The following is a 230,686-nucleotide window of genomic DNA, read 5'->3' as shown; positions in this document are numbered from 1 at the left end:
ATCATTTGGAACGCCACGCAGGACGACAATCGGGGTTGACCACAACAGAATTGCCCTTCTCGTGGCTGTGCTTGAGAAAAAAGTCGGTTTATCTCTCTCCGGACACGACATCTTTCTTAATGTTGCTGGCGGCGTAAGGATAAATGAGCCTGCTGCTGATCTCGGCATGGCCTTGGCTGTGGCATCGAGCCATCTCGATAGGGTTATTGATCCGCAAACTCTTGTTCTTGGCGAAATTGGTCTTGCCGGAGAAGTTAGGGCTATTACTCAGCCTAATCAACGAATCAGGGAAGCTGCTAAACTCGGCTTTACCCGCTGTATTTTCCCGGCGGGGAGCAGAAAACATGTTAACGTCCCGGGTGTGGAATTGATTGGAGTGCGTACGCTTGAAGAGGCTTTGGAGCGGCTGTTTTAGGGGGAGAGGTTGAATTATTTCTTTACTTGGCATCGGCATTAACATAATATTATTCATTTCAAAATGTTGATGCAGCATGAGGTGATATTATGGAACCGGGGAAAATAGAATTCTTTCGGAGCATGCTTCTCGAGGAGATGAGGGTATTATTGGAGGATGCCGGCAAAACAGTTTCAGAAATGACGGCAGATACCACTAATTTCCCTGACCCCAATGATCGTGCTACACAGGAGTCGGATAGAAATTTCGAATTGCGAATTAGGGATAGGGAGCGGAAACTGATCAATAAAATCAAGGAAGCCCTTGAGCGCATTGAAGAAGGCTCCTTCGGAATCTGTGAAATGTGTGAGGAAGAGATTGGTGAGGCGAGACTCAAGGCAAGGCCGGTAACCACTCTTTGTATAGATTGCAAGATGGAACAGGAACGTAAAGAAAAACTCCCTTAAATATTGCCAAGCTTTTCAACTTTCCGAAATTAATGAGACGGTTGTAGTATGGCCTTGACCGATAAGGACAGATACATTCTCTTAAGTAGGGCGATACGGATTGCCAATTCCGCCACCCTTTCTTATCAGTCAAGACTGAAATCACTTGCAAAATTCCTTGCATCAATATTTTCTTGCCAATCCGTTAATATTTATATCTGTGACGATAGCCGCCGATATCTTTCTTCTGCAATTTCCTCTACTAAAGTCAAACAATCTTACCGGTGCAGGCTTCCAATTGGTCATGGCATAGCTGGACGTTGTGCTGCTCGCCGGGAGCCCCTCTGTGAGCCTTTTTCCGTACGTCATCCAAAGGAGATCGCCAAGGGGACCGAGCAATATTTTTATACTCATCCCATTTTCGACGAACGTACCATTTATGGTGTGGTTGCATTAGGCATGGCTGATTCTGAAGGCCCATCCGGTCAGAATCTAGATTTGTTTAAAGACTTACTGGAAGTCATTGCCGGAATAATTCATCGGATCGGGATCTCGGCCGCTTCTCAAAGAAGGATAAATAACCTAACCATTTTAAGTGAGCTCGGAGCTCTTCTGAATAGGTCTGCTCCCCTCGAATCATTAGTTCCTATTGTGCTTGAAACCTGTCAACGTCAAACCGGCTCGTGTTGTATCGTTTTTCGACTCGCTGGTGTCGATAACGTCCCAAAACTACGTCAGCATAGGGTCATCCATTCAGCTAGAAAGAATCTGGCAACACTCCTCGGCATTGAAGACCTCTGTTCCGCAAAAGTCAGGCATAGCGGGATATCCCTTCTCATAAGTGATCTTGTTTCGGATGAAGCACTTCCGCTTTCTTATGTCTGTGTTCCTCTTAAGTTCGAAAACCGCGTTCAGGGAACTGTTACCTTTTTCGGCAAAGGATACAACTCTGGAGAAGATAATTTTACTGAAGAAGACAGGGATCTCTTCGAAAGCATGGCCCTGCTGGTTTCAAATGCAATTGCCGGAGCGGTCAATTATCAACAGGTCTTGAGGTTGAGTCAGGAAAATAACCACAAGTTGAAGGAATTGGCTCTGTTGTACAGATTAAGCAATACGATGCTGTCTACGATTCGTCTGAACAAGCTAATGCACCTTATCCTATCTGCTCTTACTTGTGGCCCAAACCCATTATTTGAAAGGGCAATGTTATTTCTAATTAACGAGCGCGCGGGTGTGATGCAGGGGATGTTGGGTGTGACAACGAAGACGACCGGGTTGAGCAAGTCATTGCTTGAAGCTGACTTTGAAATCTCTCTGACAAGCCGCTGGGATATAACCGAAGAGGAGATGGCAAGGCAACAGAATTCTGAATTCAGCTCAGAAGTAAGAGGAACCAGATTAGAGCTGAACAAATCAAAAAACATGTCTTCTAGAGCCGTGTTGGAACGAAGAATGGTGCATGTTCCAGATGCCTTACGGGAAAAACATGTTGACCGCGATTTTGTAAAACGGTTTGGGATTAACTCATTTGCCGCAACTCCCCTTCTGGCAAAAGAGAAGGTTCTGGGGGTCATTGTCGTAGATAATCCATATTCGTCGCGTCTAAGCACAGTGGAGGAACTTCGTTTTCTTGAGCTTTGTACGAATCAAGCCGGTATGGCAATTGAGAGTTCCCTGTTATACAGCCAGATAGAGGATGCCAACCGGAAACTGCGTGATGCTCATGAGCGTTTAATCCACGGCGAGCGGTTAGCTTCGATCGGAGAGATGGCTGCAGGAATTGCGCACGAATTAAAGAGCCCATTGGTATCGATAGGAGGGTTTGCTCGACGTCTCCAGAGGAAGCTTCAAAAGGGATCGGAAGAGTCGGGATATGTCTCAACAATTGTTGGAGAAGTCGTTAGACTTGAAAAAATGTTGTCAGACATCCTTTCTTTCTCTCGAAAATCAACATTGTGCTATTCAGTTTGTTCCATGCAAGAGATCATTGAAGATGCGATTGCTGTAGTATTGCCTCCTTTCGAAGAGAGTAAGATCACTGTGATGCGCAGTTTCTCCAGTAAAGTACTGTCCTTCTTGGGAGATGGCCAACAGATCAAGCAGGTTTTCATCAATCTGTTTACGAACGCGAAAGAGGCGATGCAAGGTGGGGCGGGCGAAATTAGGGTAACTGCCACTACTGGGAGGTACGCAGGCAAAGAAGCGGTGATTGTCAAGGTTGCCGATACTGGGGGGGGCATCCCGCTAGCCGCACTTAACAATATTTTTAACCCGTTTTATACCACAAAGGAGAGCGGCACAGGTCTTGGGATACCCATCGCCAACCGGATTATCTCAAATCACGGCGGCAAGCTTCAGGTTAACAATTATCCTGGCGTAGGAGTGGAATTTGTTATCATTTTCCCTGCGGAACCGCCTGCGCCTATGATGCAGGCGTGATTTGCACTTGCAAGGGAGTCGGAATGGATGTATTTTATGCCTCTAGAAAATTTCTGTGCGGGGATGTAGCTCAGCTGGGAGAGCGATGCGTTCGCAACGCATAGGTCGACGGTTCGATCCCGTTCATCTCCACCATAAATAAAGAAGGGGCCTGAAGTCTTGGGGCCCTTCTTTGCGTATTATGGTAACGATTGCCAATCAGAATATTGTCAAGGTAACATTTCTTCCGATAGCGACCGAGCCGGAAATTACGGCCAATGAACGTCCCTTCAGCTCGGAATTGCCTGTGTCTGAACTGAATGTTTCATTATAACCTCCTGATATCGTGATGTTCGTGTCCCTGCTGAAATCCAAAGATTCATTAAACGTCCGGCTCTGTGCGAGTATTGTTGCTGTTCCAGCTGAGGGTGGGGCTAGATATGCTTCTGCGATCGAACCGAAACATGCTGAGTCGATTTTGGCAAAACATGCTGCTGCCGAGACGTTTAGGCCAACAACTGGCAGCGGAGCAGTGCTGAGGCCGGTAGAACCGTTTCCTAATTGTCCGCTGTTGTTGAAACCCCAGCTGCTGAGGGAGCCGTCGTTGTTCATTGCCAGGGTATGGTAATATCCTGCGGCAATCTGGGCGTTATTGGCAACCCCGTTCACTAAAACCGGCGTAGAACTGTCAACAGAACCCATAAACGGGTGAGAATAGTACGAATCATTTCCCCATATCAAAATCTCACCGTAAGTATTCAACGCGATCGTGTAGTTCCCCCCGGCTGCTATGCTCGTGATGTTATATATTTCGGACGCCTGCACAGGGTAAGCACGTTGGATTGTTGACGCATCACCAAGTTGCCCTTCGTTGTTTTTCCCCCATGACCAAACAGTTGTATCATTTTTTAAGGAAACTGAATGATATCCGCCTGCAGCTATGGCGGTGATGCCGGAAAGCCCGGAAACCTGAACCGGCCAATATACCTGGGTTCCGAGGGCATTACCAAGCTGGCCATAGGCATTATATCCCCATGCCCATACAGTCCCGTCATTTTTCAGGGCGAGAGTATGCAGCCATCCTGCTGCAATTGCAGAGGCATCGCTTATCCCTGAGACCTGAACAGGGGTGTTGCTTTTGGCCATGCTGTTGTTGCCCAACTGACTATCGACATTATTGCCCCAAGTCCAGACAGTGCCATCGTTTTTGAGGGCAACGGAGTGCCCGGCTCCGGCGGCAATGGCGATAATTCCCGTTAGATTCTTTACTTTAACCGGCGTATTGCTTGCCTGTTGGTCAGTGCCATTACCAAGTTGCCCATAGTTGTTGTAGCCCCAGGCCCATACGGTGCCGTCGTTTCTAAGTGCAAGGGAGTGATAATCCCCTGCGGCAATCGCTGTTATGCCCTGAATAGCGGTGACTTTTTGGGGCGACATCTCCGCTGAGTAGCTGCCTATACCCAGTTGCCCATCCATGTTGTTACCCCAACTCCAGACTGTGCCGTCACCTTTCAGGGCAACTGTGTGCCAGTAGCCGCCCGCAACCTTGGGAGCGGTGGAAATAGCCCCAATTGAAGCAAAATTAGCTGTAACAGATTGCACGTCATTCATTGCAATTATGCAGGTAGAAGTGCCGGTGCAGGCACCCGACCAGCCGACGAAGATATCCGAAGGAGAAACGTTTGGGGTAAGGGTTACTTCCGTTCCACTTTGATAGTTCTGAGAACAAACGCCGCTACAGCTTATATCCGGAGACGGGGTTGATGATACAACACTCCCGTTTCCGCCTTGGACCGTTACTGAAAGTTCGTAAAGGACTGGAAGGGTGATAATGTATGTCTGGGACTTAATCCCCTCGCGATTTTCTGTGGCATCAACGGCGAAATATTTCAGGGTTGAATCGGCACTTATTGTAATCGGACCTGAGTATGTCTGCGTCGACCCGCTTGCCGGATAAGTTGGATCTGTGCCATCTACCGTAAAATAAATGGTCGCCGGCATGTTAGCTGAGAGGGTGACGGTTTGGACAGCGGTATAGGTTCCGCCGGCAGGAGTAGCAGTGGTGTAAGGAAGCGTGCTGATGGTGTATGTCTGAGTCTTCACTGCTTCCTTATTGCCACTGAGATCACGGGCAAAATATTTAAGGGTTGTTGTTGAATTTAGCGTAATTGGGCCGCTATAAACTTGGGTAGTGCCTGTGGTCGGATAGGTCGGCGTAGAACCGTCAGTCGTGTAATAAATTACGCTGCCGGCTATGCTGGACGATAGCGAAATGGTCTGTCCGGGTGGATAGGTTCCCCCAATTGGAGTTGCGGTTGTTTCTGGAGGGGTATTGATGGTGAAGAGTTCCGTTTTAACGCTTTCCAGATTGCCGTCAATGTCTCGCCCGAAGAACTTGAGCGTTGTGTTGCTGTTAATTGTAATCGGAGAACTGTATGTAAGCGTAGAACCGGAAACAGGGTATGTAGGGGTTGATCCGTCAATGGTATAGAAGATTGCCCCTCCAGGTTCATTGGAGGTCAAAGACACGGTTTGCGCCGCTGTATATGTCCCACCGGCCGGATTTGCCGTTGTTACCGGCGGGATATTCATGATGTAGGCCTGGGTATTTACTGCCTCCAGATTGCCGTCGTTATCTCTGGCAAAGAATTTGAGCGTGGTATTGGCATTTATTGAAATTGGGGAGCTGTAAACCTGCGTTGCCCCCGAAACTGGATATGTAGGAGTAGATCCGTCAGTGGTGAAGAAGATCGTTCCAGCCTCACTGGATGAAAGAGCCACTGTTTGCACTGTTGTATAAGTGCCTCCTCCCGGCGATGCCGTTGTTACCGGAGGGATATTCATCGTGTATATTTGCGTTTGCACAGTCCCTTGATAGCCGTCGGTGTCTCTGGCAAAAAATTTGAGCGTAGTATTGGTGCTGATAGGGATTGGTGAACTATAAGTCTGTGTTGATCCCGAAACTGGATAGGTTGGGTCTGTGCCATCAATTGTGAAATATATAGTGCCGGGCTTATTTGAAGAGAGCGTGACCGCCTGTGCTGTATTGTACGTGCCTCCGGATGGGGAGGCAGTTGTTATTGGTATTAGGTTTATTGTGTAATTCATCGTCTTTATGTTTTCACTCAGAGCCGAGGACTGTGAAACGGCAAAATACTTCAGGGTGGTAGAACTGTTAATCGTTATCGGGGTGCTGTAAGCGAGTGTTGTGCCTGATGCCGGACTGGTTGGGGTCGTGCCGTCAATGGTATAGAAGATGGTTGACGGTTCGTTTGCAGTAAGAGTTACTGTTTGGACCGAAACATACAGGCCGCCTGTCGGATTGGCAGTAGTACTCGGAGGAGATGCACCTAGGTTAATCGGTGGTGAGACTGCAACAGGCGTATTGCTGTCGGTGTTTGATCCGTTGCCCAGGCCACCATACACATTGGCGCCCCACGAGAATATCGAGCCATCATTGCGAATGGCAATGGTGTGATTAATTCCAGAGGAAACTGCGGCGATACCTGAAATCCCGGCAACAAGGGTTGGCGTCCAACTGTCGTCATTGGAGCTGTTTCCCAGCTGTCCCCAATTGTTCCATCCCCACGAACTGACAGTGCCGTTGCTTTTCAGTGCAACGGAAAACCTGTTGCCTGCAGAGATTGAAACTGCGTCGTTTAGAGAACTGACCGCCACCGGAATATTGCTGGTCTGATCGGTGCCGTCACCAAGTCCACCGGCAATGTTTTCGCCCCATGCCATGACGGAGCCGTTGCTTGCTAATGCCGCAGCATGGTTGTAGCCGGTTGCAATAGCTATGACCCCTGTAAGACTTTGAACTGCCACTGGGGATTCAGAGTTGACATAGGTTTGATTGCCCAGTTGGCCATATCCGTTGTGCCCCCAGGCAGCAACTTCCCCGCTGCTGCGAAGAGCAATGGAAAAATTGCCTTTTGCCGAGATTGCTGTTATGCCATCAATTCCGGTCAGTTGCACAGGTGCGGATCTGTCCGTGCTGTCTCCCAAGCCAAGCTGCCCCAGATTGTTACGCCCCCAAGCCCAAACAGTCCCATCGTTTTTCAAGGCCAGCGTATGGTACTCACCTGCAGCAATTTTGGTTACTCCTGAAATGCCTGATACTTGCACCGGAGAATAATATTGCAGGCCGATGTTGGGAGCACCGGTACCTATCTGGCCATAGGCATTATCTCCCCATGCCCAGACTGTACCGTCAGATTTCAGCGCAACTGAGTGGCCAAGTCCGGCAGCAATTTCGACCACCCCTTCCAGTCCGCTTGTCGTGTCAACCTGAACCGGCACGTTGCTGTTGGTAGCGCTATCGTCGCCTAGCTGACCGACATTGTTTTGCCCCCACGCCCAGACCGTACCGTCGCTTGTTAGCGCCAGAGAGTGATAATGGCCTGCAGCTACTTTAGGAGCAGTCTCAATTACTGTCTTGGGCGCAAATGTGGCCGTTATGGCATTGGCAGAATTCATTGTAATACTGCAAGTCCCGGTGCCGGTACAACCGCCTGACCATCCTGAGAACACATCGGTTGCCGCTGGTGCAGCTGTAAGTTGAACAACGGTGCCGCTAGTGTAATCCTGAGAACAGGTCCCGGAACAATCAATGTCAGGCAAAGGTGTTGAGTGGACCCTGCTGCTGCTTCCCCCGGCTACTGTAACCGTTAGATTTTGAAGGATAGTATAATCCTGGGTCTGGATTGCTTCCTGATTACCGTCAGTATCTCGCGCAAAGAACTTGATGGTTGTAGTGTAGCTGAGAGTTATCGGCCCGCTATATGTCTGAGTAGTCCCGGTTACCGGATATGTTGGGTCGGAGCCATTCAGCGTATAGTAAATGTTGCCTGACTTGTTCGCAGTCAGGGTTACGGTTTGACCCGATGGATAAGTTCCTCCTTGAGGTTCTGCGGTTGTCACCGGTGGGATATTTACGGTATATGTCTGTGTCTGGACCGATTCCTGATTCCCGTCAACATCCCTTGTGAAGTATCTGAGAATCGTGGAAGAGCTGATGATAATGGCGTTGCTGTATTCCTTGGTAGTCCCTGATGAGGGGTATGTCGGCATAGAGCCGTCATCGGTGTAGTAAATGGTCCCAGGCTTGTTAGATGAAAGCGTTACGGTCTGTGCTGACGTGTATGACCCTCCGGCCGGGGTTGCCGTTGTTACCGGCGGAATGTTCATGGTGTAGGTTTGGGTCTGTACTGCTTCCTGATTGCCGTCGATATCTCTGGTAAAGAAATTGAGGATGATGTTGGAGCTGATAGCAATTGGCCCGCTATAGGTTTGAGTGGTCCCAGTAATCGGATATGAGGGAGTGGAGCCATCGACCGTAAAGTATATGGTTCCCGGCTTATTGGATGAAAGCGTAACGTTTTGTTGCGTGGTATAAGTTCCACCTGCAGGGGTTGCCGTTGTCACCGGGAGGGTGTTAATCGTGTAAGTCAGTGACTGGACCGACTCCTGAATACCGTTATTATTCCGTGCAAAATAATGGAGGGTGGTATTGATGTTGATTGTGATAGGTGCGGAGTATATCTGCGTATTCCCGGAAACCGGGTATGTGGGTGTCGAGCCATCAGTTGTGTAATAGATAACTCCGGGCTCGTTAGAGCTTAGCGAGACTGACTGAGAGGACGTGTAGACACCTCCGGCAGGGCTCGCAGTGGTGATCGGCGGGAGAGCGATTACGTACGCCTGGGTCTTGACTGCTTCGATATTGTTTGCAATGTCCACAGCAAAAAATTTAAGTGCAGTGGAACTATTGATCGGTATCGGGCTTGTATACTGCTGGGTGGTACCAGTGACGGGATATGTGGGAGTGGTGCCGTCAATAGTATAATAAATCGCTATTGAGCCGTTTGACGTCAGAGTGACAGTTTGAGCAGAAGCATATGTTCCCCCTGCAGGAGTGGCGACTGTATTTGGCGTATAGATATTCAGGGAGATGTCTGAAATATTTACCGGAATGATGGCTCCGTTTAATGAGCCATTCCCGAGTTGGCCGCTGTCATTCAGTCCCCACCCCCAAACGGTTCCGTCGGTAGCGGCGGCTATGGTGTGGCCGGACCCTGCTGACATTGTACTCGCCTTGGAGGACAAGTTGGCCTGAACAGGCGAATGACTGTCAGCTGTTGCATTGTTACCAAGCTGCCCGTTACCATTTGCTCCCCATCCCCAAACAGTGCCGTCGGCTTTTATTGCCGAAGAATAGAGTTCCCCGGCCGATATTATTCTGGTGCCGTTTAAGCTACTAACTTGTACCGGTGTAAAAGTTGTTGTCGAAGATCCGTCTCCCAACTGGCCGTTTGTATTGAGTCCTATGCCCCAAACAGTGCCATCATTTTTCAGGGCAACGGTATGATAATCTCCTGCATCAACGGCAACAGGCTGCACTATGCTGGGAATCTGAATCGGTATGTTTCTGGTCGGCATGGTTAAAGGATCTTGACCAAGCTGTCCGAAAGCGTTGTCTCCCCAAGCCCAGACGGTATCATCGGTTTTCAGAACGACCGAGTGGTTGGGACCTGCGGAAATAGATGATATCCCAGTAATATTATTGACCTGAACAGGGATGGTGCTGTCTGTGGGCGCGCTGTTGTTCCCAAGTTGCCCTGAGTTATTGGCTCCCCAAGCCCAGACCGTGCCATCGTTCTTTAATGCCAGAACGTGATTCCCTCTGGACGACGCTATGGCAGTGATGCCGGAAAGGTTATTGACCTTGACCGGGGTATTGCTTTCGTTTGTTGACCCGTTGCCCAGCTGTCCACGGTTGTTTGCTCCCCAAGACCAGACCGATCCGTCGCTTTTTAGCGCTACACCGTGTTTGTAGCCTGCGGCAACTGAAACAATGCCACTTATGCTGTTAATTGGTACAGGTACCGAACTGTTTCCTGAGCCGTTTCCCAATTGACCGTGATCATTCAGCCCCCATGCCCAGACAGTCCCGTCGTTTTTCAGGGCCACTGTGTGTTTATAGCCGGCTGCCACCTGGGGAGTGATAAGTGAGCCCATTGGTGAAACTGCGGGAAAGCCCATGTTGTCAGTTGTTGAGATGCCGAGCTGTCCGTTGTCGTTCAGCCCCCATCCCCAGAAGGTGCCATTATCCTTGATAGCCATTGTGTGGTTGGCACCGGAAGCAATTGATACTATACCGTTCAGGTTTAAAACAGATACCGGGGAATATGAAGGTGCGCCGGGATTGTTGCCGAGTTGCCCGTAATCGTTCCGGCCAAGAGCCACAGCTGTTCCGTCGGCCAGTAGCGACATGGTCTGGTTGTCTCCGGAAGAAATGGCTATTGCATTGGCAATTCCGGCAATCTGGGTTGGATAAAAGATGGTCGGATCATAGTAAGGGTCCAAGCCGCATTGTCCGAATGCATTGTCGCCCCATGCCCAAACTGTGTAATCTGATTTAAGAACGATTGAGCTCAGTGCACTTGCAGAAATCGCTATTGCGCCACTGCTTACACTAATTGGTGCGGTGTTATACGGGGTTGCGCCGCCATTCCCGATCTGCCCATAGTCATTACTCCCCCAGGTCCAGACGGTTCCGTCATTTTTGAGGGCCATGTTGTGAAGCCCTCTTGAGCCGGAAATTGCAATAACTCCGGAAGCCAGATTGCTTACTTGTACAGGGGTATTGGAATTGCTGGTGGAGTTGTTTCCCAACTGGCCTTTGTTGTTAAGTCCCCATGCCCAGACCGTACCGTTAGCCTTGAGTGCTAAAGTATGGCCATAACCGGCAACCACCGCGATCACTTCATTTAAACCAGTTACCTGTACCGGTGTGGAGTGGTCATTGGAATCCCCTGTGCCGAGTTGACCACTGCTGTTAAGACCCCAAGCCCAAACTGTGCCGTCACTTTTTATCGCGACTGTATGGGCGTAACCAGCGGTTATCGCAATTACATTGTTTATTCCGGTGACCTGTACCGGCATGGAGCTGTTTGCGTTTGAACCGTTACCAAGCTGTCCGGAATTATTTTTGCCCCACGCCCAGACTGTGCCATCGGTTTTCAATGCGACAGTATGGGAATCCCCTGCAGTAATCCGGGGAAAAACATTGGCACTGGCGCTGCCCGAGATTATAAGCCAACAAAGGAGAACAATAAGAGGATTAGGTAGCCTGACCATTATAGTGTTGAAAAGCAGAACTTTGCATGTTTGCGCAGAGAAACACATACATCCTCCGAGGTTAAGGCCGTATCGACTCCGGCCGTTCACAAAAAAATCGGCAACGGCTTGAAAAGAGGCCGATTTTTGCCAAAAAATTAACTGCAAATATCACACCTTTTGCTAATATGTTGAATTTTCAGTAGTTAGCGCTGGGGGTTGGCAGCAGGTTCAGTTATATCATCGGATTATGCCGGCAAAAAGCAATAAGGCTTAATCTGAGTGTGGGGAATCAGAAGCGAATATATTATCCAATGAATTCATCTTGCCAAATCTCAAATTGATGGATTATATTCCCCTCGGTGCTAGAAATTGTTAAGGGGTAATAAATAAACGTGTTCCGCTATCTATCGTTGATTCTTTGTTTTCTTGCGGGCTGCACGTCATTTGAATCAGCTTATAATGATGTGTACAGACGTCTGCAAAGCAGAGACTCGGAACAGTGCATTGAGATTGCGAACTATCACCTTAAGAAAGGCTATTTCAGCAATAACGAAAAAGTCGAACTCTATCAATTAATAGGGGGATGTTTTCAGCAGATAGGATTTTATGATGATGCGTTGAATAGTCTTGTGGCTGCGGTGAACTTGTCCGGGGATAATGTTTCTAAATCAAAGGTTTTGTTTCAAAGGGCGTTACTGTATTTCGCAATTGACCCGGGCAGCAACGAAAAATACACAAACGTTATTAATAGCGGTTGTTCTGATATGGCAGAAGCCTGCAGGCTCATGCCCGATAAATATTGCACTGAGTACAGCTTGAAAAAATATCCGCCGACAAATTGCAGATAACGACTTGAGATTAAAGTGGACCAGACTAATTAACCTTTAATTTTGCCATTTCTGACTGCAGGAGACCTATCTGGCGGGATAGATTTTCAACTCCCTCTTCCATAATATGGACTGCTGACAGGTCTTCGCTGGTTGCCTTGTCCATTTCTTGCATTGCCTTTCTTATTTCGCCGCTTCTTTCGGACTGTTCACTACGCAACCGTTCCAGTTCGCTGATTATGTGGCCCATTTTGCCGGTAGAATCGGCAATGTTGGTGCCAATTTCGCGCTGCTCATGGCTTGACGAGCGTACGTTTACGGTAAGTTCCTTCATCCGTTCTACGGCAGATATTATCAACTCGCTGGTTGCCCCCTGTTCACGGCTGGATTTGGCAATCTGGGCAACCATGTTTGAAATGAGTTCCATTGATTGACGAATCTGCTGGCTACCCTTTGCCTGTTCTACAGTAGCTTCGGCAATATCGCTGACCTGCCGAAGGGACTCCTCCATGCCGCCGACCATCTTTTGGAGAGCCACCCCGGATTTCTGAGAAAGCCGTTCACCTTCACCGACCTTCTGCTCGGTTATTTTGATTGCAGTGACAGCTTGTTCCGTCTCTTTCTGAATAGCTGAAATCAGTTCATCAATCTCTTGGGTCGAATTTCGTGTACGTGTTGCCAATCCTTTGATTTGGTCGGCGACTACGGCAAACCCTTTGCCGTGTTCCCCAGCTTGTGCGGCAATAATTGCCGAGTTGAGAGCAAGAAGATTGGTTTGCTCTGCCAGCTCATTAATAACCGATATAATGTTGCCGATAGCCTTGACTCGGCTGGAAAGGCTTGCAATTGCTGAGAAGGTTGATTGAGTGGAGTTACGGATTTCCGTTATTCCCGAAATTGTCGCCGCAACGGTCTCCTGTCCCACGAGGGCGTCACGCTTTACGTTTTCCGTGATTGCCGCCGCTCCCTGAGCATTACGCTCCACCTCCTTGATCGATACGTCCATTGCCGCCGCTGCGGATGTCGTTTCTGTCGAGGCAGCCATGAGACTGTTGACATTGCTCGCAATCTGCTTGACCTCGGCGGCTACTTGGAAAATAGAAGAGCTGACCTCGTCTATAGCCATTGACTGCATGTCGATGTTTTGCCCAACCAGATCAAGGCTTGTGGACATCATGCGAATTGCACCGGAATTATGTGATGCTGATTGGGCAACCTTGTCGATTTCCTTCGAAAGTAATTCAATCGAATTGCTGATCTTTTCCACTGCGCCTGAGGTTTCCTTTGCCGCGACAGACTGAGTTTCAGCGGCATTTACCAACTGTCCTGCGGCATTTGTTGTGTTCTGGGATATATTGCGCAGTTCTCGCAGAGAGGAGTTGACTCTCTCAACGAACTCGCTTAGCTTCTCAAGCATTGAGTTAAGGTTGCGGCCCAGTTGCCCGATTTCGTCGTTTTCCGTTGCCGGAACTCGGATGGTGAGATCGCCGTCAGCTCCTCGTTCTAGTGCATACGCCAAACGGTTTACCCGGGACAGGAGCTTTCGCTTGTTGTATATCCAGAAAGTGATTACAAATAGGGCTGTTTCCAGGATAACCACCCCGCCAACAACCTGGAACAAAAAATTCTCAACAATATCCTGATAGGACGCCGAAAGTTTGATGATTGCAATCACACCGACTAGAGCTACGATAATCCCCAGAATCAAGAGAATTTTGATCAGCTGTGAACCGAATTTCAGATTCATGCTCGTGATTTCCACCTTTGATCGTCAAGTTCCCACGGGATAGAAAAACAAATTATAACGGATAATCGATGGTGTGCAATACGGTCAGCTATGGCTATTCGCATTGTTTGACAACTGGAGCGCTAAAGATTTACGTTTAATTTCGGATCCATCCAAGCTACCCAGTAATTAACTAGTTTCCATCCGGAAACTCCGGATGAGAAACTATTTATTTACGGATCGGAAAGGAGGGATTTTTCGTCCTGGCAAGGAAATCAAGGGATTGCGCGGAGGCGTACTACTGTACGTCGCACAAGCGATCCCGTAGATTGACACCGCCAGGGGGGGAAAGAACCCTTTCCGGATGGAAACTAACTAGAGGTCTGGATGTCAGTCATTGGTTTGATCATGGTGCTGGGATTTAGTGGTATGGCGGCGCAAATCGTTCTGCTGAGGGAATTGTTGACGGTTTTTTCAGGGAACGAACTCCTTATGGGGATTTATATTGCGCTGTGGGTCGCGGGAGAAGCCTTTGGCGCGGTCACTGCCGAACGATCAAAGCGATTGCCGATCGCGCCCGTGTTAGGGTTTGCCAAAGCACAGTTTGCGTTTGTTGTTCTCTTTCCAATGGCAATTCTGTTTGCTAGGGTGTGGAAGCCCTTTTTGGGGATTCCGGTCGAAGTATCTTCGGATATTTGGCAGTTATTGGCTGTTTCCGCAGCCGTGCTCCTTCCTGTTTCCGCAGCTCATGGATTCCTCTTTATATCGGCATGCAAAATTGTGGATATCACAAAGCCCAACCGCGGCCATGCGGTAGGCCTTACCTACTCCTGGGAGACCGTTGGCTCCATAATTGGGGGTATTCTGACCAGTTTTGTTCTCGTGACCCGTCTGAACAGCTTGGAAATTGCACTCTTGCTTGCCGTAATAAACTCTATTGCCTGCAGTTTTCTTCTTACCGCATGCCAGAGTTCTTGGTTGAGGGTGGCTGTGCTGTTATCGAGTCTTTTATCGATATCAATGTTATTTGCCGGTATTGGTGAACTGGTCCATAAAAATAGCATTGCTTGGCAATGGCAAGGAAAGAAGGTCGTCAGTTATAGAAATTCACCTTACCAGAATATCGTTGTTGTCGAGTCCGACGGTCAGCATACACTCTTCACTGACGGTTTGCCCCAGATTACGCTACCGGTGCCGGATATCGAATATGTTGAAGAGCTGGCGCACCTACCGTTGCTTATGCACCAAAATCCTCGTGATCTGTTGGTCATCGGCGGCGGAGCTGGCGGGCTCATATCCGAGATGTTGAAGCACCCCTCGGTCAGAAGCATTGATTATCTGGAACCAGATCCGCTGTTTCTGAAGAGCATCCTGGAGCTTCCGGAAGATATCTCCAAACGAGAGCTTTTAAACTCAAAAGTTAAGCTGATTATTGATGATGGCAGAGTCTACCTTGGGCAAACAGGTAAGAGATACGACGTCGCAATGATAAACATGCCACTCCCTGAGACTCTCCAGTCGAACAGGTTCTTTACGCGCCAGTTTTTCTCACGGTTGAAATCCGTGCTCAGGGACGGGGGAATGCTGGTAGTCCCGTGCCAGGGTTCACAAACTTATTATAACGATGAATTGAGATCACTTAATACCTGCCTTTTAGCCACCCTTAAAGCTGTGTTTGCCGGAGTAATCGTTGTCCCGGGAGACAGGAATATTTTGTTAGCTGGGGAAACGGTTTTTCCTTATCCCGATGCGGAATTGATGTCCAAACGCCAAGTAGAGAGACGGGTTGAAACCAGACTGCTCACGCCTGAGCACCTTTCTTCCCGATTGGCTGAAGAGGAGCGTGAAATCGTTTCCAGGGAATTAGCCAAGCCGGGATCGTCAATCGTCAATCAAGATTTTTCACCGGATTTGATGTACTTGAATCTTGCTTACAAATCATTGGTGCATACGAGATCGTTTTCGACTGTCTTGGGATTTGCGAGAGGGCTACATGGTGTCTGGCTGATAGGGCTGCTCACATCGGCGCTGTTAGTGGCGTTGTGTGTCCGCAATTCCCGTAAAGCCGCAATTACTCTTGCCGTTGCCGGGACCGGAATGTCGTCGATGCTGGGCGAATTGCTGTTGATGACACTGTTCCAGGTGTATTACGGCAACCTCTTTCACCTTGTCGGGATGCTGCTTGCCCTGTTTATGGCAGGGATTGCAGCAGGGAGTTATCTTGCCACTACCAAGACAGTTGGAAAATATTCAGACATCCGAATTGTGTTGGTATTGGAGTCGGCAATGATCGTAATGCTGCTCGGACTGGCATTTTTCCTGGTAGCTCTTGAACAGGGGGGCTTTGAGCCGGTGCGTCTCCCTGCATTGCTTGGGGCTGTTGTCCTTACAGGGGTGTTGACCGGAATTACATATCCTGTAGCAAGCAGGCTCTACCAAAATCTGGAAAAACCGCATATCACAACTGCAGGCACTGAAAGAATAAAGGGCGCGGGTGTCATGTATGCAGCCGATCTGTTGGGGGGGTGCGTCGGGGGTGTTCTTGGTGGGATCATTCTGCTTCCTGCCCTTGGGATGAAAGGGGCATTTATTGCTTTGGCATTAATTAAGGTAGCTACCGCCATATTGTTTGTCAAAACCTTGGGGACGGGATCGGTGCGCGGGGCGTGCGAATATTGACATTCAATTTCAATTTGGTATAATTATTTTAGAAAAATGCCGAAAAAAGGAGGTGTTAGCTCATGAGGCGCCATATGGAAGAAAGAAAAGAGACCGAAGCCAAAGGTCTGACCCATGGGCATGGCAAAAGAACCGATGTACCGGTAAAAAGGGAGTTGTCCCTTGAGAGGAAAGGCGGGGGGATTTGGTCAACGCTTGACGAGATGGAAAGATGGATGGAAGAGAGCATGCATCGCCCATTCCTGTTTGATTACGGATTCCGACCAATTAGCAGGTTGTTGCATGATCTCAGAGGTGAGGGCGAGATGACTCCTTCTGTGGATGTTTACACGGCTGGCAACGAGGTAGTTTTGAAAGCCGAGTTGCCGGGGATGAACAGGGAGGACATAAGCGTAAGGCTCGTTGATAACAACCTGACCATATCCGGCGAGAAGAAGACTGAAGAACGGGTCGAAAGGAAGGACTACCTGAGACTCGAACGTTCGTACGGGTCGTTCTTGAGAACCCTTCATTTGCCGGAAGGGTGCGTAACTGACAAGCTCACAGCATCCTATAAAGACGGAGTGCTTGAAATCAGGGTGCCTAGAGAAGTTAGGAACGAAGCGAAAACCATAACTATTGAGTAAAATGTGATGAAGACCGGACTGCTCCTCGACCGGAGGGACAGTCCATTTTTATGCCCTAACTTGCCAATTTTGAATCTCTGCTTATACTAACGTCAATAGAAGTTGGATTTATGAATGGCAGGCTCTTTTTTTGGGGTGGCCCCTGGTCGCTTGTTTATGTCGGAGAGCCGGCAATTTAGCGAGGAGGAAGAGGATGATTATCGGAAAACTGCCATTCAAGGCAGACATGCTGCGTGAATTGAATAAGATTGCTGCCAAAAAGGGGATCAAGGCCGGGACGGTCCAGGTAATGGGGTCATTGAAACGGGCCAGGCTATCATTTTACGATCAGAAGATTCGAGCATATCGGGAGCTGGATTTTGATGCTCCCCACGAAATAGTTGCCAGTTCCGGAAACATATCTCTTCGAGATGACAAGCCGTTTGTGCATCTGCATCTTGCCGTATCCGGGAATGCCGGCATTGTTGTGGGTGGCCACTGCCTGCAGGGGTGCAGTGTTTTTGCCGTAGAATTCACGATTATCCCCTTTGCGGGTGAACCGCCTCGAAGGGTTGTTGATAACGATACCGGTTTGCTGTTATGGGAAAAGGCGCTTTACGAAGGGTAATCGCCGGCTTTGACTTGACTGGACAGCTTGGGCTATAATCCTTGACATGAAGCGAAGGGATTTTCTCAAGTTGCTACTCTGTTCATCTCTTGCCATGAAGGCGGAGGCAAGGGAAATAATTAATAAAGGGGTTCTCCTGAAGAAGGAGGCCCGTTATTATCAGAAAAATGCCGGCAATTCTGTCGGTTGCCGGCTTTGTCCACGTCAATGCGATATCCCGGCAGGAAGCACTGGCTTCTGCCGGGCGCGGCGCAACACCGGCGGTACCCTTTATTCCCTCGGATACGCAGCTCCCTGCGCCATTCATGTCGATCCTATTGAAAAAAAACCGTTCTTTAATTACCTTCCCCAAAGCCGTTCCTTTTCCATTGCCAGCGCTGGGTGCAACCTGCGCTGCAAGTTTTGCCAGAACTGGGACATCTCCCAGGCCTCCCCTGCGGAAACCATGAATTATGCCATGCAGCCGGCTGATCTGGTTATGACTGCCCTGAATAAAGGTTGCCGCAGCATTGCCTTCACCTACACGGAACCATCAACATATTTTGAATACATGCTGGATACCGCGAAGATTGCCCGTTCTAAAGGGCTGTTGAATGTATATCATTCGAACGGATATATAAGGCAGGAGCCGCTCCGGGAGCTATGCACCGTTCTTGATGCAGCAAACATCGATCTGAAAGGCTTTACTCCCGAATACTACCGCTCTATGTGCGAGGCTGATCTCGAACCGGTTCTGGAAACCCTGAAGACGCTGAAAAAATCCGGTGTGTGGCTGGAATTGACCAACCTTGTCATACCCGGCCAAAACGATGACCTGGTGACTATTCGCAGAATGGCCGACTGGATACGGCAAAACCTCGGCGCTGAGACGCCGCTGCATTTTTCCAGGTTTTTCCCGTTGTACAAACTTACCCACATCACGCCAACCCCTGTGTCGACCTTGGAAAAGGCTCGGGAAACTGCCCGTAAGGCCGGCCTCAAATACGTGTACATCGGCAATCTCCCCGGACATGCGGGGAATAACACCTACTGTCCCAAATGTGCGAAACTGGTGGTCAAAAGGTCAGGGTTCAGTGTTTTGGAGAAACATCTGGCTGGGAGCGCCTGCGCATACTGCGGATATAAGCTTCATGGGAGATGGGGATGAATGGTTTGTTCGGGAAAATCGGCCGATTCCTGAAGCCTGTGGTGTTTTGCTGTACCCTCTTCATGTCGTGCGGTTGCAGCGCCGAGATCAAGGAGCCTGCCGTGGCAGGCGCCTTCTATCCGGGAGACAAGGCTATTCTGCAAAAGACCGTTGACGGTTTCATGGCTTCTGCCGGAAAGCAGGAGGCTCAAGGCCGGTTGCTCACTTTGCTGGCCCCCCACGCCGGCTATCAGTTTTCCGGTGCCGTGGCAGCTAACTCTTATGCTCAGCTTAAAGGCAGCGGCGTAACCACGGTTATCCTGCTGGGGCCAAGCCACTACACCCACCTGAACGGTGCGGCTGTTTATGCAAAAGGATCGTTTCGGACGCCTCTCGGGCTTGTTGCGGTAAATGAAAAGATCGCCGCGCAACTGCTTGACAAAAAATCTGGAGTTGTTTTTGACCGGAATCCTTTTGCCAGGGAACATTCTCTGGAAGTGCAACTCCCTTTTATCCAGCGTGTGCTTCCCGCCGCTTCAATAGTGCCTGTAATTGTGGGTGCCCCCACCAGGGAATCATATCAATCGCTTGCCGAGAGCCTTGCCAAGGCACTCAAGGACCCCAAGACAGTATTAATTGTGAGCTCTGACCTGTCGCATTACCATGACCGGGAAACTGCCGGTCAAATGGACAGGACCGTGATCGATGCCGTGGAAAGGTTATCTGTGAACGACCTTGAGGGGTTGCTTTCCAATGGTAACGGAGAGGCTTGCGGTGGCTATCCGCTTATTTATGCCCTGGCAGCAGTTCGTAGCCTGGGTGCTACCAACGGCCAGCTCTATCGCTATGCGGACTCCGGCGATGTCACCGGTGATAATAAGAAAGTAGTGGGTTATGCGGCGATGGGGATATACCGCTCCTCACTCGCCTTGGCCGAAAAACGGGAGTTGGTCGCGTTGGCAAGGCGTTCACTGGATAGTCATGTCAATAAGAAGCCATTTGTCGAGACGCCACCTTCTACAATCAGACTCAAGGCTGATGGAGCAAGTTTCGTGACGATCAATGATAAATCCGGCAATTTACGTGGCTGCATCGGCAATATCATTCCGATGATGCCCCTGGCGCGATCCGTTGTCATGAACGCGCGATCCGCGGCCAGCCATGATCCGAGATTCCCGCCGGTAAGACCTGAAGAGCTGCCGGGATTACATCTGGAAGTAACGGTTCTTTCTCCTCTGGAAGTGATATCTGACATCGGGGCTGTAACTATAGGCACCCATGGACTCTATCTTGAGAAAGGGGGGAAGAGTGCGGTGTTTCTCCCCCAGGTGCCGGTGGAGCAGGGGTGGAATCGTGCGGTTTACCTTGAACAGTTGTCTCTTAAGGCCGGTCTTCCGGCAGATGGCTGGAAAAGGGCAAAGCTTTCCAGATTCACAGCCGAGGTGGTCAAGGAGTAGTTCTGCTTGTTTTCAGCCTTTCAATCTTGTAGCATATCTGAATTCTGCATTCGGAAGGATTGATACTTCTATGCGCTCCAACCAATTTTCCCTGGTCAACAACATTGGCAACACCCCACTGATCGAATTACATTCACTGGCCCCCTCTGCAAATGTCAGAATTCTCGCCAAGCTTGAGGGGAACAACCCTGGAGGGTCGGTCAAGGACCGGCCTGCTCTTTATATGCTCACCAAGGCCGAAGAGTCCGGAGAGTTGACGAAACAAAAGACGATCCTGGAGCCAACCTCGGGAAATACCGGGATTGCCCTGGCCATGCTCGGAACGGCAAAAGGCTACCGGGTGAAACTGGTCATGCCTGCCTGTGTCAGCATGGAGCGCCGGAGTGTGCTTGAGGCGTTTGGCGCTGAAGTGGTTCTTTCTCCTCATGATGAAGCGACCGATGGCGCAATAAGGCTTGCTCACAGGATTCTGGAAGAGGATCCGGAACGGTATTATATGCCGAACCAATACGCAAACCCGAACAATATCCTGGCGCATTACGAGACTACCGGTCCGGAGATCATGCGCCAGACCGGCGGCAAAATAGATGCTTTTGTTGCCGGGATGGGGACCAGCGGCACATTAATGGGGATAAGCCGCTACTTCAGGGAGAATAAGCCCGGAACAAGAATAGTTGGTGTCGAGCCAAGACTTGGTCACAGGGTGCAGGGGTTGAAGAACATGAAGGAGGCGATTGTGCCCGAGATATACAGCGAGGGTGCGCTTGATCTTAAGCTGACTGTGCAGGACGAGGATGCATTTGCCATGGCCCGCGAACTGGCCACGCGCGAGGGGCTTTTTGTCGGCATGTCCAGTGGTGCCGCAGTTGCCGGGGCCTTGGCGGTTGCCAGGGATATGGAGGCCGGGACGATTGTCACTCTTTTACCGGATCGCGGAGACCGGTATCTCAGCACTTCTCTGTTCCGCTCGGTTTGCGGTTCGTGCCCTCCATAAGCGCTTTAATGTGGGTGTGTATGAACTTAAGGTGCTCTCCCACGCAGGTCAAAAGAAAAAAGCCGCCTCGGTAACGAAGCGGCTTTTTCTATTGTCGGTAAAGTTACTTTGCTGCAGGGGCCGCAGCCGGAGCTTCTTCCTTCTTGACTTCTTTTTTGACTTTTTTGGCTTTCTTGGCCTTCTTCGGGGCCGCTTTTTTCTCAGCCGGCTTGTCGATCGGCGGATGTCCCGGAGGCATGCCTGCCGGTGCAGCGGCAGGCTCGGCTGCACAGACGATGCCGGCGAAGGATACGGCCACTAGAGCTGATACTACGACAGAAAGCATTTTTTTCATTTGAAACTCCTTGAGTTGGGTTGCGACTAACTTTATCAAATAATTTTCTGAAGGCAATATGGCTCGACTCTTTAACTTGCCATCATAAGATTGAATCTGTTATAACCATTCAATATGTAGGGATTAACGAAACACTTCATTAATTTCTTAAGAAATTTGGTTTGCTGACGATAGGTAGCAGTAAACAATGACCGGGAAAGGAGGTAATACGCTCCGTGGATAACAGACAGTTCAGCAGAATGGATTTCAATGCCAGGGTTCTCGTCAGCCATGAAGGCAGTTCTTTTACAGGCACTGTCGAGAATTTGAGCCTGAAAGGGTTGTTCGTAAAGACCGATCAAAAAGTTCCGCTTGATGAAACGGTTGGGATAGTTCTCTCTTTCGCCGGCAGTAACGGCAATCTCTCTTTAAGTCTTGAGGGGAAGGTGGTGCGTGTTGCCGACGATGGCATTGGGCTCAACTTCAAAAAGATCTCCGTCGATTTCCTTGAGCAGACACTCGGCAACGATTCGGAGTGTGCCGGTGAAGCCTGCCGGATGAGAAACGAACTCTGCCAGGCCGCTGTTTGAAAGCAGTTTATTGCTGATGGGCGCCGGGTGTTTCCGGTCTTTTTTGCCCCTTAGCCAGTTCTTTCAATCGGTTAAGGTCATAAACGATTACTTTGTTGCCCTCTACCTCCATGACCCCTTCTTCGCGGAATTTTCTGAGACTTCGGGAGAGTGTTTCACTGACGGTTCCCAGCCGCGATGCCAGTTCCCCCTTTTTCATCTCCAACTCCAAGTAAGTCTTGCCCTGGAAACTTGTTGATTTTCTTTCGATCAGTTCACATAAATAGGCGGCAAGCCGGTTAGGCACTTCGGCAAAGGAAAGTTCCTCAATCTGCCGGGCAAAGCGTCGCAGCAACAATGACAGTGACACGATGAGATTGAGGGCAAACTGCGGATCGCGTTCCAGTAACCCCATGAAACCTTCCCTTGGGAAAAACAGCGTCTCTCCCTTCTCGATCCCCCTTGCTTCGGCAGGGTAGCGCCCATCGCCGAAGAAGGCGGCCTCAGCGAACGTCTCGCCGGGATGCACGAAGTGAAGAACCTTTTCTCGCCCGTCCGGCGAGATCTTGCAGAGTTTCATCCCTCCCGACGCCAGAAGATAGAAGCCGTTGGCCGTATCCCCCTCAGAAAAGAGAGTTTCCCCCCGCCCGAAACTGCGCCTGCTGGAAATCGCCGCTACGTCGGACAGATGCTCTTCGGACAGGCCGGAAAAGAGCATTGATTTTTTTAGAATTTGCACGGTATCCATGTAATCCATCCGATTATTGATTTGAACATTGGCTGATTATTTTGCGATGAGTGTACACGATTTCAGCAAGAGGTAAAGGCTCTCAGCCGCAATCAGTGCTCTTGAATGATGCATTTCCATGGATAATTTGCTATAGTTCCGCTCTGACTGAAAATGCGGCAGCACCGATTTGCCCGCCAAGGAGCACAGATGGAACTTTATGAGCTTACTATCCACGAGTTGCATGAACTGTTGAAAAGCAGGAAGGCCTCTGCTGTTGAGGCCGTCAAAGGGTGCCTCGACCGAATTAAGACGACGGATGCGAAGGTCAACTCTTTCATTACGATAACCGCAGAGGAAGCGCTAAAGTCGGCTGAAGATGCCGACCGGCGGATCGCTACCGGCGATCTGCACGCATTGACCGGAATCCCGCTGGCGCTGAAGGACATTTTTGTCACCAGGGGCATCCGTACCACTTGTGCATCCAAGATGCTTGCCGACTATATTCCTCCTTACGATTCAACCTCATGGCTCAAGTTGAAGGAATGCGGTGCTGTGATGTTGGGTAAGCTTAACCAGGACGAATTTGCCATGGGTTCTTCCTGCGAGAACAGCGCTTTTGGACCGACAAAAAACCCTTGGAATCTTGAGTGCATCCCGGGGGGCTCTTCCGGCGGTTCTGCCGCAGCCGTTGCCGCACAACAGGCAACCGCAACCCTCGGTACAGATACCGGCGGGTCCATTCGCCAGCCGGCTTCACATTGCGGCTGCGTGGGGCTCAAGCCCACCTATGGCAGGGTGTCCCGTTACGGAGTCATTGCCTACGCCTCGTCTCTCGATCAGGTTGGCCCGCTTACCCGTGATGTTACGGATGCCGCCATCATGCTCGGTGCGATTGCCGGGCATGACCCGCTCGATTCAACCAGCGTGGAAATGCCGGTGCCTGATTACACGAAGGCCCTGCTCCCCGACGTGAAAGGGATGAAGATCGCTCTTCCCAAAGAATATTTTATCGAAGGACTCGACCCTGATGTCCAGAAAGTCATGGAGAACGCGATTGAGACCTACCGGAGGCTTGGAGCCGAGATCGTCGAAATAACGCTCCCTCACACTGACTACGCGGTTGCCTGCTATTATCTGATCGCAACGGCTGAGGCAAGCTCTAATCTGGCTCGGTACGAAGGGGTCAGGTTCGGTCACCGGGCAGCGGAGGCGAAAAACCTCTTGGAAATGTTCATGAAGACCCGTTCGGAAGGGTTTGGGCCAGAGGTTAAGCGCAGGATCATGCTCGGCACCTACGCCCTCTCGTCTGGCTATTATGATGCTTACTACCTGAAGGCGCAGAAGGTGCGGACCCTGATCATGCAAGATTTTCTCCAGGCGTTCGAGAACGTCGATGTGATCCTGACCCCGGTTGCTCCGACACCGGCATTCAGGATCGGGGAGAAGGTCAACGATCCCCTGCAGATGTACCTTTCCGACATATTCACCATTCCGGTAAACCTGGCCGGAACGTGCGGTATAAGCGTCCCTGCCGGCATGAGCCGGGACGGTCTCCCGATCGGCCTGCAACTCGTCGGCCGCCCCTTCGGTGAGGAGGCCATAATCCACGCCGCCTACGCATTCGAGCAGGCAACTGAATGGTGCAAGCAGAAAACAAAACTGTAGAGGCACGTTTTATCGTGTCTTTTTGGGCGTTATTTGTGGCGCCTCTACGACGAATACCGGAGAATAACAGATGAAATACCAAGCGGTAATCGGACTCGAAGTCCACGTTCAGCTGAAAACCAATACCAAGATTTTCTGCGGTTGCTCCACGCAGTTCGGCGCATCTCCCAACTCCCAGACCTGCCCGGTCTGTCTCGGCCTTCCCGGCGCTCTGCCGGTGCTCAACAAAAAGGTGGTTGAATACGCCATCAAGGCCGGCTTGGCGACCAACTGCGCCATCTCGCCACGGAGCATCTTCGCGAGGAAGAACTACTTCTACCCCGATCTCCCCAAGGGTTACCAGATCAGCCAGTACGAACTCCCAATCTGCGTAAAGGGACACCTGGACATAGACGCCGATTTGGGCGCCAAGAGAATCGGCATTACCCGCATCCATATGGAAGAGGACGCCGGCAAACTGGTGCACTCCGACATCCCCGGCCTCGGCAGCGGTTCCGGCGTTGATCTTAACCGCGCCTGCACCCCTTTGCTGGAAATCGTTTCCGAACCGGACATCAGAACTGCCGACGAAGCAGTTGCCTACCTGAAAAAACTCCACCAGATCGTGGTGTATCTCGGGATTTGCGACGGCAACATGGAGGAGGGGAGTTTTCGTTGCGATGCCAACGTTTCCGTGATGCGCATCGGTTCGGACCGGTTCGGGACCAGGACCGAGACCAAGAACGTCAACTCGTTCCGGTTCGTCAAGCAGGCGATTGAATACGAGATCGAGCGCCAGATCGAATTGATCGAGGATGGCGGCAAGGTAGTGCAGGAGACCCGGCTGTTCGACCCCAACACGGGCGAAACCCGCTCCATGAGAGGCAAGGAGGAGGCGCACGACTACCGCTACTTCCCTGATCCGGATCTGGTGCCGCTGGTGATCTCCAACGATTGGGTGGAGGATACGAGGCTTTCGCTTCCGGAACTGCCTGAGGCAAAGCTATTGCGCTACCAGTCAGAGATGGGGCTGACTCCCTATGATGCCGAAGTTCTTACCGCAGTCCGTGAACTTGCCGAATACTTCGAGGCGTGTCTTGCCGCAGGTTCGCAACCCAAAATGGCCGCCAACTGGATCATGGGAGAGGTGACCCGGGGACTGAACGATAACGGCCTGGAGATCATTGCCTGCCCGGTGACACCGAAACAACTGGCCGCGCTCCTGGCGCTCATCGAAAAGGGGACTATCTCCGGCAAGATCGCCAAGACGGTCTTTGACGAGATGTGGCAGAACGGCGGCGAGCCGGCGAAGATCGTCGAGGAGAAGGGGCTTGTTCAGGTCTCTGACACCGGCGAGATCGAAAAGATCATCGACGAGATCATGGCTGCCAACATGGGTCAGGTGGAAGAGTACCGGGGCGGCAAGGACAAGGTGTTCGGCTTCTTTGTCGGCCAGGTCATGCGGGCCTCAAAGGGTAAGGCCAACCCGGCGGTGGTGAACGATCTGCTGGTTAAGAAGCTGAAAGGATAGAGCAATGTCTTTCCGAACCATAGAATGGCGCGACGACAGGGTAATAATGATAGATCAGACCCGTCTCCCCTCCGAAGAGGTGTACAACGAGTACTCGGATTTTCAGGGGGTTGCCGAAGCGATCCGCGGGATGATAATCCGCGGTGCGCCGGCAATCGGCGTTGCCGCTGCCATGGGGGTTGCGCTGGGGGCAAGGGATATTATCGCCGACACCCACGAGTCGTTCTTTCGCCAGCTTTCCAATGTCTGCGATGTCATCGCCAGGACAAGACCAACGGCAGTCAATCTCTTCTGGGCAATTGAAAGGATGAAGCGGGTTGCCGAAGCGCATCGCGATAGAGATATCAACTCGATCAGGGCGATCCTGAAGGCTGAGGCGATTGCCGTTGAAAGCGAAGACCTGCAGATTTGTAAGGCCATTGGCGCCAACGGCGCACCACTGATCAAGGCCGGTGCCACAGTCCTTACCCACTGCAACGCTGGCGGACTTGCTACCGCGGGGTACGGTACGGCACTGGGCGTAATCAGGGCTGCGCACGAGGCCGGTAAGAAGATCAAGGTTATTGCGGACGAAACCCGCCCCTGGTTGCAGGGGGCTCGGCTTACGGCATGGGAATTGATGAAGGACGGCATACCGGTAACGCTCATCTCCGACAATATGGCTGGCTGGCTCATGCAGCAAGGGGAGATTGATTGCTGCGTGGTGGGGGCGGACCGGATCGCGGCAAATGGTGACACCGCAAACAAGATCGGCACCTACAGCGTGGCGGTTCTGGCAAAAGAACACAGGATTCCTTTTTATGTAGCTGCCCCGATTTCGACTCTTGATCTAACGCTTGACTGCGGAGAAAAAATACCGATCGAGGAGCGGCCCATAACGGAAGTAACGCAGATTAAAGGGGTACAGATCGCTCCCGAAGGGGTTAAGGTACAAAACCCTGCTTTCGATGTGACGCCGGCTCGGTATGTTACCGCAATCATAACGGAAAAGGGTGTGGCGCATGGTGATTACACGGGATCTCTCGCTGCTCTGGCAAAGGGATGAGCCCGGTAGCCGATTTTATTGCCAGGCTTTCCGAAGTGCTGCAGGAGCCTGTTTCGCCTGAGTCGGACCAGCTCCTGACCGAGGTGCTGGAGTCACGCGGATTCGTATTCGCCGCCAGGTCGGCAGCGAACTTGCGCCTATTGTCCGAAATCTTCTCTGTTGACGTGCTGGTCGCCATTACTGTGCAATCTCTGGCTACCTCTCTTCCTGATATGGCTCTGAACGGGCTGGAGCGGGTTTCCGCCGTTGTCCCCCATGACCAGCTGCAGTCGGTCTGTTCCGTAAAAACCAGGCTCAACCAGCTTTTGGTCATCTGTGGTGCCTCTCCATTCCTTACCAATATCCTCTGTCGCGACCCTTCGTATTTCAGGGAACTCTTCATCGAAAGGCGAATTGACCGTTCCCGGCAGCCCGGGGAACTCCTTGACGCTCTTAAAGGGTTTGTGGCGGAACCCGCGGATTACCCTGCCCTTTTGCCTATTCTCCGACGTTTCAAGTATGCGGAGATTTTGCGGATAGCCGCAAGAGACCTTGCAGGGTTGGCTCCTTTGGAAGAAGTGACCATGGAGTTGACTCTGCTGGCAGAGGCTACCCTCAATACTGCGCACGATGTTGCCCGAAGAGCCCTTGTTGCGGAGCATGGCGAGCCGTTGATGGAAACCGGGCAGGGGCTGGAGCCCGCGGAACTAACAATTCTCGGGATGGGAAAGTTTGGCGGCCAGGAGTTGAATTTCTCATCCGATATAGACATTATCTGTCTCTACTCATCGGACAAAGGTGAAACTTGCGGAGTTGTCGACGATAGTGGGGTAAAGTGTGGCATAATTTCGCTGCATGCTTTTTTTGTGAAACTCTCCGAGATGATTGCCAAGGCCATTTCTCACGTGACCGACGACGGGTTCGTCTTTAGGGTCGATCTGGGGCTGCGGCCGGAGGGAAAGAGCGGCGACATGGCGATATCGCTTCGGTCTGCCGAGGTGTACTACGAACTGTGGGGGCAGTCGTGGGAGCGTTCGGCAATGCTGAAAGCGAGGCCGGTTGCCGGTTCCCTGGATCTGGGTGAAAAATTCCTCAGTGCCATTGAACCATTCATTTATCGCAAGTATCTCGATTACAACCTGATCGAGGATATGATGGGGATGAAAAAGAAGATTGATGCCTCACTTGCCCGCGAACGTGAAGGTGAATACAACATCAAGCTCGGCCGCGGTGGAATCCGGGAGATCGAATTCTTTATCCAGGCGCTTCAGCTTGTCTATGCAGGAAAAAACAAGATGTTGCGGGAGCGCAATTCGTTGAAGGCGCTTGGAGTGCTTAAGAACGCCCGGATCATAAGAGATGACGATCATTATGACCTGTGCGAGGCATACCGGTTTTTGCGGACTGTGGAGCACCGTATTCAGGTGGTTCAGGAGCGTCAGACCCACAGTTTGCCCCGCAAGGATGACGAGTATGGAGCACTGGCCAGAAGGTGCGGATTTCTTCGGTCAAACGGGGTCGAGCGGTTTCGTCAGACCCTTGAGGGCCACAGAAATAATGTCTCGGCGATTTACGGCGGGCTCTTCCTGGAGCGCGACCAGAAACTGCACGAAGAGGTCAGGCCCGATGTGTACACCTTCTTCGATCATCGCGCCGACTCCGATCTTATTAAAGACATGCTTGCGGAGCGCCGTTTCGAGAATGTTGACTCGGCATACAACAATCTGCTGATCCTGCGCGACGGCCCGATACGGGCCAACCTGACCGAGCGGGCGCGACGAATTCTCGAAAAGATTGCCCCACTGCTCCTTCAGGAGATATTTGCCTCTCCGGACCCGGATATGGCTCTGTCCAACCTCGAGCGGTTTCTTTCGGCAGTCGGTTCGCGGTCAACGTTTTATGCCTTGTTGGCAGAGAACCGGCAGGTGTTGAAGCTCCTGGTGTCAATGTTTGGCGTGTCGGAGTTCCTATCTAAGATCTTCATCGGCCACCCGGAAATTCTCGACAGCATGGTGGCAAAGACCTATGCTGCTGCCCTCAAAGAGCCCGACTTCATGAAGGAGGAACTTGCGGCGCTCCTGAACAAGGCTTCTGACCTCGAAGAGCAACTTGACGTCCTCAGGATATACCGCCACGAGGAATTTCTCCGGATTGGGATGAATGACATCTACGGCAAGTTTGGCCAGACTGAGATTGCCACTCAGTTGACGAGCCTTGCCGAGGTTTGCCTGGCCGCAGCCTTCAATCTAGCCAGGACAGAACTCTCCCGTTTCGGCACTCCGACGTTTACCGACCTCTCCGGAGAGGTAAAACCTGCCTCGTTTGCCATTCTGGCCATGGGTAAGATGGGTGGCGGAGAGCTCAATTACCATTCTGATCTGGACATTATCTACATCTTTGATCATCAGGGATTTACCGATGGCGAAAAACAGATAAGCAATCATGAATATTTCGCCAAGCTGGGGCAGAAGATCATCATGATTCTTACCACTCAGACCAGGGAAGGGTATGTATATAAGATCGATACCCGTCTCAGGCCGTCCGGCAACGCCGGTCCGCTGGTGACCTCTCTGGATTCTTTTCGGGAGTATCATCGCCGGGAGGCGCAGGTCTGGGAGCGTCAAGCCTTGACAAAAGCGAGGGTAGTGCTCGGCGAAGAACTGCTGGCGGAGTCGATAGAAGAAGTGGTGCGGCAATCGGTTTACGGAAGCGGTATCGATGAGTCGGTCCGCCCAGAGATCCATCGCCTCAGGATGCGGATGGAAAACGAGATTGCCCGGGAGAGTGCCGGAAACTACAACATCAAGACCGGCCGGGGCGGTATGGTGGATGTGGAGTTTATTGTCCAATACCTGCAGTTGAGTCACGGTCACGGGTTGCCGGAAATTCGCAATACCAACACCCTGGTCTCTCTCAAGGCATTGCGGGCGGACGGGGTATTATCCCAAGAAGACGGTGATGCCCTGATAAATGGGTATAAATTCCTCCGTCGTCTTGAAAACAGGCTCCGGATAATCCACGATTATTCGATGAATGATCTCGGTGGGTCAAAAAGCTACCTGAATAAGCTCGCCCTGCGTCTTGGCTATGACCCGAAGCTCAAAAATCCGGGAACTGTCTTAATGCAGGAGTACGAACAGGTGACCGACACGGTCCGTGAAGTTTACCACCGGATCCTGGGGGGTGGGGGATGAGCGGGAAAAACCTTTATCTGCTCGGTTTGCAGGAACCAGCAAATCGCCAGCCCGACATATTGGAGTCGATCCACGCCCTTGAAGCCGAAATTGACCGCGGAGAAGCGGTTTACACCCCCGAGGAACTTTTCCGGCTGGAGCGGAAGCTCAGCGACTGCAAAGAGTTCCTCCGGGCCATGACCCAGGGATGACCAGCCTTCTCCTTGATATTTACGAGCGGCTCTACCGTCGATTCGGCCCCTGCCGCTGGTGGCCGGCTGATACCCCTTTCGAGGTCTGCGTCGGGGCAATCCTTACCCAAAACACCAATTGGGCAAATGTTGAAAAGGCTCTGGCGAATCTGAAACAGGAAGATCTCCTGACACCCGAAGGTATCCGGGCGTTGCCGCAGGATCGCCTTTCTGAGCTGATTCGCCCAGCCGGTTTTTTAAATGTCAAAACCAAGAGGTTGAAGTGCTTTGTTGACTGGCTCTGGGAAAGGTACGCCGGTCGCCTCGACCTGATGTCTGCCGAACCGCTGGCTTCCACTCGCGATGAACTGCTGGCCGTACATGGTATCGGCCGCGAAACATGTGACTCAATTCTGCTTTATGCCGGGAATTATCCGACCTTTGTCGTCGATGCCTACACCGGCAGGCTTTTCACGCGTCTCGGGATTATTGGGGAAGGTTCGGGTTACGAGGAGATCCGCACGTTATTCATGTCGCGGCTGGAGAGTGACCCTGCCCTTTACAATGAATACCACGCGCTTATTGTGATGCAGTGCAAGGAGTATTGCCGGAAAAGGCCATTCTGCAGTGCCTGTGTTTTACAGGAGATATGTAATTTCCCGGGTAATTGAATTGCAGAGGATTGCAGTGGGTGGTGCTAGTGTGTTACCTGCTGAAGGGTTATGACACGGTTTCTACCTTCGGATTTTGCCCGATACAACCCTTCGTCGGCTATTCTAATCAGGTCGTCAACTGAATCGAGACCAGGCATCGGGAAGGTGGCCACTCCGATACTGATCGTAATCTTCAGACTCTGAAGCTTGTTGGAAAAACTGGACTGCTGGGTGGCGGCACGGATTCTCTCCGCAACCGTAATCGCTTCGTCGAGGGGTGTTTCAGGAAGAATGGCGACAAACTCTTCTCCTCCGTAACGTGCAGCAACATCATAAGTACGAAGGTATTTCCTGATAACATTGGCAACATTGACCAGGACCACGTCTCCCAGCTGATGCCCGTAGGTATCGTTAACCTTTTTAAAATGATCGATGTCAATAAGTAGAATCGAAATAGGCGAGCCTTTACGTGCGGTTCGCTGAATCTCCCGGTCAAGCACCTCCATCATGTATCGGCGATTGAACAGTTGCGTGAGCGGATCTGTGTTGGAAAGCTCCTTGAGCATTTCGTTGGAGCGCTTGAGTTCGTCCTGCAGCAGTTTGAGTTTTAACTGCACTTTAACCCGAGCCACCAGTTCTCCTGGGTCGAACGGCTTTGTTACATAGTCGCTTGCTCCCTGCTCCAGCCCCTTTATCTTCAGTTCACGGGTCTCCCGCGCCGTAAGTATGATAACCGGGATGCTTTTCAGGTCATCACGCGATCTTACCATCGTGATGAACTTGAAGCCGTCCATCCGTGGCATTTCAAGGTCACATAGGATCAGATCTATGGTCGGGTTGTCGATAAGGATCTTGAAACCTTCGAGACCGTCACGGGCTTCAAGATATTGATCGCAGAACGACACGGATTGAAGGGTATGTATAATCTGCTCCCGCACCTTGTCGGAATCATCTATTATCAGCATGTTCACTGACATTGGCTGTTTTGGGGTCCCCTCTCAAAAGCTACATCAAGAAAATTCATCACGATTTCCGCGGTCATCCCCCAGATATCGTCGCCATTGTAACTGTAAAAGTATACCGGATAGTTTCTCCCTTGCCAGCCCCATTCTTCTATTCTGAAGAAAAAAGGGTTCAACAGGTGTTTTATCGGCACATCAATTATCTTATCGATCTCCGAACTGTTTAACTTTAATTGAAATTTGTCTGAAATAAAGCCAATGAACGGGGTCACATTATAGTGGTGAATCGAATAAACATCGTCTAGGGGGCCGAGAATATCCACTTGCGCCGGCTCAATGCCGATCTCTTCCCAGGTCTCGCGAAGTGCCGCATCTCTTGGGTGCTCCTCTGGGTTGCATACACCGCCCGGAAACGATATCTCTCCGGCATGGTGGTTGAGATGTTCTGATCGTTTGGTGAATAGCAGGTGAAAATCCCCCTCCTTGAGAAAAACTGGGACCAGCACGGCAGCGGGGACTGGGCCGGGAGGAAGCACTTTTCGCAGTCGCGATGCGAGGGTGGAACGGATTCGACTGATAAAGATGTCAGAGTACCGGTTCGCGCGCAAGTCGCTTCAATTCGCCAATTGTGGCAGAGTAGTCAGTGCTGCCGAATACGGCACTGCCTGCTACGAAGACATCAGCACCGGCATGAGAGATCCTGGCAATGTTTTCGATCTTCACCCCACCATCCACTTCGAGTTCTGTTTCGAGCCCCTTTCGGTCAAGCATGCCGCGAAGGGTCTGAATCTTGGGGATGCAGGCATCTATAAACGACTGGCCGCCAAATCCGGGGTTTACGGTCATCAGAAGCACCAGGTCAAGGTCGTCAAGGACATAATCGAGGCATTGCAGCGGGGTTGCCGGGTTAAGAGAAACGCCGGCTTTTTTCCCCAGAGATTTGATCAATTGAACCGTCCGATTCAGGTGGTTGCAGGCCTCGGCATGCACTACGATTATGTCGGCGCCGGCTTTGGCGAAATCGGCAATATACCGGTCAGGGTCGGTAATCATCAGGTGAACGTCCAGCGGCTGATCAGTGACCGTGCGGACCGCTTCCACAATTAATGGGCCGATGGTAATGTTGGGGACAAAGTGACCATCCATGACGTCGATGTGGATGTAGTCTGCACCTGCTGTTGTTACCGCTTTCACTTCATCGCCGAGGCGGGAGAAATCCGCCGAAAGAATCGAAGGCGCAATCTTCTTCATGTTTTATTCCTGTCTCCTTAATCGAGCTGCAAAAAAACCGTCCATTCCATGCCGATGCGGCCATGGCCGAAAATGCCCGTTATTGCTGCACAGATCGGCATATTGGGGGAAAAGTATTCTGACATCTTCTAGCACAAAATTGTTATGCAGTGAAAGAAAATCATCCACTACCGACTCGTTTTCCAGGGGACTTGTAGAGCAGGTTGCATAGACCAAGACACCTCCCGGAACCACTGCTGATGCCGAATTGTTCAGGATACGGCGCTGCCGTTCTGAAAGCATGTCGATATCATCAGGGCTTTTCCACCATTTACCTTCCGGGTTTCTACGCAAAACTCCGAGGCCTGAACAGGGGGCATCCACCAGCACCTTTTGGAAGGAGTCCGTAATTGCTGCGGGCAAGGAATTCTCCGCATCCATAACCGCTGTCTTTACTATCGTTATTCCGAGGCGATCCGACAGAAGCTTCACCTGTTCCAGTCTGCGAGGACTGATGTCACAGGCTACCACTTCCCCGGAATCGTTCATAAGTTCGGCAATACATGTTGCCTTGCCGCCAGGCGCAGCACAGATATCCAGTACTCTGTCGCCGGGTGCCGGAGAAAGGATCAAGGCGGCAAGCTGCGATGCTTCATCCTGGATGGTGAAAAGCCCTTCACGGTAACTGTCGAGCATAGTCAACGGCGTGCGGGCAAGTATCTGGATGCCGAGAGGGGAGAATTGACAAGGCACTGAAGGCGTCTGCTCTGAGTTGAGCCGTTCGATCAACTGATCGCGAGTGCATTTAAGAGAGTTTGTTCTGACTGTAAGTGGTGGCGCTTCGCTCATAACCGTAGCGAGCAGGTCTGCTTCTTCCGGTCCGAGTTGGTCCAGCCAGATGCGTGCAATCCACGCCGGAACGGAGTGGCGGGCGGCAATCCAACCGGACGGGTCCGATTGCCTGTCAGGCCAGGTTATGGAGTCGCGCTTGCGGTCTGTTTCCCGGAGTACGGCATTGACAAAACCGGCGGCTTTCGGAGCAAGGATTTTGGCAAGGTTGACAGTTTCATTGACCGCGGCTGAGACGGGTACCCGGTCCAGAAACAGTAGTTGGTAAAGTCCGATCCGCAAAAGTATCAGGACGGAGCGTTCGATCCGGTCAATCCTCACGGTGGAAAAGCTGCTTATATAATGGTCAAGGGTTCCTTGGCGCCGAAGTACTCCGTACACGAGTTCCGTAAGCAGGCCCCGGTCCTGACCCTTAACAGCGCCGTGAGTCAGTTCCTGATTCAGAAGGATGTCGGCGTAGGAGCGCTCCCTGGCAATCCGGTTGAGAATCAGAAATGCTGCATGACGGGGATTGCCGGTAGCCAATGAATCTCCCTAAAGTTAATGCCTTGAAACGAAATGATCTGCTGCGAAGTGAAAAAGCGAGACCCCAAAGCAGTATCCGGCAGAGGGGCTCTCCAAATGTGAAGGTACAGCTGTTAAGAGTTTTTGTTGTCGTCAGAATCTTTGCGGGGCTTGATTTCGATCTCGTCTTTGCCTTCCGATGCCTTCTTGAAATTCCGGATACTCTTGCCCAAAGCGCCGCCGATCTCGGGGAGCCGTCCGGCACCGAAAATTACTATTACTATGACAAGTATTATTATCAGTTCCGGCATGCCAAATCCGAACATGTGGTTCTCCTCTCAGGGAAAATTAATGGTGTAGTATTGCACCCTCAGTTTGAAAAATCAAGCGAAACGGAGAGTTTTCGGCGCTGCATGCGTTACACTCTTATGAGAACCGTGATCGCGGGATAACACCTCGGAACTCTTATCCCTCAGCTACAGAAAGCGGTATGCCTGTTTGCCGCCGCGGACATATTTCCGGCATGTGCCGGCACTCATGAAGGGCAAGATGTAAAATTGAGGAACAGTCTGGAAATAGCGTAACAAAGTACGAGCCGAAGGCAAGGGCGGTGGTGCCTGATGAAGCTTAAAGAAGGGGTGAAAGGGGCGAGCCCATTGTTTATTGCTCATCCTGGTGTATGCTAATAAAACGGTGATATGTGATCATAACTCCGGAGAACGAAGTGGTCCGGCAACACAGAATGCGTTACCGGCGCCAAGGAGATACTATGACTCAAGTCAGGATCAATCCCCAGGCATTTTTCCCTATGCCGGTGGCACTACTCGGCGCACTGGTGGACGGGAAGGTTAATTTCATGACAGAGGCGTGGATCTGCCGCGCCAATTACGAACCGCCGCTCATTGCAGTGGCGGTGAACAAGGGGCACCACACCTCCCAGGGGATACTTGAGAACAGGGAATTCAGCCTCTGCTTCCCGGCGCAAGAGCTGCTGCTCAAGACCGATTACTGCGGTCTGGTTTCCGGTAAGGAGGTCGACAAGTCACAGCTTTTCGACGTCTTCTACGGTGACCTCCGGGCTGCTCCCCTGATCACCGACTGCCAGTTGAACTTCGCCTGCCGCCTGACCCACCAGGTGGAGTACGCCACCAACAACCTCTTCATCGGCGAGATCGTTGAAGTCTTTGCCCTGTCTGATCGAATGAATGGCACTCGTCCCGACTTCGAGGCTATGGATCTCTTCCTCCTCACCCTCCCTGACAACACCTACTGGGGCATGGGGCCGGCCATCGGCCGGGCCTGGATGGACGGGAAGGCGTTCGCCCCGGTTCCGGAGTGACCGCTTCGCGCGATCGCTGAAAACGTGTTCGCACTTGCGCATTTGATCTCTTAGTTCTCTGGAGGTTGTGCCAGCAAAGGTTTTCTCCGTTTCATAACTCACCTGATACATGGTATTATCATCTGCCATGGCATTGTCCTTCAAACTTACAACCGACTACACCCCGCGCGGCGACCAGCCACGCGCCATAACCGAGCTGACCGAGGGTATCCTGCGCGGGGATCGCGACCAGGTACTGTTGGGGGTCACCGGCTCGGGCAAGACCTTTACCGTGGCCAACGTTATTGCCGCCACCGGCAGACCTGCGCTGGTGCTTGCCCCGAACAAGACTCTGGCCGCCCAGCTTTACGGCGAGCTGAAGGAACTGTTCCCGGAAAACGCGGTGGAGTTTTTTGTTTCCTATTATGATTACTACCAGCCTGAGGCCTACCTCCCCACCTCCGACACCTTCATCGAAAAGGACTCGTCGATCAACGACGAGATCGACAAGCTCCGTCACTCCGCCACTCGCAGCCTATTGACCCGGCGCGACGTGATCATCGTCGCCTCAGTTTCGTGCATCTATGGCATCGGCTCGCCCGGTGAGTATCAGGCGATGCATATCTTCTTTCATCAGGGAGAGGATTACGGCCGAGATATCCTGTTACGCAAGCTGGTGGATATTCAGTACGAACGAAATGATATCGATTTCCATCGCGGCACCTTCCGGGCCCGCGGCGACGTGGTGGAGGTATTCCCGGCGCATGATGACGAGAAGGCAATCCGGATCGAGTTCTTCGGTGATACAGTCGATGCGGTCAGCGAAATCGACCCACTGCGGGGCCAAGTGCTGACCAGACTGTCAAAATGCGCCATCTATCCGGCCTCGCATTATGTAGCCACCAGGGAGACCCTGGAAAGGGCGGTGGAGGAGATCAGGATTGATTTGCGCGAACGGATCCAGTGGTTCCGTAACCAGAATATGCTGGTGGAGGCGCAGCGGATCGAGCAGCGGACCATGTTTGATCTGGAAATGCTCGAACAGATGGGCTTTTGTCACGGCATCGAAAACTATTCCCGTTACTTTGATGGTCGCCAGACGGGAGAGCCGCCTTACACATTGCTGGACTACTTCCCTAAGGACTTCCTCCTGTTCGTGGATGAGTCGCATATTACGGTATCGCAGGTTGGAGGGATGTACCGCGGTGACCGGAGCCGGAAGGAAACGCTGGTCAATTACGGATTTCGGCTCCCCGCAGCCCTGGATAACCGCCCTCTCAACTTCCGCGAGTTCGAGGCCAAGATTAACCAGATTGTCTACGTGTCGGCTACTCCGGCTGATTATGAGCTGCAACAGAGCGGCGGGGTGGTGGTCGAGCAGGTGATTCGTCCGACCGGACTGGTTGATCCGGTGATAACGGTGCGCCCGGCTTCCGGCCAGGTCGATGACCTGCTCGGCGAGATCAGGATCACAGTCGCGCAGGGTGAAAGGGTGCTGGTCACCACCCTGACCAAGAGGATGGCCGAAGAGTTGACGACGTACTACGAGGAGATCGGTGTACGAGTGCGTTACCTGCATTCGGACATCGATACCATCCAACGGATGGAGATCATTCGGGATCTCAGGCTTGGGACCTTTGACGTGCTTGTCGGGATCAACCTGTTACGGGAAGGCCTTGATCTCCCCGAGGTCTCATTGGTGGCGATTTTGGACGCCGACAAGGAAGGGTTCCTCCGGTCTACGCGCTCGCTGATTCAGACCTGCGGGAGGGCGGCGCGCAATGTCAACGGCAGGGTCATCATGTATGCCGACAATATTACCAAGTCGATGCAGTCCTGCATCGACGAGACCGGCAGACGCCGGACGCTGCAGCTTGAGTACAATGAAGATCACGGCATTACGCCGCAGACGGTACAAAAGGGGCTCCGGACGATTCTTGAGTCGATCGAGGAGAAAGATTATGCCGTTCTGCCGCTGGCTGCCGAAACCGATGAGGAATACCTCCCTCTTGCCTCAATCCCGCGGACGATCAAGGGGCTGCGCAAGGAGATGCTCGCCGCGGCAAAGGACCTGGAGTTCGAGAAGGCTGCCGAATTACGCGACAGAATCAAAAAGCTTGAGGAAATGGAACTCAAGCTGAGGTAACCCACCTACTTTCCCCAATGGCAAAATCGTGCTATAAAATCCTGATCCCAATTTTTTCAAGGAGAACCGAAGATGGCGAAAAAAGCTGAATTATGTCCCTGTGGATCGCAGGCGCCTTACAAATCGTGCTGCGAGCCTCTGATTGCCGGAACTTCAAAAGCAGAAACGGCAGAACAGCTTATGCGATCCCGCTATAGCGCCTATACGAAGGGCGCTATGAACTATCTGTATGAAACCACCCATCCGGGCCACCGAAAGGGATATGATCATGACGGAACCAAGGAATGGGCGGAAAACTCGGATTGGCAGGGGTTGGAAATCATCGCCACCAAGGGTGGCGGCGTTGACGATACTGTCGGTGAGGTTGAATTCAAGGCCAGCTATGTCGGCGGTGAGCAGGAGACTGTGCATCATGAAATCGGCCGGTTCCGCAAGTCAGATAACAACTGGTATTTCACTGACGGGAAAATGGCCGGGCAGATGCCGATCCATGTCGAGAAGATCGGGCGAAACGATCCATGCAGCTGCGGCAGCGGCAAGAAGTTCAAGAAGTGCTGCGGGGCATAGGAAGGATCTTATTGACCTGTTGATGCCTGTCTGGTTGCGGGCTGATTTTGGGAGATCAGGTCGTTAAACTGGTCAAACGGAACAGGTTTGCTGAAGAGGAACCCCTGAAAGGTCGGGCAAAGCTGCTTGGCGAGGAACTGTCGCTGTTCTTCGGTCTCGACCCCTTCAGCAACAACATTGAGGTCAAGGCATTGGGCAATGGTGATGATCGTGTTGACTATGACCGCGTCACTCTTGTTTTCCGGGACATTCTTGACAAATGCCCGGTCTATTTTGAGTTCGCTGATCGGCAGCCTTTTCAGGTAACTCAGGGAAGAATAACCGGTGCCGAAATCGTCTATGGACAGGGAAATGCCAAGATCTTTCAGCTCATGCAGTCTTTCCAGGGTTGCTTCAGTGTCTCCCATTAACAGGCTTTCGGTCAACTCCAGCCGGAGAGATTCGGGCGGCAGGCCGGTTTCTTTGAGAATGAAGTCAATATGCTCGATGATGTCGGAGCGATTGAATTGGCGCGCCGAGATGTTGACGGACAATGTGAGCCTTCTTCCTGCTTGATCGGACATGAGTTTTGCTTCCCTGCAGGCGGTTTCCAGCACCCACTCACCCACTGAGACGATCAATCCGCTGTCTTCCAGCGACGGGATGAATTCCATCGGCGGAACAATTTTGCCGTCACTCTGTTGCCACCTGAGCAGTGCCTCCATCCCTGTTATTTCACCGGTTATCACATCGACCTGAGGTTGATAATACAGGATGAATTCGTTGTTTTCCAAGGCATGGTGGAGGTTAGTCTCAAGGGCGAGTCTTTCATGCATCCTGGTGTTCAGGTCATCGGTGAAGAAGCGGAACGCGTTTTTTCCACCTTTTTTTGCTTCATACATGGCGGCTTCGGAGTTTTGGAGCAGTAGTTCCACCGTGTCTCCATCAGTGGGATATGAGGCAATGCCGATGCTTACCGTGACATAAAGCTCCCGTTCCCCAATCATAAAAGGCACGGACAGGGATGACAGGATTTTTTCGGCCATGACGGCTGCTCCCTCGCCGTTTGGCAGCCCGACGGGAAGGATGGCGAATTCATCCCCTCCCAGGCGGGCAACGGTGTCGGATTTGCGAATCACGTCCATAAGCCGCTTGGAAAAGGCGAACAGGAACTGGTTGCCGGCATCGTGTCCCAAGGTATCGTTGATAATCTTGAAATTGTCGATATCCAGGGTTATCAGCCCCAGAAATCCCTTGCTGCGGGAAGTCAGGGCAATGTCATGATTCAGCCGGTCTATGAGCAGGTTTCTGTTCGGGAGCCCCGTGACCAGGTCATAATTGGCTTGGTAGACCAGTTGCTGTTCATAGGCGCGCCGCTCGGAAATGTCATTGCCTACGGCGAGCATGCCGATGAGTGTGCCGGTTTCATCGAACAAAGGTCGGTTCGACCATGAGATCCAGTATCGGGAGCCATCTCTGTTAATTGCTTCGCTGTCAAATGCCAAGTGCTGATCTGGGTTATCAAAAATGGTTTCGATCAAATTGGCCAGTATGCGGCCGCTGCTCTCTGTTTCAGGCAAGATTGATCCGACTAAGTTTCTACCGATTATCTCTTCCTTGGTGAAGCTGAAGAATTGCTCGGCATATTCGTTGAAAAAGGTGATAATACCGCTGGTGTTAACTTTTACAATGATGCAGTTGGCTGATTCGACCAGTTCCCGATATTTCCGTTCGCTTCCTGCCAGGGCATCCTCAGCTTTGCGACGATCTCCAAACTCTTTTTTCAATGCTTCGGTCCGTTGCCGTACCTCATGTCTCAGGTACGCATTTAGAGCTACAAAAATTGCGCAGACCACTGCAATCATGACAATGGCCCATTTTATCCAGACCGGCATTCCGTTTTTTATTTGAAATCTGAAGGTATTTTTCCAGTGCCTGGTGGTAAGGAGAGTTCGGCATTCCCTTCATTGCAGTAAGTTGGCTGTCAATGGCCTGAATCAGGTCTGAGCCGGATCCTTTGGGGAAACCGTAACGCACTTCGATCGGATTGAATACGATTGGGGACGCAGCAACGTCGAATTTTGCCTCATTTGCCATTCCATAGAACCTGCCGACTATCCCTGCGTCGACCTGGTTATGGCGGAGGAGATCGAAAACCTTGTCGAATCCGTCAACCTCCACGTATACCGGTTTAATCCAGAATTGTTCCATCATATCCTTGAGAGCCGAGTACTGGACATTGTTCCTGACCACGGCAACTCGTTTTCCCTCAAGGTCCAGAAAGGATTGCATCGCCTTTGTTTTTGGAGTGTAAACCTGTCCCCAGTTGACGATCACCGTGACATTGTTGAAGTCGAGATACTTTACCCGGTCCGCGGAATAGGCCAGCGGGAGCAGAATGTCGACCTCCCCTGCCTTGAGTCGCTCGATCCCCTGAGTAATGCTGCCGGGTACAAAGGTGACATCCCATTTTTCTTTTACTGCGATATTCTTGAGTAAATCGACATGAATTCCAGAGAGTTCTCCGGTATCCGATATAATGGTCAGAGGCGGATTGTCGTATACGCCTGCCCTCACGTGACGCTCGGCTTTGACAGAACAAGGGAGCAGCAAGATGCACACTGTTAAAAACGTTATAAGATATCGATATGTCATATCGATATCTCTTTTCGGACAATTACGGACAAACTGAAATATGAGTTGTAAAAAATATATTGAGGTGTGAAAATTCTCCCATATCCGGACACTGAAAGGAGAAGATGGAATGTCACAAACCGACGAACTGGTACGCTGGACCTGGGAGCAGAAATGTGAAAAAGCAGTCGAGGCCTTGGGTCAGAACGGCTTTACATCAGTCTATTGCCGAACGGCAAAGGACGCATACGATTACATTGTTAAAGAGTCTGCGGATGCCCAGAGCATCGGCTTCGGCGGGTCGCGCACAATTGTCGACCTGAATATTCAGGATGCACTGCAGGCAAGTGGGAAAGAAATCCTTAACCACGGCATGCCGGGGCTGACCCCTGAAGAACGGCTGGCCATCATGCGCCGGCAGTTGACTTGCGACCTGTTTCTTACCGGAACCAATGCTGTGACCCTGTCGGGCTGGCTGGTTAACATTGATGGTAACGGCAACCGCGTAGCAGCAATGTTTTTCGGCCCCGGGAAGGTTATCGTGGTTGCTGGCCGGAACAAAATTGTTAGCGGAGACCTGCAGGCGGCAATCGACCGGATAAAGAACTGGGCGTCACCTCCGAATGCAAAGAGATTGAACTATAACACCCCTTGCGCCAAGACCGGGTTTTGCAACAACTGCAACTCACCGGAGCGGATCTGCCGGGTTACCACAATCATTGATCGGAAGCCCCGGGTGATGGACATCAGGGTCCTGGTGGTCAACGAAGATATGGGGCTGTAAAACCTTTGTTTTGCCTGGCGCCATGCTGAAATCTCTAATCGATCTGGTATTCCCGCCGCTTTGCCACAACTGCCGGCAATTCATCCCGGACGCGGGGCGGATTCATGTCTGCCCGGAGTGCATTGCCTCGTCAAAACCGCTGCAGTCGCCAATCTGTCCTTGTTGCGGGATTCCTTTCGCAACGGATGAGGGAATCGACCACCTTTGCGGAAGCTGCATTGAAAAGCATCCGCCGTTCGATGCTGCCAGGGGGGCGTTTGTCTACGAAGGCGCAGTCCGGGATCTTATCCATCGCCTCAAGTATGATCGCAAAATACAGTGCCGGCGTCCACTGGCTCTTCTGCTTCTGGAACTCCTGTCCGGTGCGGTCGAGGAATTTTCCCCCGAAATGTTGGTTCCGGTGCCACTCCATAAAAGGCGATTACGGGAGAGAGGCTTCAATCAGGCCATTCTTATCGCAGAGCTATTGGCCAGGGAGTGGAAAATCCCTTTAGAGAGAAGATTGCTGCAGCGTGTCCGCTGGACCGAGCCCCAGATAAATCTTGCCGCCGGCGAACGGGCTGCAAATGTAAAGGGTGCTTTTGCGTTGAGCGACCCGAAAATTGCTTCCGGCAGGCGGATCGTATTGATTGACGATGTGCTGACAACAGGGAGTACGGTTGCTGAATGCAGTAGGGTTCTGAAGAAAGCCGGTGCCGCTGCAGTATTGGTCGTTACTGTTGCACGGGTCCCGTAATAACCCTGCAGAATGGCCGCTTGGGCTGATTGGACTTGTAAAAGAACAAATATTTGTTAAGGTAGGGACAATCAAACATTCGGAGAGATACATGGCCCAGACACCTGACTACAAGCGACTGCGCAGATTGACAAAAATTTACCTGGTAATACAGCTATTTCTTGTGGCGCTGCTGGTATTCATGGCGGTGAATTTCCAGGTTAAAATGAGTGCCGAGGGTGTGTCTCAGAAATTCATGTACAGTGTGGTGACGGCCTTGGTAATCCAGATGGCGCTTTTTTACCCCATCAAGAAATTTGCCGGCAAAGAGGCGGAACGCGAGATCGAATCATGCACTCCCGGACTTGATGCCGAGAAATTCAAATCTCTCCGGACCAAACGGATGATTGCGGATGTTGTGAAAATGGGGGTATTCGTGTTTTTTCTGACTTTTGCGGCAAAGGCTCCCAAAGTCCTTTTTATCCAGAGTCTGACCTTCCTGACTTTCATCCTGACCTTCCTGAGTTATTTCCAATGCCTTTCCATCTCATTGAAACGAGCCATTCCTCCTAAGAAGTGAAGAAATCCCGCATCCCTTCAAGTACTTCAGCTTGGCTTCCGATGTTGTGGATTGTCCCAGGCAGTGCCTTAAGGAAAGAACGGCCATAATTTTTTGTGAGTACGCGGACGTCCAGTACCAGTGCAGCTCCACGGTCATCGCGGCTTCTGATAAGCCTTCCGAACCCCTGCTTGAACTTGATTACAGCCTGCGGGACAGTGTACTCGCGGAACGGATCCCCACCCTCTGCCGAAATATGCTCGGCGCGTGCCTCCAGTAGAGGTTCGGTGGGCACCCGGAATGGTAGCCGGGTTATTACCACCATCTCCAAGGCCTTACCTTTGACATCAACCCCCTCCCAGAAAGAGTCGGTTGCGAACAACACCGCATTTCCCTCTTTTTTAAAGCGTGATATCAGCAGATGCCGGCCCACCTCTCCCTGCCGGAGTGGGGTCAATCCCATTTCGGTCAATTTATTTTTCAATCGCACATAAACCTTGCTCAGCAGTTCATAAGAAGTGAAGAGTATAAATGCCCGTCCCTGAGTGATGGTTACCCCTTCAAGCAGGAAACTTTCGATTGCTGATGCAAAGGCCGGGCTATTAGGATCGGGCAGGTCGGACGGAATGCCTATATAGGATTGCCGGGCAAAATCAAACGGTGATGCCAGCAACAGTTCAGATACCCGTTCAGGCGGGAGCAGGTCAATCCCGGTTCGTTTTTTCAGGTAGGAAAACTTGTCGCCTACGGCAAGCGTTGCCGAAGTGATGATTACGGTCCGGAACTTGTCAAAGATCGTCTTGCGCAAAGAAGCGGCAACTTCAAGCGGAGCAAAGCAGAGTTTGACTGATAAACCCTTTGCGCTTTTGTGCACCTCTATCCATCGGCAAAATTCATCTTCCCGCTCACAGAAGAATTGCAATCCTGAGGCCGTTGACTCCAGCCTGGAGCGGATCCCCTTCAAGTCGGTAAGGACTCCGGCCAACTTTGCGGCAACCTCGTCCGGCAACTTTTCACAGAGCCTGCAACAATCCTTTATCGCGACCGAATAGGCAGAAATGTCGGCTGCAAGTTTGGTGGCCGAGGCCTCAATTTCTCCCCACACCGGTGTAGCGTAAATGGCAGGTGTCAGCCGGAGAGTGTGCTCTCCCTGGGTTGAGCCGGAACGCTGCATCTGGGAATTCATAGCAGTGCCAACGAGGTCCATGGAGCGGGTGATGGTGTCGACTAATTCCCCCCGTCCGGGGATCAGCCGGTCCTCCAGTATGGCGGCAATATTTAGATAGAGTTCTTCCAGCTCTTCAGGGATCTCTTTCGCTATCATACCGGAGAGTTGGTGGAGAAGACCGCGTCCAGGCTTTTTGGGGTGCTGCAGTTTGGCAATGAGTTTCAACAACCCCTGGCGGGAAAACTGGCTGGCAAAATGGCTGGTGGCAACATCTTCCAGGTGGTGCCCTTCGTCGAAAACCAGGCGCTTGAATGGAGGGAGAATCGCCGAACTTTCATAGCCGGCTTCCTGTCTGACAACCACGTCGGCCATAAGCAGGGCATGATTTACCACCAGCAGGTCTGCGCTCGCCGCATCCCTTCGGGCACCATAAAAAAACGCAGCCTGCATAATGGGGACATTTGATTCTGCTGCATTGATCCGCTTCGCAGCAGAGCTCTTCCCAGGTCTCCTGTCTGGGTAGAAAGGAGAGATCGTTACGGCACCCCTCCACGGTTTTTTCGCTCCAGGCCAGAATTGCCTTCAATTCTTCGGCGAATTCGTCCTGAAACAGAGCCGGCTCTTGATGGATTCCTAAGACCTTACGTTTACAGATATAGTTGCTGCGCCCCTTGACAAGAACTGCTTTGAAATTGATGCCGGAGTGCCGCTGGATCAAGGGGATATCCTTCCGGATCAGTTGCTCCTGAAGGTTAATGGTGTTGGTGGATATGACTATCCTCTCTTTGTTGCGCGCCGCCCAAAGCACTGCGGGAAACAGATATGCCAGCGACTTGCCGGTGCCGGTGCCGGCTTCAATAAGCGCAATCTTATCTTCATTGAATGCCTCGGTTGCCAGGAATGCCATCCGGATCTGCTCTTCTCTGAATTCGTATCCCTTCAGCGAAGAGGCCAGGATTCCTTCCCGAGCGTAAAACGACTCAATGTCGGGATAGTCGAGTTTGTGCAGTTCCTGAGGAATGAAAGGTGTTACCGCTATGTAAGAGCGTTCGGCCCGGTTATCGATGATAATGAAGCCGACCCCCTGATTCCCCAGAATCGAAGCGATTTCGATGTCTGCCTGTGAAGGAGTGAGGTTTCCCGAGGGGTGGTTGTGTATGACGACATCACCGCAGGAAGTTGTCACGACTATTGCGGCAACCATATCGCGATTACCGCGAGCAAGAGGCTCAACCGAGGTGACGAAACCGGTGCCGTCGGTGTGGCCGAGGAAGAATACTTCATTGCCGGCTGTTTCCGCTATTGCATCTCGCATGGCAATTCGGGCGTTTTCGGAAAAATGGCGATCCATAGGGATTGAAGATACTACCTTTATCCCACAGGCTCAAATGAAAAAGGGGTGGCTGAGCCACCCCTAAAGCTTTTGATAGATATTTGCGGATTGTGTTTGCGACCTTTCGCGTGCTCAAATGGTGAGAGACTGGCGGATCATACTTACATAGAAGAATTAGTCGGCTTCGAATTACGCAAAATAGCCGTTATCTGTTCTTTTTGTGGCATTCCGCGCATCTGGTCGGTCCGGATTTTTTGGTTTCATGGCACCCTTTGCAAAGATTATGGGCCTCATTCTTTTGCGAGAGTTTTTCTATCTTGCCCCCTTTTGCATCCTTGTGACAAGCAGTGCAAACTTTTAGCCGGTCTTGGTGTTTCTTGTGGGTGAAGGTCACGTCTCCTGCATTGGGAGCAGGAAGAATCTTGGTGTCGGCAGCGAACAGAGTTGAGGAGCAGAATAATGTGAGTGTTAGGGTGATTATGTATTTCTTCAAAGGACGACTCCTTTCTGCATAAATGGGTAGCGTGCTAAGCCGTCCCTTCCTTGGGGCGCTGTGCCTTTTTCAGGAGCGCCAGGGTGATCGGGTGGTTGTTGGTTTCTGCGTACACCATAGCGGTGTTGCCTGCTCTGGTTTTGGCATGGATATCGGCGCCATTTACCAGAAGAGCCTGGACAGTGTGGTTGCATCCGTAGATTGCGGCAAACATTAGGGGGGTATGACCGTCGCGATCACGAGCATCAATAGTAGCTCCGTGCTCCAGCAACAGCTTGACAATTTCGACGTGACCGTTTGCAGCGGCGTAATGGAGAGCTGTCTTGCCTTTTTCGCTCATTGCATCAATATCTACACTACGTTTCATAATTTCACGCACAGTTTCCAGATCGCCTGTTTTGGCAGCTTCCATCAAGGGCGTATGCCCGTGCCGGTCCTTCACGTTCACGTTAGACATCATCCAGTCCCCCTTTCTGATCGTGTTCCCAGCTACAATTGCACTCTCCATTGGCCTTCTCCTTTCCGTACACGGGTAAAAGAAAAATGATGAGTCCACACAATGCGCAGCATGCAGAGGCTAATCTTGCGGCTTGTGGTCACCTCCTCCAAATTGTTGTCAACTTCAGGAAATCAGTATATTAGCCATCCCTTATCGAGTCAATACATTCTGCTCGGGATTGCATCTTGTAAGAATATATTCATATATTTCGAGTCAGCGGACTCTGATAGCAGACTCTTTACGCAGAGAACCTTTTGGTGGCCTGCATACCTCGCATGGCTTGTACCCTGCTTCTCTTGCCTTTTCGGCCGAATCGAACTTTATTCGATAAGTCTTCAAAGTTTTCTTCACATATCGGCACGATACGAGATGATAGCTCTTGGATGTAGCTGATCCCCAGATTTCGCCGAGTGCAGAAGGCGGCATAACGGCGCACAAAACAAAAAAAACAGGAAGAATTTTACGGAAAGATAACAGATGCTGAAAAACACGCATGAGTAAGCTTACCTTCTTTGCCGGCCAATGCAAGGGAATTGCTGGTTATCAGCCGTTCATGTATTTTGGCTTATAAACTCACCAATCTTTTTATCCATTTTGGCTATATGGTTTAATAACCAATCAATCAGCATTCTGTTAGTGGCAATTGTTAATGATAGTGTGGCCCCTCCAGTCTGCATTTCATTTTTAAAATCATCGAGTTTGTTGATGAAAATCCGGTGCTGTTCACGATGAGCCGGATATTCAGGAAAAGAGTTCGCGACTTGGAGCTTTTCTTCATCGTTAAAATGAATTCGGACATACTCATCAAGGAAAAACAAAAGGCTGCCGATCTCTTTGGTGCCGCTACCTTTGCTGCATGCCTCCAGAAGACGGTTGAATCTTCTGAACAGCTCTTTGTGTTGCTCGTCAATGTATTCTACTCCTACGGCAAGATCTTCGTTCCATTCAATTTTCAACGTTATTCTCCTTTCGAATCAACTATGAGACTTCAGCCATTCAATCACTTCCAGTGGATGAGTTTCAGCCTTTGCAACCTTGGGCCAGTGCTTGAGGATCGTACCGGCAGCATCAACAATGACGGTTGAGCGGATAACTCCCATGCATTTCTTGCCATACATCACTTTTTCGCCGTAAGCACCATAGGATGACATAACGGCTGCGTCGGGATCCGACAACAGTATAAAAGGTAGGCCGAAATCACGGATGAATTTGTCATGGGATTTTATACTGTCTTTGCTTATCCCCAGCAGTACTGTATCCAACTCGTCAAATTGCAGTTTATGGTCGCGGAAGCCACAGGCTTCCTTTGTGCATCCCGGGGTGTTGTCCTTTGGATAAAAATATAGAACAATTTTCTTCCCGGTATAGTCTTTAAGGCGATGGCATTTGCCGTCGCTTCCTTCAAGTTCAAAGTCGGGGGCCTTTTTCCCTTCAAGCGACATGACTCTTCTCCTTTGGGTGACGGTTACTATACATATCATAACGTGTTTCGCTGAAATGTTAAGTGGTCAGATTGGCTGATTGGTCAAAGACTGTTATACTTCAGCAAAGAATCAATCGTGGGAGAAATGGATGAGAGACAGAAAATCCTTTGGCATAGTACTGTACTTTGCCGGACTAGTGGTTTTTATGGTGTTGCAGGCGGTTGCCCCTCAAGAGATCGCTGCTGCGGGGGAGGCGCCTTCTTCAGGAGCACCGGAATCCGAGGTCAAGAGCCCGGCTGGTCACGAAGTGAATGCAGTCGAACAGACCTTGCGCAGGGCGCTGGACAAATCCGAGGCTGATAAGGCTGATCTGGAGAAGAAATACCAAGAGCTTTCCGTAAGGGAGAGTCAGGCCCGCGCTGAAGCAGCAAAGCTTTCTTCAGAAAAGGAAGAGATTGCAAAGTCATGCAAGACAAAGGAGACATCTGGCGACGCAGCAAAGCCAGGAATCAAGAAGTCAAAAAAGAGAAAGTCCGTTCACAAATGGTGGGCTTCAGGAGGGGATGCGGATAAAAATGCTTCTGCCAGCATGCCTAAAAAAGTTTCAAAATTAAAACAGAACGTCAAATATCGGAAAAAGAAAACCGGCAAGGCGAAAAAGGTTGCATCGAATAAAAATATAGGGTGCACAGGTCCTGTGGTTTCAATGTCCTATATCACAAAGGCAATGGCTGGCAAAAAAAACCTTGCCGGGAAAAACCTGAAGGGAATGCAGCTGGTGGGGATGAATCTAGTCGGCGCCAATCTCAAAGGGGCGTGCCTGGCAAAGACAAACTTTGAGAGAGCCGACTTGGCTGAGGCCGACCTGGAGAGGTCAGATTTGTCCGGCGCTAATTTGAAACGGGCGAGCCTCAGGCTGGCGAATATCAATGCTGCGAAGCTGGACGGCGCGATTCTCGACAATGCCATCTGGACTGACAGCCGGATATGTCTTGAAGGCTCGGTGGGAAGCTGCCGGGATCTGATCCCATGAATTGCTTCTTAAGACACTAACCAGTTTCTTCCTACAGCATATCCACTGGATCTATATCGATGGAAAGCCGGATCGTACTTGGCAGCTCCAGTGAGTCTTTAGTCGTTTTAATCAGCCGATGCAGGTCGTTGCGGTATTTCGCCTTGAGCAGGATCTGTTTTCGATGACGCCCCCTGAGGATAGACAGAGGTGCTGCGGCCGGGCCAAGGATGCTTACCCGCAAATGCAGTATGCGTTTCTGGCGTGACATATCTGCCGCGGTTTTCTTGGCGGCACTTTCTACCGCTGCTTCGTTATTCCCAGAAACCTCAACTATGGCCAGGTGTGAAAACGGAGGGTAGTCAAGCTCATCGCGGAATTTCAGCTCTTCCGTGCAGAAACCATGGCAATCATGGGCAATGGCGCTGTTAATTGCATAATGGTCCGGCGACATGGTTTGGACAAAAACCTTGCCATGTTGGTTTCCGCGCCCCGCTCTTCCTGAAACCTGCGTGAGAAGCTGGAAGGTTCGCTCGGCACTTCTGAAATCAGGGAAATTGAGTGAACCGTCGACCGAGATCACGCCCACCAGGGTGACTCCAGGGAAATCGTGCCCCTTTGCTACCATCTGGGTTCCGACCAGAATGTCTATTTTCCCCTCTTCTACCCAGGTCAGGATGCGCGAATGCCCCCCCCGTTCCTGTAGTGGTGTCCCGGTCCATTCGTGCGACCCGGGCCATAGGGAACAGTGCTGAAATCTCATCTTCAACCTTTTCCGTACCCCGGCCCAGAAGCACAATATCGTTACCATGGCATTCCGGACACAAACTTGGCGCCGGAATGGAGTGGTCGCAATAGTGACAGAAATGGCGTCCTTTGCTGCGATGGTGGGTCAGTGATACGGCACAGTTCGGACATCTAAAGGTATAGCCGCAATCCTGGCAAATCAGGCAGGTGGCAAATCCACGTCGGTTCAGAAATAACAGCGTCTGCCCTCCGGCAGCCAGGTTCGTCTCTATTGCTTCAAGTAGTTGCGGTGAGAATGTCACCCCCTTTTTGCCGGCCATTTCAACCAGGGCGATTTCGGGCATGGGCAGGTCGCGGACGCGATTCGGGAGTTCAATCAGGCCGATTCTCCCTGTTTGAGCGGCATGCCAGGTTGTCACCTGTGGGGTGGCGCTGCCGAGAACTACACAGCTATTCTCCATTTTTGCTCTGACAAGTGCCAGATCGCGGGCATTGTAGCGGAAACCCTCTCCTTGTTTGTAGCTAGACTCGTGCTCTTCGTCCACGATTATGATGCCGATATGTTCAAGAGGAGCGAAAATTGCCGACCGGGCGCCGATGACAATAGAAGCTTCTCCCCGTCTTATTCTGCGCCACTCGTCAAATCGTTCGCCTGAAGAAAGGCCGCTGTGGAGTATTGCAATCCTGTCACCGAAGCGAGCCCGGAATCGTCTGACCAGCTGAGGCGTCAGGGCAATCTCAGGCACCAGCACCAGCGCCCTTCGACCTTGGCCAAGAGTATGGCTGATTGCATGGAGGTATACTTCCGTCTTGCCGCTGCCGGTTACCCCATGCAGAAGGAACGGAGAGAATTTCCGGCTGTCGAGGGAAGCTATGATCCTGATTACTGCTTGTTCCTGCGCTGAGGTGAGTATCGGCGGTTCATCAGGTGAACTTGCCAGGTCATGGAACGGATTGCGGTACACTTCCCTTTCTTCTGTAGCTAACCAGCCCTTTTCCACGAGATAGCGGAGCGTTGCCGCATCGATTTTGCATTCCTTGCGGAGTAACCCTGCCGGAGCTTCCCCCATCGTTTGCACCAAATCGACTGCGGTCAGCTTTTTTCCGCTTAGTGACTGCCGAGAGGGCGAGTCAGGTGAAATCAGGTAGAAAATTTCCCGCTTGATGCCACGTCCGCCGGAAAGCACCTCTTCGCTGACTATTGTACCGTCCGACAGCGTTACCGGCTGTTTTTTCCCAACTATGTTTATTCCGGCAGGTAAGGCTGATTTCAGCACCTCTCCCAGCGGATGCATATAGTATGAGGCCGCCCAACTGAAGAACTCCAATTCCGCAGCGGTATAGAGCGGTTCGCGGTCGAGAATGGCAACTACTTCCTTCAGTCCGTCGACAGCACCACCCTCAATATTCACGGTGTAAGCGGTAAGTGTACGTCTGCCGAAAGGGACAAGAACTCTCATTCCGATTCGAATACTGCCCAATTCTGCGGGAACTATGTAGTTGTAGACGGCATTCAGATGAAGCGGGACCACAGTCCCTATGATCGTGGGGGAATCAGGCATGAAAACATAATGCCCGAAAATCCCATGAGGGGAAAGACAGAAAAGAATAACGCGGAATAATTAAGTTATTCCGCGTTGATGATTAATGATAGAGCGATATTAATCAGACAGTTGTAAGGATTTCATCGGCTATTGTTTTCCCCAAGGCTTCACACTGTTGAAGTATTTCCGGACGTGGGGTGAAAGGTGATCTGACGAACTGGGCCGGCAGCTTGAAGTTGAGTCCTTTTAGGCGATCCTCAACCATTTTACACGCTTCCCCGCTCCATCCATAGCTTCCGAATGCCCCGCCTATGTTACCTTTCAGCTTGACCGTTGACAGATATGAGAGGACATCCCACATCGGTTTGGGGATGTCGCGGTTTATGGTTGGGGTTCCGAAGATCATGGCATCGGCTTCTTCCATATGGTCTCTTATCTCATTAGCGGAAAGTTGTGTAATGTGGTGGCAGTCAACCTCCAGCCCTTCCTGGGATGCTCCCTTAGCTACTGCATTGGCCATTATTCCCGTATTTCCGTGAGGAGAAAGATAGAATATGGCAACTTTTCTGGGGCCTATAACCGGTTTTGCCCATTCCTGATAAAAAGCCAGGTACCGGGCAGGATCTTTTCTTATTATCGGACCGTGGCTCGGACAGATCATGCCGATTTTTTCCCCGGAAATCTTGTTGATCGCTGAGATGACCTTGTCTTTGAATGGCCGGATAAGGCAATCGAAGTAGAAGTGCATGTCTGTGGAGTAATCCTGCACTTCGTCATTGTAGATGCTGTTGGTGCAATAGTGGGCTCCAAAGGCATCGCAGGTGAACAGCATTTCGTCCTGTTCCAGCAGGGTAAACATGGTGTCAGGCCAGTGCAGATACGGAGCAATTACGAATCGAAGGGTCCGATCCCCCAGGTCAACAGTTTCTCCATCCTTTACGACCCGGGAGGGGAAATCTCTATGTATCAGGTTACTGAGAAAGGTTCTGGCTGCTTGAGTGGATATCACGGTGGCGTTTGGACAATGCCCCAGTAAAAATGCGATGGAGCCGGAATGGTCCGGTTCGGTATGGTTGATAATGATGTAGTCGACCTTTGCCGGGTCCACCAGGGATTTGACTTTTTCCAGAAATTCTTCGGCGCGCTTTTCTTTTACGGTATCAATTATGGCGACCTTTTCACTCCCCTTAATCAGGTACGAGTTGTATGTCGTTCCCCGTTCGGTAGGGAACAGGTCGTCGAAAACACGTAGATCCGGATCGATGGAACCGATCCAGTGAACTCCTGGCTTGATTTCTATTGGTTTGTTCATTCAAGGACTCCTCAATTATTTATCTGCATATGCCAAATGCTCTTGTTAGGCAAATAGCCAGTTTCCTGCTAATCGGCAAGGTCAATTACGCGCGCCTTGATTTTTCCGATAATTCCTGCCAACGGAGCAATTTCTTCGGGCTCATCTCCTTCGACCAGTCTTATGTGGGTTACATCTGCCGGGATTTGCCCAAAGGTGGGATCAACGGCAAGCCACCCGTCCACATAACTTTCGGCCCAACTGTGATAAAGAAAACCTTTTCCTTTGACGTATACGAGTCCTGAAACCGTTCGGGTCGGGATTTCGGCAGCCCTTGCCAGGGCGGCATAAAGCCGGGTGTGGGTTTGGCAGTTCCCCTTGCGTATCTCCATGGCCTCAAATGCCGAATTTGTGTCAGTAACCGTGTCTTCGAGAAAATCGGCAACCCATCTGGCAATCATGGCAACTGACTGCTCGCTTGATGAGCTGCCTGCAATGATTTTCTGCATCATGGATATTATTTGGGGATGGTCTGAATTTACTCGTGGTGTTGCCTTTAAATAGCGCATTTTGTCGGCTGGTTCGAGCTGGCCTCCGGCTTGACGGAGTGGGGTGGCTAGCGAAATTCTGAGTAGGTTTGCATTCTGCCTGGCAGCAGTCTGCCCGGGTCCTTGCGGCAGTGGATAGTCGAGCGGATAGCCGGAAATATCCAAGACTAGCTTGCGGAGCTTTTCCGGGGTTGGGAGCTCATGGTCAATCCTGACCAGGCTGAAATCCAGAACAAGATCTTTTTTGGCAACTACATCCTCAAAAAGTAAATTTACCGCTATGTCTGGGTTTTCTGATCTTGTTATTATCAGGCCGTCTCGAACAGATTCCTCGATGGTATTTCCGTAAGAGTCAACCCAGATGTCGTTATCCACAAAGGTATAAAGATCATTCTGCATGTGAAGGGTGTCCATGCCGTTACGCTTTTCAACTGCTACCCCATTTATTACAACATCTTTGAGTTTAACCGTTTCGACATCAAGCACTTGGAGAGAGTATTTCCTGCCTGGGGCAAAACCTTTGAGCAGCGGATAGAGGTTCAGAACGGGAGGAGGATAAACTGCGCCCTTTGCCTTGAGGGTCTTTTCATTTTTGCCTCCTTTTGTAAACGTTGTTACCTTTATACTGCGGCCGGAAACCGTGCCACTAAGATTTAAAGGGCTTTTGTCGATTATCTGTTCGACCTCGAACGATTTGAGCGTCAGGTCACGGTTCAGGTAATACCGTTCGTGGGCAGAAGCTTCTCGGGAGAACCCGAGGACAAGCATTTTTGCACTCCCCTCGCTGGTTATCGTAAAACCTTCCGCTGTCTTGGCGACATTTAAGTGAACAAAACCGACTTTATCGCCATTCATCGATATGCTGAACCAGCGGTCTCCCAGTGGCGGAGATGACAGCGGAGGCAATGCGGCATAAGAAGCTGAGAGTGGCAACAGGAACAGGCAACAGACTAATAAGGTGAGGATGGTTGATAGGCTATTCCGTGAATATCTGGTCACTGTCTTGTTCCGGATGTTTCTCAGGTTCATTTTTCAGAGCACACTGGTTTGCGGGTGCTACATCGGGGTAATCACTGCCTTCTTTTCGTTTAAGACCTGCAAGCAGCATAAGTAATTCATTCTGCTGATCTGGGGAGAGTTGGCGGAAGTCGGTAAGCAACTGTTGCTCCGAAAGAGAGAGGCCCATTGTCATTACTCCTATAATCTATTTTGTCCTATATATCATAGTCTGAACCAACAGGCAAACTATGACCACGAGTGGAATATCCTCTGAATTATTGATTAGTATGGAGTCTTCCCCTGCCATTACCGATTTATTCAGTTCCTTGCATAAGAACCGGTTAGTGGGTATAATATATTAAAAGAATAAAATAATTGCGAGAGCCTTCGGGCTCTCATTAAGCCCTAGTGGACTTGCCCTCCTAGTCACTAGGGTGTTTTTTTGCAGCTTCCTGTGGTCACCTGCTTATGAAACATTCCGATATATCCGCGTCGCTGCCTTTCATAGCTTCCTGTTAAGAAATTCCCCCACCATTCTTAGTTTATAAGATAAGCTCAAGTGCAGGCGCCAGCTATTGATTATTGGAAATTTTGCGTATGAGAGTATTAAGTTCCGAGTTTGATGGTAAAATAAAACGTAAAATAATTAAAGGAGATCACATATGGCTCATTCCAAAAAAATTATTGTGGCAGTGGCAGGATTAGCCGCGCTCGCATTGTGCATGCAAAGCGTTATCGTCCAGACCGCCGAAGCGCAGGGAGTTGAGAGCCGAAGCCCGGGAGTAAAAGGCCGGGTTGGGATGAGTCAGGACATGCCCGAAAAGCGTCTGAACCTGATGACGAGAAACCTTGGTTTGACAAAAGAGCAACAGAATAAAATCAGGCCGATTCTGGAAGAAGAGGGTGTACAGCTTGACGCTCTGAGAGGAGATGACAATTACACTCGGGAAGAACGGCGCGCTAAATTACAGCAATTGAATGAAGCTACATACGAAAAGATCAAGCCGATCCTTTCAGCCGATCAGCAAAAGAAACACCAGATGGCCAAGCAGGTAATTCAGGAAAATCGCTCCAAACAACGGGATACCAAGGCACGCCCTAAAATGACGGATAATGACCCTGATAGCCGACTTGCCCGAATGACGCAAGACCTTGGCCTTTCCACTGAACAGCAGGCGAAAATTAAACCGATATTACAGGATGAATTTGCCCAGTTGGAGAAGATGCCGGGGAATGACACACTCAATCGGGATCAACGAAGGGAAAAGTTGCGCGAGTTGAACGATGCGACCTTTGAAAAGGTCAAACCGATTTTAACCCCGGAACAACAAAAGAAGTATGAAGATATTAGAATAAAGATATCCGAACGTCGTTCTCTGAAGAAGTCAAAAGTGCCAGCTCAAAGTCCGGCCAAATAAAATATCGAGATTTCATCGTTCCTTGGATAAGAAGGAGGGTTTAACTGCCCTCCTTTTTTTGCACACCGGATCAACCTTCCAAATATGTAAAGATTTAACATCACATGTCGATATGTCTCCTTGACGGTAATCGAAGATATTCTGTCGTTCGCGGTCAGGGGGACTTATGGATAGAGCAAAAGTCATTTATCTTGAGGAATACCGAAGGGCACGGCAATATAGAAGTTTGCTGGAAATGATCGAGGGGCATCTTGCAGAGGCCGGGCTCCTTTGGAACGGTTCCTGCGTGTGCAGCAGCAAGAGTCAGCTCTCAGAAGAGTTTTGGCAACATCAGGGTCTTGAAGAAGGAGCCGGGCATAATGATATGTAAGAACGGATGGGCTGCTTCATTTCGGAGCAAGAAGCTTATGCGGTAAGGATCCGGCCTAGAACTTATTGCTTATGGTTGCAGCTGCGAGAATATTATTAATTATATATGGCTGCGTCCAGGTGAATGGTTAAAATGTCTAGTGAAAAGAAGGGGTCAGAGAGGTTGGACCAAGACGTTGTAAAACGTCTGAATGAAGCCATAACCGCAGGCTCTGACCAGCTTTTTTCCGTTTTGCAGGATCCAGTAGCAGATGTTGTTAAGACAGCCCTTCGAAACCCTCTTCTCCAGGAAGCGCATTTACTGGCATTATTGGGAAGGCGGGACCTTCATGAAGATGTTTTGCGGTCAATCGGCAATACCAAAATTGCCAAGGAAAGCCATGCAGTAAAAATGGCAATCGCCCATCACCCCGCTACCCCGGCATCTCAACTTTCCGAGATATTCCCTCATCTTTACCTGTTCGACCTTGTTACCCTGTGTACATTGCCGGGAATCACCCATGATCAGAAAATAGCGGCAGAAAGGTCAATTATTCAGCGCCTGCCAGTAACCCCGCTTGGTAACAAGATCACTCTTGCCCATAGGGCTACTGCTGCCGTTGTAGAGCAACTCCTGATGGAAGCCGATCCGCGTGTGCTGTCAGCCTGTTTGGATAACCCACGATTGAAGGAAGGAGCGGTATTTAAGTTTCTCAGAAGTTCGGTTTCGACTGCTGAAAGCATTTCACTGATAGCGCGACACCCTCGCTGGAAAAACATGCCGAATCTGAGACTGGCAATACTAACCAATCCAAGGACACCGCTGGTCTGGTTTACTAATTGGCTGCACACTTTCAAGACCTCTGAAGTACGTAATATTTATAACTCTCAGCGGCTTAGCCAGATGCAGAGACGCGAAGTCCTTTCAGAACTCGAACGTAGAGGTGATCGGAGGCGCTAACCTTCATTTGCTCTGCATCGACCCGATATTATGCCATCTTCGGACAAGAAATGTCTTATTGCCAGTCTTTCCGGAGACAATATTATTTGAAGGCTTTCTCCCGCGCATTATTTCCGAGAGCCGGTCCATTAAAGGCCTTATGACTACGCCACTTTTCCGCCCGTCGCAATTAAGCCGGCTCTCTATGATCTCCCCATTGTCCAGGACAATCAAAACATGCCCCGGCCAGACGACCAGGTCCAGCGGTCTGAGTATTTGCGCCAACATCTCTGGCCCGAGTCCGTCAATCTCAACTCCCTTACCATAATGCACCAGCTCGCTCGTGTTGCGGGGAGTTGATCCTCCAGATGCTTCGTAAAGCAGGCCTGAGCAGTCGAGTCCCGCCAACTGGTCCTTGCCCGTTCGGTACTCAGTAGATTTCAGTTGGTAATACTCACGAATCTCCGGAATGCCTGACCTGACGTTGCCTCCCCAGACGTATGGAGTTCCTGCTGCATCACGCAGCTGTTTGATAATCTGTTCTTTTGGCGGCAGTATCGAGCGTCGCGAAGAGGGCCTGACCTCGCTGGTGCGGACGAAACGGTTGTCAATGAACAGTCCTTGCGGGGGTGGCGAGGGGTAATCGATTGTTGTCACCCGGTAGAATGTGAACGCATTGTTAACGATTTGATCCTTGATCTCGAACACTGTTCCTGGGAGAGCTATGAATTCCAGCTCTCTCATTTGGCCGCAACTGTCGGTCTTGATATGATTCCCGGGTACTCCGCCGAAGATAACGGCAAATTCAGGGGAGTTGAGCACCGGGGTGGGGGTTACGGCTACGGCATATCGATATGACGGTTCCTTGGCCGATAAAGCTATCGGGATCAGCAGCAGAAACAATATCTGAGCGAATAATCTCATCATTTTAACAACCACTGGTGCAAGGCGGCGGCAGAAAGCCAGGCCCCGAAAGACAGGGAGAGGGTCAGGTGCAGGGGCATACCTCTTTTCAGCAGCAGCAGGGCAGAACCGAAGAAGAGTGCAGTCGGGATAATCCCCCAAAAGACCCCACAGGTATAGTCTGTCAGGAGATTGTTGTCAGTAGGGTTTTCGGAATGGAGCCACAACAGAACTGCCAGAGTCGTAAGCGGCATTGTCGCTATCAATCCGGCCAGAGAGGGAAATTTCTTGCCCAGTTGAACGCAGCCGAGAATTACCATGTTAGTGAGCAGGAGTTTCAGAACAAATGGCATGTTGTCTCCATTGGTAGCTGGGCAAAAAAATGGCGCAGTAATAAACTCTGCGCCGTGACAAAGGACCTGTTTGTTACCTCTGGCCGTAGACCATCGCTTCAAGCCTTCTCACCCGCTCTTCGATCGGAGGATGGGTTGAAAAGAGCGACATCACTCCTCCGCCTGTTAGCGGATTAACGATGAACATGTGGGCCGACGCCGGATTGGCGTCCATAGGAATCTGCTGGTTAGCCATATGCAGCTTTCTAAGGGCACCGGCCAGGTAAAGCGGGTTGTGGGCGAGCTCGGCGCCGCCGCGGTCAGCTTCATATTCTCTGGAGCGGGAGATCGCCATCTGTATGAGCATTGCTGCTATTGGGGCCAGGATTGCCATCAGGAGCATGCTGAATCCGCCCCCCTCTTCATCTTGATCGCGGCCGCCACCGAAGATGGCAGCCCATTGCGCCATGTTGGCCAGATAGGTGATCGCTCCGGCAATGGTTGCCGCAATGCTCTGGATGAGTATGTCGCGGTGCCTCACATGAGACAGTTCGTGTGCCATCACCCCCATGAGTTCTTCCCGTGTCAAAATCCTCAAGATCCCGGTAGTGGCTGCGACTGCCGCATGTTCCGGGTTGCGACCAGTGGCAAACGCGTTGGGCGTGGGGGAGTCAATGCAATACACCTGCGGCATCGGCATTCCGGCCTGGCTGGAAAGCTGCCTGATCATTCCTACCAGTTCTGGCGCTTCCGTTTCGTCGACCTGGCGCGCGCCGTACATTGCCAAAACTATTTTGTCTGAAAACCAGTAGCTTACAAAATTCATGACTGCAGCCATCACCAAAGCGAAAGCCATGCCATGTCTGCCGCCGATAGCTCCACCAGCAATGACAAGAAGCGTGGTCATCAGGGCCATGAGAAAAGTTGTCCTGAGCGTGTTCATAAATTATATCCCCGCTAAATCAAAGGGTTGTGGCCGTTTCTAGCTTCAAGTCAAGTATAGTCACACCCATGTAAAACATCAAGAGTGGAAGTAATAGGTAATAAAGTCTGCAGGACTGCTTGGATCAGAGATTCTCCGCTTGACAGAACACGGCGCCGAATTAAGCTAAACAGAGAAAAATGCGGGTTGTGAAGGCCGTGCCCGGCCAAATACAGGTGCTATGGATCATCTCTTCTGGACCATTTTGATTGGGGCTGCAACTATACTGTCACTCGTAGGCGGAGGCCACGCGCTTCTGTTCAAGCGTGACCCCCGTTCCGCTTTGGGGTGGATAGTGGTATGCCTGACTCTCCCCTTTGCAGGCCCGGTTTTATACTGGGCGATGGGAGTTAACCGGATCCACAGGAGGGCAAGGCAGTGGTTGGAGAGCGGACGCCGGGTTGCTGGTTGGGACCGATTTGCCAGCACCCCGGAAATCCCCAGGGCATTTTCTCTGCCTGAAAACGCCATCCATCTTAACGAACTGATGATCCTTGCCGACCGGGTTGTTATTGCACCTCTGATTGAAGGGAACCGCCTGACCCCTCTTGTCAATGGCGATGCCGCCTATCCGGAAATGCTGGAGGCAATACGCGGTTCCCAACGGTCAGTCCATATATCAACCTACATTTTCGACGCTGACCGGGTCGGGAGAACTTTTGTTGACGCACTTATTCAAGCCGCTTCAAGGGGAGTGGATGTACGGTTGATTGTGGACAGCCTTGGAGAAAAATATTCCAGACCCCTTGTCCGTGGTTTATTTAAAGGTACCAAGGTCAAGTTGGGACGGTTCCTCCCTCTGAGATACGGAGGTTATGTAAATCTTCGAACCCACCGAAAGATCCTTGTAGTGGACGGGGCCGTAGCATTTACCGGCGGTATGAATATCGGTGGGCGGCACATGGTCGAGATCCCTGAATGCAACTTGCCGGTGGCTGACATGCACTTTATGGTGGAAGGTCCAATCGTGGCATATCTGCAGCGGGTATTTCTCGAAGACTGGTATTTTGTGGCAAAAGAGTTGGTAAGTGCCCCGGATTTTTTCCCGCGTCTTGAAGCAAAGGGTGCAGCTCTGGTTCGGTCGGTAAGCGACGGCCCGGACAAGGAATTCCGTAAACTCCACTGGCTTATCATGGGGGGGGTGTCATGCGCCAGGAAAAGCGTGCGGATCATGACGCCGTATTTCATACCCGACCGGGCGTTGATCTCTTCGCTCGTGACCGCTGCGATGCGGGGGGTAGAAGTAACTCTGGTGTTGCCGGAAATAAATAATCTCCCATTTGTTCATTGGGCAAGCCGAGCCTATTTGTGGGAGATACTTCAGCACGGGGTGAAGGTGTATTACCAGCCCCCCCCTTTCGTTCACACTAAACTGTTTCTGGTAGACGACATCTGGGCACTGATCGGATCGGCAAATCTCGATCCCCGAAGCCTGCGGCTGAATTTTGAGTTGAATCTGGAAGTTTATGATACGGAACTGGCGGCAACACTGGCTTCCCATTTCGCCAATGCCGTATCCATTTCACGGGAAGAGACGCTAGACGCTGTCGACGGACGACCAATGTTTGAAAAAATAAGAGATTGCATTGCTAAGCTGTTCTCCCCGTATCTGTGACCATGGCGCAAAACCACCTTTAACCGGCGGCATTGCCGGGTTCATTCAGTCCAGTTGGTCAACATGCCGGCAAAAACTCAGTTGCGCAGTCATATGTGTTCCTTAAGTCTGGTCATCGCAATTTCAACTTTTTCTCTGTTGTGAGCTTCGACTGTATAAACAGCATCGGGCGCATACTGTTTCATTAGCCTGAAATATAGATCAAAGTCTATGCTGCCGTCGCCGATAGGAAGGTGGTCGTCCCTGCTGCCGTTATTGTCGTGAACATGCACATGGGCAATATAAGTGCCGAGCACTGAGAACCATTCCTCCATAGAAACGTTTTTGAAAAGGTTCCAATGCCCCACATCGAAGCAATGCCTGAAGGAGGGAGAATCCATGGCATCCAGCAGGCCTTTGATGGTAGAAGGTTCGGTTTCGAAGATGTTTTCAATTGCAATGGCCGATCCGATCCGGATTCCTCGCTCCAAGACCGGTCTGAAAGTGTCGAGGCAATGCCCAAGCCACTCCTGCTGGCTATCTCCCTGCCGCCATCGGTCGTAACCCGGATGGAAGACCATTGATACAGGTCTCAGAATCTCGGCAGCATCCATGACCTGGCTGAACCGATGGGCCGTTGCTCTTCGGATCAGCGGCTCCGGCGAGCCGGGGTTAAGATCCATGAATGGCGCATGAATGGTACATAAGATCCCTCCAGCCTGCAGGGCTTTTGCATAACTTGCAAGTTCCTCCATGACAAGGTTATCCAAGGCATCGGCATTAAAAAAGATCTCAGGGTTGATCCGTTTCTCCAGGATGTATTTGATATAGTCCCCGAGATAACGATACGGCAGATGGGCAAATAGGTAATTTGTCATGATTCAGTTCCATTTATGGATGAGATTTGATTCCGGTCAGGAGGGAGAGGCTATTAATAGCTCAAGCTTGTCTATTGCTCCGGGTTCACCGAGGATTATCAGGGTGTCGCTCTCTTCCAGCTTGGTGTGCGAATGAGGATTGAATACCATCTTGCCGTCAGCTTTTTTCACCCCGATGATGATGACGCCGGTTTCTTTACGGAAACCGCAACTGACCAGGGTTTCGCCGGCAAAACGTGATTTCTGGGGAATTTCTATCTCCTCCATCTGCAGGTCAAGGTGTTCCCTTCCGGTTGCAATTTCAATGAAATCGACTACATTCGGGCGCAATATCGCCTGAGCCATTCTGCTGCCGCCAATATGATAGGGCGAAACGACCTTGTTTGCCCCGGCTCGCTTCAGTTTTATTTCCGAACCTTCTTCCCCTGACCGGGCCAGGATGTAAAGATCGGGGTTAAGCCCGCGAGCAGTAAGGGTTATATAGACGTTTTCCGTGTCGGATGTTACCACTGAAATCAGTCCTTTGGCCCTCTTAATGCCGACTCTGAGGAGGGTTTCATCATCTGTAGAGTCGCCATGCAGGTATAAGTACCCTTCATCCTTGATCTTTTCGATGATGTCACCGTTTTTTTCCACGACGACAAAAGGGAGTGGTTTGGCGGCAAATTCCCGGCAGATGAGTGAGCCCATCCTGCCGTAACCACAAATGATATAGTGGCCCGAAAGGGCATCAATCATCTTTTCCACTTTTTTCCTCCCTATGATTCTCTGGAACTGCCCTTCAAACATGATTTGAGCAAGACTGCCGACAATGTATCCCAAAACGCTTACCCCGAAAATTACCAGGGCAATGGTGAATATTTTACCGGAATCGCTCAGCTCATGGACCTCCCTGAAACCTACGGTCCCGAGGGTGATTATTGTCATGTAAAGGGCATCCAGAAAACGCCAGCCTTCTATGGACATATATCCGAGTACGCCGACGGAAACAAGAACCGCCAATACTGAAAATGAAATTTTCAGGTGTCTTACCGGGTCCATTAGCTGCTCCTTGCGGCAAAGCTTACTATCGCATCCAAGAAAATGCAAGCCGCAGAGATGAAAGCGAAAAACGGTGAACCGCCTTTGTTGTCAGGAAAACAGAGCTCTTGACTTTTTATGTATACTGTATACAATTTGCGAAATTTCTTTCCGGAGAAAATGATCATGAAAAAAAATCTTGAAAAACACCTGACTCTGCGGGAAAGAATCCTTGAGACGATACGTGATGCCATCATCAAAGGTTCTCTGAAGCCGGGCGAAAAGGTTGCGGAACCTGAACTCGCAGATCGTTTCGGGATAAGCCGTACGCCTATCCGTGAGGCATTCCGTCAGCTGGAATCAGAGGGATATCTAAAGGTCATTCCGAGAAAAGGCGCTGTTGTGGCGGCTTTTTCCCAGAAGGATGTAGAAGAGTTTTATGCAATAAAGAGTATTCTGGAGGGTTATGCGGCGAAACGCGCCTGTGAGAATATCTCCACTAAGGAAATTGAAAAGCTGGAAACGATAAATACCAAACTGTCGCTGCTTGCCGAAGGGAGCGATGTAAAACAGTTCTTTAAGGTGCATAACGATTTTCATGACCTGTTTATCAAGGCCGCAAACAATGAAAAGCTGTATGATATGATCAACAGCCTGGTCGACAAGTTTCAGCGGTTACGGCTTGCCTCTTTGAGCATTCCCGGGAGGATGAAGATCTCTGTGGAGGAACATGAAAAGATCATCGAGGCTTTCCGGAAGAAAAACCCTGCGGCTGCAGAAAAACTTGTCAGAAAGAATGCGGAATATGGCGGAAGAGTTCTGATGGGAGCGGATTCTTCTCCCGGTATGAAGCCTTCGGACCGCTCGGCAATGCTGCATATGGATCTATAGGCCATTATTCTTCCGGGCAATCCGAGTTTATTAGTGCATCGCTCCAGGTAACGCTTTACCCCGGGGCAGTAATAACTTATTCTTCACAACTCCTCTTTTCACAAGCGCTTTCATATAAATGCCCGGCGGAGTAATCCTCAATTTTAGCTGGCCATTTCAAATCTGCATCCGTATAATTAGCCACTTTTTTTATTGATCATTATGGGTCCGACATGAAAGTAATCGCTCTAATCCCCGCCGCCGGGATGGGGAAAAGGATGGGTGCCGGCATCAACAAGCAGTACCTGTTTCTGTCCGGGGTGCCGATTGTTGCCCGCACGATAGCTGTCTTTGAAGCCTCTCCGCTTGTTGACGAGATATATGTCATTACCCCTGCGGCAGAGATACCGTTTTGCCAAGAGCAGATAGTGACTGCGCACCGGTTTGCCAAAGTCAGAACCATAGTGCCTGGTGGAGCGGAGCGCCAACATTCGGTGTTGAACGGGCTGCGGGCCGTGACAGATGCCTCTGAAGATGACGTGGTCCTGATTCATGATGGTGTTCGTCCTTTCATCACGCCGGATATCATCGAGAAAGCCATTGAAACGGCACAGTCATCCGATGGCGCTCTGGTGGCTGTTCCTGCTAAAGACACCATCAAGGTGGTGGAAAACTCTCTGATCCGCGAAACTCCACCGCGCGAGACGATCTGGCAGGCGCAGACCCCACAGGCTTTCCGGTATGGCATCATTCGCACTGCCCATGAAAAGGCCGAAGAAGAACAGTTTCTCGGCACAGACGATTCTTCTCTGGTTGAGAGGCTTGGCGGAAAGGTGAGAGTTGTCATGGGCGACTACCGCAACATAAAGATTACCACCCCCGAGGATCTGGTTCTGGCAGAGGCCTTTCTGAGTGCCGGGGGTAGGGATCGGGAATAAAGGGATGGCAATGCGAATAGGTCATGGTTACGACGTTCATCGCCTGGTCGAAGGGCGGAAGCTGATAATAGGAGGAGTTGATATCCCCTGGGAAAAGGGGCTGCTCGGGCATTCGGATGCCGATGTCCTTCTGCACGCCATATCTGATGCTATTCTCGGTGCTATTGCCGAAGGGGACATCGGTAAACATTTCCCCGATACCGATCCGCGCTACAAAGGTGCCGACAGCCTCAAGCTTCTTGAGCATGTCGGGAAACTTGCCGAGGCCAAAGGGTATCAGCTGGGCAACGTTGACGCGACGATTGTGGCCCAGAGTCCGAAGATGGCCCCCCACATCCAGTTAATGCGGGAAAACATTGCCCGGGCGCTCAATAGTGTTGTCGACCAGGTGAACGTTAAGGCTACTACCACCGAAGAACTCGGTTTTTGCGGCCGCGGCGAAGGGATCGCTTCTTACGCCGTGGCGTTGATGCTTAAAAAATAGGACCAACGAGGGAATAGATGTCAGATTCAGCCGACAAAACGAACATACCAGCAAACTTTCTCCGCACCATTGTCTCCGACGACCTGGCTAGCGGCAAGCACCGGGCAATTGTCACTCGTTTTCCGCCGGAGCCGAACGGCTATCTCCATATCGGCCATGCCAAATCAATTTGTCTGAACTTTGGACTTGCCCGCGATTTTGGCGGCAGGTGTCATCTAAGATTCGATGACACAAATCCGGCCAAAGAGGATGTCGAGTACACTGAATCGATCAAGGAGAGTGTCCATTGGCTCGGTTTTGATTGGGGCGATCACCTTTATTATGCGTCAAATTATTTTGATCAACTTTATGAATGGGCTGAGTTTCTCATAAAGGGAGGCAAGGCGTATGTTGACGATCAGGCAGCGGAAGAGATCCGGGCAAACCGGGGTTCCCTGACTGAACCTGGTAAGGAAAGCCCTTACCGGAGCCGCTCAGCCGAAGAAAACCTGGATCTTTTCCGTCGAATGAGGGGTGGTGAATTCCCTGATGGCGCAAAAGTATTGCGTGCCAGGATTGACATGGCATCTCCGAATATTAACCTTCGGGATCCGGTGATTTACAGGATTATCCACGCATCTCATCCGCACACCGGCGATAAATGGTGCATTTACCCGATGTACGATTTTGCCCATGGACAGAGCGATGCCATAGAAGGGATAACCCACTCTATCTGTACCCTTGAGTTCGAGGATCATAAGCCTCTCTATGAATGGTTTCTCGAAAATCTTCCGGTGCCGGCAAAGCCGCGACAGTATGAATTCGCCCGTCTCAACCTGTCATACACCGTGATGAGCAAGCGCAAGCTGCTGCAACTGGTGCAGGATCGGGATGTTTCCGGTTGGGATGACCCGAGGATGCCCACTCTGGTGGGACTAAGAAGGAGGGGATACACGCCTGAGTCGATCCGGTCCTTTTGTGACACAATAGGGGTCGGGCGCAGTGACTCGTGGATTGACATGAGCATCCTTGAGGAGTCGGTACGGGCAGACCTGAACGAACGCGCCCCCCGTGCCATGGCTGTTCTCAGGCCATTGAAGCTCGTCATCGAGAATTATGCCGAAGGGGTTGTCGAATCATTTACAGTTGCCAACCATCCGCAAAAGCCTGAGCTGGGAAGTCGTCAGGTGCCGTTCAGCCGCGAACTCTGGATTGAAAACGACGATTTCATGGAAGAGCCGGTCAAAGGTTTCAAGCGGCTTTCTCCCGGTATGGAGGTTCGGCTGCGCAACGCATATATTATCAAATGCATTGGTGCGGTTAAGGATGACAAGGGTGAAATCCGGGAGATCCGCTGCACCTATGATCCGGAAACCAAGAGCGGCATGCCCGGGTCAGAAAGGAAAGTCAAAGGGGTAATCCACTGGGTGTCGGCGTCTCATGCACTTAGCGCCGAGGTCCGTCTTTATGACCGGCTCTTTTCTGTTCCGAGCCCAGCCGGAGATGATTGGAAAGCGCTTATAAATCTGGCAGCTATAGAAATTCTTCCCGACTGCAAACTGGAGCAATCCCTTGGTGATGCGGCGCCTGAGGAGCGCTTTCAGTTCGAGCGTAATGGCTATTTCTGTGCGGACCGGCATGATTCCATGCCCGGCAAACCGGTTTTCAACCGGACGGTGACTCTACGTGATTCCTGGTTGAAATCGCCAAGTTGAAATAATGTGGTATACTCCCACCTGAATTAATGAGAGCAGGTGAGGCGGCATGGCGGATGACAAGTTCCCATCCAGCATTGTATCCATTCTGGATGGGATGCGGGATGAATACTGGCAGGAATTGACAGAATCGGCAGCAACTCCGCAGGAGTTGCTGGAATGCGTACTGTTCAGGCTGGGGAACGAACTGTTCGCGTTTGAAACCCCCTTTGCTTCTGAAGTAATCCGGATGCCCAAGCTGGTAAAGGTTCCCAGGTTAACCGGGGTCTTTGCCGGTGTTTTTAACCTGCACGGGGAAATAACCCTTGCGATAGATATCTGCCCCTTATTAGGACTCCCTCCATCTCTGCCGGGAAAATCATCGCGGCTCCTTATCGTCAAGTCACCTCTCTTCAAAACCGGGATCTTAACCGATGCCGTGCTCGAAGTTACAGACCTCTCTTTTAGTAGTTTTTCTCCTTCCTGTAATAATGACGGCAACTTGCCGGCACCGTTCATAAGAGGGGAGTTTCAGGCCAATTCCGTCACAATAAAACTCCTCGATATCTCCTGCTTGCTCAATTCTCCGGAAATCATAATAAATCAGACCTCTCTTTTTGGCGAGGAACTCATCTCGGAAATTGGAACTGAACATGACTCGTAAACTCTCGGTTAAGATTTCTTTCATATTGATTGTCGTCATGATAATCATCATGTCTCTTTTTACGGTCTATTTCGTAAAGGCGCGTACCATTAACATGGAGGCTGAACTGCTGGAGAAGGGGAGAATCGAGGCTCTCACCGGCGCCAGGGTTATGGCCCATATCATCGAGCAGGCAGTAGCCAACGGTAATTTCACTATCGCCGAGATGTTCGACGAAAATTACGTCGCGATCCCCGGCACAGACCCGCAGAAGTTCCATACCCGATATGATAAATATCTGGACAGCGCTATCCGCGATATTGAGGACGAATTCCTCAAAGACGAGCAGGTGGTCTTTGCGGTCCTGGTCGACAGAAATGGCTATCTTCCGACCCATAACAGCAAATATTCGCTCCCTTTGACCGGAGACCGGGAAAAGGACAAGGTCGGTAACCGGACCAAGCGCCTGTTTAATGACCCGGTCGGGCTCGCAGCGGCAAAAAACCGTGAACCGCTTCTCAAACAGGTCTATAACCGTGATACGGGGGAGCGGATGTGGGACATCTCAGCACCTGTTTATGTCCACGGCAAACATTGGGGAGGGTTCCGAATCGGCTACTCCATGGTCAAGACAGAGAAGAAGATTGCGGCATTACGGTTCCAGATCATAATTGCCATGATGATCATGCTTCTGGTCGCCAGCGTCACTATCTATATCGTACTGAACCGGATGGTCAGGCCGCTTCTGGCCTTGACCAGAGCTGCGCGCCGGATATCGGAAGGGGAACTTGAAGAAGAGGTATTGATCCAGAGCAACGATGAGATCGGCACTCTTGCCGAGGCATTCAACACTATGACAACCGTAATAGTCAAAAACCTCAAAGAGGAGATTGAGAAAAGCTCGCGGCTGATCGATTCTATCCGTGAAGCAATTGGACAGCTTTCGGTGTCTTCATCTCATCTGCAGGACATTTCTGCCAAGCAATCTGCCGGGGCAACCGCCCAGTCGCTTACCGTCGAGGAGGTTTCCGAAGCTGCCCAGAATATTGCCACGACAGCCAAGCAGATCATGGATACCGCCCTTGACGTCCAGATCATTGCCGATAACAACAATGAGAGCTGTACCAACGGCACCGTACATGTCAGCAATGCCATAGACGGCATGGGGCGGCTGAAGGGGCAGGTTCAGGGGATTGCCGAAAGTATGCTTTGCCTGGGGGAAAACAGCCAGAAGATCGGGGGGATTATCGAGATCATTGACGAGATCAGCGATCAAACCAACCTTCTTGCCTTGAACGCTGCCATTGAGGCTGCCGGAGCCGGAGAGGCCGGGAAGCGTTTTGCCATTGTCGCCAAGGAATTCAAGCGGCTTGCCGCCAGAACAGTTGAGGCGACCATGCAGATACGGGAACTGATCGAGGAGATCCAGAAGTCGACAAATTCAACCATTATGGTAACCGAGGAGGGTATCAAAGGGGTTGACAATGCCAGCAGCCTTGTGGACAAGGTACAAATGGCATTTTTCACGATAATATCGATGGTTGAAGAAACTTCGCGGGCCGCTAAGGAAATCGCACAGGCAACCCAGAACCAGACAGCCTCATGCGAAATGATGGCCTCAGCCATGAATCAGGTCAAGGATGTGGCCAAAGAGGTGGAGATGAACGCCATGGTTACCGAATGCTCCATTGCGGAAATAATGGCTTCTGCCGACAAGCTCAAGAATCAGATTGAACAAGAATCCTAGATGAGCAAGAAGTACTTCGACATCTTTGTCCGCGAATCACAGGACAATCTGAAATCTCTCCAAGAGGGTCTGCTGCTTCTGGAGAGAGAGCCTGACAACACCGAGCTTGTCCGACATCTTCTCCGTAACGCCCACACTATAAAAGGTTCTGCCAGGATGCTCGGTTTTGAAGGGATCAGCTCCATTGCCCACGCGATGGAGGACTATCTCAAGGAGATCGAGTCAGGCGAAAAAGCGGTTGACGATTCAGTTACAAATCGCCTGCTTCAGGGATGTGATGCTATCGCCGGGTTGACCTCGGCATTAATAACGGACGCAACTCCGCCAATTGATGTTGAACAGTTTCTCGCCGGATTCAAGGATGAAGAATTTGTTGCCGCCATCCTGCCGCAACAGTCAGATGGGGCGATGGACCGCCATACCGTGAAAGTCAAGGTCGAAACCCTTGACCGGTTGATAAATCTGGCCGGAGAACTGTTTATTTGCCGCCAAAGGCTTGAGGACAGGCTTGCCTCTGTGAAAGCCGTTGCTCGTGAAGCCGAGAATCCGTCTTTGAAATCCGGCCTCAAAATCATTGAGCGCGAGCTTGAGGATGATCTGCAACAACTGCAAAGTTTGGTGCAGCTCTCGCACAGCGAAGCACTCGCTCTTCGGATGCTGCCCCTAAACAGCATTACCGATGATTTCAAACGAAGTATCCGGGATCTTTCCCGATCTGTCGGCAAGGATGTGAAGCTTGAGGTTCGAGGGGGGCAGATTGAGGTTGACCGCGGGGTTTTGGATGCGCTTAAACCGGCGCTGGTCCATATCATCAATAATGCCGTTGTTCACGGCATAGAAATCCCGGAACAGAGGCAGTCAGCCGGCAAGCCGGCACACGGGACGATTCGCATCACTGCATCCCACAAGGGCGATCATGCCAGGATCACCATAAGAGACGACGGAAGGGGCATGAATGCCGATTTGATCAAACGCAAAGCCATAGATCTAGGGGTTTTGGATGCTGATTCAGCCAAGGGTGTCGACGATAACGATGCCCTGTACTTTACACTGCGGCACGGTTTTTCCACGACCGATGCCGTGACGGACCTGGCCGGCCGGGGAGTCGGGCTGGATGTCGTCAGTTCAATCCTTGAAAAGATGAAGGGTGATATTACCCTGGCAAGCGAACCGAACCGTTTCTTTGAAATCTCGGTGCAGTTCCCCTTGACCCTCTCCCTTGTCCAGTCCTTGATCGTTAACTGCTCTGGAGAACTGTTCGCCATGCCGATCGCTTCTGTTGTCGAGGTCGTAAAGATTAGAGAATGCGATATCTGCGGGGAACAGGGGGATGCCGGCATTTACCTGCATGGCGTTTTCGTCCGGCTATTATCCTTGTCGGCTCTGCTCGGACTTCCGGCTTCGCAGATTCATTCCGGGGATGTAAAGCTTCAGGCGATCGTTTTGGGACTAAAGGGCGAGAAGATTGCCTTTTCGGTAGATTCCATACTCAGGGATGAAGAGGTAGTAATTAAAGGCTTCGGACGACAACTTGTCCGTGCGGATTTTATCCAGGGTGCCACTGTGCTTGGCAATGGTGATCCCGTATTTATCCTTAATGTGCATGACCTGTTTGCTGTGGCTTCAGGCAGGGGGGCAACGACATTTGGACAGTTTTCCCTGCCCGCCAGATTGTCACAAACAAAAGGTTCGATCCTGGTGGTCGACGATTCCATTACCTCGCGCACAATCGAGCAGAGCATCCTTTCGGCAAACGGATATCGCGTCGAAACGGCTGATTCAGGAGAAAGCGCATTATTGAAACTCGCCTCAGGCAGTTTCGACCTGATGATTTCAGATATCGAAATGCCGGGGATCAGTGGTTTGGAGCTGGTAAAGAAGGTGCTTTCCATGCCTGAACACCGTCAGTTGCCCGTTGTCATGGTATCTTCACTGAGCAGCAGCGAAGACCGGAATCTCGTCTTTGAGGCCGGTGCCAAGGCATATATGACGAAAGGGGATTTTGACCAGGGGCTGTTGCTCTCGCTGGTAGAAGAGCTTATTAACTCGGGGTAATCCCCTCATTTTGTTGCTTTACTTTTACCGGCTGATTATCCGGAATTCTTCTGGAAATGGGGGATGTGATGACGACAAGAAAGATACTGATCATTGATGACAGCGAATTGGTGCTTGAGATGGCACGCGATCCGCTGGAGGCGGCAGGTTTCACCGTTTTTACCGCAACTAACGGCATGGAGGCGAATAAGATCATTTTCTCCCAGAACAAGCCGGACCTTATTGTAATTGATGTTATGATGCCGATGCTTGACGGTACTGAGAAGGCTAAATTGTTGAAGGAGTGGGATTTCAGCCGTAATATTCCGATTCTGCTCATGTCATCCAAGCCTGAGGATGAATTGCAGCGGCTTGTTGTAGAATCCAAGGTTAACGGCTACATTCATAAACCGTTTACCCCGACAGGAATCGTGGCCGAGGTGGAAAAGGTCCTAGTTTTCTCCTCCTGACCGCCTTTCACTGGAGAAAGGAATTGTCTTCACATGACTTTCCTGATGTGGTAGGAAAAGGGGAATCTTATTTTCGGGGTATTTCATGACACTTCGTATCTATAATACAATGACCGGTGGCAAGGAGGAGTTTGTCCCCCTTGAGCCCGGAAAAGTAAAGATGTATGTCTGCGGGGTCACGGTTTACGATTACTGCCATATCGGACATGCCAGGGCCTATGTCGCGTTTGACATGATTTATCGGTATCTAAAGTACAGTGGTTTTGACGTGACTTATGTCCGGAATTATACCGACATAGATGACAAGATCATAAAGAGGGCAAACGAGCAGGGCATCCCGTGGCATGAAGTGGCGGAGCGTTTCATCGTTGAGTTCAACAAGGACATGACCGCCCTCGGCATTCAGATCCCTACCCATGAGCCGAAAGCCACCGGGCATATTCCTGAAATCATCGCGATCGTGCAAAGCCTGGTCGAAAAGGGGTTTGCTTATGAGGTTAACGGTGATGTCTATTTCCGGGTGGCCAAATTTCCTGCATATTTAAAGCTCTCCAAGCGCAACCTGGATGATATGCAGGCAGGAGCCCGTGTCGATGTTGATGAGCGGAAAGAAAATCCGATGGACTTTGCCCTCTGGAAAGCGTCAAAGCCCGGTGAGCCTGCGTGGGAATCTCCGTGGGGGGGCGGCCGGCCCGGATGGCATATCGAATGCTCTGCAATGAGCATGAAATATCTTGGCGAGACCTTTGATATCCATGGTGGCGGCAAGGATCTTGTTTTCCCCCATCACGAAAACGAGATTGCCCAGTCCGAGGCTGCCAACGGCAAACAATTCGTCAGATACTGGATGCATAATGGCTTTGTAAACATCAATGCCGAAAAGATGAGTAAATCATTGGGTAACTTCTTTACCATCAAGGAAGTGCTTTCCCGCTATGATGCCGAGGTGCTCAGGTTTTTTCTCCTGTCTGCACACTACAGGTCGCCAATTGATTTTTCCGATCAGAACCTCAGTGAGGCAGAATCTGGTCTGGAGCGAATCTACAAGGCCCTGGCCGGTATTGATGGCGCGATTTCAGCCAACTGTGTCGATGAGCATTCCTCTATTGTTGAAGCGGAAACCGAGCTGACGGAAAAGGTCTCTACGTTTAGCGGCCGCTTTCGGGATGCAATGGACGATGATTTCAATACTGCCCTGGCCATTGGAACTGTTTTTGAGCTTGTGCGCTCAGTTAACCGGTTTCTTGCCGAGGTGCGCCCGGTTTCAGCAAGCCGGCAGGAACTCCTCAGGATGGCCCGCAAGCATATCTCGGATGTCGGCAATGTGCTGGGCATATTCTCTTCCGCGCCCGAGGACTACATTCTGAGAATAAAAGGGCGGAAGGTGGAAGGCCTTGCCATTGCTGAGGAAGAGATCGAAAAGATGATTGAAGAGCGGGCATTGGCAAGAAAGTCTAAAGACTTCGCCCGGAGTGATGAAATCAGGGATCTTCTGTTGGGAAAAGGGATAGAACTTCTCGATGGACCGAAAGGCACAACCTGGCGTGTAAAGTAAATAAGAAAGGCCTCTGTGCGAGGCCTTTATCTTTAAGCCTCAGGCAGCTTTTCTGATATTTGTGTTCGCCTGAAGCTTTATTATCTCCATAGCTTCTCGCATTAGCTGCGAAACGCTCTTGTTGGTTGAGTACATGATTTCATCAAGGGTGGCCCTCTCATCGTCACTAATCCTCATTGAAATAACATTGTAGCGCGGATTTTCTCTCATTTTCCCCATCGTGATCGCCTCCTTATTTTTTCAGTGGTTTTGTTTTTAGTTGAGCAACTTGTCTCATTAATGCTAATGGTGTGCCAATCGAGTTAATGGTGTATAACTCGCTGATATTAAAGGCTATAATAATTGCTAGGGATTCTGTGGGCTGCTATTGTGTATACAAAGTGTGCCGCATTTGGCACGGTCTGGCGAAAAGTGGGGAATTTTGTCACAGCTGGCACAGGTTGAGAGAGGGGTGCAGTGGCAGTAAGGTGAAGGGGCTAATTCTCCGGTAGATTTTCGTGGCGCCCTTTCAGTCCATGCTTATCAAGCAGGCGGTAAAAGGTGCGGCGAGGGATGTTTGCCAGCATGGCCGCTTTGGAAACATTTCCGCCCGAATCTGACAGGTAACGCTGAATCAGTTTCTTTTCGACCCGCAATACGTGCGGCTCTCTTTCATTTTTGAATGAGCGGAGATCCGGGGGATCGGTGGCGCCCTCAGCATAGTTTTCGGCAAAAACCAGAGGCAGATTGCCGAGTTTGATAAGCTCGTCGTGCGTAAGCACCGCGGCTCTTTCAAGGACGTTCTTCATCTCTCGGATGTTTCCAGGCCACTGGTACTGCATCATTGCCTTGATGGCGCGATCTTCGATGCCGACAATGTTCTTGTTGAGCTTTTTACGCGCCTTTTCGAGAAAGTGGTGCACAAGGAGGGGGAGCGATCCCATACGCTCTCTCAATGGGGGCATGGTAATGGTAAAGACATTGAGCCGATAGAACAGGTCTTCCCGGAACCAGCCATCGCGAATCCCTTCTTCAAGGTTCTTGTTGGTTGCCGCGATCAGCCGCACATCGACCTTCTTTGACTGGGTTCCTCCGACCGGTCTTACTTCGCCGGTATCTAGGACTCGCAGCAGTTCTGCCTGAAGTTTCGGTGTGATGTCGCCGATCTCGTCAAGAAAGATGGTTCCTCCATCTGCTGCTTCGAAAAGCCCTTTCTTGTCGGCCAACGCGCCGGTGAACGACCCCTTTCGGTGGCCGAAGAGCTCGCTCTCCAACAACGAATCGGTCAAAGTGGTGCAGTTCAGGGTGACGAGCGGCTTGTCGTTTCTGAGGCCGTATTTGTGGATCGCCCTGGCCGCAAGCTCTTTGCCGGTGCCTGATTCTCCTCTGATCAGGACAGTGGTCGGTGTTGGGGCAACCTGCTTGATCAGGCCGACAACCTCTACGGTCTTTTCATCATTCCCGACCAGGAACTCATCGCCGTATTCCTTTTCAAGTTCGCGGCGCGCCAGTTCATATTTCTGGATAAGAAGGCCGCGGTCTTCCTCAAGCTTCTGGACATTATAGGGTAGGCACATCGCAAGGTTTGCAAGTCCCTGGAAAACCGCGACTGCATACTCCCGACATGACTTGTATCCACAGGCACGGCAGTTCAGCTCGTCTTTTCGAGTGAATTTGTTGGTGGTCTGGAGGACTGTTTTGATGTCGCCCCCCCGCGGGGAGGGGAGCTTGACATGCTTGTTCTCAAAGCTCCTTGCTGTATTCCATAGGTCGCGTTTTACCACATATTTTTCCGCAGTACGGTAGGGGAAGTTCTTTTGGTAATGGGTAATTATCAGCTTCCTCTTGAAGAACTCTGTTATCTCTCTGTTTTCACAGGGACTGCCGATACAGCCGTGATAGCAAAAACGGAGATCGGCTATTCTTGGGGTTATTCGAGCCGAAGCCAGATCGCCGATTACTCCCATGATGTTGACTTCGCCGCTGACAGTCACGACGTCTGTGTCAAGCGGGTTAGTGGCTATGGACAGGGCGCTGAAAGAGCCGGTGGTGATCGGGAACAGGCGGCCCTGATGCGGCTGAATCCCATCAAAAGGGGTCTCGGTGAGTGCGGGAAGCGAGATCGAACGCGATCTGAACATTCCATTGAGTTCCTGATAGGTAAGGACCACGTCAATCGCGCCTGCAGCGCCTTCGGACTGAATTTCAAATTTCGCGGCAATGCAAGAGCTTATGTAGACAACCTTCAAGGGCTGGCTGCTTGCGCTCTTGATAAAACGCCCGATTGCAACCATTGGCGATACCACGGGTACAAGGTTTTCGATCAGCTTCGGGTAGTGTCGTTCGATCAGGTCGACCACAGCCGGGCAATGGGACGAGATGAGCGGCATGGTCGAGGTTTCTATTGCCTTTGCATATGCCGGGGCTATAAGTTCCGACCCAAAAGAACCTTCATGCACTTCGGCAAAGCCCAGTTTCTTTAATCCGCTGGCAAGCTGGCCAGGAGAAACATGATGAAAAAAAGTAGGAAACGAGGAGCCGAGCACGGCAATGACCGGCTCGCCGGAAGCGAGATACCGTTCGGTTGTGCTGACTTTGTCGGCAATTACCTTGGCATTCTGCGGACATGTCTCCAGGCAGTTGCCGCAACCGATGCAGCGGTCGAAAATTATCTCGGGGTGGGTCTTCTCAATTTTGAGTGCCTTGACGGGACAGCTCCGTACGCAGGAATAACATTTTCTGCATCTGTCGGTAAGTGTTACGATCGGTTGCATGCTGCTCCTCGAATTGCCCGTTGCTCGAAATGATTTGGCCTATAATAGCCAATATTTTCGTATTGTGCAACAAATGGCACAGGGGGATTGCGGTGTGTCAATATTGGCACAAAAAGGCCCGACCTGTTAATCAGGGCGGGCCTTTGGTAAAGAGATATATTTGAACCTAGTTGGCGGGGGCAATCGATGGTGAAGCAATCGGCTCGGCTGGTGGTGAACCGGGAGGAGGAACAATTGGTGCAGGCGATTCAGTTTTGGCCGGCACTGTTAGCGGCGGGGGTGCCGTTGTGCTTGTAGGTGCTACCGGGTCGGCAGGGGCCGTAACAGGCGGCTTTTCAACAGCTGGCGGCTGTTGCCGGGGCTGGGCGGGCGGACTTTCCTTCTTTTCCCCGCCGAACGGGCTTGTCGGGTGGCGCAGCATGGCAACCATCTCATCGAATATCGAGGCGTAAACGTCAGAGACCGCCGCATTTCTGCGTAACTGGGATGGCGAGCTCTTCCCCAGGGACCTGTTTATACCCTGGACGGTCTTGAACTTGACGTCGACCTTGTCGGTCTCATTTGCATTGGCTTCGTCAAAGTCCGGGTACTGAAGAGCAATGAATCTCGGGTATGAAAGCCGGCGCTGCCGGAAATTGGGGAATTCCCAGAGAACATTCCCTTCTGAGTCGATAATCTGCCCGCTGATCGTCAGGTAATTGTAGTCGGCCTCAAGTTTGGACATCAGGTTGCTGGAATAAATGTTTTCGCGTGTGGTAATTCCACTGACAACAAGCAACAGCAAGGCATCAAGGTTGTTCTTGGTGATGAGTTCACGAATTTCCGGCCCTTTGTAGAAATACTTGTTGTACACAATTCCGGCGTCATCGCGCTTTTCCCTGCGGAAAAAGATGTTGGCGAACAGCTTGTCGGGATCTTCGTTCAAGAGCGTTACGCTAAAATAGTTGCCGCTGTTCTTGATCCCGGCAACAAGTTCAGGTTCGTTCTTGCGGTTGAAGTCTTTTATCAGGGCGACCAGCATATCACGGTCGGGATGACGGATATCCGAATCGGCATCAGTGAACAGCGGTGCTACACCGAGGGTACGAACCTTCTTTTCGTATGATTCGCGCGGAATATTGTAGTAATTGTGCGAACAGCCGGTGGCAAACAGAGCGACCAGGGCAAGCAGCAGGAAAGTGAAGAAACGCATCATTCCAGGCCTCCTAAACGATTTAAAGGTTAATATAGCGACTGCCTTTTATAACAAAGTGGTAAATCATTGACCAGAGAAAACGGCAGGCGGCATCCTGCGGGTATCGCGAACGCAGAGAAAAAGTACGGTTGAAATAGCGAGTAATGAGATCGGCAGCATAAATGCCTGGTGGTAGGCAACAGAAGGATAAGCCCCCATCGGTGTTTTAGGGAACCGGGAGATTATCGTTCCCATGAGCTGCTGTGTGGTGGCTGCTCCAAGTAGGATGAAGAAGTTCACCGAGGTGAGCGCCGTTCCAGTAATGCCATGGTGGAAGCTTTCCCGGACAAGGGGATACACGGCGACCCCTGAGGAAACGGCCAGTCCCATCAGAAAGAAGACCGGATTCAGGAGTGGTGCCGGAATATGCTCCATCGGGCCGAGAAAAAGCGACATGAAGAGCACCAGCGTGGCTTGCCCACAGAAAAGCGTCCTTTTGGGGGAATGAGTCAACTTCTCGGTAATGACTCCTACGAACAGGCATCCTACTAGAAAGCCCAGCGAGGTTGCCAGCAGGACGCGACCAGCTCCCACCTTGGAAAGGCCGATTGTCTCCATCAGATACGGACCGCCCCATAGCCCTTGCACCGCCATGTAGCAGGCATACCAGCTGAAGGCGGTAAAAGAAATCAGCCAGTATGAGCGGTTGGAAAGCACCTCTTTCACCCCATCGAGCTTTATTGACGAGGAGGCCTGATGTTGCGGTTCTGAAGGCGTCGGGGTTTCGGTGACCAGAAATTGGGCCAGCAACAGGAATAGTGCCTGCAAGCAGGCAACGCAAAGGAATATGGTTCTCCAACTGATGTGGGTTGATGCCCACGCGAGCGGCGCTGTGGCTGCCAGGTTGCCGATGTTCCCCATGGCGATGATGAAACCGGAAACTCGCCCGAACTCAACTCCTGAAAACCAGTTGGTGAATACTCGCAGAGCCCCCATCAGCACCGTTGCCGAGCCGATACCGATGAGTACCCGGCCTAGCAGCGCCTGATTATAGTCAGCTGAGAAGGCAAAGGTGATAACGCCAAGGGTGGTGATCAATCCGGTGATAACTACGATGATCTTACCGCCGAAGCGGTCCAGAAGAGGGCCCAAAGGGAGCTGGGTAAATGCAAAGGCATAAAAGAAGGCCCCGGAAAGTGTGCCGAGTTGGGCCGGAGAGATCGACATCTCTTTGGAGAAATCATCGGCAAGCACTGCCATTGCAACCCGGTAAAAATAGGCCAGGCCGTACAGGAGCGCAAATACGGTAAAAATCCGCCAGCGGGGTTTCATTTCAACATGATGAAGCCGAGGTGCCGACCGGTTTCGCCCTTGTCCCGCCGGTAAGAATAGAAGAGTTCCGAAACACAGGATACGCATTGCTGTGACGACTCAATGTTGTCCGGTTGCAGCCCGGCTGCTGTCAACTGGAGTCTGATCGCTGCCGAAAGGTCAAGTTTCCATTTCCCCTTGGCCTGTTCGACCGCGGCGTGCGCCCAAATTCCATCTTGGGTGGAAAACGCCGACCGGACCGGTTCATCGACCTCATAACAGCAGGGACCGATGGCAGGGCCGATGGCGGCGACCATATCAGCGGGATTAGAGCCGAAATCATTTACCATTGCCCCTACCCCTTTATGGACGATACCGGCAGCCGTGCCTTTCCAGCCGGAATGCAGTGCCGCTATCACGCGCTTGACCGGATCGAGCAAAAGGACCGGAGCGCAATCGGCAACCCCGATACCGATCATTATTCCCGGCTGGTTTGTGATGATGCCGTCGCATTCCAGTTTGAGAAAGTGAGTTACGTCCTGATTGGGGCTGTCCAGAACCAGTAGATCGGTGCCATGAACCTGGGTGACGGTGAGCAACTGCTCCAGTTTCGCACCGAAAGCCCTGGCGAGCAGGCTCCTGTTACCCTGGACATTGTGGGGCGAGTCATTGGTATTAAGCCCAAGATTCAGGGAATTGTACGGGGGGCGCGATACCCCTTCGTGCCGGGTTGTAAACCCGGCGGATATACCCTTTGTACTTAAAATGAATTGCGGCTCGATATAATGAATTCTGCCGTTTTTTATCTGCTTCATCAACTTGCTCCTTGACTTATTGCACGGTGCTTTCGGCCAACTGCGCCACGATGTGGTTCATATCTTCGGGGAGGGGGGTGTCGAACTCCATATACTGCCCGCTGGCAGGGTGAATAAAGCCAAGGGTCTTGGCATGAAGTCCCTGCCGGGTCAGGCCTTTCAGGAGAGCGCGGACCCGTGTGTTGCGGATTGATGCCAATCGCCCTTCGCTGCCGTATAATTGATCCCCTACCAGCGGGTATCCGGCTTCCGAGAGGTGAACCCGAATCTGGTGAGTTCTTCCGGTTTCAAGTCTGAGCTTCAGGAGGGTCACCCCTTCGTAGCGAGCCACAACCTGCCAGTGGGTAACTGCCTGTTTGCCGTGTCTTGCCTTGCTCGACATCTTCTTCCGGTCGACCGGGTGCCTGCCGATGGCTGAAGTTATATGGCCGGAATCGGTTTTGGGTGATCCGAAAACCAGTGCCAGGTAAATACGTTTAATCGTGTGTTCCTTGAACTGCATGGCGAGCGACTGATGGGAATGATCATTCTTTGCCGCAATGATCACGCCTGACGTGTCCTTGTCGATCCGGTGGACTATCCCGGGCCGCATCGAGCCACCGATCCCGGAAAGGTCCTTGCAATGCCCGAGCAGTGCGTTGACCAGCGTGCCGTCCCGGTTGCCGGCGCCGGGGTGAACCACCATGCCGGCGGGCTTGTTGATCACTACGACATCGCGGTCTTCAAACAGGATATCGAGCGGAATATCTTCGGGGATGGCTTCGCATGCTTCCGGAGCAGGCATGTTGACGGAAATGCGCTCGCCCCCTTTAAGTTTCATCGAGGGTTTTGCCTGAAGTCCAGCCACTTTGATATCGCCGGATTCGATGAGCCGGTGAACCATTGCCCGTGAAAGTTCGGCAAAGCTGGCGGCAATGAACTGATCGAGACGTTCGCTGGGCCTGTCAGAGGGGAAAACGATATCAATGAAATTCACGGCGGGGTTCCGGAAATAGCGAAGGCACGACCAGAGATCGCGCCTTGAAAGGGTCGGTTATTTTCATCTACCAGATTGTGGATTCTATCTTGCCGGCCCGCTTGATCAGGACATCAACGACCGCAAGCTCGTAAATGTTCGAGGAAGCAAGTTCCGGTGACACTCTTGATGCAAAATGCTGCCTGCCTTCTTCCAGTTCTCCGGCAAGGATTTCAAAGATATTGTCCGACTTGATCCCCTCAAGGACCTTTTCCTGGTTGTAAAGCGCCACATCCGAGAGAATTGCGCGGGCCAGACGCCTTGCCTGATCGACATTTTCAATGACATTCATGGAAAAAACCTTTTCCAGTTTAAGGTGGAATCGATGTTGTCAGTATACATGAACTTCGGCCAGATTCTAGCGTAATCTGAGCACTACGTAGATGCTGGTGTTGCCGCGGTTCACCAGAAGGGCAACCGATCCTCGCTGTTCGGCTTCCTTGATGGCCTTGGCATATTCATCCAGGTTTGCGACTCGCCGTTGGTTTACGGAGGTGATGATGTCTCCCGGCTGAATGGATTCGGCCGCCTGGCTTTCGGGATCCACTTGGGTTACCACGACCCCTTTCACCCCTGATTTGCGCATGGATCGAGGGATTTCCTCCACGTAGAGCCCGAACCATCCTGAACTCGGCTCGGCAGAGCGCGGTGACCTGGCCTCCGCACTGTCACTACTGACAATCGTCAGGGAGAGGGACAGGCTTTTCCCATCCCTGAAGACCGTGACCGATGTTTTCTGCCCGATCGGTATCTCTGCAACTATGATTTGCAGCTGCTTGGGATCTTTTATCTCTTTCCCCGCAACCTGGGTTATGATGTCGCCTTGCCGGATTCCCGCCCGTTCCGCCGGGCTTCCCGACATCACCTCAGCTACCAGGGCTCCTTTGGTTTTATTCAGGCCGAAGGAGCGGGCAATATCCTCGGTCACCGGTTGAATGGAAACCCCTAGCCAGCCCCGCGGTACACTCCCCTTCTTGATCAGTTGGGTTATTACTGTTTTCGCCATATTGATCGGGATTGCAAAGCCGATGCCCTGTCCGGCAGCGACAATTGCCGTGTTTATCCCGATTACCTCGCCGTAGACGTTCAGGAGCGGTCCCCCAGAGTTGCCCGGATTTATGGAGGCGTCGGTCTGGATGAAGTCCTCATAGGTCTCGATCCCCATATTCGACCTGCCGGTGGCCGAAATGACACCGACGGTTACGGTACGGTCCAAACCGAACGGATTGCCGATCGCAATGGCCCACTGTCCCACCTGCAGTTTGTCCGAATCTCCCAGCACCGATACGGGCAGGTCTCCCGCGCCGATCAGCTTTATCACGGCGATATCGGTCTTGGGATCTTCACCTACTATTCTGGCATTGTAGACCTTGTCGTTCGAAAGTTTTACCTGGATGGTCTCGGCATTCTTGACCACATGATCATTGGTGATGATGTACCCTTCCTTGTTGATAATGAAACCGGAGCCCAGGCTGCTCTCCTTGCGGTATCGCGGCCGGGGTTGGCCACCGCCGAAGAAGTCGTCAAAAAATGGCGAAAACTCGAAGAAAGGTTGAATAACGCGTTTTCTCGTAACTGTGGAGATGTTGACTACCGATGGGGTAACGGTTTTTGCGACAGCCATGAACGCCTGTTGGGAGACCATGATATCTTTAGGGACATCTTTTACCGGCGCGTCCTGCGGCCTGGAAGATTCCGTGAACGGAGCAGTCGCCTCTTTCTTGGAGCATCCCGGTACTGCAATTACCGTTATCATGGACAATATGAGGAACAGCAGCAGTCTCATTGCAACGACACCTCAATGGGCAAAAATCTATTTGAAAACAGGTGCAATGCTAGCGAAATTCGCTTTGAAAGTCAAATCAAGGGGTCTTGTTCCGGAACGCTCAATAACGGCCATGACGCTGAGCGGCATGAACTTCCCGTTGCCGCATCTGGCTTGCCATTTCCCTTAAAATCCTCAGTTCCTCTTCGGTAATGTCCAGAAACCTGAGCCCCATGGCGGGGTTTTGACCGGTATCGCTCCATATCACCTCTGCAGATATGGACAAGGCTGAGGCGGATTGAGGGGTGTAGAACTGCAGGCATGCCGTTTGGCCGACAGGCAATGGTGTAGTTGTCGTTATGGAGATCCCGTTGTCGGAAATATCATAGGTGGAACAGCAGCAGGATTCGCCGTCCTGGCCCACAATCCAGCAGCCGATCTTGATTTGCGCCCTCTTGTGCCTTCGTCCTTCCATGTTTCTGCCTCCCCCAGCCGCAATATTGCGTGAATAATCGTACCATGGGGTGACATTAATGCAAGCTCAGGAGGTATTTAGGCCTGGCTCCCGCTTCCTGTCAAATATACCGGTCTACTGATGCAGACGCGGTTGATGTTTTTGGGCGGCAAGGCCTTGGAGCGGAAAGGGGACAGGGTAGTATTTGTGGCCTGCTTGAACGGGATGCTCTCGAAGGGCAAGGCTTGGCGTCATTCGATCACTTTCGGCACCCGGAAAAAATCATTAACCCGGTCTGGAGCCGAAAAAAGGGCATTTTCCGCTCCGATGGACGGTCGGATTTCATCAACCCTGAAGGCGTTTTCCAGTGGGACGGCATGAGCAGTCGGGACAATGTGGTCAGTCTCCAGTTCGTTCAGTTTGTCGACGTATGACAGGATGGCGTCCATCTGGCCGGTTAAGGCGGAAATCTCATCGCTGCTCAATTCAAGTCGAGCCAGGACCGCGACCTTTTCAACATCTTCTCTGGAAATTTTCATGTAATCCCCTTACCTGTCTAAGCCATAATCGAATGCCATATTCTTATCATGGCCTGCAGAAAATGGCAAGAATGCGGAGCCTGTACGGTCTGTTGCTTGAAATGGTGTCGAGGGCTGCTATACTAAAACCCGCTGATATCGCATCAACGAGGCTGGAGGGGTTTTTGAACCTGCAATGCTGCTGGCGAAAAGATACGATCTCAATTGAGGATTGCCCTTTCATTGAGCCAGGCGAAGAAAGCCTCCTTGTTTCTTACGACCGGCGGATCGTTGAGAAATGCCTGACTTGTCCGCGGTTCGCTTCTGATCTGAATGAGATGGACAGTGCCGGTGTCCCGTCGGCCACGCTTTTGAAGGTTTTGTCCACAGAACTCCTGGATTTAAGGGTCCGGTTGGAGTCAATGGACGGCTTTCTGAACAGCAAGACCCGCGAGATCCGGTTTCTTCACGAACTCAGCACTGTTTTGCAAACCTCCATGGATCTGGACGAAGTCCTGTCTGTAGCAATGACTGCGATAACCGCTGGCAAAGGTTTTGGCATGAACAGGGCTTTCCTGTTGATGTGCGACAAGGATCAGCAGTACCTGAGAGGATATCTTGGGGTCGGCCCCAGGACTATCGAAGAGGCTTGGCACATCTGGCAAGAGGTCGAACAGACCGATCTGACGCTGAAGGAGATGGCGCACTATTTCCAGAAAAACAAGCTTTTTTCCGAAAAGGTCAAGTTTCAGGATATCCTGGAGCGACTTACGGTAGCCCTGGATGACCATGACCATATTCTCACCCGCTCTCTTTACGAAAAGCGCCCGATCCTGGTGGTTGAGGCGTTCAACAATCCGTTGGTATCGCGGGAGTTTGCCGAGATTCTGGGGGTGGACAGTTTTCTGATCATGCCTCTTATATCGGGCAATCGCAAAATCGGGGTAATGATAGCCGATAACTTCATCACCCAACGGGCAATTACCCATCAGGACATTCAGTCGATCGAGACCTTTGCCTTTCCGGTGGCTTTTGCCCTGGTCCGGGCATCTCTATACGAGCAGCTGCACGAAGAGGTGGAGAAGCTGACTCTGGCCAATCGCAAGCTGCAGGAACAGCAGGAACTGATCGTGAAGATGGAAAAAATGGCCTTGGTGGGACGAATCACTTCGAGTATTGCCCACTCGATCAGGAACCCGCTCATGGTTATCGGCGGCTTTGCCCGGTCGCTTCTCAAGAGTGCCGATGTCGATGATCCGAAGAAGGAATACCTCTCCTCAATAATCCAGGAAGTCCGCCAGCTTGAGGATGTTCTTGTGGAGATATTGAACTATTCCGATTCCCTGTACCCGGTAAAAGACCGCTGGGACCTGAATCAATTGCTGGAAGACTCATGCCGGGATCTTCAGGAGAAATTTGCCGCCGCAGACTGCGGGTGCCGGTTTGAGCTTGCCGATGACCTCCCCACGGTGTTTATCGACTACAAGCAGATCTCCTATTGCGTGAGGACTCTCCTGGTTGCTTCGCTGGAGAACAGATCTCCCGGTGGCGAGATCGTGGTCAGCAGCAGGTGGTGGGACAATGTTGTTATGTTGGAAATTGACGATCCGCATGGCAACCTGACCGAAGACACCTGGGAAACCATGTCACCCCCGTTTTCTTCCACTCAGGAGCTTGGTGTTGCCGGAGTGGTTGGACTACCGATATGCAGAACAATTCTTGAAAAGTCTGGTAACAGTCTTACTGTCGAAAGGCCTCAAGGTGGCGGGATGCAATATATTATCAAGTTGAATTTGCAGAAGGAGGATTGAGATGTCGCGATTACTGGTTGTTGATGATGAAGCAAGCATACGGATGCTCTATGCCCAGGAACTCGGCGAGGAGGGGCATGAAGTGGTCACCGCCGGAACCGCGATTGAAGCGGTCGAGAAGCTGCAGGGGGGAGCTTTTGACCTGATTCTGCTGGACATCAAGCTCAAGAATGAAAGCGGGCTGGATCTGCTGCAGAGCATTGTCAAGGACAGGCACGACCTGCCGGTCATCCTCTGTTCCGCATTTTCCTGTTACAAGGACGACTTCTCGGCGTGGCTGGCCGACGGCTATGTGGTGAAGTCCAGCGACCTGCAAGAGTTGAAGGACGAGATCCGAAAGGTGTTGGCTAAGAAGCAGAACAGATAACTCCCCGTTACTATTTTCAATCCCGTTGCCAGATAGAAGGAGCACTTTGTATGAAGGCAGTAATCATGGCCGGGGGGTTCGGTACCCGCATCCAGCCGCTCACATGCAATATCCCCAAACCGATGATCCCGCTTCTCAACCGCCCGATCATGCTTCACATCGTCGAATTGCTCAAGAAGCACCAGATAACCGATCTGGTCATGCTGCTTTACCACCAGCCGAGCGTTATCAAGAACTTTTTCCGGGACGGCTCGGATTTCGGGGTAAAGATAACATATGTCACCCCGTTGGAGGATATGGGGACTGCCGGGGCTGTGAAGTGCGCCGAAAAATACATGAACGATCGCTTCCTGGTTATCAGCGGCGACCTTTTGACCGATTTCAACCTGAAGAAAGTTATTGATTTCCATGCCGACAACAAGGCCCTGGCCACAATAACCCTGACTTCGGTAAAAGACCCGCTGCAGTTCGGCGTGGTAATCACGGACAAGGAACGGCGGATCATCCAGTTTCTCGAAAAGCCCGGGTGGGGTGAGGTGATCTCCGATACGATCAATACCGGGATTTATGTATTTGAACCGGAGATTTTCAATTTTATCCCTGCCAATGAAAATTTCGATTTTTCCCAGGATCTTTTCCCGATGTTGCTGGAGAAAAAGGAGCCTCTGTTCGGCTATCCGGTCAAAGGTTACTGGCGCGATGTCGGCAATACCGATTCGTATCGGGAGGCGCACCACGACATCTTCAAAGGGAAAATAAACGTCCGGATCGATGAGCCGAAGCAGGATGTGGTCGGACGCGATCTCAGGATCGGCACCGACGTGCGCCTCGACGAATCCGCCGCCCTTGATGGAACGGTCGTGGTGGGTGACAACTCGCAGATATTCGGCAGCGCCCAGATAAAGGATTCGGTGATCGGCCGCAACTGCACCATCGAACCGGGTGTAAAGCTGTCCAGATGTGTGATTTGGGACAACGTCTACCTGAAGAAGGGTGCCAAGATCACCGACTCGGTCCTTTGCAATAACGTCAGTGTCGGCCAGGGGGTTGTAATCGAAGAGGGGGGGATCATCGCCGATGATACCTCCATCGGCGAAGAGGCCTATATCAAGCGGGATGTGAAGGTCTGGCCGCGCAAGATGATCGAGGCTGGCGCTACGGTCACGGACAACATGATCTGGGGCGAAAAATGGAAGAAATCGCTCTTTGAAGGGGCAATAATCAAAGGGTTGACCAATGTCGAGCTGACGCCGGAGTTTGTCGCCAAGCTGGGATGCGCCTACGGCACCTCGCTTCCCAAGGGGAGTTTTGTGCTCGCAGCCCGCGATGCTTTTCTCGCGTCTCGCATGCTCAAGAGGAGTTTTCTCGGCGGCATTCTCTCCGCAGGGGTCAATGTCCGCGATCTGAAGATGATGCCGCTGCCGGTAGTGCGTTACAAGCTGAAGACCTTCGGCGAGGTTGGCGGAGTGCATTTCCGGCAGAGCCAGGAAGACCCGGCCCTGACGGAAATCGTATTCCTCGATGGCGATGGGCTCGATTTTTCCAGTTCCATGGCCAAAAACGTAGAGCGGATCTTTTTCAAGGAAAACTTCCGCCGTGCCCACCATAAGGAGCCGGGAGGAATAACTGAACTGCCGCAGGTAATCGATTTTTACCGGGAGGGTTTTGCCCGCGGCGTCAATCGCGATCTCCTGAAAAAACATAACTACAAGATTGTGATCGATTTTAATCACTCGCCGGCCGGGCAACTGCTACCCCCGATCATGAATGATCTGGGTATCGAGGTGATTGCGCTTAACGCCTATGTTGACGAGGAGCGCGGCATCAAGAACGCAGACGAGAGGCCGCAAAGCCTGAGCCAATTGTCGAAGATCGTTACTTCTCTGGAAGCCAGGGCCGGTTTCTGGCTGGATCCCACTGTTGAAGGGGTTATCGTTGTTGACGAGACCGGAAAAGTCTACACTGCCGAAGAGACCCTGCCGTTGATGGTGGCCATGTTCCTGAGAGGCGGCCAGAAGGGGAGTTTTGCGGTGCCGGTATCGGCTCCGTCGGTTATTGAGCAGATGGCCAGTGAAAGGGGTTGCGCCGTAACCAGGACCAGGAATACGGAACGGGCGATGATCGAGGCTGCCCATGCCTCCGAAGTCGTCATGGCCGGTTCAATGGATGGCCGGTTTGCGTTTCCCAAGTTCCAGACCGGTTTTGACGGGATGTTTTCGATCGTAAAAATTGTGGAACTGCTCGCATCATGCGGTTTGCCGATGTCGGCGATATTCGGCGATATTCCGCGCCGGACCTTCCTTCAGAGCCGCATCACCTGCGCCTGGGAGATGAAGGGTGGGATAATGCGCAAGATGAGTGAGGACAGCCTCGATAGCGAAGCCACTTTTATCGACGGCATCAAGGTCCACTTCGGTGAGGACTGGGTGCTCGTACTGCCGGACCAGTATCAGCCCTTTGTCAATGTCGTTGCCGAAGGCAAAGATCCGAAGGTTGCCCAAAGGCTGTTGAGCGATTATCAGAAAAAGGTCGAGAAGTGGAAAAAGGAGCTGCAATAATTGGTGCTTGTCATGGCATTCGTTTATGCCGCAATGAAGTAGGTATTCATGCCGAAACCGTTAGACATTCTCTTTATCTGGCACATGCACCAACCGTACTACAAGGACCCGGTCAGGGGGGAGTATATCCTCCCCTGGACTTATCTCCATGCCGTGAAGGATTATTACGACATGCCGGCGATTGTAGCGTCTACTCCGGGGGCGAAAGCGGTATTCAATCTGGTGCCGTCGCTTCTGGAGCAGCTTGAGGATTATGCCGCCGGGACAGCCAACGACCCGGTGTTAAGGCTTGGCCGGATGGACCCCTCGGAAATGGGCGAGGACGATATCTCCCTGATGCTTGATATCTTCTTTGCCGCCAACCGGCAGCGGATGATCGAGCCGCATTCCCGCTATCTCGAGCTGCTACAGCTGGCCGGTGACGGTGATCATGCGAAACGGAGGGAGAGAATCCGCAGTTTCCGCCGCCAGGAGATCATAGATCTTCAGGTCTGCTTTTTCCTGGCCTGGACCGGCGAGGCGGCCCGTAACCGCTGGCCGGAATTCAGGGAGCTGCTCCGCAAGGGGCGCAATTACACCGTTGCGGACCGGGACCAGTTGTTTGCATCCCAGCAGGAAATCATTGCCGCCATCATACCGCTTTACCGAAAGCTGCATGACGAAGGGAGGGCCGAGCTTTCACTGTCGCCTTACTACCATCCGATTCTTCCCCTGCTGTGTGACATGAAGATCGCCCAGGTGGCAATGCCCAAGGCCAATATCCCGGCGGCCCGTTTTTGCCATCCCGAGGATGCGCGCAGCCAGGTGATGGAAGGGCTGGCCTGCTTTGAACGGATATTCGGCTTCAAGCCCAAGGGGATGTGGCCTTCCGAGGGATCGGTCAGTGACGAGGTTCTGAAGATCATCAGCGACTGCGGCATCGGCTGGGTGGCTACCGACGAGGCGATCCTTTCGCATACAATTTCCGCCGTCTCCGGCCAGAACCGGGAAGGGCTGTATCACCCCTACCGGTTCTCAAGCGACGGCCTGGATCTGAATCTCCTGTTCCGCGATCATGCCCTTTCCGACCTGATCGGTTTCACCTATTCCCAGTGGGAGACCGATCGCGCAATCGAGGATTTCATGGAGCGGCTGCGTCAGATCCGGCAGCAGTTCCCCGGCAGTACCCTGGTCCCGGTCATTCTGGACGGCGAAAACGCCTGGGAGTATTATCCTGACAATGCCAATCCATTCCTGTCGCGGCTTTATTCGTCCATAGCCGGCTCAACGGAGTTCCGGCTCGTTACGGCAGACGAGGCAATATCTAAAATAAAGCCCAAACAGACGCTCTCCCACATCCATCCCGGGTCGTGGATCAATGCCAACTACGGGATCTGGGTGGGGCATCAGGAAGAAAACCTTGCCTGGGACTATCTGGAACGGGCACGTGAGGCGGCGGTTACCGGAAACCCGCAGGTTGCGGCGCTTCTTGCCGCCGGCCGGGGCGCGTCAAATCCGGGAATCAAGGCCGATGATACTGCCAGGCTGATATGCAAGGCGCTTTACGCTGCCGAGGGGAGCGACTGGTTCTGGTGGTACGGCGACGACCATTTCTCACCGCATGCCGATCGCTTTGACGCACTATTCCGCAAGCACCTGATGAATATATACCGGCTCCTCGGCCAGGATCTCCCGCGAGAGCTGTATGATCCGATCAAGAAGAAGAGAGAGGCAGGTTTTGTCCGCGAACCGTCATCCTTCATGACCCCAGTAATAGACGGGCTGGTAACCGATTATTTCGAGTGGCTCACTGCCGGCCTCTTCGACCTCTCTCGTCAGTCGTCGGCCATGCATTCGTCCGAAAGCGCCCTCAACTCCTTTTTTTACGGGTACGACCGGGAATTTTTCCATTTCCGCATTGATGGTGCCGTTCCCCTGGATCATCTTCTCGGCTCGGAGGATAAACTTTACCTGAATATCGTTGCCAGGAAAAAGGAGTATCGCCTGGAGATCCGACTGAACAAAGAATCCGGCTACCTGCAGGCAAAGAGTTTGACCGGGTTTCGCGCCACCAGGAACCGGTATTATTATCAGATCCGGAAGATATGCGAGGCGAAGCTGCCTCTTGATGCGATCAAGCCGGTTCAGGGAGAGACCCTCAAGCTGCATATAACTCTGCATCGCGGCGAAGAGGAGACCGGTCGGTGGCCGGCCGACGCACCGATGGAGCTGAAGTATCTGGGCGACAGCCTGGAACTAGACAACTGGCTGATTTAAGGAGAGTAGATGTCCGAGTTACGTTGGGACCCCCTCAAAAAGCATTGGGTGATAATTGCCACTGAAAGAGGGCGCCGTCCCCTGGATTTTCATCAGGATAACCAGCCGGCCAAAATGATCAGCTGTCCGTTCTGCTATGGGCATGAGGCGCGGACTCCGCAGGAACTTTTCGCCATTCGCCCTTCCGGCCCGTCCAATTCCCCCAACTGGAAGGTCAGGGTCATTCCGAACAAATATCCGGTGCTGAGGGTCGAGGGCGAGGTGAAAAGCCGTGGTTACGGGCTTTACGATGTCATGGACGGCATCGGTGCCCATGAAATCATCATTGAAACCCCTGATCATGACCGCGGACTGGCCGATCTCACTGTTGCGGAACTTACCGATGTCTTGAAGGCGTATCGGGCAAGATACCTGGACCTGCGCCAGGATTTCCGGCTCCGTTACATGGTCCTGTTCAAGAACCACGGCACGTTGGCCGGTGCCACGCTCCAGCATTCACACAGCCAGCTGATCGCCGTGCCGCTGATCCCACCGGTTGCGACGACCGAGCTGAATGTCTGCCGCGATTTTTTCGCCGCCAAGGAGCGCTGCATCTTCTGCGACATGATCGATTTCGAGATTTCAACCGGTGAGCGGGTGGTACGGGAGTTTCCGGATTATATTACCCTGACCCCGTACGCCTCGGCTTCACCGTTTGAGCTGCGGCTCTTTCCCAAGCAGCATTGCCACGACTTCGCACTGCTGAATGACAGCCAGTTGGGGGGGGTGGCGCTGGCCATGAAGGATATGCTGAGCCGCCTGAAAGTGGTGCTCAAAGACCCACCGTTCAATTTCATACTGCACACTGCTCCTCCGGCACATCAGCGACTCGGGAAGCCTGATTACTGGGGTTCCCTGGCCTGGGATTATCACTGGCACATCGAGCTTGTGCCGAGGTTGACCCAGATTGCCGGATTCGAGTGGGGAACCGGGTTTTTCATCAATCCGACATCGCCTGAGGATGCGGCGGCATTTCTCAGGGAGGCAGAGGTTTGAAATGGCCCAACAGGAAGGGAGCGAGCAGGTTAAGGGGGAAGTGGACGAGTTAATGCTGGAGATCCGCCGTGTGATCGAAGATAACCGGAAATTTCTTGAGCGGGTGATCGAGGATGACTTCGATCCGGAAGACGAGGCTGAAGAAGATGTTCCCGATGAGGAGTTATAGCGTCGGCGACCCACAAAATCCAAAAGGAGGAATTCATGAAAAAGGTACTGCTTTTTTTGTTGTTGACCCTTGTATTTGTGGCACCAGCAAATTCCCAGATCAAGCACAGGCAGCAGGCAATGGACTGCACGAATTGCCAATTGCCGCAGCGGGACATGGAACACATGGATATGATGGGGGACATGATGGGGATGTGCCTCGATAACGCCGACAAAATAGGGCTTTCCGAAGAGCAGAAGAAAAAGGTAACTCCTCTTCACCGTGAGATGCAGAAGAAACAGGTGCGATTCAAGGCCGACCTGAAGATTGCCCAGATGGAAATGAAGGAAGTCATGGCAGTGAAGGATTTCGACCTTGAAAAGGCGAGCGCTGCGGTGAAAAAGGTCGAGGAGATCAAGACCGCCCATCATCTGGAGATGTTGAAGGCCATGAAAGAAGTTCGGGCCGTTTTTACCGAGGATCAGTTCAGGAAGCTTCAGTCAATGATGCCCATGAAGATGGGAGACGGGAAACCGGAGCGAAAGATGAAGCATAAGCATTGATATCGGCCAGTGACGGCTGAGAGTGCTTGAGTTGCGAGGCTGACCGGCCCAAACCGGTCAGCCTTTTTTATTCCCCTTAATATCCGTATCCCAGGCTTTGAATCTTTTTGACCCTGCCATTCTTTATGGTCACTTGGTACTGGAACTGGTTCGGACCGAAATTGTAAATCCAATCCTCAATTTCTGCCGTGATCATGGTCCGGTAATGCCTGGTGCCATCGATCGTTACCTGTTCGCGATGGGATCCCGATGCCGGCTCGCCGCATCTGGCCAGGAGTTCCCCTGCGGTGCTTCCTATCGAGATCAGATAATTGTTGCATCGCATCGAGTCCCTGTCATCGGCGCAGTGGCCGGTGGTCACGACAGATATCATCAGGAGTGCGCCTGCTAAAGAGTGTTTCCGCACCATTTTGCCTCCGGGAGAACTTCATAATGAGCGAATTTTACCATATGCAACGTCCTTTCGGTATTGTACCTCCGATCCGGTACGAAAAAAGGCTGCCCGGTTTTGCGGGCAGCCTTGAATGCGAGATCCGGAAATTATTCCGCCGGCGCTTCAGTCCTAGTGATGCTTGGCCTGTTTTTCCTGTTCCCCGCCGCCAGGCACATCATGGCCTTTGGCAAGGTGGCATTCGCTGCAGTTGGTTTTCATGATTTCATCGCCGATATCGACCGGATGAACGAAATCCTTGACCTGGATGCCGGCCGGGATGTTCTCCTGCTTCTGGCTGATTACAGTGTGGCAGAGGTTGCAGTCCTTGGAGATGATCTTGCCGCTTGCGGTCTTATGCTTGCCGTCGTGGCAACGGAAGCACCCCGGTGTATAGAAATGGCCGATATGGTTGGGGTAGGTACTCCAGGTAATCTTCATTTCCGGGAAGTAATTGCGTTTGTACATACCCTGAATATGTTTGACCGCGTCGGTTATTCCGGCCCCCTTTTCCTGGGCGAGCTTGGGATAATTCTTGGCATAGAAGTCCTTGATGCCGGTCTCGATGGCTTTTACTCCCTCTTCAGTGCTCTTGTAGGGTTTTTCAAGCAATTCCACTCCGATCTTCTTGATGAACGGCAGGTTTGCGTCGACCTTGCCGGAGACGATACTCTCGTCCATCTCCTGACCCGGGGAGTGGTAAATATGGGTCGGCCGGTTGTGGCAGTCGGTGCAGTCCATCAGCCGCTTTTTCGCTTTGGTGACCTCTTCCCTGGTCAGCGGTTTGTCGCTGTCCATGTATTCGGTAATTGAGCCATCCTTTTCCTTGACCGCTATATAGGGTATATCCAGCCGCTTTTTATCCCGGGCAATATAGTTGACCTCTGTTCCGATATGCCAGTGGATTCCCATGGCATGCGGCGACTTGGGCGTGCCGCCGATCTTGATCAGCAGGTTGACCTCGCGCGGGGTGTTCTGCTCATTTGGGGCATAGTGATAGAAGATCTTCTGGCGCCCTGAGTAGAACTTTTCGGGCCAGTGGCAATGTTCGCAGGTATCCCTGGCTGGACGGAGGTTTTCGATCGGAGTTTCGATCGGGCTCGGAAATGAATGGGTGAGGACCGCCCATACCTGGCGAAGGCCGGAGATCTTGGCCTTGACATACCATTCCGCTCCTGGTCCGACATGGCATTCAACGCACTTGACCTTGGCGTGGGGCGAGTTGCTCCAGGCGGTATGTTCGGGTTTCATGACCACATGGCAGAGTTCGCCGCAAAACATGGTCGATTCGGTGAACTCAAACCCCTTGATGGTCGCGACTGTTATCAGCAGCACAAACACGACGGTTGCCATAGAAAAGAATACCGTCAGTTTCATCTGGTGCTTGTCGTTGAGGTCCAGCCTCGGCAGAGGCGGGATAACGGCATCTGCGCCGGCTGCCCGCAGCTTGTTTCTGGTGCGCCACATGCCGGCCGGAATAATCAGGAGCCCGGTAACGAGCATTGCAGGGAACATGAAGAAGGTAAGGAGACCGAGGTAGGGGTGGTCGATCCCCATGATTACTTCCATGGAGAGGAATGCGATGATCAGCCCTGTGGCGACGATCGCAATAATCATCCCGGCAATACTGACCATGTTCCATGCATACCTGAAAGACTTGTGCATAGCTGCTCCTTGTTAAAAAAAACCTGATAAAATTAAATGGTTAGCGCCTGGAAGGGGGTAAATTTATATCGCGCGGCTGTTGTTTGTCAAAACAAAAATTTATAATCATTTCCATCTCATCTTACTGAAAGTTTTGCGAGTTTCAAGTTTGCCCGACTTATTATTGGCTGACAATGCTTGCATCCTGTGAACGCTGTTATAAAATTTAACAAAAAGCTACAGTGCAATTAATTCGCCGGATTATTCGGGTTTTCCTGACAAGAATTGCTATTGAAAGGCGACAACTATTATGAGCCATGTGTGGCGGCCATTGTTCGTGGCAGCGGGAGTTGTGGTTGTTATCCTTGTCTTGAGGGTCATTCTGGTGCCCAACGATTTTGGAATTCACGAACGGGGTTACATGTATGGCTGGCATCGGAAAGGGAACGAGGCCGATTGGAAGAATATCAGCGTAAAGTACCGGACGACCGAATATTGCCGCCAGTGCCACAGAGATAAATACGAAGATATCAGGAATTCGCCGCATGGCTCGATTATGTGCGAAAATTGTCATGGCCCGGCCATGAACCATCCGCAGGACCCGCGGTCGTTGGAAATCAACAGGAGCCGCGCCCTTTGCGTACGCTGTCACTTCAAGCTCCCTTACAGTGCCAGTCGAAGGGGAAGTATAAAGGGAATAAACCCGGCCACGCATCACCCCGAAGTTGAGTGCGTTCTCTGTCATTACCCGCACAATCCGTTACGGGCTCCGGTGAAGAAGGAGGCCAACCAATGATTACCAGGCGGAATTTCTGTAAAAAATCACTCCTGCTCATCGGAGGGATGGCTGTGCCGCTTGCGGCGCTGGAGATATTCAACCCCGGCAGGCTGTCTGCCGAAAAGGATGATCCTGCCAAGGTTCGCTGGGTTTTTTTAGTGGACACCTTCAAGTGTGTCGGCTGCGGTTTCTGTGTCAGGGCATGCAAGCTGGAGAATGAGATCCCTTACGATGCAAATGTTTCCAGGACCTGGGTGGAGCGATATGTGGTCACAAAGGATGGTCAGGTTCACACCGACTCTCCGAAGGCGGCCCGCGATGGTTTTACCTCCAAGTCCATTGATCAGGCTAGCAGAGGTTTGCTTGAGATCAAGGACGAAGATATCGACAAGGCGTTTTTTGTGCCCAAGCTGTGTAACCAGTGCGATAATCCGCCGTGTGTGCAGGTCTGTCCGGTCGGGGCGACATACCAGACCCCTGACGGGGTCGTGCTGGTAGACCGGACCTGGTGCATCGGCTGCGGTTACTGCGTCATGGGGTGCCCGTACGGGGTGAGATTTTTCCACCCGGTCTACAAGGCCGCGGAAAAGTGCAATTTCTGCTATCACCGGATATCAAAGGGCTTGAAGAGCGCCTGCGTTGAGGCCTGTCCCTTCGGGGCCCGCAGGATCGGCAACATCAAGGACCCTGAAGATCCGGTGACCAGGATCATCATGACCGAGCGGGTTGCGGTATTGAAAGAGGAATATGGCACCAAGCCGCAGGTATTCTATCTCGGCATGTCCAGGGAGGTGAAGTAATGGAAACGGCCCTTTTTCGCCCTGTCGGCGTCACCCATCGTGATTGCTTGTGCGACGTACTAATCAAGTACGCCTCCGTGCAATCTCTCGGTTTCCTTGACAGAACAAAAAATTGCTCGTTTCCTGACGGGAGGGTATAGCCATGGTACATGGTGAGGTTTGGACCGCCAAAGAGCTGTTCGTATACCCAAATGAATATATCTACTGGACCATCCAGATCGTCATGTACCCGTTCATGACCGGTCTGGTTGCCGGCGCTTTCGTCCTTTCGTCGCTTTATCACGTTTTCGGCGTGAAACAGTTGAAGGAGATCGCCCGCTTTTCGCTGGCATTCTCGTTTGCCCTGTTGCCGGTGGCCATGATGCCGCTGCTGCTGCATTTGCAGTTCCCGTTCCGCGGGATCGAGGTGATGATGACCCCGCACTTCACATCAGCGATAGCCGCCTTCGGGATAGTGTTCACGACCTACGGGATGATCGTCGCGGCAGAGCTCTGGTTCGTCTACCGGAAATTCTTTGTCGAGACGGCTCTGGAGTTGCGGAAGCTGACCGTCAGGAGCTTTGTGCAGCAGGTCAGGTACATTTTGTATTCCGTGCTTACGCTTGGCGCATGGGATATCAGCGAGCACTCGCTGGAGAAGGACGAGCGAGCGGTCAAGATGCTTGCCGGTCTGGGGATACCGGTAGCCTGTTTTCTGCATGGATACGCCGGTTTCATTTTCGGATCGGTCAAGGCCAATGCCCTCTGGATGACCCCGCTGATGCCGGTAATATTCATCTGCTCGGCCGTTGTCTCCGGGATAGCACTCTGTATTATCACCTATATTGCCACCATGGAGATTCGCAAGGCCATCCATGCCTGGAGACTGAAGAATAACCCGGCATTGCCGTCAATAGAAGAGCTGAAAAGCGCGGAACTTCAGGATGTTACCATGACCTCCCGTTATCTGGTCATGTTTCTGATCCTTGCCATTACCCTGGAACTGCTTGACCTGATCTTCCGGGGATACACGGCGGTCAAGTCTTGGGATATCCTCAGAAGCGTCATATATGACAAGGATTTCTTCAACATTTTCGTGATCCAGTACGGAATGGGGAACCTGATCCCGTTCATTCTTTTTCTGATGCCGCGCCTGACCATCCGCCGCGCCGTGGTCGGCACCCTCCTGGTCCTGCTCGGGGTCTTCATGATGAGATGGAACGTGGTCATCGGCGGCCAGGCGTTTTCCTCGTCATTAGCGGGTTTTATGCATTATCACCTGCCGATATGGCCGGACAGTCTGGAAACATTCAAGGAAGGGTTGTTCGGTGCACTTCTGGTGGCCGCGACTCCGTTTGTCCTGTTTTGGCTTCTCGGCAGGATAATCCCGATTTTTTCAGTCAAAAATACGCACTGATCTGCTGATATTTTCACGAGTGGCTATTGACAATCAGTTCAGGCATTTGTTAGCCTCTCACCGCATGCCGGATTAAACGGTAGGCGTATCTCGATTTTGCAGGGGAAGATCAATGCACAAAAAACTCTTCATTCCAGGTCCGGTGGAAATTGCCCCGGAGATCCTTGCCGCAATGGCAACTCCGATGATCGGGCACCGGATGCCCGAATATGCCCAGCTGCACAAGAGGGTCAAAGAGAAGCTGAAAAAGCTCATGTTCACCGAGGCCCGGGTGTTCCTGGCCACCTCCAGCGCCTTCGGCGTCATGGAAGGGGCAGTACGCAACCTGGTGGCTAAACGGTGCGCCAACTTCTGTAACGGCGCATTTTCCGACAAATGGCACGATGTGACCAAGCGGTGCGGCAAGGAAGCCGATGCCTTCAAGGCCGACTGGGGCAAGCCGATCACAGCTGAAATGGTCGATCAGGCACTGGCTACCGGCAAGTACGACGCCATGACCCTGATTCACAATGAGACCTCCACCGGGGTCATGTCGCCGCTCCCGGAAATCGCCGCAGTGCTGGCTAAATATCCGGACGTTGTATCAATCATCGATACGGTTTCGTCCATGAGCGCCCTGAAGATCCCGGTTGACGAGCTTGGCATCGATTGCTGCATCTTCGGCGTGCAGAAGGCGTTTGCTCTCCCCCCGGGGCTGGCGGTCTTTACTGCCAGCGAAAAGGCCTTGAATCGGGCCAAAACCGTTGAAGGGCGCGGCTACTATTTCGACTTCATCGAGTTTGCGACCAACGACGACAAGGACAACACCCCGTCAACTCCATGTATATCGCAGATCTATGCCATGGATTGCCAGTTGGACCGGATCTTTGCCGAGGGGTTGGAGCAGCGATGGGCACGGCATAAGGAGATGGCGACCCTGGTCAGGAACTGGGTGTCGGATCGCGGCTATGCCTTTTTCCCCGGAGAAGAGTATCTGTCCATGACCCTGACCTGTGCCAGAAACACCAAAGGTACCGATCTCGCCGGCCTGAAAAAACGTCTGGCCGCGGTCGGATACGCCTTTGACGACGGCTACGGCAAGATCAAGGGGGAGACGTTTCGGATTGCCCACATGGGTGACATGCGTTTGTCAGATTTGAAGGAACTGCTTGCGGAAATTGACCGGCAATTGGCAGAGATGTAAAGATCTTGCTGAGATTGTCGAAAAGAACTGTTATAATTAAGCGAAAATTTCCGGTAATGAGCTACCCTTAAACAGGTGGCATTAAATGGCGGGTCTGGATTTTACCGGGCCAATTGAAAAGGAGATTGAGATGAAGTGCCCGAATTGTGGTGGGAGAGAAGCTATTGAGATCGATATGCATTCCGAAGGGTTCTCAGCCGAAACATCGCCGGTAAAAGAGTGCGGTACCTGTGGACTTGTCTGGCGGATCAAGGTTGTTGGCGATCGGCACGAACTGGATATTATCAAGAAGGCGGAAAATAAGTAGACAATACATCTATTTCTATTCCTGCCAAGATATGCACTGAACCGGACAGCCGTCGATGGCTTCCTGTATCTTTTTTTCATCAGCCCCGGCAGGATTGTAAACTTCAGATTTGGAATCAGTTCCGAACCGGAAGACGCCGGGGCATGTTGAGACACAGAGTCCGCAGCTGATACACAATTCCCTGTCGACATAAGGGATTCTGGCCATTTCCTTAACCCTCCGTTCTGCTTGAATCATTGCGCCTCCCCGATTGTATCAACACGTTCCTGGGTGTCAAATGGGTCTCTGCGCCGTTCAGACCCGTCTCCGCAAAATTTTATTCTAATTACATCAATTTTATTCTTCCTTAATTTACAATTTTTGTGTAAGTTCCCCAATTGTACAACCGGTAGATAACCATTCGACTCGACTTACGAGCTTCATAATCCGACGAAGCTCAATTAAATATCCGAGAGGGGACAAGGGTAATGAGTTACGATGTTCCGAAGAATGAACAGCTGTTGAAGTGGGTTGAGGAAGTTTCGGCACTATGTGAGCCGGATCGGATCCATTGGTGTGACGGATCTCAGGAAGAATACGATGAACTCTGTGCTCTTCTTGTTAAGAGTGGGACATTCAAGAAGTTGAACGAGAAGAAGCGTCCGAACAGTTACCTTGCATGGTCTGATCCTATCGACGTTGCCCGGGTTGAGGACCGCACTTTTATCTGCAGCCATTCCAAACAGGATGCCGGTCCGACCAATAACTGGATGCATCCGAAAGAGATGAAGGAAAACCTGCACAAGCTGTTCAAAGGGTGCATGAAGGGGCGTACCATGTACGTCATCCCCTTCAGCATGGGGCCTCTCGGTTCCAATATCGCCAAGATCGGGGTTGAGATTTCCGACTCTCCCTATGTTGCCGTTAACATGCGGATCATGACCAGGATGGGCAGGGCGGTTCTGGACGTCCTGGGTAAAGACGGCGAATTCGTCCCCTGCCTCCACTCGGTTGGCGCACCTCTGCAGCCCGGCCAGCAAGATGTTCCCTGGCCCTGCAACAAGGAAAAGTACATCGTCCATTTCCCCGAAGAGCGGGCCATCTGGTCGTTCGGCAGCGGTTACGGCGGCAACGCCCTGCTGGGCAAAAAGTGCCTTGCCCTGCGGATTGCCTCGGTACAGGCCCGTGATGAAGGGTGGCTGGCAGAGCATATGCTTATCCTCGGCGTCGAGTCCCCCACCGGTGAGAAGACCTATGTAGGTGCCGCTTTCCCGAGTGCCTGCGGCAAGACCAACTTTGCCATGCTGATTCCCCCCAAGCCTTTTCTGGACAAGGGGTGGAAGGTAACCACCATCGGCGACGACATCGCCTGGATCAAGCCCGGTCCGGACGGCCAGATCTATGCCATAAACCCGGAATACGGCTACTTCGGCGTGGCGCCTGGTACCAATTACAAGACCAACCCGAACGCCATGATTTCCTGCGAAAAGAACTCCATCTTCACCAACGTTGCCCTGACCGAGGACGGAGATGTCTGGTGGGAGGGAATTGACGGTGACGTCCCGGCCAAACTGACCGACTGGCAAGGGAAAGAGTGGACTCCCGATTGCGGTCGCCCGGCTGCTCACCCCAATGCACGCTTTACCGCACCGGCGTCCCAGTGCCCCAGTATTGACCCTGATTGGGAAAATCCCAAAGGGGTACCGATGAGCGCCTTTATCTTCGGCGGCCGCCGCAAGGATACCGTGCCGCTGGTTTATCAGGCCTTCAACTGGAATTATGGCGTTTACCTCGCCTCCACCCTCGGCTCCGAGACCACTGCCGCAGCCGTCGGGGCCACCGGCAATGTCCGGCGTGACCCGTTCGCCATGCTTCCGTTCTGCGGCTATCACATGGCTGATTACTTTGCCCACTGGCTGCAGTTCGGCCGCTCCATCGCCCGTCCGCCCCGTATCTTCAACGTCAACTGGTTCCGCAAAGATGCCAACGGCAAGTTCATCTGGCCGGGCTATAGCGACAATATGCGGGTTCTGAAGTGGATTGTGGAACGCGTTCAGGGCAAGACCGGTTCAGTGGAGTCCCCGCTCGGCTGGATGCCGCGCTACGAGGACATGGACTGGGAAGGGCTGGATATGTCCCGTGAGAAGTTCAACGAGCTGATGTCGGTGGACCGGGATGTCTGGCAGAATGAGGTCATTTCCCACGAAGAGCTGTTCGTCAAGATGTACGACCGGCTCCCCAAAGAGTTCCTCCACATCCGTGAACTGATCCTCTCCTCTCTCTGGCGTTCCCCGGAACATTGGGAACAGCTTGGTGATGTTCATCCCGAGGGGTGGAACGAGTAATCTGAAAATAGGCTTTATGTAATGCAATCCGTGGCCGGCCTTATGATCGCACCGTTAGATCGTAAGCCCGGCCTTTTTTTATCCATGTTGCCACGTTGATGAATCTGAATGGCCGGTTATAATCCGAATAGGTTTTATGAGTCTGAAATCATCAGGGGGGCAGCATGAAACTGAACGACATCACCCGTGGGACCGGCCTTGAAGAACACGGCATTACCAACGCCAATCTGATTTATTGGACAGCACCGACTTCGGTTCTTTACGAGCAGATCGTGAAACGCGGCGAGGGGTTGGTAACCCATCTCGGTGCCATTGCCGTGAAGACGGGCCACTATACCGGCAGGGCAGCCAACGAGAAGTTCATTGTGGATGAGCCGACCTGCCATGATCATATCAACTGGGGCAATGTAAACCGCCCGTTCGATCCGGTCATGTTCGAGGGGCTTTACCAGCGGATGCTCGCCTATATGCACGGCCGGGACCTGTTCGTGCAGGACTGCTTCGCCGGCGCCAGCCCGGAGCATCGGTTGCCGGTGCGGATAATTACCGAAAGGGCATGGCATTCGCTTTTTGCCCGGAACATGTTCATCAGGGCCGCACCGGAAGAGCTGGTCAATCATAAACCCGAATTCACGGTGATCGACATGCCGAACTTCCACGCCATCCCTTCCATTGACGGCACCAACACCGAGACGTTCATCATTGTCAATTTCGCCAGGAAGGTGATCATTATCGGCGGCACCAGCTATGCCGGCGAGATAAAGAAATCGATCTTCACCATCCTCAACTACCTGCTGCCGCTCGATCGAAACGTCATGTCCATGCACTGTTCTGCCAATGCCGGGGATAAGGGGGATGTCGCCGTGTTCTTCGGGCTTTCAGGCACCGGCAAGACGACGCTCTCGGCAGATCCCGGCAGGAAGCTGATCGGCGACGACGAACATGGCTGGGACGACAAGGGGGTATTCAACTTCGAGGGGGGGTGCTATGCCAAGATCATCAAGCTTTCCCGGGAGTCAGAGCCGGAGATCTATGAGACAACCCGGCGTTTCGGCACCATCCTGGAAAACGTCGCCATCGACACGGTGAGCCGCAGGATCGACCTCGATGACGAATCGTTTACCGAAAATACCCGTGCCTCCTATCCGATTACCCATATCCCCAATATCGTCAAATCCGGTATCGGCGAACACCCGAAAAACATCATCATGCTCACCTGCGACGCTTTCGGCGTGCTGCCGCCGATTGCGCGGCTATCGCCGGAACAGGCGATGTATCATTTCCTCTCCGGGTATACCGCCAAGGTTGCCGGCACAGAGGCCGGCATCACCGAGCCGCAGGCTGCCTTTTCCGCCTGTTTCGGCGCCCCGTTCATGGCGTTGCACCCATCGGTCTACGCAAAATTGCTGGGAGACAAGATCGCCAGGCATGAAGTCGGCTGCTGGCTTGTGAATACCGGTTGGAGCGGTGGTGGCTACGGGGTGGGGAGCCGGATGAAGATCTCCTATTCCCGAGCCCTGGTGAATGCCGCGATCAACGGCACCCTTGCTGCGGGGGAGTTCGACAAGGACCGGTTCTTCGGGCTCGACATCCCCAAAGTATGCCCGGGCGTGCCGGCAGAGGTTCTGGACCCGAGAAACACCTGGAGCGACAAGAATGCCTACGACGCGACTGCCAAGGATCTGGTGGCGCGGTTTAGGAAAAACTTCGAGCAGTACCGGCAGTATGTTTCCAAGGACGTGGCCAAAGTCATGTAATGCACGAACCGGTTATAAGGTTTTGAGGAGATAAATTGAAAAGGGACGGCCGGAGCCGTCCCTTTTTTTTGTTGAATGTCTGATCCCCGGTTCAGGAAGCAATATAGACCTTGATCATGTCGGCCAGGGTTTTGTAGATCCGCTCGCATTCCGCTGGATCCTTTTCCAGCAGCGTAACCCTGAATCCCTGCAGCCCGGTGTTGAAGGAGGAGAGCGGTACGATGCAGATCCCGGTGGCGGCAAGGACATAATAGACGAACCGCTTGTCGGGCGAGACGCCGGGGGCGTTCACCAGGGACTCGACCAGCTCGCGCACCTCGGTGTTGGTTATCGGCAGCGACTGGCGGCCGGTGAGCATCCCGTCCCGGAAGGCGACGGCCATGTAGAAGGCGCCGTTGGTCCGGTTTACCATCAGCCCCGGAATATCCTTCAGAAAGTTCCAGGTGATGTTGCTCATCAGCTCGTAGCGGCGGGTCCGCTCTTCCAGGTAGACCGGGTATTGCGGATGGCTCATGATCGCCGGGATGACCTTCTGCGGCAGGGTCGTCGAACAGACCTCGTTCATCTTGGTGTTGAGGATGGCGTTCACGTAATGCTGGAACCGCTCGTCTTTGTCGAAGTTATAGGCTTCGATCCAGCCGCACCGTGAGCCGGGCCACGGTAGCTCCTTGGAGATCCCTTTCATGGCGATGGCCGGGACATCGCCGATGACATCCGAGATCGGAACGGTCTTTTCGCCGTTATAGACGATATTGTTGTACACCTCGTCGGCCAGGATGAAGAGGTCGTATTCCCGGGCTATTGCTACGATCTCCTTGAGCGTCTCCACCGGATAGGCCATGCCGGTCGGGTTGTCCGGGTTGATGATCATGATCCCGGCGACGGCAGGGTTGGCTTTTACGAGGTTGCGGATCTCGCCGAGGTCCGGATACCAGCGGTTGTTCGGGTCGAGGCTGAAGCAGAGCGCCGGGGCATGGGCATGGGACGACTCGGCGGACGAATGGGTGGTGTATGACGGCGAGGCCATGAGAATACGGGTTTCCGGGTTGAGGACCCCGTACAGCTTGGCGATGGCATCCCCCAGCCCGTTAAAAAAAGATGATGTCGTCAGGAGTGATCTGCGCCCCGCCGCGCCGGTTGGTCTGGTTGCAGATGAACTCCCTGGTCTCCAGCACCCCCCTGGTGTGGGCATAACCGTAGGTATCGTTATCCATGGCGGCCTTGGCAACGATTTCCTTCATCCAGTCAGGAATAATCTCCCCCTTGACGATGGGATCGCCGATATTTTCCCAGTTGATCTTCACGCCATGTTTCTGGAGTTTTTCCGCCACATTGACGATGTTGCGGATTTCGTAGGTGATCTTGCCGGCGCTGGGTGGAACGAGTTGGTTTCTCATGGTCAGCTCCTGTTCATCGAATAAGGTGTGGCGAAAATGAAAAAAGGCCACGGGGGGTTCCCGCGGCCGGTGTGTCTGCAAATGTGCTGATGGTGTCTACCGGGGTACGGGGATTCCTGCGGCGCTTGCTGCCGCTGCGCCAATAGCTCGTGCTGCCGCTATGATTGCGATCGATCCGATAGTCATGGTTATCCGAATAACACAGAAGGTTGCAGCCGTCAATTGTTTTATGAGCGTTGTCAGTGTTCCACCGAGATCAGCAGCCTGCCGTCGTCATCCTTCCACCGGAGCCACCCCGAGTTTTCCAGGTCTACGAGCACGAGTATCCAGGAGTCGTCAAGCTCCACGACCCGGAGCCTCTTCTCCTTGCTCACCGCAGCAACTGGTTTGGCAGCGGCCGAGGGTTGCGGCCGCAACTGGTAGAAATCCTTTTTCAGGCCGTTCAGCAGCCTGACTTCGCCACCCTGGAGATATCTCTTCCAGCTCTTGAATCTCATGCCGTGCCCCAGGGCGAGCCATCCTTCGCGGCCGCTGTCGTCAAAAATGACCTTGACCCAGTCCCCGCGCTTTCTGGTAAAGGCAATATTGATCATCCCCGGGGAACCCTTGATGGCCGGCGTCATCGAGGGGAAATCAGCCGGATCGAGATCAGTCATCCGGCCGACGCCGGGCTCGCGGTAGAGCGACAACAGCGGGGACGAACCGTCCTGAAGCGTGCCTTTGGTTGTCAGGGTGAGCACGCCGATCCCGGCCAGCGGCCGGGGTTTTGGCGGGGCCGCCCAGGCAAGAGAGACGCAGAGCAGGGACAGGGCTATGATATAAGCAGTTAAACGCACCCGGCTACTCCAGAAGATGGGCTATGAGTGATGCCAGGTAGGCCAATGCCTCCCCGGTACATTCCAGGGGAGCCCAGTCAGCCTGCTCTTCCGGTTTCAGCGCCAGATAAGGTCCGGCCTTGGCCTCGAAGAATGCCGTTCCCGGCGCCAGGCTGACAGCGCCGTGAAACCGGCCATGGGGGATGTCCACGGCAATTGCGGGGCCGCCGACTGTTAGCACGGTCGAGCTGTCGATGCTGCCGTCGTCGTTGAAAATAATGACCCCAAGGGCACCGCTGACGATGACGAAGGTCTCATCCTTGTTCGGGTCGAGATGCCGGTGGGGACGGATGTACGAGCCCGGCTCAATGGCGTTGAACAACCGGTGGCAGCAGAAGTCGTCGCTGGGGTGGAGATTGAGGTTCTTCCTCCCTCGCGGGTTTGCCCGCGCCTCTTCGGAGAGCCGGGCGAGTGTAGACTGGTCAAAAACTTTCATCATGTTTTCTCTCTCAAATGTCAGAGAGTGTCGATTTTTCGCAAGATCAAGGCTGTCAAACGAGTTCGAGGAGGCGTAGCAGCGCTACTCCGACGAGGACGAGAGCAGACTTACGCAGATATTGCGGAAAAGCGGCGCTCTCACCTGTCAACAAGGGCGATCTGGTTGCCGTCCGGATCCTTCACCACCGCCATCTTTCCCCACGGCGTCTGCTCCAGCGGTTCGGCAAAGGCGACCCCCTCATCGATCAATCGCTTGCAGAACGAGTCCAGATCATTTACCTGGAGGGTGATTCCGGTATGCCGGCCCACCAGAGGGAACGCCGCTTCGTGCAGCGCGGTGGCAACACCCAGTGAGCTGGTAGCGCCAGGGAAAAATTCGATCATGAAGTCGGTTTCATTGGCCACCGGGAGCTGAAGCTGCTCTTTGTAAAATTTCTTTGCCGCTGCCGTATCCTTGACAAAGACCACCACGTTTTTCATTCGTTCGACCACGAGAATCCTCCTGTAATCAAAAGGTAACCTCTTCATAACAGAGGGGTGACGCCATGACAAGCGGTTTTCTTGCTCTTGCGATCAGAATAATATCTGTTAACATCAAAAGACTAACAAGGTCCGGAATTGAAATGGATAATGGCTTCAAACCCAGAACAGTCTATGTGGCGGCGTCTTACAGCGCACCCGTCGGTCGCTACAACGGCAAGGAGCGCGACAAGCTGTCGTTTCTCGAACTGGCCGAACAGGCCGGCGCCGTTTTCGAGCGGAGTGCGGTGCGCCGCAGGGAGATTGATGCGGTGGTGGTCGGGTGCCAGAACCCCGGCGCCTTTTCCGGGGTAGACAACACCGCATCAAAGGTCGCGGGGGTTTTGGGGGTCTCGGGAAGCAAGTCGGTGCTGATAGACACCGCCTCGTCTTCCGGGGCCTCGGCCCTGGAAAACGCCTATCTGATGGTGGCGTCCGGCAGCTGCGACCATGTGCTGGCGCTCGGCATCCAGAAGATGAGCGACGTGGGGACCCTGGATGCCACCAGGATCGTGGCCGGCGTTATCGACCGTGACGAGTCCGAATTCGGCCTGACCATGCCGGCCTGCGGCGCTTTGGTTGCCAGGGCGCTGATCGAGCGACTCGGTTTGACTTATGAAGAGTGGAGCGCGTTTTCCGCACTGCTGACCGAGCGGGCGCACCGCTATGCGTCGCGCAACCCCGATGCGCATCTCAATTTCCCCATGCCGGTGGCCGAATACTTCGAACAGGTAAAAAGCGGCAAGAACTACCGTTACTGGTCGCCGCTTCGGTACCACGACTTTTGTCCGATGTCGGACGGGGTTGCGGCGGTCATCCTGACTTCAAGGCCCCATCCGGTGCTTGTTGCCGGGGTCGGCAGCGCCACCGACATCCCGACGATCGCCGACCGGAAATATTTCCACTCATTCCCGGCCACGGTGCGCGCGGCAGCAGAAGCGTACGGCATGGCCGGGATCAGGAACATCAGGGATTTTACCGGCAAGCTCCATGTCAATATGCACGATCCGTTCAACGGCTTCGGGCCGATCAACATGGTTGACCTCGGTATTGTTCCGCGCCATCGGCTGCTGGATTCGCTGCTGGACGACACCTTGACCGGCGACCGCGGCGCCTTTCCGACCAACCTGACCGGTGGGCTCAAGGGGCGCGGCCACCCACTGGGAGCCACCGGGATGATCCAGGTGGTGGAAAACCATCGTCTTATCCTGGAGCAGGGTTTCAAGGCCGGGCTTTCCCATTCGATCGGGGGGCCGATCAATAACAACGTGGTGATACTGCTCGAACGCGCCGACCATTACCGGAACCGGGCGCCGCAACCATTTCGTTCCTGGGGGCTGCCGTCGCTCGGCAGGCTCAAGCCGAAGGATGTAACCGTAGAGGAGCTTCTGTCCCTGGACGGGCCGGTGGCCGGGAGTTTTGTCACGTCTACCACCCGTTACGATTACAAGACCGGCCGGCCGGAAGCGATAGTCATGATAGTCTCTTGCCGATATAAAGATGGCCGGTACAATTTCCTGTTCGGCATCGACGGCGAGCACAACAGCGAGATCAGCGCCCTGACTCCGGGAGACCGTGTCAGCCTGGAGAGATCCGGCGACGCCATCCTGGTCAACCGGATGCCGGTCAGGAGGTTTTACGAAAGGACATTGAACGGCCTGGTAGAGCTGGCCGAAACCGGCTGGCGAAAAATAGCGGGTAAATCAAGTGGTTAGAAACAGAAATGAATCATCTTTAAAAGGAGATGCAAGAAAATGAAAATGGATGAGATCAAGGAAGTCGCCAAAGGGTTGGGTATCAAGCCCGGCAAGATGAAGAAGGGGGATCTGATCAGGGAAATCCAGCGTGCCGAGGGGAACGAGGAATGCTACAACAGCGGCAAGGCCGATATCTGCGGCCAGGAGGGGTGCTCCTGGCGCGAAGACTGCTGATCTACCGCTTTACGGTTAACAACATCAGCCCTTGCCGCCCAATTGGCAAGGGCTTTTCTTTCGATTTACAAACCACGGCAAATCGGCTAGAGTTACCCATCCCAGCAAGGGGAGGGCGCCATGGCACAACTCAGGGAAACACCGCTCATTCAAAAGCATACCGAGCTCGGGGCGCTGATCGCGCCGTTCGGCGGCTGGAACATGCCGATCCAGTACGAGGGGATCATTGCCGAGCACCGCTGGTGCCGTCAGAAAGCGGCTCTGTTCGACATCTGCCACATGGGGGAGTTCCTCTACCGGGGCGATATTGTTAGCGGCGGTCTTGATGATGTCTTCACCTTTTCCGTTGCCGCCATTCCGGTCGGACGATCCAAATACGGGTTCCTGCTGAACGAACAGGGAGGTATCATCGACGACCTGATCGTTTTCCGGCTTGCCAGCGACGAAGCGATGATCGTCGTCAATGCCGCCACGGCTGAAAACGATTTCAAAATCATCTCCTCCCGCTTGAAAGATCCTTCGCTAATCACCGACATCTCCGCTGCTACCGGCAAGCTGGACATCCAGGGGCCGCTGTCGCGGGATATCCTGACCAGTCTGTTCGGCTCTGAAATAGGCACCATCCCGTACTTCAAATTCATCAAGACGGATATCCTCGGGTCCGAGGCGATCGTCAGCCGTACCGGCTACACCGGGGAACTCGGCTACGAGATCTTTCTCCCGGCCGCTAAGGTTGCCGAACTGTGGAACCTGATCGCATCCGACCCCGGCATTAAGCCGGCGGGTCTGGGCGCCCGGGACCTGCTCAGGCTGGAGGTCGGCTACAGCCTTTACGGCAATGACCTCGATGAGACGATTTCCCCCCTGGAGGCCGGTCTGGAGATGTTCGTCAATTTTGACAAGGATTTCGTCGGCAAGGATGCACTGCTACGGCAGAAAGCTGCTGGGGGGCAGCGGACCAGGATCGCTTTCCGGGTCGGCTCGCGTCGGTCGCCGCGACATCACTACGAGGTCTGGTCCGGCGAAGAAAAGGCCGGGACCGTTACCAGCGGGGCGTTCTCGCCGATGCTCGGCTGCGGCATCGGTCTGGCCCTGGCAGATCCGAAGCTGGCTGCCATCGGCACCGAGATCACTGTTCGTCATGAAAATGTCAGCATGGCTGCCGTTGTCTGCGGCCTGCCGTTTTTCGACGGTGGCTCGCTCCGAAACTAGCAGCTTAACCGGCCACCCTGAGCCACCTCTTTTCATCTATCAATTACCGCAAGGAGTTTGTCATGCCGTCAACGTACTACACCAAGGAACACGAATGGGTCAAGATCGAAGGGAACATCGCCACGGTTGGCATTACCGATTTTGCCGCGCATCAGCTGGGTGATGTCACCTTTGTGGAACTTCCGGCTACCGGCAAAAGCGTGAAGCAGTTCGAAGTCCTCTGCGCCATCGAGTCGGTGAAGGCTGCCAGCGATATCTATGCCCCGGTTTCCGGCAAAGTGGTTTCCGTAAACGAGGCGCTGGAAACAACTCCCGAGATCGTCAACGAATCTGCCGAAGCGGCTGCCTGGATGGCGTGCCTTGAGATGGCAGACAGTTCCGAGGTCAACAAGCTTATGAGCCGTGAGCAGTACGACGAGTTCCTCAAGGGGCTTTGATTCACGGTTCAGCCAGTAGGCATTTCATAGCACGATTACATTTGCATCGGAGGGGCGGCAATGAATTTCACTCCCCATACCCCGGCGGAAATACGGGAGATGCTGGCCACCATAGGGGTCGGCAGCATCCAGGAGCTGTTCAACCCCATTCCTGCCGAACTCAGGGCCAGATCGTTCGATCTCCCCGCAGGAATGTCCGAGTTCGAGATGCTGGACCGGCTACAGGATCTGGCGGCTCAGAACTGCGCGATCACCCCCTTTGTGGGGGGCGGGTATTACGATCATCTGATTCCCGCTGCCGTGGATCATCTGGCTGGCCGATCCGAGTTTTACACCGCTTATACCCCTTACCAGCCCGAGGCCTCGCAGGGTAGCCTGCAGGCGCTGTTTGAGTACCAGACCGCGATCTGCCGGCTTACCGGCCACGATGTCTCGAATGCCTCGCTTTACGATGGCGGCACTGCCCTGGCCGAGGCCGCCCTGATGGCGCTGCGCGCCACTTCCAGGAGCCGTGTGCTGGTGGACGGCGCGATCAACCCGTTCCACCGATCGATACTGAAGACATACCTGGCCAACCTCGATGTGGAGATTGTGGAACTAGCGCCGGTGGACGGCATGCTCGACCTCCAGGCGTTTGCCCGTGAACTCGATGAACGCTGCGCCGCGCTGCTGGTGCAGAATCCGACCTTCTTCGGCGCTGTCGCCGATTACTCACAGGTGGCGGAACAGGTCCACGGCTGCGGCGGACTGCTGGTTGCCTCGGTATACCCGGTAGCGCTCGGCCTCCTGAAATCGCCCGGCGAGATGGGGGTGGACATTGCCGTGGGCGATGGCCAGAGTCTGGGGAATCACCTTTCCTTCGGTGGCCCGGCTTTTGGCTTTATTTCGGCAAGCAAAAAATACATCCGGAACATGCCGGGGCGGATCGTCGGTGAAACCGTGGATCGGGAGGGCCGTCGAGGGTTCGTGCTGACGTTGCAGGCCCGCGAGCAGCATATCAAGCGGCATAAAGCAACCTCCAACATCTGCAGCAACCAGTCGTTATGCGCCCTCAGAGGGTTGATCTTCCTTGCGGCCTTAGGCAGGCAAGGGTTTGTGGAGCTGGCGCTTCTGAATCGCGACAAGGCCGAATATGCCAAGTCTGCCCTGGCGGCGATCAAAGGGGTAAAAATCCTCACCGTTGCCCCGATCTTCAACGAGTTTACGGTTTCGCTGCCGGTCGAGGCCGACCGGCTAGTGTCAGAGCTCATCGGCAGGGGAATTGCAGCCGGTGTGCCGCTGGGGCCGTATTACCAGGGGGCCGGCAACTGCATGGTGGTTACGGTCACCGAAAAGAGGAGCCGGGGAGAAATAGACCGGTTGGCGACCGAACTCGATATGCTGCTTAACCAGAACTGAGGTTCAGGGTGAAGCCCGGTTACAGCCTGGCGATAATCGTTATCCTTGGCCTGCTGGTCTACGGCAATACTCTCAACGGCGGGTTGGTCTGGGATGACCCCTTGTTCATCGAGGACCGCAGCCCGATTTCGCATCTGGAAAACATCCCGTTCTTCTTTACGAACAACATCGCCCGGGGGACTGCCATGCCGCATGCAGTCCCGTATTACCGGCCGCTTCATATGACTGCCATGGCGTTGCAGTATGCGCTTTGGGGACAAAACCCCTTTGGCTACCACCTGGTAAACCTGATCCTTCACATTGCACTGGCAATCCTGGTCTATCTGCTTGGCCGGCAGCTTGCTCTTGGTGAATGGGGATCGCTTTCGGCAGCGCTGCTATATACCCTGCACCCGGTTCATTCCGAGTCGGTGGCATATATCGGCGGCAACAGTGAACTGCAGTATTCCCTGTTCTACCTGGCGGCTCTTTACTGTTATCTCCGCGCCCGGGTTTCGACAGGGCCGGCATGGCTGGCCGGGGCTCTCCTGTTGTATCTCTGTTCGCTGCTGACCAAGGAATCGGCCCTGACCCTGCCGTTGCTTCTGCTGGTATTTGAAGCTGCCGACCGGTCCGGTCCGTTGTCAAAAAGGGCCTTGAGAGTATCTCTGTTCGCAGCAATATCCGCTCTCTATCTGGCGCTTAGGTTTCAGTTCGTCAAGGAGATATCGTGGCTGGATACGCCGTTTGCCGACCGCTTTTACACCAGCTGCGGCATCGTGGCGCGATACCTCTGGAATCTCCTGGCGCCGTTCGATCTGAAGGTGCTTTACGATATCCCGGTGAAGCTCTCCTTGTTCCGCTGGGATGTGGCCGGGCCATTGCTCCTGGTTCTGGCGCTGGGCGTTATCCTGGCCCGGTTGTTACGAAGCAGCACTGAACGCTTCTCCGGGCTGCTGATGCTGCTCCCGATGCTGCCGGCATCCGGCCTGCCGATGATCCTGCTGCCGGTGCCGATGGCGGACCGATACCTGACGCTCCCTTTGGCAGGATATGCGCTCCTGGCATCCTTGCTGCTGGAGAGATGGCACAGCCGGGTAGTGACGGAACCTGTTGTGAGAAGGGGTGGGGCGGGCCGCTTGCTGCGGTTTTCCGTTCCCGGTGCCGTGTTTCTGATCGTTTGTCTGGTTTTCGGGGTAATGACCGTGCAGCGCAATCTGCTGTGGCATGATCGCGAGACCATCGCCCGGAGGATGACCGTAGATGCTCCCGGTCATTTCCTCGGGTATGAACTGCTCGGCACTATTTTGGGCACCCAAGGGGAATACGCTGCCATGGCGCAGAGCTATCTGCTGGCCGAACAGAAGACCCGGGATCGCAACCTGGAGCAGGGGCGCGAGTATTTGCGGCTCGGGCGGGCAGAAGAGGGGCTGGCGCTTTTTGACCGGATGCTGAAGCAGTTTTCCTCTGACCCGAAGGTCCTGAACGGGATGGGAGAAGCTCTGATGATGAAAGGGCGATCGTTCGAGGCGCTGGAGATGTTTCGACAGGGTGCAAGGATTTGCCCCTCCTGTACGGAAATAGCAGAGAATCTCCGGAAGGCGGAGAGTGCCGGGAGCTGGAAGGCCGAATAGGGGTTACTGTCGGAGTGTGGCTGGGTCATTTCGATTAATGGAGGCTACCATGCAGCTAATCTATGAAAAATCAGTGCCGGCGCGGCGTGCCGTCCGGATGCCGTCGAGTGATGTTCCGGCTGCAGCGATGCTGCCGAGGGAGCTGTTGCGGAGCGAACCGGCAGATCTACCCGAGCTTTCGGAGCTGGACGTGGTGCGCCATTTTACCCAGTTGTCGCGCCGGAACATCGGCGTGGATACGACCTTTTACCCGCTCGGCTCCTGCACGATGAAGTACAATGCCAAGTCACTGGAGGATGGGGCCAGGATCTCCGCTCCGTTCCACCCGATGATCGCTCTGCTGCCGGGGGGCGAATCCTGTGCGCAGGGGAGCCTTGCCATGCTGCATCACATGGGGGAGCTGCTGGCAGAGATCACCGGCATGGACGAGGTCACCTGTCAGCCGCTGGCCGGGGCCCACGGCGAGATGACCGGCATAATGCTGATCGCCGCCTACCACCGGGCAAAAGGGAACAAGAAAAAGTACGTGATCGTTCCGGACTCCTCCCATGGCACCAACCCGGCCAGCGCGGCAATGGTGGGGTACGAGATCGTAACCATTCCGACCGCACCGTACGGCGACATGGATCTCGACGCATTCCGGGCCGCCCTTAACGACGAGGTTGCGGCAGTCATGATGACCTGTCCCAACACCCTCGGCCTGTTCAATCCGCATATCAAGGAGATCTGCGACTTGGCCCATTCGGTGGACGCCATGGTCTATTACGACGGCGCCAACCTGAATGCCATACTCGGCCAGGTTCGCCCGGGCGATGTCGGTTTCGACGTCGTGCATGTGAACCTGCACAAAACCTTCGGCACCCCGCACGGCGCCGGCGGGCCGGGGAGCGGGCCGGTAGGGGTCAAGAAGGCGTTGGTCCCTTTTCTGCCGATGCCCAGGGTGATCAAGCGGAACGACGCCAGTTTCGGGGTGGAGACCGGCAACCCGCAGAGCATCGGCCGGACGGCCAACTTTTTCGGTAATTTTGGTGTCATGGCCAAGGCCTATGCCTACATCCTGATGCTCGGCCGCGAAGGTTTGATCGACGCGAGCGAAAAGGCGGTGCTCAATGCCAACTATGTCATGGCCCGGCTGAAGGACCTGTATGAAGTCCCCTACGACCAGACCTGCATGCACGAATGCGTATTCTCCGCTGCCAGGCAGATGCAGCATGACGTGCACGCCATCGACATCGCCAAATTCCTTATCGACAAGGGTTACCACCCTCCGACCGTCTATTTCCCGCTGATCGTCAAAGAAGCGATCATGATCGAGCCGACCGAGACCGAGAGCAAGGAAACGCTCGACGAATTCATCGCCGTGATGCGCGAGGCAGCGGAAACAGCGGAAACTGATCCGGCGGCCCTGAAGCTCGCCCCTCTGACCACTCCGGTATCGCGGTTGGATGAGACCAAGGCAGCACGTGAGCAGAATGTCTGTTTTACCTAGGGAAACGGATCAATTGCCCAGAGATCGCGTTTCTGCAGATGCTGATGCCCGATGAATACTGTTTGGCGGCTCATAGACACCGGCCCGCTTTCCGGTCCCGAGAACATGGCGATCGATGAGGCGCTGCTCGCCTGCTTCGACCCGGAAAACTCAGCTCCGGTGCTCCGGTTTTACGGCTGGAATCCCCCGGCGTTGTCGCTCGGCAGATTCCAGGATAGCGCGGCAGTGCTCGATCTTAACCGCTGCATGGCGGACGGTGTCCCGGTGGTCCGGAGGATCACCGGCGGTGGAGTCATCTATCACGCCGATGAACTGACCTATTCGATTGTCTGTGCCCCGCGCCACATCCCCCATGCTGCTACCGTCAAGGAGTCGTTCCGGATTCTCACCGCTTTTCTGCTCAGGTTTTACCAGGGGCTTGGGCTCAATGCCCGGTATGTCGTTGATGCCGCGCCCGACCTGTCGCGGTTAGGAGAACGGACCCCGTTTTGCTTTGCCGGCAGGGAGAGCTTCGATATCATGCTCGATGGCCGCAAGATCGGCGGTAATGCTCAGAGGCGTCTGAAAGGGGTTGTTTTCCAGCACGGCTCGATCCCACTCCGCAACAGGGTAGCGACCGGTATCGCGTATCTCCGGGAGCCCCCGGCCGGACTGGACGTCGCGGTTGCGGCCCTGGCTGATTTCGGGGTGGGATCTTGTGTGGATGACTTGAAGGAGAGACTTAAAGATGCTTTTGAAGAGGCAATAAGCAGCTGTCTTCAACCCGATGTTCTCTTTACAGCTGAGAAGAGCATGGCAGACAGGCTTGGAGTGAAAAAATACCTGACTTCATCCTGGAATATAGGGGGCGAGGAGGTTGTCTCCCAATCATGACAAATGTGGCTGCCATGGAACTTACGGCGTGTATAGCCCACCCCCATAAGTGTTATTCGGCGACCATCCAAAGAAAAACACTTGGCTCCCGGTCCAGACCGCTATTGCGTCATAACTCATCATTGCCGGTGCATTGGCGGTGCTGATCGTGCTCCATATGCCGGTTGCATAAGTGTATTTGTAGCCATTAAACGTGAAGGTGCTGGAATAGTTGGCGGTGTAGGCATCCCAGATGATCATCTCGTTTCCGGTGCCGATCGAAACATAACCTCTATTCATAAGGGTGCTGAAAGCCGGCGGAGCTCCAACATCTGATATTATGCTCCATGAATCGTTTCCCGGGTCGTATTTCCACCCTTCGCTCAACCAGGTGCCATCAAAGCCGCCCCAGAGAATAACCTTATTGTCCGAGGTCAGGAAGGCCGTCGGGTAGCTTCTGCCTGAAGGGCCATTGGTAGTGGTGATTGGTCTCCAGGTATCGGTTGCCGGATTGTATCGTCCGCCGGTATTGTTGGAATAGAAATTTGTCCCGCCCGGATTGTGACCGCCCCAAATGACAAATTCAGTACCAGTCCAGGCGTAACCATAACTGCTTCGTCCTGTTGGCGCATTTGCGGTGGTCATGGCTGTCCAGGTATCGGTTCTTGGGTTGTAACGAGCCCCGGCGTTGCTGCTGTCAGAACCCCAGACAATCATCTCGCTTCCGGTCCAGACCCCCCCATTATAGGTTTGAGGCGCATTTGCCGTTGATACCGGTTGCCACGAGTCAGTCGCCGGATTGTACCTGGCGCCGCTGTATGTTGCGGTCGTGCCACCGTAAGTTGCTCCCCACACGACCATCTCCGTGCCGCTCCAGACGGCACAGGCGCTGTAACCATCCAGAGAAGGGGCATTCGTGCCGGAAATAGTTCTCCAACTCCTGGTTGCCGGATTGTAGCGCCCACTATATCTGTGCAGACCGCTGCCGGGGCTGACGTGGTCCGGACCGTTCCAGATGATCACTTCCGTGCCGGTCCAGACAGCCAATGGTTTCTTTGCGGTGTATTCAGGAGCACCACTTAATGCTATCGCACTCCAGAAGTCATGCGTTCCTGATGGAGGCGAAATATTGGCATCCGTGACCGTGCCATTGAATGCGCCGGAAGCTGTAATTGAGGCGCTGTAGATGGTGCCGCCGGTCGTAGAGTTGGTGATCGTTACCGAAGCGCCATTGGTTGCGATCGTGACGGTAATAGCGTCAAAGAGCCTGTCCAGGGAATTGCCTATTGAGTAAGAAGAAGAGAGCGGATCATAATCAGTTGGCACACCATACATTGTCAGCATGGTTGCAAACTTTGACTTAAGTTGCGCAATGGCACTTACTATGTTTCCTCTGATGACGCTGTGCGATGTCTCACTATTGGCGCCACCGCATGCAGAACGGACGATCAGGTCGGAAAAGGGGTTGATGTTGGCAATGCCGCTACCGCTCGCAAACGAATAGAGAACCCTCCCTGGCCCGGCATCGACCTTGATCACGAAGGGTGCAGTCAGGCCGGTGATATTGATGCTGTAACTGCCGGTTGCTGACGTAATTGTCGTTTTTGTGGCGGCATTCGAGTCGATGATTGTGACTGCTGCATTTCCGAGAGCCCTGCCGGTCGCGGCTGTGCCGCTCATCGTACTTGCCGGGGAATTTAGAAACCCTGTCCCGCCGTTGCTGCCGCAGGCAACCAGCAAGCCCGCCACCGCACATACCAGCATAATCCTGAAAACTTTGGCCATGCTTTTTGTCTCCTCAGAAATCTTCATGCCTCACTCAGGAAGATGAAGAGATTTCAGCATCAAGTGATGTTCAGGACACTTCAGAAGCGATATCGGCATCCAAGCAGCAGGTTGTGGCTCCTGTATTCCAGTTTGGTTCCGTTCAAATCAAAGTCGGAAGTGGCAAAATACCGATAGCCCGCATCCAGGTCGATTCTTCTCGAAACCTCGTACGAAATCCCTATCCCGGTCTGATAGGCAAGCTGTGAGTTGCTGGTGGAGTCGCTGATACGAGTCCCCCCCTGTTTTATCTCCCCTGCATACATTGTTGCGAGCCCAACTCCGGCCATGACAAACGGTTTGACTGGATAGAGAAACGGGACAACCAAGTATCCGTTCGCCATGTAATCCACAACATCGATTGTACCGCTCAGGATGTTGCTGTTCCCATTAACGGAAAGACTGTCAACATCGTTGGTCCGATAGCCGATCTCCATTTCTATGCGCGAGATTCCAAAATCAAGCCCGGCATTCCCAGATAGTGTAAACCCGGTATTGTATGACATAGTGCCGGATGCGGTATTGTCTGATAACTTACCGTCAGTATTAATTGCCGCCCCAACATTTAAGCAGATATATGGCTCAGCCGCTGCTTTTTGTGCAAGTGAGGCCAAAAATAAGGATGCAACAGCAATAAAAACATATGATTTCATTTAAATCACCCCTTGTTGGTTATTGGAACTAATAAACTTTATAAGTGATTTTGTTATCTGAACAAGTAAAGGTAATTTCTTTACTGCTCATCTTGGTGATTTTCCCCGTCGTCAAATCAAACTTTTTAACAAAAATCATAAGCTTGTCAGGAGACTGGCTATACGTTCCGACAATAAAATCTTTTTTAACTTCGTCCTGACGAATTAACAAATTATTTCGTGTCAAGACGCCCAATCCTTTTTCGTTTAACGTGAAATATTTGGAAAGTTCGGCCTGTTGTATGTTATAGCCACAAACTGAATTCAAAGCACTTCTCATTACCTCACCCATGACAATACCGGCCGGTTTTGGAGTAAGTGAGTTGAGGTCCACAAAGTCGGTTACCAGTACGGATTTTTCCTGCATGCACAAAGGCGCGTTTTTTTCTGCGACCTCCGCACAAGTTGACACACTGCCGCCATTACAGATATCTTTTGCAAGTTCCACAAATAGGCACTTCAGGTCTAATACGTCAATTTGCTTGTCGAGACTCTCATAGCAGACATTCCCCTGCCTGATTATGCTTCGGCTACCTTCATGACAACTAGATATGGCCGAACATCCTGTAAGGTTCAAAAACAGACATAAAAGGATCGATATTAAATACGTGAATTTTTTCCTGAGCATCATTTAGAACCCACCGATTATTTTCATTGATGACTTAACTTCGTATGACGGAACATTATAGAGCAATTCCTCTGCGTAATCGTTAAGTGGAAGATGAACTTGGCCTGCGGACGCCACTATGCCTGTTTCGATATCAATTACTCTCGCGTTCACTACAATATGATTCTGATTAACTGAATAGGTTCCAGCAACGATTCCACCTACTTTATAGGTGTCTCTGATCTTCTTGATGTCCCTACTCAAGGAGAATTCTCCTGAATCGTTGATAACAATATCTTTTGTAAGTCTCACATCAAATATCTTCCAATGTCGGACCTGTAGTTCATGAATCAGGTTCTCTGAAACCAAGCGACCCAGGCTCGTTGTTTCGTTCAATTTGTCCAGATTGGCAAATGAAGTGATGATAAAAGTATTTGCCAATATTTTCCTATCAATATTTCTTTCAAGCTGATCTGCCAAAAAAATCAATTGTGCATTAAAATTGCCTATCTGTGTGCTGCTGCGTTGAATGTTCAACGGTTCATTGACCAAATATCTCTGATTGGAGTGCAATTTCGAGTATTCAGATTTAACGTCATAATGTTCACTCTTGTTATTACAATTCTTGAAATGACAAGGTGCGCATGCAGATAATAATGTAATAGATAAGATGTATGATAAGATCCAGTAAAAAGTGCTTTTCATTAAATTGCCCTCCCTTAATTATCTTTCAGTTACAATTTCCTGATGATAGATATATTCAGATCTAGAAGATCTATATTCTGACTGTTTGGCTCGATATGAAATAGGATAATCAGCGCAAGCATAATCCCAAATAATATCATATGAATTATCTGAAAAGCATAATGCACTATTGTTACATGGAATAAAAACCTTACTTCTTGTGCCGTCGTTTAAAATAGTCGAAGTTGCACATCCCGCAATTATCGTTGAAGCAGCCAATAGTAATAATGTTTTATTCATAACTCCTCCCTCTTAATTTATGTGTGAATAATGTAATATGATTGCCCGAAAAAAAACCCAACAGAAGAATAAATCCACTGTTGGTGATCTCTTTTGCATCACAAATTATGTAAAAATACTTAAACTTGCCGTCAATGGATTTTCTGGGCAAAGTATTATATTTTGTATTACCTTGTGCTTCAGTGTAACGTAGTAAAAAGGCACATTGCACTGGCCGGGGTTATTGCATTTAATTAACTTCATGAAAAAACATATCGGCAACAAATGTTAGCTCTTGAATATTTTTTATCTTTTCCGGGGCAATTATTTTATTTACTGTTTTCCTCCAAATTTACTTTGGATGGATTCTTGTTCGCGGGGATCTCGTATTTACTAAGGAATGAGAGGATAATGTCTAATTCGTCGATTTCAGGAGATAAGAATGCCTAAGCTGCCAGTTGTCAGAAAGCCGGAATGGCTGCAGAAGCGGGTCAGTCCAGGCTCGCATGCCGAAATGGAGCGATTGCTCGGCGGCCTTAAGCTGCATACGGTTTGCCAGGAGGCTCTCTGTCCGAACATCAGCGAGTGCTTCCGTCAGAAACAGGCGACCTTCCTGATTATGGGGAATGCCTGCACCAGGCTCTGCACCTTTTGCAACGTCAGGCAGGAGACTCCTCAGCCGGTTGACCCGGGAGAGCCCGTCCGTGTGGCTGCGGCTGTTGAGCGGCTCGGACTTGCCCATGTCGTCATCACCAGTCCGACCCGCGACGACCTCCCCGATGGCGGGGCCGGCCATTATGCGGCAACAGTCGCGGCAATCCGCTCTCTCTCGCCTGACACCCGTATTGAACTGTTGGTCCCGGATTTCCAGGGGGACAGGGGCAGCCTGGCTACTGTTCTGACAGCGCAACCGGACATCTTGGGCCATAACCTCGAAACAGTGCCTAGGCTCTATGAGATCCGCAAGGGGGCCGACTATTGCCGCTCACTGGCACTGCTTGAGGACGCAAAGCGTCTGGCCCCATCGATACCGACCAAGTCGGGGATCATGCTGGGGCTTGGGGAGACCCTTGCCGAGGTGAGGGGGGCACTGGCCGATCTCCGTTCCGTGGACTGCTCGTACCTGAGCCTGGGCCAGTATCTGGCGCCAAGCCGCAGTCACCAGCCGGTGATCGAGTTCGTGCCGCCTGAGGTATTTGACCTGCTCCGCCTGGAGGCTCTTGAAATGGGGTTCCGGCATGTGGAAAGCGGGCCGTACGTGCGGAGTTCGTACCATGCTGCGAGCTACGGACAATGATGAATTCTGTGTAGAGAGCGGTAGAATTAAGCGATACCACATGGTCCGCCTGCAGTTGCCGGTTATTTGGCCCCCTTTGACTTTCTGGTGAGTTAGAATATACTTATTCTGTCAGCGGTTTCTATTGATTGGTGCGGTAGCCAATGGAACGATGTCCATCCAGGAACAATCATCGCGAAGGGATACCCATATGGCACATCAACGAGGGAAAGTACTGATTGTCGATGATGACCTGCTCAGCATAGAGACCCTTTCCGTTCTCCTATCTGCCGATTATTCCATATCCGTTGCCCGAAACGGTTTAGAGGCCCTTGAATCAGCCAATGCAAGCGAGCCTGACGTCATACTCCTCGACATTGTCATGCCGGAGATGGACGGTTATGAGGTTATCAGGCAACTTCAGGCAAATCCAAAGCTGTGCGATATCCCTGTGCTCTTTATTACCGTCATGTCTGAAGCGGAATCTGAAATAATAGGGCTGTCGCTCGGAGCCCACGACTACCTAACCAAACCATATAACCCGAAGATCGTCAGGCTCCGGGTAAAGAACCATGTCAACTTCAAGCGCAACAATGACCTTGTAAAGCAGCAACGCGATCTTCTGAAGCAAAAAAATGAAGAACTGGAAAATACCCTGTCGCGATTGCGAAAGCTGGAAGGGATTATTACCATCTGCATGTACTGTAAGAATATCCGCAATGAAATGAATTCATGGGAACAGCTGGAAAAATACGTATCCGCGAACTCTGATGCGCTGTTTAGCCATGGCGTCTGTCCTGAATGTTTCAAAAGGATCAATCTGCAATCAATAGAGGCAATTGACCAATAGGCCGTCAGGTAAGTCCCGCCCGCACGGTCAGTTTCCAAAATACAAAAGAAAAGAGGGGTGCCGCAACGTGCGACACCCCTCTTATTTTTCAACTTAGCTGAACTGTTGGATCAGTGACCGCCGCCATGCATGAAGGCGAAGATCATCAGGACCACCAGGGTCAGGCCGGTAATAACGGCACAGAAGCCGAATGCCTTGACGAAGAAGTCGTACATCACGCCGCTGGTCTTCTTGCAGGCGTATTTCTCCATGATCCCCATTTCCTGGTAGCGCTTCCATTGATCGCCACGCTCTTCGAGCAGTTCCTCCTTGGCGATCTGGCCGTTGAAGATGACGAAGTCCATCGGGAACTTCTCAGGCCGTCCGTGGGTGTTGAAGAAGTGGACGGTGAAGATGAATCCGGTGGCCAGCAACGCCTCATCGGAGTGGACAATGGTGGCGATGTTGAATGCCCAGCCCGGCAGGAACATGCCGAAGAATTCGGGGAACCAGAGCATCAGACCGGAGCCGCCGATGGCGAACATACCCCAGAAGACCGCAATGAAATCGAATTTTTCCCAGTATGTCCAGCGGTCAAAGGTCGGTTTCGGCCCTCTGAAGAGGAACCAGCGGACCATGCCGGTTACGTCCTTGATGTCGCGGAAGGTCGGCATGAGCGAGTCGGGACCGAACATCCTCTGGAGGAAGTTGCCCGGGAGATCCTTCCTGACGAAGAGGAAGTGGAAGGAGAGGAGCAGCGCCCCGGAGAAGTATACGAAGGTGATGCCGGCGCAGCAGCGATGGATGAAGCCGGCGTTGGCCGACCCGCCGAAGAACTCCATGAATACCTTGGCCCAGGCCTGGTTGCTGAACTTGAGCGGCAGGCCGGTCAGCGAGAGGCCGAGGAAGCTGATGATAACCAGCAGGTGCAGGAAGACATGGCGTTTGAGGAACCGGCGGTATTGCTTGTGCGGCTCGTCGACATGTGCTTCGTGATGATGCCCTGCGTGCATGGCCGCCAGTTTCTCACGGTTCTCCACGAAACCGCGGAACATCCAGAGCAGCGAATGGATCCAGAAGACGACGAAGGTGGAGACCAGCAGGCCGGTCATGGCCATCAGGGTCCAGTACAGAAGCGGATATTTGTCGCGGTCCGCTTCGCCATGAGCATAGAATTTGGCAAAGAGCGGGGTGGCCTTGGGGTGGCACTTGGCGCACATCTTGACCATGTTCTGCGGATTGACGCTGGAGGCCGGATCGTTCTTAGGTAGAACCATATGGGCGGTGTGGCAATCGGCGCAGCCCGCAACTTTTTCCGGGAAGCCGAGGCGGTAGTTCTTGCCGTGGTAGCTCTCCATGTAGGTCTTGACTGCAACGTTGAAGACGTTGTTGCGCTGCATCATCTCCTTGTCGCTGTGGCACTTCATGCAGACCTTGGTATGGAACTCCCGTACTTCTTTGGATTTACCGTCGCCGATCGCCTTGATTTCATGCAGGTTGTGGCAGTCGTTGCAGGCAGCGGAATCCTGGTTGCCGGCAGCCACGGCCTTGCCGTGAACCGAGGAGCGGTAGACCGATTCCTTGTCGTGACACTGCACGCACTTGGCAACCGCAATACGCTTGTCTTTTTTCCAGTAACGGTGGATATGGATATCAGTGTGGCAGTCCGCGCACATGACACCCTTCTGGACGTGAACGCTGTTGTAATGTTCGGCGTTTTCCCGCTTGTGGCAACGCTCGCAACGGACCTTGTGGACCTTGGTCTCGCCCTTCATGTGTTTGGCGAGATCCACGATCTCCACGTGGCAGCTGGTGCAGGCGTTTTTGCCGTGCACGGAGGCTGCATAGGCGGCTGCCGAAACCTTGGCGCTGTGGCAACCGAGACAGGTGGCCGGGTCGATGGCCATTCCCTGTTCTGCATGTACCGGCAGCGCAAAACAGGCCAGAGCGGCCAATGCGGGAATGAGAGTAATTAACTTCTTCAACATGAATGAAACTCCTCCTCAAGCGAGAGTGGTAATAGCGACGGATAACGCTTCCATGTCTTTGCCAGTTTTATGACGTTTATGGAAGCTGTCGTTTAATGGGGAATTTGCAATAATTCCCCATGATTAGTTTATAATCTTGGCGATATTAATTGTCATGGGAGGAAAAAGCAACTTAAAAATGGTATACTGTATACTTTTTTGATACACGGAGTTACGCGTTTGCCTGTAGAACGAAACCGGTCAGACTCAGGTTTTGGGGCGGGCTTTTATCTTGGGTTTTCCGTCTTCGATAACCACGCGGAATTCGATGTTGTTGCAGTTGTGTTTGTATTGCAGGGCTTCCTTCTGCTTTTCCAGAGTAGATTTCAGCGCCTCGGGGTTTATGTTGTCCGTATCAAGATTGCAGGTTCTTCTTGCTTCAAGGTATTGGGCGAAAATGCCGTCTATCTCGCCGTTGCCGCCCGATACCGAGGTGCCTTCCCGGGCCTGCTGGTGCATGCCCATTCTGAACTTGTCCCTTGAATACCGCCCCTCCTCGATCTGCCGGTTGATCCTGCCCCAGTACTGTTTGTAACTTTGCAGCCGCGCTACCAGGGAATTGTATTTGAATTTGACCATGGTGTTGACGATATTTGTGCCGACATATTTCCGGGCAGTCCGTTCAACCTCCTCCAGGAGCTTTATCGGCTCCCTTTTTTCCAGGCCGAGGAAATACTGTTCGTATTTGCGGACGAGCTCGTTGAGCTTTTCTTCAAAGACGATTATTTCTTCAGCAATTCCCATACAATCTCCCGAGTTGTAAACTATATCCGCATAATATTGGCAAGTAAAGGCAAAATGATTGTGCTGACGGGTACTGACGGCGCCTAATTCCTTGACGGTTGGAGAGACTAGTGTATATAAAAAGAGACGGTTTTTACCGAATTGCTCCAATTTGTTGGAGGTGAGGCATGAGCGAAGTGGCAGCCCTGGTCCTGGCGGCAGGAAAGGGTACCAGGATGAAGTCCGGTTTTGTGAAGGTTCTGCATGAGGCAGCAGGAGCGCCCCTAATTGACTGGCCGGTTGCCGCAGCCAGGGAAGCCGGGGCCGGGAGGGTTGTGCTCGTTGCCGGACACCAGGCCGACAGGGTTCAGGCGCATTTCAGCACTGATCCGGCCGTCAGTTTCGCTCTTCAGCAGGAACAGCTCGGTACCGGCCATGCGGTTGCCTGTGCTGCCGGTGCCCTGGAAGGATTCAGCGGCACTATCCTGATTCTCTGCGGCGACGTGCCGCTGATACGCCCCGAGACCTTGCAGGGGATGCTGGCTGCGCACCGTGACCTCGGGGCAGCATTGACGGTGCTGACTACCCACGTGGACAACCCGTTCGGCTACGGCAGGGTCGTTAAAGGCGAAGGAGGTCGAATCCTCCGGATCGTCGAGCAGAAGGACGCAACACCCGAAGAGCTCAAAATAAACGAAATAAATTCCGGAATTTACTGTGTCGAGTCTGAATTCCTGTTTGCTGCCGTTGCCTCTCTTTCCAACGACAATGCCCAGAAGGAATACTACCTGACCGATATCGTCCTCCGTGCCGCTGAACAGGAGCTGCTCGCGCTGGCGTTCTCCGTGGACGATCCGGACGAGGTGATGGGAGTGAACGACAGGGCCCAGCTTGCCGCGGCCGGAGCGGTTCTCAGAAAGCGGATCAATGAATCGCTCATGCTTTCCGGCGTCACCATGATCGCTCCTGATACCTGCTACATCGACAGCGGAGTGAAGATCGGCAGCGACACGATCATCCATCCCAATGTGCATGTCTCCGGCAATACGATTATCGGCAGCGAGTGCGTGATCGAGCCGTCGGTGGTGATAAGGAATTGCACCATTGCCGACAAGGTGACGCTCAAGGCCGGGTCGGTCATGGCAGACTCAGTCATCGGGGAAGAGGCGGCCATCGGGCCGATGGCCCATCTGAGGCCGGATTCCCAGCTCGGCGCCCATGTCAAGATCGGCAACTTCGTGGAGACCAAGAAGATCGTCATGGGTGAAGGTTCCAAGGCGTCGCACCTCACCTATCTCGGTGATGCCTCCATCGGCCGGGATGTGAACATCGGCTGCGGCACCATAACCTGCAACTACGACGGGGTGAAGAAGCATCGTACCGTGATCGGCGATGGGGTATTCGTAGGGAGCGACGTGCAGTTCGTTGCCCCGATAACCGTGGGGGCGAATTCCCTCATTGCCGCAGGCACTACCGTCACCCAGGACATCCCCCCGGACTCGCTGGCCCTTGCCAGGGTGCCGCAGGTAAACAAGGTGGGCTGGGTTAAGAAAAAGCGTGAAGGGTGAATCGCTCCCTTCAGTCGCTGTGAAGAGTGAATTAAGATCTTATTCACATTTTCACAATTCACATTCACAGGAGTTTAACTTATGTGCGGAATAGTCGGATACATCGGCAGTCAGCAGGCAACACCAATAATCATCGACGGACTGCGCCGCCTGGAATATCGCGGCTACGACTCTGCCGGTGTCTGCACCATCGCGGACGGTTGCGTTGAGATCCGTCGCAGCGAGGGGAAGCTGGTGAACCTGGAACGGCTCATCGCCGACCGTCCCCTAAGCGGCAGCATCGGCATCGGTCACACCCGCTGGGCCACGCACGGTCGCCCGTCCGAGGCCAATGCCCACCCGCACCAGGCAGGCTCCGTCATTGTCGTGCACAACGGGATCATCGAGAATTACCTCCCGTTGAAAGAGATGCTCAAGGGGCGGGGTTGCATCTTCAAGAGCGATACGGACACCGAGGTCATTGCGCATCTCGTCGCGGATCGGCTGAAAGAGGCCGGGGATTTTGAAAAGGCGGTCCGCCTGGCGCTGGGGGAGGTCCGGGGCGCCTATGCCGTTTGCATCCTGTGTCAGAGCGAACCCGACACCATGATTGCCGCCAAGCAGGGTGCGCCCATGGTCGTCGGCCTCGGCAACAACGAACATTTCATCGCCTCGGATATCCCGGCCATTCTTTCCCACACCCGGGAAATGGTCTTCATGGAAGACGGGGAGATGGTGGTGTTCCGTAACGGGGAGCCGGTTTTTTCCCTGGTAACCGGTGAACTGCTGGAGAAAAAGCCGCGCCATATCGACTGGTCCTCGCTTATGGCCGAAAAAGGCGGTTACAAGCATTTCATGCTCAAGGAGATCTTCGAGCAGCCGCGGGCAGTGCGCGATACCATCACCGGCCGGCTTATGGAAGAGCAGGGGGATGTGTTCCTCGAAGACATGCAGCTCTCCGATGAAGAGCTGAGATCTGTCGACCGGGTCTGCGTGGTTGCCTGTGGTACTTCCTGGCATTCCGGGCTTGTCGGCAAATTCCTGGTCGAGGAACTCTGCCGTGTTCCCACCGAAGTCGATATCGCTTCGGAATTCCGTTACCGCAATCCGGTGATCAACGACAAGACCCTGCTGCTGCTCATCTCCCAGTCCGGGGAAACCGCCGATACGCTGGCCGCGTTGCGCGAGGGTAAATCGCGCGGCGCGAAAAATGTCGCGATCTGCAATGTGGTCGATTCTTCCATTGCCCGCGAATCGAACGGGGTCATTTACACCCATGCCGGCCCCGAGATCGGCGTTGCCTCTACCAAGGCTTTCGTGACGCAGCTCGTGGCGCTCTACCTCTTTGCCCTCCGTTTCGGCCAGGCTCGCGGCACCATCGACCGGGAACGTGGCCAGAGGATGCTGGCAGACCTGGTTCATTCGCCGTCCATAGTCGAGGAGGCGCTGAAGCTTGATCCCCAGGTGGAAAAGGTGGCCCGGACCTATATGACGGCGCGGGATTTCCTTTACCTCGGTCGCGGCACCAGCTATCCCATTGCGCTTGAAGGTGCGCTGAAGCTGAAGGAGATATCCTACATTCACGCCGAGGGATACCCGGCCGGCGAAATGAAGCACGGCCCCATCGCGCTGATCGACGAGAACATGCCGGTCGTGGTGCTGGTGCCGAAAGACCGCCATTACGAAAAGGTGGTCTCGAACATGGAAGAGGTCATCGCCCGCGGCGGCCGCGTCATTGCCGTCTGTACCGAAGGGGACGAAGAGGTGCGCGCCAAGGCCGAAGTGACCCTGGAGATACCTCCGGTACCGGAAGACCTGCTCCCTCTGGTTCTCTCCGTACCGCTGCAACTGCTGGCCTATCATGTCGCGGTTCTAAAGGGGACCGACGTCGATCAACCGAGGAACCTGGCAAAATCAGTTACGGTAGAGTAGGGGTTATTGTGCATATTTAAAATGACACTTTAAATCTGCATGGTTCTATGGTATTCTCATGTCATGACATACATTCAACGTGACATTGAAAACCGATTGGAGCGCTTACTGGCATCATCCCCCTGCGTGGCCGTCACCGGTCCTCGGCAGGCAGGCAAGTCCACCCTTCTCAGGCACTGTCTCCCCGATTATCGGTACAGGAGCCTGGACGACCCGTTTTACCGGGAGCAGGCCCTTGCCGATCCCCACCTCTTTCTCGACGACCTAGGCGAGCGGGCCATCATCGACGAGATCCAGCTTGCTCCCGGCCTGCTTTCCTACGTCAAGCTCCGCGTCGATGAGCGTCGGGATGTCAAAGGGCGGTTCGTCTTCACGGGCTCACAACAGTTCGGCCTGATAAAGAATCTCTCCGATTCCCTGGCTGGCAGGATCGCCCTGCTGGAGCTTCTTCCCTTTTCCATAGCTGAAAAGCGTCGTTTTCTTGCCCTTCCCAACGCCATCGACCTATTTACGGATGCGGCGCTGAACGGCTGTTACCCTGAACTGGTGGTGGATCAGTCCGTCGACCGGCAGGCGTGGTACGCATCCTACCTGCAAACCTACCTGGAGCGGGACATCCGGACCATATACAACATAGGGGATCTGCGGGACTTCCAGCGTTTTGTGCGCCTGCTCGCTGCTCGCTGCGGGCAGCAACTCAACATGTCCGATTTCAGCCGTGATCTGGGCATATCCGTTCCAACCATAAAGAGTTGGCTTTTGATTCTTGAGGCGAGCCGAGTGGTCTATCTGCTCCCCCCCTATTTTACCAACCTTGGGAAGCGGATCACCAAGGCGCCCAAGATCTATTTTCTCGATATAGGCCTTGCCTGCCACCTGGCGGGCGTGCGGGACGAAACCCACCTGTTCAACGGTCCCATGGCCGGCCATCTGTTCGAGAACTTCTGTGTCCAGGAGACGGTCAAGTTCTTTCTCGGTCGGGGCGAACAGCCGCCGCTCTACTACATACGAACCGGCAGTGGCCTTGAGGTAGATCTGCTGATTGAACCCTCGGCAGGGATGTTGATTCCGGTGGAGATTAAACTCACCAAAACCCCATCGCCCAATATGGCCCGTACCCTGACCACGTTTCGCGATTCATTTGCGTCCCTTGTCCCTGCGGCAGGGCTTCTTCTCTCTCTTGCCGATCAGCCCCGCCCCTTGACCCGTGATGTTGCTGCGGTGACCCTGGACGATTACTTTGCCCATCTACAGCAGGTGGCAGGATAGAGCCGGTTGCAGTGGGGCTTTGGTATGGTAGTTTTCAGTGGTTGAGAGACAAGTGCTAGCCGCAGCATACGAGGGTATCCAGCTGGAAAATAGATTTTGATAGCGGAAGGCTTGAACTCAGCAGAAGTGATGAAATGAGGGCGCCAGTATACAACTATATTTCGTTGCTCCTGAATGGCAATAATTGTAACCTGTTGAAATCACGTTGTCACCAGTATACGACTTTATTTTACTGGGACACTCTCTCGACGGGCATTAGCCGGACTTTAGAAAAATATTGACAAACCCTAATAAAAAAAACTACATTACAAAAAAGTTGTTTTTGAGCGATAGACGATAATACTCAACCATCCGCGAGGATGGGGCGGAAAGCCTATAGGGTCTCACTGAGACAGCCGGGTTGCCGAAATTTCACACGATATTCGGTCCCGGCTTTTTTGTTGCCAAAAACATAAGAGGAGGTCGAATAAGCAAGAGGTGCGTCTTTTCCGCGTCTTATCTATTTAAATGAAGTTGAAGAACATTTTTTAGGGACAGCCGATATATGGATATCTCCTATTCGTTCAATGTAAATGATCAGATGAAATCCAAAGGCAGGACAATTCTTCTCGCCGAGGACAACCTCGATGATGCCTTTTTAACCCAGAGAGCACTGAAGAAAGCCAACATCATAAACGCAATCTACTGGGTCAAGGATGGCGTCGAAGCAGTCGATTACCTGTTCAGGAAGTGCCTTGACCGGAGGGAAAAACTCCCGAATCTGGTACTCCTCGATATTCACATGCCCAGATTAAACGGCATCGAGGTTCTACAGAGGATCCGTTCTGACGAGAGAACCCGCTTATTACCGGTCGTTATCTTCTCCTCTTCATCCCAAGAGAGTGATCGGATTGAAAGTTACCGTCTTGGTGTCAACAGCTATATTCAGAAACCGATCGACTTTAATCAATTCGAGCAGATGGTCTCGTTGATCGGCTATTACTGGATGCTATTAAATCATGGGCCAATCCAGAAGTTTTGACATGTAAGGTTTTGCTTTGGTTTTTAGGTGCGGTGATAAAAAGGAAGGCGCCGTGCCTTTAGACCAAAAAGAGAGCCGGTTACCTTGTGGTGACCGGCTCTTTCTTTGCCAACCCATTCAAAGTGTCACGGCTTCTCATTCCAGATCGGGTTCTGCTTATCGTCGGGATGTAGCTTTTCGAGATCCTCTGGATCAACATGCCAAAATGACTTGTCGATTGCGCCTTCCTCCCTATAATTCTATTGAATAGCTAAAGATTATAATCTTTCGCATTGCGCATCTTTTACTCCGGGCGCCCCATCCGGACGACAACCTGATGCTTCACCAATCCGTGCTCCAGCGTGATCACACCGCCGGTAATACGCTGTCCATCCATCTCCACCCAGGCGACTCCAGACTCGCAGCCATCCGGATTCTCCACCTGGATCGCGTAGATCGCTTCACCGTGCCGATAGCTAAGGCTGAACCCCTGCCACGCCGCAGGAATGACCGGATTAACCCGCATCTCCCCGCTTTGCACCTGTAAACCCAGGACCTCTTCGATCCAGGCCCGATACATCCACGCCGCCGATCCGGTATACCAGGACCAGCCACCCTGGCCAACGCGGCCGGACAATCGGTAGACGTCGGCGGCCACCACGTAGGGTTCGACCCCGTAGTGCCAGACTGCTGCCGCATCGCGGGCGTGCTCGATCGGATTGAGCATGCGCAAGAGCTGCACCGCCCGCTCCCCATCCCCTTTGCGGGCCATGGCCATTGCCATCCAGAGGGCGGCATGGGTGTACTGACCGCCATTCTCCCGCACCCCGGGGGGATACCCCTTGATGTAGCCGGGTGACGGCTCTGCAGTGTCGAAGGGTGGCTCGAAGAGCAGCACCATACCTTCATCCTGGCGGACAAGATGCTGCCACGCCGATTCCAGGGCCTGATTCGCCCGCGCCGGATCGGCGGCGCCGGAAAGCCATGCCCACGATTGGGGCAGGGAATCGATCCTTGCTTCAGCGTTCGCCGCGGACCCGAGCGCAGAGCCATCGTCAAAGGTCCCCCGCAGATACCACTCGCCATCCCAGCCGGCCTGTTCTACCCTCTGGATCAGGGCATATCTGTCATCCCGATAGGTTTGGCTCAGCTCTGGTTGATGAATGAGGCTCGACAGTTCAGCCATCCCCTGCAACAGCTCGCAGAGGAACCAGGCAAGCCATACGCTTTCTCCTTTGCCACCGGCTCCCACCAGGTTCATTCCGTCGTTCCAATCCCCTGTTCCTATCAATGGCAGGCCGTGGGGCCCGATAGTAAGCCCCTGGCTGACCGCGCGACGACAGTGTTCAAAGAGCGTGGCGTGTTCAAAGGTGACTTCCGGTGTGGAGAATTGCTCGTGCTGATCGTCCAGCAGCAGGGGGGCGGTGAGAAAGGGGACTTCCGTCTTGAGAATACCGGTATCGCCGGTTGTCCGAACATAGTGAGCGACGACATAAGGGAGCCAGAGAAGGTCGTCGGAAATACGCGAGCGGATCCCGGCGCCGGCAGGTGCATGCCACCAATGCTGGACATCACCCTCTTTGAATTGCCTGCTGGCCGCCAGCAGGATATGGTCGCGCGCCAGTTCCGGCTTGGCGTAAAGGAAGGCCATGATATCCTGTAGCTGGTCGCGAAAACCGAAGGCACCGCCTGACTGGTAAAACGCGGAGCGTCCCCAGATGCGACAGCTTAAGGACTGGTACTGGAGCCAGCGGTTGATCAGGAGGTCGGCGGCCAGTTCGGGGGTATGCACTTCAATCGTGCCGAGTAGTGCATCCCACCAAGCCCTCGTCTGATCGAATGCGGATTCGAATGCCTGATCCTCCTGGTAGCTGAGCGCCAGCTCCCGGGCCTTGGCCATTGATTCGGCCTGGCCCAACATGCAGATGATATCTCGGCGCTCTCCCGGTGCCATTTCTATGGTGACCCGGAGGGCAGCGCACGGGTCCAGACCAGCCCCGGTCCGTTGTGACAGCCGGGTCAGCTCCATGCCGGCCGGATTGGCCAGCGAGCGGTTGCGGCCGATGAAAGCAGTCCGGTCGCCGTCGTATGAGTCGGCCTGGGGGGTGATGGCCACGAAGGCAACCCGCTCTCCGTACTCGGGGTGGTAGCGGTTTTGTGCCAGCAGAGCCCGGGCTTCGTCGTCCCAACCGGTTATGACGTGCATCTGTGAGCTTTCGCGGTTTTCGCCGAGGGTGAGTTCGGCATAGTAGGTTATTGATACCCTGCGCCTTCTGGCTGATGCGTTGGTGAGCCGCAGACGCTGCAGCTTGATCGGCTTGCCCCCGTGCTCATTCACCGGCACAAAGACGGTCAGCTCCTGCTCGATGCCGTTGCTGTTATGCTCGAAAACCGTAAAACCCGCTCCGTGTCGGGCACGATAGGCGGTTTCCTCCCGGATCGGTCCTGCTGTCGGCGACCAGAACACGCCGCTCTCCTCGTCGCGAATGTACAACGCCTCCGATGCCGGGTCCAGCACCGGATCATTAGACCAGCCGGTCAGACGATTGCGCTGGCTGTTGCCGTACCAGGTGAAGCCGGATCCGGTTTCGCTGACCATGGTGCCGAAAGTAGGGTTGGCGATGACGTTTACCCAGGGTGCGGGGGTGTTGGTGTTGGGACCGAGGTAGATTACGTACTCACGGCCGTCCTGCGTAAACCCGCCGAGACTGTTGAAGTAGTTCAATTCCATGAACGGGAGCGGCGCCGAGGGCTCACGGAGAGCGCGTTTCCGGACCAGCGGTTCAAGCAGCTCGGGAGCCTCTACCGGGATACCCAATTGCTGTGGCAGTGTGCCGCGTGCCGCCACCAGCACGATACTCGCTGCGGCCTTGAGCAGCGTTTGATCTGCCTCCGGGATGTGCGCTGCATTGCGCAGGAATATCCCGCCGGCCCGATCAGACGCTGCCGAGAGGGCATGGGTCTGGATCAGCTGTTCCAATCGTTCCTGGAGCGGCCGCTCATAACTCCCTGCCTCCTCGTTGAGGATTACCAGGTCGGCCGACAAACCATACATCCGCCAATAGGTGTGAGCCTGGAGCAACTGGCGGACCAGGCTGATATCCCGGACGGCGCCGATGGTGATCAAGACCAGCGGCAGGTCGCCCGAAATGGCATAGGGCCACAATCCGGCCTGGCCCTTGTGGTTCTCTTCCAGGCGTTCGGCCGGGGCGCGCAGGAGGTGATTGGGATAGAGCAGGTGACTTGCAAGTTGCTGGAACCGGCGCGCTTCGTCAGGCTGGATATGAAGCACCTGCAACTGCTGCTGGGACGAGCGCCAGGCGAAATCCATGGCCCGTTCGGTCGCATGTGGGTCGCTGTACTTATCCATCAGCAGCAGGACCTGCTCGCGGGTGGACCCGGCAGTGAGCACCAGGGAAACCTGGGCGCGCTGGCCCGGTTCCAGGGTGAAACTCCGGCGCAGGCTTAAACTGGGGTCAAGAACAAAACCCTGGCTGTTGCCCAGACTCTGGCTGGCTCCCATGGGGTTGGCAAGGGTCCGGCCGCGGCCGATGAAGCGCCCCCGGTCGGTTTCAAACTGCCACTCTTTTCCGGACAGGACTACATCCCCGGCATGCTGCAGCGTCAAGCAATGGGCCACATACAACGGCAGTTCGTTTTCACTGCGCGGCCGCCGGTAGGCAAGAAGAACTTGCTGCTCAGGGAGCGCTTCGGTCTGGATGAACAGCTTGTTGAAGGCCGGATGCTGGCGATCCGCGTTGTGGGGCGCCATGGAGAGTTCGGCATAGCTGGTCAGGTTGAGGCGGCGAGCGTGAAGGGAGCGGTTAACCAGGGTGATCCGGCGCACCTCGACATCATCTTCCGGGGAGACGACAATCTCTGTTTCCGTGCGGATACCGTTATCGACGCGGCGGAATGCGACCCGGTCAAGGGCAAACTCTACGGCATACCCCTCAACCATCCCGCCGACCGGGTGATAGGTGTTGGCCCAGACGCGATCCGGATCGGCCTCATGGATGTAGCAGAAGGTCCCCTGGCTGTCACAGGTCTGATCAGAACGCCAGCGGGTAAGTTCCCGGCCGTTCCACTGACTGTAACCGCCACCGCTGTTGGTGACCATTAGCCCATAGCGGCCGTTGCTGAGCAGGATGCTCTTGGGAGTGGCGGTATGGGGCGTGGTGATGGTGCTTCCTGCCGGCGCCACCAGGTCTGCACCCAGCAACTGCGGCTCATTCTGACGCGTCGAGATCAGGTGCAGCGGCGGCAATGTCGGGATGCGCTCCTGAAGCAGGGCCTCAAAGGCCCGCACTCGCGAGTCGCTATGAAAACGGCGGGGGAAGGGGTTGCCATGCAGAAAGTTGGTCAACGCCAGGAACGCCATCCCCTGATGATGGGCCATGTACGCCTCAATAATCACTCCCCGCTTGAGGGGCTGACTTCCGGGATCGCGCTGCGGTTGCCGGCTGAAATCCATGGCTTCGTAATACCCGTAATCGCCCAGCAGACCGAGCCCTGCCAATCGGTGCAGATTCTGCACGGTCTCTCTGGGCGCTACGTTCAGTGCCAGCATGGAGGCGTAGGGAGCGACTACCAGCTGTTCCTCCAGGCCACGCTTCAAACCGAGCGCCGGTACACCGAAGGCCTTGTACTGATAGGTCTTGTTGAGGTCCAGGTCGGCAAACGCCGACTCGGAAATGCCCCAGGGCACACGATGCGTGCGGCCGTAGGCAATCTGGGTCGCCACTGCTTCACCGGCGGCCTTGTCTAGGAGCGAGTTGTCGTAGGAGCGCTGGAACAGGAGTGGCATCAGGTATTCGAACATGGTCCCGGTCCAGCTGAGCAGTACGCGCTGTCGGCCGATTGCGCCGTAGGGGCGGCTCATGGAGAACCAATGTTCCAACGGCACATCGCCCCGGGCAATGGCGACAAAACTGCCGAGCCTCGCCTCACTGGCCAGGAGATCGTAACTGGAGCCGTCCAGGCGAGCCAGAGAGACGTTATAGCCGATGGCGAACAGCTTGCGTTTTTGATTATAGAGAAAACGCATGTTCATCCCCGCTGATAGTTCGCGGACGCTGACCAGCAACCGCTCAATCATCCCCAGGGTTTCGCCGGCCAGCCACTGGCTGGTTGCGAAGGCTGTAATGACGCGGTCTAGCCATGGGTCGAACGGTGAGCCTGCTTGTATGGACTCCTCCCGGATTTCTTTGAGTATCCGGATCGAGTCGATCCGGCCATGGGCAAGGTTGAAGAGGGTTGGCGCCTGAGACAAGTCCTTGCGAATGGCGAGCAGGGCCTCAGGACCAAGTTTGACAGACTCTGATTTCAGTTTTTCAGCAAGTATTTCGACCCAGTTGAGATAGCGGTCCACGATCGATATCCAGGCGGCCACCTGCTCCTTCATCTCGTCGGTCCATGATGCCGCTCCTCCCGGAACAGGAGGGACCCGGAAGTTTCGGTCCATTTCCCGCAGCAGGCGCAGCTTATCAACGAAGTGAGTTGGTGGAGATTCACATGAGGTCATCAGCTCGTTCAGGATGTTGAGATCGAAACCGGGCCGGCGCTCATGGCTGACAACCTGTTTCAGGATTTCACCGGTGTCGAGAAAGCCGGCAAAGGCCTTGTCATCAAGTATCGGCTGGTGCATCAGCTCACCCACCCCTTGTTCCATGGCCCACAGGGCACCAAGAAGGTTGCCGCTGTCAACAGTGGATACGTAGCGTGGTTCGAGCGGAGCCAGGGTCTGGATATCGTACCAGTTCAGAAGATGGCCTTCATAGCGCTCCAAGCGGCCGATGGTTGCCATAGTTCGGGTCAGTTGTTCGACGACCTGGGTGATTGTCAGGTAGCCCGAATCATGGGCTCCCAGAGCACTGGTCATCCATAGGCCGATGTTTGTCGGACTGGTGCGCATGGCCAAGCGGTCCTGATGCGAGACCTGGTAGTTATCGGGAGGCAGCCACGACGTGTCATTACTGACAAAGGCCGAAAAATAACGCCAGGTGCGCCGGGCGACCTGCCTGAGAAAACGGCGGTCCGTCTCCGGCAGCGGTTGTGCCCGCTGCTGCAGAGCAGGGCGCAGATTCAGGCGCCAGCCGAGCAGCGGGGAGAGAAACCACAAAACGAGCCAGGGGGCGGCCTGCAGCAGGCTGGCCGGCATGACGCGCCAGATTGCATAGCCCACGATTCCGCTGAAGATGCTCCCCAGGGCCAGGGTCGCCACGAAGAGCGGTTGCCGCTTGGAGGCGCTCCAATGGGTTGCCTGGGCCGTCCACTCCAAAAGATTGCGCCGGGAGATCATGCGGCGGTACCAGACCCGGCCGATGGCGTCCAGGGCGACTGCTGCCTGGTGCGGCAACAGCGCGGCGTCGGCAATCGCCCGCAACAGGTCGTGCATCACCTTCGACAGGTCGAAGTACTTCAACCCCTTGTGAGTGGTGGCCATGGTGAAGGGTTGGGCCAGAGGGTGGAAGAGGAGCTGCATGCCGACCACCAGCGTGGCGATCCCGCCGATTTTGGGAGAAATGAGCCACGAGGCGATCAACAGGCCCAGACTGGCGGAGGGCAACAGGCTGCGGCGCAGGTTGTCCAGGATTTTCCAGCGGTTCAAAAAGGATAAGGGGTTGGGTCCGCGGCCACCGCCGGGCAGGGGAACACGCTGGAAAAGCCACCCTGCAATCTGCCAGTCGCCGCGAATCCAGCGATGGGCACGGCTTGAGTAGCTTTGGTACCCTTGCGGGAACTCGTCAAAGAGCTCAATGTCGCTGGCCAGTCCCACCCTGGCGTGAGCCCCTTCGATCAGGTCGTGGCTCAAGACCCGCTCTTCCGGGAAACGACCCGAAAGCACACGGCTGAAGGCGGCGACATCATAGATTCCCTTGCCATGATATGACCCTTCGCCGCTCAAGTCCTGATAGACATCGGAGACCGCCTGGCTGTAGGGGTCTATGCCAACGGCATCGGCGAAGAGCCGGCTGAAGATCGAGACGCTCGTGCTCGGCAGGGTTGGACTCACCCTGGGCTGGATTATGGTGTAACCGGCAATGATGTTACCCAACCCATCGAAACGGGGCTGATTAAGCGGGTGCGCCAGGGTTTCAACCATCCTGCGGGCCGCAGCGTGCGGCAACTGGGTATCGCTGTCCAGGGTGATGATGAAACGGATGTCAGCCAACTGATCCGGGTCGCCCACGTAGACCATCGGAGCAGCGGTTTCTGACCGTGTGCCGTCTATCAGGCGGTTCAGTTCCTCCAGCTTGCCCCGTTTGCGCTCCCAGCCGATGAATTTCTGCTCGGATTCGCTCCAGGTACGCTCTCGATGGAAGAGTAAAAAACGCTCGGCGCCATGGCGCTGATTGAGAGCCTCCAGAGATTCTTTTGCAGTTTGGAGTAACCGACTGTCGTCTTCAGCCGTAAGCGCGGCTGAATCGGTGTAGTCAGTGAACAGGCTGAAGAGCAGATTCGCTTCCTTGTTGGCCAGGTAGCGGATCTCCAGCTTCTCCACCTCGGCGCTGACCGTCTCCGCATTGGTAAGCAGCATCGGCACGACCACCAGGGTGCGAAATTCATCGGGAATCCCCGAATCCTCGAAATCCATCTTGGGCAAGGGCCGCGGCTGCAGCAGTCGCGTAATCAGGTAATTGACGACCTCGATTGCCAGCTGGCTGACCGGAATCAGCAGGAACAGCAACAGTCCCATCTTGATAGCGGGTGATAGCCCGATGGTCAAGGCGGCGATCAAGGAAAGAAACATGGCGGTGAAGCCGCCGATACCCAGGAAATAAACGGCCGTATGGTGGCTATAGACCCATGCCAGGGTGCGGTAGCGATCTGTTTCGCGACAGGCGATCAGCCGGGCCAACTCGGCACGTGCCTCACCGATCAGCCAGGTGCCGACGTGGCTGCGCAGTGCACTGGTTGCAGGTCCTCTTTTGGCCTGAGACGCCAGCCTGATGACCTGCTCCGCGACCTGTTCTTCGCTATGGGCGGAGCGGTGGGCGAGCTCTTCAATTGCCCGCCGGCAGCGGTCACGGGTTGCGAAATCCATTCCACAATAAACTCCGGATGGATCGCGGCGCAACAGCTGCTCGACCCGGTTGAGCTTTTCGAAAATCTCCCGCCAGTCCAGCAGGGCAAGCTGGCGCAGGCTGGTGATGGCATTGCCGCAGGACAACTGCTCCCTGGTCTGCCGGTTTTGCTCGCGCAGATTGAGATCGGGCAAAGGGGTTTTGAGCGTACGCTCAAGCCAGCTCTGCACTGGTGACAATGCCGCGGCCTCGTCATAGAGCAGTCCGACCAGTTGGGCACCGAAATAAGGGCTGGGACTCGGTTCCGCTTTGGCAAGTTCGGCCAGGATCGCGAACAGTTGGTTGGAATCGCGGCGATTGGCAGCGATCAGCCTGTTTGCCCAGAAGTCGGCCAACTGGCGTTCGCGCAGATCCGCAAGCGCGGTGACGGCCAGGCTCTGGATGCTTTCGATCAGCGCGATGCGCAACATCTGGGGGATTGCCCAGAGTTCGCCGATCGACAGCGTGCGCACGGATTGATACGCCTCGATATAAGCCAGGATATTTTCCCGGTCCAGGCGCAGTTCGTTATGGGAAACAAGATCTTTGGCCAGACCATAGATGCACGGCAGACCACGGTAAGGATCAGAGGCCAGTGCGGGCAGCTGCCGGTAAAAACGTCGGGGCAGGTTCAGCAGGACATCGCGGGCGGTCCCCTCCAGGATGTACTCGTTATCAAGAATCCAATCGGCAGCCGGCGTGGCTTTCTGCTCCAGGCGGCTCGCTGCGGTGAGATCGGCGCAGACCTGACGGACCCATTGGCGGGACTTTTTGAGACGATTGAGCAGCTCGGAAGAGTGCTGCGGTTTTGGGTCTACCTGTTGCTCTCCGGCATGGCGCTGGGCATGTTCAAGGATCTGTGACGGGGAAAGCTTTACCTCCTGGGTTCGCGCTTCAACGCGCCGCTCGCGCTTGGGATGCATGACAAACAGCGCCGGAGGGATATCGCTGCTTTCCCGCAGGATAGACAATGGACGCTGTAAAGATTTGACCGGTGCCCGGAGAATCAGTACAGATTCCCCGGAGACGAGCCAGCGGGCATGATCGCGCATTACTTCCGGCTCAACGCCCTGTCGCCGGAAGAGTCGATTGCAGATATGGACATCTCCGTCAGTGCCTTTATGGATCAGAGTAGTATGGCGTAGGCCTTGTTTTGACAGTTCCCGCCGAGCTTTACGAGCTTCATTCTGTTTTGCAAAGTAACCGATTAGAATGCCAACGCTCAATTTGTGTCCTTTTCTTATTAGGTATCCTGGACGCTTAGCCAATGTGAAGGATTTCACGTTACGGAAGGACTCAGAAAGGAACCGTGCGGACTGTTCCAGAGGATGCGAAAGAGAGGTGGATGGAGATGACCGGAAAGCAGAAGGGTTCGAAATGACGAAGAGAGAAATGATTTCGGGTGGTGGGTCAGTTGGTTAACTCTACGCCGTTATCAGGTTTATTGCCAGGGATATAATTTCTCAGGGAGCTGTTTTGCGCTGAATAGGCGGTTACGGGAGGGAGACCGGCCCGGACCGCGAATCAGCCGAAGGAACTGCTGGTCTTCGAACGGGGCGGCCACAACACGATCATTGCGGTTAACCGAGATGCCTATTTTGCTGCTGTGGAAACATTTTTACAAGCAATACTAAGGCCTTGATATGGCAATGGCAGTTGATGCGAGGGCAACAAACTCTGCATCCCGGTCATTCCCGGTTGGCGAGCACTTCCAGCAGCAGCGGGACGGTGCTGATGACCCCAACCAGGGCCAGGGCAGTGCCTGCCGCTTTTCGCTGTTCGCTGGTCAGCCGATCGGCCAGCAAGAGCGCGATCCCCGCCCCCAACGCGCCCCGGGTCCCGGCGATAAGAGCCAGTTCGGGCATTGACAGTTTCACTTTGCGCATACTTCCTCCCTTCCGTTTCCGGGATCTCTTACATATTAAGTATAGCCGAAATTGAGGATGTGTAGGCCATTATCCTCGTTCCAGATGCCCTGATTGGGCGTATAATCACTCTTAAGAGGGAATCGGGATGAGGTTTGAGCTTTGGCGACAAGACGACAACGGCAATCGGTTCCTTGTCGGCAGTTTTGCCGATCGTGACGCTGCGGAAGTGCGGTTGACGGAACTGACTCGTGTCCAGCATAAACAGGTCTACTGGATAACGGAACAAGCGGGCGATATTGGCCGTCGAATACGGGAAGAAAAACTGTTCACAACTCGCAGGCAGGTCTTTTCCTGCCCCCACTGCGGTGAACGCATCTCCGTGCTGCTGGATCTCTCAGCCGGCAACCAGTGCTATATCGAGGACTGCGAAGTCTGCTGCAACCCCATCGAGATTAGCTATCAGGTGGAAGAAGGGCGGATCGTCTCGTTCCAGGCCGGGCTGTGAACGGGATTGCTGCCGTAATCCTCACGGGAAGCAGATTTTCTTAACATTATAATCACCTCACCCTTGAATTTGTTTCATGTTGCGATTACAGTTTAGATCGCATGTCGGTGTGCAAAGATATCAGTTAGTTGGTTGTAGGGGGGGGTAGATGACCATAAATAATTTGACACAGACTTTCAATCTGCTCGACAGCATCCGTACTACATGCAATGAAATCCAGCAAGCGCTCAACGAGCATTTTGAGAAAACCAGCATTCAGCAATACAAAAGTGATATTGAAAAGGACTTGGTGACAATTGAGAACCTCAAGCATATTACCATTGCAGTAAAGGACGATATCCAGTCTGATAAGGTAGGTGCCAGTACCGAGCTCCTTTTGAGGGTGGCTGCAAATGACTTCAAGAATAAGTTGAATATGATTCCGGAGAAGAAAGCACTCATCAAGCAAGTGTTGCATTCTCTTAAAGAGATACACCGCCAAATCCTGCATTATTCCCTTAAAGCAAAATAGCTGTCCGGACTGAAGACGTAAGTCTTCGTCTGGATGCAGTCGGGAAATTGAGCTGCTGGCGGGGACTCTGTCTTCAGCCTGTTTGTTTTGGGGAATGTCACACATTTTTGCTGCCACTTGCTCCGTGACCGGCTATAGTCGTCAGCATGGTCCGGGAGGGGGATATGTCGAAACATAAAATCAGATTTACTATCACAAGCGGCAATATTGAAACAGCACACAGTTGCGATTGCCAAAAGTGGATTCGTCACCTTGCCACCAATAAAATCAAGATGAATGACCTGCAGGCGCTGTACAATGGCAAATTCCCGGCTGGGAAAATGTTCGTGCTCGATATGCTCGAATTTCTGAGAAAGTCTGACGATCTGCTTGATCGCTTCTTGATCAGGCGCGGAGGGGTGCATAAAGACGATCTGCCGTCCATCGATAATGATGCGGTTCGCCAATTGCTCAACAAGGAATTTCCAGATGTCGTCGCAGAGTTTACAGATCAAGAAGGGACAAGAAAGGTAATCAAGCGCAGACCTGGAACCGTTGACCTGTCCGCTCTTAAGACAATAGGGAAAAAGTAGTGATCAAGACCGGGAGGAGGGGCTCAACCTGCCCGGCCTAATCCTTGGGCGTTCACGCCGGCATGATGTTACGGTTCGTGCGGAACAGGTTCTGAGGGTCCCATTTCGCCTTGATCTCGGCGAGCCGCGAGATATTATTCCCCAGTGCTGCCTTGATGCGATCAGGGCCTTCTTCCTGGGTCAGGAAGTTGATGTATGTGCCCCCGGTCGAGAACATCCTCAGGTCGTCCCATGCATTGCGCGCCCACGCAATGTTCGCAGTGTCGTCAGAAGCCTGCTCCCACGCGCCGCCGATGTTGAGCACATAGCGCGCATTGCGGTTGCCGACCGGAGAATGTTCGTCATTGAGTCGGTTAAGAGCCCCGCCGATCTGGAACAGGATCATGGACGAGTGAGGCGAGCATATTTTTGCGGAATGCGCCATGAATTTCTCGCAAAACTCCGGTTCGATGCCTGCCAGATATTCGCTCTTCCAGTAGTAACGTCGCCCCTTCGGCTGGGTGCCATCGAGCAATGACTGTAACTGACTGTATGGCCGCCGCACGAGTATATCGCCAATGGGTGTGCCAAAAGATTTGATCACGGCGACTGCCTGCTCGCCTTCTCCGGGATTCCCGCTGTAGCAAGCGATGATCGCCACGATCGGCTTCCCGTGCATATCCTTTGGTAGCCAAGGTGCCGGTGGCGCCGGACGCATGAAAGTGACGAGCGTGAGTTCCGGCGGGGCCTCCTCGGCCAGTGTCCGGTAAAGTTTGAGCACCGCCGGGGCCTCGCTTGCGGGCCAGGCAACGATTCCGCCGACCACCTCCGGGCCGACGGGGTGGAGAGTGTAGTCGATGCCGGTTACAACCCCGAAGTTGCCGCCACCGCCCCGCAACCCCCAGAAAAGCTCCGGGTTCTCCTCACTGGTCGCACGGACCAGGCGGGCCTCGGCGGTGACAACGTCCATCCCGACCACGTTATCGGTCGTCCACCCCCAGCGCCGGGTTAGATAGCCGAACCCGCCTCCCAGAGTGAGTCCGGCGATCCCGGTCATCGAGATAAATCCGAGGACAGTGGCGAGGCCGTGCAGCTGCGTTTCGCGATCCAGGTCGCCGAGCAGGCAACCTGCCTGTGCATGTGCTATCTTTCGATGTTTGTCCACCCAGACGCCACGCATCAGTGACATGTCGAGCATCAGGGCGCCATCGGCTGTGGCCAGCCCCGCAATATTGTGTCCTCCCCCCTTGATGCAAAGCAGAAGCTGATGTTCAAGTGCGAACTGCACGCACGCAATTACATCGGCAATGCCGAGGCATCGCACGATAATCGCCGGCATCCGATCGATCATGGCGTTCCAGACGGTACGAGACTCGTCGTAGCCGGCATCACCCTGCACGACTACCTGCCCCTTGAGACGCATTTTGAGACTGTCGAGCGTCAGCTGTTGCATTTCTATCTCGCGTCCATCCATCGTTTTCGCTCTCATAGGTGTCATCCTCTCTTCTGCACAGACATTTTTCTTTTCATTCAGATTCTTATGTGATCAGCAGAAGCCATACCAAGGTGAGACAATTTAGAAGTCACCACAATATCAAGCGGATAAGGCAAGTTTATTCTTGTTGTTAAAAGCTCATTCTGCAACCTGTGTTGCTGCAAAGTCGGGGTTTTCGGCAAGGACTGACACCAGTTCTAAGGGGTTCCGGGATATCGGCTCGATAATATGTCTGCAATGAATGTTTCTGATTCCAGTGATTGGAGGAATGATGAGCCTTGCGCGGGAGACGGGGCCATAAATGACAAAAGCCCCTGCATTTCTGCAGGGGCCTTGGTTGTTCCGCCCGTGAATGTCTTCACGGGCTAAATACTGCATCCCTCTTTGCAGCGGGATACAGGACGAATCCGAAAGTGCTCAGTCCACATTGGCGTGATCTCCTTTCTGGGCGGTCTTTATCGCTGTTATGACTACCATACTCCTCAATCAAGGTTATGGTCAAGAGAAATGGGATAAAAATAGTCTTATTGACGGATGCCCATATTACTTGCGAGGGTGATTTTTTTCATAGGATGTTTCCGCCTGTTTCTGGAGGGCAAATTGACGCTGTATCACTGTTTCCAGCTGGTCAACCTGGATATTTCCCAGAATCTTGTTTCGGATCACTCCATTTTTGTCGATTATGAAGATGGTTGGAAAGCCGAATACCTGATATTGCTCGAATATGCCGGAATGCTCATCTGCCAGCATGGTAAAAGTCAAACCATTGTTTGTTGCATATGACGTGACAACCTCTTTTGTGTCGCCAATATTTATTGCGATAATTGCCAGCTTCTTGTGCCTGTTCGCTTCATAAAAAGGTTCAAGCAGTTTCAAACTGTCGCCACAGCATGAATTTTTCCAGAAATACAGGACGACAATCTTGCCTTTCAACTGGGTCAGGCTGACAAGGTCGCCGCTAATGTCAGCAACGGAAAATAGCGGTGCATCTTCGCCGGTTTGTATGTCCCGCTTCTGTGTGTCGCAACTGCAGAAGAAAGAAAGGGCGCACAGTAGCAGCAGTATTCTTGTGAAGTTCATTTGTTTGCTGAAAGCCGCCATCCGGTCCGATATCATGTTTTTCTGAAAAAATGTCGAGAAACTTCTGCTGCTGGTATCCATTAAAATGCATTCCAGATGAAATACCCGCCAACCAGGGCAACCACAAAGCCGCTGACCCGCTTGGCCCAGAGGGAAAAGTTTACCACACCACGGGCCTTGACGAACGCCTCGATGAAGCCGGTAAACGTTCCGGCCGCCAGCATCAGCAGGCAGTGGCCGATGGCATAGGTGAAGAGCAGGGCAACGCCGTAGAGCACCTGCCCCTTTGTGGCAACAAAGGTCAGAATTACCACCAGCACCGGCGTGGCACAAGGGGAAGAGACAACACCAAAGAAAAGCCCCAGCAGGAACGCCCCAATCAAGCCGCCCCGTTTCGGCTTGAAATCACGCCTGATCGGGAGACTAATCTCGTACAGTCCCATCATCTGGCCTCCCATCACCAGGGCCACAACCCCTGCTGCCACGTACCACCAGCCGCCTAAAGCGCCGAACATGGTGCCGAGCAGCCCGGCTGCAGCGCCGAAGGCGGTGAAGGTGAGCGAGAGCCCCAGTATGAAAGAGAGGGAATAGCGAAACGCCTTCCAGCGGTCTCCTTCGGCATAGCCGCCGACGAAGCCGACAACGAGCGGTATGGTGGCCAGTACGCAGGGCGAGGCGGAGGAGATGACCCCGGCGAGAAAGACAGCGCCGAAGGCCAGCAGCGGGTAGGCGGCAACGATCTGCTCGATGTTGTCGAGGAAGGTCATCTAAGCCCCGCCGCCTTCAACTCCTTGAGGATGTCCGTTTTGTCCATGAAGCCGATGTGGCGCTTGACCTCTTTACCCTGGCTATTGAAGAATATCTGGGTCGGGATCATCTGGACGCGGAATCTCTTTGCTGCAGCCTTGTCTTCTTTGACATCGATGAACAGGACGCCTGCCTTTCCCCGGTACTCGGCGGCCAATGATTCCAGGATCGGAGCCATCTGCTTGCACGGGATACAGGTCCGGGCGCCAAGATCAATGACCGTCGGTTTGCCGGAAAGGAGCGCCCGGTTGACATCGGCATCCTTGGCGGCCGGGAGTTCGGCATAGGTTGTTGTGGCAATCAGCAACAGAAGACCGGTTATGAACACCCTCATGGCAACATCCCGATAATCTCGGCTACTGATGCCAGTTTTCCGGAAAACTTCACCTGACCGTCAATCACCAGTGCCGGCGTACTCATGACGCCGTACTTCATTATAGAGTGGATATCCTCTACTTTTACCAACTCGGCGCTTTTGCCGCTCTCTTCCAGCGCTTTATTCGTGTTTTCATAAAGGGTCTTACATTTGGCGCAGCCGGTACCGAGTACTTCGATCTTCATGGCTAATCCCTTTCATTGCAGCCTGTTTTATCGGTTTGGGGCTAAAGCAACAACTTCAGCCTTTTCAAAGCAGTTGCAACGATCTTTCCATGCACTTCAATATTATCAATGATCATGTCCAGAGTTCGGTCATCGATTTTTGTGACTGTATTCGGATTAACTGCTTTCAGATCGAAAACCGCAGCATCGATCTCATCAGCCTTGGCCTGAGCATCCCGAGAGGCTTTTTCCGTTTCCTTGACCTTTGCTTCAATAGTTTCAATCTCTTCTTTGGTGGCATCTCTTTTCTTGAGGGACTTCAGTTTTTCCTTGTACGACACAACTTCGGCCTTGAGTTTAGCGGCTTCATCAAGATAAGGCTGCATCTCCTCTCTGGCTACCTTACGACGCTCAGCAAAATCAGTCGTCCATGAATAGCGGCTTTCTCCTGCCGGCGTGCCTCGATGTGCCAGCAATCTGGCATAGCTGGGAAATGGTTTCCCCTGATTCGCTTCATCCTCCAGCCAATCCGCAGTGAGTGTCGCAGGGAGCAGGCTGTCGTCAAGCAGTTCACCATTTTTGCCAAAACCGAACAGCGCCAGGGTCATGGGCGTCTTCTTGCCGACTTTGATGTGCGACAGGTCGTAATACCAGATCTTCTCCGTTTTCTTTCCCTTGGTGAAAAAGAGCAGGTTGGTTTTGACACCGGCTCCTGCAGTTGAGAACACCCCACCCGGAAGACTGATAATGCACCAGAGGCTGCACTCATCCACCAGCTTGCGCTTGGTCTCCACAAAGGCACTTTCGTTGGTACGGAATAACAGCCCTTCATCCAGAACAATGCCGCAGCGGCCACCGGGAGCTAGCTCCGCAAGAATGTCCTGAACAAAAAGCACCTGAGTTGAACCGGTTTCAAAAGCGTAGTTCTTCTGAGCATCCTTGCCTTCCTTGCCACCGAAAGGAGGGTTGGTCAGGATTACCTCAAACGTCTTTGGCGCATTATCAAACAACGCCCCGTAAGTGGCGCGTCTGGTCAGCGTGTTGCCATGCCAGAGGTTCGGCTGGTCGATGCCGTGCAATACCAGGTTGGCAAGGGCAATCGGGAAAACCAGATTCTCTTTTTCCCGGCCGAAAAACGTGTCGTGCTTCAGTATGTCAATGTCCGTTGAAGCGGGTGAATTCCCCTGGTTACGGGCGATATGCTCGTAGGCAACAGCCAGAAAACCGCCGGTGCCGCAACAGGGGTCGTAGACAGTTTCGCCCGGTTGCGGATCAATGGTATGAACCATCGCCCGGATAACTTCGCGTGGGGTGAAAAACTGTCCGCCGTCGGAATTCTTTTCCCCCATCTTCAGCAACAGGTCTTCATACACTTGAGACAGGGTAAAGAAATGGGTGTCATCGATATTATTGATGCTGATTTCGTGAACCTTATCGAGGATGTCGCGCAGATTGGTTTCGCTATCCACCCGAACCCGTTCCACAGCGGTCATGATACGCCCAATGATGCGCTGCTTGCGAGAGGCCGCTGGATTGGGGAGCTTGGTTATCTTGTCAATGTCGAGCCCATGCAGATGCGGGAGCAGTTCGGTATTGATGAAATCGAAAAGCTTGCCGCCACCTTTGGCAAACAGTTCCTGCCGCTTCCAGCCGAAAGGCTTTCCTTCGGCGGTGGTGGGATGATCCGGTTTATCAGAAAATGGCGCGGCCCAATCCTGCCAGCGAAAGGGGCTGACCAACGCCGGGGTGAATGTGCCGCCGACCGCTTCGGCTGCCTCCCGCTCCCGTTCTTCCTGGGCATCGAGGATACGCAGAAAGAGAACCCAGGTCAGCTCAGGCACATACTGCAAGGCACTGGCACAATTGGAGCGGCGCATGATGTCGCAGATGGACTTGACGAAGGATGACAACGATTGTGTTGAGGAGATGGTTTTGGTTTTTTTCTGTTGCTTCGACTGCTTTGGTGTTTTCTGTCTGGGCATGAAGTGTCTTTTCTCGGGTTATTTTTTTCGCTCAAGTTTTGATTCGGTGTAATTGCCGGGAAGCCCTGTATCGTCTACCTTCCGCGGGGCCTGCTCCCTGGCTAGCTCTATGGCCAGGTGCAGACGCGAGCGCAGCAGTTCCACCGGCGGTAGCTCCGTCAGGTACTCAGCGACACGGATCGATTTCTCATTCAACTGCAACAACTCCACCTGTTCTGCATCCGACCCGGCGCAGAGGATCAGTCCTATAGGGGATTCTTCGCCTGTTGCCCGCTCGTGCTTGTCCAACCAGCGGAGATACAGTTCCATCTGGCCGATGTGTGCCGGTTGGAAAGATTCCAGTTTCAACTCTATTGCCACGAGCCGTCGCAGATAACGGTGATAAAAGAGCAGATCGAGATAAAAGTCATCCTTGCCAACGCTCATCCGCTTCTGGCGGGCTACGAAAGAAAAACCGCTTCCCAGTTCCAGCAGAAATCTTTCCATCTCGCGCAGGATGGCGTTTTCCAGATCTTTTTCGCTGAAAGAATCTTGCAGGCCGAGGAAATCCAACAGGTAGGGGTCGCGAAAAACCATATCGGGGGTCATCTGTCCGTCGCGAAGGGTCGTCAGTTCAGCCGTGATCACTTCTTCTGTGTTTTTCGAAAGGGCCGTTCGCTCATAGAGCATGCCGGCAATCTTCTGCCGCAAGGTGCGAACCGACCAGCGCTCCACTCGGCACATTTCGGCGTAGAACTCACGGGCAAGAGGCTGTTTTATGGGGAGTATTTCAATGAAATGGCTCCAGCTTAATTGTTTTATCAGCGATACAATAATTTGTTCATCCTGAAATAGTTCTGCAAACTGGATCATTCGCCGAACACTTTTCTCACCAAACCCCTTACCGAACTCCGTTTCCAATTGTCGCGACACTGTCGCGACAATCTGCTCGCCATAGACAGCCCTGTTGTCTCCCAAAACTTCGGTGCGGAGACGCTTACCGAGACGCCAATAAAGTAGCGTCTGTTCGGCATTGGCAGCAGTAGCCACCCGCTGACGGGCGGAGTGGATTAATTCGCGCAGTTCGACAAGAAGACCGGTTGCATCAACAACGGCTGATGACTCTGTCCCGATTACGGCAACTTTTTTAGCCATGCCATGTCCCTCTCGATTATGTTCACCGACCATATAGAGGACATCCTCGATATGGTCTCAAACCGTTATATCAAAGGCTTTTGCCAGAATCTTGCCTGGCAGCAGATTGATCTCTACCATCTGTTTTTCAATGGCGCAGCGCATCGGTTTCAGCTCTGCGAGTGCTTTTGACGCCGCAATCTGAACATCAAACGGAGGCAACTCGATAGAGCCTTCCGCCAGCCGGTTGAACAGCATACGCTCCCGCACCGCACCACGAGCCAGGGAGGCGATGCAGCTCACGCCATAGGGAGAGCGGAGCCAGTAATAGAACCAGCGCGAATCAACCAGGCCGGGCTTCCCACGCAACGCCACATAATCGGGGCTGGTGATGCCGGGGGTGTCGTCATCGTCAACCATGGCAATGGAGCCGATCATGATACGCATGGGGTTGTAGAAAACCGTGCCGTGCAGCACCGGCTTGTACCGCTCCGGGCTTTTCCCCACCGGCTCCTTGGCCAGCGCCAGCCCTGCCCGTGTCGCTCCAAGCACCGGGTAATCCGCCCACGTTGTGCCGATCCCCTTCTTTACCTCATCCAGCACGTCACCCAGTTTTGCCAAACCGGTATCAGAATGCTCGACACTCTTGCGGATGATGGCGTTGGCAAGGTTGACGAGTTCATCAAGCTGAGTTTTTGCAGCGTTGCGGGCTTCTTCGACTGCGGCAAGCTGGGATTTCAGGCTGGCTGCGATGCGGCGTTGGTCTTCAATTTGTGGAATTGGGATTGGTAAACTCTCAAGGAATTTAGGGCTTAGATTTGGTTGGGCAGCTCCTTCTGCTGAAGGAAGTAGTTGCAGCATATAAATGCTTCTGAGGATAAAGCTCAAATAGCTCGTATTATCTGGATTGTGACCTCGAACAATTGCTACTCGTTGATTAAGGTAAGCCCCGGCTGCTTCAGTTGAAGCGACACCAACTTTCCCGACCGTCGCTCCAGACAAGGCAACTAGAATATCTCCAGACTGAATTTGATATTTGGAAGAGACAGGATGTTTTTTTGCGTCAAATGAAACCGCATTTGTAAGTGTTACTACACCGTTATCGAAATCGCTAATACGAACAACCTTTTCCATGCCACTGCCAAACCAAGAACTTTTGAAAGCAAAACCTGAAATGACTTCAGCAATTGAGGAAAGTTGTCCAATAAAGTCATTTTTCATGCCCCAAACAACCTCATCTTCGCCTCATGCATCACCAGCGGCGGCTTGCCGATCAACTTCAACGCGGCCAAACCACCGGCCTTGCTGATCTCCGGCACATCCCATAACGCCGGGGTTTCCAACGCCTCGGTGCCCCCCAACTCAAACTGATCCCCCAGCGCCATCAGCACCGTCGCCGCCTTTGGATCAACATTCTCGAACCAGCTCCGGTTGTTATCGATGTAAAACCAGTTCCGCTCCGAACGCTTGAGAGCGCTGGCGCGGTAGCCGAGATGAACAAAGACATCGTACAGGTCGCAGTCATTCAACTGATCGATGTCGCGGATCAACTCCGGGCTGAAGTTACTGGAGATCAGGTGGTCAATCAGCAGGCGTCTCTTCTGTGTCTCCACCCACAACTGCCGGAATTCCTTCAGACTGTGTGCTTCCTGCAGCACCCGCTGAATCATGCCGCGCCGGTATTCATCCACCGGAATCCTTACATCGCGGCCATCGCGGCTGCTGAGGATGAACCGCCCTTGAGGGGTTATGCTGACATACTGGCCGGTAATCTGCGCAACCGCCGGAACATCATCCTCGCCCCCTTCTTCACCGCCACCGGTTCCCCCTCCTGAACCGCCGCCACCGGGCCTTGGCGGCCTGGTGATGAAATCGGTGCCGAACAGATCGGTAACTCCGGTGTAGTCGTAGAGCCAGAACTTGTATTTGTCAGTCTCTTCATGGATACGGGTGCCGCGTCCCAGCATCTGATAAAACTTGATCGGAGATTCCAGATAGCGAAAGAACACCACGGCATTGAGCCGCTCGATATCGACGCCCGCCTCCAGCAGATCGACCGTACAGGCGATGAAGGCCCGCTCGCCGGAGCCGCGCATCGGTTCAATCATGTCACTGCCGTTGTTTTTGCCCCCCATACACTTGAAGGCATAATGATCCTTTGTGGTCTGTCCGTTCTCCTTGCACCAGGCGGCATACAGGTTGTTCATCTGCATGGCGACCCGGTCGGCCTGAATTTCGCGGGTGCAGAAAATGATGACTTTCTGCTCCGGCCCGCCATTCTGACAAAGCAGATCAAAGAGATCCCTGCACATAGCCGGGGTACGCATATCTATGAACAGCTCATCGTCAAAGTCCTTGCCGGTGTACTGGCTCTTGGTGAGGTCTTCGGCGGTTATCGGCTTGCCGGTTCTGATGTCCAGCGGCTTTGCGGCCAGGATTTCCTCTTTGGTGAATGTCCGGCTGTCGATGGAAGGCTTGCGCTTGACGATTTCGCAGGCGGCCAGATAGCCATCTTCCTGGGCCTGAATCAGGGTGTATTCGTAGACCGGCTCTCCAAAATATTTCCTGTTGTTGGCGGTGATTTCATCGTCTTCGGCAGTTTTCTTCTTCGATTCGCGCAGCTGGCGGGGTGTGGCAGTCAGGCCGATATGGACGGCGTTCGGATTGCGTTTGAGCACTTCGGACCAGCGCCCCCAGGCTGAACGGTGGCATTCGTCGATAATGATGACACTGAAGGCATCTTCCGGGTAAAAATCGGTGAGGAAACTGGCAATCTTCTCATCCTCGGTATCGTCATCCAGCCCCAGCGTCTGGTAGGTGGCAATGTGAATCCGGGCATTCCTGGCGGCATTCTGGCCTTGTTCCGTCTTCACTATCCGGGCATTGTCGCCGAATACCGCTTTCAGCTTGTTATAGCCCTGTTCGCGCAGTTCGTCACGATCGCACAGGAACAGGGCCGGCTTGGGGAGTTCCTCAGCCTCATGCAGCCGCCAGAGCAGATTGGCGGCAATGATGGTTTTACCCGCACCGGTCGCCAGGCTCAGAAGCACACGCGCCGGTTCTCCATCCTGCCTGCAGCGGATGATTTTTTCAAAGGCAGCGCGGATGGCGGCATCCTGATAGTAGCGGGAATCAGGATAGGCAGCGCTGTCCAACATGAACAGTTTCTTTGCTTCGGGCTGGGTTACATCAATTCCGGTGTCTCTGGAGAATCGTGCCGTCAAATCTGGATGCGGCGGGAAATCAGGAAAGGGAATCGGACCTGCCTGCAGTCCGGAAAACTTGTCATATTCTCCGTAGCGGTGGCCGTTGGTGGCAAACACATACTTCACATCGTAGCGGTCAATATACCCTTTGGCCTGCTGCATCCCCTTCAAAGGGTCTTCAGTTTCCTTCTTTGCTTCCAGTACTGCGACCGGCAGCGCTTTGGGCATGTCACCCACCTGAACGCAGAGCAGATAATCGGTGCGACCCGAACCTTTGCGCCGTCTCCCCTTGGGGCCGGTAGGTTCAACCGGAGCAGGCGTTTCCAGTTTCAACCACTGGTGAGAGTCGTAACCCTTGTCACGCAAAACAGGGTCAATCAGGAAATACCTAGTTTCCGCTTCGTTATAGCTCATGGAATCAGCCTCAACCGGAAGTATCATCTTTGTCATCAAATACCAGATATTGGCTCAAATAGCCACTACGACAAGTTTTTTTGGCATTGGATAGTCACAGTATGGCGTTGAACAGATAACCCACAATCACAATCGCTGTTGCTACGATGCCGAAGGACGGCAAAGGCTTTTTCAGGGCATTGCTGAGGATGGCAGGGACAGCGCTGTCACTGCCATCATGAACGCCAGCACTGTGCCGATGGCCATACCCTTGGCGGACATGAGTAACTGATTGATCACTCACTTAGCGGAAATCGAGTCGCCGGGCTTTATCACGCCACCGAGCACAACCTTGGCAAAGATCCCTTCCTTGGGCATGACGCAGTCCCCGGCCTGGTGATAAATGGCGCAGCGGGTATGGCACTCCTTGCCGATCTGGGTGACCTCCAGCAGAGTGTCCCCCACTGCCAGACGCGTGCCGATCGGAAGTGACGGCAGGTCGATCCCTTGCGTGGTGATGTTCTCGGCAAAATCGCCGGTCGTGACATTGAGCCCGAGTGCTTGCATCTTGGCGATGCTCTCCATGGCCAGCAGGCTCACCTGCCGATGCCACTCTCCGGCATGGGCATCACCGACAATGCCGTGATTTTCCCGCAGTTCGACCTGATTAACCGGTGTTTTTCGCTCCCCTTTGTTCAGGCTTATGCAAACCGCCACCACCTTGGCTGCAGTCATTGTTATCCTCCTATCCGGGCCATATCGATCTGTCCCTGTGCGCCGTTGTTTTCCGCAAGCTGGTGGCGGTCGGGTTTTTCGGCCACGGTACGCCGGAGGGCCTCGCGGAGCGCGGCATCGTCGCCATTGGCCAGTATGGGGCGCAGGTCAACGGTGCCGCGATCAAAGAGGCAACTCTTGGCAATGCCGCGGGAGGTGACCCTGATCCGGTTGCACTCTCCGCAGAAATGACAGGAGACCGGGGTGATCACGCCAACCAGCCCTGCAGCCCCGGCAATCCGCCGGTAGCGCGCCGGTCCGGCCATCTTCTCCGGCGCCTCGTCGGCCATGGGAAACCGTTTTGCCAGCCGGTCAAGGATCTCTGCGCCGGGCATTACCGTTGCTTCCCATCCCGGCTGGGCCAGGGTCGGCATATACTCGATAAAACGCACCCGGTAGGGGCTAGCCAGGGTCAGAGCAGCAAAATCTTCCAGCTCATCATCGTTTACTCCCCGCATCACCACCACGTTGATCTTGATGAATTCGAACCCGGCAGCCTCGGCTGCGGCGATCCCGTTCAGCGCCCGGCGCAGCTCTCCCCCCCTGGTAATCTCCGCAAAGGTCTGCGGCCGCAGCGAATCAAGGCTGATATTAAGGCTTTCCACTCCGGCAGACCTGAGGTCAGCAGCCATTTCTCTCAACAGCATCCCGTTGGTGGTCAGCACCAGCCGCTGCAGTCCGGGAACTGCCGCCAGCCGATGCAGGAAGTCGATGATCCCCCGCCGTACCAGCGGCTCGCCGCCGGTCACCCGGATCTTTTCCACGCCGATAGCCACTGCAGCACGGGCAATCCGCAGCAACTCCTCGTAACTCAGGATATCGTCATGACCGACCTTGATCAGCCCCTCGGCCGGCATGCAGTATCGGCACCGGAGATTGCACCGGTCGGTCACGGATAGCCGGAGATAGTTGATCCTTCTGCCATGCGGATCGTGCAGAGTCATTAACTTACCTCGCCCATCTCGAACTCCCGGTCCAGCAGGAGCACATCTACGACATCTCCGGCGGCATGGACAGCATCGGGCGCCAGATAAACCAGTCCGTTTCCCTGGATCAGCGATGAGAGCCGGCCGGAACTCTGGTTGCCGGTAAGCGAGACCGCATAACCGCTATCACCCTTCGAGACCAGTCCTCTGACCAGGTGGGGGCGCTTCCCCTTATTGGCTGCAGGTTCAAGCAGTGACGCCCTGACCTTCGGCCGCAAAATCCGGCGGCGCCCCATTGCCTTGAGTATCGCCGGCCGCACGAACAGTTCAAAAGAGACCATGGCGGCAACCGGGTTGCCCGGCAAGGCAAAGACCGGCTTCCCGTGCAGCATGGCAAATGCCAGCGGCTTGCCCGGTTTCATGTTGACCTTCCAGAATGTCACTTCTCCGCCGAGATGTTCGATTGCACTCTTGACAAAATCTCGGTCACCGACCGACACGCCGCCGGTAATGACCAGCAGGTCGGCGTTCAGTCCGCCCCTGATCTTCTCACAGGTGGCGTCGAGACTGTCCGGTGCGATGCCGAGCAGTACCGGATCACCCCCGGCATCCAGAACCTGGGCGGCCAGGCTGTAACTGTTGCTGTTAACGATCTTCCCCGGTGCCGGTGTCGAACCCGGCTCCAGGAGTTCGTCACCGGTAGCCAGCACTCCGACCCGCGCCCGGCGGTGAACCGCCAGTGTTGTCACCCCCATGGCCGAGAGCATGCCGATCTCCTGGGGACGGAGGGTCGAACCGGCAGGAATGACAATATCACCAAGGCGGATATCCTCGCCCCGCTTCCGGATATGCGCCCCTGCTTTGGGAGGCGATGTGAAGCGGATCCATTCGTCAAGCTGTTCGACATCTTCGATCGGTGCCACGGTATCGCATCCCGGCGGAACCGGCGCGCCGGTCATGATCTTCACCGCTTCACCCGGCGGAACCGGCAGATCCCGTTTTTCCCCGGCCGGAAGAAAGCCGGTCACGCGGAGGCGATCGCCTTTGATCGCGGCATGGGAGAAGGCATAGCCGTCCATTGCCGAGTTGTCGGCTGGCGGGATGTCCCACGGGGCAATGTGGTTTTCCGGAGTGACCCGGTTCAAGCCCTGGAAAGCCGAAACCCTTTCCGTCTCCAGTGGTGAGATATATTCAAAAATGGTTTGCTGCGCTTCCTCGATGCTGATCATAAGCCGGATGCCTCCTTCTTACAGTACGAATCTTCAGATGCGCGGAAATTCCTTATTCCGAGATTCTTTCAAAATCTTCCGGGGTATTTACATTCACGAATGCTCTGCCATCCCGGTCAAACCGGGCCAGTTCCTCGGTTTGCACATATCTGGCCTTAACCTGCGGATAATAGGCAAAGGCGCAGTAGTTGCCGCTCTCCAGCAGCTCTCTGATCGGCCCGAGGCAGTTTTTGGAGTACAATGCGAACAGCGGTTCATAGCCATGTTCTGTTAACGGCACCACTGCATCGTAGCCATGTCTGAGGGAACAGAGGTAGCGGAGCAGTTCCCTGTTTGGGAACGGGAGATCGCAGGAAGTGACAAAGACGTGCTCTGTTTGAGCGTGATAGAGCCCGGTGTAGACTCCCCCGAGCGCACTGCCGGGGTAGATGTCCGGTATGACTGGAAGGTTGTAGCCGGCAAAGCGCTCCTCCCGATCGCCGACCAGCAAAACTCGCGAAAAGCTCTCCCTGAACAGCCCGGCTATCCGCTCGAAAATTGTAACGCCGCCAATCTTCAGAAATGCCTTGTCACGCCCCATGCGGCGGCTTTTGCCACCTACCAGGATAACGCCGGAAATGGTTTGTTCAAGGTTATTGGGCATGTTTTCTCTTATGTCAGGGTTTATGGTCGTCCATTGTCTCTCAATCTCCTAGTTGCCGCTAAGGAGGTTAACAGCACCCTTTGGGACCGCAGCAACAGGCGGATTTCTTTTTCTCGCCAAAGGTCACATCCATTCCACCCCGCTTCAGGATTGCCTGGAGCTGCTCGTCGGACGGGTACCGTCCCTTGCAGACCAGCTCGCCGTCGACAAAGGTGAGCGGCAGACAGTCAGGACCATCGCTTTTCAGCAGTTCCGCCACTGCACTGTTGCTGACAAATGCCTGTGGATCTGCAGAAAGGCCGTAGCGAGACACCTGTACTTCCGGCGCCTGCTTCTGGATCTGGCGCAGCGCTTCCTGGATGCGAACCAGCTCCGGGTCGACACTGGGACCGCAGACACCGGTTGAACAGCACATGGCAGGGTCATAGATTTCAATCTTCATCGGTTTCTCTCCTTGTGGCGATTATTTGTCGTGTATATCGGCAGCTATTGTCTGCTCTTTGCCGGTTCGGACTGCCAGGGAATGAGAAAGGTCGGCAACCCCTCCCTGACCACCTCAGCGATGTAACGAAACTCTCGCGTACGCCGTTGCTCAAGTACCTGATTGGTGACAGTAAGCGGCGCCAGACTCTGGTTGACGATCCAGCCTGCCGGCTCGATCCCGGCTCTTCGCAAATCCTTCTGGAGCGCCAGCGCCTCGTGGACTGGCGTGGCTTCCGGCAAGGTTACCAGAAAGACCTTGGTGAATGCCGGGTCACGCAGGCGGGGGAGCAATTGGCGTACCGTTTCAGGTATGTCGCTCATGGAGCGCGACACCTCCCGGTGATACGACTCAGAGGCATCCAGCAGTAGCAGCGTGTGGCCGGTCGGGGCAGTGTCCACCACCACGAAACTGTCTGCGCCTTCGGCAACGATCCGTGCAAATGCCCTGAACACGGCAATCTCTTCCGTGCAGGGGGAACGCAGGTCTTCTTCCATGAGCGCCCTGGCCTCATCGTCCAGATCAGCACCGGCAGTAGCAAGCACTTCCATGCGATATGCTTCGGTTTCAACCTCGGGATCGATGCGACTCACCTGCAACCCATCCGGTGCTTCTCCCAGGGTCTGGGCGACATGGGCCGCCGGATCGGTGGTCGTCAGGTGCACCTTTTTGCCCAGAGCAGCCAAGGCAGATGCAATGTTCACCGCGAGGGTGGTTTTACCTACCCCGCCTTTTCCCATGGTCATGATCACCCCGCCGGGTTGGGCTGACAGCATGCCGAGAAGATCGTTCAGAGGGGCGGGAAGCGAAGCGGCAGGTATGGAGCTCGCAGGCGGCATGACGCATTCCTGGGTGAAGAACGCCCTTAGCGCCGGTATGCCGACCAGTTCCGTACCGCGCAACGGCAGTTCAGTTCGCGGCATCGATTGCAGTTCCGGCGGCATGTTCGAGAGCGCTTTCATGTTCCGGTCATGCCAGGCAACTGCTATGGGGTCATCGGGATGGGGCATCTGCAGTACGCCGTTAATTACCAGATGCTGATTGGCTACCCTCAGTTCGCGCAATTCAGCAGATGCGCGGGCTGCTTCGTTCAGAGGGGCTTCATCCGGACGGCTGACCACGACCACCATTGTCTGAGCCGGGTCGGCCAAAACCCGCCTGGTGCCTGCGTAAAGTTTATGCTGTTCTTTCAAGCCGGCAAGAGGGCCAAGGCAGGAGGTGCCCCCTGTGTTGGTATCGATGAAATCGCTCCAGGCTGCTGGCAACGAGAGCAGGCGCAGGGTGTGGCCGGTGGGGGCGGTGTCGAAGATGATATGGTCAAAGCTAGCCGCTGCATCAGGATTCCCCATCAGCCGGGCAAATTCGTTGAAGGCGGCAATCTCAACCGTGCAGGCGCCGGAAAGCTGTTCTTCCATGCTTCTCAGGGCTGCCTCGGGAAGAATCCCGCGGTATGGGCCGACCATCTTTTCCCGATAAGCTGCCGCTGCTTCCACCGGGTCGACATTGGCGGCGAAAAGACCCGATACGCCGGGCACCGGCGCAGGTTCGGCCGACAGGGACAGTCCCAGGACCTCGTCCAGATTGGAGGCCGGATCAGTGCTGACCAAGAGCACCCGTTTGCCATGATCGGCCAGCGCAATGGCGGTCGCCGTCGATGCGGTGGTTTTGCCTACTCCGCCTTTGCCGGTGAAAAACAGGTTCCTTGGCGGATTAGCAATGAAGTTTTGAGACACGAATATACCTCTCTCCCTATCTAATCTATGCCGTTTGTGCCACCTTCGCCGGAAACCAGTGCCGGGTGCGGTTGCAGATGGAGCAGACCGAGAGCATGACCGGCACCTCCACCAGGACACCGACTACACAGGCCAGGGCAGCGCCTGATTCGGGGCCGAAGATGGTGATCGCAACGGCTACCGCCAGTTCAAAGAAATTGCTGGCACCGATCAGCGCCCCCGGCGCAGCGACATTGTACGGTAGCTTGAGCCACTTCATCAGTCCGTACGCCAGTGAGGAGTTGAAATAGACCTGGATGGTGATCGGCACTGCGATCAGCAGCACGTGGAAGATCCGGCCGGTGATGTTGTCGGCCTGGAAGGCAAAGATCAGCACCAGCGTGGCCAACAGGGCACTGATCGCAACAGGATGCAACTTTGGCAGAAAAGCATTGTCGAACCATTCCGGCCCATGCGATTTGATCAGCACGTTGCGGGTTATGACCCCGGCAGCCAGCGGGATGACGATAAAGACAACCACCGATGTAAAGAGCACGCCGAACGGGACGATCAGGCTTGATGCCCCGGAGACGAGAAATTTGACGATCGGTGCGAAAAGGACCAGCATCAGCAGGTCGTTCACCGAGACCTGCACCAGGGTGTAGCCGGGATCGCCGTCGGTCAGGTAGCTCCAGACAAAGACCATGGCGGTGCATGGGGCGGCGGCCAGGATGATGGCGCCGGCAATGTACTGGTCGGCCTCACCCGGCGCGATCCAGTGACTGAAAACCATACGGAAGAAAAGCCAGGCGAAGAAGGCCATGCTGAACGGCTTGACGATCCAGTTGACGAACAGGGTGACGAACAGCCCCTTGGGATTCTTGCCCACATTGACCACCGAACCGAAATCCACCTTCAGCATCATCGGGTAGACCATGAGCCAGATCAGCACCGCGATCGGGATATTGATCTGCGATCCCTGGCCGAACTCAAGCCCCCGTAGCGATGCAACCGCCTGGGGAACCGCTTTGCCCAGCAGCACCCCCACCACCATGCAGATGGCAACCCAGACGGTCAGGTACTTGTCAAAGAAACTCATATGTCTTCCTGCCATGATAAGTTCACCTCGCCGGGATTTAATGATGGGTAATTATATCCGCTTTAGCGGATATATCAAGGGGAAAATCAGGAACAGCCCGAAGGTTTTTCTTTCAGGAAGGCGGCAAGTGCGGAACGGTCGGATGCAACCTCGGGGAGATCATAGGCATGCTGTTCGAGAATCTGGAGCAGTCCTTTGCAGATGGCACAGCTTCCCCGACTGAGCGTGTAGTGCATCCAGACTCCTTCACGGCGGGTGTCCACCCAGCAGCTGCGCTTGAGATAGGCAAGATGGCGCGATACCGTGGATTGCGGCAATTTGAGGACCGCCATCAGGTCGCACACACATAACTCACCTTCAGATTGCAGCAGTAGAACTATGCGTAAGCGAATGGGATCGGACAGGGCTTTGAATATCTGTGCATGATGTTTCATCGTTGTATGTATATAACAGTCATCATGCCAGGTCAAGTTGTCGATACTACGGCATTTCTTTGCAGAGACAGTATGCGCTTGATTTATCCGCAGACACGGATATAATTTCGGGATTCAAATAATTGAGGAGATGCAGAAAGGCAAATCCTGCGGAGCTTGTCACAATGGCAAGAATGCCTTTTCGGTAATAGGCGACTGCGCCTAGTGCCATAAAAAATAGGGAGGAACGGAATGGAAATCAAACGTCGGGATTTTCTCAAGTTGTCCGCTGCGGCGGGTGCCGCGGCAACCGTTGGGCTACCAAAGCTGAATGCGTTTGCGTCGAGTCATATGCCAAAACCCGGTGACCCCAAGGGTGAATGGATACCCTCCACCTGCCAGGGGTGCACTGCCTGGTGCCCGGTGGAATTCCTCATGCAGGAAGGGCGCATCGTCAAGGTACGCGGCAACCAGCTTTCCAAGGCCAATAACGGGTACTGCTGTCCTCGTGGCCATCTGATGATTCAGCAGACCTACGACCCTGACCGGATCAAGGTGCCGATGAAGAGGACCAACCCCCAGAAGGGGCGCGGCATCGATCCCATGTTCGTCCCCATTACCTGGGATGAGGCCCTGGACACCATTGCCGACAAGATGATGGAGCTGCGCAAGAACAACGAGCCGGAAAAGCTGATGTACATGCGCGGTCGTTACTCATCCACCGCCACCGACCTGCTCTATGGGACTCTTCCCAAAATATACGGTACCCCCAATTATTTCTCCCACAGCGCCATCTGCGCCGAGGCCGAAAAAATGGGGCCCGGCTATACCCAGGGGTTCTTCGGCTACCGCGACTATGACCTGGCAAAAACCAAGTGTCTGGTGGTCTGGGGGACCGACCCGCTCAGCTCCAACCGCCAGGTTCCTAATGCCATCAACAAGTTCGGTGATATCTTCGACCGCGGCACGATCATCGCCGTTGATCCGCGCCTGTCCGCATCGGCTGCCAAGGCGAACGAGTGGCTTCCCATCAAGCCGGGGGAAGACGGCGCCCTGGCAGCTGCTATTGCCCATGTGCTTTTAACCGAAGGATTCTGGAGCAAAGAGTTCGTCGGTGACTTCAAGGACGGAAAGAATCTCTTCAAGACAGGCGTGACGATCGACGAGGCCGCTTTTGTAGAGAAGCAGACCCACGGCATCGTTAGATACTGGAACCTGGAGCTGAAGGACAAGACTCCGGCCTGGGCTGCCAAGAAGACCCTGATCCCAGAGGAGCAGATCGTTCGCGTGGCACGAGCCATGGGAAAGGCCGGAACGAAAACCGCGGTATGGATGGGACCCGGCGTGGCCATGTCCCCCCGGGGCACCTACGCCGCCATGGCGGTCTACGCCCTCAACGGAATCCTCGGCTCAATCGAGACCGAGGGAGGCGTCATGCAGAGTTCCAGCGCCCCGGTCGAAAAATTCCCTGAAATCAAGAAAGAGTTCATCGACGAGATGGCTGAGCATCACGGCCACGGCAAGAAGATCGACGGCCGCGGCGCCAAGGACATGCCGGCCATGATGAGTGCCAAACCGGGGAGCGGCGTGGTCACCAACAACGTGGCCAACGCCCTGCTGAAGGATCCTGCCAAAATAAAGGTTTTCATCAGCACCTGGAGCAACTTCGTATTCTCAGCCACCGGCGCCCAACGGTGGGAAAAGGTGATGGCGAAAATGCCGTTCTTCGCCCACATGGTCACCAACGCCTCGGAGATGTCCCAGTATGCCGATATTGTCTTGCCGGCCACCTTTGCCCCGACGGAGAAGCTCTCGATCATCGGCAACATGGCCAACCTCCACGGCCATATCTCCATTCAGCAGCCGGTGGCCAAGCCGCTCTGGAAGGTAAAGGCCGAGGAGACCGAGGTGATGTGGCTCCTGGCCGAGAAGCTCAAGGCCAAAGGGTTTGCCAACCTGTACAACTATTACGCCTCCTTCGAGGACCCGGAGACGAAGAAAAAGCCGACCACGGCGGCCGAATTCGCCGAGATCGCAGCCAAGATCTCGTCACAGAAGGTCTGGAACGGCAAGGAGAAGATGAAGGGAGACCAGATTGCCGGCTGGGGCGAATTCAGGAAGAAGGGTATCTACAACTCCGAGACCTATAAATACAAGAAGAACTGGGGCAAGGATAACCCCGAAACCAAGAAGTTCGAGGGCAAGTTCAAGACCGAGACCAAGAAGTTCGAGTTCTACAGCGAGACCATGAAGAAGGCCCTGGGCGAACACGCCAAGAAGCACAACACCACCATCGACGACATCCTTCAGGCCAGCGGTTACGAAGCCCGAGGCGAGCTCGCTTTTGTGCCGCACTATGAGTCCCCAAAGCGTCACGGCAGCGACACGGAGTACCCGTTCACCTTTATTGACTACAAATCGCGCCTCAACCGCGAGGGACGGAGTCAGAACACAGTCTGGTACCAGGAGTTCAAGAAGGTGGATGTTGGCGACGAAAGCTGGGACGATGTCGTAAAGATCAACCCGATCGACGGCAAGAAGCTCGGCATCAAGACCGGCGATACGGTACGCCTGACGTCGACTACCGGCTCCATCGTCACCAAGGCTAAGCTGTGGGAAGGCGTCCGCCCCGGGACCATCGCCAAGTGCTACGGCCAGGGACACTGGGCCTATGGTCGTGTCGCTGCCAGGGATTATGCCAAGGCTCAACCCAGGGGCGGCAACAACAATGAGCTTCTGGTAGACGATTACGACCGCCTGAGCGGCGCCACCGCCCGGAACGGCGGCTTCACCGGTGTCAAGATCGAGAAAGTCTAGGAAAGGGGGGATATACAACATGTCAAAACAATACGGAATGGTCATCGACCTTCAGAAATGTGTCGGCTGCGGCGCCTGCGCCCTGGCCTGCAAGACCGAAAACAACACCCAGGCCCGCGTGAACGGCCAGACCTTCAACTGGGCCGATTTCATCTATACGGAAGAGGGAAAATTCCCGAATGTAAGCTATAGTACGATTCCGGTGCTCTGCAACCATTGCTCCGATGCACCGTGCGTCAAGGCGTGCCCGGTAACGCCCAAGGCGATGTACAAAACCGCCGACGGCATCACCATGCACAACGACGAGCGCTGCATCGGCTGCCGCCGCTGCCAGAAAGCCTGTCCCTACAGCGCAACGGATGTCGCGAAGGAAAAGGCCGAATATTCGGTTATCAGCGCCAATATCGGCACGGAGGCCCCGCACGCGGCTTCCCGCGACACCAGTGAAATGATCAAAGGGTGCACCGCCTCCGGCGCCGAAGTCGCCAAGCTGGCCGGTGCTGCACCGCCGTATCAGAACAAGTACAACCATCCTGATTATGAAAATATCAGGAAAAGGGGTGTGGTTGAGAAGTGCATCTTCTGTGAGCACCGCGTCAAGCAGGGCATGAAACCTAACTGCGCCGAAGCCTGCCCGGCACAGGCCCGCATCTTCGGCGATCTGAACGACTCTGCCAGCGAACCGGCCAAACTGCTGAAGAAGTTCAAGCCGATGCGGCTCAAGGAAGAGAAAAAGACCAATCCCAATGTTGCCTATATCCGTTCTTTCAAGGGAAGCAACAAAGTCTGATAAATTCTGTAGTCAGTTATAGATGCATTGTGACGGGGTGGGGCGCAGGCTCCATCCCGCTCTCTTTTCAACCACAGCCATTATTTTCAGAAGCCCGGGATCAACCAGATATGACAGACATCGAATCACTCACCACATTCCGTGAAGACGCCTACCGCCTGCTGGCGGCATGTTACTACCCGCCGACGAAGGAGCTGCTTGAGGAGAATTGTTGTGCTTTGCTGGCGGTTCTTCTTGATCAGGCTATTCCGGATGCCGCGCAGTGTGCCCGTGAAGCCGAACAGACCATGGGTGCGGATCTTGAGCCTTTGATGGTGGAACACGCCCGTCTTTTCATCGGTCCCTTTCACCTGGTTGCTCCGCCGTACGGTTCGCTCTATCTGGACGACGCCAGAACCGTCATGGGTGAATCCACCGCCAGGGTGGCCGCATTCTACCAATCCTGCGGTTTGCGGCTTGCCGATGATTTTCATGAACTGCCGGATCATATCGCTGTTGAACTTGAGTTCTTGTCTTACCTGGCTCACGAGGAGCGCGAAGCGGTTGTAATGGATAATCGCGACGAGGTCGATCGCCTGGCGGGATTGCAGCGGGAGTTCCTGGCAACGTATCTTTTGCCATGGCTGGAGCCGTTCACCCGCGCCATAATCGATGATGGAGAATCACCTTTCTACCAGGCAGTGGCCCGTTGTACCGCCGCATTTGTCAATGCGGACAACGAAGCGCTGACAGCCAAAGAACATGCCTGACAGCAGCAATCTTACCGGGAGCCGGGACGACCTGAGGATTGATCGCTCTCGCTGTCTGCGGATGCGGTTCAGCGACAGCGGCTGCCGGCGTTGTCTCGATATTTGTCCGAATGGAGCGGTCTCTCTTGACGACGGACTCTCCATCAATTCCAAACAATGCCGCGGCTGCCTTCTCTGCACCGCTGTTTGCCCCGCCGGGGCACTGGAACAGGGTAGCGATTTTTCAGCCTGCCTGGCGCAACTCTCCAGGGTCCCAGAACCCGTTTTGGGCTGTGTCCGTACGAACGAATGTTCACATGCGACAATGGCCTGCCTGGGCAGTCTTTCCGAAGAACATCTCTTTGCGCTCTGCCATGCACTGGACGGCAGGCTGACGCTCAACCTTTCACAGTGCGGGGACTGTCCGAATAGTGCCATGCTTGCAATTCTCGCACAGCGGCTGAATACCCTTTCAGCGTCAGGGTTGTCCGATGAGGGTTGTTGTATCGTCCTTGCGGAATCGGCACAGGATATCAAGTGCCGCGCCGAATCTGTAGACCGGCGGAGCTTCTTCAGATCTTTCGGCAAGGTGCTGTTGCAGAACGCAGCGGTTATACTCTCGAACACCAGGGAGCAAACCGAACAGCGCACCGATTATACGGGAAAACGGCTGCCGATGAGACGGGAACTGCTGAACCGTACCAGAAGCAGGCTCTCCCTGGAGTTGGAACTACTGGTAAGGACGCATTTCGACACCTGTGTCTCCTTTGACAACAGCAGTTGCACCGGATGCCAGGGGTGTGTTGCGATCTGCCCGACAGGCGCGCTGATGACCGGGGTTATGGATGAGAAGCCCGTTTTTGACTACCTGCTTTGCACCGGCTGCGGGCTGTGCCGGGAATTCTGCCTGGACCACGCAGTTCGGGTTACTCCAAGGGCGGGACTCTAGTCCAGCCCGTAACAGATGAAACCTGACGCTCTTCCCATTTTAAGTCAGATCTAGCAGACCCCCCTGGAAAGGCTTCACGGGATCGGTGCTACCGCATGCGGCATGGCATGGCTATGGCTCTTGACGGCATGCATCATCTGTTTGACCTCTTTCGGCATCTCTTTGCCGCTCTTCATCGCCTCTTTCATCTGGCCGGCCAGATAGGAATGGTTCATCAGCAGATCGAGTACCGACAGCATGAACTCCTGTTTCCAGGGCGAGAGTTTATGGAGGTTCTGGAACTTGTGCATGAAAAATCTTTGCGACGCCTTGCCCAGCTCCTGTTCCAGCTCTTGCAGGGTCATATTTTTCGGCTTTACCACCGGCTCCACCAGGTTGTATTTCCGGTAATCCCTGGTCGCCACATACGGCTCCAGTTCAGGGTAGAGGTCTGAATAGGGCCAGGGCGCAATGGCCAGGAAAAAGCCCATGTCCGGGTTGTAATGCTTGGCGAGTTCTACGGTCTCGGCAATCGTCTCGGGAGTGTCATCCGGCATCCCGAGTACAAAAGAGGTCTCGGAGACGATGTCGGCATTGTTGATCAGGTCGATCGCCTGCTTGGATTGCTCGACCTTGGTCTCTTTCTTGAAAAGATCGAGGGTCGCCTGTTTGCCGGCCTCGACCCCGACATAGATATGCTCGACACCGGCAAGCCGGTATCTGTCCATGATATCGGCATCGCGCAGGATATCGTCCACCCTGGTCTCCATCAGCAGTTTCACCGGCACCTGGCGTTCGGTCATCAGGCCCAGAATCCTGACCCAGCGTTCCCGGTCAAAGGTCGGGATCTCGTCGGCCAGCATGGCCACCTCAACACCATAGCGCTGGCTGAGCAGTTCCAGTTCCGCCACCACGTTCTCCGGACTGCGGGCGCGCCAGGTCTGGGCCCAGAACAGCTGCTGGGAGCAGAACGAGCATTTCTGCTGACAGCCTCGTGATGTGGAGACAATGGCCAGCCGGGCGTTGTTCTTGGCCCGGTAGCTGTAAATCGGCCACTCCACCAGGTCCCAGGCGGTCGGCAGAGCATCGAGATTCTGGATATAGGGGCGCTTTGTCGTGACCTGTACCCCACCGTTCTGCCAGAAGGCCAGCCCGGGGACCTTGGCCGGGTCATCGCCGCTATTGAGACAGGTCAGAAGCTCGGGGAGCGTTACCTCACCTTCGCCCCTGACAATGAAATCGATCTTGTCGTGATCGTGGGTGAGCATCTCGTCATAGCTGAAAGTTGCATGGACATTACCGATAACCGTGACAATGCGGGGATCGATCTCTTTGACCAGGCCGCAGAGTTTGATGGCATGCACGATCGAAGCGGTGAATGAGGTAGTGGCAACGACATCGGGCCGAAACGCCTCGATCCGCTTCTGGATATCCGGCCATTTGTGCCACAGAGACATGGCATCGTAATAATCGACTTCAAAACCGGCGGCCCGGAGCGCCCCGGCGATATAGACAAACCCCACATTCAGCCAGGTGCCGGCGGATTCAACGACACCGGAATGGTACGGCGGGGTGATGAGTGCAATGCGTTTGATCTTCATCTTTGCTCCTTTAGTTGAGTGCTGCTCGGCGCTTCACCGGAATGACTACTTGAAATACTGCGAGTGTATTGATGTGCTCAGGTGCGACATGACAAATATGGCCAGCAGCGACACCAGAAAGCAGATGATAAAAAACCAGGCTGCCCGTGCTCCCTGCAACCGGAAGAAACGCCGGAGATGCAGGTAGATGCCGAACAGCAGACAGGTGATCAGCGACCAGGTCTCCACCGGGTCCCATCCCCAGAAGCGCCCCCACGACTGGTAAGCCCAGATCGATCCGGCCAGCATGCCGATGGTCCAGAATATGAACCCGAACCCGGCGAACCGGTAGGCATAGACATCGAGGGTCGGGCAATCAGGGAGACGCTCCAGCCATGGCGAACTTTTTCGGGATTTGCGCAGATAGAACACGGAAAACGCAAACCCGATGATCAGGGTGGCCAGGGATACCTTGTACAGGCCGATATGGATAACCAGCCAGATGCTGCGGAAGGTGGTCGGCAGGGTACGGATTCCCGGGTTGTAGAACAGCGACAGCGCCAGCAGCAGGAATGTCGCGGGGAATGCCAGGATGCTTGCCTCACGAATGCGCGGGTAGAGCCTGAGAAAGACCAGAAAGCAGAACATCACCATCCAGGAGTCGGAAGAGAGCACTTCGGTAGGCGCCATGTAAGGGCCGTGGCCGACTTCGCGCCACCAGAAGGCGATAATGACGGTGTGCAGGGTGAGCCCGATCCAGGCGCCGCAGTAACTCATCAGTTCGAGCCGTTTCTTGGCAAAAATGACCCCGCTGACATTGGCAACCGTTGCCAGCACATAGATGATGACAACTCCCCATACCGCGGTGACATAGGTTGTAAGACTCATGTCCGGCTCCTTTGGTCCCGATTTCTGATCATGCGGCTGACTCCAGGATGCTGACGAGCGCTGCCCGCTCTTCGGCGTAGAATTCGGCAAACTTGGTTGACCGCCAGTAGGCGGAATAACGGTTGTCCTCTTGCGGCACGATGAACAGCTCCCGTGGCGGTGTCATATAGCTCAGCAACGCCCCCAGCATCATCAGGGCGAATCCGGCAAACACCGCCGCCATGCCGTGGACATCGACAAAGGTGAATTTGGCCCACTTGTCCACCCTGAGCAGCCGGACCTGATAATCGCCCAGCCTTGCACTCTGGTTGGCGATCAGGGTTGCCCTGGCTCTCTCCTGTTTTTCAGTCATAAGCCGCATTATGAGCTGCCGGTTCGGGCTGTTCATTGACTTATGTTCAAAGTCGGCAAAATATTTGAGCGACAGGGTGAAGGGGAGCCATGGCAGTTTGGTATCCAGGTAGCCGGCCTCCTTCAGCCCGGTCGGGTGCTCGATCAGCAGTTTTTCCAGGTGGCGGCTGCCATCCGGCGCAATGAATTCGAGGCTGAAGGCATCGCCATATTCATTGGCGTGATAAATCCGCATCCCCTGGTACCGGGCGACCGCATTGACCGCAACGCTGAGTTGCTCCTGCGAGCCGCTCCTGATAAAGGTCACCAGTGATTCGATATGTTCCGGGATATTCCGGCTATCATAAGTGATTCGCAGGTCGTCGAAGCGAAACGTTGCCGGCAGGCGCAGTTTCCCGGCCAATAGCCCCTCTTCGGTGTTGGTCCATTCGTCGGTGGGGGCCAGAGTTTCACCCTGGGCAATCATGAGCGCCCCCCGCCGCTCGGTGAGGGCAATAACCAGCGATGTTGCGATTACCACTACCATGCCGATATGGAATAGCGCAGTGCCCCAGTATCCCCAGGAGCAGCGGATAAATTTTAATGCTCTGTCTTGCCCAACCGGCTGTGGTCGGTATCCGGCCGCAGCGATCCTTCTTAACTGCTCCGGTTTGATTTCGTTAATTGTTGCCAGTTCCTGGCCGGACGTGACCACCACCTTGATTCTGTTGCGGGCCAGCCGGATTTGGTCGACAGAGGAGACGGCCAGAGAAATACCTGCCAGCGCGATTACCAACACAAACCAGAAGCTGGTATAGACTGAGTGCAACTGCAGGAGGTCAGCAAGGGGGATCAGCCCGCTATGCAGGGTCCGCCATTGGGAAATCTGGTCAGCACTGCTCTGAAACCGCTGAGGGATGATATCGGCAACAATTCCGCTAGCAATTACCGCAAGGATTTCAGCGATTACCAAGAGCCGGGAAATGATGATTTCTTTTAACTTGTTCGGCATGATCTACTCAATATTCTTTAAAATCTGGCCTGCGGTGTAAGTTGAGTCATGACAGTAACCTCGTCAGTGCTGCGGTGCCCATGCCGACGGGAGTGAGTTGACCATTTCCATGTCTCTGGTCGATTCATCACGCATCCCCATTCTTTCATAGGCCTCGGCCCTGAGGCTGTAGACCTTGGCAATCCTGGTGTAGCCAATTCCGGAAAGGATCTCCAGCGACCTGGACGCGTCGGCAGCGGCTCGCGAATAATCGCCTCTGTCAAGCCAGTACAGCCCCCGTTGATAATAGGCCCGGCCGGCCTGATGGGGGCGGGCAGTTATCGCCCGCGTCCAGAGGGTTTCGGTGTCATGCCAGCTGGTGATGAGCCTTTGGGCGACGCAGGTATAACCGGCCAACATGGCGATCATCCCGGCAATCAGGGCTGCTTTTCCCATTGTCTTTTTCTTCAGGTGCTGATAGAGGCTGGCGCTGCCGGCAGTGGCCAGAATGGTCAGACCGATCCCGGGTAGATACATGAACCGGTCGGCCATGGCCTGGCCGCCGTTCTGGGTAAAACCGAGCACCGGCAGCAGGAGCGCCACATAACAGAGCCAGGCTGTCAGCCATGACTTGTCGGTGCGCGCCCGGTAGATGCAACCGGCCGTGATCACTACGACCAGCAGGATCGGCCAGACATACTGCCAGGAGAGGAGCGGAACGCTGTTGCCGGGGTGGTCATAGAGCGCCATCAGGTCATTCGGCAGAATCATCAGCCGCAGGTATTCGATCAGCGACCGACAGGCTACATAGAGCCGTGACCAGAGGGTTATCTCGCTGAACGAGATATCGCTGACCGGCTTCAGGTAGATGGTTATCAGGGAAACGATGCCTGAACCGGCCAGGAAGGGGATCTTTTCCAGAAACAGGTCGCGGCGCGCCTGCCGTTCGGCAAACCTTCCCAGCGGAAATCGGTCGAGGATGATCATCACCACCGGCAGGGTAACGGACATTGGCTTGCACAGGAGCGACAACAGGAACAGGAACAGCGCCGTCAGGTAGGAGCGGCTGGCTAAGCGTTGGGCCAGGGATGTGGGATGCTCTGACTGTCGGCAGGCAAAACTCAGGTAGGCCATCAAAGCCGGAATGGCAAAGGCGGCGTTAAGAAGCCCCTTGCGTTCTGTTGCCCAGGCCACCGGTTCGGCTTTAAGAGGATGAAGGGCAAACAGCAGGCCGCCGACCAGGGCGCAGAATATAAGGACGTTGCTTTCAAGGCGGACATTATTGCTGCGGGATGAGATTTTCACCACCTGCACCGTAAGCAGGGCAACAAAAAAGGTGTTGAATCCATGGAGCAGAAGGCCGGTCAGATGGAAGCCAAACGGATTCATCCCCCAGATTTGATAATCGATGGCAAAGGAGAGCCAGGTAAAAGGCATCCAGAGGAGCCAATACTGATCGAGAAACGCCCAGCGGAAAAAATCTGAGTTTATCGCTGACAAATGGCTGTTCCGGGAGATCAGCTGGACGTCATCCCAGGCCACGAACTGGTTGTTTAACACCGGCAGGCAGACTATGCAGGCAATGATTGCCGTTGCCAGTGCCGCGCTCCAAACTGTTATCTTCATGCTTCAGGCTCCGGGCCGCTGCTGCTCGTGCCGGAGTAATTCGTTTTATTCATGTATCTGCCGTTGTTCCGGAAAGAAGGGCCGGGATCCGGCCCTTCTTCCGCGATGTTTGCTCCAAGGGTGTATCAGTACCAGTAACAGCTGGTTCCGTGACTGCCGCAGCCGGTTGACGGCGTGCCGCTGCAGGTGCCGGAACTGGTGGCTCGTGTCCCTGATCCCGGGCTCGGCACACTCCAGACGGTAACCTTCTGCTTCACTGCGCTGTAGGCGCTGAAGCTCTTCTTCCGGTTTGACCAGCCGTGCTTGGTGCTGCCGGTTCCCCAGGCATGGCAGGTGGTACAGGCGACGTTATGCTCGCCTCTGGCATGCTGACCCCGCCGGTCCGGGAACGACGTGGTGTTGGCAGTAGCCGGCCGGCCGATGTTGGTTCCGGTCGCTCCGGAGGCGCCATGGCACGAATAGCAGCCAGTGGTTGTATTGCCCACCGGTGCAGCCTTGGTGTGACAATTCTGGCAGTCGGGAGCTACGCCCACGGCCTGCGGATAGGGATAGGAAGCGCTCTTGGTATTGGTGTGACAGCCGGTGCACGAAGAGAAGGGGCTTGCCCCGGCAGCGCTGTTGTGAGTCGAACCATAATACGGGACGGTGTGGCCGCCGGTCGGCTTGAAGGCATCGCTGCCGTGGCTGCTCCCTACGTGGCTGTGGCAGCTGGTGCAGCGGGTCGTGGAGTTGTGGCTGTCGCCGGCGGTCTGGGTGTAGTGGCCGGTGGTGGTATGGCAGACGTTGCAGACGCCGGTGAACGGTGTGGCGCTCTTGGCGTAGTCGGTGCCGGTCGGTGTTGCCGAGAGCCGGAAAACAGTGGCAGTTGCGGTCAGGGTTGTCGGGCCGCTGGTGCTGGGGTTGGAGACCTGAGCCAGGTTCGAGCGGACCATGTAGTGGTTGGTGTTGCTGGTGCCGTGCGGGTCATGGCAATCCCAGCAGAACTGACCGCCGTTAAGGGCCGTGGTGTGTTTGGTGCCGTAGTGATCGGCTTCGATCGCCTTGGAGGTGGTCCTCTTCTTGAGGGTGCCGTTCACTGTCACACCGGCGCCGCTGGCCGAATGGCAGACGAGGCAGGGAGCGTTACGGCCATAGCTGGCGGTGGAGTAGCTCAGCAGCCGGAACGGGTTTGACGACAGTTTGTGGCCGACGGTAGAATCGTGGCAATACTCGCACTGCCTGGCCTGGACTGCGAAGTTGGCGGCCGGGTTGGCAGAGCCGGAGTAGTTGCCGAGCGGCCGACCATGGCCCTTGCTGGCCCAGGAACCGTAGCCGGTCATCTGAAATTTGGAGATTGAGCCGTTGCTCCAGAAAGTTGCGCCGAAGTCAGCAGTAGAAGCGGAGGCGCCGTTAGCGTGGCAATCCTGGCAGTTGAGGGTGGCGCCCCAGGTGGCGCTGCTGCCGGTTCCGCCATGGCAGGTGACGTTGTTACAGATGCCGCTCCCCTGGTTCCAGGTAGCGGTTGCGCCGGCATTGGCGCTGTTGAAGTAGACATTGGGCGTGCCGTTCAGGTGATAGTTGGCGGCGGTATAGTCCTTGAACCGGCCGGCAGTGGTCATGCTGGCGGTCTTCTGGTGGCAGTCGCTGCAGATGGTGGTGCTGGCAGCACCTGCCACATGCTTGGCATGGCTGTTGGCCGTGGTGGCAGGCACTGCGCCGCCGTTGGCGTAGTCAGGCGCACCCAGAGCGGAACTGCGTCCGTGGCACCCGTTGCAGCCCAGGTTCGCAGCGCCGGTCCAGGTCTTGCTGCCGGTCATGCTGATGAAGACGATGGCGCTTGGGTTGCCGTTACTATGGCAATAGATGTTGGCGCACGATTTGGTCGCCGTGCTGTAGCGGGCGCTGCCGCCTGCCTTCGCGCCCGAGTAGTCGATAAAGGAGTTCACATGGTTTGACCTGGTGCCGATGGCGGTGTTGCTGCTCACGGTCTTTGCATGGCAGGCGATGCAGTTAAAGCCGTTGCCGAGGCCGAGCGTGGCGTTGCTGGCCGGGTTGAGGTGGCTGCTATGTTTGCCGGAGAGGGTGTTGCTGGTGGCGGTGCCGTGACATCCGGAGCAATCGGCAGGAAGCGTGCTCCCCCAGGTCGGGCTGGTGTAGGTAACCGGGGATTGGCCGTTGCTGTGGCAGTAAATATTGGCGCATTGGCCATAGCTTGCGCTTGGCGCAATGGCGCCGGTAGCGCCGTTGTTGGCGCTGCGGTAGGCGGAACTGCCGGTTATCGGCCCGCTGGTTGAGGAACTGAGCCGCCACTGGACGTTGCCGTCGATATGGCCGAAGTTTACAGCCGCCCCTTTGTAGGCATTCGGGTGGCACTTGGTGCAGGAATAGGCATATCCTGTTGTCGCCGCATGCCTGGAATGGCTCCCGGTCAGCGGTGGCTGGGAGGCGGAAGCTCCATGGCAGCTGCCGCAGGCGGCCTGCGCTGAACCGCCGGTCCAGGATGGGTTGAAAGTGCCGTTGCTGCCGGTCCAGTTGGCGTGGCAGTAAACATTGCATGAGTTCCGGTAGGCGGCGCTTGTGTTGACGGTCGTCCCGGCAGCACTGGCGACGAAGCCGGTGTATGGGGCGTTGAGCGGGGCATGACCGCTGAAAGAACCGAACGAGGCGCTGCCGCTAAAACCGGGCCAGTTGGCGTTGTTGACCACAAATCCCATCTGAATGCTGTTGCTCACTGTCGGCATGGTGGTACCGCTGTGACAGGCGGCGCATTTCATCCCTTCGGTCTGCACATGTACAGCATGGGCGCCGGGACTGGCAGGGCTGGTAGCCCCGGTGGCCGGCGATGCCAGGCCGTTCAGCGCGCCGCCGCCGATATTGGCGGTTACCGGCGGATTGCCGTGGCAACCGTCGCAACCGGCCTTGAACCCGGTGCTGTGATCATGGCAGCTGACACAATCATGGCGGTTCTCGTGCGTTTTGTTCAGCGCCGTGATCTTAGTAGAGCTGTACTGGTGGTAGGCGGTGTTGTGGTGACAGACTTCGCAGATATTGGTTGAGGCGTTCTGGGCATAGGAACGCTGGTCATCGCCGAAAACACCCTGGATAGCGGCAGACGATGCGGTCATACGGAGAAATACCACATTTCTCGGCCCGGTTGGGGTAGCAACGTTCTGAGCGACCCTCTTCACATTCGAGCTACCGCGCACATGACAGGTCGAGCAGTCGAATGTTGTCCCCCAGGTGCCGTACTTGGTGCCGAGATTGGCGCTGTTGTGGATCAGCGGCCCGGCAATAATCCGGGCTGGGTTGTGCCAGCCCTGAAACATGAAGATGCTTGTCAGCAGGGTAAAGATCGGTATCAGGCGCAGCTTTGCCCGGTTATCCCTCCTCCCGACCTTTCCGGTTATGAATTTACCCATGGTGCAAACTCCTTTGCCAATATTGAAATACATAAGTTTGTTTAGAAATTGTTTCTGCGGCGTTGATGGGTGCTGCGCAGGGCGAAGATGGCCGATCTCAGACTCTTCAGGTTGCTGATATAGGTCTTGAGCGACGCTGAATCCCCGGCATAGAGTTGCCCCATCTTGTCGGCAATCTTGCCGTAAACCTCAAAAGAAACCTTGCCGGACGGATCCTGGAGAGGAGAGTATTTGATGGTCGGGTCGAAGGTTACCAATGCTGCAAGCAGGTAGGTGTCTTCGATAATTGATGTTTCCTGGTCTTTGATGGTTATCTCGGTAAATCGTTTACTCTGCGAATTCTTATTAATTGGTTCAATAGTCCCCATGATGACGTCACCTTTTCTCCTGATAAATTGATCAGGGAGCGCTGTAAGATCCGCATGCAATGGAGCACTAAAGATAAAGTCCTGCCTTGCATGCACGGATAGATGACCGGAGTTGCCGGCCGGTTGTCAGGATTGCAGCGGTATGGAAAAAGGGGTCAGGCTGGTGAGGCGCGGGAAGGGAGAGCCAGGGCAATGAATGCCAGGGGGGTGATAAGGAAGATGAATACAGGGGTGAGAATGTAGCTTGCAGGTTTTAGGAGTGATAATACGCTGGTGAAAAAGGCTAAAACCGGTAAGACGAGCTGCTTTTTCTTGGTATTGTCCAAATCGCCGGCGAAGGGGTCGGCTTGATCGATATGGAGGGTCTGGGCATTGTGGATATCCGAGATGTCCCAGAAATTCGCAATTCTGATGCCGCTGATAACCAGTATCAGCAGCAGGGGGATAAAGATTGTCCGGAGCCGTTTAACTGTCATTTTACCTGATTCAGAGCTGTTGACCGTGGGTCATAACTCCTTACTTGTTATTATTCAGCCGTTTGAGTTTCTCATTAAAGCATGAATCATGCCGCCATTGCAACGACAATTTGAACGCTGCACCGATCAACCGCACTATATTAGTCAAGAATGCGACAGCGTTGAGGTTAACAGAGAATTTTGCTTAAAGCCCGGCACATTTTCGCGGGTCACCACTATTGGTCATTTGACCGTAGTTAGCCGCGGCTAATCGCTTTCAGGCGGATTCTCTCCCTATGATTTCCCCGGGCATGAATTCAAGTGGTTTTGTCCCCGCCGCGATGGTTCCATTTTTCCCGGAAAAATTTAGTTTCTCCCAATATTCATTAATGTTTAAAGCTCTTATACCGATAATTGCTTAGAGCAGCAAATAAATGGCGTGCATATCGGTTAAGGGAGAAACAGCGATGGACGCATCTGATGAACAGCTCAAGAGCGAACAGATCCTGTGCGATATAAAAAGGCGTCATAATTCAAAAGAAGTCATTGATGTCGAAGAGCAGCGGGTCAAAGTCGTGGTCTTCATTTCGGGCGGCAACCGGTACGCATTTTACGGTTCTGATATCAGAGAGATCCTTACTTCATGCGAAATCGCCTGGGTGCCCGGTCTTCCCGAGTTTCTTCCCGGTCTCATCAATGTGCGTGGTGATATCGAGTCGGTCATCGACATTCACTATTTCCTGGGGGAGGGGAAGGCCGACCCACACAAAAGCCTGATTGCCATGGCCGTCCGGGGAGATTTTCGCTCCGGTGTCATGATCGATTCCATTGAGGACGTCGTGGATATCCCGCTGAGCGAGGTAAAGGCCCCGCTGTCAACACTCAACGGCGCTGCTCGCGATCTGGTGATCGGTGAGATTGATCATGGCGGTAAAATGGTCTCGCTGCTGGATATCGATAAACTGGCGGCCCGCGTCTCGCTATGATTGACCAGGGGGGTATTAACCTTAATCTGTTCCTCTTTTCGGTCGGAGGCGTTCATTTCGCGATCGACCCCGAACAGGCCGTTGAAATGATCCCCTATGAGGGGGAGAAGGACGACGATCTATTCTGGTTTCACGAAGAGCTGGCTTTCGGTGACGAAGCGGTTACGTATCAAGCGCCGGTGATTGTCACGATAAGGACCGGCGATCCCCGGCCATACCGGGTGATCATCGACTCGATGGAAGATATCGCGGGATTCTGCACGGATGACATTCGGCCCTTTCCGGAACTGTTGGAGCCTTTTACCCTGCGTAAAGGGCTGTGGGGGGTCGTGGTGAAAGACGGCCGGATGATCCTGCTGGTGGATTTTGTCCGCTTGTTGCGGGAACGACGGTCTGACATCGCATATTCGTAGGCAACGAGGAACATGTCAATTCCATCTGCGTAGTGAATACAGAACAGTGACGAGGGGGGCAACATGAGAATTTCGCTGCGGAAAAAGGTCCTGGGATTAACGCTTATATGCGTTTTTTCGATTGCGGCCGTCATTTCGGTCATCTCCATCAGGAATATTACCTCCCGTGGAGAGGAAAGGATTGCAGCGTATCGTGCGACACTTCTCTCCGAAAGAAAGCAACAGATCAAGGGCTATGTGGAAATGGCGGTACGGGTTGTGGAAAGGCTGCCTGCCGAAGACGCCAAAAAAGTCATCAGGAGCTTGCGTTACGGCCAGAGCGGCTATCTTTGGATCAACGATTTCAAAAACGTCATGATCCTTCATCCCGATCCCCGTCTGGAGGGTAAGGACCAGAGCGACCTCCGGGACCCCAACGGCGTCTATATCCTGCGGGAGATCACCAGGGTCTGCCGGGAAAAGGGGGAGGGCTTTCTTAACTACATGTGGAAGGTGCCCGGGCAGGAGGAAATGAAGCCGAAGATCTCTTTTGCCAAGGCCATTCCTGGCAAGGACTGGATCATTGGCACCGGTATCTATGTGGACGATGTCGAGAAAGCGGTACTCAAGGAACGCGGCACCATAAGGCAGGAGGTCTCGAACAGTATTGTCCAGTACATTGCAATATCGTTGACCGTTCTGGTTCTCATGCAGATTATGGCATTTTTCCTGGTTAACAGGTTTATTGCCGGCCCTATTGAAACCATTACTGGCCGGCTCAAAAACTTTGACAATGACCTGACCGCCTCAGTACCGGTGACCACTGCCGACGAAGTGGGAGAACTTGCCCGCTGGTTCAACGAGCATATCGGCAGGCTGCATCATATTATTGTCAAACTGTCCGGGATTACCGATAAAATCCACTCACATTCCGGTGCTATTGCGTCAACCATGGACCAGCAATCCGGGTTTGCCACTCAACTGTCCAGTTCAGTGGTGGAAATATCGTCCACCATGGAAGAGTTCTCGTCAACCGCGAGTCAGATTGCCCAGCATAGCCAGGGTGTTGTGGAGAGGGCCGACAAGACTCTGGCCGACAGCAAAAATGGCGCTGCCGAGGTCGAGAACCTGACCTTCAAGATTAACGACATCAGCCAGAACATTCAGGCAAATCTAAGCGAGATAGTCGAATTGGGTAGAAAATCGAAAGAGATCAACAAGGTTATGGAGATCATCAACAATATCGCCAACCAGACCAAGCTGATTGCCTTCAATGCTGCGCTCGAAGCGGCCAGCGCGGGAGAAGCCGGGAAACGTTTCGGCGTGGTCGCGGTCGAGATCCGGCGCCTGGCTGACAGCGTGGTTGAGTCAACCGCCGAGATCGAGGGGAAGATCACCGAGATCCTGGATTCCGTAAATCGTCTGGTGATGTCTTCGGAAAAGAGTTCCCAGCTGATTCAGGAAGGCCAGGAGTATGCCTCCCATACGGTAGTGATGCTGATAGAGAGCGTTGACGGTGTGGAAGAAACCGCCAACGCCGCCCGTCAGATATCGCTTTCCACCCAGCAGCAGCAGATTGCCAGCAGCCAGGTGGTTCTGGCGCTCAAGGACATTGAACAGGGTGTTCGTTTCTCCACTGACTCCATTTACCAGACAAACGGTGTGACCAGCGAGCTGGCCGAATTGTCGGAACAATTGCGGACATTGGTCTCGACCTTCAAGATCGGCGCTGTGACCGGCAACAATGAAACTCCCGTTGATCGGGAGAATTGTTAACTCATGGCGCAAGCGGTCGGTACAATACGGGTTCTGATTGTTGACGACAGTGCGCTGGTGCGCGATATGATCCGCACCATCCTTGAGTCGGAGCCGGGGATCGTAGTGGCAGGAGAGGCTGTTGATGGCGCCGAGGCTGTGGCCAAGGTCCCCCTGCTCAAACCGGATATCGTGACCATGGATATCGAGATGCCGGTTATGGGAGGACTGGAGGCAATTGAAAGGATCATGGCGAAGCACCCGGTGCCGATCCTGGTAGTAACCACTCTGACCGGTGTGCGCACGGCCTTTGATGCCGTATCCAAAGGGGCGCTGGACGTCATCGAAAAACCGGACATCACCCCTGAAAACGTGCAAACCTTTATCAGCAGGATCCGGCGCCTGTGCCGGGTGGATGTTCCCGCGCATCTTGCCGTCATGGGGAGACGGTCTGGTCATCCGGCAAGAAGCGGGGGACGGGCGCCTCAGCATAAGGGGAGTATCGTCGCCATTGCCGCTTCGACCGGAGGTCCGCATGCAATTCACAGTATCCTGTCGCAATTGCCGGTTACATTTCCGGTGCCTATTGTCATCACCCAGCATAATGCCGAAGGCTTTACCAAGGGGATGGCGGAGTGGCTGAACAGCGGAACCCCGCTCACGGTTACGGTGGCTCGCAATGACGACTGTCTCGTTAGCGGCAGAGTCTATATCAACCCTGCCGAACATTCGATGCGGATAACCGGGAGGGGTACGATCCTCCTTGGCGACAGGGATCTGGGGCAGATCTACAATCCATCCTGCAACACGCTGCTCACTTCGGTCGCGGCGGCATATCGGGAGAAGGGCATTGGCCTGATATTAACCGGCATGGGTAACGACGGCGTCAGCGGCATTCAGGCCATAAAGCAGGCCGGGGGCTATACTCTTGCACAAGACGAGAAAAGTTCCGTGGTTTTCGGCATGAACCGGTGCGCTGTTGAACTCGGTTGCATCGACAAGGTGTTACCGCTCGGCGATATCCCCGCTGAGCTGATGCTAAGGGTTGGCGGCAGGCAATGATATGCTCGACAGGCGCAAATCAATGAAAGCCGACAGGGATCTCGACCGTTTCAAGGAGCTTCTGCTGAGCAGCTGCGGGATGTTCTTTACTAACGAACGGGAACTTACGCTCTCCTCGGCAGTGACCCAGAGGATGTCACAACGAGGCATCGATACGGCGGAACTCTATCATTCTCTTCTGACCACTGACCAGGATGAGTTCCGGCGGTTCATTGAACTGCTGACCGTCAACGAAACCTATTTTTCTCGTGAGAATGATCACCTGAAGCTTTTGGTCGACAAGATCATACCGGAAATCCTGTCGCAACGTGAAACAAGGCCGGTGCGTATTGTGAGCGCCGGATGTTCCACCGGAGAAGAACCGTACTCCATTGCCATGATGCTGGCCGAACGTTTCGGCGAAGACAGCGGGCGTCTTTTTTACATAGCCGGGACGGACATTGACTCGTCTGTCATTGCCAGGGCGAAACAGGGGATCTACGGAAAAGGGTCTTTCCGGAGTATGGACAAAGCCATCCAGGATCGCTATTTCAAGATGTGCGGTCCAGGCGCATACCAGCTCGGAGATATCAGGCACCAGGTGCACTTCGAGGTGGTAAATCTCAAGGATGCCTTATATCCCGCCATCATGCAGCAACCGGATATCATTCTGTACCGGAACGTTTCGATCTACTTCCCGCCCCAGGTGCAGCGGGAGATATTCGGGCGGTTGGCGTTAATTCTCAACGAGGGGGGATACCTCTTCGTCGGCGCAACTGAGACCTTACAGCATAACATTGGGCTCCTGACCCTTATGAATCGCGACTCCGTCTTTTTCTACCGGAAAATACCGGGGGTGATTATTGAAGAGCGGCGCTCTGCCAAACGCAACCTGAGCCCGCGGGAGCAGTCAAAACCGGGATCGTCACGGCAGACCAATTATGGTGGTGTTCCTGCCGGAGCAGTGCAATCCGGGATCAGGGCCATAAGGGCTGTAGCCGCGTCCGATGCGTCATCTGTTACCAATAGCCGTGATCCGAAAAGTCTCTTTGACGACGCCCTGGAGCTGGCGATTTCCAGACGCATGGATGACGCTCTGGCACTGCTTGACGCCATCATCGAGCAGGATGGGTCCTTTATCAAGGCCCATTCCCTCAAGGGGAGCATTTTCATGAGTGCATCCCGTTTCCAGGAGGCCGTCGCTGTGTGCAATGCCATCCTCAGCCACGACCCGCTCTGCCTGGAAGCATATCTGATGCTCGGTGTCACGGCGCGTCATTCCGGGGATGATGATGATGCCCAGCGCCGGTTCCGCGAGGCGATTTACCTGAAATCATCCTGCTGGCTGGCCCATTTTTACCTGGCTGAGATCCTCTTTGGCCAGGGAGACAAAAATCGCGCCAGAACCGGATACGAAGCGGCTCTTCGCGTTCTGGAAAACGGTTCGTCCCTGGAGCTGAGCAGGGAATACTTTCCGTTGTCCTATAATGCCGAACAGTATATGGCTATCTGCCGACACAAATTGTCGCTCCTGAAGAACGGATAAATAATGGCATTTGATCATTCAAAATTCCTGGCCCGCTTTGTCGATGAAGCCAGAGAACATTGTTCCCGGTTAAATGAAGGCCTTCTCAACCTGGAAAGCGCGTCCGGCGATGCCGAGATGATCAACGGGCTGTTCCGTTCGGCGCATACCATAAAAGGGTCGGCTAAGATGATCAAGCTGGCGGGCATCGCCGAACTCGCCCACCGGATGGAGGATGTGCTCGACGCGGTGCGGGGGGAGAGGATTTCCTTGTCCGGCGCCGCCTCAAACTCACTCTTTCGCGGTGTGGACGCACTCGTGGCAATGCTGGATCGTATCGCTGCAGGAGAGACTTCACCGGAGGCGCCGGCCGCACTCTGCGAAGAACTGGCGCAGGCAGCAGCTGCGCTGAAAACACCGGGGCCATCGCAGGCTGCGGCTACGCCGGCGCCGGAGCAGCCGGCAGCTCCTGTTAAGGAAGAGATGCCGGCTGTCGTTAGCCCGGCCCCGGCCGCCGGGACCGGCACCGAGGCGGCAAAACCGCTCGCATCAACACCTGCCACCCCTGCGCCCGAACCCCCTTCCGAGGAGCGCAAAACCGTAAATCCGCCCGCTAAACCCAGACAGGTCGATTATCTGCGGATTAACGCAGTGAAACTCGATGACCTGATAAGGCTCATGGGTGAGATCGTCTCCGAACAGAGCAGATTCAGGCGCCATATCGGGCATCTTCGTGAAATCGAACGCGCAACAGCGCTTCATCTGGCTGCCATTGCCAAATCACTCGGCACAGTTCCTGAGAGCAATAGTGAGCACAAAGCATTGATAGAGGCCGGATCCGCCTTGCACCTTTCTCTGCGCCAGGCAGTGAGAGCCATGCATAACGCATCTCTGATGCAGGATCATCTCATCACCGATCTTCAGGAGACCTCTCTCAATTTGCGCATGCAGCCGCTTTCAACTGTGTTCGATCCGCTTCGCCGCACGGTCAGGGATCTTTCTCAGGAGCATGGCAAGGAGATCGATTTCATCGTTGACGGTGGCGAGACCGAGCTTGACCGGAAGATAATTGAACGGATCGGCGATTCTCTCATGCACATGATCCGCAATTCGATCGATCATGGGCTGGAAAACGTTGATGAAAGGGTTGCGGCCGGCAAGCCCGCCAAGGGGACCATCAGGCTGTCGGCATATTATGACAGCGGCTGTGTCACCATTGCCCTTTGCGACGACGGCAAGGGCCTTTGCGCTGGCAAGATCCGCGAAAAAGCCCTTGCCAAGGGGCTGTTCGACGCCGACACGCTCGACAGAATGTCACATGCGGATATCACCAATCTCATCTTCATGCCCGGGTTCAGTACCAGCCCGATCATTACCGACCTCTCCGGCCGGGGGTGGGAATGGATGTGGTCAAGAGAAGCATCGTTGATGAGCTCAAAGGGGCAATCCATATCGAAACCCGTGAAGGGAGCGGAACCACGTTTTTTCTCCGCCTCCCCCTCAACCTGGCCGTGTTCACGCTCTTTCTCATAGCTGTGAACGATAAGATCTGTGCACTCCCCGCCACGTCGATCGTGGAAATGCTCACCGTGCAGCGCGATGATGTCATTGAGATCGTGAATAAACGCGCCATCCGTCTGCGCGAACAGATCATTCCGGTGGAGAGGCTGGCCTGCATACTCAAGCTCTCCCAGGACGCGTCGCCGGAAAAAGACGAAGTGATGATCGTCATCATCCGGAATGGCGAAGAAAAACTCGGTCTGATTGTCGACGAGATCCTTGGCCGGGAGGAAATGGTGGTCAAGCCTCTTCCCCCCCGACCTCCAGAATCTGCGGATGGTCTCGGGAGTTACTGTCGGGGAGCTGAACAGCATCATCAATGTCCTCCATATCCCAGAGCTGTTAAGCCAGGCGCATGAAATCGCCGAACCGGCGAAGAGGAGTAGCCAGAGCAAAGAACAGCGGACAACGACCATACTGGTGGTAGACGATTCCCTTAATACCCGTGAAATCGAAAAAAGCATTCTTGAGGCCTATGGATATGTTGTGGTCACAGCCGAAGACGGCCAGGAAGCGTTTGAAAAAACCCGTGAACTCCTCTACGACCTCGTCATTACCGATGTGGAGATGCCCCAAATGGACGGGTTCACCCTGACCGAGCGGTTGCGTGGCGATGAGCGTTACCGTAATGTCCCGATTATTATCGTTACCTCGCTGGAAAAGGATGCGGACAAGAAGCGCGGCATAACGGTCGGAGCCAACGCCTATATCGTAAAGGGGGCTTTCGACCAGTCAAATCTGCTTGAAACGGTGCGTACTTTGATTGGTTAATTATGCGATGTCTCAACCTCGACAAGGAGAAAGAAGATGAGTGATTCACCTGCAAACATTCTGGTGGTAGACGATGACGAATTTACCGGCGAGCTGACCGGGCTAATCCTGGAGTCGGCCGGTTATGACACGGTAATTTCATCAGGCGGCATGGATGCGCTGGAGAAGCTGGCGAACGACCCTGCGATCCGCGTGGTGGTTTCGGATATGAATATGCCGGTCATGGACGGGATCAAACTCTTTGCTGAAATGCGCAAGCAAGGGTTCTCTCAGCCGTTTGTCCTCCTTACCGGAGAAGAGGCCGCCCCTCTCAGGATCGCCCATCCGGATATGGAAGCAGTACTCACCAAGGACGAACAGCTTCAGGAGGCTTTGCCGGAGGTTGTTGAATCTCTTATCGCCCGTCCATAACCTGTCAAGATTCGCAGGTTGAAAATGCATTTAAAGGATGACTGGTCTTGACCACGAAATCGGCAGCCGCTGCGGTAAAACTGAAAAACATCCGCAAGGCTTACATAAAGCAGCTTCCCGCGCAGCTGCAAGGAATCCGGGCCTCGTATGCCGAGTTTGTTCTCGGAGAACAGGGAAACGCGCCGCTGGAGGATCTGCATCGCCGCATCCACTCCTTGAAAGGGGCATCTGCTTCGTTCCGGATGAGCATGTTGAGTGCGGTGGCTACGGCGGGGGAGCATCTTGCCAAGGAGGCTTTGCAATCAGCAACACCACCTGACAGGTCCTGGCATCAGAAAATGCAGGAACATTTCGCCCGGATGGAGTACGAAATTTCCACCATTGACCCGATGCAAGGGATGGAGTTGCAGGTCCAGGAACTGGCAATAGCCGCAGAGGGAACCCCTGGCCGGGAACGAAAGGTTGTGTATCTTTGTGATGACGACCGGTATCAGCGTCTGACGCTGGAAACGCAGATAAGCTGTTTTGGTTTCGAAATCCTTTCTTTCGGCGAGCCGGAGCAGCTCGCCACCGCGGTGCGGGCTGCGCCGCCCGACGTGATAGTGATGGATATGATCTTTCCCGATCGGCCGTTGGGCGGTTCCGACATCATGCAAACCATTCAGTCCGGTCGTGAGAACCCGATCCCAACAGTGTTTATTTCAACTCAGGGTTCGATTGACGCCCGGTTATCGGCCGTGCGTGCCGGATCCAGCGCATATTTTGTGAAACCGCTCAATGTGACGGAACTCTGTTTTACCCTTAGCCAGCTTACTACTTCGCTGAAGCCTGAACCGTACCGGATCATGATTATTGATGATGACCCGCAACTTGCCGAATATCATGCCTTGATACTTGAAGAATCGGGAATGATGACCCTGACTGTAAACGATCCACTACAGGTAATGTCGCCATTAATCGAATTCAAGCCGGACCTTATCTTAATGGATATGTACATGCCGGGCTATAATGGGATGGAGTTGGCCAAGGCCATTAGGCAGATCGGTTCTTATTTTTGTGTTCCCATCGTGTATCTTTCCAGCGAAACCGATACCGACAAACAGTTTGCAGCCTTGCAGACCGGAGGGGATGAATTTTTGACCAAGCCGATCAAACCCGAGCGCCTGGTTTCTTCAGTAGTTGTGCGTGCCGAACGGATGAAGATCATCCGCTCACTCATGGTGCGTGACAGCATGACCGGTCTGTACAACCATACCGCGACCAAGGAACACCTGGATACGGCTATTGCCCATGCCCAACGCAAGCAGGAAGAGTTATGTTTCGCCATGATTGATCTGGATAAGTTCAAGTCGGTGAATGACACCTATGGCCATCCGCTCGGTGACCGGGTGTTGATTACCCTTGCGCGCCTCATCAGTCAACGCGTGCGGAAACAAGACATCGTCGGTCGATTTGGCGGTGAGGAGTTTGCGGTTATTCTTCCCGATTGCAGCATCGCCAATGCGATTCAACTTCTAAATGAACTACGAGAGAGTTTCGCTGCCATCCGTTTTCAGGCAAAAGACGAAACCTTCTCCTGCACCTTCAGTTGCGGTGTTGCCCAACTCTCAGTCTATGGAGATTCCGCTGCCATTAACGCGGGGGCTGATGAGGCGCTATATGCTGCAAAGTACGCCGGACGCAACATGGTTCTGGTTTCCGGGGAGCTTTGATGGATTTCTACTGAAAGGATGATGAACCATGAGCACTCAGGTTATTTCCGTTGCAAACAAACTGCAAAGAATACGCGATTCGTACATTAAACAGCTCCCCACGCAACTGGAGACACTCCGCAAGGCATATGACGACCTATGCCAGGGGCCTTTGGAGAGTGAGGGTCTCGAAGACTTGCATCGCCGTATCCACACCATAAAAGGGGCGAGCGCATCCTTTGGTCTGAGCGGGGTAAGCGCTGCTGCTGCCACAGGGGAACATCTGGCCAAGGAGGCGATGGAAGCTGAGGAATTGCCGAAGGACTGGCACTACAGGATGTCCGAGTGCCTCAAAGCGATTGACGCGGAGGCGTCAAAGATCACATCCTCCCAGGACGTTGACCTTAATACCCTGGAACTGGTGGCTGCCACCGAGTCCTCGAAAGGCAAGGAAACCAAGGTGGTTTACCTCTGCGAGGATGATTCCTTTCAGCGGTTGACCATGGCAACCCAGATCGGCTGTTTCGGCTTCGAGGTCGTATCCTTTGCGGATCTTGAGCAATTCAGCCAGGCAGTGCAAAACTCTCCCCCTGCAGCCATCGTCATGGATCTGGTATTCCCCGACCGGCCGGTGGGGGGCGCCGAAGCCATTCAGAAACTTCGGTCCGGCCAGGACTTTACTATCCCGACTATCTTTATCTCCTCACATGACGAGCTCCCTTTTCGTCTTGCGGCCGCCCGGGCCGGCTCTGATGCCTATTTCGTCAAACCGGTAAACCTCACCATCCTCTGTTCGACCCTCAGCGTGCTGACATCAACGGAACAACCCGAACCGTACCGGGTGATGATCGTTGATGATGACCCTCATCTTACCGAATTGTACGCCACCATTCTTACGAGTGCGGGGATGGTCACCCGGACATTGAATGATCCACTGTTGGCGATGCCGCTGCTCATCGAATTCAAACCGGACCTGATCCTGTCGGATATGAATATGCCGGGATGTAACGGCATCGAACTGGCACGGGCGATCCGGCAGATCGATGCCTATTCCGGTATTCCCATCGTCTTTCTATCGAGCGAGACCGATAGCGACCTCCCCTTTCATGCCATGAGGGTGGGCGGTGACGAATTCCTGTCCAAGCCGATCAAGGCAGATCACCTGATCAGCGCTGTATCCGCCCGCGCCGGGCGGATGAAGACCATTCGCTTAAGCATGATTCAGGACAGCATGACCGGTCTCCTCAACCATACGAACTTCAGGGAACGTCTGGGCCAGGCCATTGCCGAGACCCGAAATAGCAAGGAAAAGCTGTGCTTCGCCATGATCGATCTGGATGGGTTCAAGCAGATCAATGACAGTCATGGGCACCCGACCGGCGACCGGGTCCTGATAGCCATGGCCCGTTTTCTCCAACAGCGGTGCCGCAAAACAGATATTATCGGTCGTTACGGCAGCAATGAATTCGGGGTCATACTCCCCGACTGCGACATCGCCACGGCCCGATCGCTGCTCGACCAGCTTCGGGAAAGCTTTGCCGCCATACGGTTTCCGGCTGGAGGCGACGCCTTCAGCGCCACATTCAGTTGCGGTATTGCCGAGTTATCGCCCCAGGGTTCTGCCGAAGATCTCTACAAGTCCGTGGACGATGCCCTCTCCGAAGCAAAAAACGGGTGGCCGCAATAGGGTTGTTGCTTGAGTTGTGCTTGAGCCGGTCTGTTTGACATGATATTGCCGACGACAACGGATTCCGGATACTTTCACTGGAGGTTGACGATGCCTGAAAAACCGAAACTGGCGATCTATTGGGCGGCTTCATGCGGCGGTTGCGAGATCGCGGTGGTAAACCTCCACGAAAAGATTCTCGATGTTGACGCTGCCTTTGAGTTCATGTTCTGCCCCTGTCTGCTGGATACGAAGAAGAAGGATATCGAGGCATTGCCTGACAAGAGCATTGCCATCACCCTTTTCAATGGCGCCATCCGCACGGCGGAGAACGAGGAGATGGCCCGCCTCCTGAGAAAGAAGTCGCAACTATTGATCGCCCTCGGTTCCTGCGCCTGCGAAGGGTGCATCCTGGGTCTGGCCAATTTGCATTCAAAGCAGGAGATATTCAAGGCCGTTTACCTGGATAACCCTACCATTGACAACCCGGCTGGCACCATTCCGTCACCCGCCAGCGAGGTTCCGGAAGGGACATTGACCATACCGGCCTTCTACGACAAAGTCAAAACCCTTGGCCAGGTAACTGCGGTCGATTACTTCATCCCCGGCTGTCCGCCGGAGTCGCATCAGATATGGAATGTCGTTGAGGCCGTTGTCAGCGGGGCACAGTTGCCCCCTGCCGGCAGCGTGCTCGGCGCCGGTTGCCTCTCTGTTTGCGACGAGTGTGAGCGGGTCAAGGAGGACAAGAAGATCGCACGCTTTTACCGCAACTTCGAAATTACGCCGGAACCGCGAAAGTGTCTGCTGGAGCAAGGTCTGCTCTGCATGGGAATCGCCACCAGGGACGGATGCGGCGCCCCCTGCCCGCAGGCCAACATGCCCTGTACCGGTTGTTACGGCCCACCTGAAGGGATAACCGATCAAGGTGCCAGGATGATTGCCGCGCTTGGCTCTATTCTCGACATCGGTGACTGCAAGGGGAAAAGCGAGGAGGAGATTGCCGCCAGGGTTGAAGCCCTTCTGGATAGCGTTCCGGACTATGCCGGTACCTTCTACAAGTATAGCCTGCCAGGCTCCATCATCGGCGGGAGGGTAAAGCGATGAGCCGAATCTCGATAGACCCCATCACCAGGCTTGAAGGTCACGGAAAGATCGACATCTTTCTGAACGAAGAGGGGGATGTGGCCAATGCCTACTTCCAGGTGCCGGAACTGCGCGGCTTCGAGCAGTTTTGCGTCGGCCGGCAGGCCGAAGAGATGCCGGTCATAACCAACCGGATCTGCGGGGTCTGCCCCGAAGCCCATCATATGGCGGCAACCAAGGCTCTGGATGCCCTTTTCGCAGCCGAGCCGCCGCCAGCGGCCAGAAAGCTGCGAGAGCTGTTCTACTCGGCGTTTTACGTTACCGACCATACCACCCACTTCTACGCCCTGGGTGGACCTGATTTCATCATGGGGCCTGACGCGCCGCCAGCCGAGCGCAATATCCTCGGTGTGATCAGGAAGGTCGGTCTGGATATCGGCAGGCAGGTAATAGAATGCCGTGCCCGCAACCACCAGGTCATCAAGACCGTGGGGGGGCGCAGCATCCATCCGGTGGCCGGCCTGCCCGGCGGCTGGAGCCGGCCGATCACCGCCGCCGAACGGGATGAGATCGTCGGTATCGCCCGGAAGAATATCGACTTTGCCCTGTTCACTCTGCAGATCTTCGAGGACCTTGTCCTCAAAAACCGGGCATACGTTGACCTGATCACTAGCGATATCTACACCCACAAGACCTACTACATGGGGCTTGTGGACGGGCAAAACCGGGTGAATTTCTATGACGGCAAGGTGCGTGTTGTGGGACCGGACGGGGCCGAACTGGTCAAATACCCGGCCAAGGAGTATGCCTCCCACATTGCCGAACGGGTGGAGCCGTGGACCTACCTCAAATATCCCTATCTCAAAAACGTCGGCTGGCAGGGTTTCGTAGACGGACCGGAGAGCGGTGTCTATGCGGCATCGCCGCTTTCCAGGCTGAACGTTTCCGACAGCATGGCGACTCCACGGGCGCAGGAGCAGTATGAACGTTTCTACGAGACGCTTGGGAGCGGCAAGGCCAATGGCCGCTACAAGCCGGTTCACTATCGTCTGGCAACCCACTGGGCACGGCTGGTGGAGCTGCTTTACGCTGCCGAGCGGATGCTGGAGCTGGCCATGGACCCGGAGATAACCTCTCCTGATCTCCGAACCAAACCCGGAACGATTGCCGGCTGCGGAATAGGGTGCGTGGAGGCTCCGCGCGGCACCCTCACCCATCATTACGAGACCGACGGGCGCGGCGTGCTGACCAGGGTAAATATGATCGTCGGCACCACCAACAACTACGCCCCCATGACCATGTCCATCAAGAAGGCGGCCCAGCAGATCATTACCAGAGGCAAGGTGGTTGAAGAAGGGATGTTGAACCGGATCGAAATGGCCTTCAGGCTGTATGACCCATGCCTTTCCTGCGCCACCCATGCTGTGGTAGGCAGGATGCCGCTCTGCGTCAATATCCGCGATCTGTCGGGCGCAATCATCCGCACCGTGAGCAGAAACTGATGCGTACCATACTGGTGGGGCTTGGCAACCCGATCCTCTCCGACGACAGCGTGGGGATAAAGATTGTGGGCCTGGTCAAGCAGCGTATCCCCGAACATGCCGGGGTCGATGCGGTTGAAGCCTATGCCGGCGGGCTGAGGTTGATGGAGGCAATTGCCGGATACGACCGGGCGATCATTGTGGATGCCATGAAGACCGGTATACACCCGCCGGGTACAATGCAGATGCTCTCGCTCGACTCGTTCACCAAGACCCGCAACACCCTCTGCACGCATGACGGTGATCTCGCCACAGCCCTGTCGCTGGGACGGGATCTGGGTCTGGCGATTCCCGGCCTTGTGGAAATCATCGGGATCGAAGCCGACGATGTTGAAAGTTTCAGCGAGGAGCTGACCAATGGGGTGAGCAGGGCTCTTCCGCTGGTAGTGTCTTATCTGGTGCGCCGCTGCGGATTTTAACTATTCTATGGACAGAAGGGTGAATGCCATGAAAATCGGCGTATACTTCTGCAACTGCGGGACGAACATTGCTGACAGGATTGATGGCGGCAAGGTCAGGGAATATCTTGAACCGAGCGGGAGGATGTCGTATTTCAAAACCTGCCCGTTCCTCTGCTCAGAGGATGGGAAGGTGTTCCTGGAACAGGACCTGAAAGATGAAAAACCGGACCGGATCGTGATCGCCGCTTGCTCCCCCAGGGAGCACGAAGCGACCTTCATGCGGGTAATGGGGCAGGCCGGCATGAATCCGTATCTGATGCAGATGGTAAATATCCGCGAACAGATTGCCTGGGTTACCGAAGATCCGGAAAAGGCCGTCAAAAAGACGTCGGTGGCAATCAACGCCGCGCTCAAGCGGGTGGAACTCCACGAGATGCTCGAAAAGCAGGAACTTGAAGTCTCTCCGGCTGTGCTGGTGATCGGAGCCGGCCCGGCCGGTCTCAAGGCGGCACTCACCCTCGCTGAAGCCGGCCGGAGGGTGACGCTGGTGGAGAAGTCCCCGGTTATCGGCGGATTGCCGGTCCTGTTTGAAGAGCTGTTCCCAAACATGGAGTGCGGACCCTGCATGCTGGAACCGGTCATGGCCGAGATACTGCACGGTGAGCATGCCGAGAACATCGAGCTTCTGACCATGGCTGAACTGACCGAAGTTGCCGGCTATTTCGGGAATTTCGAGGTCAAGATCCGGCAGCGGCCCCGTTATGTGGATATTCATCAGTGTATCGGCTGCGGCGAGTGTTTCGAGCCTTGTCCGGTCAGCGGGACCAATCCATTCAACAACGATATGGATGAGAAAAAGGCCATCGGCTTCACCTTCATGGGTGCTCTTCCCAATGCGCCGTATCTGGATCCCACGCTCTGCACGCGCTTTACCGAGGGTTCCGACTGTTCCGCCTGCAGTGCGGCCTGTCCCATGGGCGAGGGGGTCATTGTCTTTGATGACCAGGAACAGATCATTGAGCGGCAGGTCGGTTCCATCATACTTGCAACCGGGTCGACTCTCTACGATTGCTCCCGCTTCGACAACTTAGGGTATGGCCGTCTCCCGGATGTCAAAACCGCTCTCGAATTCGAGCGCATCCTGGCCTCGAACGGCCCGACTGCCGGTGAAGTCGTCACCTCAACCGGAGAGCAGCCGGGTTCAGTCGCGTTCATACACTGCGTCGGCTCGCTTGACGACGACCACAAACCGTACTGCTCCGGCATTTGCTGCCAGTACGCCTTCAAGTATAATCATCTGCTGGAGTCAAAGCTTACGGATACAAAGATCCTTCACCTGTACAAAGAGATCGTCTCTCCGGGCAAGGAAGAGTACGCCCTCCATCGCGCCGCCCGGGACAATCATAACGCTACATTCATCCGGTATGACCGTATTTCCGATCTGGCGGTCACAGGCGAAAATGACGGTCAGAAGATCCGTCTGCCGGACGGCAACAGTATCAATGCGGACATGGTTGTGCTTTGCCCGGCTGTGGTTCCCACCGCTGACACGGAAAAGCTGGGCGCCATGCTGGATGTCTCCCTTGACCGTTTCGGTTTTTTCGAGGAACTCCATGGCCGGATGGATTCAGCCCGCAGCAAGATCCGCGGTGTCTACCTGTCCGGAGCCTGCCAGGCGCCTGCCGATATCCAGAAAGCAACCAGCCAGGGGATGGCCGCGTCCGGCTTCATTCTGTCCGAACTGGTCGAAGGGCGGAAGATCGAGCTGGACCCGTTGTTCGCTTCGGTCTATCCGGAAAAATGCGCCGGCTGCAAAGTATGTATGAGGGTCTGCCCCTACCGGGCCATACATTTCGATGAGGAAAACAGCGTGTCAGTAGTGAACGGTGTGCTCTGCCATGGGTGCGGCACCTGTGTGGCAGCGTGTCCGATGGGGGCTATCAAGGCGAATCACTTTACCAATGAAATGATTCTGGCCGAAATCGAGGGGGCGTTGAAATGAGCGCAACATGTTTGTTGAACAATACTCCTGATGCCGATATAGTTGCAGAATTCGAGCCGCGTATCATCGGGTTCCTCTGCAACTGGTGCTCGTACGCCGGAGCGGACAAGGCGGGATCGTCGCAGACTCCCTACCCGCCAAATGTGAGCATTATCAAGGTTATGTGTACCGGCAGGATAGATCCCCAGTTTGTCATGAAGGCCTTCAATGAAGGGGCGGACGGTGTGATTGTCCTGGCATGCCACCCCGGCGACTGCCACTACAAGGAGGGGAATCTGCGGGCGGCGCAGCGTCACGCCATGCTGATCAGGGTTCTGGAGCAGATGGGCATAGAAGGAAAGCGCTGCCGTTTTGATTACGTTTCTGCCGGCGAAGGGGAGAAATACGTCCAGGTAATCACCGAGATGGTTGCAACTGTCAAGCAGCTGGGTAAACTATCATTAATAGATTAATAGGAGGATATTCATGTCTGTCCAGCAGCTCGACGCACGCGGGTTGAAGTGCCCGCAACCGACTCTGAAGGTAACCGTTATGGCCACAAAGATGAAACCGGGCGATGTGCTTGAAGTGCTAGCAGACTGTTCGACGTTCGAGAAGGATGTCCGTGACTGGTGCGGACGCGCAAAGAAAACGCTTCTCTGGATCAAGGAGGAAGGGGGGGTAAAGCGTTGCCAGATCCAGTTTTGAGCGACTGATTGATGAATGTCATTTCTCAGTCGTCATACACAAGGGCTAGTCACCGGACAACGCCTTACGGATGGAATCGTTCAGGCTGTTTCTCGCATACGGTTTCAGGATGTACCCCTTGATCCCGGCTTCTTTGGCCAATTTTTCGTTGATCTGCTCGCTGAATCCGGTGCAGAGTATGATCGGGATTTCCGGTCTGATCCCCAGGAATTCCCGGGCCAGTTCTTTGCCGGTAAGTCCCGGCATGGTCATGTCAGTAATCACCAGATCAAAATTCTTCGGCGCTGCCCGGAACAGCTCCAGTGCCTCACGGCTGCTCAAGGTAACAGTGACGGAGTAGCCTAAAGATTCGAGCAGTTCCTGCCCCAGATCCGCCAGCATGGCTTCGTCATCCACAAACAGGATTCGCTCCGTACCCCTGGCCTCTGATGTCTTCGATGCCTCAGGACTGACCGCGTCGCCGCGAAATTTCGGCAAAAAGATATGAAAGGTGGTTCCAAGCCCCGGTTCACTATAGACGCTGATTGCCCCGCCGTGGCTCTTGACGATTCCCTGGACCACAGCCAGTCCCATTCCGGTCCCTTCGCCCACCTTTTTGGTCGTGAAGTACGGATCGAAAATCCGCTCCCTCACGCTTTCTTCCATGCCGTGGCCGGTATCACTGACCGTCAGTCGCAGGTACGGCCCCTGTCTGATATCCGGATGAAAAGAGATAAGCGGGGCATCGGCTTCGATATCCGTCAAAGATACGCTTAACACCCCTCCATGGGGGCGCATTGCATGCGCCGCATTGGTGCCGAGATTCATCAAGACCTGGTGAAGCTGGGTCGGATCAGCAAGGACTGTGTCCCCACTTACAGGGGTATGAACCTGCTGATTGATTTCAATAGTGGACGGAAGCGTGGATCGGAGTAGTTTGAAAACTTCATCAATAATTGTAGCAAGTTGCACCGGCTTTCGCTTCTGCTCGCTCTGGCGGCTGAACGTAAGGATGCGCCCCACCAGATCTTTGGCACGGGTGCTTGCTTCCTGCACCCTTTCCAGGTCTCGCAATGCCGTGCTGTCATTGGGCAGCTTGCTTAGCGCCATATCGGTGTAACCGATCACAGCGGTCAGAATGTTATTGAAGTCATGAGCTATGCCGCCGGCAAGGGTGCCGATCGCCTCCATCTTCTGGGACTGCCGGAGTTCCCGCTCCAGTTTCAATTCATGGGTAACATCCCTGAGGATGCTGACATAATTGATGATGGTCCCTTTCGAGTCCCGCACCGATGATACCGTGGTATCGGCCTCGAAGACGGAACCATCCTTTTTCCTGGTGGTTACGCGGCCCGACCAGTCGTTGTCCCGGTCTACGGCTTCGCGGATCTGAAGGTAATAGTCCGGATCATTGGTATCACATTCGAGAATGCCGGTTGGCTGGCCGATAACCTCATCCCTGGAATATCCGGTCGTCCGTTCGAAGGCAGGATTCACATAGGTGATGAGTCCCTGTGCATCGGCCATGTAGACTGCCTCCGCAGCCTGTTCTATGGCGCGGGCCAGACGCACCCGTTCTTCTTCCGCCTGTTTGCGCTGGATAATTTCATCATGCAGGGTATCGATAGTCTGTGCCAGTTCCGCAGTCCGTTCCTCAACCCGTTTTTCCAGGGATTCCTTCGCTTCCTGCAAGCGGGCAGTCAGCTCCCGGATCCGCAGGTGCACCGAAACCCGGGCGAGAACCTCTTCACGCTGGAATGGCTTGGTGATGTAATCCACTGCCCCTGCTTCAAATCCCTTCACTTTATGTTCGGTCTCTGCCAGTGCGGTCATGAAGATTACCGGGATATCCCTGGTGCTTTCCCTTGTTTTCAGCCTGCGGCAGGTCTCGAAACCATCGATTCCGGGCATCATGACATCGAGCAGGATCAGCCCGGGTTGAGCATACTCAGCCCGGGAGATCCCGCTCTCGCCATCCTCGGCCACGAGGATGGTATAATCGCAATCCAAAAGATAATCCGTAACAATGTCCAGGTTTGTGGGATCGTCATCAATCAGAAGGATGGTTGATTCCGTTGAGTCAACAGTCATCACTATTCCCCATATATTCTTCCAGTAATGCAAGGATGGCCTTAGTCCGGTAGGTACTGGCAAGTTCCCGCAGTTTGCCCGCAAACGGGCGATAATTGGGTTGATCCTGTTCCAGTTGCACCGACCAGGTCTGGATTTTGCGGATATCCCCGCGTAGCGCAAGTTCGTGCACCTCTTTAAGCCGATCGAGCGGCGGAATATCAGTCAGGGAGAGGTGCTCGTAGGATTCGGCAGCTGCAACTGAAGAGTGCAGTTCGTCCGTTGTCATGATCCATGAAATCGCGAGCAGTTCTTTGATCCGCTCCAGCAGCAGGTTTATCCGGATCGGTTTGGTCACGAAGGCATCGCAGAGGGTCATGAACTCTTCCTTGAACCCCGAATCCGTTACCGTCGCCGATGCCCCGATGATCTTCACCCCGGAAAGCTCCTGCCTTTTCCGCAGTTCCAGGGCGGTTTCAAAGCCATCCATCTCCGGCATGACCAGGTCAAGGATCATCAGGTTCGGACAATGATCCGCTGCCAGTTGCAGAGCGGTCCGGCCGTTTTCCGCAGTGGAAACGTTGAAGCCGAGCGGGTCCAGCAGCGAAACCAGCATGGACGTATTGTTCATGTTGTCGTCCACCACCATGATGCTTTTGCGCTCGCCCTGATAACCGATGACGCTTTGCTGTTTCTCCGGAGCAATATCCATCTCCAGTACCTGCGGCAGCGGCACTTCGATCCAGAAGGTGCTGCCGCTGCCAAGGATGCTCTCCACCCCAATTTTGCCATTCATCAGCATCAACAGCCTCTTGGAGATATTGAGCCCCAGACCGGTACCTTCCCTGACCTGCCGGTTGGCCGACAACTGCGTAAAGGGTTCGAAGACGGCTTCCAGCTTGTCAGAAGGAATGCCGATCCCGGTGTCGGTTACCTCGCAGCGCAAAAATGCATCTCCAGGCCGGTCGTAGGCCACTCTAAGGGCAACCTCCCCCTTGCGGGTGTACTTGACGGCATTACTCAGCAGATTCAGCAGGATCTGGCGCAGTTTTCGTTCGTCACCCTTTACATACTGCGGCAGCGGGGTAACAGACTCATAGGAGAACCGCAGTTCCTTCTCTGCAGCTTGCAGTTTGGTAAGGTTATATACCTGCCGGATAAGTGCCGGCAAATCGAAGGGGGTATCGGCGATCTCCATCTTGCAGGCCTCTATTTTGCCCACATCCAGAATATCGTTGATCAGCATCAACAAATGCTCGCCGCTGCTATGCATTATGTCCAGTTGCTGTTGCTGGGTGTCGTTTATGTTCTCCTGGCGCTTGAGAATCTGGGCATAGCCGAGTATGGCATTCAGCGGCGTGCGGAGTTCATGGCTCATGCTGGAGAGAAAATCGCTCTTGGCACGGTTTGCCGATTCCGCCTGCTCCTTGGCAACGGTCAGTTCTGCAGTGCGTTCCGCGACCAGATCTTCGAGATGGTCGCGATGGCGCCGCAGTTCATCCTCCCTCTCCTTGATGGCCCGGCTCATCCGGTTGAATTCCGTGGAAAGCCTGCCGATCTCGCTTTTGGGGGAAGAGATCCTGACCTCGGGGTGTTCCCCCTCCTGCACTTCTTTAACCGCATTGATCAGGGTATACAGTGGCCTTGATGCCAGGGTTATGAAGAGATAAAGGAGCAGCACGCCGGCAATGGAAAAGGCAATAGCCAGAATGCCGCTGCGTAATATGATCTGATGTTCCGATTTTTCCATGACCTCTTTGGAGAGCCCGATACGTACCCATCCGATCTGTTCGCTGACAGTCGGGGGGGTGTCTGCCCCTTCCAGGAGGAAGAAAGCATCGGCAGTCTTGATAGAGACCACCGGGACAATGAACTCAAAGAACTGGTCATGCTCGGTTAGACTGATGGTTTTGATGGAGTCGAGAGGGGGAGATGACGCCAGGGGATGGGGTTTCCCCTGATGGAGCAGGATTTCGTACCGTTGGTTGAGATACGATACAAAGGCAATGTCTTTGATCTGCATCACTGAATGGGCTGAGCTGTTGAGCTGCTCCAGGTTTTCCGACAGCAGCGGCAGTTCGGCGGTTCTTGCTGCAATTGCAGCGACGGTCTCCCCTTTTTTGATGATTTCGTTTCTGAGGATTTTTCTTTCGGTCGAGATCGACTCAGTCGTATATACAATTGAGATGATCACGATCATCGGAAACATGAACAGCAGCGCCTGACCTTTGAATGTCAAAGGGGTCAACGCTTTCAACCAGCGGGCAACCCTGCTGCCGTTCGCCAGGTTATCTCGATTCGTGTTTGTACTTCTCATTGCCGACATCGGCCTCACTGATAGATTCGTTTTGCCTTTCTCAACATCTCATCAGGCAACTCGATGCCCATTTTATGCGCCGAGTTGTTGTTGATATACAGATGGTACTTTCTGGGCGGAGAGGAAGGGATTGCTCCGGCATCCCTGCCATCCAGGATGGCTTGGACCTTTTCCCCGATCTGGCGGCTGACCGTCTTGGGGTCGAATACCAGTGCAAACAGCGATCCCTGTTTGACATTTGCTTCCGAAATCCCGAGCAACGGGATATTTTTCCGGAAAGAAAACAGGTAGACATTTGACATGACCGAAGCGGTCAGCAGGTTGACGTCCGGGAGCAGCAACAGGGCTTTGGCGTCGGTAAGCCGGTTGACGGTGTTGACCAGATCCGAGGAGCTGCTGACATGGTACGTGTCTACAGGAGAAGAGTTGCTGCCGAGAAGGCTTTTAATCATGGTTTGGCTCCCCACGACGGAGACCCTGCTGAGCGAAGGGAGATATCTTCTGAGGGTTGCCACATATTCGCTTACCGGAGGAGACATGTACACGCCGGTAGTGTTTGCCCTGCCGCTTTTCGGCGGTGCGACAACGAGGCCATAGACAACTCCGACTGATGTCGGCAATCGCTGTGCCTCGGCCAGAGCTTCCATCCCGAGAGCCACGACAACCTGGGCATCTTCCCGATCCACAACTGCCCCGAGTTTCCCTTTGACCTCAGCGATAGAATACTCCTTGCATTGCGATCTGAGGGAAAGCTGAATCTCGGAAACTACGTCGGCTACCAAAGCGTATTGGATGTCCCCAACGATGAGGACCTTGGCTGCGCAGGCCGGTGAGACCAGCAGCAAGAAAAAGATGAGGGCAAATACCCCGGAGAGGAAATGGCGGTGCGGATACAGCGGGACTCTAATATGTGGGAAAGAGGCGTCCAATGGCAGTTCCGGTTAATCCCGCCCCAAGCGAGGGGGCTGGATTCTGTTTTATTGTCAATGCGTCGAATTATCCAATATTATTACAAGAGTGAATATACTATCTTTTTTCAGGTGTAAAGCTTTTCTAACGATGTAATGCGCGAATGTATCGGTGGAACTTCTTCCGGATCGATGATGACATCCAATACCGTCGGGAGTTGTGACGAGATAATCTCATTCATCATCTCCCTGTTTATCTGCCCCGGTTCCGTAATCCTGATTCCCCGCGCCCCCAACCCTTCCGCAAGTTTGACGAAATCCACCTCTTTGAACCTGGAAGGGATTCCCTCCGGTATGCGCGACAGTTTCCTGGCGTGATAAACAGTGCCGAGCATGGAGTTGTTCATTACCACCCAGATTACCGGAATTCCGTGATTTACGGCAGTGGCTACTTCCATGCCGTTCATGAGGAATGAGCCGTCCCCCACCAGGGAGATTACCGGCCTATTGCCTGCAGCCAGCTTGGCGCCGACAGCCGCTGCGGTTGCAAACCCCATGGAAGCGAAACCGAGGCCGACATAAAAAGTGTACGGCTGAGTAATGGTCAGGTGGTGTATGGCCCAGGCCATACAGTTGCCGTTTTCCACAAAATAGACGGCGTCTTCCGGCAGGCTTTCCGCCAGATCCCTGATCAGTCTCTGCGGTTTGTAGGGGACCGCCTCCAACCCCTTCTGGACCTGTTTTAGCTTCGACTTGATCGCCCTGACTTTCCGGCGTCGCTTCTCGCCCATACTGCTGCGAGGTTTGAGAGTTCGGAGCAGTTGGTGGGTCAGTTCGTGCAGAACGGTTTTGGCGTCGCCGGGGATACCGACATCGACGCAGTAGTTTTTCCCGATTTCGTTGCAGTCGATATCGATTTGAATCAGCGATTCCATGGGGCGCAACCGCTTGTCCCACCCCGAGGTCACGAATTCATTGAAACTGGTTCCAACTGCCAGCATGACATCCACATCGTTTTCGAGTATGTATTTCTGTGAAACCGGAGAACCGGCAAATCCCAATACACCAAGGGAGAGTGGGTGCGCCTCGCTTAAGATCCCCTTGGCTTTGGGGGAGGTGGCTACCGGGATATCCATCATTTCGGCCAGCTTCAGTAACTCCTTGTCCGCCCTGGAAAGCACAGTGCCCCATCCGGCGAGGATGACCGGATTCTTAGCTTCCATCAGCAGCTTTGCCGCTTTCCGGACCCCATCCCGGTCAAACCCCAATACCTGCGTAATGTTGCATTGGCCGTGGCTTTCGCCGGATTTCCGTTTCATGATATCGGCCGGGAGATTCAGGTGAACCGGCCCCTTTCTCCCGCTCAACGCCAGCCGCCGCGCCTTGGAAATCATTTCCCACGCCTTTTTCTCGTTGATGACAATATCGCTGTATTTTGAGACATGTCTGAAGATGTCGACGATACTGAAGCTTTGTGTGGCAAATTCCTGTATTGCACCCTTGCCGAAGAGAGAGGTGGCTACCTGGCCGGTCAGGGCGATCACCGGGATGGAATCGCCGAATGAGGATGCCAGGCCGGTAATCATGTTCGTTGCCCCGGGGCCTGCAGTACTGCAGCAGACCGAGATGGAGCCGCTGACGCGGGCGAACCCGTCAGCCATGAATGCGGCTCCTTCTTCGTGTTTGGCCACGATTACCTTGATCGCACTCTTGTGCAGCGCGGTATTCAGCGGTTCAATGGCCCCTCCGGGAACACCGAAAATATACTCGACGCCATGCTTCTCCAGGTAACTGACCAATTCTTCTGCGGCATTCATATCGTCCCCCTTAATGTTCGTATCGAAACTCGAAGTCTTTTCTTGAGTGATTTTCAGTGTTTTTGCAGTTTTTTTCGCGATACTTAAACCCTGTCTTAGCGTTAAGCAGACTAAAGATATAATTGATTAGAGAAAGATGAAATTTTTGTTGATATTTTGTTTGACACTATTTATACAACCGTATTAGTAATATCAATACTTAAGTTTAAAGTATTAGTCGTAAAGGGGGATGTAAGTGCAAAGACTATCGGGTAAGAATGCCCTGATCACGGGCGGAAACAGCGGTATCGGGCTGGCTACGGCCAAACTCTTTTTAGAGCATGGCGCCCGTCTCGCAATAACCGGCCGCGATGCTGCAAGCCTGGAACAGGCCAGGATTGCATTAGGTGGGAATGTCCTGGCAGTCCGGAGCGACGCCGGCAAGCTCAGCGATATCGAACAGCTGATGAAACAGGCGGAAGGGCATTTCGGGAAGCTGGACGTATTGTTTGTCAATGCCGGCATTGCCCAGGCAGCGCCATTTGAATATGTAACCGAGGATGCCTTTGACGAGATGGTGGCGGTCAACATAAAGGGGATCTATTTCACCATCCAGAAGGCATTGCCGCTACTTTCGGCAGGGGCGTCGGTTATTGTTACCACGTCGATCACCAATCAGATGGGATCACCCAATTTCAGCGTTTACGGGGCTTGCAAGGCAGCGCAGCGTTCTCTGGTCAGGTCACTGGGACTTGAGTTGATCGCTAGAGGAATCCGCATCAATGCCATCAGCCCCGGACCGATCTCAACGCCGATGTACGGCCGGGTCGGCTTGCCGAACGAGGTTGAGGAGATGGTTAAGGCCGAAATCCAGGGCAAATCCCCCATCAAGCGTTTCGGTGAGCCGGAAGAAGTCGCCAAGGCCGCGCTGTTTCTCGCCTCTGATGATTCATCGTACATCGTTGGCGATGAGATCGTGGTGGACGGCGGCATAAGTCTCCTATAGCGGCACAAACAACTCTTTGCATAGGTGTTATATGAGTAACGATAAACCCACGGAACAGATCCGCACCCGTATCTGGCTTGAAGAGCCGGAGCCTGACAATCCCTTTGCTACCCGCGCGGCCTACTGTCACGGTTACGATGTCTATGGTGCCATGCTCGGCCAGGCAAGCTGGGTGGAGATGCTTTATCTGCTTTTTCGGGGGGAGGCGCCAACCCCTCCCCAGGCGGAACTGCTCGAAGCAGCGGCAGTGGCTCTGGCCAACCCCGGTCCGCGCGACCCGTCGGTGCATGCCGCCATGTGCGGCGGTGTCGGCGGCTCCACGGCCGCTGCCTCTCTGATTGCCGCCCTGGCTGTCGGAGCCGGACAGTTCTCCGGAGGCCGGGAACTGTTCCTGTCCATGGAGGCATGGAACGGTTGCGGTATGAACATTGAGGCCTGGCAACGTCATATGGCCGCGCCCGGCGAGGACACGGCCTCCATCTGGCCGGCACCGGAGCATCATCCCGGATTCGACCCGCATGGCGTCAGCACCACCACCATTGTAAAGCAGACCCTTACCTGTCTTGCCGGTATGAGCACCGGACCGAGGCTTTCCTGGTTGCAAAAGAACCGGTCGCAGCTCGAGTTCGCTGCCGGTCGCCCCTTGACCATGAGCGGTGTGGTCGCAGCAGCCTTCGTGGATCTGGGTTTTACCCCGGAGCAGGGCGAGATGCTCTACCTGTTGCTCCGCCTTCCCGGCGCAGCTGCCCATGCCCTGGAACAGTGGCAGTATGGTCACAAGAAATTCCCGTTTTTCCGGATAGAACTGGAGAACGATCCGGCCAAGGAGGGGCTATGAACGGACCCGAATTTTTACAGCAGAATGTTGATTGCCTGAAAAGCAGCATGGGCGCATGTTTCCCGGGGGAGAGGGCCGTGTTCCGCGGCCATGACCTGCATGGAGAACTGAAAGATCTGGATTGGATGGAACTGTATGTCTTCGGCATCACTGGTCGCCGCTTCACCCCGGAGCAGTTGCGACTGATGCATGCAATCTGGGTCTTGACCAGTTACCCGGATGCACGCATCTGGAACAACCGGGTGGCGGCCTTGGCGGGGAGCGCGAGAAGCACTGGCACGTTGGGCGTAGCTGCAGCCCTGGCGGTTTCCGAAGCATCAATCTACGGACGAGGTATAGATGTCAAGGCAATTGAATTTATAACTGTTACACGCAAGGCGTTGGACAACGGAGTCGAACTTGCCGACTGTGTGCAGGCGGAGTTGAAAAAACACCGTGGCATTGCCGGCTTTGGGCGTCCACTGGCATCCGGTGATGAGCGTATTGCCCCAATAATGGCCTTGGCCCATTCACTCGGACTTGACGAAGGCCCACATGTACGGCTGGCCTTTGATGTTAACGAATTTTTGCTCTCCGGCCGTTGGAGGTTGGGCATGAATTTCGGCGCAATTGCTGCCGCCTTTGGAGCTGACTTAGGTTTGTCAACCCGCGAATATTATCTGTTTGTTTTCCCTGCATTTCTTGCCGGTATGCCGCCATGCTTCATCGAGAGCGCTCAACGAACCGAAGGAGCTCTTTTCCCCTTGTCGTGCGAGCACATTCTCTATGAAGGTGAGCCAAAGCGGTCGTGGCAACCTGAAGATAGATTGTTAAAATCTGTAAGTTGCTGATACAAAAAATGAAATCCCTCCTCGCGGGAAATCGCCCGGTATCTTTGGCCCCGTTCCGGCAAGGTTTAGTGCCCCACCGGAGGTGTCCGGGTCTTTGAATCGCTGGTCAAAGAGGTTACGAACTGTGGCCTGGATCTCCAGGTTGTCGATCAGGTTCTTGAGAGTAACAGCCAGGTCGACAGTTGTATAGGACGGCATTTCCGGGCGTTTGTCCCCCTGCGGCCTGGGGCGTGGCCCGGTCCAGAGCACATTGGTGTTCAGGTTCAGGTATTTGGTCAGGGCGTAATTCACGATGCCTGAGGCACGGTGAGAAGGCACATAGGGAAGCCGTTGGTCTGTATTGGCATCGCGCGGGTCCTGCCAGGCATAGGCCAGTTTCCAGTAGATGTTGGCCCCATAAGCGCCGTTTAACCCCATCTCTACCCCTTGGGTCTCCGACTTGCCGATATTAGCATTAACGGCAGGTGTGGATGTGGTATCCCAGCCGATCTGGTCGTCGATGGTGCTGTAAAAGTAGTTCATATCTGCAGCAAAGTAGCGGTTTAAGCGCCAGGCAACGCCGGCCTCGAAGGTTTCGATCCGCTCCGGTTTGAGATTTGGGTTGCCGACCACCACCGGGTTATTGATGTTGTAAAGCTCCTGGAAGTTGGGAGCCCTGAATGCCTGGCCGTAGAGGAGTTTCAGGTCGGCACTCTCAAGGAAGCTCCAGACCAGTCCGACCCGCGGGTTGATTGTGTCACCGAAATCGCTGTAATGGTCGAAGCGTCCTCCAGCAGTCAGGTTGACCTGCTCGCAAAGCTGCCATTCATCCTGCAGGTAGGTGGCAAAGATCTGGCGGGTGGCGTCCTTGTTCCAGTTGGCGACCTTCTGTACAGAGCCGAGAGGAGCCCCGGTATTTGGGTTGAAGTTGGCCATTTGCTCGACGTCGTACTGGCTCAACACCTCGTAAGAAACCCCCGCAATCAGGTGATTCCCCTTGAAAAGGTCCCAGTCGAACTGCAGTTCCCCGCCGATTGTCCGGTTCTTTAGTTCTGGCTTGCCGATCATGCCGTCAGGAAAGAGGCCGGCAAAACCGTTTGGGTAGATCTTGGCCTGGCCCCCGATCTGCTCGTAGTAATCATAATAGACCTTCAGGTTTGCCGATAACCCGTCCATTAACTGTAAACCATAGGCCAATTCACCCCAGTAGTTTTCAAGCACGCCGAAACTGTCATCGGTGAGGGCCGAAGCTAGGCCGATATAATGGTTTTCGTTCTGGGTTAGGTAGTGCCCCCGGAAGGTGAGGTCGCCATAGCCGACCTTCAGGAAGGCGTCTGTCTGTTTCGTTTTCAGACTCGGTGTTCCCGGGGCCAGTGAGAACGGGGTTCCTGTCAGGGTGTCCGCCTCGACCCGCAGCCTTGGCCCTTCAGTTTTATAATGGTCCAGGCTGCCGAAAGCGGTGAATTTGTCGCCGATGGCCTTGCCGGCGACCAGGTCGCCTTTGAAGGTATCGAAGCTGCCGCCGCCGAGCTTGGTCTCAACGCCGTCGATCTCCTCGGCATTGCGGGTGATGATGTTGATCGTGGCCACAAAGGCGCTGTTGCCGTACAGGGCCGAACCCGGCCCTCGCACTATCTCTACCTGTTTGACATTCTCCATCGGCAGCTTGTTGGCGACGTTGTACACCAGGGCGCTGCCGTTGGTATTTCTGTTCAGCGAATGACCGTCGATCATGACCAGGATCTTCTCGCTGGCGCCGGTCCTGATACCGCGCACCTCGATCATGTGGGTTCCCCACTCATTGGTCGCGATACCGAAGCCTGGCACCATCTTCAATACATCTTCCAGGTTTCGTGCTCCCATGTTTCTGATCTCATCGGCAGTGATAATTGTGGCAATGGCCGGGGCCTTGCGGAGCGAGGTGTGGCGTTTGGTGGCAGTGACCAGGTCCTGTTCTTCAAAAAACATCAGCAGTTCTTTGCCGTCACCCCGGCTGCTGGCCGCGTCGGGGGCGGGGGGATCGGCTCCCAGGGAGAGGCTATTCAACCAAAGACACAATGCCGATGATGCGATCGCGATCAATGCCATTTTTCTCATATTGCTGTTCTCCATCAAAATGGTAACCTACCAAACATTGTTAGATCTTATGTGGTATACCTTGAATAAGACCCTGCAGCGGCTTAAACCCTGTTCGTTACTATTCTTTGATATGAAAACCTTTGTGTGAACAGATTAATGCGGCTAAAGTATAACCGAGTTTTCGATCTATACAAGTGGACGGAAATCAAATAATTAAGATATGAACTATTCAGCTTTTCGTAATGGCCAGAAAGTTTCAACCCACCGTCAGGACTGCTGAGCGGTGCCGAATCCAAGGCCAGGGAGTGTCACGGTTATGGAGCCAGGAATAAACAATCATCTGAAACGGATACTGACGCAACTGCTCCTTGTAGCGCTGACGGCGCTGCAGCTCTCCTGCAGCAGTCAGCCCGGCAGCTTCAAGCTTACCCTGGCCCATCTGAACGATACCCATTCCCATCTCGAACCGGTTGCCGTAACCCTGAAAATCAACGACATTCCGACTACTGCCCAACTCGGAGGATTTGCCCGGCTGAAGACCGCTCTTGACCGGATGCGGGACGAGGACCCTAATCTGCTGTTGTTGCACGGCGGCGACGCAGTGCAGGGAACCCTCTATTTTACCCTGTTCAACGGCTCAGTTGAGTTCGATTTTCTGAACCGGCTGGGGGTGGATGCCATGACCTTCGGCAACCATGAATTTGATCGGGGGGCCGCTGTCATTCCGGACTGGATAAAGCGGAGCAGATTCCCCTGGCTTTCGGCAAATATCGATTTTTCCGCCGAGCCGGCGGTCTTTCCTCTGGTAATGCCTTATCTGATCAAGGAGATCAATGGCGAACCGGTGGGGATTATCGGGGTCACAACTGAAACAACGCCACAAACCACCATGGATGTGGGCAAAACAATATTCAGGGATCCTGCGGAGAGCACCCGGCAACAGGTAGCTCTGCTTGAAGCCAAAGGGATCAACAAGATCGTCCTGCTCTCGCATCTGGGGTATCAGCAGGACAGCCTGCTTGCAGCCCGGGTTTCGGGGGTGGATATCATTGTCGGCGGTCACAGTCACACTCTTCTGAGTGACGACGCCGAGCTGCCGGCCATTGGGCTGACATCGGAAGGCCCGTATCCAACCGAACTCCGGGCACCGGACGGCAAGAGGGTTCTGGTGCTGCAGGCCTGGCAATGGGGGGATCTGCTGGGGAAGTTGAATGTCACCTTTACGCCTGATGGCGAAGTCAGCAGTTATGCCGGCGGTGCGGTTATCCCGGTGGGCGAAACCTTTACCCGCAACGGGTCGGCGGTGCTGCCCGGCACGGAACCCTACCGGGAGATCGCTGCATCATTAAACCGGACCGGGACTGCCAGGATAGTTGTCGAGGATGCTGCAGTAGCGGCCGCCCTGGCGCCCTATACCGCTCAACTTGAACAGTTCCGCAAGGAGATTGTGGCCAATGCCGCAAACGATATCACAATCGGGGTAAACAGCGGTCCGGGTCCTCTGGTGGCCGATTCGATGCTGGCTGCAGTGCCGAAGGCCCAGGTGGCGATCCTTAATTACGGTGGTGTGCGCAAAGGGCTTGGCGCCGGTAAGATCTCGGTGGGTGATGTGCTGGAGGTGATGCCGTTTGCCAATACCCTGGTGCTGGTTGACCTGACCGGGGCCGAGTTGAAACAGGCGCTGGAAGAGGATATCGACTTCCTGATCGGCAAATTCGGCAAAGATTCGCAGGCACTGCCGTATATCGGTGGAGCGGTAGTGACGGTACAGCCGGCAGCGGCTAATGGATCGCGGGTGACTGCCCTGTTGATCAAGGACGTTAACGGTGTCTATCGACCGGTAGAATCGGGGACCATCTACCGTATTGTGGTGAACGCCTTTGTGGCCAAAGGGGGCGACGGTTTTACCATCATCCGGAATGCCGGTGGTTTTCGCAGCGATACCGGCATCATCGACAGTGATGCCTTCAGGGATTTCCTGAAAAAAATCGGCACAGTCGTTAACCCGGCCGAACAGCGCCTGGTCATTCTCCCCGCAGGAGAGAAGGTGTCAGCATCCGGTCAGCGCTTCTGAATTTGTATCGGGTATCTTCATTTTGCTAAAGTGCGCAGAATTGGTTTACAAATTCTCAATATGAAAATTCCTGGGCGCCACTACTTGGTACGGACTGGAAATCATGGGTGCAAACTATAAACATCGGCTGGCAAGCCTTACCTTGGCGCTGAACGAACGCCGGGGGCTGGTTATTTCGGCGAGTGCCTGCCTGCTGCTATTGATAGGGGCTCTGGATTATTTTACCGGCTATGAGTTCGGTTTCTTTATCTTCTATTTCATCCCGGTCGCCATTACTTCCTGGTTTACGGACCGGCGCACCGGACTGTTTACTGCCTGCATTGCCGCCCTGTTCTGGTATCTCTCGGACCTGCTTTCCCATCACCCCTATTCACGAGCCTATCTGATCTACTGGGAAACTCTCATGCGTTTCATTTCCTTCATAACAACGTCACTGACCCTTTCCCGCATCCGTCAGATTGGGATGGATCAGGTCCGACTTGAGGAGGCGCTGGCCATTGCCCTTGAAGAGAATGAACTGCTGCGTCAACAGATCCAGCTGAAAACTCATCAGGAGGGCGCCCATTCTGCTACTGAGCCGGATACCGGTCAGTAGCGCCATTCTGCAGTCAATCCTGAAGGCCTGATTTTTTCCTGCTCATACCCTTCGACTATATTTTGGTAATGCTCTCTGGAGTTGCCAGATACCCGGAGTTCTGCCCTTTCGTACTCAGCCAGGATCTCGTCCCGCATCGACTCGGGGATGAGCCGCTCTGCCAGGGGATAGAGGATGGTGTCTTCTTTGTCGATATGCTCCCGCAGCAGCGATGCATAGGAGAGGGCATTCCGGGCCACGGAGTTTTCCCGCCCATGAAGTCCTGCCAGCGCTTCTTTGGCCCCTGCTTCCATCCCTTTCACGTAGGCGCGGCCCTTATCGTGTTCCATGAGCATGGCTGCCACCGGACTGTGTTCCCTCGGCATGCCGTTCTTTACCAACGCCTCGAACAGGACATCCTCTTCTTTGGCATGATGAAAGCGGTCGGCGTAGTTGCGGATGAATTCAACGCCGTCCAGGTAAAACTGCCAGTTACTGAAGAGGCCGGTTGTTGTCAAGGCGGCATTGCGTTCCAGCAGTGCTATCATCCGCAGAATGAGTTTGTGTTCGTCCACCAGTGCCTTGGTTATGACCGCTTTCATCAGTTTCTCCTGTTGCCGTCAATGCCGATGACCACCAGCTCCAGCGGTATCTCCCGGCCGCTCTGATGGACCGCCTCCCTGACCATCATGTCGAGTCCCCGGCAGCATGGGACCTCCATGATTGCCACGGTGATTTTTGGGGTGTTGTTGGTCCGGAAGATATTGGCCAGCTTCTCCACATAAGGGGCAGTGTCATCGAGTTTGGGGCAGGCAATTGCCAGCGCCTTTCCTTTCAGCAGCTCCTGGTGCATGCTCCCCATGGCAAAGGCCACGCAGTCGGCGCATACCAGGATCTCCGCTTCTTTGAAGTACGGGGCGGTAGGCGGTACCAGATGGAGCTGTACCGGCCATTGCCGCAGTTCGGAAGCTGCTCTGAAGCCGTTCGTCTCTTCGGTTGTCTCTCTTTCTATAACTCGTGCCATGCTGCCGGGGCAGCCGCATCCCAGGTTTCCCATGTTCTTATGCTCCTTTCGTTGCCAGATAGTTGTTGATCTCTTTTTCGATCCTTGCTTCGTCTTCTTTGGCCAGCCCGTGGATGGAAACCACATCCTTCAGCAGGCAGATTCCAACCTTGCAGGTAACGCATCCGATATCGTACCGGCTGAGAATAGCGCCGATCTCAGGGTTACCCTGAATCACATCCTGTATCGCCATGTCACCCAGGCCGTTATTGAATTCCATAATCCTCTCCCCTTCCTTTGTTCAACTTGATGAGTCCACCTTAGTTGAAAAAGTGAGAAAGCAGATTGATGTGAGTCAATAAACGTGACTTTCGATACTGGTGAGTTTCAGAGGTCTATTTCAACTTGTCGCGGAAATTTTTGCCGAGTTTGCTGATTTTGGGGTCGATGACAATCCGGCAGTATGGCTGGTAGGGGTTGAGTCGGTAATAGTCCTGGTGGTAGCTTTCCGCTGGGTAGAAGGTGGTGAGCGGAACAATCTCGGTAACGACCGGATCAGGCCAGAGCCCGGCGGCGCTAACTGCGCGGAGGGATCGTTCTGCCGTCTCCTTCTGACTGTTGTCGTGATAGAAAATGGCCGATCGGTACTGGCTGCCGCTGTCGGCCCCCTGACGGTTCAAGGTGGTAGGGTCGTGAATCTGCCAGAATATCTCCAGGAGCTCGGCAAAGGAGATTATCCCCGGATCGAATGTTATCTGCACTGCTTCGGCATGGCCGGTGGTGCCGTTGCAGACCTCCTGGTAGGTGGGGTTGCTGACGGTCCCTCCGGTGTAGCCCGATACTGCCTTCTCGACCCCCTTCAGCCGGGAGAATACAGCCTCCACGCACCAGAAGCACCCTGCTGCCAGCGTTGCCGTTTCATCAGGTTTTGTCATGGCCTGCCTCCGATCAGTGAACACACCTGCCGATGATTGGATTATAACAGAATGCGGCTAAATTCGGTATCCGATGCTGGTTGACCTGTTGCGCTTGGCAGCAATGGATGATGAAGTATACTTATCCTCGTCTGAACTAAGCTCCGGGGAGGCGTCATGAGCAGCGTTATCCTTGCCCTCGACCAAGGGACCACCAGTTCGCGGGCCATTGTCTTCGACATCCGCGGCAATGTCCGTGCCGTAGCCCAACATGAATTCCGCCAGATTTTCCCCCAACCCGGCTGGGTTGAGCACGACGGCCGTGAGATCTGGTCGTCGCAGGCCGGTGTCGCTGCCGAGGCGCTCTCCCTTGCCGGCGTATCCCCGCGCGAGGTGGCGGCAATCGGGATCGCCAACCAGCGGGAAACAACGCTGCTTTGGGACCGAAAGAGCGGTGAGCCGTTGCATAATGCCATCGTCTGGCAGGACCGGCGGACAGCGCCGCACTGCGACCGGTTGCAGCAGGAGGGCTTGGCGCCGCTATTCCGGGCAAAAACCGGACTGGTTCTGGATGCCTACTTTTCCGGGACCAAGCTTGCCTGGCTGCTGGACAATATCCCCGGAGCCAGGGCCAGGGCAGAGGCGGGAGAGTTTGCATTCGGAACCGTCGATTCCTGGCTGGCCTGGAATCTTTCCGGCGCCAGGCTGCACATCACCGATGCCAGTAACGCCTCCCGCACCCTGATGTACAATATCCATTCGCTTGCCTGGGACGATGAATTGCTCGACATCCTGCGGGTGCCGCAAGCGGTGTTGCCCAGGGTGGTCGATTCCAGTGAGCTGTATGGTCACTGCTCCGGCAATCTCTTTGAAGGCATCCCTATCGGCGGAATGGCGGGCGACCAGCAGGCGGCGCTCTTTGGTCAGGGGTGCGGCAGTGAGGGGATGGCGAAAAACACCTATGGCACCGGGTGCTTCATGCTGATGCATACCGGTGCCCGCCCGGTGCCGTCGGAACATAATCTTCTGACCACCGTGGCCTGGAAGATCGACGGCAAGGCCGAATATGCCCTGGAAGGTTCGGTCTTCATCGCCGGTGCCGCAGTGCAGTGGCTTCGGGATGGTTTGGGGATAATCCGTGATTCGGCCGAGGTCGAGGCGTTGGCCGCAACTGTTGCCGACAACGGTGGGGTGTATTTCGTGCCGGCCTTCTCCGGCCTCGGTGCCCCGCACTGGGACCCATACGCGCGGGGCACCATTGTCGGCATCAGCCGTGGCACTACTTCGGCCCACATTGCCCGTGCCGTGCTCGAAAGCATCGCCTTCCAGACGGCTGATCTGCTTGCCGCCATGGAGTCCGATTCCGGGGTGAGGCTTTCCGAGCTGCGGGTCGATGGCGGTGCTTCGGTCAACAACCTTTTGCTGCAGTTTCAGGCCGACCTCCTCGGCGTGAACGTGGTTCGCCCCATGGTCAGGGAGACAACGGCGCTCGGCGCGGCATGTCTTGCCGGTCTTGCGGCCGGTTTCTGGAAGGACCGGGATGAAATCGGCCGTTTCTGGCAACGGGATCGTCTCTTTACTCCACGAATGGCGTCTGATAGGGTAAGTGAGCTCAAACAATTCTGGGCAAAGGGGCTCGACCGGTCGAGGGCATGGGAGACCCCTTGAGCAAACAACACTGTTCATCTGGGTGTTAAATGGCAAAGAAAAAGAAACGGAAATCGATCGGAACCGGCGGACTGCATCTGGTTGCCCTTTTTGAAGGGGCAAAGGGGGTCCTGGTTCTTGTGACCGGCTTCGGCCTTCTCGCCTACATCCACAGAGACGTCCATGAAGCGGCAGCCCAGCTTGTCAGGCATCTCCACCTGAATCCTGCCAGTCATTACCCCCATGTCTTTCTTGATTTGATGGAACGGGTCCACAGCACGCAGCTTTGGGCAATGGCAGGAGCCGCATTGGTCTATGCGGTTGTTCGTATTGCCGAAGCGGTGGGGCTTTGGTTTCATCAGCGTTGGGCCGAATGGTTCGGAGTCTTGACCGGCGGGATCTATATCCCGGTGGAGATTTATGAAGTAACCCGAAGCGTTACCTGGCCCAGGGTTACGGTTCTGCTGGTAAACGTCACTATCGTAGCCTACCTGCTGCTGGAGATGTCGCGTCATGGCAAGAAATGACGCCGGCAGGAAAACGGTGCCGAACTTACCCCTCTCACATCCCGAAGGACAGAATGAGCCGAGTCGTCATGGCGGCATTGCAAGGCATTTGTGACAATAAAATTGACTCTTAAAGTTGGTTTTGGTAGTTTCTAATAATCTGGCCGGAGGATTGCAGTAATGGCTGTAACATGATGAATGTTTGCATAAAATAGTGTTGCGGTGGTTTTTTGAAACTCAAATTTATAAACAGTCGATGGTCTATTTCTCTGGTGTTGGTGGTTATCTGCCTCGGGCTGATTTCGCTCGGGGTCAGGCTCCCCTCGCTGGCCGGCGTTTCAAGTTCGTCAAAACCCAAACCTCGCCCCCGCGCCACAATCCAGACCCAGATCAAGTCCTGCAAGGAAAAGATATGCAAGGCTTGCCAGGTTGATCTTGTTGTCAAGGGTTTCACCGTCACTCCCCCATCTAGACATACCCTCGTTGTTGATGTCCAGGATGCACCGGTCAGCAACAGACCGGTTTATATTGCCCGAGCATCTTCCCGCGCTTCGCCTGCATTCTCCTGACCCATATCTACTGATTTTAGATCCGTTAAATGACGGCAGCTTTCGTTTTCGATCGTCATTTAAAGACATAAGCTGTCCGGCTATCCAAAGGGATGATGCCGCAGATTTTATGGATACGAAATATCCGTAAGGTTTTTGCGAACTCAACGGAGCTGATATGACAAGGCTTTCGATTGTAATTCCGGTCTTCAATGCGGAAAAGACAATAGAATCATTGTGTAATACCCTGATTGCCCTGTATTCGGCCAGGTTTGACCTGGAAATCGTTCTGATAAATGACTACAGCCGCGACAGCACTGACCTGATCTGTCGCAGATTACAGATGCAACATTCTGAAACAATTGTCTATCTGCGGCTGTCCAGAAATTTCGGCGAACACAATGCGGTCATGGCCGGGCTTAACAGTGTGACCGGCGATTATTGCGTGATCATGGATGACGATTTCCAGAATCCTCCGGAAGAGGTAGGAAAGCTCGTCGAGGAAATATCGAAGGGGTACGACGTGGTTTATTCGCGCTACCCGGTTAAGAACGACCACCTGTTCAGAAATATCGGGAGCCGGGTAAACGACAAGATGGCCAATCTTGTCCTAAGGAAGCCGGCGGACCTGTATCTCTCCAGCTTCAAGGTCATCAACCGGTTCCTTGTCGACGAAATTATCAAGTATACCGGCCCTGATCCCTACATCGACGCCATTATTCTGCGCTCAACATTCAGCATCGGTTCGATTGAGGTACGGCATGATGTCCGGAAGCAAGGTCGATCCGGCTACACCTTCATGAAACTGGTGTCGCTCTGGGGCAACATGGTGGTGAGCTATTCCATGATTCCGTTGCGGTTATTGGGCTTATTCGGTTTCATCATGACCCTGGTCGGCATTTACTTCGGCGCCAACACCCTGGTGGATTATATCTTCCCGGGTATCGACGATCCCACGGAATATGAGACCCTGATGTCGGTTACCGCCTTTTTCCGGGGGTTCCAGCTGCTCGCTATCAGTGTTGTCGGGGAATACGTGGGAAGGGTCTACCTTTCTCTTAACAGCGATCCACAATTCATAATCCGGGAAAAGTTCTCGGCGCGCAGAAAGAACCAGGTCGTGAGCATATACCGGGGAGCCGATGGAGCCGCTAATGAAAGCATCTCTTGTGCAGCGAAACAGGATTGAATCAGGAGCCGGACAGCCCGAATCAGCCGCGGAGCCGAAAGAACGCTGTTTACAGAATCTTTCCGATCTTGTCCGGTCAAGGGTCAGCGAAGAATCTCTGCATTCGGACCGGGAGTTGGATGCGTGGATCGAGGAGACTCTGGCCAACTGCAGACTGAAGGTAAGCCGGATAGCGCTCGATTCGATGAAAAGATGGTCGATTGACACGGCGTCCGGCAATATTGGCCATGAAACAGGCCGATTCTTTACCTTTACCGGCGTGGGAATCCGTCATCGAACCACTTCAGGCGAACTGGAATGGGACCAGCCGATCATAGATCAGCCCGAGTTCGGTATCCTCGGGATCCTGGCCAAAATGATCGGTGGGGTCATGCATTTCTGCCTTCAGGCAAAGGAAGAGCCCGGCAACATAAATTCCGTGCAGATTTCCCCAACCGTTCAGGCAACTTTCAGCAATTATACCTGCGTCCATGGCGGTACCGCTCCCCAGTTTATCGAATATTTTCTCTCTCCCAAGCCGGAAAGCCTGATTTTCGGAAAGCTCCAGACCGAAGACGGAGGGCGTTTTCTGTACAAGTCCAACCGGAACATGGTCGTAAGGGTTGGGGACTCGGAACTTACCCATCTCCCCGATGGTTTCATCTGGATGACACTGCGCCAGATTGTTCGGCTTATGAAGCAGGACAACCTGGTTCATGCAACTACCCGGAGCGTGTTGTCTGCGCTTCTTCTCCCAGTGATCGGGGATTCCTACTGCCTGGAAAAGTTTCTGTGGGATTCTTCCGGAGCGGTTATGAATCTTGGCGAGACCATTCAGTGGCTGGACGAAAGAAAAGCCGCCAATCACATGCTGGTAAAAAGGAAGGGGCTTAAATCGCTTAAGGAGTGGACTTTTTCGGCTGACGGCGCTTTCCGTCATCAGGAGGAAAGATTTTTCAAGATAATGGGAATCGACGTCACCGCTGGCGGCAGAGAGGTAAGCAGGTGGCAACAGCCAATCATAGCCAATATGCAGCCGGGAGTAATCGGTATCCTGGTCAGGAATCAACACGGGAAGCGTCATTTTCTCATTCAAGCAAAGGCAGAAGCCGGGAATCGCACCATAGTCCAACTTGGTCCGACAGTTCAGTTCTCCACGGTCAACTATCAGGACAACCCGAGGCTTCAGAAACCGTTTCTGTTCGATGAGTTCTCGACCCCGGGGCACTACCCGGTACTCGCGGAAAGCATGCAGGCAGAGGAGGGAGCCCGGTTTTTCCGGGAGACAAACTGCCACAGGGTTCTTTTTTTGCCTGAAGGGGCAGAGATTGACCTGCCGGTGGATTTTCGGTGGTTCTCCGAGGACGAGATCAGATTTTTTCTCAATCTGGGAGAAACCGTTAACTCATGTGCAAGAAGTATTATTGCCTGCCTGATATAAGGGGAAATAAATGGATTCGGCCAGGATTAAATTGCCGATGGGGGTAACGGGTGAAGAGGACCGGACGCTGACACGTCGCGATGTTGTTTTCATCGGGGCGATGGTTGTCATCGGCCTGTTGATAAGGGTATTTTGTCTTCGTTACTATGATGTAATATCAGCTGACGGCACTGCATACGTCGGGGTCGCCCGCGGCCTCAGGAATCTGGATTTCAGCGGGTTGGTCAGTTACGGGTTTTACCCGGTTCTTATCTGGATTGCCGGAATGATTATCCCTGACCTGGAGACTGCAGGCAGGGTTGTTTCCGTGCTCTTTGGGGCGCTTCTGTGCATACCGGTATATCTCCTCGGGTTGGAGCTGTTCTCAAGACGTACTGCCGTTGCGGCAAGCATTGTGCTGATAGTATGGCCTTCACTCAGGCATTGGTCTTGCGAGGTCATGACGCAGAGCGTCTACACGGCATTTGCATTTGCCGGCATCTACTGCATTTGGCGGATGATCCGAGATTCCTCCATCAAGTCCTCCTTGCTTGCCGGATTTTTTCTCGGACTTGCCTATGTCACCAGGACTGAGGCCATCCTGCTCTTGATTCTCTCGCCGTTACCTCTGTTGGTGGCCTGTCGCAGAGAACTGAAATCAAAAGTGCCGGTTCTCTTCGCCTATTCGGCAGTTTTTGCGACAATAGTATCGGCAAATCTCCTTCTGGTTCATCATTCTACCGGGTCATGGCAACTTGCCACCAAGACATCCGTGGCGTTGAACGATGCAATTTCCTATGTTATGAAAATTCCCGATCTCAACTATATCCCCGGGGTAAAGCCAACCAGTTACCTTGAGATCCTTGTGGAGTATCCATCATTTATCCTGAAAAACACGCTTTACAACCTGGTGGAATTGGTGAAAACCCTGCTGCCGCCCCCGTTATGGATCTTATTGATAATCGGTGTTGCGGCCGGTGGTCTGAGTGCAGAACGGAACCTGGTCAGGGTCTTTCTGCTCGCCGCCTGCGCCCCATTGGCAGTAATAATTGTCTATTATTATGTCGGTCCGGAATATACCCAGCCATACATTCCGGTAATCCTGCTCTTCTGCGCGGAAGGGCTTCGAACGGCGGAAAATTTCATCGTTAGCCGGCTTCATCCTGAATCGTTGCCGACGGTTGTAAAACAATGGCTGCCGCAAAATCCGCTGACACTGTCAGCGGCGCTGGTCTATGCGCTCATCACCTTTGCAGGGCAGATACCCGACAGTTCGGCCACAAAAGAGTATCTGCCGGAAAGCGACGGGGGCAGGCGCGACCAGAAGCATCTCGGACTGGTGCTCAAGCAGAACCTCCCACCGGGCAAGATCATGACCCGATGGGCCCGGATTGCATTTTATTCCGAACGTGAATGGGTCAATATCCCGAATACGGACTATAACGGCATCATGACCGCTGCCCAGGAGGCAGGGGCGAAATTTCTCATCGTGGACGGCGGGCTTTGGGAGATACGCCCCGGACTGGGGGAAGACCTTTTCGAGCCGTTTGTGCCGGGCGCTTTTGCCAACGGAACATATTTCAATAATGACAAGAACTCTATTGTCAAGCCCGGCCTGCGTCCTTTCATGATCTACCTGAACGATCCGACCAGCATGGGTATGGTTGTCTATGAGATCATCTGACGATACCCGCTGCCTAGGGGTCGGGATTCTCGGTTGTTCGGATATTGCGCGGCGGAAGTTTATCCCTGCGGTTCTTTGCAGCAAACTGGCACGGCTTAGTGCAATCTACGGACGGGATTCCGGGACGGCCGCCGCTCTGGTTCCGGATCTGCGGTGCGATTTCATGGATTGCGATGAGTTGCTCGCCTCCCGGCACATCCAGGTCATCTATAATTCGCTCCCCAATCATCTTCACGAAGAATTTACGATCCGGGCGCTTGAACAGGGAAAACATGTCATCTGTGAAAAACCGCTCGGACTTTCCACTGCTTCGGTGGAGCGGATGCTGCAATGTGCCGAGGCGAACGGGTTGCTCCTGTATGAAAACCTGATGTTTCTCTGCCATCCGCAGCATGATATGGTCAAGAATCTACTGCAGTTCGGCAAAATCGGCCGCCTGGTCTCGCTCAGGTCGGTCTTCGGTTTCCCTGCCCCGGCAACCGGAAATTTCCGCCTTGACCCTGCCATGGGGGGTGGGGCATTGAACGACCTCTCGCGTTATCCCGCTGCAACGGCTCTTTATTTCCTCCGGGGAGCGCTTGACGGTTTCAGCGGCATTGCCCTTAACCGCAACGGTTTGAACCTTGCCGTTCATGGCACTGCTGTCAGCACTGCTAATGAAATATACATGTTTTCCATGGTATTCGGTCAGCAGTACGAATCTTACTACGAGATTGTCGGTGAAACGGGCAAGATCAGGGTTGACCGGGCCTATACCACTCCGGCCGATCTGGCGAACGTCGTAATACTTGTTCATGGCGCTGAAGAGACCACAATAGCTGCCCCCGCGGCAGACCATTTCCTGCTGGCACTTGAGCATGCCTGTTCCTTGATTCTTGCAGGGGGGCCTTTTCAGGAAATCCACGACCGATCCCGGACCATAGCCGCAATCAGCGACCGGATCAGCAAAGGATGCCGAGATGTCGAACTCTGAAGTGCCCAGGATCAGATACTGGGACTACCTCGATGAATACCGTGCGAACAGGGAGCAATACCTGGCCCTGACCGATGCGGTTTTTTACTTCCGGCCGGCTAATCCTCGGCGACTGCGTGGCCGGTTTCGAGAAGAATTTTGCCGGCTACTGCGGCGCAGTATTCGGGGTCGGGGTCAACTCAGGCACCGATGCCCTGTTTCTTGCCCTCAAGGCGCTGGAGATCGGACCCGGCTATGAAGTGATAACCGTCTCCAATACCGCTATTCCGACGGTTGCCGCAATCCGGGCAGCGGGCGGGGTTCCGGTTTTTGTCGATGTGGAACCGGATACTTTCCTGATGGATGTTACCCAGGTCGAAGCGGCAATATCGCCCCGGACCAGGTGCATTCTGCCGGTGCATCTCTGCGGACAGGCAGTGGATATGGCGCCTCTGCTCGCCATTGCCCATGATCGGGGAATTCCCCTGGTGGAAGACTGCGCGCAGGCAGCGGGTGCAATTTATCACGGCCGGAAAGTAGGCTCGTTCGGCACCATCGGGGCATTTTCCTTCTACCCGACCAAGGTGCTCGGGGCATTCGGCGACGGGGGTATGATGGTGACATCGGATGCCGCGCTTGACCGCCGTTTGCGGCGCCTCCGGTTTTACGGCATCGACGACAACTATCATGCGGAAGAGGAGGGATACAACTCCAGGCTCGACGAGATTCAGGCCGCCCTGCTCGACGCAAGGTTGACGAACCTCGACAGGGAGGTCGACCGGAGACGGGAAATCGCGGCCGCATACGATGCCGGGCTTAGCGGTGCCGGCGACATCGGATTGCCGGCTGAAAGGGAAGGGCGGAGGCACCAGTACTATCTTTACACCATCCGGACATCCCGGCGGGATGCCCTCAAGGCCTATCTTGCCGATTGCGGCATCGAGACCCGGATCAATTACCCCACCCCGATTCACCTGATGCGCGGCTATCGCTTCCTGGGATATGCACAAGGTTCACTCCCGGTTACCGAGCGGCTTAGTGTCGAAATCCTCTCTCTGCCGATGTACCCGCAGCTCACCGATGCCGAAGTGGCAAGGGTCGTGGCTGCGGTGCGGTCGTTCTTTAATGCATGAATGATATTGAATACCAGAACATGTATGAAGTGGAGGATACGCACTGGTGGTACGTCTCGCTTCATGAGCTGATCTGCTCGTACATAGCCGATGAGCGGCGCGGGAAAGGAGCGCCACTAGATATCCTCGACGCCGGTTGCGGCACTGGTCGCCTGATGCAGCTTATGGAAAGGTTCGGTACTGTCGAGGGTTTCGACATGTCGGAGCACGCCCTTGGATTCTGCCGGGCGCGGGGTATGGAGCATACCCGGCTGGCTGATCTGAACGAGGTCGAACTGGGTGAGAACCGCTACGACGTCATCACCTCCATCGACGTCATCTATCACCTAAATGTGCGGGACGAAGCCGCTGTTTTCAAGAAACTGTACCGGGCATTGAAGCCCGGCGGCTTGCTGATCCTCAATCTGGTCGCCTTTGAATTCCTGCGCAGCACCCACGACATTGCCGTGCATACCAGAAGACGCTATACCAGAGCCTCGCTCCACCCTCTCCTTACCATGCAGGGGTTCCATATCGAAACATCGTCCTACCGCCCTGCTTTCCCCTTCCTCCCCATTGCCCTTTACCGCCTGGTCCGGCGGATCCTGCCCTGCTCTAGTGACCCGGAAATGGTCATTTCCGATGTCCCGCTTCCGATCAGAGTGGTGAATGATTTCCTGCTGCATATATCCCGGTTCGAAAACCGCCTGATCCGCGCCAGGTCGCTCCCGTTCGGGACCTCTCTCTTTATAACCGCTCGTTGTTAATTGGTTCAAATGTGTTATTGTTTATTGGCTTTGATTCAGTCATTGCGGCGGTATTGGAGGGGGTCTGATGGGTTGGTACGCTAATCTGAAGATCGGCAAGAAGCTGGTGCTCGGCTTTGTTTCGGTAATAGTCATTTCCGGGCTTGTGGGAATAGCCGGGATCAAGGGGATGGGCGAGCTTGACGGCATGCTCGTAAACCTCTACGGCACCACTCTTGTCTCGACCGTCTATGTCAACGAGGCATACACGCAGCTGATAATGCACAACCGAAGGATTTACCGGCACATTGCCTCCGGAGAAAAAGGGGTAGAGGAGCAGGTCGCCAGCCAGCTAAAGATCAATGAAATGGCGATCAGCGAGGCAATGGGAAAATACCGCAAAACGAGTCTGGTACCGACAGAAACAGAACTGCTGGAGAGATTCAACCGGATCTGGCCCGAGTATTTATCCGTTACCGCCAGAATATTGAAAATATCCTCGGAAGGGCGAAACCGGGAAGCTGTAGCCCTTGCCGAAAATGAGGGTCGGCCGCTCTTTTACAAGCTGAACGATACTCTGGCCGAGCTTGTCCGATACAACCTGGCCGAGGGGAAACAACAGAACGATGAAGCTGAGAGGCTTTTCCATGCGATACGGTACTGGATGATTGCATTGATTCTGGCAACGGTGGCCATAGGCGCTGCCATGTCTTTTTTCATCACCAGAAGCGTGGTTTCTCCGCTGCGGCAGGTTTTAGACGCCGTACTCTCGATTTCTGAAGGGGGAGAGGAAAAGGCAAGGCTTGCCGAAGCCATATCTTCCGGAGATCTTAGTCAGGATGTGGCGATAACCGAACGGCTAAGGCTGGACCTCGATACGGTTCCCAAGGACGAGGCCGGCATGCTGCTCAAGGCGGTGGCGGGCTTGAGCGATATGCAGTCTTCCGTGGATGCGGCGTTTTCCCGAATGACCGAATCGCTACGCAGAAGCCGAAAGGAGGATCAGGAGCGAGACTGGCTGAAGACCGGAACCAATGACTTGAATGCCATTCTGCGCGGCGACCGCCGAGTGGGAGAGATGGTCGAACAAAGCCTCGCTTACCTCTGTGAGTATCTGGGCGCCGGTGTCGGTGCTTTCTACTTTTACAATGACAATTCCCGCGATCTCGAAATTGGCGCTACCTATGCCCTTACCCGCCGGAAAAACCTTAACGAGCGGATTGTCATGGGCGAGGGGTTGGCTGGGGAGGCTGCCAAGGAACGGAAAGTCATCTGTCTTACCAATGTGCCGCCTGACTATCTGCCGATCAGCTCTGCCACCGGAGAGTCGAAGCCGCTCAATATTGCGGCAGTTCCTCTTCTCCATAATGATCGCCTCGTGGGAGTCCTGGAGTTGGGGTCTTTCAATGAGTTCATGGACAAGGAACTGGAATTTCTCCAGCTGGCACGGGAAGGTTTGGCAATCGGGATAAGCATCAGTATATCGAGAAAGCAGATAGATGAACTGCTGGAGCAGACCCAGGCCCAGACCGAGGAGCTGCGGGTGCAGCAGGAGGAACTCCAGCAGACCAACGAGGAACTTGAAGAGCGGGCGCAGATGCTGGAACAGCAGCGGGAACAGATTCGCGCCAAGAACCGGGAGGTTGAGGAGGCGAGCCTGGAAATCCGGCGCAAGGCCGAGGAGCTGGAACGGGTCAGTACTTACAAATCAGAGTTTCTGGCCAACATGTCCCATGAGCTGCGGACTCCGCTCAACAGCCTGATGATCCTTTCGAGCCTGCTGAGGGAAAACCGGGACGGCAATCTTACCGAGAAGCAGGTGGAGTACGCGGCGACTATCAACAGTTCCGGCAACGACCTTCTCAATCTTATCAACGACATCCTTGATCTCTCCAAAATAGAGTCCGGCAGGCTTGAATTCAATTACGAGCCGCTTTCGGTTCAGACCCTGTTCGGCCAGATCCGGACGATGTTCGCTCCGATCGCGGAGCAGCGGGGGCTGGCTTTCGATGTTGCCATCGAAGAGGGTGTCCCTGAAGAGATAACCACCGATAGCCAACGGACGCAGCAGATACTGAAGAATCTCATCTCCAATGCCTGCAAGTTCACCACCTCGGGCGAGGTGACGGTACGGGTGTTTCTGCCATCCGTAGCGGAAAACCCTCTCAATGCTCCGGCAATTGCCGTTGAAGTCGCGGATACCGGGGTCGGAATCGCCGTCGACAAGCACGAACTGGTATTTCAGGCATTTCAGCAGGCCGACGGGACCACCAGTCGCAGGTTTGGCGGGACCGGTCTCGGCCTTTCGATTTCCCGGCAGCTCGCCAGAGGGCTTCATGGCGATATCCTTCTGCAAAGCAATGAAGGGCAAGGGAGCACCTTTACGCTTTATCTCCCTCTTGCCCCTTCTCCGGCAACCAGGGAGCTGCACAAGGATCTCTCGACTGCGGCGGTTGTGCCGGACCGTGATGCGGTGAATCCGGATGCAAGCGCCGACCTTGCGCCTGCGCCTGTCCAGGATGACCGGGAACGTTTGCTGCCGGGAGAACGGAGCATATTGATAATCGAGGACGATCTTAATTTTGCCGGCATTTTAATGGATATGGTTCGCAAGAGGGGTTTTGCCGCCATTGTGGCAGCAGACGGCGAAAGCGGCATTATGCTCGCCGAGCGGTTTCTTCCCAGTGCGATTATCCTTGATGTCATGCTCCCTAAAGTCGATGGCTGGGGGGTTATGAGAAGCCTCAAGGGGGACATGAAAACCCGGCACATCCCCGTGCATTTTCTTACCTGCCTGGAAGACCGGCAGAAGGCGATGAGCATGGGTGCGGTCGGATTTCTTAAAAAACCGGTGGACAGCGAGCAGCTGAACCAGCTCTTTGGAACCATTGAGCAATCGATCTCGCGGACGGTAAGGAAACTCCTGATAGTTGAGGAGAGCAGGGACGAGGCCAACAGCATGGTTGACCTGCTCGCGGAAAGGGATGTGGCGATCACTGTTGCCGTTTCCGGTAGAGAGGCTATTGAACGTCTGACCGGCGAACTTTTCGATTGCGTGGTGCTTGACCTGGGGTTGTCTGACATCTCCGGTTTTGAGGTGCTCGCAAAAATGCAGGAACTCGACGAGCCGCTGCGTCCGCCGGTCATCATTCATTCCGGGAAGGAACTGACCCATGAAGACGAGCACAGACTGCGCAACTATGCGGAAAGCATCATCATCAAGGGGGCAAAAAGCCCCGAGCGGCTGCTGAATGAAGTAACGCTCTTTCTGCATGTCGTGGAAGGGGGAATCGCTCCGGACAAGCAACGGATGATCCGTCAGGCGCTCGACAGCGAGGTGATCCTTGAAGGAAAGAAAGTGCTGATCGTTGATGACGACATGAGGAACATCTTCTCCCTTTCCAGCATCCTGGCCGAGAAGAACATGCAGGTCGTTGAGGCTGAGAATGGCGTGGAAGCGTTGGAGCGGTTGAACGAGCAGCCTGACGTTGATGTTGTGTTGATGGACATCATGATGCCGGAAATGGATGGTTACACCGCGATCCGGAAAATCAGGAAGGATGCGCGGTTTGCCAAGCTCCCCATTATTGCCCTGACCGCAAAGGCCATGAAGGGCGACCGGGATGATTGCCTCAAGGCCGGCGCCAGTGATTACATTCCCAAACCGGTGGAGGTTGAAAAGCTGTTTTCTTTGCTCAGGGTCTGGCTCTACGGAAACTGAATGGATCAGGACGAACTCTTCGACATAGAGCTGCGCCTTTTGTTGAGCGGCATCAACCAGGCATACGGCTACGACTTCACCGACTACTCGGAGGCTTCCCTGAAGCGGCGGATCATGCACTGGTTCGTCAACTCGGATTACGCGACTCTATCTGATGCCCAAGCCAGAATCCTGCGCGATCGGGATGCCTTTGAAAGCCTGCTGAGAGGGATAACCGTCAATGTCTCGGAGATGTTTCGCGACCCCCCTTTCTTCAAGGCAATGCGGGAAACCGTGATACCGCATCTTCTGACATACCCGTTTGTAAAGATCTGGCATGCCGGGTGCGCCACCGGTGAAGAAGCGTATTCCACGGCCATACTCCTGAACGAAGAGGGGATGGCAGGCCGTTTCAGGATGTATGCCACGGATATCAACAATGCGGTGCTGCAAAAGGCCCGGGATGGTATATTCCCATTGAAGGAGATGCAGCGGTACACGAGAAACTACCAGTCCGGTGGTGGGAAAAAGTCTTTTTCCGATTACTATACCGCAAGGTACGATCACGCCATCATGATGCCGGCCCTCAGGGAGCAGATTGTGTTTGCCAGTCACAATCTGGTGGTGGACAGCGATTTCGGCGAGATGCACCTGATTCTGTGCCGCAATGTTCTTATCTATTTCAAACCGACCCTCAAGGAGCGGGTATTGTTTCTGTTCGACAACTGTCTCCTGCCGGGGGGATTTCTCTGCATAGGGTTGAAGGAGTCTTTGGAAGGCCGGAAAATTGCATCGCGTTATTCGGAAGTTGCGCCCAAGATGAGAATATACCGGAAGAGTTATGGATAGAAAGGGTAATGGACGCTTTCGTGCCGTTGTCATAGGGGTTTCAACCGGCGGGGTGGAAGCCTTGAAGATCCTTTTGGGAGGGCTGCAGGCGAGTTATCCGTTACCCATACTGATTGTCGCGCATATCGCTTCTGAAGCAAGCAACGGTCTGGCTCTATTGTTGGACGATTTTTGCAGTGTCCGGGTCAAGGAAGCTGATGAGCTGGAGGAGATCGTGCCGGGAACGGCCTATATCGCCCCTCCGAATTATCATATGCAACTGGAGCGGGACGGAAAGATCACATTGTCAGTTGATCCGCCGGTTAATTTTGCCAGGCCTTCAGCCGATGTTCTGTTTGAAACCGCGGCCGATGCCATGGGGGCCGGACTCATAGCCGTTGTTTTGACCGGCGCCGGATCGGACGGGAGCATCGGTTTGAAGGCGGTTGCTGCGAAAGGGGGGACCACAGTGGTGCAGTGCCCCATGAATGCAGTCGCCGATTCAATGCCGAAAAGCGCCGCTGCGGTGATAAAGCCGGATTATGTGATGCCGTTGGAAAGGATTCCGGAGTTATTGATACAACTCGCCTGGGAATGAGAGGATGTGAGTTCAATGAGTGAGCTTTGCTGTGGTGAAAAGCCCGGAATATTGCTTGTGGACGACAGACCTGAAAACCTCGATGCCCTAGAGGGGCTTCTTGGTGACCTGGAACTGGAGATGATCAGGGCACAGTCCGGTAATGAAGCGTTGCGCCTCGCCCTGAAAAAGGATTTTGCCCTGGTGCTGCTCGACGTTCAGATGCCCGAGATGGACGGATTTGAAACCGCCGAATTCATGCGCTCCAACCCCAAGACCAGGCACCTGCCGATAATCTTTGTCACCGCTGGAATGAAAGATCTTAAATTCCAGTTCAAAGGTTATGATGCCGGGGCCGTGGACTACCTCGCCAAGCCGATCGAACCGGTAATCCTCCGGAGCAAGGTCAAGGTATTTCGCGACCTGTATCTCCAGAGACGGGAACTGGATCTGCACCGGCAACAGCTGCAACTACTCGTGGATCAGCGTACGGCACAATTGCGGCATGCCGCACAGGAACTTGAGCAGAGGGTCATTGAACGGACCGCAGAGTTGCAGCAGGTCAATCGTCAGCTCGAAACCTTTGCCTATTCGGTATCCCATGACCTCAGGGCGCCGTTACGGCATATCGATTCATTCAGCCAGATCCTGATGGACGACTATGCCGATCGTCTTGACGAAGAGGCCCGGGGAGTGCTCCAGCGAATCGTCAAAGGGTGCAGCAGGATGAGTAGCCTGATCGACGCCATTCTATTGCTCTCCAGGACTGCGCGCCAGTCTCTTAACAAGATTCCGGTAAACATGGAGCGGCTTGCAGCTGAGACCTTTGAGCAGTTCAAGGACCAGTGCGAAGGGAAGGAGGTTGAGGTCTCAATCGGTAGCCTCCCGGACGTTCAGGCTGACCCGGTCCTGATGCGGCAGGTATTTGCCAATCTCATCGGCAATGCGCTCAAGTACAGCAGTCATTGCGATCGGCCCCGAATCGAGGTCGGCTCATTCCCGAAAGAAGGGAAAACGGTATATTTTGTCAAGGACAATGGCGTGGGATTTGACATGAAATATGCTGACAAACTGTTCGTGGTCTTCCAGAGGCTGCACGACTCAAAGCAGTTTGAAGGGACCGGAGTCGGACTGGCCATAGCCCAGAATATCATCCAGCGGCATGGCGGCAAGATCTGGGCTGAGGCCGAGCCCGGCAAAGGGGCATCATTTTATTTTTCGCTTTGAATCGTTAGCGCTGGGGATACTTACCGATGCCACTCTCTCCTCTGCAATCCGGAACTTCCCATAGAGATTGTCTGCAGATTCCGGTCAAGCTAAGTTCCCGTTGAGAAAATCAGGTATTACACCGATATTATGGAACCGAAAAACAAAGCAATAATTGCATTTTCAGCCGCATTAACGGTCATTCTCCTTCTGCTGCTGATCAGCGTAAAGTATCTTGTGCTGAACAGTTATCTGGCTCTGGAAGAGGAGGATGCAAAAGAACATCTGCAACGAGTGGACAATGCGCTTGAAAGCGAACTGGATTCACTCGAATCAACGGCAGGGGACTACGCTGCATGGGATGATAGTTATCGTTTCATGCATGACGCCAACCCCGAATACGTTGCTTCAAACCTATCCGAATATTCCCTGTCAAAGCTCAGAGTCGATTTAGTGGTTTTTGTCCGCAACGACGGCGGAATTATCCATGCAAATGCACTGAAAAGCAGAACCGGCGCCGGTTTGTCCACCCCGGACTGGCTGGCAAATCACCTTGAACCCTCATCTCCTTTAAGGCAATGCAATGCCCCTGGCGACAGAGTCAGGGGGGTCATTGTGATTGAAGGAGCTCCTTATCTGATATCGGCACGGCCTGTGTTGACCAATGACATGCAGGGACCGGTTATAGGTTCTTTGATCATGGGGCGAAAAATCGATTCTGCAGAACTATCCAGAATGCAGAAATTTACCCGGTTACCGCTCGATATTTCAGTTCTGGAGCCGAATCTCAATCTCCCGGTGTCTTTGAATAACGACAAGCCGCTTTCCCTGGAAAACCGGTATGCAGTCAAGAAGGTCAATGTCGGGGTTCTGAACGGCTATGCTTTAGTCGGCGACATTTACCGGCGCCCGGCTTTGCTGGTAAAGGCCAAGATCGAACGTGACATCTATCGGTCAGGAGTAAAGACCTCCCGCTATTTCATGGCCTGGGCAGTGGTCATCTCAATCCTGAGCATTATTGTCTTAGACTCCGTACTAGCCAGGTTCGACTCGACAAAACGCAATATTGAGGCCGAAAGGCTGAATTTTGCAGCAATGCAAGGGATGGCCTGCGGGGTCATCCTCCTTGAATCAGAATCTTTCCGGATTGTGCAGGTGAACCCGGCTTTTGCATTTTCTCTTGGGTATTCGCCTGAAAGGTTATGCGGGGTTCTGTTACGTGAACTCTTTGCCGACATCGGTGATTTTGCCGTATTCATGGCATCGGTTCAGAGCAGAGCTAGGGCGGAACTCCCCGAACTGCGGCTATTAAACAATGACAGATCGGCTGTTGCAATGACGGCGGATGCAAGCCGGGCAGTGCTTGACGGCAATGAGTATGACTGCCTCCTCCTCAGAGTAAAGTAGGGTAACCAGGCAATGCGGAATTCATATCTCGTTGCCTTGTCATCACCCCTGTAGTAAAGTTCCCTTCCATAATTCAGTTGAAAGCAGATCCAAATGCCACTTAATAAGCTTAACCCCCCACAGAGGGAGGCTGTTCTGCATGGCGAAGGTCCGTTACTCATCCTTGCCGGAGCCGGTTCCGGCAAGACACGGGTCATTGTCCACCGGATAGCCCAGCTGGTTCGTGTCAGCGGAGTGCCGGCTTGGCAGATACTGGCGGTCACGTTTACCAACAAGGCTGCAGGCGAGATGCGCGAGCGGGTCGAAAAGGAGCTGGGAGGTGGCGAAATGCCGCTTATCTCCACTTTCCATTCCCTGTGTGCCCGGATTTTGCGCCAGGATGGGCATCGCTTGGGTTATGATCGCTCATTTGCCATCTATGACGATAGCGATACCCAGAAGCTTCTTAAAGAAATCCTGGCCGAACTGAATCTGGATGATAAGCGCTTTTCGGCAAGGGCATTGGCCGCCGCGATCGATGACTGCAAAAACAGCGGGCGCTCGGCCGATGAAATCCCCCACGATTTTCAGCATGCCGTGCTTGCCAAGGTATACACTGCCTACCAGGACCGTTTGAAGCGGTGCAATGCGCTTGATTTCGGCGATCTGGTGATGATGGCCGTAAAGCTGTTCGAAACGGAGCCGGATCTGCTGTCGCATTACCGGGACCGGTGGCGCTGGCTTCTGGTCGATGAGTATCAGGATACCAACCCGATTCAGTACCGGCTTATCAGGCTCCTTGCCGGGGAAAGACGGAATCTCTGCGTAGTCGGCGACGACGATCAGTCCATCTACCGGTGGCGTGGCGCGGATATTCGCAACATCCTCGACTTTGAAAAGGATTTCCCCGGCGTCAGGGTGGTGAAACTGGAGCAGAACTACCGCTCGACCCAGGCGATTCTTTCCGCTGCCGGGGCGGTGGTGGCGAAAAACCGGGGGCGGAAGGCGAAAAAACTCTGGACCGAAAACCGTGAAGGGGAGCGCATTGCGTACCACCGGCTTGAGGACGAGAGGGGAGAGGCCCGGTTTGTCTGCAGGGAAATCGCCCGGCACCGGCAGGGTGGGGGAGCGCTTGCGGACATCGCCGTATTCTACCGGACCAATGCCCAGTCCCGGCCGGTGGAAGACGCGCTGGTTGCGGAAGGGATTCCGTATCACATGGTTGGTGGCATGAGGTTTTACGAGCGGATGGAGGTTAAGGACATCCTTGCTTACCTTAAGGTGCTCGTAAACCCTGCAGACGAAATGGCATTGAAAAGAATAGTCAACACTCCGCCCCGTGGGATCGGTCATGCGACACTGGACCGGATTGCCGAAGTCGCAGCGCAACAGGGGATAACCTATTACGAGGGGCTCAGGTACTGTTACGCGAGCAGTGCCTTGTCCTCCGGTCCCCGGGGCAAGCTGGCCTCATTTGTGGCAATGATGGACGGCTTTGCCTCGCTGCTTGATGACTTATCTCTGGAAGAGATCACGAGCCGCATTATCAGGGATTCCGGCTACGAGGCGAAACTGCGCGAGGAGCGAACCGAGGAGTCTGCCGACCGCCTCGCCAACCTCCAGGAACTGCTTGCCGCCATGGCCGAGTTCGAGCAGGCCGGCGATGAAAAGGGGGCAGCGCTTTTTCTTGAGCAGGTTGCGCTGATCTCCGACCTGGAGCGCGGTGAGAAGGGGCGGGATTCTGTAACCCTGATGACGCTTCATGCCGCCAAGGGGCTGGAGTTCCCGGTCGTTTTTATAGTCGGTCTCGAAGAGCGGCTGTTCCCCCATGTGCGTGCCCTCGATGACAACGAACAGATGGAAGAGGAACGCCGGCTCTGTTATGTCGGGATGACCAGGGCCATGCAGCGGCTTTTCCTCACCAATGCCCGGCGCCGAAGGGTCTTCGGTCAGGACCAGATGAATCCCCCCTCCCGGTTCATCTCCGATATCCCGAATGATTTGATCGATTTTGAGGAGACCCCGTCTCATTCTTCGTCCTGGGGGGCTGCCAACTGGAGCCGCCAGGCAGGCCCGGGGCCGGAACGGCGTGAATCCGAATCTCCTGTGTCACAGCACAATCTCGGAAGGGTCCTGACCCGGGAGGGTGAAGAAAGCGGCTTTCCAGAGGTGGAGGTCGTTCCTGACGAGGAGTCGGGGGTCATGTTGGGTATGAAGGTTCGCCACGGCAAGTTCGGAGTCGGAACCATACGGCGGATCGAAGGAAGCGGCGACGAGCAGAAAGTGATTGTCTGGTTCAACTCGGTGGGGCCGAAGAAGTTGCTGGTGAGATTTGCCGGCCTGGAAAGGGTTTAGTGCCCTTGTGGCGAACTAACTGCACGGGACACTAGTCGAGCAGGGTTTTTTCAAACTCCACGGCAAACCCCTCTGCGCTAATGCGAACCACCCGTCCCTTCAAGCGGCAGATCTGCTGGTCCTTGGTGTGATGGTAAAGGGTAATCATGATCGAATCGTTTATCGGTATCTTTTGAGTGGTCCGGACAAAAACTCCCTTCAGGCTGATGTTGTCAAGTTCGCCTTCAATGATGGTGCCGTTGTAGGTAATGGTTGCCTCCAGATGGATCGGAAGCCTGGAAAAACTCCGCTCCGGCATTTATCCCCCTATTGTACGAGCAGCATGCTTTCCGTTCAACAGCGCGAAATATAATTATATCTCCCCGGTCTGCTCATGCAATAGCGTCAAGGCAAAGTTTTTGACAAGGTGCTTTGATTCGGTTACTGTGGGCGCCATGCAGGAATTCCTGACCGCGCACGGATTGCCGGCGCTCTTCTTCCTCAGTTTTCTGGCTTCTACCCTGATTCCGCTCGGCTCGGAATGGCTGCTCGTGGCGCTGCTGCTCAAGGGGGGCGCTCCGATCCCGGTTGTTGCAACCGCATCTGCCGGTAATTTTCTCGGTGCCTGTACGAGTTACTGGCTCGGCATTTATGGCAGCCGGTTCATCGAGGAAAGGCTCTTCAGGATGCAGCCCAGGGACAAGGAGCGCGCAGAGCGCTTTTTTGCCAGGTTTGGCAGCTGGAGCCTGCTTTTTTCCTGGCTGCCTGTGGTTGGCGATCCTCTCTGTCTGGTTGCCGGCGTCCTGAGGGTCGGATTTATCAGGTTTTCGATTTTGGTGCTGACCGGCAAGTCGGCCAGATATGCGCTTGTTGCATGGGCGGCACTGGAAGGCAGGAGTTTGTTTGTTTGAGTTCACAATAACGGAGCAGCAATGATTACATGCAAAACCGCTACCCTTACCAACGGACTGCGACTGGTGGCAGTAGAGATGCCCCATCTTCACAGCGCCGAAATCGCGGTATACGTCAAAGCCGGTGGCAGGAACGACACTGCGGAAAAGGCCGGGATCGCCCACTTCCTGGAGCATATGCTCTTTCGGGGGACGACGGAGTATCCGACCACCCTGGAACTGGAGACCGCTTTCGAGGCAATCGGCGGGAGCGTCAATGCCGCTACTGATGAGGAAACAACCTGTTTCTTTTCCCGTGTGCATCCGCAGCATGTGGCGAAAGGGGTGGCAATGCTCGCCTCCATGCTCCGGCGGCCGCTGCTTAGCGGGCTCGAGACCGAAAAGCGGATCATAATCGAGGAGGCGCTGGAAGATATCAATGAACAGGGTGAAGAGATCAATACCCATAATATCGCGAGCCGCCTGATGTGGCCCGGGCACCCGTTGGGGATGCCGACCATCGGCTACCTGGAGAGTATTCGCGCGATATCGGTCGAGGACCTTTCCGCATACATGGCCCGTCATTATCTTCCTGCAAATGCCGTGGCTGTCGTAGCCGGCAACGTAAACGGGGCGGATTTCTTTCGCGCGTGCGAGAGCGCTTTCGGTGATTGGGTCAATGGCGGTCTGCCGCCGCAGATGCCGGCAGTCCACAGTCAGACCGAACCGCAGGTTCATTTCGTCTCCGACTCTGACAGCCAGCTGCACCTGCAGCTCGCTTTCAGGGGATTCTCCCGTTTTGACCACCGGATCATGCATCTCCGGCTGCTGCGCAGAATCCTGTGCGGGGGGGGGAGTTCACGCCTGCATATCTCGTTGCGGGAGCAACTCGGCATCGTCTATTCGGTTGATGCCAGCATCGCTGCCTACGAGGAGACCGGCGCCTTCTCGATCGAACTCTCCACATCTCCGGAGAACCTGGAAAAGGCGGTGGAGGAGGTGCTTGCCGAGGTCGTTGCGCTTGGGTTCGGCACCATCCCGCTGGAGGAGTTCGAGCGGGTCAGAAACAGTTATTTCTTCGATCTCGAATACAGCCGGGATTCCACCTACGAAATGCAGGTCAGGTTCGGGTGGGGTGAACTGATGGGGATTGTGCGGAGTATCGAAGACGATTACGCCGAGGCGGCTGCCCTGAGTGCTGCTGACCTGAAGGCCGCAGCTGAGGCGCTTTTTGCGCCGGAGAATCTGAATCTGATCGTGGTCGGGCCATGGCAGGATATACACAGAAATGCCATAGAGTTCCAGATTACGAGGTTTTGCCGAGCTTGGGCAGCCAAGCAGGTCATCCGGTAATCTCGGAGATCAGCCGTCGCAACTCATCCCCGTCGAACCGGTATCTCTCCTGGCAGAACTCGCAGGTGACCTCTGTTTCCCCCTGTTTTTCAATCATATCCTCCAGCTCGTCCTTGCCGAGCGAAATCAGGACCTTTTCTATTCTTGCCCGGTTACAGGCACAGACAAACGCCAGTTCTCTCTTCTCCAGCGTTGTATAGGGAATCCCTTCAAAGAGGCGCTCAATAAGCAGTTCAGGTGTGATCCCCTCTCTCAGCATTGCCGTCAGCGAAGGGAGTGTCTCCAGGCGGTGCATCAGCTTGTCTACAATCTCGTCGTCGCCCGGCGGCAGAGCCTGAATCAGGAAACCGCCGGCAGCTGATACGCTGTTGTCCGGTTCCACGAAGACTCCGAGGCCAATGGCTGAAGGGGTTTGCTCCGATTCCGTGAGATAGACCGCCAGGTCTTCGCCAATTTCGCTGGTTGCCAGGGGAACAACCCCCTTGTAAGGTGCCTTCAGCCTCAGGTCCTTGGTGACAGTCAGCAGCCCGGCCCGGCCAAGTGCCGAAGCGATGTCGAAGGTGCCGTCCGGTTTCTCCATATGAACTGCCGGGACCCTGACATACCCGCGTAGTGCGCCATTGGCATCTGCTTCTATCAAGATCTTCTTGAGCGGGCCGTTCCCTTCAAATGAGAGAGCAATGCGCTGATCAGTCTTAAGCAGCGCGCCCATGAGCGCCCCAGCGGTAAGGCCCCTGCCAAGGGCAACCGCAGCTGTCGGCCAGCACCCCTGTCGCAGGCAGGCCTCGTTCACCAGGGATGTCGTAATGCAGGCAAACGCCCGGACCGTGCCGGCTGCCGTGATAATTCTTACCAGATAATCCATTGCGTGCCGTTATTCCTTGGCGGCTTCTTTCTTTTCTTTGCGGATCAGCAGCTTGAGTGCCGCTTTGCAGATGGCCACTCCCAGCGATTCATCGTACCAGTGCGCCATCTCCCGCTGCTTGTCGTTGTAAATCCCGCAGGTATAGATATCGCTCGCCACGGTACAGGTGATGGTAAGGTTACTCTCCTTCA

200 protein-coding genes, 1 tRNA gene, 2 pseudogenes and 1 riboswitch (1 of these 204 cut by a window edge) are annotated in these 230,686 nt (G+C 53.9%); of the genes and pseudogenes, 112 read left to right on the top strand and 91 right to left on the bottom strand.

Annotated elements, in window-relative coordinates; translation table 11 throughout:
• From radA to OR1_RS07410, 4 genes are all read left to right on the top strand, one after another.
• Positions 1-415, top strand: partial view of a DNA repair protein RadA gene (gene radA, locus OR1_RS07425; protein ID WP_041971000.1) — the final stretch only. It extends 935 nt beyond the left edge of the window; 415 of the gene's 1,350 nt are visible here — the last part of the coding sequence; the start codon falls outside the window, past its left edge; it ends in the stop codon at positions 413-415.
• Between the two features lie 89 nt (positions 416-504).
• On the top strand, positions 505-861 hold the full coding sequence (gene dksA, locus OR1_RS07420; RefSeq protein ID WP_041970999.1) for an RNA polymerase-binding protein DksA: 357 nt from the start codon (positions 505-507) through the stop codon (positions 859-861).
• Between the two features lie 48 nt (positions 862-909).
• Complete coding sequence (locus OR1_RS07415; protein ID WP_041970998.1) at positions 910-3,282, top strand: GAF domain-containing protein; 2,373 nt, start codon at positions 910-912, stop codon at positions 3,280-3,282.
• A 59-nt stretch (positions 3,283-3,341) separates the two neighbouring features.
• Positions 3,342-3,417: transfer RNA gene (locus tag OR1_RS07410), tRNA-Ala, on the top strand.
• 63 nt (positions 3,418-3,480) lie between these two features.
• On the opposite strand, the gene OR1_RS21995 is transcribed toward OR1_RS07410, so the two are convergent.
• Positions 3,481-11,403, bottom strand: a complete 7,923-nt coding sequence (locus OR1_RS21995) for a chitobiase/beta-hexosaminidase C-terminal domain-containing protein (protein ID WP_272946193.1) — start codon at positions 11,401-11,403, stop codon at positions 3,481-3,483.
• Between the two features lie 374 nt (positions 11,404-11,777).
• On the opposite strand from OR1_RS21995, the gene OR1_RS07400 reads away from it, so the two are divergent.
• Positions 11,778-12,233, top strand: coding sequence for a hypothetical protein (locus tag OR1_RS07400; protein ID WP_041970996.1), 456 nt, complete (start codon positions 11,778-11,780; stop codon positions 12,231-12,233).
• Between the two features lie 25 nt (positions 12,234-12,258).
• On the opposite strand, the gene OR1_RS07395 is transcribed toward OR1_RS07400, so the two are convergent.
• On the bottom strand, positions 12,259-13,959 hold the full coding sequence (locus OR1_RS07395) for a methyl-accepting chemotaxis protein (protein WP_041970995.1): 1,701 nt from the start codon (positions 13,957-13,959) through the stop codon (positions 12,259-12,261).
• Between the two features lie 366 nt (positions 13,960-14,325).
• Between OR1_RS07395 and OR1_RS07390 the strand changes: the two genes are divergently transcribed.
• From OR1_RS07390 to OR1_RS07365, 6 genes are all read left to right on the top strand, one after another.
• The gene (locus OR1_RS07390) at positions 14,326-16,617 is read left to right on the top strand and encodes a fused MFS/spermidine synthase (protein WP_041970994.1); all 2,292 of its coding nucleotides are present in this window, start codon (positions 14,326-14,328) and stop codon (positions 16,615-16,617) included.
• A gap of 74 nt (positions 16,618-16,691) precedes the next feature.
• Positions 16,692-17,243, top strand: coding sequence for an Hsp20/alpha crystallin family protein (locus OR1_RS07385; protein ID WP_082002859.1), 552 nt, complete (start codon positions 16,692-16,694; stop codon positions 17,241-17,243).
• Between the two features lie 193 nt (positions 17,244-17,436).
• Positions 17,437-17,850 carry a PPC domain-containing DNA-binding protein gene (locus tag OR1_RS07380; protein ID WP_041970993.1) on the top strand — a complete coding sequence of 138 codons (414 nt, stop codon included), beginning with the start codon at positions 17,437-17,439 and terminating at the stop codon, positions 17,848-17,850.
• 46 nt (positions 17,851-17,896) lie between these two features.
• A complete protein-coding gene (gene amrS, locus OR1_RS07375) occupies positions 17,897-18,997 on the top strand; it encodes an AmmeMemoRadiSam system radical SAM enzyme (protein WP_082002853.1) in 1,101 nt (366 codons plus the stop codon).
• The gene (gene amrB, locus OR1_RS20665; RefSeq protein ID WP_052440314.1) at positions 18,994-20,433 is read left to right on the top strand and encodes an AmmeMemoRadiSam system protein B; all 1,440 of its coding nucleotides are present in this window, start codon (positions 18,994-18,996) and stop codon (positions 20,431-20,433) included. The genes amrS and amrB overlap by 4 nt, the downstream gene beginning before the upstream one ends.
• 70 nt (positions 20,434-20,503) lie before the next feature.
• Positions 20,504-21,427: a PLP-dependent cysteine synthase family protein gene (locus OR1_RS07365; protein WP_041970991.1), complete on the top strand. Its 924-nt coding sequence runs from the start codon at positions 20,504-20,506 to the stop codon at positions 21,425-21,427.
• 103 nt (positions 21,428-21,530) lie between these two features.
• On the opposite strand, the gene OR1_RS07360 is transcribed toward OR1_RS07365, so the two are convergent.
• Complete coding sequence (locus OR1_RS07360; protein WP_041970990.1) at positions 21,531-21,761, bottom strand: hypothetical protein; 231 nt, start codon at positions 21,759-21,761, stop codon at positions 21,531-21,533.
• Between the two features lie 215 nt (positions 21,762-21,976).
• Between OR1_RS07360 and OR1_RS07355 the strand changes: the two genes are divergently transcribed.
• A complete protein-coding gene (locus tag OR1_RS07355; RefSeq protein ID WP_052440313.1) occupies positions 21,977-22,330 on the top strand; it encodes a PilZ domain-containing protein in 354 nt (117 codons plus the stop codon).
• Between the two features lie 7 nt (positions 22,331-22,337).
• On the opposite strand, the gene OR1_RS07350 is transcribed toward OR1_RS07355, so the two are convergent.
• Positions 22,338-23,057 carry a Crp/Fnr family transcriptional regulator gene (locus OR1_RS07350; protein ID WP_041970989.1) on the bottom strand — a complete coding sequence of 240 codons (720 nt, stop codon included), beginning with the start codon at positions 23,055-23,057 and terminating at the stop codon, positions 22,338-22,340.
• 189 nt (positions 23,058-23,246) lie between these two features.
• Here OR1_RS07350 and gatA point away from each other — a divergent pair, with 189 nt between their 5' ends.
• From gatA to OR1_RS07320, 6 genes are all read left to right on the top strand, one after another.
• The gene (gatA, locus tag OR1_RS07345; protein WP_041970988.1) at positions 23,247-24,704 is read left to right on the top strand and encodes an Asp-tRNA(Asn)/Glu-tRNA(Gln) amidotransferase subunit GatA; all 1,458 of its coding nucleotides are present in this window, start codon (positions 23,247-23,249) and stop codon (positions 24,702-24,704) included.
• A gap of 70 nt (positions 24,705-24,774) precedes the next feature.
• Entirely contained in the window at positions 24,775-26,214 is a 1,440-nt protein-coding gene (gene gatB / locus OR1_RS07340; protein ID WP_041970987.1) for an Asp-tRNA(Asn)/Glu-tRNA(Gln) amidotransferase subunit GatB, read from the top strand.
• Positions 26,215-26,218: 4 nt separating this feature from the next.
• A complete protein-coding gene (mtnA, locus tag OR1_RS07335) occupies positions 26,219-27,259 on the top strand; it encodes an S-methyl-5-thioribose-1-phosphate isomerase (RefSeq protein WP_041970986.1) in 1,041 nt (346 codons plus the stop codon).
• Entirely contained in the window at positions 27,256-30,432 is a 3,177-nt protein-coding gene (gene glnE / locus OR1_RS07330) for a bifunctional [glutamate--ammonia ligase]-adenylyl-L-tyrosine phosphorylase/[glutamate--ammonia-ligase] adenylyltransferase (protein ID WP_041970984.1), read from the top strand. The genes mtnA and glnE overlap by 4 nt, the downstream gene beginning before the upstream one ends.
• Positions 30,429-30,623 carry a hypothetical protein gene (locus tag OR1_RS07325; RefSeq protein WP_041970982.1) on the top strand — a complete coding sequence of 65 codons (195 nt, stop codon included), beginning with the start codon at positions 30,429-30,431 and terminating at the stop codon, positions 30,621-30,623. Before glnE ends, OR1_RS07325 begins: the two co-directional genes overlap by 4 nt.
• A complete protein-coding gene (locus OR1_RS07320) occupies positions 30,620-31,273 on the top strand; it encodes an endonuclease III domain-containing protein (RefSeq protein WP_041970981.1) in 654 nt (217 codons plus the stop codon). Before OR1_RS07325 ends, OR1_RS07320 begins: the two co-directional genes overlap by 4 nt.
• Positions 31,274-31,299: 26 nt before the next feature.
• On the opposite strand, the gene OR1_RS07315 is transcribed toward OR1_RS07320, so the two are convergent.
• The 5 genes from OR1_RS07315 to OR1_RS07295 form a co-directional block, all read right to left on the bottom strand.
• Positions 31,300-32,232 (bottom strand): diguanylate cyclase, encoded by a 933-nt coding sequence (locus tag OR1_RS07315; protein ID WP_041970980.1) that lies wholly within the window; start codon positions 32,230-32,232, stop codon positions 31,300-31,302.
• Positions 32,223-32,825: a CoA pyrophosphatase gene (locus OR1_RS07310; protein WP_082002851.1), complete on the bottom strand. Its 603-nt coding sequence runs from the start codon at positions 32,823-32,825 to the stop codon at positions 32,223-32,225. The genes OR1_RS07315 and OR1_RS07310 overlap by 10 nt, the downstream gene beginning before the upstream one ends.
• Positions 32,803-33,468, bottom strand: a complete 666-nt coding sequence (gene rpe / locus OR1_RS07305; protein ID WP_041970978.1) for a ribulose-phosphate 3-epimerase — start codon at positions 33,466-33,468, stop codon at positions 32,803-32,805. The genes OR1_RS07310 and rpe overlap by 23 nt, the downstream gene beginning before the upstream one ends.
• 3 nt (positions 33,469-33,471) lie before the next feature.
• Positions 33,472-34,821 (bottom strand): 16S rRNA (cytosine(967)-C(5))-methyltransferase RsmB, encoded by a 1,350-nt coding sequence (gene rsmB / locus OR1_RS07300; protein WP_041970977.1) that lies wholly within the window; start codon positions 34,819-34,821, stop codon positions 33,472-33,474.
• Between the two features lie 113 nt (positions 34,822-34,934).
• Positions 34,935-35,126, bottom strand: coding sequence for a twin-arginine translocase TatA/TatE family subunit (locus tag OR1_RS07295; protein ID WP_041970975.1), 192 nt, complete (start codon positions 35,124-35,126; stop codon positions 34,935-34,937).
• A 443-nt stretch (positions 35,127-35,569) separates the two neighbouring features.
• On the opposite strand from OR1_RS07295, the gene OR1_RS07290 reads away from it, so the two are divergent.
• From OR1_RS07290 to OR1_RS07280, 3 genes are all read left to right on the top strand, one after another.
• A complete protein-coding gene (locus tag OR1_RS07290) occupies positions 35,570-36,139 on the top strand; it encodes a flavin reductase family protein (protein WP_041970973.1) in 570 nt (189 codons plus the stop codon).
• A 127-nt stretch (positions 36,140-36,266) separates the two neighbouring features.
• Entirely contained in the window at positions 36,267-38,264 is a 1,998-nt protein-coding gene (gene uvrB, locus OR1_RS07285) for an excinuclease ABC subunit UvrB (RefSeq protein WP_041970972.1), read from the top strand.
• 72 nt (positions 38,265-38,336) lie between these two features.
• The gene (locus tag OR1_RS07280; protein ID WP_041970971.1) at positions 38,337-38,831 is read left to right on the top strand and encodes a YchJ family protein; all 495 of its coding nucleotides are present in this window, start codon (positions 38,337-38,339) and stop codon (positions 38,829-38,831) included.
• Between the two features lie 8 nt (positions 38,832-38,839).
• Here OR1_RS07280 and OR1_RS07275 read toward each other — a convergent pair whose 3' ends face one another.
• Together OR1_RS07275 and OR1_RS07270 are read right to left on the bottom strand one after the other, a co-directional pair.
• Positions 38,840-40,597 (bottom strand): bifunctional diguanylate cyclase/phosphodiesterase, encoded by a 1,758-nt coding sequence (locus OR1_RS07275; protein ID WP_052440312.1) that lies wholly within the window; start codon positions 40,595-40,597, stop codon positions 38,840-38,842.
• Between the two features lie 22 nt (positions 40,598-40,619).
• Positions 40,620-41,387 (bottom strand): ABC transporter substrate-binding protein, encoded by a 768-nt coding sequence (locus tag OR1_RS07270; protein WP_041970969.1) that lies wholly within the window; start codon positions 41,385-41,387, stop codon positions 40,620-40,622.
• 187 nt (positions 41,388-41,574) lie between these two features.
• On the opposite strand from OR1_RS07270, the gene OR1_RS07265 reads away from it, so the two are divergent.
• From OR1_RS07265 to OR1_RS07255, 3 genes are all read left to right on the top strand, one after another.
• On the top strand, positions 41,575-42,228 hold the full coding sequence (locus OR1_RS07265; protein WP_041970968.1) for a lactate utilization protein: 654 nt from the start codon (positions 41,575-41,577) through the stop codon (positions 42,226-42,228).
• A gap of 22 nt (positions 42,229-42,250) precedes the next feature.
• Positions 42,251-42,964: a ComF family protein gene (locus tag OR1_RS07260; protein ID WP_041970966.1), complete on the top strand. Its 714-nt coding sequence runs from the start codon at positions 42,251-42,253 to the stop codon at positions 42,962-42,964.
• A gap of 91 nt (positions 42,965-43,055) precedes the next feature.
• Entirely contained in the window at positions 43,056-43,523 is a 468-nt protein-coding gene (locus OR1_RS07255) for a hypothetical protein (protein ID WP_041970964.1), read from the top strand.
• On the opposite strand, the gene OR1_RS23240 is transcribed toward OR1_RS07255, so the two are convergent.
• The 7 genes from OR1_RS23240 to OR1_RS07230 all read right to left on the bottom strand — a co-directional run bounded on the left by OR1_RS23240 (position 43,513) and on the right by OR1_RS07230 (position 48,437).
• Positions 43,513-45,063, bottom strand: coding sequence for an ATP-dependent DNA helicase (locus OR1_RS23240; protein ID WP_370543336.1), 1,551 nt, complete (start codon positions 45,061-45,063; stop codon positions 43,513-43,515). The two genes, OR1_RS07255 and OR1_RS23240, sit on opposite strands and share 11 nt — an antisense overlap.
• Positions 45,005-45,985, bottom strand: coding sequence for a JAB domain-containing protein (locus OR1_RS23235; protein WP_370543335.1), 981 nt, complete (start codon positions 45,983-45,985; stop codon positions 45,005-45,007). Before OR1_RS23235 ends, OR1_RS23240 begins: the two co-directional genes overlap by 59 nt.
• Positions 45,986-46,208: 223 nt before the next feature.
• A complete protein-coding gene (locus OR1_RS07245; RefSeq protein WP_041970963.1) occupies positions 46,209-46,496 on the bottom strand; it encodes a cytochrome c3 family protein in 288 nt (95 codons plus the stop codon).
• A 34-nt stretch (positions 46,497-46,530) separates the two neighbouring features.
• On the bottom strand, positions 46,531-47,004 hold the full coding sequence (locus OR1_RS07240; protein WP_370543334.1) for an ankyrin repeat domain-containing protein: 474 nt from the start codon (positions 47,002-47,004) through the stop codon (positions 46,531-46,533).
• A gap of 204 nt (positions 47,005-47,208) precedes the next feature.
• Positions 47,209-47,421 carry an Ada metal-binding domain-containing protein gene (locus OR1_RS23230; RefSeq protein ID WP_370543338.1) on the bottom strand — a complete coding sequence of 71 codons (213 nt, stop codon included), beginning with the start codon at positions 47,419-47,421 and terminating at the stop codon, positions 47,209-47,211.
• Between the two features lie 125 nt (positions 47,422-47,546).
• Entirely contained in the window at positions 47,547-47,951 is a 405-nt protein-coding gene (locus OR1_RS07235) for a bacteriohemerythrin (RefSeq protein ID WP_041970962.1), read from the bottom strand.
• 18 nt (positions 47,952-47,969) lie between these two features.
• Positions 47,970-48,437 carry a peroxiredoxin gene (locus OR1_RS07230; RefSeq protein WP_041970960.1) on the bottom strand — a complete coding sequence of 156 codons (468 nt, stop codon included), beginning with the start codon at positions 48,435-48,437 and terminating at the stop codon, positions 47,970-47,972.
• 130 nt (positions 48,438-48,567) lie between these two features.
• On the opposite strand from OR1_RS07230, the gene OR1_RS20660 reads away from it, so the two are divergent.
• Positions 48,568-49,452 carry a pentapeptide repeat-containing protein gene (locus OR1_RS20660; protein WP_052440311.1) on the top strand — a complete coding sequence of 295 codons (885 nt, stop codon included), beginning with the start codon at positions 48,568-48,570 and terminating at the stop codon, positions 49,450-49,452.
• A 31-nt stretch (positions 49,453-49,483) separates the two neighbouring features.
• On the opposite strand, the gene OR1_RS23090 is transcribed toward OR1_RS20660, so the two are convergent.
• The 5 genes from OR1_RS23090 to OR1_RS21990 all read right to left on the bottom strand — a co-directional run bounded on the left by OR1_RS23090 (position 49,484) and on the right by OR1_RS21990 (position 54,747).
• Entirely contained in the window at positions 49,484-50,059 is a 576-nt protein-coding gene (locus tag OR1_RS23090) for a hypothetical protein (RefSeq protein WP_305047288.1), read from the bottom strand.
• Entirely contained in the window at positions 49,980-51,740 is a 1,761-nt protein-coding gene (priA, locus tag OR1_RS07220; RefSeq protein ID WP_305047287.1) for a primosomal protein N', read from the bottom strand. Before priA ends, OR1_RS23090 begins: the two co-directional genes overlap by 80 nt.
• A 103-nt stretch (positions 51,741-51,843) precedes the next feature.
• The gene (locus OR1_RS07215; protein WP_041970959.1) at positions 51,844-53,034 is read right to left on the bottom strand and encodes an FprA family A-type flavoprotein; all 1,191 of its coding nucleotides are present in this window, start codon (positions 53,032-53,034) and stop codon (positions 51,844-51,846) included.
• A 68-nt stretch (positions 53,035-53,102) separates the two neighbouring features.
• Positions 53,103-54,560 (bottom strand): transglutaminase family protein, encoded by a 1,458-nt coding sequence (locus OR1_RS07210; protein WP_237754250.1) that lies wholly within the window; start codon positions 54,558-54,560, stop codon positions 53,103-53,105.
• Positions 54,538-54,747, bottom strand: a complete 210-nt coding sequence (locus OR1_RS21990) for a hypothetical protein (RefSeq protein ID WP_152609839.1) — start codon at positions 54,745-54,747, stop codon at positions 54,538-54,540. Before OR1_RS21990 ends, OR1_RS07210 begins: the two co-directional genes overlap by 23 nt.
• A gap of 475 nt (positions 54,748-55,222) precedes the next feature.
• Here OR1_RS21990 and OR1_RS20655 point away from each other — a divergent pair, with 475 nt between their 5' ends.
• On the top strand, positions 55,223-55,978 hold the full coding sequence (locus tag OR1_RS20655; protein WP_052440310.1) for a hypothetical protein: 756 nt from the start codon (positions 55,223-55,225) through the stop codon (positions 55,976-55,978).
• Positions 55,979-56,480: 502 nt separating this feature from the next.
• Positions 56,481-57,287, top strand: coding sequence for a hypothetical protein (locus OR1_RS07195; RefSeq protein WP_041970954.1), 807 nt, complete (start codon positions 56,481-56,483; stop codon positions 57,285-57,287).
• A 3-nt stretch (positions 57,288-57,290) separates the two neighbouring features.
• Here the strand turns inward: OR1_RS07195 and OR1_RS07190 are convergent, their stop codons facing one another.
• The 3 genes from OR1_RS07190 to htpX all read right to left on the bottom strand — a co-directional run bounded on the left by OR1_RS07190 (position 57,291) and on the right by htpX (position 59,444).
• Complete coding sequence (locus OR1_RS07190; protein ID WP_041970953.1) at positions 57,291-58,193, bottom strand: C40 family peptidase; 903 nt, start codon at positions 58,191-58,193, stop codon at positions 57,291-57,293.
• On the bottom strand, positions 58,190-58,522 hold the full coding sequence (locus tag OR1_RS07185) for a DUF3147 family protein (protein ID WP_041970951.1): 333 nt from the start codon (positions 58,520-58,522) through the stop codon (positions 58,190-58,192). The genes OR1_RS07190 and OR1_RS07185 overlap by 4 nt, the downstream gene beginning before the upstream one ends.
• A 73-nt stretch (positions 58,523-58,595) precedes the next feature.
• Complete coding sequence (gene htpX / locus OR1_RS07180) at positions 58,596-59,444, bottom strand: zinc metalloprotease HtpX (protein ID WP_041970950.1); 849 nt, start codon at positions 59,442-59,444, stop codon at positions 58,596-58,598.
• A gap of 220 nt (positions 59,445-59,664) precedes the next feature.
• On the opposite strand from htpX, the gene cls reads away from it, so the two are divergent.
• Positions 59,665-61,098: a cardiolipin synthase gene (cls, locus tag OR1_RS07175; RefSeq protein WP_041970949.1), complete on the top strand. Its 1,434-nt coding sequence runs from the start codon at positions 59,665-59,667 to the stop codon at positions 61,096-61,098.
• Between the two features lie 89 nt (positions 61,099-61,187).
• On the opposite strand, the gene OR1_RS07170 is transcribed toward cls, so the two are convergent.
• Positions 61,188-61,955: a sugar phosphate isomerase/epimerase gene (locus OR1_RS07170; protein ID WP_041970947.1), complete on the bottom strand. Its 768-nt coding sequence runs from the start codon at positions 61,953-61,955 to the stop codon at positions 61,188-61,190.
• A 36-nt stretch (positions 61,956-61,991) separates the two neighbouring features.
• On the bottom strand, positions 61,992-62,996 hold the full coding sequence (locus tag OR1_RS07165) for a TrkA family potassium uptake protein (RefSeq protein ID WP_041970945.1): 1,005 nt from the start codon (positions 62,994-62,996) through the stop codon (positions 61,992-61,994).
• A gap of 165 nt (positions 62,997-63,161) precedes the next feature.
• On the opposite strand from OR1_RS07165, the gene OR1_RS07160 reads away from it, so the two are divergent.
• The 9 genes from OR1_RS07160 to cysS all read left to right on the top strand — a co-directional run bounded on the left by OR1_RS07160 (position 63,162) and on the right by cysS (position 73,389).
• Positions 63,162-63,866 (top strand): GntR family transcriptional regulator, encoded by a 705-nt coding sequence (locus OR1_RS07160; RefSeq protein WP_041970944.1) that lies wholly within the window; start codon positions 63,162-63,164, stop codon positions 63,864-63,866.
• A 212-nt stretch (positions 63,867-64,078) separates the two neighbouring features.
• Positions 64,079-64,783, top strand: coding sequence for a 2-C-methyl-D-erythritol 4-phosphate cytidylyltransferase (gene ispD, locus OR1_RS07155; protein ID WP_041970943.1), 705 nt, complete (start codon positions 64,079-64,081; stop codon positions 64,781-64,783).
• A gap of 10 nt (positions 64,784-64,793) precedes the next feature.
• Positions 64,794-65,267, top strand: a complete 474-nt coding sequence (gene ispF, locus OR1_RS07150) for a 2-C-methyl-D-erythritol 2,4-cyclodiphosphate synthase (protein WP_041971055.1) — start codon at positions 64,794-64,796, stop codon at positions 65,265-65,267.
• 17 nt (positions 65,268-65,284) lie between these two features.
• The gene (locus tag OR1_RS07145; RefSeq protein WP_041970942.1) at positions 65,285-66,961 is read left to right on the top strand and encodes a glutamine--tRNA ligase/YqeY domain fusion protein; all 1,677 of its coding nucleotides are present in this window, start codon (positions 65,285-65,287) and stop codon (positions 66,959-66,961) included.
• 49 nt (positions 66,962-67,010) lie between these two features.
• Positions 67,011-67,604 (top strand): chemotaxis protein CheW, encoded by a 594-nt coding sequence (locus OR1_RS07140; protein ID WP_041970941.1) that lies wholly within the window; start codon positions 67,011-67,013, stop codon positions 67,602-67,604.
• The gene (locus OR1_RS07135) at positions 67,594-69,330 is read left to right on the top strand and encodes a methyl-accepting chemotaxis protein (RefSeq protein WP_041970938.1); all 1,737 of its coding nucleotides are present in this window, start codon (positions 67,594-67,596) and stop codon (positions 69,328-69,330) included. The genes OR1_RS07140 and OR1_RS07135 overlap by 11 nt, the downstream gene beginning before the upstream one ends.
• Positions 69,331-71,385, top strand: coding sequence for a response regulator (locus OR1_RS07130; RefSeq protein ID WP_041970937.1), 2,055 nt, complete (start codon positions 69,331-69,333; stop codon positions 71,383-71,385).
• Between the two features lie 68 nt (positions 71,386-71,453).
• Positions 71,454-71,834: a PleD family two-component system response regulator gene (locus tag OR1_RS07125; protein WP_041971054.1), complete on the top strand. Its 381-nt coding sequence runs from the start codon at positions 71,454-71,456 to the stop codon at positions 71,832-71,834.
• An 85-nt stretch (positions 71,835-71,919) separates the two neighbouring features.
• Positions 71,920-73,389, top strand: a complete 1,470-nt coding sequence (cysS, locus tag OR1_RS07120) for a cysteine--tRNA ligase (protein ID WP_041970936.1) — start codon at positions 71,920-71,922, stop codon at positions 73,387-73,389.
• Between the two features lie 39 nt (positions 73,390-73,428).
• Here the strand turns inward: cysS and OR1_RS07115 are convergent, their stop codons facing one another.
• The 10 genes from OR1_RS07115 to gatC form a co-directional block, all read right to left on the bottom strand.
• Positions 73,429-73,608, bottom strand: a complete 180-nt coding sequence (locus tag OR1_RS07115) for a hydrogenase expression protein HypE (protein WP_041970934.1) — start codon at positions 73,606-73,608, stop codon at positions 73,429-73,431.
• A 257-nt stretch (positions 73,609-73,865) separates the two neighbouring features.
• Positions 73,866-76,142 carry a sigma 54-interacting transcriptional regulator gene (locus OR1_RS07110; protein ID WP_041970933.1) on the bottom strand — a complete coding sequence of 759 codons (2,277 nt, stop codon included), beginning with the start codon at positions 76,140-76,142 and terminating at the stop codon, positions 73,866-73,868.
• A 166-nt stretch (positions 76,143-76,308) separates the two neighbouring features.
• Entirely contained in the window at positions 76,309-77,337 is a 1,029-nt protein-coding gene (locus tag OR1_RS07105) for a hypothetical protein (protein WP_041970932.1), read from the bottom strand.
• A 63-nt stretch (positions 77,338-77,400) separates the two neighbouring features.
• Positions 77,401-78,648 (bottom strand): MFS transporter, encoded by a 1,248-nt coding sequence (locus tag OR1_RS07100; protein ID WP_041970930.1) that lies wholly within the window; start codon positions 78,646-78,648, stop codon positions 77,401-77,403.
• The gene (gene pgeF, locus OR1_RS07095) at positions 78,645-79,442 is read right to left on the bottom strand and encodes a peptidoglycan editing factor PgeF (RefSeq protein ID WP_041970929.1); all 798 of its coding nucleotides are present in this window, start codon (positions 79,440-79,442) and stop codon (positions 78,645-78,647) included. Before pgeF ends, OR1_RS07100 begins: the two co-directional genes overlap by 4 nt.
• A gap of 16 nt (positions 79,443-79,458) precedes the next feature.
• Positions 79,459-80,418: an RluA family pseudouridine synthase gene (locus OR1_RS07090; RefSeq protein WP_041970928.1), complete on the bottom strand. Its 960-nt coding sequence runs from the start codon at positions 80,416-80,418 to the stop codon at positions 79,459-79,461.
• Between the two features lie 67 nt (positions 80,419-80,485).
• Positions 80,486-80,749, bottom strand: coding sequence for a hypothetical protein (locus OR1_RS07085; RefSeq protein ID WP_041970926.1), 264 nt, complete (start codon positions 80,747-80,749; stop codon positions 80,486-80,488).
• Between the two features lie 66 nt (positions 80,750-80,815).
• A complete protein-coding gene (locus OR1_RS07080) occupies positions 80,816-82,243 on the bottom strand; it encodes a DegQ family serine endoprotease (protein ID WP_041970925.1) in 1,428 nt (475 codons plus the stop codon).
• 100 nt (positions 82,244-82,343) lie between these two features.
• Complete coding sequence (locus OR1_RS07075; protein ID WP_041970924.1) at positions 82,344-82,697, bottom strand: PilZ domain-containing protein; 354 nt, start codon at positions 82,695-82,697, stop codon at positions 82,344-82,346.
• A gap of 230 nt (positions 82,698-82,927) precedes the next feature.
• The gene (gatC, locus tag OR1_RS07070) at positions 82,928-83,215 is read right to left on the bottom strand and encodes an Asp-tRNA(Asn)/Glu-tRNA(Gln) amidotransferase subunit GatC (protein ID WP_041970923.1); all 288 of its coding nucleotides are present in this window, start codon (positions 83,213-83,215) and stop codon (positions 82,928-82,930) included.
• A gap of 164 nt (positions 83,216-83,379) precedes the next feature.
• Here gatC and OR1_RS07065 point away from each other — a divergent pair, with 164 nt between their 5' ends.
• The 7 genes from OR1_RS07065 to OR1_RS07040 are packed head-to-tail and all read left to right on the top strand — an operon-like array spanning position 83,380 to position 91,932.
• On the top strand, positions 83,380-85,005 hold the full coding sequence (locus OR1_RS07065) for a sensor histidine kinase (RefSeq protein WP_041970922.1): 1,626 nt from the start codon (positions 83,380-83,382) through the stop codon (positions 85,003-85,005).
• Between the two features lies 1 nt (position 85,006).
• Entirely contained in the window at positions 85,007-85,372 is a 366-nt protein-coding gene (locus tag OR1_RS07060; protein ID WP_041970921.1) for a response regulator, read from the top strand.
• Between the two features lie 50 nt (positions 85,373-85,422).
• Positions 85,423-87,930 carry a mannose-1-phosphate guanyltransferase gene (locus OR1_RS07055; protein ID WP_041970920.1) on the top strand — a complete coding sequence of 836 codons (2,508 nt, stop codon included), beginning with the start codon at positions 85,423-85,425 and terminating at the stop codon, positions 87,928-87,930.
• Between the two features lie 48 nt (positions 87,931-87,978).
• Entirely contained in the window at positions 87,979-90,186 is a 2,208-nt protein-coding gene (locus OR1_RS07050) for a glycoside hydrolase family 57 protein (RefSeq protein WP_041970918.1), read from the top strand.
• Positions 90,187-90,195: 9 nt separating this feature from the next.
• On the top strand, positions 90,196-91,221 hold the full coding sequence (galT, locus tag OR1_RS07045) for a galactose-1-phosphate uridylyltransferase (protein WP_041970917.1): 1,026 nt from the start codon (positions 90,196-90,198) through the stop codon (positions 91,219-91,221).
• Position 91,222: 1 nt separating this feature from the next.
• The gene (locus OR1_RS22455; protein WP_193377089.1) at positions 91,223-91,390 is read left to right on the top strand and encodes a hypothetical protein; all 168 of its coding nucleotides are present in this window, start codon (positions 91,223-91,225) and stop codon (positions 91,388-91,390) included.
• Between the two features lie 35 nt (positions 91,391-91,425).
• Entirely contained in the window at positions 91,426-91,932 is a 507-nt protein-coding gene (locus tag OR1_RS07040; protein ID WP_041970916.1) for a Spy/CpxP family protein refolding chaperone, read from the top strand.
• Positions 91,933-92,008: 76 nt separating this feature from the next.
• Here the strand turns inward: OR1_RS07040 and OR1_RS07035 are convergent, their stop codons facing one another.
• Positions 92,009-92,341: a DUF2845 domain-containing protein gene (locus tag OR1_RS07035; RefSeq protein WP_052440309.1), complete on the bottom strand. Its 333-nt coding sequence runs from the start codon at positions 92,339-92,341 to the stop codon at positions 92,009-92,011.
• A 153-nt stretch (positions 92,342-92,494) separates the two neighbouring features.
• Positions 92,495-94,027, bottom strand: a complete 1,533-nt coding sequence (locus OR1_RS07030) for a NapC/NirT family cytochrome c (protein ID WP_041970915.1) — start codon at positions 94,025-94,027, stop codon at positions 92,495-92,497.
• A 286-nt stretch (positions 94,028-94,313) separates the two neighbouring features.
• Between OR1_RS07030 and OR1_RS07025 the strand changes: the two genes are divergently transcribed.
• From OR1_RS07025 to OR1_RS07005, 5 genes are all read left to right on the top strand, one after another.
• A complete protein-coding gene (locus OR1_RS07025; protein WP_041970914.1) occupies positions 94,314-94,802 on the top strand; it encodes a cytochrome c3 family protein in 489 nt (162 codons plus the stop codon).
• Positions 94,799-95,584 carry a 4Fe-4S dicluster domain-containing protein gene (locus OR1_RS07020; protein WP_152609838.1) on the top strand — a complete coding sequence of 262 codons (786 nt, stop codon included), beginning with the start codon at positions 94,799-94,801 and terminating at the stop codon, positions 95,582-95,584. Before OR1_RS07025 ends, OR1_RS07020 begins: the two co-directional genes overlap by 4 nt.
• Before the next feature lie 142 nt (positions 95,585-95,726).
• A complete protein-coding gene (nrfD, locus tag OR1_RS07015) occupies positions 95,727-96,980 on the top strand; it encodes an NrfD/PsrC family molybdoenzyme membrane anchor subunit (protein ID WP_041970913.1) in 1,254 nt (417 codons plus the stop codon).
• A 112-nt stretch (positions 96,981-97,092) separates the two neighbouring features.
• A complete protein-coding gene (locus OR1_RS07010; protein WP_041970912.1) occupies positions 97,093-98,163 on the top strand; it encodes an alanine--glyoxylate aminotransferase family protein in 1,071 nt (356 codons plus the stop codon).
• An 85-nt stretch (positions 98,164-98,248) separates the two neighbouring features.
• Entirely contained in the window at positions 98,249-98,470 is a 222-nt protein-coding gene (locus tag OR1_RS07005) for a hypothetical protein (RefSeq protein WP_041970911.1), read from the top strand.
• 15 nt (positions 98,471-98,485) lie between these two features.
• Here the strand turns inward: OR1_RS07005 and OR1_RS07000 are convergent, their stop codons facing one another.
• A complete protein-coding gene (locus OR1_RS07000) occupies positions 98,486-98,677 on the bottom strand; it encodes a ferredoxin (RefSeq protein ID WP_041970910.1) in 192 nt (63 codons plus the stop codon).
• Between the two features lie 260 nt (positions 98,678-98,937).
• Here OR1_RS07000 and OR1_RS06995 point away from each other — a divergent pair, with 260 nt between their 5' ends.
• Together OR1_RS06995 and pckA are read left to right on the top strand one after the other, a co-directional pair.
• Complete coding sequence (locus OR1_RS06995) at positions 98,938-100,794, top strand: phosphoenolpyruvate carboxykinase (GTP) (protein WP_041970909.1); 1,857 nt, start codon at positions 98,938-98,940, stop codon at positions 100,792-100,794.
• Between the two features lie 164 nt (positions 100,795-100,958).
• Positions 100,959-102,551, top strand: a complete 1,593-nt coding sequence (gene pckA / locus OR1_RS06990; protein ID WP_041970908.1) for a phosphoenolpyruvate carboxykinase (ATP) — start codon at positions 100,959-100,961, stop codon at positions 102,549-102,551.
• 91 nt (positions 102,552-102,642) lie between these two features.
• On the opposite strand, the pseudogene OR1_RS06985 reads toward pckA, so the two are convergent.
• From OR1_RS06985 to OR1_RS06970, 4 genes and pseudogenes are all read right to left on the bottom strand, one after another.
• Positions 102,643-103,948: pseudogene (locus OR1_RS06985) on the bottom strand (pyridoxal phosphate-dependent aminotransferase).
• 239 nt (positions 103,949-104,187) lie between these two features.
• Complete coding sequence (locus OR1_RS06980) at positions 104,188-104,784, bottom strand: hypothetical protein (RefSeq protein WP_041970907.1); 597 nt, start codon at positions 104,782-104,784, stop codon at positions 104,188-104,190.
• A 4-nt stretch (positions 104,785-104,788) separates the two neighbouring features.
• Positions 104,789-105,262, bottom strand: coding sequence for a WbuC family cupin fold metalloprotein (locus tag OR1_RS06975; RefSeq protein ID WP_237754249.1), 474 nt, complete (start codon positions 105,260-105,262; stop codon positions 104,789-104,791).
• A gap of 137 nt (positions 105,263-105,399) precedes the next feature.
• Entirely contained in the window at positions 105,400-105,753 is a 354-nt protein-coding gene (locus OR1_RS06970) for a VOC family protein (RefSeq protein WP_041970906.1), read from the bottom strand.
• Between the two features lie 131 nt (positions 105,754-105,884).
• On the opposite strand from OR1_RS06970, the gene OR1_RS06965 reads away from it, so the two are divergent.
• The 8 genes from OR1_RS06965 to OR1_RS06930 all read left to right on the top strand — a co-directional run bounded on the left by OR1_RS06965 (position 105,885) and on the right by OR1_RS06930 (position 114,733).
• Positions 105,885-107,495: a thiolase family protein gene (locus tag OR1_RS06965; protein WP_041971048.1), complete on the top strand. Its 1,611-nt coding sequence runs from the start codon at positions 105,885-105,887 to the stop codon at positions 107,493-107,495.
• A 39-nt stretch (positions 107,496-107,534) separates the two neighbouring features.
• Positions 107,535-107,711 carry a Rho termination factor N-terminal domain-containing protein gene (locus OR1_RS06960; protein ID WP_041970905.1) on the top strand — a complete coding sequence of 59 codons (177 nt, stop codon included), beginning with the start codon at positions 107,535-107,537 and terminating at the stop codon, positions 107,709-107,711.
• 120 nt (positions 107,712-107,831) lie between these two features.
• On the top strand, positions 107,832-108,923 hold the full coding sequence (gcvT, locus tag OR1_RS06955; RefSeq protein WP_041970904.1) for a glycine cleavage system aminomethyltransferase GcvT: 1,092 nt from the start codon (positions 107,832-107,834) through the stop codon (positions 108,921-108,923).
• 62 nt (positions 108,924-108,985) lie between these two features.
• Complete coding sequence (gene gcvH, locus OR1_RS06950; RefSeq protein ID WP_041970903.1) at positions 108,986-109,360, top strand: glycine cleavage system protein GcvH; 375 nt, start codon at positions 108,986-108,988, stop codon at positions 109,358-109,360.
• 60 nt (positions 109,361-109,420) lie between these two features.
• Positions 109,421-110,758, top strand: coding sequence for an aminomethyl-transferring glycine dehydrogenase subunit GcvPA (gcvPA, locus tag OR1_RS06945; RefSeq protein WP_041970902.1), 1,338 nt, complete (start codon positions 109,421-109,423; stop codon positions 110,756-110,758).
• Positions 110,759-110,766: 8 nt separating this feature from the next.
• Entirely contained in the window at positions 110,767-112,371 is a 1,605-nt protein-coding gene (locus OR1_RS06940) for a glycosyltransferase family 39 protein (protein WP_041970901.1), read from the top strand.
• 37 nt (positions 112,372-112,408) lie between these two features.
• A complete protein-coding gene (gene gcvPB, locus OR1_RS06935) occupies positions 112,409-113,860 on the top strand; it encodes an aminomethyl-transferring glycine dehydrogenase subunit GcvPB (RefSeq protein ID WP_082002845.1) in 1,452 nt (483 codons plus the stop codon).
• Between the two features lie 51 nt (positions 113,861-113,911).
• Positions 113,912-114,733 (top strand): lipoate--protein ligase family protein, encoded by an 822-nt coding sequence (locus tag OR1_RS06930; protein WP_041970899.1) that lies wholly within the window; start codon positions 113,912-113,914, stop codon positions 114,731-114,733.
• A gap of 21 nt (positions 114,734-114,754) precedes the next feature.
• Here OR1_RS06930 and OR1_RS06925 read toward each other — a convergent pair whose 3' ends face one another.
• The 5 genes from OR1_RS06925 to OR1_RS21985 form a co-directional block, all read right to left on the bottom strand.
• Positions 114,755-116,497: a hypothetical protein gene (locus tag OR1_RS06925; protein ID WP_160295222.1), complete on the bottom strand. Its 1,743-nt coding sequence runs from the start codon at positions 116,495-116,497 to the stop codon at positions 114,755-114,757.
• An 80-nt stretch (positions 116,498-116,577) separates the two neighbouring features.
• Positions 116,578-117,189, bottom strand: a complete 612-nt coding sequence (locus OR1_RS06920) for an outer membrane protein (RefSeq protein WP_041970897.1) — start codon at positions 117,187-117,189, stop codon at positions 116,578-116,580.
• A gap of 28 nt (positions 117,190-117,217) precedes the next feature.
• Positions 117,218-117,676, bottom strand: a complete 459-nt coding sequence (locus OR1_RS06915; RefSeq protein ID WP_152609837.1) for a FlgO family outer membrane protein — start codon at positions 117,674-117,676, stop codon at positions 117,218-117,220.
• A 183-nt stretch (positions 117,677-117,859) separates the two neighbouring features.
• Positions 117,860-118,540, bottom strand: coding sequence for a FlgO family outer membrane protein (locus OR1_RS06910; protein ID WP_041970895.1), 681 nt, complete (start codon positions 118,538-118,540; stop codon positions 117,860-117,862).
• An 18-nt stretch (positions 118,541-118,558) separates the two neighbouring features.
• On the bottom strand, positions 118,559-118,819 hold the full coding sequence (locus OR1_RS21985) for a hypothetical protein (protein WP_152609836.1): 261 nt from the start codon (positions 118,817-118,819) through the stop codon (positions 118,559-118,561).
• 430 nt (positions 118,820-119,249) lie between these two features.
• Between OR1_RS21985 and lipA the strand changes: the two genes are divergently transcribed.
• Complete coding sequence (gene lipA, locus OR1_RS06905; RefSeq protein WP_041971047.1) at positions 119,250-120,095, top strand: lipoyl synthase; 846 nt, start codon at positions 119,250-119,252, stop codon at positions 120,093-120,095.
• 190 nt (positions 120,096-120,285) lie between these two features.
• Positions 120,286-120,924 carry a two-component system response regulator gene (locus OR1_RS06900; protein WP_041970894.1) on the top strand — a complete coding sequence of 213 codons (639 nt, stop codon included), beginning with the start codon at positions 120,286-120,288 and terminating at the stop codon, positions 120,922-120,924.
• 110 nt (positions 120,925-121,034) lie between these two features.
• Here the strand turns inward: OR1_RS06900 and OR1_RS06895 are convergent, their stop codons facing one another.
• Together OR1_RS06895 and OR1_RS06890 are read right to left on the bottom strand one after the other, a co-directional pair.
• Positions 121,035-122,891: a cytochrome c3 family protein gene (locus OR1_RS06895; RefSeq protein ID WP_041970893.1), complete on the bottom strand. Its 1,857-nt coding sequence runs from the start codon at positions 122,889-122,891 to the stop codon at positions 121,035-121,037.
• A 246-nt stretch (positions 122,892-123,137) separates the two neighbouring features.
• The gene (locus tag OR1_RS06890) at positions 123,138-123,674 is read right to left on the bottom strand and encodes an MXAN_5187 C-terminal domain-containing protein (RefSeq protein WP_041970892.1); all 537 of its coding nucleotides are present in this window, start codon (positions 123,672-123,674) and stop codon (positions 123,138-123,140) included.
• A gap of 167 nt (positions 123,675-123,841) precedes the next feature.
• Between OR1_RS06890 and glmU the strand changes: the two genes are divergently transcribed.
• From glmU to OR1_RS06870, 4 genes are all read left to right on the top strand, one after another.
• A complete protein-coding gene (gene glmU / locus OR1_RS06885; RefSeq protein WP_041970891.1) occupies positions 123,842-125,221 on the top strand; it encodes a bifunctional UDP-N-acetylglucosamine diphosphorylase/glucosamine-1-phosphate N-acetyltransferase GlmU in 1,380 nt (459 codons plus the stop codon).
• An 81-nt stretch (positions 125,222-125,302) separates the two neighbouring features.
• Positions 125,303-127,132, top strand: a complete 1,830-nt coding sequence (glmS, locus tag OR1_RS06880) for a glutamine--fructose-6-phosphate transaminase (isomerizing) (protein WP_041970890.1) — start codon at positions 125,303-125,305, stop codon at positions 127,130-127,132.
• A 63-nt stretch (positions 127,133-127,195) separates the two neighbouring features.
• Positions 127,196-128,401, top strand: a complete 1,206-nt coding sequence (locus OR1_RS06875; RefSeq protein WP_160295221.1) for an ATP-binding protein — start codon at positions 127,196-127,198, stop codon at positions 128,399-128,401.
• A 331-nt stretch (positions 128,402-128,732) separates the two neighbouring features.
• A riboswitch (cyclic di-GMP riboswitch) is annotated at positions 128,733-128,809 on the top strand.
• A 136-nt stretch (positions 128,810-128,945) separates the two neighbouring features.
• Positions 128,946-129,422: a response regulator gene (locus OR1_RS06870; RefSeq protein WP_237754248.1), complete on the top strand. Its 477-nt coding sequence runs from the start codon at positions 128,946-128,948 to the stop codon at positions 129,420-129,422.
• Positions 129,423-129,705: 283 nt separating this feature from the next.
• Here the strand turns inward: OR1_RS06870 and OR1_RS06865 are convergent, their stop codons facing one another.
• Together OR1_RS06865 and OR1_RS06860 are read right to left on the bottom strand one after the other, a co-directional pair.
• Complete coding sequence (locus tag OR1_RS06865) at positions 129,706-138,519, bottom strand: GH36-type glycosyl hydrolase domain-containing protein (protein ID WP_237754247.1); 8,814 nt, start codon at positions 138,517-138,519, stop codon at positions 129,706-129,708.
• A 636-nt stretch (positions 138,520-139,155) separates the two neighbouring features.
• The gene (locus tag OR1_RS06860; RefSeq protein WP_041970888.1) at positions 139,156-139,353 is read right to left on the bottom strand and encodes a hypothetical protein; all 198 of its coding nucleotides are present in this window, start codon (positions 139,351-139,353) and stop codon (positions 139,156-139,158) included.
• A 127-nt stretch (positions 139,354-139,480) separates the two neighbouring features.
• Here OR1_RS06860 and OR1_RS22555 point away from each other — a divergent pair, with 127 nt between their 5' ends.
• The 3 genes from OR1_RS22555 to OR1_RS06845 all read left to right on the top strand — a co-directional run bounded on the left by OR1_RS22555 (position 139,481) and on the right by OR1_RS06845 (position 140,923).
• Complete coding sequence (locus tag OR1_RS22555; RefSeq protein ID WP_202812037.1) at positions 139,481-139,840, top strand: CPXCG motif-containing cysteine-rich protein; 360 nt, start codon at positions 139,481-139,483, stop codon at positions 139,838-139,840.
• A gap of 148 nt (positions 139,841-139,988) precedes the next feature.
• The gene (locus OR1_RS06850) at positions 139,989-140,351 is read left to right on the top strand and encodes a hypothetical protein (protein WP_041970887.1); all 363 of its coding nucleotides are present in this window, start codon (positions 139,989-139,991) and stop codon (positions 140,349-140,351) included.
• 164 nt (positions 140,352-140,515) lie between these two features.
• Positions 140,516-140,923: a hypothetical protein gene (locus OR1_RS06845; RefSeq protein ID WP_041970886.1), complete on the top strand. Its 408-nt coding sequence runs from the start codon at positions 140,516-140,518 to the stop codon at positions 140,921-140,923.
• Positions 140,924-140,975: 52 nt separating this feature from the next.
• Here OR1_RS06845 and OR1_RS06840 read toward each other — a convergent pair whose 3' ends face one another.
• From OR1_RS06840 to OR1_RS06760, 18 genes and pseudogenes are all read right to left on the bottom strand, one after another.
• Positions 140,976-142,391: an FAD-binding oxidoreductase gene (locus OR1_RS06840; RefSeq protein ID WP_052440307.1), complete on the bottom strand. Its 1,416-nt coding sequence runs from the start codon at positions 142,389-142,391 to the stop codon at positions 140,976-140,978.
• Between the two features lie 549 nt (positions 142,392-142,940).
• Positions 142,941-143,477, bottom strand: coding sequence for a peroxiredoxin (locus OR1_RS06835; RefSeq protein WP_041971040.1), 537 nt, complete (start codon positions 143,475-143,477; stop codon positions 142,941-142,943).
• A gap of 80 nt (positions 143,478-143,557) precedes the next feature.
• The gene (locus tag OR1_RS06830) at positions 143,558-144,244 is read right to left on the bottom strand and encodes a cytochrome c biogenesis CcdA family protein (RefSeq protein WP_041970885.1); all 687 of its coding nucleotides are present in this window, start codon (positions 144,242-144,244) and stop codon (positions 143,558-143,560) included.
• Positions 144,241-144,618, bottom strand: a complete 378-nt coding sequence (locus OR1_RS06825; protein ID WP_041970884.1) for a co-chaperone YbbN — start codon at positions 144,616-144,618, stop codon at positions 144,241-144,243. Before OR1_RS06825 ends, OR1_RS06830 begins: the two co-directional genes overlap by 4 nt.
• Positions 144,615-144,845 carry a thioredoxin family protein gene (locus OR1_RS06820; RefSeq protein WP_041970883.1) on the bottom strand — a complete coding sequence of 77 codons (231 nt, stop codon included), beginning with the start codon at positions 144,843-144,845 and terminating at the stop codon, positions 144,615-144,617. Before OR1_RS06820 ends, OR1_RS06825 begins: the two co-directional genes overlap by 4 nt.
• 41 nt (positions 144,846-144,886) lie before the next feature.
• Positions 144,887-146,806, bottom strand: a complete 1,920-nt coding sequence (locus tag OR1_RS06815) for an N-6 DNA methylase (RefSeq protein ID WP_041970882.1) — start codon at positions 146,804-146,806, stop codon at positions 144,887-144,889.
• Positions 146,807-146,824: 18 nt separating this feature from the next.
• Entirely contained in the window at positions 146,825-147,940 is a 1,116-nt protein-coding gene (locus OR1_RS06810) for a YhcG family protein (protein WP_041970881.1), read from the bottom strand.
• A gap of 57 nt (positions 147,941-147,997) precedes the next feature.
• Positions 147,998-149,140: a restriction endonuclease subunit S gene (locus tag OR1_RS06805; RefSeq protein WP_082002842.1), complete on the bottom strand. Its 1,143-nt coding sequence runs from the start codon at positions 149,138-149,140 to the stop codon at positions 147,998-148,000.
• Entirely contained in the window at positions 149,137-151,539 is a 2,403-nt protein-coding gene (locus OR1_RS06800) for a DEAD/DEAH box helicase family protein (RefSeq protein ID WP_041971039.1), read from the bottom strand. Before OR1_RS06800 ends, OR1_RS06805 begins: the two co-directional genes overlap by 4 nt.
• Positions 151,540-151,633: 94 nt before the next feature.
• Positions 151,634-151,800, bottom strand: a pseudogene (locus OR1_RS21980) (permease); the annotation flags it as partial.
• Positions 151,801-151,818: 18 nt separating this feature from the next.
• Positions 151,819-152,253: an MOSC domain-containing protein gene (locus tag OR1_RS06795; RefSeq protein WP_041970879.1), complete on the bottom strand. Its 435-nt coding sequence runs from the start codon at positions 152,251-152,253 to the stop codon at positions 151,819-151,821.
• Between the two features lie 2 nt (positions 152,254-152,255).
• The gene (gene moaA, locus OR1_RS06790; protein ID WP_041970878.1) at positions 152,256-153,236 is read right to left on the bottom strand and encodes a GTP 3',8-cyclase MoaA; all 981 of its coding nucleotides are present in this window, start codon (positions 153,234-153,236) and stop codon (positions 152,256-152,258) included.
• On the bottom strand, positions 153,236-154,447 hold the full coding sequence (gene glp, locus OR1_RS06785; RefSeq protein ID WP_041970877.1) for a gephyrin-like molybdotransferase Glp: 1,212 nt from the start codon (positions 154,445-154,447) through the stop codon (positions 153,236-153,238). Before glp ends, moaA begins: the two co-directional genes overlap by 1 nt.
• Positions 154,448-154,499: 52 nt before the next feature.
• Entirely contained in the window at positions 154,500-155,090 is a 591-nt protein-coding gene (locus tag OR1_RS06780) for a molybdenum cofactor guanylyltransferase (RefSeq protein ID WP_041970876.1), read from the bottom strand.
• Positions 155,091-155,157: 67 nt separating this feature from the next.
• Positions 155,158-155,532 (bottom strand): arsenite efflux transporter metallochaperone ArsD, encoded by a 375-nt coding sequence (gene arsD / locus OR1_RS06775; RefSeq protein ID WP_041970875.1) that lies wholly within the window; start codon positions 155,530-155,532, stop codon positions 155,158-155,160.
• A 44-nt stretch (positions 155,533-155,576) separates the two neighbouring features.
• Positions 155,577-157,304 carry an arsenical pump-driving ATPase gene (arsA, locus tag OR1_RS06770; RefSeq protein ID WP_041970874.1) on the bottom strand — a complete coding sequence of 576 codons (1,728 nt, stop codon included), beginning with the start codon at positions 157,302-157,304 and terminating at the stop codon, positions 155,577-155,579.
• A gap of 25 nt (positions 157,305-157,329) precedes the next feature.
• Positions 157,330-158,382, bottom strand: a complete 1,053-nt coding sequence (gene arsB / locus OR1_RS06765; RefSeq protein ID WP_237754245.1) for an ACR3 family arsenite efflux transporter — start codon at positions 158,380-158,382, stop codon at positions 157,330-157,332.
• Positions 158,383-158,468: 86 nt separating this feature from the next.
• Positions 158,469-158,816: a metalloregulator ArsR/SmtB family transcription factor gene (locus OR1_RS06760; protein ID WP_041970872.1), complete on the bottom strand. Its 348-nt coding sequence runs from the start codon at positions 158,814-158,816 to the stop codon at positions 158,469-158,471.
• A 130-nt stretch (positions 158,817-158,946) separates the two neighbouring features.
• Here OR1_RS06760 and OR1_RS21975 point away from each other — a divergent pair, with 130 nt between their 5' ends.
• The 5 genes from OR1_RS21975 to OR1_RS06740 all read left to right on the top strand — a co-directional run bounded on the left by OR1_RS21975 (position 158,947) and on the right by OR1_RS06740 (position 164,079).
• Positions 158,947-159,021, top strand: a complete 75-nt coding sequence (locus OR1_RS21975; protein WP_370543337.1) for a cytochrome c3 family protein — start codon at positions 158,947-158,949, stop codon at positions 159,019-159,021.
• Between the two features lie 26 nt (positions 159,022-159,047).
• Positions 159,048-161,612 carry a molybdopterin-dependent oxidoreductase gene (locus OR1_RS06755; RefSeq protein WP_041970871.1) on the top strand — a complete coding sequence of 855 codons (2,565 nt, stop codon included), beginning with the start codon at positions 159,048-159,050 and terminating at the stop codon, positions 161,610-161,612.
• Positions 161,613-161,631: 19 nt separating this feature from the next.
• Complete coding sequence (locus OR1_RS06750; RefSeq protein WP_041970870.1) at positions 161,632-162,402, top strand: 4Fe-4S dicluster domain-containing protein; 771 nt, start codon at positions 161,632-161,634, stop codon at positions 162,400-162,402.
• Between the two features lie 110 nt (positions 162,403-162,512).
• Positions 162,513-163,151, top strand: coding sequence for a molecular chaperone (locus OR1_RS06745; protein WP_041970869.1), 639 nt, complete (start codon positions 162,513-162,515; stop codon positions 163,149-163,151).
• Positions 163,144-164,079, top strand: a complete 936-nt coding sequence (locus OR1_RS06740; RefSeq protein WP_041970868.1) for an ATP-binding protein — start codon at positions 163,144-163,146, stop codon at positions 164,077-164,079. Before OR1_RS06745 ends, OR1_RS06740 begins: the two co-directional genes overlap by 8 nt.
• Positions 164,080-164,153: 74 nt before the next feature.
• On the opposite strand, the gene OR1_RS06735 is transcribed toward OR1_RS06740, so the two are convergent.
• From OR1_RS06735 to OR1_RS06705, 7 genes are all read right to left on the bottom strand, one after another.
• Positions 164,154-165,659, bottom strand: a complete 1,506-nt coding sequence (locus OR1_RS06735) for a B12-binding domain-containing radical SAM protein (protein WP_041970867.1) — start codon at positions 165,657-165,659, stop codon at positions 164,154-164,156.
• 45 nt (positions 165,660-165,704) lie between these two features.
• Positions 165,705-166,526, bottom strand: coding sequence for a cytochrome c biogenesis protein (locus OR1_RS06730; RefSeq protein WP_041970866.1), 822 nt, complete (start codon positions 166,524-166,526; stop codon positions 165,705-165,707).
• A 28-nt stretch (positions 166,527-166,554) separates the two neighbouring features.
• Positions 166,555-167,868, bottom strand: coding sequence for a cytochrome c biogenesis protein ResB (locus tag OR1_RS06725; protein WP_041970865.1), 1,314 nt, complete (start codon positions 167,866-167,868; stop codon positions 166,555-166,557).
• A gap of 63 nt (positions 167,869-167,931) precedes the next feature.
• The gene (locus tag OR1_RS06720; protein WP_041970864.1) at positions 167,932-169,473 is read right to left on the bottom strand and encodes a hypothetical protein; all 1,542 of its coding nucleotides are present in this window, start codon (positions 169,471-169,473) and stop codon (positions 167,932-167,934) included.
• 125 nt (positions 169,474-169,598) lie between these two features.
• A complete protein-coding gene (locus tag OR1_RS06715; protein ID WP_041970863.1) occupies positions 169,599-172,871 on the bottom strand; it encodes a CxxxxCH/CxxCH domain-containing protein in 3,273 nt (1,090 codons plus the stop codon).
• A 41-nt stretch (positions 172,872-172,912) separates the two neighbouring features.
• Positions 172,913-173,239, bottom strand: a complete 327-nt coding sequence (locus OR1_RS06710; RefSeq protein ID WP_041970862.1) for a hypothetical protein — start codon at positions 173,237-173,239, stop codon at positions 172,913-172,915.
• 155 nt (positions 173,240-173,394) lie between these two features.
• Positions 173,395-173,715: a hypothetical protein gene (locus tag OR1_RS06705; protein ID WP_041970861.1), complete on the bottom strand. Its 321-nt coding sequence runs from the start codon at positions 173,713-173,715 to the stop codon at positions 173,395-173,397.
• A gap of 446 nt (positions 173,716-174,161) precedes the next feature.
• Here OR1_RS06705 and OR1_RS06700 point away from each other — a divergent pair, with 446 nt between their 5' ends.
• From OR1_RS06700 to OR1_RS06630, 17 genes are all read left to right on the top strand, one after another.
• Entirely contained in the window at positions 174,162-174,680 is a 519-nt protein-coding gene (locus OR1_RS06700; protein WP_052440305.1) for a chemotaxis protein CheW, read from the top strand.
• On the top strand, positions 174,677-175,093 hold the full coding sequence (locus OR1_RS06695; protein WP_041970860.1) for a hypothetical protein: 417 nt from the start codon (positions 174,677-174,679) through the stop codon (positions 175,091-175,093). Before OR1_RS06700 ends, OR1_RS06695 begins: the two co-directional genes overlap by 4 nt.
• Positions 175,094-175,156: 63 nt before the next feature.
• Positions 175,157-176,848, top strand: a complete 1,692-nt coding sequence (locus OR1_RS20650; RefSeq protein ID WP_052440304.1) for a methyl-accepting chemotaxis protein — start codon at positions 175,157-175,159, stop codon at positions 176,846-176,848.
• A gap of 3 nt (positions 176,849-176,851) precedes the next feature.
• Positions 176,852-177,889, top strand: a complete 1,038-nt coding sequence (cheB, locus tag OR1_RS06685; protein WP_041970859.1) for a chemotaxis-specific protein-glutamate methyltransferase CheB — start codon at positions 176,852-176,854, stop codon at positions 177,887-177,889.
• Between the two features lie 22 nt (positions 177,890-177,911).
• Positions 177,912-179,414: a protein-glutamate O-methyltransferase CheR gene (locus OR1_RS06680; protein WP_160295220.1), complete on the top strand. Its 1,503-nt coding sequence runs from the start codon at positions 177,912-177,914 to the stop codon at positions 179,412-179,414.
• Positions 179,415-179,417: 3 nt separating this feature from the next.
• On the top strand, positions 179,418-180,926 hold the full coding sequence (locus tag OR1_RS06675) for a chemotaxis protein CheA (protein WP_052440303.1): 1,509 nt from the start codon (positions 179,418-179,420) through the stop codon (positions 180,924-180,926).
• A 47-nt stretch (positions 180,927-180,973) separates the two neighbouring features.
• Positions 180,974-181,312: a chemotaxis protein CheW gene (locus OR1_RS21435; RefSeq protein ID WP_237754252.1), complete on the top strand. Its 339-nt coding sequence runs from the start codon at positions 180,974-180,976 to the stop codon at positions 181,310-181,312.
• Complete coding sequence (locus tag OR1_RS20645; RefSeq protein ID WP_052440302.1) at positions 181,230-181,724, top strand: response regulator; 495 nt, start codon at positions 181,230-181,232, stop codon at positions 181,722-181,724. Before OR1_RS21435 ends, OR1_RS20645 begins: the two co-directional genes overlap by 83 nt.
• A gap of 36 nt (positions 181,725-181,760) precedes the next feature.
• On the top strand, positions 181,761-182,135 hold the full coding sequence (locus OR1_RS06670; RefSeq protein WP_041970857.1) for a response regulator: 375 nt from the start codon (positions 181,761-181,763) through the stop codon (positions 182,133-182,135).
• A gap of 47 nt (positions 182,136-182,182) precedes the next feature.
• Positions 182,183-183,847, top strand: coding sequence for a diguanylate cyclase (locus OR1_RS06665; protein WP_041970856.1), 1,665 nt, complete (start codon positions 182,183-182,185; stop codon positions 183,845-183,847).
• A 28-nt stretch (positions 183,848-183,875) separates the two neighbouring features.
• Positions 183,876-185,513 carry a response regulator gene (locus OR1_RS06660; protein ID WP_052440301.1) on the top strand — a complete coding sequence of 546 codons (1,638 nt, stop codon included), beginning with the start codon at positions 183,876-183,878 and terminating at the stop codon, positions 185,511-185,513.
• A 90-nt stretch (positions 185,514-185,603) separates the two neighbouring features.
• The gene (locus OR1_RS06655; protein ID WP_041970855.1) at positions 185,604-186,596 is read left to right on the top strand and encodes an oxidoreductase; all 993 of its coding nucleotides are present in this window, start codon (positions 185,604-185,606) and stop codon (positions 186,594-186,596) included.
• The gene (locus tag OR1_RS06650) at positions 186,593-188,077 is read left to right on the top strand and encodes a Ni/Fe hydrogenase subunit alpha (protein WP_041970854.1); all 1,485 of its coding nucleotides are present in this window, start codon (positions 186,593-186,595) and stop codon (positions 188,075-188,077) included. Before OR1_RS06655 ends, OR1_RS06650 begins: the two co-directional genes overlap by 4 nt.
• Positions 188,077-188,535: a hydrogenase maturation protease gene (locus OR1_RS06645; protein WP_041970853.1), complete on the top strand. Its 459-nt coding sequence runs from the start codon at positions 188,077-188,079 to the stop codon at positions 188,533-188,535. Before OR1_RS06650 ends, OR1_RS06645 begins: the two co-directional genes overlap by 1 nt.
• A 28-nt stretch (positions 188,536-188,563) precedes the next feature.
• Positions 188,564-190,519 (top strand): CoB--CoM heterodisulfide reductase iron-sulfur subunit A family protein, encoded by a 1,956-nt coding sequence (locus tag OR1_RS06640; protein WP_041970852.1) that lies wholly within the window; start codon positions 188,564-188,566, stop codon positions 190,517-190,519.
• Positions 190,516-190,971: a hydrogenase iron-sulfur subunit gene (locus tag OR1_RS06635; protein WP_041970851.1), complete on the top strand. Its 456-nt coding sequence runs from the start codon at positions 190,516-190,518 to the stop codon at positions 190,969-190,971. Before OR1_RS06640 ends, OR1_RS06635 begins: the two co-directional genes overlap by 4 nt.
• Before the next feature lie 13 nt (positions 190,972-190,984).
• Positions 190,985-191,206, top strand: coding sequence for a sulfurtransferase TusA family protein (locus OR1_RS06630; protein ID WP_041970850.1), 222 nt, complete (start codon positions 190,985-190,987; stop codon positions 191,204-191,206).
• A gap of 45 nt (positions 191,207-191,251) precedes the next feature.
• Here OR1_RS06630 and OR1_RS06625 read toward each other — a convergent pair whose 3' ends face one another.
• The 4 genes from OR1_RS06625 to OR1_RS06610 all read right to left on the bottom strand — a co-directional run bounded on the left by OR1_RS06625 (position 191,252) and on the right by OR1_RS06610 (position 198,297).
• Positions 191,252-193,276, bottom strand: coding sequence for a response regulator (locus tag OR1_RS06625; RefSeq protein WP_041970849.1), 2,025 nt, complete (start codon positions 193,274-193,276; stop codon positions 191,252-191,254).
• Positions 193,266-195,572 (bottom strand): ATP-binding protein, encoded by a 2,307-nt coding sequence (locus OR1_RS06620; RefSeq protein WP_160295218.1) that lies wholly within the window; start codon positions 195,570-195,572, stop codon positions 193,266-193,268. The genes OR1_RS06625 and OR1_RS06620 overlap by 11 nt, the downstream gene beginning before the upstream one ends.
• Before the next feature lie 14 nt (positions 195,573-195,586).
• Positions 195,587-196,501 carry an ABC transporter substrate-binding protein gene (locus OR1_RS06615; RefSeq protein WP_041970848.1) on the bottom strand — a complete coding sequence of 305 codons (915 nt, stop codon included), beginning with the start codon at positions 196,499-196,501 and terminating at the stop codon, positions 195,587-195,589.
• A gap of 107 nt (positions 196,502-196,608) precedes the next feature.
• Entirely contained in the window at positions 196,609-198,297 is a 1,689-nt protein-coding gene (locus OR1_RS06610) for a thiamine pyrophosphate-binding protein (protein WP_052440299.1), read from the bottom strand.
• Between the two features lie 235 nt (positions 198,298-198,532).
• On the opposite strand from OR1_RS06610, the gene OR1_RS06605 reads away from it, so the two are divergent.
• From OR1_RS06605 to OR1_RS06595, 3 genes are read left to right on the top strand one after another with little or no spacing between them, the layout of a single operon-like run.
• Positions 198,533-199,282, top strand: coding sequence for an SDR family oxidoreductase (locus OR1_RS06605; RefSeq protein WP_041970845.1), 750 nt, complete (start codon positions 198,533-198,535; stop codon positions 199,280-199,282).
• A gap of 31 nt (positions 199,283-199,313) precedes the next feature.
• Positions 199,314-200,120: a citrate synthase gene (locus OR1_RS06600; RefSeq protein ID WP_041970844.1), complete on the top strand. Its 807-nt coding sequence runs from the start codon at positions 199,314-199,316 to the stop codon at positions 200,118-200,120.
• Positions 200,117-200,950: a citrate/2-methylcitrate synthase gene (locus tag OR1_RS06595; RefSeq protein WP_041970842.1), complete on the top strand. Its 834-nt coding sequence runs from the start codon at positions 200,117-200,119 to the stop codon at positions 200,948-200,950. Before OR1_RS06600 ends, OR1_RS06595 begins: the two co-directional genes overlap by 4 nt.
• Here the strand turns inward: OR1_RS06595 and OR1_RS06590 are convergent.
• Positions 200,930-203,026, bottom strand: coding sequence for a TonB-dependent siderophore receptor (locus OR1_RS06590; protein ID WP_041970841.1), 2,097 nt, complete (start codon positions 203,024-203,026; stop codon positions 200,930-200,932). The two genes, OR1_RS06595 and OR1_RS06590, sit on opposite strands and share 21 nt — an antisense overlap.
• Positions 203,027-203,324: 298 nt before the next feature.
• Here OR1_RS06590 and OR1_RS06585 point away from each other — a divergent pair, with 298 nt between their 5' ends.
• Together OR1_RS06585 and OR1_RS06580 are read left to right on the top strand one after the other, a co-directional pair.
• The gene (locus OR1_RS06585) at positions 203,325-205,082 is read left to right on the top strand and encodes a bifunctional UDP-sugar hydrolase/5'-nucleotidase (RefSeq protein ID WP_052440298.1); all 1,758 of its coding nucleotides are present in this window, start codon (positions 203,325-203,327) and stop codon (positions 205,080-205,082) included.
• Positions 205,083-205,185: 103 nt separating this feature from the next.
• Positions 205,186-205,677, top strand: coding sequence for a DUF4118 domain-containing protein (locus OR1_RS06580; RefSeq protein WP_041970840.1), 492 nt, complete (start codon positions 205,186-205,188; stop codon positions 205,675-205,677).
• Here the strand turns inward: OR1_RS06580 and OR1_RS06575 are convergent.
• The 4 genes from OR1_RS06575 to msrA all read right to left on the bottom strand — a co-directional run bounded on the left by OR1_RS06575 (position 205,671) and on the right by msrA (position 207,594).
• Positions 205,671-206,258: a hemerythrin domain-containing protein gene (locus tag OR1_RS06575; protein ID WP_041970838.1), complete on the bottom strand. Its 588-nt coding sequence runs from the start codon at positions 206,256-206,258 to the stop codon at positions 205,671-205,673. The genes OR1_RS06580 and OR1_RS06575 overlap by 7 nt on opposite strands.
• Complete coding sequence (locus OR1_RS06570; protein ID WP_052440297.1) at positions 206,258-206,713, bottom strand: hypothetical protein; 456 nt, start codon at positions 206,711-206,713, stop codon at positions 206,258-206,260. Before OR1_RS06570 ends, OR1_RS06575 begins: the two co-directional genes overlap by 1 nt.
• Before the next feature lie 4 nt (positions 206,714-206,717).
• A complete protein-coding gene (locus OR1_RS06565) occupies positions 206,718-206,939 on the bottom strand; it encodes a hypothetical protein (protein ID WP_041970836.1) in 222 nt (73 codons plus the stop codon).
• A 115-nt stretch (positions 206,940-207,054) separates the two neighbouring features.
• On the bottom strand, positions 207,055-207,594 hold the full coding sequence (gene msrA, locus OR1_RS06560; RefSeq protein WP_041970835.1) for a peptide-methionine (S)-S-oxide reductase MsrA: 540 nt from the start codon (positions 207,592-207,594) through the stop codon (positions 207,055-207,057).
• 156 nt (positions 207,595-207,750) lie between these two features.
• Here msrA and glpK point away from each other — a divergent pair, with 156 nt between their 5' ends.
• The 15 genes from glpK (at position 207,751) to OR1_RS06485 (ending at position 227,408) form a co-directional block, all read left to right on the top strand.
• Positions 207,751-209,241 (top strand): glycerol kinase GlpK, encoded by a 1,491-nt coding sequence (glpK, locus tag OR1_RS06555; RefSeq protein ID WP_041970833.1) that lies wholly within the window; start codon positions 207,751-207,753, stop codon positions 209,239-209,241.
• A 29-nt stretch (positions 209,242-209,270) separates the two neighbouring features.
• Positions 209,271-209,747 (top strand): DUF2127 domain-containing protein, encoded by a 477-nt coding sequence (locus tag OR1_RS06550; RefSeq protein WP_041970832.1) that lies wholly within the window; start codon positions 209,271-209,273, stop codon positions 209,745-209,747.
• Positions 209,748-209,956: 209 nt separating this feature from the next.
• On the top strand, positions 209,957-210,295 hold the full coding sequence (locus tag OR1_RS06545) for a hypothetical protein (RefSeq protein ID WP_152609833.1): 339 nt from the start codon (positions 209,957-209,959) through the stop codon (positions 210,293-210,295).
• 157 nt (positions 210,296-210,452) lie between these two features.
• On the top strand, positions 210,453-211,463 hold the full coding sequence (locus OR1_RS06540) for a glycosyltransferase family 2 protein (RefSeq protein ID WP_041970829.1): 1,011 nt from the start codon (positions 210,453-210,455) through the stop codon (positions 211,461-211,463).
• The gene (locus tag OR1_RS06535; protein WP_052440296.1) at positions 211,429-212,883 is read left to right on the top strand and encodes an NDP-hexose 2,3-dehydratase family protein; all 1,455 of its coding nucleotides are present in this window, start codon (positions 211,429-211,431) and stop codon (positions 212,881-212,883) included. The genes OR1_RS06540 and OR1_RS06535 overlap by 35 nt, the downstream gene beginning before the upstream one ends.
• A 10-nt stretch (positions 212,884-212,893) precedes the next feature.
• On the top strand, positions 212,894-214,546 hold the full coding sequence (locus OR1_RS06530; protein WP_041970827.1) for a glycosyltransferase family 39 protein: 1,653 nt from the start codon (positions 212,894-212,896) through the stop codon (positions 214,544-214,546).
• On the top strand, positions 214,533-215,519 hold the full coding sequence (locus OR1_RS06525) for a Gfo/Idh/MocA family protein (RefSeq protein ID WP_041970826.1): 987 nt from the start codon (positions 214,533-214,535) through the stop codon (positions 215,517-215,519). Before OR1_RS06530 ends, OR1_RS06525 begins: the two co-directional genes overlap by 14 nt.
• A gap of 74 nt (positions 215,520-215,593) precedes the next feature.
• Positions 215,594-216,631, top strand: a complete 1,038-nt coding sequence (locus OR1_RS06520) for a DegT/DnrJ/EryC1/StrS aminotransferase family protein (protein WP_237754244.1) — start codon at positions 215,594-215,596, stop codon at positions 216,629-216,631.
• Complete coding sequence (locus OR1_RS06515; protein ID WP_041970825.1) at positions 216,628-217,377, top strand: bifunctional 2-polyprenyl-6-hydroxyphenol methylase/3-demethylubiquinol 3-O-methyltransferase UbiG; 750 nt, start codon at positions 216,628-216,630, stop codon at positions 217,375-217,377. The genes OR1_RS06520 and OR1_RS06515 overlap by 4 nt, the downstream gene beginning before the upstream one ends.
• A 67-nt stretch (positions 217,378-217,444) precedes the next feature.
• Positions 217,445-221,077 (top strand): response regulator, encoded by a 3,633-nt coding sequence (locus OR1_RS06510; RefSeq protein ID WP_041970823.1) that lies wholly within the window; start codon positions 217,445-217,447, stop codon positions 221,075-221,077.
• Entirely contained in the window at positions 221,078-221,905 is an 828-nt protein-coding gene (locus tag OR1_RS06505) for a protein-glutamate O-methyltransferase CheR (RefSeq protein WP_041970822.1), read from the top strand.
• Positions 221,898-222,482 carry a chemotaxis protein CheB gene (locus OR1_RS06500; RefSeq protein WP_041970820.1) on the top strand — a complete coding sequence of 195 codons (585 nt, stop codon included), beginning with the start codon at positions 221,898-221,900 and terminating at the stop codon, positions 222,480-222,482. The genes OR1_RS06505 and OR1_RS06500 overlap by 8 nt, the downstream gene beginning before the upstream one ends.
• 15 nt (positions 222,483-222,497) lie before the next feature.
• A complete protein-coding gene (locus tag OR1_RS06495; RefSeq protein WP_041970819.1) occupies positions 222,498-223,688 on the top strand; it encodes an ATP-binding protein in 1,191 nt (396 codons plus the stop codon).
• 129 nt (positions 223,689-223,817) lie between these two features.
• The gene (locus OR1_RS06490) at positions 223,818-225,074 is read left to right on the top strand and encodes a CHASE4 domain-containing protein (protein ID WP_041970817.1); all 1,257 of its coding nucleotides are present in this window, start codon (positions 223,818-223,820) and stop codon (positions 225,072-225,074) included.
• A 93-nt stretch (positions 225,075-225,167) separates the two neighbouring features.
• Entirely contained in the window at positions 225,168-227,408 is a 2,241-nt protein-coding gene (locus OR1_RS06485; RefSeq protein WP_041970815.1) for an ATP-dependent helicase, read from the top strand.
• Positions 227,409-227,439: 31 nt separating this feature from the next.
• Here OR1_RS06485 and OR1_RS06480 read toward each other — a convergent pair whose 3' ends face one another.
• On the bottom strand, positions 227,440-227,706 hold the full coding sequence (locus OR1_RS06480; RefSeq protein WP_041970814.1) for a PilZ domain-containing protein: 267 nt from the start codon (positions 227,704-227,706) through the stop codon (positions 227,440-227,442).
• 136 nt (positions 227,707-227,842) lie between these two features.
• Between OR1_RS06480 and OR1_RS06475 the strand changes: the two genes are divergently transcribed.
• Complete coding sequence (locus OR1_RS06475; RefSeq protein WP_041970812.1) at positions 227,843-228,298, top strand: YqaA family protein; 456 nt, start codon at positions 227,843-227,845, stop codon at positions 228,296-228,298.
• A gap of 21 nt (positions 228,299-228,319) precedes the next feature.
• Positions 228,320-229,630 (top strand): pitrilysin family protein, encoded by a 1,311-nt coding sequence (locus OR1_RS06470; RefSeq protein ID WP_041970811.1) that lies wholly within the window; start codon positions 228,320-228,322, stop codon positions 229,628-229,630.
• On the opposite strand, the gene hslO is transcribed toward OR1_RS06470, so the two are convergent.
• Positions 229,620-230,495 (bottom strand): Hsp33 family molecular chaperone HslO, encoded by an 876-nt coding sequence (gene hslO / locus OR1_RS06465; protein ID WP_041970810.1) that lies wholly within the window; start codon positions 230,493-230,495, stop codon positions 229,620-229,622. The two genes, OR1_RS06470 and hslO, sit on opposite strands and share 11 nt — an antisense overlap.
• Positions 230,496-230,504: 9 nt before the next feature.
• Positions 230,505-230,686, bottom strand: a 182-nt coding sequence (locus OR1_RS22260) for a hypothetical protein (RefSeq protein ID WP_041970808.1), incomplete at its 5' end; no start/stop codon positions are given.

Source organism: Geobacter sp. OR-1, from assembly GCF_000813145.1.
Lineage (GTDB): Bacteria > Desulfobacterota > Desulfuromonadia > Geobacterales > DSM-12255 > Geoanaerobacter.
This window is presented reverse-complemented; position numbering and strand designations above follow the sequence as displayed.

Coding starts and splice junctions, on each gene's coding strand:
- OR1_RS06960 (WP_041970905.1), top strand. CDS start 107,535: ATGAAAATGGATGAGATCAAGGAAGTCGCCAAAGGGTTGGGTATCAAG.
- OR1_RS06650 (WP_041970854.1), top strand. CDS start 186,593: ATGAGCCGAATCTCGATAGACCCCATCACCAGGCTTGAAGGTCACGGA.
- OR1_RS06670 (WP_041970857.1), top strand. CDS start 181,761: ATGAGTGATTCACCTGCAAACATTCTGGTGGTAGACGATGACGAATTT.
- glp (WP_041970877.1), bottom strand. CDS start 154,447: ATGATCAGCATCGAGGAAGCGCAGCAAACCATTTTTGAATATATCTCA.
- OR1_RS06715 (WP_041970863.1), bottom strand. CDS start 172,871: ATGGGTAAATTCATAACCGGAAAGGTCGGGAGGAGGGATAACCGGGCA.
- OR1_RS07030 (WP_041970915.1), bottom strand. CDS start 94,027: ATGCACAAGTCTTTCAGGTATGCATGGAACATGGTCAGTATTGCCGGG.
- gcvPB (WP_082002845.1), top strand. CDS start 112,409: ATGGAGGCTACCATGCAGCTAATCTATGAAAAATCAGTGCCGGCGCGG.
- OR1_RS07195 (WP_041970954.1), top strand. CDS start 56,481: ATGTCTAGTGAAAAGAAGGGGTCAGAGAGGTTGGACCAAGACGTTGTA.
- OR1_RS07000 (WP_041970910.1), bottom strand. CDS start 98,677: ATGGCCAGAATCCCTTATGTCGACAGGGAATTGTGTATCAGCTGCGGA.
- OR1_RS07280 (WP_041970971.1), top strand. CDS start 38,337: ATGGCGAAAAAAGCTGAATTATGTCCCTGTGGATCGCAGGCGCCTTAC.
- arsB (WP_237754245.1), bottom strand. CDS start 158,382: ATGAGTTTCTTTGACAAGTACCTGACCGTCTGGGTTGCCATCTGCATG.
- OR1_RS06595 (WP_041970842.1), top strand. CDS start 200,117: ATGAACGGACCCGAATTTTTACAGCAGAATGTTGATTGCCTGAAAAGC.
- gcvT (WP_041970904.1), top strand. CDS start 107,832: ATGGCACAACTCAGGGAAACACCGCTCATTCAAAAGCATACCGAGCTC.
- OR1_RS07005 (WP_041970911.1), top strand. CDS start 98,249: ATGGCGGGTCTGGATTTTACCGGGCCAATTGAAAAGGAGATTGAGATG.
- cysS (WP_041970936.1), top strand. CDS start 71,920: ATGACACTTCGTATCTATAATACAATGACCGGTGGCAAGGAGGAGTTT.
- OR1_RS06895 (WP_041970893.1), bottom strand. CDS start 122,891: ATGTTGAAGAAGTTAATTACTCTCATTCCCGCATTGGCCGCTCTGGCC.
- OR1_RS06585 (WP_052440298.1), top strand. CDS start 203,325: ATGGAGCCAGGAATAAACAATCATCTGAAACGGATACTGACGCAACTG.
- OR1_RS06530 (WP_041970827.1), top strand. CDS start 212,894: ATGGATTCGGCCAGGATTAAATTGCCGATGGGGGTAACGGGTGAAGAG.
- OR1_RS06485 (WP_041970815.1), top strand. CDS start 225,168: ATGCCACTTAATAAGCTTAACCCCCCACAGAGGGAGGCTGTTCTGCAT.
- OR1_RS22555 (WP_202812037.1), top strand. CDS start 139,481: ATGAGGTTTGAGCTTTGGCGACAAGACGACAACGGCAATCGGTTCCTT.
- OR1_RS06515 (WP_041970825.1), top strand. CDS start 216,628: ATGAATGATATTGAATACCAGAACATGTATGAAGTGGAGGATACGCAC.
- OR1_RS06630 (WP_041970850.1), top strand. CDS start 190,985: ATGTCTGTCCAGCAGCTCGACGCACGCGGGTTGAAGTGCCCGCAACCG.
- OR1_RS07255 (WP_041970964.1), top strand. CDS start 43,056: ATGGCCCAGACACCTGACTACAAGCGACTGCGCAGATTGACAAAAATT.
- OR1_RS06655 (WP_041970855.1), top strand. CDS start 185,604: ATGCCTGAAAAACCGAAACTGGCGATCTATTGGGCGGCTTCATGCGGC.
- OR1_RS07260 (WP_041970966.1), top strand. CDS start 42,251: ATGCTGAAATCTCTAATCGATCTGGTATTCCCGCCGCTTTGCCACAAC.
- OR1_RS06490 (WP_041970817.1), top strand. CDS start 223,818: ATGGAACCGAAAAACAAAGCAATAATTGCATTTTCAGCCGCATTAACG.
- OR1_RS06565 (WP_041970836.1), bottom strand. CDS start 206,939: ATGGAATTCAATAACGGCCTGGGTGACATGGCGATACAGGATGTGATT.
- OR1_RS07315 (WP_041970980.1), bottom strand. CDS start 32,232: ATGTCAGTGAACATGCTGATAATAGATGATTCCGACAAGGTGCGGGAG.
- OR1_RS06865 (WP_237754247.1), bottom strand. CDS start 138,519: ATGCGCGATCATGCCCGCTGGCTCGTCTCCGGGGAATCTGTACTGATT.
- cls (WP_041970949.1), top strand. CDS start 59,665: ATGGATCATCTCTTCTGGACCATTTTGATTGGGGCTGCAACTATACTG.
- OR1_RS06700 (WP_052440305.1), top strand. CDS start 174,162: ATGGACGCATCTGATGAACAGCTCAAGAGCGAACAGATCCTGTGCGAT.
- OR1_RS06850 (WP_041970887.1), top strand. CDS start 139,989: ATGACCATAAATAATTTGACACAGACTTTCAATCTGCTCGACAGCATC.
- rpe (WP_041970978.1), bottom strand. CDS start 33,468: ATGAAGAAGATTGCGCCTTCGATTCTTTCGGCGGATTTCTCCCGCCTC.
- OR1_RS07415 (WP_041970998.1), top strand. CDS start 910: ATGGCCTTGACCGATAAGGACAGATACATTCTCTTAAGTAGGGCGATA.
- pckA (WP_041970908.1), top strand. CDS start 100,959: ATGAAACTGAACGACATCACCCGTGGGACCGGCCTTGAAGAACACGGC.
- OR1_RS06520 (WP_237754244.1), top strand. CDS start 215,594: ATGCGGTTTTTTACTTCCGGCCGGCTAATCCTCGGCGACTGCGTGGCC.
- OR1_RS06870 (WP_237754248.1), top strand. CDS start 128,946: ATGGATATCTCCTATTCGTTCAATGTAAATGATCAGATGAAATCCAAA.
- OR1_RS07230 (WP_041970960.1), bottom strand. CDS start 48,437: ATGTCGCTTGAAGGGAAAAAGGCCCCCGACTTTGAACTTGAAGGAAGC.
- OR1_RS06705 (WP_041970861.1), bottom strand. CDS start 173,715: ATGACAGTTAAACGGCTCCGGACAATCTTTATCCCCCTGCTGCTGATA.
- moaA (WP_041970878.1), bottom strand. CDS start 153,236: ATGACTCTGCACGATCCGCATGGCAGAAGGATCAACTATCTCCGGCTA.
- OR1_RS07165 (WP_041970945.1), bottom strand. CDS start 62,996: ATGGACCCGGTAAGACACCTGAAAATTTCATTTTCAGTATTGGCGGTT.
- OR1_RS06740 (WP_041970868.1), top strand. CDS start 163,144: ATGCCTGACAGCAGCAATCTTACCGGGAGCCGGGACGACCTGAGGATT.
- OR1_RS06860 (WP_041970888.1), bottom strand. CDS start 139,353: ATGCGCAAAGTGAAACTGTCAATGCCCGAACTGGCTCTTATCGCCGGG.
- OR1_RS07350 (WP_041970989.1), bottom strand. CDS start 23,057: ATGGATACCGTGCAAATTCTAAAAAAATCAATGCTCTTTTCCGGCCTG.
- OR1_RS20645 (WP_052440302.1), top strand. CDS start 181,230: ATGGTCTCGGGAGTTACTGTCGGGGAGCTGAACAGCATCATCAATGTC.
- OR1_RS06810 (WP_041970881.1), bottom strand. CDS start 147,940: ATGGCTAAAAAAGTTGCCGTAATCGGGACAGAGTCATCAGCCGTTGTT.
- OR1_RS06835 (WP_041971040.1), bottom strand. CDS start 143,477: ATGAACTTCACAAGAATACTGCTGCTACTGTGCGCCCTTTCTTTCTTC.
- htpX (WP_041970950.1), bottom strand. CDS start 59,444: ATGAACACGCTCAGGACAACTTTTCTCATGGCCCTGATGACCACGCTT.
- OR1_RS07265 (WP_041970968.1), top strand. CDS start 41,575: ATGTCACAAACCGACGAACTGGTACGCTGGACCTGGGAGCAGAAATGT.
- ispD (WP_041970943.1), top strand. CDS start 64,079: ATGAAAGTAATCGCTCTAATCCCCGCCGCCGGGATGGGGAAAAGGATG.
- OR1_RS07170 (WP_041970947.1), bottom strand. CDS start 61,955: ATGACAAATTACCTATTTGCCCATCTGCCGTATCGTTATCTCGGGGAC.
- OR1_RS06480 (WP_041970814.1), bottom strand. CDS start 227,706: ATGCCGGAGCGGAGTTTTTCCAGGCTTCCGATCCATCTGGAGGCAACC.
- OR1_RS06930 (WP_041970899.1), top strand. CDS start 113,912: ATGAATACTGTTTGGCGGCTCATAGACACCGGCCCGCTTTCCGGTCCC.
- OR1_RS07130 (WP_041970937.1), top strand. CDS start 69,331: ATGAGCAAGAAGTACTTCGACATCTTTGTCCGCGAATCACAGGACAAT.
- OR1_RS07380 (WP_041970993.1), top strand. CDS start 17,437: ATGATTATCGGAAAACTGCCATTCAAGGCAGACATGCTGCGTGAATTG.
- OR1_RS06680 (WP_160295220.1), top strand. CDS start 177,912: ATGAAAGCCGACAGGGATCTCGACCGTTTCAAGGAGCTTCTGCTGAGC.
- OR1_RS06840 (WP_052440307.1), bottom strand. CDS start 142,391: ATGAGAGCGAAAACGATGGATGGACGCGAGATAGAAATGCAACAGCTG.
- OR1_RS06920 (WP_041970897.1), bottom strand. CDS start 117,189: ATGAAATCATATGTTTTTATTGCTGTTGCATCCTTATTTTTGGCCTCA.
- OR1_RS07115 (WP_041970934.1), bottom strand. CDS start 73,608: ATGGGGAAAATGAGAGAAAATCCGCGCTACAATGTTATTTCAATGAGG.
- gatA (WP_041970988.1), top strand. CDS start 23,247: ATGGAACTTTATGAGCTTACTATCCACGAGTTGCATGAACTGTTGAAA.
- OR1_RS21985 (WP_152609836.1), bottom strand. CDS start 118,819: ATGAATAAAACATTATTACTATTGGCTGCTTCAACGATAATTGCGGGA.
- OR1_RS06645 (WP_041970853.1), top strand. CDS start 188,077: ATGCGTACCATACTGGTGGGGCTTGGCAACCCGATCCTCTCCGACGAC.
- OR1_RS21995 (WP_272946193.1), bottom strand. CDS start 11,403: ATGGTCAGGCTACCTAATCCTCTTATTGTTCTCCTTTGTTGGCTTATA.
- OR1_RS06975 (WP_237754249.1), bottom strand. CDS start 105,262: ATGATGAAAGTTTTTGACCAGTCTACACTCGCCCGGCTCTCCGAAGAG.
- OR1_RS07110 (WP_041970933.1), bottom strand. CDS start 76,142: ATGCAACCGATCGTAACACTTACCGACAGATGCAGAAAATGTTATTCC.
- glpK (WP_041970833.1), top strand. CDS start 207,751: ATGAGCAGCGTTATCCTTGCCCTCGACCAAGGGACCACCAGTTCGCGG.
- OR1_RS06535 (WP_052440296.1), top strand. CDS start 211,429: ATGAAAGCATCTCTTGTGCAGCGAAACAGGATTGAATCAGGAGCCGGA.
- OR1_RS07365 (WP_041970991.1), top strand. CDS start 20,504: ATGCGCTCCAACCAATTTTCCCTGGTCAACAACATTGGCAACACCCCA.
- OR1_RS06475 (WP_041970812.1), top strand. CDS start 227,843: ATGCAGGAATTCCTGACCGCGCACGGATTGCCGGCGCTCTTCTTCCTC.
- OR1_RS06540 (WP_041970829.1), top strand. CDS start 210,453: ATGACAAGGCTTTCGATTGTAATTCCGGTCTTCAATGCGGAAAAGACA.
- OR1_RS06730 (WP_041970866.1), bottom strand. CDS start 166,526: ATGAGTCTTACAACCTATGTCACCGCGGTATGGGGAGTTGTCATCATC.
- OR1_RS20655 (WP_052440310.1), top strand. CDS start 55,223: ATGGCTCATTCCAAAAAAATTATTGTGGCAGTGGCAGGATTAGCCGCG.
- pgeF (WP_041970929.1), bottom strand. CDS start 79,442: ATGAAGCAGATAAAAAACGGCAGAATTCATTATATCGAGCCGCAATTC.
- OR1_RS06675 (WP_052440303.1), top strand. CDS start 179,418: ATGGCATTTGATCATTCAAAATTCCTGGCCCGCTTTGTCGATGAAGCC.
- OR1_RS06720 (WP_041970864.1), bottom strand. CDS start 169,473: ATGAAGATAACAGTTTGGAGCGCGGCACTGGCAACGGCAATCATTGCC.
- arsD (WP_041970875.1), bottom strand. CDS start 155,532: ATGAAGATTGAAATCTATGACCCTGCCATGTGCTGTTCAACCGGTGTC.
- OR1_RS07390 (WP_041970994.1), top strand. CDS start 14,326: ATGTCAGTCATTGGTTTGATCATGGTGCTGGGATTTAGTGGTATGGCG.
- OR1_RS07105 (WP_041970932.1), bottom strand. CDS start 77,337: ATGATGCGTTTCTTCACTTTCCTGCTGCTTGCCCTGGTCGCTCTGTTT.
- OR1_RS06995 (WP_041970909.1), top strand. CDS start 98,938: ATGAGTTACGATGTTCCGAAGAATGAACAGCTGTTGAAGTGGGTTGAG.
- OR1_RS06745 (WP_041970869.1), top strand. CDS start 162,513: ATGACAGACATCGAATCACTCACCACATTCCGTGAAGACGCCTACCGC.
- OR1_RS06660 (WP_052440301.1), top strand. CDS start 183,876: ATGAGCACTCAGGTTATTTCCGTTGCAAACAAACTGCAAAGAATACGC.
- amrS (WP_082002853.1), top strand. CDS start 17,897: ATGAAGCGAAGGGATTTTCTCAAGTTGCTACTCTGTTCATCTCTTGCC.
- OR1_RS07385 (WP_082002859.1), top strand. CDS start 16,692: ATGGAAGAAAGAAAAGAGACCGAAGCCAAAGGTCTGACCCATGGGCAT.
- OR1_RS06755 (WP_041970871.1), top strand. CDS start 159,048: ATGGAAATCAAACGTCGGGATTTTCTCAAGTTGTCCGCTGCGGCGGGT.
- OR1_RS07240 (WP_370543334.1), bottom strand. CDS start 47,004: ATGGAGAGTGCAATTGTAGCTGGGAACACGATCAGAAAGGGGGACTGG.
- OR1_RS06820 (WP_041970883.1), bottom strand. CDS start 144,845: ATGAAGATCGAAGTACTCGGTACCGGCTGCGCCAAATGTAAGACCCTT.
- OR1_RS06635 (WP_041970851.1), top strand. CDS start 190,516: ATGAGCGCAACATGTTTGTTGAACAATACTCCTGATGCCGATATAGTT.
- OR1_RS20650 (WP_052440304.1), top strand. CDS start 175,157: ATGAGAATTTCGCTGCGGAAAAAGGTCCTGGGATTAACGCTTATATGC.
- hslO (WP_041970810.1), bottom strand. CDS start 230,495: ATGGATTATCTGGTAAGAATTATCACGGCAGCCGGCACGGTCCGGGCG.
- OR1_RS06750 (WP_041970870.1), top strand. CDS start 161,632: ATGTCAAAACAATACGGAATGGTCATCGACCTTCAGAAATGTGTCGGC.
- OR1_RS06925 (WP_160295222.1), bottom strand. CDS start 116,497: ATGGCCAAAGTTTTCAGGATTATGCTGGTATGTGCGGTGGCGGGCTTG.
- OR1_RS06875 (WP_160295221.1), top strand. CDS start 127,196: ATGACATACATTCAACGTGACATTGAAAACCGATTGGAGCGCTTACTG.
- OR1_RS07075 (WP_041970924.1), bottom strand. CDS start 82,697: ATGGAAGGACGAAGGCACAAGAGGGCGCAAATCAAGATCGGCTGCTGG.
- OR1_RS06800 (WP_041971039.1), bottom strand. CDS start 151,539: ATGAGCTATAACGAAGCGGAAACTAGGTATTTCCTGATTGACCCTGTT.
- OR1_RS21990 (WP_152609839.1), bottom strand. CDS start 54,747: ATGGGCCTCTCTCTTTCGGAGCAACAGTTGCTTACCGACTTCCGCCAA.
- priA (WP_305047287.1), bottom strand. CDS start 51,740: ATGCCTGATTCCCCCACGATCATAGGGACTGTGGTCCCGCTTCATCTG.
- OR1_RS06610 (WP_052440299.1), bottom strand. CDS start 198,297: ATGAATGCCGCAGAAGAATTGGTCAGTTACCTGGAGAAGCATGGCGTC.
- OR1_RS07320 (WP_041970981.1), top strand. CDS start 30,620: ATGACCAGCCTTCTCCTTGATATTTACGAGCGGCTCTACCGTCGATTC.
- OR1_RS06590 (WP_041970841.1), bottom strand. CDS start 203,026: ATGAGAAAAATGGCATTGATCGCGATCGCATCATCGGCATTGTGTCTT.
- OR1_RS06760 (WP_041970872.1), bottom strand. CDS start 158,816: ATGAAACATCATGCACAGATATTCAAAGCCCTGTCCGATCCCATTCGC.
- gcvH (WP_041970903.1), top strand. CDS start 108,986: ATGCCGTCAACGTACTACACCAAGGAACACGAATGGGTCAAGATCGAA.
- OR1_RS06825 (WP_041970884.1), bottom strand. CDS start 144,618: ATGAGGGTGTTCATAACCGGTCTTCTGTTGCTGATTGCCACAACAACC.
- OR1_RS06710 (WP_041970862.1), bottom strand. CDS start 173,239: ATGGGGACTATTGAACCAATTAATAAGAATTCGCAGAGTAAACGATTT.
- OR1_RS06695 (WP_041970860.1), top strand. CDS start 174,677: ATGATTGACCAGGGGGGTATTAACCTTAATCTGTTCCTCTTTTCGGTC.
- OR1_RS06625 (WP_041970849.1), bottom strand. CDS start 193,276: ATGACTGTTGACTCAACGGAATCAACCATCCTTCTGATTGATGACGAT.
- OR1_RS07135 (WP_041970938.1), top strand. CDS start 67,594: ATGACTCGTAAACTCTCGGTTAAGATTTCTTTCATATTGATTGTCGTC.
- OR1_RS06725 (WP_041970865.1), bottom strand. CDS start 167,868: ATGCCGAACAAGTTAAAAGAAATCATCATTTCCCGGCTCTTGGTAATC.
- OR1_RS07325 (WP_041970982.1), top strand. CDS start 30,429: ATGAGCGGGAAAAACCTTTATCTGCTCGGTTTGCAGGAACCAGCAAAT.
- OR1_RS20660 (WP_052440311.1), top strand. CDS start 48,568: ATGAGAGACAGAAAATCCTTTGGCATAGTACTGTACTTTGCCGGACTA.
- OR1_RS07160 (WP_041970944.1), top strand. CDS start 63,162: ATGAAAAAAAATCTTGAAAAACACCTGACTCTGCGGGAAAGAATCCTT.
- OR1_RS06815 (WP_041970882.1), bottom strand. CDS start 146,806: ATGCCCAGACAGAAAACACCAAAGCAGTCGAAGCAACAGAAAAAAACC.
- OR1_RS07100 (WP_041970930.1), bottom strand. CDS start 78,648: ATGAAACCCCGCTGGCGGATTTTTACCGTATTTGCGCTCCTGTACGGC.
- OR1_RS07060 (WP_041970921.1), top strand. CDS start 85,007: ATGTCGCGATTACTGGTTGTTGATGATGAAGCAAGCATACGGATGCTC.
- OR1_RS06600 (WP_041970844.1), top strand. CDS start 199,314: ATGAGTAACGATAAACCCACGGAACAGATCCGCACCCGTATCTGGCTT.
- gatC (WP_041970923.1), bottom strand. CDS start 83,215: ATGAAAATTTCCAGAGAAGATGTTGAAAAGGTCGCGGTCCTGGCTCGA.
- OR1_RS06580 (WP_041970840.1), top strand. CDS start 205,186: ATGGGTGCAAACTATAAACATCGGCTGGCAAGCCTTACCTTGGCGCTG.
- amrB (WP_052440314.1), top strand. CDS start 18,994: ATGAATGGTTTGTTCGGGAAAATCGGCCGATTCCTGAAGCCTGTGGTG.
- OR1_RS07215 (WP_041970959.1), bottom strand. CDS start 53,034: ATGAACAAACCAATAGAAATCAAGCCAGGAGTTCACTGGATCGGTTCC.
- OR1_RS23235 (WP_370543335.1), bottom strand. CDS start 45,985: ATGCGAGATGCAATAGCGGAAACAGCCGGCAATGAAGTATTCTTCCTC.
- OR1_RS07125 (WP_041971054.1), top strand. CDS start 71,454: ATGACGACAAGAAAGATACTGATCATTGATGACAGCGAATTGGTGCTT.
- OR1_RS07190 (WP_041970953.1), bottom strand. CDS start 58,193: ATGATGAGATTATTCGCTCAGATATTGTTTCTGCTGCTGATCCCGATA.
- OR1_RS06505 (WP_041970822.1), top strand. CDS start 221,078: ATGGATCAGGACGAACTCTTCGACATAGAGCTGCGCCTTTTGTTGAGC.
- uvrB (WP_041970972.1), top strand. CDS start 36,267: ATGGCATTGTCCTTCAAACTTACAACCGACTACACCCCGCGCGGCGAC.
- mtnA (WP_041970986.1), top strand. CDS start 26,219: ATGTCTTTCCGAACCATAGAATGGCGCGACGACAGGGTAATAATGATA.
- OR1_RS06830 (WP_041970885.1), bottom strand. CDS start 144,244: ATGACCTTCCTCGACAACATCGAGCAGATCGTTGCCGCCTACCCGCTG.
- OR1_RS06640 (WP_041970852.1), top strand. CDS start 188,564: ATGAAAATCGGCGTATACTTCTGCAACTGCGGGACGAACATTGCTGAC.
- OR1_RS07360 (WP_041970990.1), bottom strand. CDS start 21,761: ATGAAAAAAATGCTTTCTGTCGTAGTATCAGCTCTAGTGGCCGTATCC.
- OR1_RS07080 (WP_041970925.1), bottom strand. CDS start 82,243: ATGAGACTGCTGCTGTTCCTCATATTGTCCATGATAACGGTAATTGCA.
- msrA (WP_041970835.1), bottom strand. CDS start 207,594: ATGACAAAACCTGATGAAACGGCAACGCTGGCAGCAGGGTGCTTCTGG.
- glmS (WP_041970890.1), top strand. CDS start 125,303: ATGTGCGGAATAGTCGGATACATCGGCAGTCAGCAGGCAACACCAATA.
- OR1_RS07140 (WP_041970941.1), top strand. CDS start 67,011: ATGGCGGATGACAAGTTCCCATCCAGCATTGTATCCATTCTGGATGGG.
- galT (WP_041970917.1), top strand. CDS start 90,196: ATGTCCGAGTTACGTTGGGACCCCCTCAAAAAGCATTGGGTGATAATT.
- OR1_RS21435 (WP_237754252.1), top strand. CDS start 180,974: ATGCTCACCGTGCAGCGCGATGATGTCATTGAGATCGTGAATAAACGC.
- OR1_RS06845 (WP_041970886.1), top strand. CDS start 140,516: ATGTCGAAACATAAAATCAGATTTACTATCACAAGCGGCAATATTGAA.
- OR1_RS06735 (WP_041970867.1), bottom strand. CDS start 165,659: ATGAAGATCAAACGCATTGCACTCATCACCCCGCCGTACCATTCCGGT.
- OR1_RS23090 (WP_305047288.1), bottom strand. CDS start 50,059: ATGGTAGCAAAGGGGCACGATTTCCCTGGAGTCACCCTGGTGGGCGTG.
- OR1_RS06525 (WP_041970826.1), top strand. CDS start 214,533: ATGAGATCATCTGACGATACCCGCTGCCTAGGGGTCGGGATTCTCGGT.
- OR1_RS06795 (WP_041970879.1), bottom strand. CDS start 152,253: ATGACTGCAGCCAAGGTGGTGGCGGTTTGCATAAGCCTGAACAAAGGG.
- OR1_RS06575 (WP_041970838.1), bottom strand. CDS start 206,258: ATGAAAGCGGTCATAACCAAGGCACTGGTGGACGAACACAAACTCATT.
- OR1_RS07085 (WP_041970926.1), bottom strand. CDS start 80,749: ATGAATGTCATTGAAAATGTCGATCAGGCAAGGCGTCTGGCCCGCGCA.
- OR1_RS06470 (WP_041970811.1), top strand. CDS start 228,320: ATGATTACATGCAAAACCGCTACCCTTACCAACGGACTGCGACTGGTG.
- OR1_RS06965 (WP_041971048.1), top strand. CDS start 105,885: ATGGATAATGGCTTCAAACCCAGAACAGTCTATGTGGCGGCGTCTTAC.
- OR1_RS06500 (WP_041970820.1), top strand. CDS start 221,898: ATGGATAGAAAGGGTAATGGACGCTTTCGTGCCGTTGTCATAGGGGTT.
- OR1_RS07145 (WP_041970942.1), top strand. CDS start 65,285: ATGTCAGATTCAGCCGACAAAACGAACATACCAGCAAACTTTCTCCGC.
- OR1_RS06620 (WP_160295218.1), bottom strand. CDS start 195,572: ATGAGAAGTACAAACACGAATCGAGATAACCTGGCGAACGGCAGCAGG.
- OR1_RS06805 (WP_082002842.1), bottom strand. CDS start 149,140: ATGAAAAATGACTTTATTGGACAACTTTCCTCAATTGCTGAAGTCATT.
- OR1_RS07040 (WP_041970916.1), top strand. CDS start 91,426: ATGAAAAAGGTACTGCTTTTTTTGTTGTTGACCCTTGTATTTGTGGCA.
- OR1_RS22455 (WP_193377089.1), top strand. CDS start 91,223: ATGGCCCAACAGGAAGGGAGCGAGCAGGTTAAGGGGGAAGTGGACGAG.
- gatB (WP_041970987.1), top strand. CDS start 24,775: ATGAAATACCAAGCGGTAATCGGACTCGAAGTCCACGTTCAGCTGAAA.
- ispF (WP_041971055.1), top strand. CDS start 64,794: ATGCGAATAGGTCATGGTTACGACGTTCATCGCCTGGTCGAAGGGCGG.
- OR1_RS07010 (WP_041970912.1), top strand. CDS start 97,093: ATGCACAAAAAACTCTTCATTCCAGGTCCGGTGGAAATTGCCCCGGAG.
- OR1_RS07055 (WP_041970920.1), top strand. CDS start 85,423: ATGAAGGCAGTAATCATGGCCGGGGGGTTCGGTACCCGCATCCAGCCG.
- OR1_RS06890 (WP_041970892.1), bottom strand. CDS start 123,674: ATGGGAATTGCTGAAGAAATAATCGTCTTTGAAGAAAAGCTCAACGAG.
- glnE (WP_041970984.1), top strand. CDS start 27,256: ATGAGCCCGGTAGCCGATTTTATTGCCAGGCTTTCCGAAGTGCTGCAG.
- OR1_RS06570 (WP_052440297.1), bottom strand. CDS start 206,713: ATGGGAAACCTGGGATGCGGCTGCCCCGGCAGCATGGCACGAGTTATA.
- nrfD (WP_041970913.1), top strand. CDS start 95,727: ATGGTACATGGTGAGGTTTGGACCGCCAAAGAGCTGTTCGTATACCCA.
- glmU (WP_041970891.1), top strand. CDS start 123,842: ATGAGCGAAGTGGCAGCCCTGGTCCTGGCGGCAGGAAAGGGTACCAGG.
- OR1_RS06780 (WP_041970876.1), bottom strand. CDS start 155,090: ATGCCCAATAACCTTGAACAAACCATTTCCGGCGTTATCCTGGTAGGT.
- OR1_RS23230 (WP_370543338.1), bottom strand. CDS start 47,421: ATGCCGCCTTCTGCACTCGGCGAAATCTGGGGATCAGCTACATCCAAG.
- OR1_RS06910 (WP_041970895.1), bottom strand. CDS start 118,540: ATGAAAAGCACTTTTTACTGGATCTTATCATACATCTTATCTATTACA.
- dksA (WP_041970999.1), top strand. CDS start 505: ATGGAACCGGGGAAAATAGAATTCTTTCGGAGCATGCTTCTCGAGGAG.
- cheB (WP_041970859.1), top strand. CDS start 176,852: ATGGCGCAAGCGGTCGGTACAATACGGGTTCTGATTGTTGACGACAGT.
- OR1_RS06510 (WP_041970823.1), top strand. CDS start 217,445: ATGGGTTGGTACGCTAATCTGAAGATCGGCAAGAAGCTGGTGCTCGGC.
- OR1_RS07050 (WP_041970918.1), top strand. CDS start 87,979: ATGCCGAAACCGTTAGACATTCTCTTTATCTGGCACATGCACCAACCG.
- OR1_RS07395 (WP_041970995.1), bottom strand. CDS start 13,959: ATGAATCTGAAATTCGGTTCACAGCTGATCAAAATTCTCTTGATTCTG.
- OR1_RS07020 (WP_152609838.1), top strand. CDS start 94,799: ATGATTACCAGGCGGAATTTCTGTAAAAAATCACTCCTGCTCATCGGA.
- OR1_RS07185 (WP_041970951.1), bottom strand. CDS start 58,522: ATGCCATTTGTTCTGAAACTCCTGCTCACTAACATGGTAATTCTCGGC.
- OR1_RS06495 (WP_041970819.1), top strand. CDS start 222,498: ATGAGTGAGCTTTGCTGTGGTGAAAAGCCCGGAATATTGCTTGTGGAC.
- OR1_RS06550 (WP_041970832.1), top strand. CDS start 209,271: ATGGCAAAGAAAAAGAAACGGAAATCGATCGGAACCGGCGGACTGCAT.
- OR1_RS07295 (WP_041970975.1), bottom strand. CDS start 35,126: ATGTTCGGATTTGGCATGCCGGAACTGATAATAATACTTGTCATAGTA.
- gcvPA (WP_041970902.1), top strand. CDS start 109,421: ATGAATTTCACTCCCCATACCCCGGCGGAAATACGGGAGATGCTGGCC.
- OR1_RS07290 (WP_041970973.1), top strand. CDS start 35,570: ATGACTCAAGTCAGGATCAATCCCCAGGCATTTTTCCCTATGCCGGTG.
- OR1_RS07035 (WP_052440309.1), bottom strand. CDS start 92,341: ATGGTGCGGAAACACTCTTTAGCAGGCGCACTCCTGATGATATCTGTC.
- OR1_RS06900 (WP_041970894.1), top strand. CDS start 120,286: ATGGCACATCAACGAGGGAAAGTACTGATTGTCGATGATGACCTGCTC.